206 protein-coding genes, 4 tRNA genes and 13 pseudogenes (2 of these 223 only partly in view) are annotated in these 228161 nt (G+C 68.3%); 115 read left to right on the top strand and 108 right to left on the bottom strand.

Annotated features, from left to right (window positions below):
* The 3 genes from ACQPZQ_RS32445 to ACQPZQ_RS32435 form a co-directional block, all read right to left on the bottom strand.
* Positions 1-1244, bottom strand: the 5' end (the start) of a protein-coding gene (locus ACQPZQ_RS32445; RefSeq protein WP_433287150.1) for a Pls/PosA family non-ribosomal peptide synthetase. Its footprint begins 1681 nt before the window's first position; the window shows 1244 of its 2925 coding nt (coding positions 1-1244); it begins with the start codon at positions 1242-1244; the stop codon falls past the left edge of the window.
* A gap of 447 nt (positions 1245-1691) precedes the next feature.
* Positions 1692-2687 (bottom strand): helix-turn-helix domain-containing protein, encoded by a 996-nt coding sequence (locus ACQPZQ_RS32440; protein WP_433287149.1) that lies wholly within the window; start codon positions 2685-2687, stop codon positions 1692-1694.
* Between the two features lie 129 nt (positions 2688-2816).
* A complete protein-coding gene (locus ACQPZQ_RS32435) occupies positions 2817-4649 on the bottom strand; it encodes an NHL domain-containing thioredoxin family protein (RefSeq protein WP_433287147.1) in 1833 nt (610 codons plus the stop codon).
* A gap of 57 nt (positions 4650-4706) precedes the next feature.
* Here ACQPZQ_RS32435 and ACQPZQ_RS32430 point away from each other — a divergent pair, with 57 nt between their 5' ends.
* Positions 4707-5513 (top strand): DNA-formamidopyrimidine glycosylase family protein, encoded by an 807-nt coding sequence (locus ACQPZQ_RS32430; protein ID WP_433287145.1) that lies wholly within the window; start codon positions 4707-4709, stop codon positions 5511-5513.
* Between the two features lie 48 nt (positions 5514-5561).
* Here the strand turns inward: ACQPZQ_RS32430 and ACQPZQ_RS32425 are convergent, their stop codons facing one another.
* The 3 genes from ACQPZQ_RS32425 to ACQPZQ_RS32415 all read right to left on the bottom strand — a co-directional run bounded on the left by ACQPZQ_RS32425 (position 5562) and on the right by ACQPZQ_RS32415 (position 8986).
* Entirely contained in the window at positions 5562-6455 is an 894-nt protein-coding gene (locus tag ACQPZQ_RS32425) for a phosphatase PAP2 family protein (RefSeq protein ID WP_433287143.1), read from the bottom strand.
* Positions 6456-6521: 66 nt separating this feature from the next.
* A complete protein-coding gene (pgi, locus tag ACQPZQ_RS32420) occupies positions 6522-8195 on the bottom strand; it encodes a glucose-6-phosphate isomerase (protein ID WP_433287141.1) in 1674 nt (557 codons plus the stop codon).
* Between the two features lie 11 nt (positions 8196-8206).
* On the bottom strand, positions 8207-8986 hold the full coding sequence (locus tag ACQPZQ_RS32415; protein WP_433287139.1) for an ROK family protein: 780 nt from the start codon (positions 8984-8986) through the stop codon (positions 8207-8209).
* A gap of 85 nt (positions 8987-9071) precedes the next feature.
* Between ACQPZQ_RS32415 and ACQPZQ_RS32410 the strand changes: the two genes are divergently transcribed.
* Together ACQPZQ_RS32410 and ACQPZQ_RS32405 are read left to right on the top strand one after the other, a co-directional pair.
* Positions 9072-9314 carry a hypothetical protein gene (locus tag ACQPZQ_RS32410; protein ID WP_433287137.1) on the top strand — a complete coding sequence of 81 codons (243 nt, stop codon included), beginning with the start codon at positions 9072-9074 and terminating at the stop codon, positions 9312-9314.
* 84 nt (positions 9315-9398) lie between these two features.
* Positions 9399-9920: a DoxX family protein gene (locus ACQPZQ_RS32405; protein WP_433287136.1), complete on the top strand. Its 522-nt coding sequence runs from the start codon at positions 9399-9401 to the stop codon at positions 9918-9920.
* 63 nt (positions 9921-9983) lie between these two features.
* Here ACQPZQ_RS32405 and ACQPZQ_RS32400 read toward each other — a convergent pair whose 3' ends face one another.
* Entirely contained in the window at positions 9984-11375 is a 1392-nt protein-coding gene (locus ACQPZQ_RS32400; RefSeq protein ID WP_433287134.1) for a nucleobase:cation symporter-2 family protein, read from the bottom strand.
* Between the two features lie 92 nt (positions 11376-11467).
* Between ACQPZQ_RS32400 and ACQPZQ_RS32395 the strand changes: the two genes are divergently transcribed.
* The 4 genes from ACQPZQ_RS32395 to ACQPZQ_RS32380 all read left to right on the top strand — a co-directional run bounded on the left by ACQPZQ_RS32395 (position 11468) and on the right by ACQPZQ_RS32380 (position 14356).
* Positions 11468-12391 (top strand): HipA family kinase, encoded by a 924-nt coding sequence (locus ACQPZQ_RS32395; RefSeq protein WP_433287132.1) that lies wholly within the window; start codon positions 11468-11470, stop codon positions 12389-12391.
* A complete protein-coding gene (locus ACQPZQ_RS32390; RefSeq protein WP_433287130.1) occupies positions 12388-12795 on the top strand; it encodes a DUF3037 domain-containing protein in 408 nt (135 codons plus the stop codon). Before ACQPZQ_RS32395 ends, ACQPZQ_RS32390 begins: the two co-directional genes overlap by 4 nt.
* A gap of 60 nt (positions 12796-12855) precedes the next feature.
* A complete protein-coding gene (locus ACQPZQ_RS32385) occupies positions 12856-13911 on the top strand; it encodes a phosphotransferase family protein (RefSeq protein WP_433287128.1) in 1056 nt (351 codons plus the stop codon).
* A gap of 100 nt (positions 13912-14011) precedes the next feature.
* Complete coding sequence (locus ACQPZQ_RS32380) at positions 14012-14356, top strand: MarR family winged helix-turn-helix transcriptional regulator (RefSeq protein WP_433287126.1); 345 nt, start codon at positions 14012-14014, stop codon at positions 14354-14356.
* Position 14357: 1 nt separating this feature from the next.
* Here ACQPZQ_RS32380 and ACQPZQ_RS32375 read toward each other — a convergent pair whose 3' ends face one another.
* On the bottom strand, positions 14358-15680 hold the full coding sequence (locus ACQPZQ_RS32375; protein WP_433287124.1) for a cytochrome P450: 1323 nt from the start codon (positions 15678-15680) through the stop codon (positions 14358-14360).
* A 116-nt stretch (positions 15681-15796) separates the two neighbouring features.
* Here ACQPZQ_RS32375 and ACQPZQ_RS32370 point away from each other — a divergent pair, with 116 nt between their 5' ends.
* Entirely contained in the window at positions 15797-16648 is an 852-nt protein-coding gene (locus tag ACQPZQ_RS32370) for a metallophosphoesterase family protein (protein ID WP_433287122.1), read from the top strand.
* Positions 16649-16688: 40 nt separating this feature from the next.
* Here the strand turns inward: ACQPZQ_RS32370 and ACQPZQ_RS32365 are convergent, their stop codons facing one another.
* Positions 16689-16943 carry a type B 50S ribosomal protein L31 gene (locus ACQPZQ_RS32365; protein ID WP_241042061.1) on the bottom strand — a complete coding sequence of 85 codons (255 nt, stop codon included), beginning with the start codon at positions 16941-16943 and terminating at the stop codon, positions 16689-16691.
* An 83-nt stretch (positions 16944-17026) separates the two neighbouring features.
* Between ACQPZQ_RS32365 and ACQPZQ_RS32360 the strand changes: the two genes are divergently transcribed.
* From ACQPZQ_RS32360 to ACQPZQ_RS32350, 3 genes are all read left to right on the top strand, one after another.
* A complete protein-coding gene (locus ACQPZQ_RS32360) occupies positions 17027-17416 on the top strand; it encodes a hypothetical protein (protein ID WP_433287120.1) in 390 nt (129 codons plus the stop codon).
* A 119-nt stretch (positions 17417-17535) separates the two neighbouring features.
* A complete protein-coding gene (locus ACQPZQ_RS32355; protein WP_433299465.1) occupies positions 17536-18360 on the top strand; it encodes an aldo/keto reductase in 825 nt (274 codons plus the stop codon).
* A gap of 11 nt (positions 18361-18371) precedes the next feature.
* Entirely contained in the window at positions 18372-18890 is a 519-nt protein-coding gene (locus tag ACQPZQ_RS32350; RefSeq protein ID WP_433287118.1) for a hypothetical protein, read from the top strand.
* 26 nt (positions 18891-18916) lie between these two features.
* Here the strand turns inward: ACQPZQ_RS32350 and ACQPZQ_RS32345 are convergent, their stop codons facing one another.
* Entirely contained in the window at positions 18917-19687 is a 771-nt protein-coding gene (locus tag ACQPZQ_RS32345; protein ID WP_433287116.1) for a TetR/AcrR family transcriptional regulator, read from the bottom strand.
* A 47-nt stretch (positions 19688-19734) separates the two neighbouring features.
* Between ACQPZQ_RS32345 and ACQPZQ_RS32340 the strand changes: the two genes are divergently transcribed.
* Complete coding sequence (locus ACQPZQ_RS32340; RefSeq protein ID WP_433287115.1) at positions 19735-20460, top strand: bleomycin resistance protein; 726 nt, start codon at positions 19735-19737, stop codon at positions 20458-20460.
* A 160-nt stretch (positions 20461-20620) separates the two neighbouring features.
* Positions 20621-21130, top strand: a complete 510-nt coding sequence (locus tag ACQPZQ_RS32335) for a hypothetical protein (protein ID WP_433287113.1) — start codon at positions 20621-20623, stop codon at positions 21128-21130.
* Here the strand turns inward: ACQPZQ_RS32335 and ACQPZQ_RS32330 are convergent.
* Entirely contained in the window at positions 21082-21867 is a 786-nt protein-coding gene (locus ACQPZQ_RS32330; protein ID WP_433287111.1) for an SDR family oxidoreductase, read from the bottom strand. The genes ACQPZQ_RS32335 and ACQPZQ_RS32330 overlap by 49 nt on opposite strands.
* Positions 21864-22397, bottom strand: a complete 534-nt coding sequence (locus ACQPZQ_RS32325; RefSeq protein WP_433287109.1) for a DUF6632 domain-containing protein — start codon at positions 22395-22397, stop codon at positions 21864-21866. The genes ACQPZQ_RS32330 and ACQPZQ_RS32325 overlap by 4 nt, the downstream gene beginning before the upstream one ends.
* A gap of 271 nt (positions 22398-22668) precedes the next feature.
* Between ACQPZQ_RS32325 and ACQPZQ_RS32320 the strand changes: the two genes are divergently transcribed.
* On the top strand, positions 22669-23640 hold the full coding sequence (locus ACQPZQ_RS32320) for a sigma-70 family RNA polymerase sigma factor (RefSeq protein WP_433287108.1): 972 nt from the start codon (positions 22669-22671) through the stop codon (positions 23638-23640).
* Positions 23637-24251, top strand: a complete 615-nt coding sequence (locus ACQPZQ_RS32315; RefSeq protein ID WP_433287107.1) for a TIGR03086 family metal-binding protein — start codon at positions 23637-23639, stop codon at positions 24249-24251. The genes ACQPZQ_RS32320 and ACQPZQ_RS32315 overlap by 4 nt, the downstream gene beginning before the upstream one ends.
* Positions 24252-24489: 238 nt before the next feature.
* Here the strand turns inward: ACQPZQ_RS32315 and ACQPZQ_RS32310 are convergent.
* The 4 genes from ACQPZQ_RS32310 to ACQPZQ_RS32295 all read right to left on the bottom strand — a co-directional run bounded on the left by ACQPZQ_RS32310 (position 24490) and on the right by ACQPZQ_RS32295 (position 25308).
* A tRNA-Val gene (locus ACQPZQ_RS32310) sits at positions 24490-24564 on the bottom strand.
* Between the two features lies 1 nt (position 24565).
* A tRNA-Cys gene (locus ACQPZQ_RS32305) sits at positions 24566-24637 on the bottom strand.
* A 64-nt stretch (positions 24638-24701) separates the two neighbouring features.
* A tRNA-Gly gene (locus ACQPZQ_RS32300) sits at positions 24702-24774 on the bottom strand.
* A gap of 105 nt (positions 24775-24879) precedes the next feature.
* A complete protein-coding gene (locus ACQPZQ_RS32295) occupies positions 24880-25308 on the bottom strand; it encodes an SsgA family sporulation/cell division regulator (protein WP_241042071.1) in 429 nt (142 codons plus the stop codon).
* A gap of 309 nt (positions 25309-25617) precedes the next feature.
* On the opposite strand from ACQPZQ_RS32295, the gene ACQPZQ_RS32290 reads away from it, so the two are divergent.
* Together ACQPZQ_RS32290 and ACQPZQ_RS32285 are read left to right on the top strand one after the other, a co-directional pair.
* Complete coding sequence (locus ACQPZQ_RS32290; protein WP_433287105.1) at positions 25618-26043, top strand: TIGR02611 family protein; 426 nt, start codon at positions 25618-25620, stop codon at positions 26041-26043.
* A gap of 20 nt (positions 26044-26063) precedes the next feature.
* Positions 26064-26138 (top strand) — tRNA-Val (locus tag ACQPZQ_RS32285).
* 142 nt (positions 26139-26280) lie between these two features.
* Here the strand turns inward: ACQPZQ_RS32285 and ACQPZQ_RS32280 are convergent.
* The 3 genes from ACQPZQ_RS32280 to ACQPZQ_RS32270 form a co-directional block, all read right to left on the bottom strand.
* Positions 26281-27207: an IS3 family transposase gene (locus ACQPZQ_RS32280; protein ID WP_433287103.1), complete on the bottom strand. Its 927-nt coding sequence runs from the start codon at positions 27205-27207 to the stop codon at positions 26281-26283.
* The gene (locus ACQPZQ_RS32275; protein ID WP_433287101.1) at positions 27204-27515 is read right to left on the bottom strand and encodes a transposase; all 312 of its coding nucleotides are present in this window, start codon (positions 27513-27515) and stop codon (positions 27204-27206) included. Before ACQPZQ_RS32275 ends, ACQPZQ_RS32280 begins: the two co-directional genes overlap by 4 nt.
* A 658-nt stretch (positions 27516-28173) precedes the next feature.
* Positions 28174-28602 carry an SDR family oxidoreductase gene (locus ACQPZQ_RS32270; protein ID WP_433287100.1) on the bottom strand — a complete coding sequence of 143 codons (429 nt, stop codon included), beginning with the start codon at positions 28600-28602 and terminating at the stop codon, positions 28174-28176.
* A 23-nt stretch (positions 28603-28625) separates the two neighbouring features.
* Here ACQPZQ_RS32270 and ACQPZQ_RS32265 point away from each other — a divergent pair.
* From ACQPZQ_RS32265 to ACQPZQ_RS32250, 4 genes and pseudogenes are all read left to right on the top strand, one after another.
* A pseudogene (locus ACQPZQ_RS32265) lies at positions 28626-28868 on the top strand (hypothetical protein); the annotation flags it as partial.
* 155 nt (positions 28869-29023) lie between these two features.
* A pseudogene (locus tag ACQPZQ_RS32260) lies at positions 29024-29530 on the top strand (IS110 family transposase); the annotation flags it as partial.
* Positions 29531-29645: 115 nt separating this feature from the next.
* The gene (locus ACQPZQ_RS32255; RefSeq protein WP_433287098.1) at positions 29646-30164 is read left to right on the top strand and encodes a transposase; all 519 of its coding nucleotides are present in this window, start codon (positions 29646-29648) and stop codon (positions 30162-30164) included.
* 140 nt (positions 30165-30304) lie between these two features.
* Positions 30305-30528: pseudogene (locus ACQPZQ_RS32250) on the top strand (transposase); the annotation flags it as partial.
* Between the two features lie 85 nt (positions 30529-30613).
* Here ACQPZQ_RS32250 and ACQPZQ_RS32245 read toward each other — a convergent pair.
* On the bottom strand, positions 30614-31498 hold the full coding sequence (locus ACQPZQ_RS32245) for a maleylpyruvate isomerase family mycothiol-dependent enzyme (protein ID WP_433287096.1): 885 nt from the start codon (positions 31496-31498) through the stop codon (positions 30614-30616).
* Between the two features lie 311 nt (positions 31499-31809).
* Positions 31810-32022, bottom strand: coding sequence for a hypothetical protein (locus ACQPZQ_RS32240; RefSeq protein WP_433287094.1), 213 nt, complete (start codon positions 32020-32022; stop codon positions 31810-31812).
* A 473-nt stretch (positions 32023-32495) separates the two neighbouring features.
* On the opposite strand from ACQPZQ_RS32240, the gene ACQPZQ_RS32235 reads away from it, so the two are divergent.
* Complete coding sequence (locus ACQPZQ_RS32235; protein WP_433299463.1) at positions 32496-33176, top strand: class I SAM-dependent methyltransferase; 681 nt, start codon at positions 32496-32498, stop codon at positions 33174-33176.
* Positions 33177-33546: 370 nt separating this feature from the next.
* Here ACQPZQ_RS32235 and ACQPZQ_RS32230 read toward each other — a convergent pair whose 3' ends face one another.
* A complete protein-coding gene (locus ACQPZQ_RS32230) occupies positions 33547-34101 on the bottom strand; it encodes a MarR family winged helix-turn-helix transcriptional regulator (protein WP_433287093.1) in 555 nt (184 codons plus the stop codon).
* Between the two features lie 342 nt (positions 34102-34443).
* Between ACQPZQ_RS32230 and ACQPZQ_RS32225 the strand changes: the two genes are divergently transcribed.
* The 19 genes and pseudogenes from ACQPZQ_RS32225 (at position 34444) to folP (ending at position 50937) form a co-directional block, all read left to right on the top strand.
* Positions 34444-35022 carry a VOC family protein gene (locus tag ACQPZQ_RS32225; RefSeq protein ID WP_433287091.1) on the top strand — a complete coding sequence of 193 codons (579 nt, stop codon included), beginning with the start codon at positions 34444-34446 and terminating at the stop codon, positions 35020-35022.
* Between the two features lie 83 nt (positions 35023-35105).
* Positions 35106-36128 (top strand): iron-containing alcohol dehydrogenase, encoded by a 1023-nt coding sequence (locus ACQPZQ_RS32220; RefSeq protein ID WP_433287089.1) that lies wholly within the window; start codon positions 35106-35108, stop codon positions 36126-36128.
* Entirely contained in the window at positions 36125-37210 is a 1086-nt protein-coding gene (locus tag ACQPZQ_RS32215; RefSeq protein WP_433287088.1) for a maleylacetate reductase, read from the top strand. The genes ACQPZQ_RS32220 and ACQPZQ_RS32215 overlap by 4 nt, the downstream gene beginning before the upstream one ends.
* Positions 37211-37264: 54 nt before the next feature.
* Positions 37265-37495 (top strand): hypothetical protein, encoded by a 231-nt coding sequence (locus ACQPZQ_RS32210; protein WP_433287086.1) that lies wholly within the window; start codon positions 37265-37267, stop codon positions 37493-37495.
* Between the two features lie 40 nt (positions 37496-37535).
* Entirely contained in the window at positions 37536-39158 is a 1623-nt protein-coding gene (locus ACQPZQ_RS32205) for an FAD-dependent oxidoreductase (protein WP_433287084.1), read from the top strand.
* A gap of 43 nt (positions 39159-39201) precedes the next feature.
* Positions 39202-39348, top strand: a pseudogene (locus tag ACQPZQ_RS32200) (hydroxyquinol 1,2-dioxygenase); the annotation flags it as partial.
* Positions 39349-39424: 76 nt separating this feature from the next.
* Positions 39425-39631, top strand: coding sequence for a hypothetical protein (locus tag ACQPZQ_RS32195; protein WP_433287082.1), 207 nt, complete (start codon positions 39425-39427; stop codon positions 39629-39631).
* Between the two features lie 831 nt (positions 39632-40462).
* Entirely contained in the window at positions 40463-40639 is a 177-nt protein-coding gene (locus ACQPZQ_RS32190) for a hypothetical protein (protein WP_433287080.1), read from the top strand.
* Between the two features lie 200 nt (positions 40640-40839).
* The gene (locus ACQPZQ_RS32185; protein ID WP_433287078.1) at positions 40840-41568 is read left to right on the top strand and encodes an isochorismatase family protein; all 729 of its coding nucleotides are present in this window, start codon (positions 40840-40842) and stop codon (positions 41566-41568) included.
* Positions 41569-41934: 366 nt separating this feature from the next.
* The gene (locus ACQPZQ_RS32180; RefSeq protein WP_433287076.1) at positions 41935-42336 is read left to right on the top strand and encodes a cupin domain-containing protein; all 402 of its coding nucleotides are present in this window, start codon (positions 41935-41937) and stop codon (positions 42334-42336) included.
* A 347-nt stretch (positions 42337-42683) separates the two neighbouring features.
* Positions 42684-43139, top strand: coding sequence for a carboxymuconolactone decarboxylase family protein (locus ACQPZQ_RS32175; protein ID WP_433299462.1), 456 nt, complete (start codon positions 42684-42686; stop codon positions 43137-43139).
* 768 nt (positions 43140-43907) lie between these two features.
* Positions 43908-44780, top strand: a complete 873-nt coding sequence (locus ACQPZQ_RS32170) for a methylenetetrahydrofolate reductase (protein WP_433287074.1) — start codon at positions 43908-43910, stop codon at positions 44778-44780.
* Positions 44781-44850: 70 nt separating this feature from the next.
* Positions 44851-46209 (top strand): aminomethyl transferase family protein, encoded by a 1359-nt coding sequence (locus ACQPZQ_RS32165; protein WP_433287072.1) that lies wholly within the window; start codon positions 44851-44853, stop codon positions 46207-46209.
* Positions 46210-46305: 96 nt separating this feature from the next.
* A complete protein-coding gene (locus ACQPZQ_RS32160) occupies positions 46306-46983 on the top strand; it encodes a cyclodeaminase/cyclohydrolase family protein (RefSeq protein ID WP_433287070.1) in 678 nt (225 codons plus the stop codon).
* A complete protein-coding gene (locus ACQPZQ_RS32155; RefSeq protein ID WP_433287068.1) occupies positions 46980-47918 on the top strand; it encodes a bifunctional 5,10-methylenetetrahydrofolate dehydrogenase/5,10-methenyltetrahydrofolate cyclohydrolase in 939 nt (312 codons plus the stop codon). Before ACQPZQ_RS32160 ends, ACQPZQ_RS32155 begins: the two co-directional genes overlap by 4 nt.
* Complete coding sequence (locus tag ACQPZQ_RS32150) at positions 47915-48298, top strand: YciI family protein (RefSeq protein ID WP_433287067.1); 384 nt, start codon at positions 47915-47917, stop codon at positions 48296-48298. The genes ACQPZQ_RS32155 and ACQPZQ_RS32150 overlap by 4 nt, the downstream gene beginning before the upstream one ends.
* 35 nt (positions 48299-48333) lie before the next feature.
* Positions 48334-49239, top strand: a complete 906-nt coding sequence (gene purU / locus ACQPZQ_RS32145; protein ID WP_433287065.1) for a formyltetrahydrofolate deformylase — start codon at positions 48334-48336, stop codon at positions 49237-49239.
* 373 nt (positions 49240-49612) lie between these two features.
* The gene (locus ACQPZQ_RS32140; protein WP_433287063.1) at positions 49613-50053 is read left to right on the top strand and encodes a glutamate ligase domain-containing protein; all 441 of its coding nucleotides are present in this window, start codon (positions 49613-49615) and stop codon (positions 50051-50053) included.
* 77 nt (positions 50054-50130) lie between these two features.
* Complete coding sequence (gene folP, locus ACQPZQ_RS32135) at positions 50131-50937, top strand: dihydropteroate synthase (RefSeq protein WP_433287061.1); 807 nt, start codon at positions 50131-50133, stop codon at positions 50935-50937.
* Positions 50938-52394: 1457 nt separating this feature from the next.
* Here folP and ACQPZQ_RS32130 read toward each other — a convergent pair.
* Positions 52395-53273 (bottom strand): helix-turn-helix transcriptional regulator, encoded by an 879-nt coding sequence (locus tag ACQPZQ_RS32130; RefSeq protein ID WP_433287059.1) that lies wholly within the window; start codon positions 53271-53273, stop codon positions 52395-52397.
* Between the two features lie 112 nt (positions 53274-53385).
* Entirely contained in the window at positions 53386-55251 is a 1866-nt protein-coding gene (locus ACQPZQ_RS32125) for an AAA family ATPase (RefSeq protein ID WP_433287057.1), read from the bottom strand.
* A 524-nt stretch (positions 55252-55775) separates the two neighbouring features.
* Here ACQPZQ_RS32125 and ACQPZQ_RS32120 point away from each other — a divergent pair.
* From ACQPZQ_RS32120 to ACQPZQ_RS32105, 4 genes are all read left to right on the top strand, one after another.
* Positions 55776-56726, top strand: a complete 951-nt coding sequence (locus ACQPZQ_RS32120) for an alpha/beta hydrolase (protein WP_433287055.1) — start codon at positions 55776-55778, stop codon at positions 56724-56726.
* Between the two features lie 33 nt (positions 56727-56759).
* On the top strand, positions 56760-57479 hold the full coding sequence (locus ACQPZQ_RS32115) for an alpha/beta fold hydrolase (RefSeq protein ID WP_433287053.1): 720 nt from the start codon (positions 56760-56762) through the stop codon (positions 57477-57479).
* 357 nt (positions 57480-57836) lie between these two features.
* The gene (locus tag ACQPZQ_RS32110; RefSeq protein ID WP_433287051.1) at positions 57837-58220 is read left to right on the top strand and encodes an STAS domain-containing protein; all 384 of its coding nucleotides are present in this window, start codon (positions 57837-57839) and stop codon (positions 58218-58220) included.
* 282 nt (positions 58221-58502) lie between these two features.
* The gene (locus ACQPZQ_RS32105; RefSeq protein ID WP_433287049.1) at positions 58503-59561 is read left to right on the top strand and encodes an SDR family oxidoreductase; all 1059 of its coding nucleotides are present in this window, start codon (positions 58503-58505) and stop codon (positions 59559-59561) included.
* 51 nt (positions 59562-59612) lie between these two features.
* On the opposite strand, the gene ACQPZQ_RS32100 is transcribed toward ACQPZQ_RS32105, so the two are convergent.
* Complete coding sequence (locus ACQPZQ_RS32100; protein ID WP_433299460.1) at positions 59613-62375, bottom strand: AAA family ATPase; 2763 nt, start codon at positions 62373-62375, stop codon at positions 59613-59615.
* Positions 62362-62547: a hypothetical protein gene (locus ACQPZQ_RS32095; protein ID WP_433287047.1), complete on the bottom strand. Its 186-nt coding sequence runs from the start codon at positions 62545-62547 to the stop codon at positions 62362-62364. Before ACQPZQ_RS32095 ends, ACQPZQ_RS32100 begins: the two co-directional genes overlap by 14 nt.
* 447 nt (positions 62548-62994) lie before the next feature.
* On the opposite strand from ACQPZQ_RS32095, the gene ACQPZQ_RS32090 reads away from it, so the two are divergent.
* On the top strand, positions 62995-63375 hold the full coding sequence (locus tag ACQPZQ_RS32090; protein WP_433287045.1) for a YrdB family protein: 381 nt from the start codon (positions 62995-62997) through the stop codon (positions 63373-63375).
* 75 nt (positions 63376-63450) lie between these two features.
* On the opposite strand, the gene ACQPZQ_RS32085 is transcribed toward ACQPZQ_RS32090, so the two are convergent.
* On the bottom strand, positions 63451-64185 hold the full coding sequence (locus tag ACQPZQ_RS32085) for a ComEA family DNA-binding protein (protein WP_433287043.1): 735 nt from the start codon (positions 64183-64185) through the stop codon (positions 63451-63453).
* A 613-nt stretch (positions 64186-64798) separates the two neighbouring features.
* On the opposite strand from ACQPZQ_RS32085, the gene ACQPZQ_RS32080 reads away from it, so the two are divergent.
* Complete coding sequence (locus ACQPZQ_RS32080) at positions 64799-65350, top strand: hypothetical protein (RefSeq protein WP_433287042.1); 552 nt, start codon at positions 64799-64801, stop codon at positions 65348-65350.
* A 783-nt stretch (positions 65351-66133) separates the two neighbouring features.
* Here ACQPZQ_RS32080 and ACQPZQ_RS32075 read toward each other — a convergent pair.
* On the bottom strand, positions 66134-67288 hold the full coding sequence (locus ACQPZQ_RS32075) for a tyrosine-type recombinase/integrase (protein ID WP_433299458.1): 1155 nt from the start codon (positions 67286-67288) through the stop codon (positions 66134-66136).
* Between the two features lie 11 nt (positions 67289-67299).
* Positions 67300-67359, bottom strand: a pseudogene (locus tag ACQPZQ_RS32070) (hypothetical protein); the annotation flags it as partial.
* Positions 67360-67508: 149 nt separating this feature from the next.
* Between ACQPZQ_RS32070 and ACQPZQ_RS32065 the strand changes: the two are divergent.
* Positions 67509-67997 carry an inositol monophosphatase family protein gene (locus tag ACQPZQ_RS32065; RefSeq protein WP_433287040.1) on the top strand — a complete coding sequence of 163 codons (489 nt, stop codon included), beginning with the start codon at positions 67509-67511 and terminating at the stop codon, positions 67995-67997.
* Positions 67998-68244: 247 nt separating this feature from the next.
* Here the strand turns inward: ACQPZQ_RS32065 and ACQPZQ_RS32060 are convergent, their stop codons facing one another.
* Positions 68245-68925 carry a TetR/AcrR family transcriptional regulator gene (locus tag ACQPZQ_RS32060; protein WP_433287038.1) on the bottom strand — a complete coding sequence of 227 codons (681 nt, stop codon included), beginning with the start codon at positions 68923-68925 and terminating at the stop codon, positions 68245-68247.
* Between the two features lie 691 nt (positions 68926-69616).
* Entirely contained in the window at positions 69617-69799 is a 183-nt protein-coding gene (locus ACQPZQ_RS32055; protein WP_433287037.1) for a hypothetical protein, read from the bottom strand.
* 545 nt (positions 69800-70344) lie between these two features.
* On the opposite strand from ACQPZQ_RS32055, the gene ACQPZQ_RS32050 reads away from it, so the two are divergent.
* The 7 genes from ACQPZQ_RS32050 (at position 70345) to ACQPZQ_RS32020 (ending at position 78651) form a co-directional block, all read left to right on the top strand.
* Positions 70345-71916: an APC family permease gene (locus ACQPZQ_RS32050; protein ID WP_433287035.1), complete on the top strand. Its 1572-nt coding sequence runs from the start codon at positions 70345-70347 to the stop codon at positions 71914-71916.
* Positions 71913-72212, top strand: coding sequence for a hypothetical protein (locus ACQPZQ_RS32045; protein ID WP_433287033.1), 300 nt, complete (start codon positions 71913-71915; stop codon positions 72210-72212). The genes ACQPZQ_RS32050 and ACQPZQ_RS32045 overlap by 4 nt, the downstream gene beginning before the upstream one ends.
* Before the next feature lie 41 nt (positions 72213-72253).
* The gene (locus tag ACQPZQ_RS32040) at positions 72254-73399 is read left to right on the top strand and encodes an LLM class flavin-dependent oxidoreductase (protein ID WP_433287031.1); all 1146 of its coding nucleotides are present in this window, start codon (positions 72254-72256) and stop codon (positions 73397-73399) included.
* Positions 73400-73485: 86 nt separating this feature from the next.
* Entirely contained in the window at positions 73486-73935 is a 450-nt protein-coding gene (locus ACQPZQ_RS32035) for an ester cyclase (protein WP_433287030.1), read from the top strand.
* Between the two features lie 833 nt (positions 73936-74768).
* Entirely contained in the window at positions 74769-75860 is a 1092-nt protein-coding gene (locus ACQPZQ_RS32030; protein WP_433287028.1) for an Acg family FMN-binding oxidoreductase, read from the top strand.
* Positions 75861-76091: 231 nt separating this feature from the next.
* On the top strand, positions 76092-76655 hold the full coding sequence (locus ACQPZQ_RS32025) for a PadR family transcriptional regulator (RefSeq protein WP_433287026.1): 564 nt from the start codon (positions 76092-76094) through the stop codon (positions 76653-76655).
* 796 nt (positions 76656-77451) lie between these two features.
* The gene (locus ACQPZQ_RS32020) at positions 77452-78651 is read left to right on the top strand and encodes an LLM class flavin-dependent oxidoreductase (RefSeq protein WP_433287024.1); all 1200 of its coding nucleotides are present in this window, start codon (positions 77452-77454) and stop codon (positions 78649-78651) included.
* Positions 78652-80600: 1949 nt separating this feature from the next.
* On the opposite strand, the gene ACQPZQ_RS32015 is transcribed toward ACQPZQ_RS32020, so the two are convergent.
* The 5 genes from ACQPZQ_RS32015 to ACQPZQ_RS31995 form a co-directional block, all read right to left on the bottom strand.
* Entirely contained in the window at positions 80601-80729 is a 129-nt protein-coding gene (locus tag ACQPZQ_RS32015) for a hypothetical protein (protein ID WP_433287022.1), read from the bottom strand.
* Between the two features lie 81 nt (positions 80730-80810).
* Positions 80811-82346, bottom strand: a complete 1536-nt coding sequence (locus ACQPZQ_RS32010; RefSeq protein WP_433287020.1) for an alpha-N-arabinofuranosidase — start codon at positions 82344-82346, stop codon at positions 80811-80813.
* Between the two features lie 25 nt (positions 82347-82371).
* Entirely contained in the window at positions 82372-83295 is a 924-nt protein-coding gene (locus ACQPZQ_RS32005; RefSeq protein WP_433287018.1) for a carbohydrate ABC transporter permease, read from the bottom strand.
* The gene (locus ACQPZQ_RS32000; protein ID WP_433287016.1) at positions 83292-84227 is read right to left on the bottom strand and encodes a carbohydrate ABC transporter permease; all 936 of its coding nucleotides are present in this window, start codon (positions 84225-84227) and stop codon (positions 83292-83294) included. Before ACQPZQ_RS32000 ends, ACQPZQ_RS32005 begins: the two co-directional genes overlap by 4 nt.
* A 73-nt stretch (positions 84228-84300) precedes the next feature.
* Positions 84301-85602, bottom strand: coding sequence for an extracellular solute-binding protein (locus tag ACQPZQ_RS31995; protein ID WP_433287014.1), 1302 nt, complete (start codon positions 85600-85602; stop codon positions 84301-84303).
* Positions 85603-85642: 40 nt separating this feature from the next.
* Here ACQPZQ_RS31995 and ACQPZQ_RS31990 point away from each other — a divergent pair, with 40 nt between their 5' ends.
* Together ACQPZQ_RS31990 and ACQPZQ_RS31985 are read left to right on the top strand one after the other, a co-directional pair.
* Complete coding sequence (locus ACQPZQ_RS31990) at positions 85643-86701, top strand: LacI family DNA-binding transcriptional regulator (protein WP_433287012.1); 1059 nt, start codon at positions 85643-85645, stop codon at positions 86699-86701.
* A gap of 261 nt (positions 86702-86962) precedes the next feature.
* Positions 86963-87964, top strand: coding sequence for a LacI family DNA-binding transcriptional regulator (locus tag ACQPZQ_RS31985; RefSeq protein WP_433287010.1), 1002 nt, complete (start codon positions 86963-86965; stop codon positions 87962-87964).
* Between the two features lie 43 nt (positions 87965-88007).
* Here the strand turns inward: ACQPZQ_RS31985 and ACQPZQ_RS31980 are convergent, their stop codons facing one another.
* Complete coding sequence (locus ACQPZQ_RS31980; RefSeq protein ID WP_433287008.1) at positions 88008-89540, bottom strand: alpha-N-arabinofuranosidase; 1533 nt, start codon at positions 89538-89540, stop codon at positions 88008-88010.
* A gap of 211 nt (positions 89541-89751) precedes the next feature.
* Between ACQPZQ_RS31980 and ACQPZQ_RS31975 the strand changes: the two genes are divergently transcribed.
* The 5 genes from ACQPZQ_RS31975 (at position 89752) to ACQPZQ_RS31955 (ending at position 94909) form a co-directional block, all read left to right on the top strand.
* Positions 89752-91023 carry an ABC transporter substrate-binding protein gene (locus tag ACQPZQ_RS31975; RefSeq protein WP_433287006.1) on the top strand — a complete coding sequence of 424 codons (1272 nt, stop codon included), beginning with the start codon at positions 89752-89754 and terminating at the stop codon, positions 91021-91023.
* Positions 91024-91054: 31 nt separating this feature from the next.
* Positions 91055-92008, top strand: coding sequence for a carbohydrate ABC transporter permease (locus ACQPZQ_RS31970; protein WP_433287004.1), 954 nt, complete (start codon positions 91055-91057; stop codon positions 92006-92008).
* 2 nt (positions 92009-92010) lie between these two features.
* Positions 92011-92916 (top strand): carbohydrate ABC transporter permease, encoded by a 906-nt coding sequence (locus ACQPZQ_RS31965; RefSeq protein ID WP_433287002.1) that lies wholly within the window; start codon positions 92011-92013, stop codon positions 92914-92916.
* A gap of 436 nt (positions 92917-93352) precedes the next feature.
* Positions 93353-94318, top strand: a complete 966-nt coding sequence (locus ACQPZQ_RS31960) for a helix-turn-helix domain-containing protein (protein WP_433287000.1) — start codon at positions 93353-93355, stop codon at positions 94316-94318.
* A 195-nt stretch (positions 94319-94513) separates the two neighbouring features.
* Positions 94514-94909 (top strand): hypothetical protein, encoded by a 396-nt coding sequence (locus ACQPZQ_RS31955; protein WP_433286998.1) that lies wholly within the window; start codon positions 94514-94516, stop codon positions 94907-94909.
* A 377-nt stretch (positions 94910-95286) separates the two neighbouring features.
* Here ACQPZQ_RS31955 and ACQPZQ_RS31950 read toward each other — a convergent pair whose 3' ends face one another.
* Positions 95287-95976, bottom strand: coding sequence for a hypothetical protein (locus ACQPZQ_RS31950; RefSeq protein WP_433286996.1), 690 nt, complete (start codon positions 95974-95976; stop codon positions 95287-95289).
* A gap of 289 nt (positions 95977-96265) precedes the next feature.
* Between ACQPZQ_RS31950 and ACQPZQ_RS31945 the strand changes: the two genes are divergently transcribed.
* Positions 96266-96637: a GMC family oxidoreductase N-terminal domain-containing protein gene (locus ACQPZQ_RS31945; RefSeq protein ID WP_433286994.1), complete on the top strand. Its 372-nt coding sequence runs from the start codon at positions 96266-96268 to the stop codon at positions 96635-96637.
* A gap of 117 nt (positions 96638-96754) precedes the next feature.
* Positions 96755-97212: pseudogene (locus tag ACQPZQ_RS31940) on the top strand (GMC oxidoreductase).
* Here ACQPZQ_RS31940 and ACQPZQ_RS31935 read toward each other — a convergent pair.
* The 3 genes and pseudogenes from ACQPZQ_RS31935 to ACQPZQ_RS31925 all read right to left on the bottom strand — a co-directional run bounded on the left by ACQPZQ_RS31935 (position 97209) and on the right by ACQPZQ_RS31925 (position 99279).
* Positions 97209-97949, bottom strand: a complete 741-nt coding sequence (locus ACQPZQ_RS31935; RefSeq protein WP_433299720.1) for a hypothetical protein — start codon at positions 97947-97949, stop codon at positions 97209-97211. The pseudogene ACQPZQ_RS31940 and the gene ACQPZQ_RS31935 sit on opposite strands and share 4 nt — an antisense overlap.
* Before the next feature lie 251 nt (positions 97950-98200).
* Positions 98201-98365, bottom strand: a pseudogene (locus ACQPZQ_RS31930) (IS5 family transposase); the annotation flags it as partial.
* 131 nt (positions 98366-98496) lie between these two features.
* Positions 98497-99279, bottom strand: coding sequence for a dioxygenase (locus tag ACQPZQ_RS31925; RefSeq protein WP_433286992.1), 783 nt, complete (start codon positions 99277-99279; stop codon positions 98497-98499).
* Positions 99280-99537: 258 nt separating this feature from the next.
* Here ACQPZQ_RS31925 and ACQPZQ_RS31920 point away from each other — a divergent pair, with 258 nt between their 5' ends.
* From ACQPZQ_RS31920 to ACQPZQ_RS31910, 3 genes are all read left to right on the top strand, one after another.
* Positions 99538-100323, top strand: coding sequence for an IclR family transcriptional regulator domain-containing protein (locus ACQPZQ_RS31920; RefSeq protein WP_433286990.1), 786 nt, complete (start codon positions 99538-99540; stop codon positions 100321-100323).
* 89 nt (positions 100324-100412) lie between these two features.
* Positions 100413-101339 (top strand): LysR family transcriptional regulator, encoded by a 927-nt coding sequence (locus ACQPZQ_RS31915; RefSeq protein ID WP_433286988.1) that lies wholly within the window; start codon positions 100413-100415, stop codon positions 101337-101339.
* Positions 101340-101456: 117 nt separating this feature from the next.
* The gene (locus ACQPZQ_RS31910) at positions 101457-102674 is read left to right on the top strand and encodes a cytochrome P450 (RefSeq protein WP_433286986.1); all 1218 of its coding nucleotides are present in this window, start codon (positions 101457-101459) and stop codon (positions 102672-102674) included.
* Here the strand turns inward: ACQPZQ_RS31910 and ACQPZQ_RS31905 are convergent.
* Positions 102641-103012 (bottom strand): hypothetical protein, encoded by a 372-nt coding sequence (locus tag ACQPZQ_RS31905; protein WP_433286984.1) that lies wholly within the window; start codon positions 103010-103012, stop codon positions 102641-102643. The two genes, ACQPZQ_RS31910 and ACQPZQ_RS31905, sit on opposite strands and share 34 nt — an antisense overlap.
* Before the next feature lie 486 nt (positions 103013-103498).
* On the opposite strand from ACQPZQ_RS31905, the gene ACQPZQ_RS31900 reads away from it, so the two are divergent.
* A complete protein-coding gene (locus ACQPZQ_RS31900) occupies positions 103499-105253 on the top strand; it encodes an FAD-dependent oxidoreductase (RefSeq protein WP_433286982.1) in 1755 nt (584 codons plus the stop codon).
* An 84-nt stretch (positions 105254-105337) separates the two neighbouring features.
* On the opposite strand, the pseudogene ACQPZQ_RS31895 reads toward ACQPZQ_RS31900, so the two are convergent.
* The 3 pseudogenes from ACQPZQ_RS31895 to ACQPZQ_RS31885 form a co-directional block, all read right to left on the bottom strand.
* A pseudogene (locus ACQPZQ_RS31895) lies at positions 105338-105508 on the bottom strand (RICIN domain-containing protein); the annotation flags it as partial.
* Positions 105509-105512: 4 nt separating this feature from the next.
* A pseudogene (locus tag ACQPZQ_RS31890) lies at positions 105513-105662 on the bottom strand (IS1380 family transposase); the annotation flags it as partial.
* A gap of 29 nt (positions 105663-105691) precedes the next feature.
* Positions 105692-105919, bottom strand: a pseudogene (locus ACQPZQ_RS31885) (transposase); the annotation flags it as partial.
* 533 nt (positions 105920-106452) lie between these two features.
* Here ACQPZQ_RS31885 and ACQPZQ_RS31880 point away from each other — a divergent pair.
* On the top strand, positions 106453-107328 hold the full coding sequence (locus tag ACQPZQ_RS31880) for an alpha/beta fold hydrolase (protein WP_433299456.1): 876 nt from the start codon (positions 106453-106455) through the stop codon (positions 107326-107328).
* 97 nt (positions 107329-107425) lie between these two features.
* Here the strand turns inward: ACQPZQ_RS31880 and ACQPZQ_RS31875 are convergent, their stop codons facing one another.
* Together ACQPZQ_RS31875 and ACQPZQ_RS31870 are read right to left on the bottom strand one after the other, a co-directional pair.
* Positions 107426-107770, bottom strand: coding sequence for a replication initiator (locus ACQPZQ_RS31875; RefSeq protein ID WP_433286980.1), 345 nt, complete (start codon positions 107768-107770; stop codon positions 107426-107428).
* Between the two features lie 136 nt (positions 107771-107906).
* Positions 107907-108029, bottom strand: a pseudogene (locus tag ACQPZQ_RS31870) (replication initiator); the annotation flags it as partial.
* Between the two features lie 230 nt (positions 108030-108259).
* On the opposite strand from ACQPZQ_RS31870, the gene ACQPZQ_RS31865 reads away from it, so the two are divergent.
* Positions 108260-108973, top strand: a complete 714-nt coding sequence (locus ACQPZQ_RS31865; protein WP_433286978.1) for an SDR family NAD(P)-dependent oxidoreductase — start codon at positions 108260-108262, stop codon at positions 108971-108973.
* 68 nt (positions 108974-109041) lie between these two features.
* Positions 109042-110568, top strand: a complete 1527-nt coding sequence (locus tag ACQPZQ_RS31860) for a GMC family oxidoreductase (protein ID WP_433286976.1) — start codon at positions 109042-109044, stop codon at positions 110566-110568.
* An 18-nt stretch (positions 110569-110586) separates the two neighbouring features.
* Here ACQPZQ_RS31860 and ACQPZQ_RS31855 read toward each other — a convergent pair.
* Positions 110587-111472 (bottom strand): IS5 family transposase gene (locus ACQPZQ_RS31855; RefSeq protein ID WP_433299454.1). Its coding sequence is split into 2 segments (ribosomal slippage): positions 110587-111084 and positions 111086-111472, totalling 885 coding nucleotides; the frame shifts between segments, so codons are not numbered across the junction.
* 171 nt (positions 111473-111643) lie between these two features.
* Here ACQPZQ_RS31855 and ACQPZQ_RS31850 point away from each other — a divergent pair.
* Positions 111644-112550, top strand: a protein-coding gene (locus tag ACQPZQ_RS31850) for an IS5 family transposase (RefSeq protein ID WP_433286883.1) whose coding sequence is annotated in 2 segments (ribosomal slippage) — positions 111644-112120 and positions 112122-112550 — 906 coding nt in all. Because the reading frame shifts where the segments join, the coding sequence is not laid out codon by codon here.
* Here ACQPZQ_RS31850 and ACQPZQ_RS31845 read toward each other — a convergent pair.
* From ACQPZQ_RS31845 to ACQPZQ_RS31835, 3 genes are all read right to left on the bottom strand, one after another.
* Positions 112547-113113: a hypothetical protein gene (locus ACQPZQ_RS31845; protein WP_433286974.1), complete on the bottom strand. Its 567-nt coding sequence runs from the start codon at positions 113111-113113 to the stop codon at positions 112547-112549. The genes ACQPZQ_RS31850 and ACQPZQ_RS31845 overlap by 4 nt on opposite strands.
* A 498-nt stretch (positions 113114-113611) precedes the next feature.
* Positions 113612-114061, bottom strand: coding sequence for an SRPBCC family protein (locus ACQPZQ_RS31840; protein WP_433286972.1), 450 nt, complete (start codon positions 114059-114061; stop codon positions 113612-113614).
* Positions 114062-114141: 80 nt separating this feature from the next.
* Positions 114142-114723 (bottom strand): DUF2306 domain-containing protein, encoded by a 582-nt coding sequence (locus ACQPZQ_RS31835; protein WP_433286970.1) that lies wholly within the window; start codon positions 114721-114723, stop codon positions 114142-114144.
* 43 nt (positions 114724-114766) lie between these two features.
* Here ACQPZQ_RS31835 and ACQPZQ_RS31830 point away from each other — a divergent pair, with 43 nt between their 5' ends.
* Positions 114767-115111, top strand: coding sequence for a hypothetical protein (locus ACQPZQ_RS31830; RefSeq protein ID WP_433286969.1), 345 nt, complete (start codon positions 114767-114769; stop codon positions 115109-115111).
* A 371-nt stretch (positions 115112-115482) separates the two neighbouring features.
* The gene (locus ACQPZQ_RS31825) at positions 115483-117774 is read left to right on the top strand and encodes an ATP-binding protein (protein ID WP_433286967.1); all 2292 of its coding nucleotides are present in this window, start codon (positions 115483-115485) and stop codon (positions 117772-117774) included.
* Between the two features lie 142 nt (positions 117775-117916).
* Here the strand turns inward: ACQPZQ_RS31825 and ACQPZQ_RS31820 are convergent, their stop codons facing one another.
* From ACQPZQ_RS31820 to ACQPZQ_RS31790, 7 genes are all read right to left on the bottom strand, one after another.
* On the bottom strand, positions 117917-119413 hold the full coding sequence (locus ACQPZQ_RS31820; RefSeq protein WP_433286965.1) for a carboxylesterase/lipase family protein: 1497 nt from the start codon (positions 119411-119413) through the stop codon (positions 117917-117919).
* Positions 119414-119794: 381 nt separating this feature from the next.
* Positions 119795-120274, bottom strand: a complete 480-nt coding sequence (locus ACQPZQ_RS31815) for an SgcJ/EcaC family oxidoreductase (protein WP_433286963.1) — start codon at positions 120272-120274, stop codon at positions 119795-119797.
* Positions 120275-121404: 1130 nt separating this feature from the next.
* On the bottom strand, positions 121405-122265 hold the full coding sequence (locus tag ACQPZQ_RS31810) for an SAM-dependent methyltransferase (RefSeq protein WP_433286961.1): 861 nt from the start codon (positions 122263-122265) through the stop codon (positions 121405-121407).
* Between the two features lie 481 nt (positions 122266-122746).
* A complete protein-coding gene (locus ACQPZQ_RS31805) occupies positions 122747-122893 on the bottom strand; it encodes a hypothetical protein (protein ID WP_433286960.1) in 147 nt (48 codons plus the stop codon).
* A 63-nt stretch (positions 122894-122956) separates the two neighbouring features.
* Positions 122957-124045: an alpha/beta hydrolase gene (locus tag ACQPZQ_RS31800; protein WP_433286958.1), complete on the bottom strand. Its 1089-nt coding sequence runs from the start codon at positions 124043-124045 to the stop codon at positions 122957-122959.
* Positions 124045-125511, bottom strand: coding sequence for an FAD-dependent oxidoreductase (locus ACQPZQ_RS31795; RefSeq protein ID WP_433286956.1), 1467 nt, complete (start codon positions 125509-125511; stop codon positions 124045-124047). Before ACQPZQ_RS31795 ends, ACQPZQ_RS31800 begins: the two co-directional genes overlap by 1 nt.
* Positions 125512-126332: 821 nt before the next feature.
* Positions 126333-127526 (bottom strand): TetR/AcrR family transcriptional regulator, encoded by a 1194-nt coding sequence (locus tag ACQPZQ_RS31790; RefSeq protein WP_433286954.1) that lies wholly within the window; start codon positions 127524-127526, stop codon positions 126333-126335.
* Positions 127527-127624: 98 nt separating this feature from the next.
* On the opposite strand from ACQPZQ_RS31790, the gene ACQPZQ_RS31785 reads away from it, so the two are divergent.
* From ACQPZQ_RS31785 to ACQPZQ_RS31770, 4 genes are all read left to right on the top strand, one after another.
* Positions 127625-128506 carry a tryptophan 2,3-dioxygenase gene (locus ACQPZQ_RS31785; protein WP_433286952.1) on the top strand — a complete coding sequence of 294 codons (882 nt, stop codon included), beginning with the start codon at positions 127625-127627 and terminating at the stop codon, positions 128504-128506.
* Positions 128507-128595: 89 nt separating this feature from the next.
* Entirely contained in the window at positions 128596-130017 is a 1422-nt protein-coding gene (locus ACQPZQ_RS31780; protein WP_433286951.1) for an amidase, read from the top strand.
* A gap of 42 nt (positions 130018-130059) precedes the next feature.
* Entirely contained in the window at positions 130060-131010 is a 951-nt protein-coding gene (locus ACQPZQ_RS31775) for a VOC family protein (protein ID WP_433286949.1), read from the top strand.
* Positions 131011-131323: 313 nt separating this feature from the next.
* Positions 131324-131995, top strand: coding sequence for a nitroreductase family protein (locus ACQPZQ_RS31770; protein WP_433286947.1), 672 nt, complete (start codon positions 131324-131326; stop codon positions 131993-131995).
* An 80-nt stretch (positions 131996-132075) separates the two neighbouring features.
* On the opposite strand, the gene ACQPZQ_RS31765 is transcribed toward ACQPZQ_RS31770, so the two are convergent.
* From ACQPZQ_RS31765 to ACQPZQ_RS31730, 8 genes and pseudogenes are all read right to left on the bottom strand, one after another.
* The gene (locus ACQPZQ_RS31765; RefSeq protein ID WP_433286945.1) at positions 132076-132255 is read right to left on the bottom strand and encodes a transposase; all 180 of its coding nucleotides are present in this window, start codon (positions 132253-132255) and stop codon (positions 132076-132078) included.
* Between the two features lie 126 nt (positions 132256-132381).
* Positions 132382-133380, bottom strand: coding sequence for an NAD(P)/FAD-dependent oxidoreductase (locus ACQPZQ_RS31760; RefSeq protein ID WP_433299718.1), 999 nt, complete (start codon positions 133378-133380; stop codon positions 132382-132384).
* A 253-nt stretch (positions 133381-133633) separates the two neighbouring features.
* A pseudogene (locus tag ACQPZQ_RS31755) lies at positions 133634-133942 on the bottom strand (FAD-dependent oxidoreductase); the annotation flags it as partial.
* Positions 133840-134490, bottom strand: coding sequence for a nitroreductase (locus ACQPZQ_RS31750; protein WP_433286943.1), 651 nt, complete (start codon positions 134488-134490; stop codon positions 133840-133842). The pseudogene ACQPZQ_RS31755 and the gene ACQPZQ_RS31750, both read right to left, overlap by 103 nt.
* A gap of 41 nt (positions 134491-134531) precedes the next feature.
* Positions 134532-134672, bottom strand: coding sequence for a hypothetical protein (locus ACQPZQ_RS31745; RefSeq protein WP_433286941.1), 141 nt, complete (start codon positions 134670-134672; stop codon positions 134532-134534).
* 409 nt (positions 134673-135081) lie between these two features.
* Positions 135082-135858: a methyltransferase domain-containing protein gene (locus ACQPZQ_RS31740; RefSeq protein ID WP_433299452.1), complete on the bottom strand. Its 777-nt coding sequence runs from the start codon at positions 135856-135858 to the stop codon at positions 135082-135084.
* 272 nt (positions 135859-136130) lie between these two features.
* A complete protein-coding gene (locus ACQPZQ_RS31735; RefSeq protein ID WP_433286939.1) occupies positions 136131-137096 on the bottom strand; it encodes a helix-turn-helix domain-containing protein in 966 nt (321 codons plus the stop codon).
* Positions 137097-137483: 387 nt separating this feature from the next.
* A complete protein-coding gene (locus tag ACQPZQ_RS31730) occupies positions 137484-138425 on the bottom strand; it encodes an alpha/beta hydrolase (protein ID WP_433286937.1) in 942 nt (313 codons plus the stop codon).
* A 1298-nt stretch (positions 138426-139723) separates the two neighbouring features.
* Between ACQPZQ_RS31730 and ACQPZQ_RS31725 the strand changes: the two genes are divergently transcribed.
* The 5 genes and pseudogenes from ACQPZQ_RS31725 to ACQPZQ_RS31705 all read left to right on the top strand — a co-directional run bounded on the left by ACQPZQ_RS31725 (position 139724) and on the right by ACQPZQ_RS31705 (position 144971).
* Positions 139724-140551, top strand: coding sequence for an LLM class F420-dependent oxidoreductase (locus tag ACQPZQ_RS31725; protein WP_433286935.1), 828 nt, complete (start codon positions 139724-139726; stop codon positions 140549-140551).
* A gap of 88 nt (positions 140552-140639) precedes the next feature.
* Positions 140640-141167, top strand: a complete 528-nt coding sequence (locus tag ACQPZQ_RS31720) for an ester cyclase (RefSeq protein ID WP_433286933.1) — start codon at positions 140640-140642, stop codon at positions 141165-141167.
* A gap of 153 nt (positions 141168-141320) precedes the next feature.
* Positions 141321-142526 (top strand): annotated as a pseudogene (gene trpB / locus ACQPZQ_RS31715) (tryptophan synthase subunit beta); the annotation flags it as partial.
* 206 nt (positions 142527-142732) lie between these two features.
* Positions 142733-143545: a tryptophan synthase subunit alpha gene (gene trpA, locus ACQPZQ_RS31710; RefSeq protein ID WP_433286931.1), complete on the top strand. Its 813-nt coding sequence runs from the start codon at positions 142733-142735 to the stop codon at positions 143543-143545.
* Between the two features lie 208 nt (positions 143546-143753).
* Positions 143754-144971: an acyl-CoA dehydrogenase family protein gene (locus ACQPZQ_RS31705; RefSeq protein ID WP_433286929.1), complete on the top strand. Its 1218-nt coding sequence runs from the start codon at positions 143754-143756 to the stop codon at positions 144969-144971.
* A gap of 262 nt (positions 144972-145233) precedes the next feature.
* Here ACQPZQ_RS31705 and ACQPZQ_RS31700 read toward each other — a convergent pair whose 3' ends face one another.
* Together ACQPZQ_RS31700 and ACQPZQ_RS31695 are read right to left on the bottom strand one after the other, a co-directional pair.
* Complete coding sequence (locus ACQPZQ_RS31700; RefSeq protein WP_433286927.1) at positions 145234-145722, bottom strand: helix-turn-helix transcriptional regulator; 489 nt, start codon at positions 145720-145722, stop codon at positions 145234-145236.
* On the bottom strand, positions 145661-147997 hold the full coding sequence (locus tag ACQPZQ_RS31695) for an AAA family ATPase (RefSeq protein ID WP_433286925.1): 2337 nt from the start codon (positions 147995-147997) through the stop codon (positions 145661-145663). The genes ACQPZQ_RS31700 and ACQPZQ_RS31695 overlap by 62 nt, the downstream gene beginning before the upstream one ends.
* Before the next feature lie 662 nt (positions 147998-148659).
* Between ACQPZQ_RS31695 and ACQPZQ_RS31690 the strand changes: the two genes are divergently transcribed.
* Positions 148660-149979: a LytTR family transcriptional regulator DNA-binding domain-containing protein gene (locus ACQPZQ_RS31690; protein WP_433286923.1), complete on the top strand. Its 1320-nt coding sequence runs from the start codon at positions 148660-148662 to the stop codon at positions 149977-149979.
* A gap of 44 nt (positions 149980-150023) precedes the next feature.
* Here ACQPZQ_RS31690 and ACQPZQ_RS31685 read toward each other — a convergent pair whose 3' ends face one another.
* The 10 genes from ACQPZQ_RS31685 to ACQPZQ_RS31640 form a co-directional block, all read right to left on the bottom strand.
* The gene (locus tag ACQPZQ_RS31685; RefSeq protein WP_433286921.1) at positions 150024-150785 is read right to left on the bottom strand and encodes a ribonucleotide-diphosphate reductase subunit beta; all 762 of its coding nucleotides are present in this window, start codon (positions 150783-150785) and stop codon (positions 150024-150026) included.
* A gap of 3 nt (positions 150786-150788) precedes the next feature.
* The gene (gene rd / locus ACQPZQ_RS31680) at positions 150789-151016 is read right to left on the bottom strand and encodes a rubredoxin (protein WP_433286919.1); all 228 of its coding nucleotides are present in this window, start codon (positions 151014-151016) and stop codon (positions 150789-150791) included.
* Positions 151017-151124: 108 nt separating this feature from the next.
* Positions 151125-152207 carry a pyrroloquinoline quinone biosynthesis protein PqqE gene (gene pqqE / locus ACQPZQ_RS31675; protein WP_433286917.1) on the bottom strand — a complete coding sequence of 361 codons (1083 nt, stop codon included), beginning with the start codon at positions 152205-152207 and terminating at the stop codon, positions 151125-151127.
* On the bottom strand, positions 152207-152521 hold the full coding sequence (gene pqqD, locus ACQPZQ_RS31670) for a pyrroloquinoline quinone biosynthesis peptide chaperone PqqD (protein ID WP_433286915.1): 315 nt from the start codon (positions 152519-152521) through the stop codon (positions 152207-152209). The genes pqqE and pqqD overlap by 1 nt, the downstream gene beginning before the upstream one ends.
* The gene (pqqC, locus tag ACQPZQ_RS31665) at positions 152511-153257 is read right to left on the bottom strand and encodes a pyrroloquinoline-quinone synthase PqqC (RefSeq protein ID WP_433286913.1); all 747 of its coding nucleotides are present in this window, start codon (positions 153255-153257) and stop codon (positions 152511-152513) included. The genes pqqD and pqqC overlap by 11 nt, the downstream gene beginning before the upstream one ends.
* A gap of 5 nt (positions 153258-153262) precedes the next feature.
* Positions 153263-154153 carry a pyrroloquinoline quinone biosynthesis protein PqqB gene (gene pqqB / locus ACQPZQ_RS31660; RefSeq protein ID WP_433286911.1) on the bottom strand — a complete coding sequence of 297 codons (891 nt, stop codon included), beginning with the start codon at positions 154151-154153 and terminating at the stop codon, positions 153263-153265.
* A gap of 110 nt (positions 154154-154263) precedes the next feature.
* Positions 154264-154371 carry a pyrroloquinoline quinone precursor peptide PqqA gene (gene pqqA, locus ACQPZQ_RS31655; RefSeq protein WP_433286909.1) on the bottom strand — a complete coding sequence of 36 codons (108 nt, stop codon included), beginning with the start codon at positions 154369-154371 and terminating at the stop codon, positions 154264-154266.
* A gap of 75 nt (positions 154372-154446) precedes the next feature.
* On the bottom strand, positions 154447-156138 hold the full coding sequence (locus ACQPZQ_RS31650) for a PQQ-dependent dehydrogenase, methanol/ethanol family (protein ID WP_433286907.1): 1692 nt from the start codon (positions 156136-156138) through the stop codon (positions 154447-154449).
* Positions 156139-156154: 16 nt separating this feature from the next.
* Positions 156155-156619, bottom strand: a complete 465-nt coding sequence (locus tag ACQPZQ_RS31645; RefSeq protein ID WP_433286905.1) for an MSMEG_3727 family PQQ-associated protein — start codon at positions 156617-156619, stop codon at positions 156155-156157.
* Between the two features lie 992 nt (positions 156620-157611).
* Positions 157612-158208 carry a helix-turn-helix domain-containing protein gene (locus tag ACQPZQ_RS31640; protein WP_433286903.1) on the bottom strand — a complete coding sequence of 199 codons (597 nt, stop codon included), beginning with the start codon at positions 158206-158208 and terminating at the stop codon, positions 157612-157614.
* A 153-nt stretch (positions 158209-158361) separates the two neighbouring features.
* Here ACQPZQ_RS31640 and ACQPZQ_RS31635 point away from each other — a divergent pair, with 153 nt between their 5' ends.
* The 3 genes from ACQPZQ_RS31635 to ACQPZQ_RS31625 are packed head-to-tail and all read left to right on the top strand — an operon-like array spanning position 158362 to position 161874.
* Entirely contained in the window at positions 158362-159801 is a 1440-nt protein-coding gene (locus ACQPZQ_RS31635) for a purine-cytosine permease family protein (protein WP_433286901.1), read from the top strand.
* A gap of 28 nt (positions 159802-159829) precedes the next feature.
* Positions 159830-160801, top strand: a complete 972-nt coding sequence (locus tag ACQPZQ_RS31630; protein ID WP_433286899.1) for an isopenicillin N synthase family dioxygenase — start codon at positions 159830-159832, stop codon at positions 160799-160801.
* Positions 160802-160812: 11 nt separating this feature from the next.
* The gene (locus tag ACQPZQ_RS31625; protein WP_433286897.1) at positions 160813-161874 is read left to right on the top strand and encodes an isopenicillin N synthase family dioxygenase; all 1062 of its coding nucleotides are present in this window, start codon (positions 160813-160815) and stop codon (positions 161872-161874) included.
* A 130-nt stretch (positions 161875-162004) separates the two neighbouring features.
* Here ACQPZQ_RS31625 and ACQPZQ_RS31620 read toward each other — a convergent pair whose 3' ends face one another.
* Complete coding sequence (locus tag ACQPZQ_RS31620) at positions 162005-163273, bottom strand: APC family permease (protein ID WP_433286895.1); 1269 nt, start codon at positions 163271-163273, stop codon at positions 162005-162007.
* A 116-nt stretch (positions 163274-163389) separates the two neighbouring features.
* On the opposite strand from ACQPZQ_RS31620, the gene ACQPZQ_RS31615 reads away from it, so the two are divergent.
* Complete coding sequence (locus ACQPZQ_RS31615; RefSeq protein WP_433286893.1) at positions 163390-164172, top strand: metalloregulator ArsR/SmtB family transcription factor; 783 nt, start codon at positions 163390-163392, stop codon at positions 164170-164172.
* An 11-nt stretch (positions 164173-164183) separates the two neighbouring features.
* Complete coding sequence (locus ACQPZQ_RS31610; RefSeq protein ID WP_433286891.1) at positions 164184-164573, top strand: VOC family protein; 390 nt, start codon at positions 164184-164186, stop codon at positions 164571-164573.
* Positions 164574-164820: 247 nt separating this feature from the next.
* Here ACQPZQ_RS31610 and ACQPZQ_RS31605 read toward each other — a convergent pair whose 3' ends face one another.
* Positions 164821-166983 carry a phosphocholine-specific phospholipase C gene (locus ACQPZQ_RS31605; protein WP_433286889.1) on the bottom strand — a complete coding sequence of 721 codons (2163 nt, stop codon included), beginning with the start codon at positions 166981-166983 and terminating at the stop codon, positions 164821-164823.
* Between the two features lie 323 nt (positions 166984-167306).
* Positions 167307-169694: an endonuclease/exonuclease/phosphatase family protein gene (locus tag ACQPZQ_RS31600; RefSeq protein WP_433286887.1), complete on the bottom strand. Its 2388-nt coding sequence runs from the start codon at positions 169692-169694 to the stop codon at positions 167307-167309.
* A 540-nt stretch (positions 169695-170234) separates the two neighbouring features.
* Here ACQPZQ_RS31600 and ACQPZQ_RS31595 point away from each other — a divergent pair.
* On the top strand, positions 170235-171254 hold the full coding sequence (locus ACQPZQ_RS31595; RefSeq protein ID WP_433286885.1) for a metallophosphoesterase: 1020 nt from the start codon (positions 170235-170237) through the stop codon (positions 171252-171254).
* On the opposite strand, the gene ACQPZQ_RS31590 is transcribed toward ACQPZQ_RS31595, so the two are convergent.
* The 7 genes from ACQPZQ_RS31590 to ACQPZQ_RS31560 form a co-directional block, all read right to left on the bottom strand.
* Positions 171251-172156, bottom strand: coding sequence for an IS5 family transposase (locus tag ACQPZQ_RS31590; protein WP_433286883.1), 906 nt, complete (start codon positions 172154-172156; stop codon positions 171251-171253). The genes ACQPZQ_RS31595 and ACQPZQ_RS31590 overlap by 4 nt on opposite strands.
* A 291-nt stretch (positions 172157-172447) precedes the next feature.
* Positions 172448-173308, bottom strand: a complete 861-nt coding sequence (locus ACQPZQ_RS31585) for an SAM-dependent methyltransferase (protein WP_433286881.1) — start codon at positions 173306-173308, stop codon at positions 172448-172450.
* Between the two features lie 86 nt (positions 173309-173394).
* A complete protein-coding gene (locus ACQPZQ_RS31580) occupies positions 173395-174057 on the bottom strand; it encodes a response regulator (protein ID WP_433286879.1) in 663 nt (220 codons plus the stop codon).
* Positions 174054-175208, bottom strand: coding sequence for a sensor histidine kinase (locus tag ACQPZQ_RS31575; protein ID WP_433286877.1), 1155 nt, complete (start codon positions 175206-175208; stop codon positions 174054-174056). The genes ACQPZQ_RS31580 and ACQPZQ_RS31575 overlap by 4 nt, the downstream gene beginning before the upstream one ends.
* Positions 175205-175924, bottom strand: a complete 720-nt coding sequence (locus ACQPZQ_RS31570; protein ID WP_433286875.1) for a lysostaphin resistance A-like protein — start codon at positions 175922-175924, stop codon at positions 175205-175207. The genes ACQPZQ_RS31575 and ACQPZQ_RS31570 overlap by 4 nt, the downstream gene beginning before the upstream one ends.
* 383 nt (positions 175925-176307) lie before the next feature.
* Positions 176308-177972 (bottom strand): solute symporter family protein, encoded by a 1665-nt coding sequence (locus tag ACQPZQ_RS31565; protein WP_433299450.1) that lies wholly within the window; start codon positions 177970-177972, stop codon positions 176308-176310.
* Complete coding sequence (locus ACQPZQ_RS31560; RefSeq protein WP_433286873.1) at positions 177972-178319, bottom strand: DUF485 domain-containing protein; 348 nt, start codon at positions 178317-178319, stop codon at positions 177972-177974. Before ACQPZQ_RS31560 ends, ACQPZQ_RS31565 begins: the two co-directional genes overlap by 1 nt.
* A 513-nt stretch (positions 178320-178832) precedes the next feature.
* Here ACQPZQ_RS31560 and ACQPZQ_RS31555 point away from each other — a divergent pair.
* Positions 178833-180146, top strand: coding sequence for a hypothetical protein (locus tag ACQPZQ_RS31555; protein WP_433286871.1), 1314 nt, complete (start codon positions 178833-178835; stop codon positions 180144-180146).
* Between the two features lie 169 nt (positions 180147-180315).
* Here the strand turns inward: ACQPZQ_RS31555 and ACQPZQ_RS31550 are convergent, their stop codons facing one another.
* Positions 180316-180660, bottom strand: coding sequence for a hypothetical protein (locus tag ACQPZQ_RS31550; RefSeq protein WP_433286869.1), 345 nt, complete (start codon positions 180658-180660; stop codon positions 180316-180318).
* A 650-nt stretch (positions 180661-181310) separates the two neighbouring features.
* Between ACQPZQ_RS31550 and ACQPZQ_RS31545 the strand changes: the two genes are divergently transcribed.
* Both ACQPZQ_RS31545 and ACQPZQ_RS31540 read left to right on the top strand, forming a co-directional pair.
* Positions 181311-181751, top strand: a complete 441-nt coding sequence (locus tag ACQPZQ_RS31545) for a nuclear transport factor 2 family protein (RefSeq protein WP_433286867.1) — start codon at positions 181311-181313, stop codon at positions 181749-181751.
* 78 nt (positions 181752-181829) lie between these two features.
* Positions 181830-182600 (top strand): SDR family NAD(P)-dependent oxidoreductase, encoded by a 771-nt coding sequence (locus tag ACQPZQ_RS31540; protein ID WP_433286866.1) that lies wholly within the window; start codon positions 181830-181832, stop codon positions 182598-182600.
* Between the two features lie 98 nt (positions 182601-182698).
* Here ACQPZQ_RS31540 and ACQPZQ_RS31535 read toward each other — a convergent pair whose 3' ends face one another.
* Positions 182699-182905 (bottom strand): helix-turn-helix domain-containing protein, encoded by a 207-nt coding sequence (locus ACQPZQ_RS31535; RefSeq protein ID WP_433299448.1) that lies wholly within the window; start codon positions 182903-182905, stop codon positions 182699-182701.
* A 366-nt stretch (positions 182906-183271) separates the two neighbouring features.
* Between ACQPZQ_RS31535 and ACQPZQ_RS31530 the strand changes: the two genes are divergently transcribed.
* The gene (locus ACQPZQ_RS31530; RefSeq protein WP_433286864.1) at positions 183272-184378 is read left to right on the top strand and encodes a PAS domain-containing sensor histidine kinase; all 1107 of its coding nucleotides are present in this window, start codon (positions 183272-183274) and stop codon (positions 184376-184378) included.
* Here the strand turns inward: ACQPZQ_RS31530 and ACQPZQ_RS31525 are convergent.
* A complete protein-coding gene (locus tag ACQPZQ_RS31525) occupies positions 184357-185043 on the bottom strand; it encodes a response regulator transcription factor (RefSeq protein ID WP_433286862.1) in 687 nt (228 codons plus the stop codon). The genes ACQPZQ_RS31530 and ACQPZQ_RS31525 overlap by 22 nt on opposite strands.
* A gap of 316 nt (positions 185044-185359) precedes the next feature.
* On the opposite strand from ACQPZQ_RS31525, the gene ACQPZQ_RS31520 reads away from it, so the two are divergent.
* The 3 genes from ACQPZQ_RS31520 (at position 185360) to ACQPZQ_RS31510 (ending at position 187357) form a co-directional block, all read left to right on the top strand.
* The gene (locus ACQPZQ_RS31520) at positions 185360-185800 is read left to right on the top strand and encodes a helix-turn-helix transcriptional regulator (RefSeq protein WP_433286860.1); all 441 of its coding nucleotides are present in this window, start codon (positions 185360-185362) and stop codon (positions 185798-185800) included.
* A 310-nt stretch (positions 185801-186110) separates the two neighbouring features.
* On the top strand, positions 186111-186737 hold the full coding sequence (locus ACQPZQ_RS31515) for an isochorismatase family protein (RefSeq protein WP_433286858.1): 627 nt from the start codon (positions 186111-186113) through the stop codon (positions 186735-186737).
* A 104-nt stretch (positions 186738-186841) separates the two neighbouring features.
* Positions 186842-187357 (top strand): Dps family protein, encoded by a 516-nt coding sequence (locus tag ACQPZQ_RS31510; protein ID WP_433286856.1) that lies wholly within the window; start codon positions 186842-186844, stop codon positions 187355-187357.
* 208 nt (positions 187358-187565) lie between these two features.
* On the opposite strand, the gene ACQPZQ_RS31505 is transcribed toward ACQPZQ_RS31510, so the two are convergent.
* Positions 187566-188621 carry a helix-turn-helix domain-containing protein gene (locus ACQPZQ_RS31505; RefSeq protein WP_433299446.1) on the bottom strand — a complete coding sequence of 352 codons (1056 nt, stop codon included), beginning with the start codon at positions 188619-188621 and terminating at the stop codon, positions 187566-187568.
* Between the two features lie 210 nt (positions 188622-188831).
* Positions 188832-190325 (bottom strand): serine hydrolase domain-containing protein, encoded by a 1494-nt coding sequence (locus ACQPZQ_RS31500; RefSeq protein WP_433286854.1) that lies wholly within the window; start codon positions 190323-190325, stop codon positions 188832-188834.
* Between the two features lie 842 nt (positions 190326-191167).
* On the opposite strand from ACQPZQ_RS31500, the gene alsS reads away from it, so the two are divergent.
* From alsS to ACQPZQ_RS31475, 5 genes are all read left to right on the top strand, one after another.
* Positions 191168-192841, top strand: a complete 1674-nt coding sequence (gene alsS, locus ACQPZQ_RS31495) for an acetolactate synthase AlsS (RefSeq protein WP_433286852.1) — start codon at positions 191168-191170, stop codon at positions 192839-192841.
* Positions 192838-193644, top strand: coding sequence for an acetolactate decarboxylase (gene budA / locus ACQPZQ_RS31490; protein WP_433286850.1), 807 nt, complete (start codon positions 192838-192840; stop codon positions 193642-193644). Before alsS ends, budA begins: the two co-directional genes overlap by 4 nt.
* A gap of 551 nt (positions 193645-194195) precedes the next feature.
* A complete protein-coding gene (locus ACQPZQ_RS31485; RefSeq protein WP_433286848.1) occupies positions 194196-194948 on the top strand; it encodes an HAD family acid phosphatase in 753 nt (250 codons plus the stop codon).
* 177 nt (positions 194949-195125) lie between these two features.
* Complete coding sequence (locus tag ACQPZQ_RS31480; protein WP_433286846.1) at positions 195126-195539, top strand: YidH family protein; 414 nt, start codon at positions 195126-195128, stop codon at positions 195537-195539.
* Positions 195536-195868 carry a DUF202 domain-containing protein gene (locus ACQPZQ_RS31475; RefSeq protein WP_433286844.1) on the top strand — a complete coding sequence of 111 codons (333 nt, stop codon included), beginning with the start codon at positions 195536-195538 and terminating at the stop codon, positions 195866-195868. Before ACQPZQ_RS31480 ends, ACQPZQ_RS31475 begins: the two co-directional genes overlap by 4 nt.
* Before the next feature lie 31 nt (positions 195869-195899).
* On the opposite strand, the gene ACQPZQ_RS31470 is transcribed toward ACQPZQ_RS31475, so the two are convergent.
* Positions 195900-196778 carry an NAD(P)H-binding protein gene (locus tag ACQPZQ_RS31470; RefSeq protein WP_433286843.1) on the bottom strand — a complete coding sequence of 293 codons (879 nt, stop codon included), beginning with the start codon at positions 196776-196778 and terminating at the stop codon, positions 195900-195902.
* A 90-nt stretch (positions 196779-196868) separates the two neighbouring features.
* On the opposite strand from ACQPZQ_RS31470, the gene ACQPZQ_RS31465 reads away from it, so the two are divergent.
* Entirely contained in the window at positions 196869-197648 is a 780-nt protein-coding gene (locus ACQPZQ_RS31465; protein WP_433286841.1) for a helix-turn-helix domain-containing protein, read from the top strand.
* A 136-nt stretch (positions 197649-197784) separates the two neighbouring features.
* Here the strand turns inward: ACQPZQ_RS31465 and ACQPZQ_RS31460 are convergent, their stop codons facing one another.
* The 5 genes from ACQPZQ_RS31460 to ACQPZQ_RS31440 all read right to left on the bottom strand — a co-directional run bounded on the left by ACQPZQ_RS31460 (position 197785) and on the right by ACQPZQ_RS31440 (position 201946).
* A complete protein-coding gene (locus ACQPZQ_RS31460) occupies positions 197785-198681 on the bottom strand; it encodes a DUF6130 family protein (RefSeq protein ID WP_433299444.1) in 897 nt (298 codons plus the stop codon).
* A 266-nt stretch (positions 198682-198947) separates the two neighbouring features.
* On the bottom strand, positions 198948-199418 hold the full coding sequence (locus tag ACQPZQ_RS31455) for a hypothetical protein (RefSeq protein WP_433286839.1): 471 nt from the start codon (positions 199416-199418) through the stop codon (positions 198948-198950).
* A gap of 56 nt (positions 199419-199474) precedes the next feature.
* Positions 199475-200503 (bottom strand): zinc-dependent alcohol dehydrogenase family protein, encoded by a 1029-nt coding sequence (locus ACQPZQ_RS31450; protein ID WP_433286837.1) that lies wholly within the window; start codon positions 200501-200503, stop codon positions 199475-199477.
* 2 nt (positions 200504-200505) lie between these two features.
* On the bottom strand, positions 200506-200937 hold the full coding sequence (locus ACQPZQ_RS31445) for a GlcG/HbpS family heme-binding protein (protein WP_433286835.1): 432 nt from the start codon (positions 200935-200937) through the stop codon (positions 200506-200508).
* 40 nt (positions 200938-200977) lie between these two features.
* Positions 200978-201946, bottom strand: coding sequence for an NADPH:quinone reductase (locus ACQPZQ_RS31440; RefSeq protein ID WP_433286833.1), 969 nt, complete (start codon positions 201944-201946; stop codon positions 200978-200980).
* A gap of 240 nt (positions 201947-202186) precedes the next feature.
* On the opposite strand from ACQPZQ_RS31440, the gene ACQPZQ_RS31435 reads away from it, so the two are divergent.
* Both ACQPZQ_RS31435 and ACQPZQ_RS31430 read left to right on the top strand, forming a co-directional pair.
* Positions 202187-203833 (top strand): helix-turn-helix domain-containing protein, encoded by a 1647-nt coding sequence (locus ACQPZQ_RS31435; RefSeq protein ID WP_433286831.1) that lies wholly within the window; start codon positions 202187-202189, stop codon positions 203831-203833.
* Positions 203834-204241: 408 nt separating this feature from the next.
* A complete protein-coding gene (locus tag ACQPZQ_RS31430) occupies positions 204242-204472 on the top strand; it encodes a hypothetical protein (protein ID WP_433286829.1) in 231 nt (76 codons plus the stop codon).
* Between the two features lie 4 nt (positions 204473-204476).
* On the opposite strand, the gene ACQPZQ_RS31425 is transcribed toward ACQPZQ_RS31430, so the two are convergent.
* Complete coding sequence (locus tag ACQPZQ_RS31425; RefSeq protein ID WP_433286827.1) at positions 204477-207161, bottom strand: LuxR C-terminal-related transcriptional regulator; 2685 nt, start codon at positions 207159-207161, stop codon at positions 204477-204479.
* A gap of 1 nt (position 207162) precedes the next feature.
* Positions 207163-209952, bottom strand: a complete 2790-nt coding sequence (locus ACQPZQ_RS31420) for an AAA family ATPase (protein WP_433286825.1) — start codon at positions 209950-209952, stop codon at positions 207163-207165.
* Positions 209953-210227: 275 nt separating this feature from the next.
* Between ACQPZQ_RS31420 and ACQPZQ_RS31415 the strand changes: the two genes are divergently transcribed.
* Positions 210228-211940, top strand: a complete 1713-nt coding sequence (locus tag ACQPZQ_RS31415) for an FUSC family protein (RefSeq protein WP_433286823.1) — start codon at positions 210228-210230, stop codon at positions 211938-211940.
* 252 nt (positions 211941-212192) lie between these two features.
* Positions 212193-213290 (top strand): L-dopachrome tautomerase-related protein, encoded by a 1098-nt coding sequence (locus tag ACQPZQ_RS31410; protein WP_433286821.1) that lies wholly within the window; start codon positions 212193-212195, stop codon positions 213288-213290.
* A gap of 41 nt (positions 213291-213331) precedes the next feature.
* Here the strand turns inward: ACQPZQ_RS31410 and ACQPZQ_RS31405 are convergent, their stop codons facing one another.
* Both ACQPZQ_RS31405 and ACQPZQ_RS31400 read right to left on the bottom strand, forming a co-directional pair.
* The gene (locus tag ACQPZQ_RS31405) at positions 213332-214516 is read right to left on the bottom strand and encodes an acyl-CoA dehydrogenase family protein (protein ID WP_433286819.1); all 1185 of its coding nucleotides are present in this window, start codon (positions 214514-214516) and stop codon (positions 213332-213334) included.
* 187 nt (positions 214517-214703) lie between these two features.
* On the bottom strand, positions 214704-215621 hold the full coding sequence (locus ACQPZQ_RS31400) for an NADP-dependent oxidoreductase (protein ID WP_433286817.1): 918 nt from the start codon (positions 215619-215621) through the stop codon (positions 214704-214706).
* 122 nt (positions 215622-215743) lie between these two features.
* Here ACQPZQ_RS31400 and ACQPZQ_RS31395 point away from each other — a divergent pair, with 122 nt between their 5' ends.
* Both ACQPZQ_RS31395 and ACQPZQ_RS31390 read left to right on the top strand, forming a co-directional pair.
* Positions 215744-216187, top strand: coding sequence for a winged helix-turn-helix transcriptional regulator (locus tag ACQPZQ_RS31395; RefSeq protein WP_433286815.1), 444 nt, complete (start codon positions 215744-215746; stop codon positions 216185-216187).
* Between the two features lie 102 nt (positions 216188-216289).
* Positions 216290-217105: an LLM class flavin-dependent oxidoreductase gene (locus ACQPZQ_RS31390; protein ID WP_433286813.1), complete on the top strand. Its 816-nt coding sequence runs from the start codon at positions 216290-216292 to the stop codon at positions 217103-217105.
* Between the two features lie 34 nt (positions 217106-217139).
* Here ACQPZQ_RS31390 and nth read toward each other — a convergent pair whose 3' ends face one another.
* Both nth and ACQPZQ_RS31380 read right to left on the bottom strand, forming a co-directional pair.
* Positions 217140-217955 carry an endonuclease III gene (nth, locus tag ACQPZQ_RS31385; RefSeq protein ID WP_433286812.1) on the bottom strand — a complete coding sequence of 272 codons (816 nt, stop codon included), beginning with the start codon at positions 217953-217955 and terminating at the stop codon, positions 217140-217142.
* Between the two features lie 127 nt (positions 217956-218082).
* A complete protein-coding gene (locus ACQPZQ_RS31380; RefSeq protein ID WP_433286810.1) occupies positions 218083-218340 on the bottom strand; it encodes a hypothetical protein in 258 nt (85 codons plus the stop codon).
* Positions 218341-219668: 1328 nt separating this feature from the next.
* On the opposite strand from ACQPZQ_RS31380, the gene ACQPZQ_RS31375 reads away from it, so the two are divergent.
* From ACQPZQ_RS31375 to ACQPZQ_RS31355, 5 genes are all read left to right on the top strand, one after another.
* Entirely contained in the window at positions 219669-220103 is a 435-nt protein-coding gene (locus tag ACQPZQ_RS31375) for a histone-like nucleoid-structuring protein Lsr2 (RefSeq protein WP_433286808.1), read from the top strand.
* 283 nt (positions 220104-220386) lie between these two features.
* Positions 220387-221406: an oxidoreductase gene (locus tag ACQPZQ_RS31370; RefSeq protein WP_433286806.1), complete on the top strand. Its 1020-nt coding sequence runs from the start codon at positions 220387-220389 to the stop codon at positions 221404-221406.
* The gene (locus tag ACQPZQ_RS31365) at positions 221406-222020 is read left to right on the top strand and encodes a TetR/AcrR family transcriptional regulator (RefSeq protein ID WP_433286804.1); all 615 of its coding nucleotides are present in this window, start codon (positions 221406-221408) and stop codon (positions 222018-222020) included. Before ACQPZQ_RS31370 ends, ACQPZQ_RS31365 begins: the two co-directional genes overlap by 1 nt.
* Before the next feature lie 139 nt (positions 222021-222159).
* Entirely contained in the window at positions 222160-223497 is a 1338-nt protein-coding gene (locus ACQPZQ_RS31360; RefSeq protein ID WP_433286802.1) for an FAD-dependent monooxygenase, read from the top strand.
* Between the two features lie 165 nt (positions 223498-223662).
* A complete protein-coding gene (locus ACQPZQ_RS31355; protein ID WP_433286800.1) occupies positions 223663-224496 on the top strand; it encodes an SAM-dependent methyltransferase in 834 nt (277 codons plus the stop codon).
* Positions 224497-224542: 46 nt separating this feature from the next.
* Here ACQPZQ_RS31355 and ACQPZQ_RS31350 read toward each other — a convergent pair whose 3' ends face one another.
* Positions 224543-225436, bottom strand: coding sequence for an SDR family NAD(P)-dependent oxidoreductase (locus ACQPZQ_RS31350; protein WP_433286798.1), 894 nt, complete (start codon positions 225434-225436; stop codon positions 224543-224545).
* 79 nt (positions 225437-225515) lie between these two features.
* On the opposite strand from ACQPZQ_RS31350, the gene ACQPZQ_RS31345 reads away from it, so the two are divergent.
* On the top strand, positions 225516-226103 hold the full coding sequence (locus ACQPZQ_RS31345) for a TetR/AcrR family transcriptional regulator (protein ID WP_433286796.1): 588 nt from the start codon (positions 225516-225518) through the stop codon (positions 226101-226103).
* Positions 226104-226127: 24 nt separating this feature from the next.
* Here ACQPZQ_RS31345 and ACQPZQ_RS31340 read toward each other — a convergent pair whose 3' ends face one another.
* Complete coding sequence (locus ACQPZQ_RS31340) at positions 226128-227363, bottom strand: Dyp-type peroxidase (protein WP_433286794.1); 1236 nt, start codon at positions 227361-227363, stop codon at positions 226128-226130.
* 87 nt (positions 227364-227450) lie between these two features.
* A protein-coding gene (gene efeU, locus ACQPZQ_RS31335) for an iron uptake transporter permease EfeU (protein WP_433299442.1) crosses the window boundary here: on the bottom strand, positions 227451-228161 show its 3' portion. 1368 nt of this gene lie beyond the right edge of the window; only the last 711 of its 2079 coding nucleotides appear in the window; the start codon falls outside the window, past its right edge; its stop codon occupies positions 227451-227453.

Genomic DNA, 228161 nt, shown 5'->3' with positions numbered 1-228161 from the left:
CCGACGAACACGTCCTTCCCGAGATGAACAGGACCCGTCTGGATCATCCCGTCGTGCGCCCGATAGCAGGAGATCAAGGCTTCGTTCCGGATGACCGTTCCCGCGCCGATCGTGAGTAGGTCGGTGCAGACGGGCAGGGTCCGGGTGTAGATCGCGACGCCGGGGCCGATCTTCGCGCCCAGTGCCCGGAGATAGAAGTTGATGATCGGGGACGTCGCGGTGGTACGCGACCGGCCGCCGACGAACAGCACGAGTGGATTCGACCGGGTCAACGTCTTGACGAGCCAGAAGCGGACGTAGGCCAGGCTCCAGACCGGGAACTCCTCGGCCTTCCACCGCCCGATCAGCACCCACTTCGCGATGATCGGGAGGATGCACATCGCGAGAACGGCGGCGTCGCCGTACACGGCCGCCCGCAGGAACAGCTCGACCACGTTCGGGGCGGCGGAGATCCAGTCGTCGCCCACCTGGGCGGCCGCCTCGGTGACGGCGAGGTACACGACGAACACGAGGAGCTGGATCACTCCGCAGAGCACGTACATCGGGGTGCCGGCCCGTCGGCGCGCCGCGGGTTCCGCGGGCGCCTCCTCGGGTGCCGGCGTCGCCGGGGCGGCGGACATCGTGCCTTCGACGGCCTTGGTCAGGCTCCTGATCGTCGGGTGCGTGTAGACGTCCTTGATCGTCACTGCCGGAAGGTCGGGCCGTTTTCGGACGCGAGCGCAGAACCGGGCCATGACCATCGAGTCGGCGCCGAGATCGTGGAAGAAGTTGCTGTCGACCGTCGCCTGCTTCACGCCTACGACGTCGGTCAGGAGGCTCAGGAGTGCATGTTCCGTGCCGATCGGCGGGCCGGTCGTCGGGCTGCCCCGGCCGGCGGCGACCCGGGGGCGTGGTGAGGGTTTCGGTGCGGGCGGCACCGTCGCCACCGGAGCGGTGGGCACCGTCTCCGCGAGCGCCGCCGCCAGACTTCTGATCGTCGGGTGCAGATAGACGTCCTTGATCGTCGCCGTCGGAAGGTCGGGTCGTTTTCGGATGCGGGCGCAGAATCGGGCCATGACCATCGAGTCGGCGCCGAGGTCGTGGAAGAAGTTGCTGTCGACCGTTGCGTGCTCCGTGCGTGCGACGTCCGTCAGGATCTCCAGTAACGCCTTTTCGGCGCCGGTTGCCGGGCTGCCTCCGTCCACAATCATTCCGGCCGAGTGTGCTAAATTACCCGGCCGCATTTCTCTTCCGATTTCAGACATGGTCCCTCATTGATGACGAAAGTGATCGATGCCGACAACGGTCACGGGGTGCGATTCCCGATCGCAGTACCTGGGTGTTCTCGAACTGGCCGCGCTTCTGGATCCGGGCGGCCCGCGCGACGGAACCGGGCCATCATCATAGGATGAGTGTCCAGGTCCATGTAGAGGTGATCGTCGGCTGTCCGTGATGCCGGTCATCGGGTCGGAGTGCTCGAGTGGGAGCGGATGGCATCGGAATCCTCCCGAGGGAGGCCGTGTTCAATTCTCCGATTCGGACACCACGTCTCTCTCGGCGCGTATGTCTCGACCGCACCGAAGTGGCCATGCGAGCCTATGGTGCGCCGGAGAGTCCTGATTTCCGCGCACTCTCGGTACTGGCATGCCACTAGAATTCGGGTCGAGTTATCCGAGGGCTAGACGCTTCCTCTGCTATTACTCATACTAATTTCAGCGAGGCTGATCGATGCCGTCGGGCTGTGTTCGTTTTCTGTAGCACGTTAACGGTAGCGATCCGGAAAAAAGGTACTCGCGCCGCCAGCCGGCCGGCGTCATCCCGTACTTCCGCCGGAACGCCCGTTCGAACGTACTGAGGTCGAGGAACCCGACGGCACCCGCGATGCTCGACATCGTAAGCCGGTGGTGCCTCGGGTCGATCAGCATCACCTGTGCCGCGAGCAGCCGCTGCTCGCGAAGGTAGGCGCCGGGCGTCGTCCCGATTCGTTCGAACAGGCTGTACGCATAGCGCACCGATATGTGGTGCCGGCGCGCCAGCTCCGCGACTCGCAGCTGCGGGTCGGCCAGGTGCGTACGAACGTGCGTCCGCATCATGTCGAGCAGCACCTGCTCGGGGCCGTCCCCGCCCGGTACGGAGGGTGTGGCGTCGCGAAGCGCCATGGCAAGCAGATCGATCGCGGCGCGCCCGGCGTCCAGCCGCTGCGGGCCGGTGAGGTCGTCGGCTGCGTCGAACAACCGGCCGAGGTAGGTGGACAGCATCTGCATGGCCGGGGCTGAGGCGTCCACGTTGCGCGCACAGGCCTCGGTGATCTCGGAGGTGCGGAGCGGGAGCAGCTCGCGTGGGAAACGCAGGTTCAGGCACCGCTCCGTCAACGAGGCCCGCTCGTAGCGGCTACGTGCCTCGTGCAAAATGCCCGAACCAGCCGCCATCCCGGCGAGGCGGTCATGTTGGCGGACGTGGCCCTGGTCAGCCATCTGCCATACGGAGAAGTGCAGCAGATTGTCGACCGACGCTCTCGCTGCCGTGCGGCCGGTCGGGACCACGGATATCTGCCCTCGGAAATGCGACCGGGAGAGGGTGAGGGTCTCACCCAGCTCCTGGACTTCCGCCCGGCCGCGAAAGCCGGGGCCCGTGCGGGCGATCACCGGTGTGTAGATCTGCCTGGCGACGTCTTCGAACTCCTCACCGGAGAACTCCCAAATCTGCACGGCCCCGAGGCTAGTTACGCGCCATGTACCCAGGCGGCAGCACGGCAAGTGCTCTTAGTGCTACCCGGACGTCCGGGTCGGCGCCTGCGCGGCGAGCAGCCTCGTGGTCTGCGCGGTGGCGGGCCCGCGCTACTCCCGCACCGCGCGCAGGTCCAGGACGAGCTCGTCGGGCGCGCCGTCCACGAGACGCACGGGGATGCCCCAGTCCTGCTGGTAGCGGTGGCACGCGGCGAACACCCCGTCGCCGTCGTCGCAGGCGGCGGCCGCCACGCTGATCTGGAGCACGCCCTCGACCGGCCCGTCGGGAGCGAACCGCACCTCTCGCACCAGCCCTGTGGCCGTGCCGGCGCCGGCAGTGAGCAACTCAGGCGGCGAGGCCGTGACGGTCAACGACGTCGGCTCACCGAAGCGCGTGTCGAGGTGCTGCCCGGTGGGCGGCATGAAGTCGATCCGCAGTGACAGTCCGCCGGGCGCGAGGTCGGTGCGGGCTCGCCGCACGCGGTGCGCGCCCCGGTCCACCCGCGAGCTCGCCGGCACGGGCACCCGTACGAGCCGGTGCGCCGCAGACTCCACCACCACCAGCGCGTCGCCGTCGACGAGGAGGTCGCTCGGCTCCTGCAGGTCCCGCGCCAGCGTGCCGACCGTGCGCGTGCCGGGGTCGTACCGGCGGATCGCGCCGTTGTAGGTGTCGGCGATCGCCACCGACCCGTCGGGGAGCACCGCGACGCCGAGCGGGTGCTGCAGCAGTGCGGGTTCGTCGCCGGTGTCGGCCGGTCCGTCCCGGAACCCGAAGTCGAACAGACCCAGCCCGACGGCCGTCGTCACCGCCGCTCCGACTGAGGGCCGGTCGACCACCGCACGCAGCGCGGACGTCTCGGCGTCGGCCACCCAGAGCGTCCCGTCCGGGGCGACCGCGAGCCCGGACGGCTGCGCGAAGAACGCCTCGTCCGGCGGCCCGTCGCGCAGGCCCTCGTTGGTCGTGCCGGCGAGCACAGTGACCGCGCAGGAGACGGGATCGAAGGACCACAGCTGGTGGTTGCCCGCCATCGCGACGACGATCCGGTCCTCCCACCAGGCGAGATCCCACGGCGTCGACAGCTCGGCCGCTGACGCGCCGACATCCACCCGCTCGCGCAGCTGGGCACCCGTTCCGGCCACGGTCGTCACGTGGCCGTCGTCGAGCCGCACCCCGCGCAGGGCGTGGTTGGCGCTGTCGGCGACCACGATGTCGTAGCCGGTGGCGGCGGCCACCGCGTCGGGCAGCAGCACGAGACCGAGCGGTTCGGCGAACCGCGGCTCGTCCCCGTCGGCCAGGCCGCGTTCGCCGGTGCCGATGCGCCGCCGCTCGGTGACGAGGTCGGTGTCCAGCTCGACGAGCTGGTGATGCGCGGTGTCGGACACGAGGAGCGTGCCGCCGGGCAACCGGATCGCCTTCCCGGGGAAACGCAGGGCCGTGGTCGGCTCCGGCGGCGCCACGTACGGCCCGTCGCCGCGATGCAGCGTGCCGGCGGCCTCGTGCTCGGCCACCAGCTCCTCGATCAGCACGGTCAGCCCGTTCGCGTGCCCTTCACCGGACATCTGCGCCACGACGTACCCGGTCGGGTCGATGACGGCCAGGGTCGGCCAGGCCCGCGCGGCGTAGGCGTCCCACGTGGTGAGCTCCGGGTCGTCGAGCACCGGGTGATGCACGCCGTAGCGCTCCACCGCGGCCTCGACGGCGTCCGGGTCGGCCTCGTGCACGAACTTCGGGGAGTGCACACCGATCGTCACCAGCACGTCGGCGAACCGCTCCTCCAGCTCCCGTAGCTCGTCGACCACGTGCAAGCAGTTGACGCAACAAAATGTCCAGAAGTCGAGCAAGACGATCTTGCCGCGCAGCGTCGCGAGGGAGAGCGGCTCACCACCCGTGTTCAACCAGCGGCGTCCGGTGAGCTCCGGTGCCCGCACCCGTGATCGGCCCATGAGCGGGCCAACACGACGAGGTGCGCGAGTGTTCCGCGCCGCCGTCAGACTGGGGGAGTGCCGGAACTGCCCGAGGTGGAGAGCGCGCGTCAGGCCCTCGAAGGCGCCCTGGACCGGGAGATCCAGGCCGTCGACGACAGCGACGAATGGGTCAGCCGCCCGCATCGTCCCGGTGACATCGCACGGGCGCTCGTCGGGGGCCGGCTCGTGGCGGCGCACCGCCGCGGCAAGACGATGTGGCTCGACACCGTCGGCCCGGACGGCGAGGCCGGTCCGCCGCTCGGCGTCCACCTCGGGATGGGTGGGCGCATCATCGTCACGGGCCCCGACGGCGAGCGCGGTGGCGGAGAGCCGGTGCGTCCCGACCGCACCCCGCGCAAGGCCGAGTGGGACCGCTTCACGATGACGTTCACCGATGGCGGGCAGCTGCGGCTGTTCGACAAGCGCCGCCTCGGGCGCGTCCGCCTGGACCCCGATATCTCGCTGCTCGGCCCCGACGCCGAGACGATCACGCGCGAGGAGTTCCGCACCCGCGTCGGGCGGGGGCGGGCGCCGGTGAAGGCGCGGCTGCTCGACCAGTCCGTGCTCGCCGGCGTGGGCAACCTGCTCGCCGACGAGATCCTGTGGCAGGCCGCCGTGTCGCCATCGGCGCCTGCCGGTGATCTGGACGGCGACACCCTTGACCGGCTGTACGCGGCGATGCAGCGGGCGATCGCCGCCGCGATCACGAACGGCGGCGCGCACACCGGCGAGGTGTTCCCGTTCCGCCACGGGGACGCGTCCTGCCCGCGCTGCGGCGCACCGATGGTGCACGGCACGGTCGGGGGACGTACGACGTGGTGGTGCTCGGCGGAACAGTCCTGACGCAGTGCGGGCGGCCCCGGCTCGCACGAGCGGCGCGTTCGCGCGGATTTATCGGACCGGAGTGCCGTCCGTATGCGCCGACCGGCTCTGCACGTAGTTCCACACCGCCACGCACAGCGCGAGCCAGGCCGCGCCGACGAGCCAGCCCGCCACCACGTCGCTGAACCAGTGCACGCCCAGATAGACCCGGGTGGCGCCCACCGCGCCCACCCACGCGACGGCGGCCACCACCAGCACCACACGGGTCAGGACGGAGGAGCCTGCCCACGCGAGAACGACGATGGTGCCGATCACCACGATCGACATCGTCGCGTGCCCCGAGGGCAGCGACTCGTTCCCCGCGTCGACCAGCCGGTCCGCAATCGGCGGCCGCGGGCGGCCGAACAGGTCCTTCAACACGTTGAACAGGGCTGCGGATCCGGCCATGGCGACGATGGCGAGCACCGCGTCCGCGCGGCGCCCCCGGTACCAGCACCAGCCCGCGACGACGACGGCCAGGACGGCCATCGACGTGGTGTTCCCGATGTTCGTGACGAACACAGCCAACTGGGTGAGACCACCGGAGCGGACCTCGATCGACTCGCTCAGCAGCGCCGAATCCGCCAGCGCTGGTCCGCCACCGGTGAACGCGGCGTACAGGCCCGCTGCGGCGGCGAACGCCAGCAATGCCGTGACGAGTGCGCCGGTTCCCGGCTGCGGTGCGGGGACGAGCACCCGCTCGCGAAGACCGGCGGGTGCTGCGTCGTCGAGTCCGGAGCCGGCGGACGCGTGCCCGGCTACGTCGTCGATCCGCAGCTGCCGGCCGGGCGGGACCACGCTCGCGCCGCCGGCCGGATCAGCGGGGGCCGGAGCGGTGGCCCGGTGCGCATCGGTGGCGTCCGCGACCGTGTCGGCCGCGGCACCGTCGACCGGGCCGCCGTCCTCCTCCTGCACGTCAGTCATCGCTCCATAGTGCCCGGGTCGTCTCCGCCCGGCCCGATGACCAGGCCGGACTGTGGGCCGAGGGGCTCACCCGGAGCGGTGGCGCCACTCCCGGTAGCGGCGGATCCCCGCCGCGGTGGAGCTGTCGAGCCCGCTGGTGTCGGCCTGCGGCTCGGTGAGCACCGGGCCGAGCTGCCGGGCCAGCACCTTGCCCAGCTCCACACCCCACTGGTCGAACGAGTCGATGCCCCAGATGGTGCCCTCGACGAACGTCATGTGCTCGTAGAACGCGATGAGCTGCCCGAGCACCGACGGGGTGAGCTTTCGCGCCATGATCGTGGAGGACGGCCGGTTTCCTGGCATCACCTTGTGGGGCACGATCTCCGCCGGGGTGCCCTCGGCCGCGATCTCCTGTGCGGTCTTGCCGAACGCCAGCGCCGAGGTCTGGGCGAACAGGTTCGACATGAAGAGGTCGTGCATGTCGCCGTTCGTGCCGCCGTCGGGCACCGGCACCACGTGGATCGGCTCGGCGAACCCGATGAAGTCGGCGGGCACGAGCCGCCTGCCCTGGTGCAGCAGCTGGTAGAAGGCGTGCTGCCCGTTGGTGCCCGGCTCGCCCCAGAAGATCTCGCCGGTGACGGTGGTGACGGCCGAGCCGTCGCCACGCACCGACTTGCCGTTGCTCTCCATCGTGAGCTGCTGGAGGTAGGCGGGCAGCCGGTGCAGGTACTGGCTGTAGGGCAGGACGGCGTGGGTCTGGGCGCCGAAGAAGTTCGTGTACCAGACGTTGAGCAGCCCGGCGATGGCCGGCAGGTTCTGCTCGAGCGGGGACGTGCGGAAATGCTCGTCGATCGCGTGCATGCCGGCGAGGAACTCGTCGAACTGCTCCTTGCCGATGGCGACCATGAGCGAAAGCCCGATCGCGGAGTCGAGGGAGTAGCGCCCGCCGACCCAGTCCCAGAAGCCGAACATGTTCTCTTCGTCGATGCCGAAGGCGCTCACCTCCTTCGCGTTCGTCGAGACCGCCACGAAGTGCTTGGCCACGGCCGACTCGTCGCCGCCCAGCCCGTCCAGCAGCCACTTCCGCGCGACGTGCGCGTTGGTCAGCGTCTCGAGCGTGGTGAAGGTCTTGGAAGAGATGACGAACAGCGTGGTGGCGGGGTCGAGGTCGCGCGTGGCCTCGGAGATGTCGTTCGGGTCGATGTTGGAGACGAAGCGCATCGTCAGGTCGCGGTCGGCGTAGGCCTTGAGTGCCTCGTAGGCCATCACCGGACCCAGGTCGGAGCCGCCGATGCCGATGTTGACGACGGCGCGGATCCGCTCGCCGGTGTGGCCCGTCCACTTCCCGGTGCGGATCGCGTCGGAGAAGGCGCCCATCCGGTCCAGCACCGTGTGCACGTCGGCCACGACGTCCTGGCCGTCCACCACCAGGGAGGCGTCCCGCGGCAGGCGCAGCGCCGTGTGCAGCACCGCCCGGTTCTCGCTGGTGTTGATGTGCTCACCCGAGAACATCGCCTCGGTGCGCTCGGGCAGCCCGGCCGCGCGGGCGAGGGCGGCCAGCAGCGGCAGGGTGTCGCGGGTGATGCGGTTCTTGGAGTAGTCGAGGACGAGGTCGGCACCGGTCGTCGTCATCGCGTTCGCGCGATCGGAGTCGGTGTCGAACAGCTCACGCAGGTGCAGGCCGGCCACGGCCTTGTGGTGCTCGGCCAGCGCGGACCACTCGGCGGTTGTCGTGATGTCGGTTGCAGGCACGTCTGTCATCCTGCCGCCAATCAGGTCTTGGCGGGTGTGGGGACACTCTCCTGGGCACCGAGGGTGTGCTCCCACAACGCGATGCCGCCGAGCAGGCCAGAGATGTTCGGCACCAGTGTGCGGTTCGGCCCGATCTTGTCCTCGTCGAGCCGCTTGGCGTTGCCGCCGCCGATATAGGTGTGGTCGGGCAGAACCATCGCCTCGAGCGCGTCGAGGGCGTTCATCACGCGCTTGCGCCAGTGCTCCTTGCCGACCTTGTGCCGCTGGTTGTCGCCGCAGGCCACCTCGATGGACAGGCCGTCACCGAAGCGCCCGTGCGACAACTCCATGTGCGGCAGCAGCATGCCGTCGAAGAAGACCGCGCAGCCGACGCCGGTGCCGAGGGTGATCACGAGCTCCATGCCCTGACCACTGATGGCGGCGCTGCCCTGCACGTCGGCATCGTTGGCGACCCGTGTCGGCTTGCCGAAGCGCTTCTCGAGGGCGGTCTCGAGCTCGAAGCCCGTCCACTGCTCCACCAGCTCCGGATCCGGGTCCTGGCCGGGCCCGCGCCGGGAGAACGCGGGCACCTCGCGAACCCTGCCCCGGCGGATCGCGCCGGGAAAGCCGACGGACACGCGGTCGTAGGTGGGCTGGGTGGCGGCCAGCTCGGCCAGCTCGTCGAGCAGGACCGGTGGCGTGCACGGATACGGCGTCTCACGGCGCTGACGATCGGAGAGCATCTCGCCCTTCGGGGACAGCAACGAGGCCTTGAGCCCCGAGCCTCCGACGTCGATCGCCAGGGTGAGCGGTCCCTCCATGGCTCAGTCCTCCTCGTGCCGTTCCTCGTTCGCACGGTAGTAGGGCCCATCGACAGCTGTCAGCGCGTGGACTTCACGGAGGCCGATGAGTACAGGCGCGGCGGCCAAACTCTCTGTAGCCGATCACGCGGCGGCAGGTACTCCTGCTGCGGCGAACGTGGCCGTCGAGACTCGCCGTCACTGCGGCGGCCGCCGATCGGCGGCAAGAACCCAGGCGAACGGCGGATCGGACGCGGCAACCGGTCGACTGTCGAACAAATGCGCGATCGAACCGGTGTGGCTACTGCTCATCGCCGATGGCGGTACGGCCGCCGAGCCCATTGCGTGACCTTGCGTGATCATCTGCACACGTGGGGTTGACTGTCGTTACGCACCGAGTCAGGTTGATCACCCAGTGCTTCGGAGGACCCCGATGAACCGAGCCCTCTCCCCGCCCGCGCGCGACTGGGCACTCCTGCTGGCGCGCGTCCTCATCGGCGTCGTCATGTTCGCCCACGGGTATCAGAAGTTGATCATCAACGGAATCGGCCGCACGACCGAGGGATTCGAAAGCCTGAGCATCCCGCTCGCGATCATCTCCGCGTCGTTCGTGACGGTGGTGGAGTTCGCAGGCAGCGTCATGCTCATCGCTGGAGCGCTCACGCCGGTGGTGTGCGCGTTGATGCTCGTGATCATGGTCGGGGCCGGTGTCTTCGTCCACATCCCCAACGGCATCTTCGTCGCCAACGGTGGGTGGGAACTCGTCGGTGTCATCGCAGCCGGGCTGATCGCCATCGCCGCCACGGGGCCTGGCCGCTACAGCGTCGACCACATGGTGCGCATGCGGCAGCAGCAGCACCGGCGTGACATGCAGCCACCCACCCGGCGCGCTGCGGCGCACACGGAGTCCTCGATCTGGCGCAGCACTCCGGTCAGGGGCAGGTCGGAAGCCTGACGCCGCGGTCCCCGGCCGCGCGCTCCTCGCCGAGAGGCGGGCGAAGCGCGCGGACTCCTGGTATCACGCGTCAGCGCGCGGTTCCGCCGCATGCCGGATGGCGGCCGCCGACCCGACGTCCACCGGGTCGGCGGCAGGCCGTCGCCACGGCAGGTGGTTGAACAGCAGGTTCAGAAGGAAGGCCACGATCACGCACGAGGTGATCGAGGAGCCGACGATGATCTCGAAGGCGCCCGGCACCTTCGCGTAGAACGACGGCGCCACCACGGGGAGCATCCCGACGCCGATCGAGACGGCCACGATCATGAGGTTGCTCGTGCCCTCGAACCGCACCTTGTGCAGCGTGCGGATGCCGACGGCGGTGACGGTCGCGAACATGATCAGCCCGGCGCCCCCGACCACGGGGCCGGGCAGCGACGCCACCACCTCGCCGAACTTGGGCACGAGGCCCAGCAGCAGCAGGATCGCGCCTGCCACGGCCGGGACGAACCGGCTCCGCACGCCGGTGAGCTGCACCAGGCCGACGTTCTGCGCGAAGATCGTGTCCGGGAACGAGTTGAGCACGCCCCCGAGCACGCCGGAGAACCCGTCGGCGGCCAGCCCGCGCGCGATCCGCCCGGGTGACAGCCGCTCACCCGTGGTCTCGCTGATCGCGAGCATGTCGGCGGTCGACTCGGCGAAGATCACCAGCATCACCACGCACATGGAGATCACGCCGGCGATCGGGAACTCCGGTGCCCCGAAGAGGAACGGCGGGGAGACCCCGAACCAGGGTGTTTCGGCGACGCCGGAGAAGTCCGTGAGGCCCATCGGGATCGCCACCAGCGCCCCGATGACGAGCCCGGTGAGCACGGCGATCTGGCTGATGAACCCCCGCACGAACCGCGTGATGAGGATGATGACCAGCACGATCCCTCCGGCGAGCGCCAGCCCGGAGAGGTTGCCGTAATCGGGGGCGGTCGGGTCGTTCCCGGCGATCAGCCCCGCCGCCGCCGAGATCAGCGAGAGTCCGATGATCGTGATGACGCTGCCGGTCACGACGGGCGGGAAGAACCGGATGATCCTCGAGAACGGCACGGCGATCAGCAGCCCGAAGATCCCCGAGACGATCATCGATCCGTAGACCCCGGGCAGACCGAAGTTCTGTCCGATCAGGATCATCGGGGTGACCGCGGTGAACGTGGCGCCGGTCACCACCGGCAGCCGCACACCGAGAATCTTCCCGATCCCGAGGGTCTGGATCAGCGTGATGATCCCCGCGACCACGAGATCGGCGTTCACCAGTAGCCCGATCGTTCGGGTGTCCAGCTGCAGCGCTGTGCCGACGATCAGCGGCACGGCGACGCACCCCGCGTACATCACGAGGACGTGCTGCACACCCAGCACCAGAAGGCGCCCTGTGGGCGGCACCTCGTCGACCGGGCTCGTCGCGGCGATGGGTTGCACGTCGGTCATGAGCCCGCCTCTCATCGTGGTGCGATGACCGTAAGCGAGGTTGTCGAGTCCGTGTGACGGGGCCGGAAATGCGTGCATGCCTCGGTGCGAGGATGGGCCTGTTGCGCGACCGGCCCGGAGCGGGCGCGACGCCCGGTCACTGTCCCGTCGAGCAGGGGGTGTGGATGCTGCGCCATGTCACGGCGATCCGCTATGTCACGCCGCTGCGTGAGGGCGGGTCGCTGCCGGGTCTCATGGAGGCCGACGACCTCGGCACGTACGTCGTCAAGTTCTACGGCGCCGGACAGGGCAGCAAGGTTCTCGTGGCGGAGATCGTGTCCGGGGAGCTGGCACGCGGGCTGGGCCTGCCCGTTCCGGAGCTCGTCACCGTGGAGCTCGACCCGGCACTGGGAGCCTCCGAGCCCGATCAGGAGGTGCAGGAGCTGCTGCGGGCGAGCCCGGGGCTCAACCTCGGCATCGACTTCCTGCCCGGCGCGCTCGACCTCGACCCCAGAGCGTTCCCCGTAGGTCCCGAGCTCGCGGGCCGGGTGCTGTGGTTCGACGCGCTCGTCGGCAACGTCGACCGCTCGTGGCGCAACGCCAACATGCTGTTCTGGCACGGTGCGCCGTACCTGATCGACCACGGCGCCACGCTCACGTTCCAGCACGCCTGGTCCAGTGCGCAGGGCTGGGTGCGCAGGCCGTTCGACGCCACCGACCACGTGCTGCTCGGCTGCACCCCCGACCTCGACGCGGCCGACGCCGCGCTCGCCCCTCTGATCACGCCCGAGTTGCTGCAAGGCGCGGTCGACGCCGTGCCCGACCGATGGCTCGCCGACGAGCCGGGTTTCGCCGGCCCCGACGACGTCCGCGCGGCGATCGTCGCGCAGGTGCTCGCCCGCCGTGACGCACGCGAGGCATGGCTTCCGGGGGTGAAGGCGGCGGCCGCCGCTCGTGCGGACGGGCGCACCGAACCGCCGCCGACACGGGGACCGAAACCCCCGTTCCGCGTCGCGCAGAAAGAGCCTCGGGCATGAGCCGGCACGCCTTCGAGTACGCCCTGCTGCGGGTGGTCCCGAGGATCGAGCGCGGCGAGGCGATCAATGCCGGCGTACTGCTGTACTGCCGCCCTCTGGACTACCTCGGAGCGCGGGTGCACCTCGACAGCAGGCGCCTCTGCGCACTCGACCCCGAGGCCGACAGCGCGGTGATCGCCCGTGCCCTCGACGCCGTCGTGGCGGTGTGCGACGACGGAGGCGCGGAAGCCGCCCGCTACGCCGGACCCGTGGGGGAGGAGGACCGCGGCCGCCGGTTCCGCCGCCTGACCGCTCCGCGCAGCACGATCGTGCAGGCGGGCCCCGTGCACACCGGAATCACCGCCGACCCGGAAGCCGAGCTGGACCGCCTCCTGCGAACCCTGGTCCTCCCTCTCCCCACCTGATCCCGCCGCCCGGCGGGGTGGGCTTGCGAGGGGTGGGGGGTGAGGGGATTGGATGGCGGCATGAGCCGATCACCGGAGATCGATGCGGTGCCCGCCGGTCCGCTGACCGAGTGGCTCCGCGCCGAGGTGCCCCAGATGAAGGTGGGGGACGAGCCCGTCGACATCGAGCGGATCTCCGGGGGGCACTCCAACCTCACCTACCGCATCACCGACGCCACCGGTCGCCGCTGGGCCCTGCGCCGCCCGCCCACCGGCATGGTGCTCGCGACCGCTCACGACATGAATCGCGAGTGGCGCTTCATCACGGCGGTGGCGCCGACCCCGGTGCCGGTGGCGCCACCGGTCGCCTTCTGCACCGACACCGACGTCATCGGCGCCGAGTTCTATCTGATGGAGTTCGTCGACGGCGACGTGCTCGGCGACGAGGCCTCCGGGCACCGGCTCGAACCCGGGGCGCCCCGACGCACGGCGGGCCTCGACGCCGTCGACGTCATGGCTGCGCTGCACGCCGTGGACCCGGACGACGTCGGCCTGGGTGATCTGCGCCGCTCCGGCAGCTATCTGGAGCGGCAGCTACGCCGGTGGCACCGGCAGGTGCACGAGTCGTCGGTACCGGATCTGTCCACCGTGGACGCCGTGCACGCCCGGCTCGTCGATCAGGCCGCGGCGCTCCCCGTGGCCGACGTGCGGATCGCCCACGGTGACTTCCGGCTGGGCAACCTCGCGGTGGGTCCGGACGGGCGGGTGCGTGCGGTGTTCGACTGGGAGCTCGCGACGCTCGGTGATCCGCTGGCCGACCTCGGCTGGCTGATCGCGTCCTGGGGTCGCTCCGGCGACGAGGTGCCGCCCACGATCGCCGGGCCGAGCCTCGTTGAGGGCTACGCCGACCGTGCGGAGCTGGTGGACCGCTACGCCGAGCGCTCCGGCCGCGACCTCTCCCATCTGGACTTCTACGTGGCCTTCGCGCGCTGGCGATGGGCCTGCATCGGGGCGGGCGTGTACAGCCGCTACGCCGGGGGCGTCATGGGCGCCACCGACGAGGCCGAGGTCGGGGTGGCCCGGCTCGCGGCCATCCAGTGCCAGGCCGAGGCGGCACTGGTTGCCCTCGGCGGCTGACGATCATCACCGCACACACCTCGTGGCCACCGTGCCCACCGCATGACGTGTGTGCCGAGGCCATCCGGTGTGCGCAATACCGGCGTCGCTCAGGCGATCCATGCCGGCAGCACCGGCTCCCCGCCGCCGGGTACCGACGCGCGGGCTCGGTCGTCGCCTGGGTGTGACGAAGCAGGCCGCCGCCAAGCACGTCGACGCGCTGGAACGGCTCGGCTACCTGCGGCGCGCCACCGACCCGGACGACGCGCGCCGGAAGTTGCTGCAGCTCACCGACCGCGGGGCCGACAGCCTCGCGCGCTCCGCCCGGATCTTCGACGAACTGCGCGCCGAGTGGGCGCAGGCGCTCGGCTCGGAGCGGCTGGCCGCACTCGAGGCCGACCTGCGCACGATGACCGGAACCACTCCGTTCCGGCTCGACACGCCGGGATGGTTCGGCGGCGGATAGCTCAGGCGTCGACGGTGGCGGCGGTGAGCCGCACGGGCATCGCGTCGAAACCGCGCAGCACGCGGGTGGGGCGCCGACGCGGCGGACCGTCGAGTGCGAGGTCGGGGAAGCGGTCGAACAGCGCGCGCAGTCCCACCTCGCCCTCCATCTTCGCGAGCGCGGCGCCGAGGCAATAGTGGATGCCGCTGGAGAAGGCGAGGTGGGCGTCCGCGTTCTCCCGCGTGACGTCGAAGCGGTGGGGATCGGTGAAGACTGCCGGGTCGCGGTTGGCGCCACCGACCATCATCACGATGATCCGACCGGCCTGCACCTGCTCGCCGGCGACCTCGACGTCCCGCCCGGAGATCCGGGCGGTGCGCTGCACGGGGGAGTCGTAGCGCAGGATCTCCTCGACGGCGTTGCTCCAGCGCTCGGGCTCGGCCCGGAGCAGGGCGAGCTGGTCGGGGTGGGCGGTGAGGGCCGCCGCGCCGTTGCCGATGAGGTTGACCGTGGTCTCGAACCCCGCGGCGAGCAGCAGCCCCGCGATGCTGGTGAGCTCCGTCTCGGTGAGCCTCCCCTCCTCGCTGTGGGCGTGCACGAGCGCGGAGAAGATGTTGTCGCCGGGGTTGCGGCGGATGTGCTCGAAGTGGCTCAGCATCCAGTTCTGCAGGGCGTCGAGGTGGCGCTCGGAGAGCCGGAAGTCGCGGTAGGAGAGCCCCGCGTCGAGCGACATCGCGCCACCCGCGCCCCACTCCAGGAACTGCCGGCGCATCTCGACGGGCGCGCCGAGCATCTCGGCGATCACGGTGGCCGGGAGCAGGCTCGCGTAGTCGTCGACGAGGTCGGCTGTGCGTCCCTTCGCCGCCATCTGGTCGAGCAGCTCGACGGCCACCTCCTCCGTGCGGCTGCGCAGGGCGGCCACCGCGCGGGCGCTGAACGCCCTGGTGACGAGCTTGCGGTAGCGCGTGTGGTCGGGTGGGTCGACCGCGAGCATCGACGGCGGTTCCACCGGTCCGACCGGTCCGGGACCCGCCAGGCGCTCGGCGATCCGCAACGCGACGGGGGCGCGGCCGCTCGGTCCGCCGACCACTCCGAAGTCGGGGCTGCGCAGCACGGCCGTGGCGAGGTCGTGGTGCGCGGTGTTGAGGACGATGCTGTTGTCGACCAGCCGGCCCTGCTCGCGCAGGACGTCGTAGAACGGGAACGGGTCGGCGACCACATCGGCGTCGAACATGAGCCGGGCGCTCACGTCGCCCTCGCGCATCCTCCGCTCGAGTGTGCGCCGGATCAGCGCGTGCCGAAGCCCCCAGCGAACCGTCTGACGTGCGCCCGTGATCACAGACATTTTCGACCCCCCGTCGCTTTCGTCCGACGTTACCGCTCCGGGCCGACGGGGCTGTCCCCCTGGGATCAGCGAGGGGCGGCGCGCGGACGTGCCTCGCGTCCGGTACGACTGAGTCTGTGACGATCCCCCGGCTGCTCGCCGTCAGCGACCTGCACATCCATTACCCGGAGAACCGCGGCATCGTCGAGGGCCTGCAGCCGACCTCCGACGGAGACTGGCTCATCGTCGCGGGTGACGTCGCCGAGCAGGTCGGAGACGTCGAGTGGGCATTGGGTCTGCTCCGGGAGCGGTTCGCCAGGGTGATCTGGGTGCCGGGCAACCACGAGCTGTGGACCAAGGGGAAGGACCCGGTGCGACTGCGCGGCGACGAGCGCTATCGGTTGCTCGTCGAGAGGTGCCGCGCCCTCGACGTGCTGACCCCCGAGGACCCGTTCCCGATCTGGGACGGGGCGGGCGGTCCGGCCACCATCGCTCCGCTGTTCACGCTCTACGACTACTCGTTCCTCCCCGAGGGCACCACGACCTCGGAGGAGGGGCTGGAGGCCGCGTACGCGGCGGGTGTGGTCTGCACCGACGAGCATCTGCTCCACGCCGACCCGTTCCCGAGCCGGGCCGCGTGGTCCGCCGCTCGGATCGACGAGTCGGAGCGCCGTCTCGCGGAGTGCGACCCGGACATCCCGACCGTGCTGGTCAACCACTGGCCGCTCACCCGGCTCCCGACCCGCGTGCTGCGCTACCCGGAGTTCGCGCTCTGGTGCGGCTCGGAACGCACGGCCGACTGGCACGTCCGATACCGCGCGACCACCGTCGTCTACGGGCACCTGCACATCCCGAGGGTCACCTGGGAGGACGGGGTGCGCTTCGTGGAGGCGTCGCTCGGCTATCCGCGGGAGTGGAAGGCCCGTGACGAGCGCAACGGCACAATGGTCGCCGACCTGCTCCCGCGTCAGGTCCTGCCGACGCCCTGACGGGTCCGCGCCCGGCTGTCGGGCGCGAACCCCGTAGACGTCATCGCCGTCCGCGCTCGCCGTAGCGGCGGCGGAACTTCTCGACCGCACCGGCCGAGTCGAGCACGCGCGCCGCGCCGGTCCAGAACGGGTGCGAGTAGGCCGTGATGTCCATGCGGACCAGCGGGTACGTGTTGCCGTCCGTCCACTCGATCGTCTCCCTGGACGTCTCGGTGGAGCGGGTGAGGAAGGCCTCACCCGTGGCCCTGTCCTGGTAGACGACGGGTCCGTAGGCGGGGTGGATGTGGGGGCGCATCGTGATCTCCCTCGGTCGTCTCCTGATTGGTACAGTCACCATAACGACAACGATTGTCATTTTGTTTCCGAGGGGGTGCGGGGATGCGGAGTGCGTCCGGGTCGGGGTTCACCGTGGTGCTGTGCACGACGCCGGCGTGTGGGGCAGGCGACGAGGGCACAGTCGCGGGCAAGCTGATCGACGCGCTGCGCGGCGCGGTGCGGACGAGCCGGTACGGCGTACTCGTCACCACCGGATGCCTGTTCGGTGGGGCCGCCTGTGGGGTGCGAGCGAGGGCGCCGATGGTGCTCGTGCAGGCCTGCGACCCGGGTCGACGGCCGACCGGCCCCGCCGTCCGCATCGGTCCGCTTCGGACGGGCGCCGACGTCGACGCGCTGGTCACCTGGTTGCGGACCGGCCACCTGGATCCCGCGGTGCTCCCGGCCCGGCTGCTCGACCTGCACCGGAGAGCGATCGCCGCGCCGCTCAACTGAGGCGTGCCGAGCCACGGCGATTCCGTGTCCTTTTTGTCGGGGATAACGGGCACGATGGCGCAGTGCGAACAACGGTGCTGGCGCCGGGACTGACGGTCCCGGTTCAGGGGCTCGGCTGCATGCGGATGGTGCCCTCCCGCGAGCGCGATGCCCCGGCCGTCCTCAACCGGGCGCTGGAGCTCGGCGTGACGTTCCTCGACACCGCCGACCTCTACAGCGACGGGCGCAACGAGGAGCTCGTCGGACGGGTCGTGCGGTCCAGGCGGGAGGAAGTCGTCCTGGGCACCAAGTTCGGCGCCCTCCGCCACCCTGACGGCGAGATGTACTTCCGTGGCGACCCGGCCCACGTGCGTGCGGCGTGCGAGGCAAGCCTGCGCCGGCTCGGCATCGACGTCATCGACCTCTACTACCTGCACCACCGTGACCCCGCCGTCCCGATCGAGGACACCGTCGGGGCGATGGCGGAGCTGGTCGCAGCGGGCAAGGTCCGCCACCTCGGGCTCTGCGAGGTCACGGGCGACGAACTGCGCGCCGCCCACGCGGTCCATCCGATCGCCGCGCTCCAGTCCGAGTGGTCGCTGTGGAGCCGGCGCGTCGAAGCGGTGGTGGCGGTGTGCGTCGAGCTAGGCGTCGGTGTCGTGCCCTACTGCCCGCAGGGGGCGGGCCTGCTCACCGGATCCGCCGACGCCGGGCCGCCGCCCGCCGACGCCGTACCCCTGCTCGATCTGCTCCGGCAGGTGGCGCACCGCCACGGGGCGAGGCCCGGTCAGATCGCTCTTGCCTGGGTGCAGCAACGAGCGGAGATCTGGGGGATTCCGGTGGTGCCCATTCCCGGCACCGTCCGGCTCGCGCATCTCGAGGAGAACGTCGCCGCCGCCGACCTCACCCTCAGCGCCGAGGAGCTCGCCGAGCTCGAGGCCCGCACACCGGCGCCGGTGCCGTGAACACCCGATCGGTGCGAGCCCCTGAGCGGCGCCGCACTTCACTACGGCGTGTCTTCGCGCCCACGGTGTTCGCGTTGCTCGCCGCCGCGGCGTGCTCGGCCGGTCCGCCCGTCGCGCGTCCCGAGCCTGCACCGCCGTCGTCGTCAGCTGCTCCCGTGGTCGCCGACGGCTGCCCAGCGGTGCCGAGGACGGGCACCGAGATGGCGATGGTCGACTACGTGGACTTCATCGTCATCGGCACCACGACGTACCTGGCCAATCGCGACGTGGTCGAGCGCGCCGACCTCGGTGAGGTGGTCATGAGGTCGCGCTGCTCCTTCCGCGAGCTGAACGACCGCACGGGCCGGATGACGCCGCCGGCGCAGGACGGCGACACCGGCTTCCTTGCCCCCGGCACTCCCGTGTACGCCGTGCGCGGCTGGCCCGTCGCCTGCCGTGTGGCGGCCGAGAGCGACGGACGGTTGCAGTTCTACCTCGCGCAGCAGAGCGGCGGCGACCGAGCCCGACCGGTGGACTGCGCAGTCGGCTGACCTGTGCGTCGCCGAAGCGGGCGCTCTCATCCCTGCGTCGCCGCGATCCGACCGGCGATGGAGTCGAGGACGAGGTCGAGACCGAAGGCGAAACGGTCCAGCGCCCGTTGCAGCGTGTAGGGCAGCGTCGAGTTCGACACGGCGAACGCTCCGGCCTCATCCAGCGCGCTGAGCCGAGGGAAGCGCCCGTTCATGCGCTCGTCCAGGAGTGGGGCGCGACGCTCCCACCACTCGTCGTCGCTGCTCCCGGTCCGGACGGGCGCCTGCTCGGCCTCGACGACCGCCGCCGCGGCGCCCCGCGCGTACGACTCGACCGCCGCGACGCACTGCACGACGTCGATGGCCGCCAGGCCGTGCCCCTCGAGGAGCGCCAGCGCGGCGTCGTAGCGGGTGATGACGTTCGGGCCGAACACCGTCCTCGACGTCGCCACCTGCAGTAACCAGGGATGTGCACGGAAGGCATTGAGGTCGGATGTGGCGAGGTCATGCAGCCCGGCCCGCCACCCGGCGTCCGCGGTGGGGAGCGGTTGACGGCCGGCCACGCGATCGACCATCAGCTCCAGCAGCTCGGCCTTGCCCGGCACGTAGGTGTAGAGCGACGCGGCGCCGATTCCGAGCACCTCCGCGAGCGCCCGCATCGACAGGGCGGCCGGGCCGGCGCGGTCGGCCTCCGTGATCGCGGCGTCGACGATCCGTGGCAGGTCGAGGCGCTGCCGTGGTCCGCGCCGGGGGACGGGCACCCCCTCCCACAGCAGCGCCATCGTGCGCGCCGCGTCGCCGCGTCCCGCGTACTCCATCCCGCGACCTCCTGCCACAGATACTCTAAACACTGTACGGTGTTTCGATGCGCACCGAGCTCGTCATCCCCGGCCTGCCCTGCCGCGACCTCGACGACGTCCTGCCCTTCTACGCCGCACTCGGATTCGACGTGACCTACCGACAGGAGCGTCCCAACCCGTATGCGGTGGTCCGCCGCGGTGGGATCGAGCTGCATTTCTTCTCCATCCCCGAGTTCGATCCCGTCAACTCGATGGGAAGTGTGTGCATTCTCGTCCCGGATACCGGGGCGCTGCACTCGGCGTTCGCCGCCGGCCTACGGGCCGCGTTCGGGAAGTTGCCGGTATCCGGGATCCCGCGGATGACCAGGCCGCGGCACAGGCAGGGCACCCCGGCCGGGTTAACTGTGGTCGATCCCGGGGGAAACTGGCTTCGGATCAGCAGGCACGCGGACGACGGCGACGAGCCCGCCGCGTCACAGGGCCGGCTGGCACGGGTGGTGGCTGCCGCCGCGCGACAGGCCGACTCCCGCGGCGACGAGTCGGCCGGAATCCGCGTACTGGAGAACGGCCTCGCCCGCCACGCCGACGCACCGCCTGTCCAGCGCCTTCCCGCGCTGGTCTATCTGGCTGAGCTCCGATTCCGGACCGGCGAACGCGAAGCGGCCGCCACCCTGCTCGCCGAGGTCGGCGCGCTGGAGCTGTCGGCGGCCGACCGCGAGGCCCTCGCCACCGACCTCGCCACCGCGGCCGAACTGGCCGCCGACCTGGACTCCCTGGACCCAGATTCTTGATCTTGACCCGAACAAGCACGAAGACGAGGGCGTGAGGGCCGGGTCCCAGGAGACGCCTTCGACGTTCAACCCGCCGTCCTCCGGAGTCCAACGGGCCACTTTGTCGATTCTTCGGCGTGTTGGCGACGAACCACTCGCGAAAGTCCGGGATGAGCTCGGCATGCAGCGAGTTGTCATCGTGGACGTCGATGCGGAGCAACCCCGCGCGTGCCGGAGCGGGCTTCGCGCGGTCCTGGCGCTCGACGAGTGCCAGACATTCCATGTCATCCATCGCGCCCTCGGGAAGCCCGTGGATCAGGTGGCGTCGAGCGGTTCGATGAGCGTTCCGTCCGAGCCGATGACCATCTCCACCAAGCCGTCGGCGAGGTTGTTCGAGGCCAAGACCGGGATGGCCGAAGCCCTCCCGAAGGTCGTCGACAAGGTCACACCGGAGGGCAAACTGCCGGACCCGGGCAGCCTGCAGGACATGCTCGCCAAGCTCCTGGCCGGCGCGAAGCAGCTCGCCCGAACCCCGACCCGGCGATCGACGCCGGGTCGGGGTTCGGGCAGGTGCACCCAGCCAAGCTCCTGGCCTGCTGACGTGCCGGTCCTCGGATCAGGTCGGCCGTCGAATGAGCACGCTCAGCCCAGCGGTGCGAGTCCCGCGGGGCTGAGCAGGTACGCGTCCTGATGTAGGTGCCGCCCGGCTGCCAGATCGACGATGGCGGTGCCCACCTGCTCCGGGGTGAGTGCCGGACCGAAGGACGTCAGGAAGGAGTCCAGGTCGATGCCCTGGCGCTCCGCGTACGCGGCCACCCCACTCGCGCCCAGCTGGGTGGCCGGCGTGAGTTTCGGGAGAACCGAGGCGAACGTGATCCCGAGCCCTTCCCGCTTCGACTCGGCGGCGGCATAGGACGTCATGAACCTGATGGTGGCCTTGGCTCCCGCATAGCCACCGCTCAGGGGCGAACCGTTGATCGCGGCTCCACTGGACACCGCGATGACGGTGCTGCCGGGAAGAAGCGGGTGGAGCAAGGCTTCGCGCACCCAGTGAAACACGTGCTGGACGTCGACCTCCCAGTTGCGGCTGAAGGTCTCCCAGGTCTGGTGGTGCAGTGGCCGCAGCAGGGGAGTCGCACCGGCGTTGAGCACCAGCGTTAGCGGGCGGTGTTCGCCGATGAGCCGGGCTGCGACATCGGGATCGGTGGCCTCTGCGACGACCGGGGCGAAGGTGTCGCCCAATTCGTCGCGCAGGTCGTGGAGCCGGGCCTGGTCACGGGCGACGCCGACGACGTGTGCGCCCACTCCGGAGAGCGCGGTCGCGATTGCGCGACCGAACCCTCTGCTTGCGCCGGTCACGAGTGCGGTGGTCCCGGCCAGGCCCTCCACGGTGCCAGGCTCGCCGGGGTCGGCTGCGTTGTCCGTCATCGGGCCACCTGCGAACGTCCGGGTCCGGTGTACGACGCCGCGTCCGTGCCGCTCACCCGGGACCGCAGGAAGTAGATCGCGGCGGACAGCAGCAGGACCCACGGGATGTCCGTCAGGAACTTACTGTGGTAATGCTGCTCGAACGCCCCCGGAATCATGATCAGCCCGTGGGCGATGTTGACCCACATGGTGAAGTCGAGGAACGACGAATACGCCGCCGGTCGACGTGCGGCCACCAACGTGTAGACGGCCCACACGAGATAGATCCCTGACAGCATCAAGCCGACGTGTCCTGGCAGGTCGTCCCATACGAGCCAGTGCAACTCGGCCCCGGGCCTGAAACCGGGTGTCTGGATCGCATATCCCGTGAAAATGGCGCCGAAAATCAGGATCGATCCCACACCCCACGCTCGCAGGACCACTTTGAGCAGCCCGGTCCTTTTCTCTTCGGTCACAGACGTGCACCTCCCGGTTCCGGGTAGTTCGACGGTTCCGGCGCGCAGCCGGCGCGGCTCGACGTCCGCAGCCATACAGATACGGCGACCCGACCGGATTCATCGGCGGCCCGATCCACGGCGTCAGCGCGAGGCACCGGCTCCGGCGTCGGGTCCGTGAGGAACGGCGGGTTCGAGCCGAACCGGACGCGTCGACGGAGTGCAGGTCGGCGAGGTCACCCCCCTGGGACGGGGGTCGGAGCGGGCCGACCGATGAATTCTGGCGGTCCGACGTATCTGTACGGGTGTGGTGATCGCCGCAGAGGTGGGCGCTTCGCCCACCTTCGTCCGAACCTGAGGGAGGACCGTGCCGGTCCAGGAGGACTTCATGGAGCAGGCGGCTCCGTTCCGCTCCGAACTCATGGCCCACTGCTATCGCATGCTTGGTTCGATGCACGACGCGGAGGACCTCGTCCAGGAGACCTACCTCCGAGGGTGGCGCTCCTTTGAGACGTTCGAGGGGCGGGCCTCGCTGCGCACCTGGCTCTATCGCATCGCGACGAGCGTCTGCCTGCGCGCGCTGGAGAATCGAGCTCGACGCGCGCTGCCGTCCGGGCTGGGTGCCGGCTCGGCCGATCCGGACGTGGCCCTCGACATCGGTGACAGTTCGCTCGATTGGATAGAGCCGTTCCCGGACGCCTGGTGGACGCCGCGCTCACCGGAGGCAGCGTTCGCGGGTAAGCAGAGCGTGCGCCTGGCCCTGGTCGCGGCGCTGCAGGAACTGCCGGCACGGCAGCGGGCCGTGCTGATCCTGCGCGACGTCGTGCAGTTCCCGGCCACCGAGGTCGCACAGTTGCTGGACACGACGCCCGCCGCGGTCAACAGCGCCCTGCAACGCGCTCGCGCCCGCCTGACCGAGGTGGGGCTCACCGAGGACGGCACAGTTGAACCCGCCGACCAGGAGCGCCGCGAACTACTGGACCGGTATGCAGCGGCCTTCGAACAGGCGGACGTCGACGCGCTCACACGGCTGCTCCGTGCGGACGTCCGTCTGGAGATGCCGCCGCTGCGTGTGTGGTTCTCCGGGCGTGAACCGGTGACCCGATTTCTCGCGTCGCGTGGCTTCGCCGGGGTGGGCGGCGTAGCCATGGTCCCGACCGGCGCGAACGGGCAGCCTGCACTCGCGGCCTACCACCGCGACGGTGACGGTGTCCTGCGAGCCCACGCACTGCACGTCCTGACGCCCGGCGTCGGCGGGGTCGCAGGAATCTTCGCGTTCCTCGACCCGGAGCTGTTCCCCGCGTTCGGGTTGCCGCCAACGCACCGCAAGGCGTCGTGAACACCCCTTTCCTGTTCCACCTCCAGGGTTCGCTCGCCTACGCCCTCGACGTGGTGGGCAGGGTCGTGCCCGACCGGCTGGACGACCCGACACCCTGCCCCGGCTGGGACGTCCGCGCCCTGGTGGCGCACCTGACCGACTCAGTCACCGTCCTCGCCGGAGCTCGCACGCCCAGCCGCGCCCCCGCAGACCCGGACGATCCGGTCCCCGCGTTCACCGAGGCCGTATGCCTCCTGCTCACCCGGTTACCCCGTCGTGCATCGCGTGCGTCTGGCGCGAGCGGGCACCCGAAGTCGACGGCCGAACTCGCCACGGCGGTGGGTGCGGTCGAGGTTGCGGTGCACGGCTGGGACGTCGCTCGGGCGTGTGGCTCCACTCGGCCGGTGCCCGCCGTGATTGCGATGGACCTCCTGGAGTTGGTGCCGGCCCTCGTCCCGTCCGGGGCGCGCTCAGGCCTGTTCGGCGCCCCGGTTCGTGTCCCGCCCGGGGCCCCGCCGGGCGACCGGCTTGTGGCGTTCATGGGCCGCAGCCCGGCATGGGCGCCCCCGCCCAGCTGCGGCAACGGACCCGCTCCGGCGTCGCGACCGAGACCAGAGGATGGCCCTCGCTAGGCAACGGTGAGGACGAGTGCGGGGAGCGGGGAGTGGACGTCCCGCAAGCGTCGCAGCTTCGTGTCTCTGCTGTCCGATACCCGGGTGCCGATCGAGCGGATCGCCCGGCTCGTCGGCCACAGCGGAAACGTCGGTCACCGAGCAGATCTACCGGCACCAGCGATGGACCGGAATCTTTCCGTTTAGTCGCTCGGGAACGAAAAAGGCCCCGTCCGCTCTTCGCGGACGGGGCCTGACCTGGTGGGCGATACTGGGATTGAACCAGTGACCTCTTCCGTGTCAAGGAAGCGCTCTCCCACTGAGCTAATCGCCCGAGGCGGAGGCGGGAATCGAACCCGCGTACAGGGCTTTGCAGGCCCTTGCCTAAGCCACTCGGCCACTCCGCCGAAATCCGCGGAGCTTCCGTGGAGTTCGATCCGTGGAGGTCTGACGGGACCCGAGGTTCCTCCGAGCGGACGACGGGATTCGAACCCGCGACCCTCACCTTGGCAAGGTGATGCGCTACCAGCTGCGCTACGTCCGCATGTGCAGCGTGTCCGCTGCGTTGATGGGAGAACCTTAGCGCAGCCGCTAGAGGGGCTTCAAACCACCCCCCATGTTCTGCGCTGAGGACCTCCGACCTGCGGGTTTAGTCCCGCGCAGGGTCGTTCAGCAGGTCCGACAGCGCCACGTCGAAGTCCAGCCAGGAGTACTCGGTGTCGGCCGGCACGGCGACGTAGGTGCGGTGCAGGAAGTCACCGAGCGTCTGCGCGCACGTGGTGAAGACCGCGTGCCCGGACGGCGATGACAGCTCCAGCTGCACCTTGTGGGGCTCGAGTGGCATGGGCTGCACCCTGACGTCACCAGTGCCCGCCGGGCCGATCAAGCCGTCGTGCAGCAGATCCCTGGCGAATACCCAGTCAACGGCCGTACCGTTGCCGGTCCGGAACGACGCCTGCACCGCGTAGGGGTCCCGGCTGCTGTACGTCAGATCGACGTTGACGGGCACCACAGGGGCGTCCGGGGCGATCAGTTCGAACACCGCCGGTGAGCAGATGACCGTGGGCTCGTCGCGCATCCTGCGTCCTCTTTCATGGTCCCGCGTGGTTCGTCATCAGGAAAAACGACGGCGCCGCGAAGATGTGACGGGTGGAGAACCCAAGTCACAGGTGTAGATCGGCAAACCTCACCCGTTTGGGCCAACCGACAATCGCCTGACCTGCGCTTTTGGGACGACCTCGCTGGAGTCGCCAGCCGCTGATCCACCCGGTTGCCGCGCTCCGCTCCGGCGATGAGGCCGTCCGGAACCCCCGGTGAGCTGCACACAGTAGGATCCTGGGCCTGGATCGGACGGCCTGACCGGTCGACGTCGGATTGCATAGGGCGGGTGGAGAACCTGAGCAGCGCTGAGGAGAACGAGCCGCGCCCCGGCTTCCGGGCCCGGCTCGAGGAGAAGCCGACCCTGCGGCGCACCTACCGCATCGGTGTAGCCCTCCTCGGCGGCCTCGTGCTCATCGCGGGCATCGTCGCCATCCCGTACCCCGGGCCCGGCTGGCTCATCGTGTTCGGCGGCCTCGCGATCCTCGCCACCGAGTTCATGTGGGCGAAGCGGGTGCTGCACTACGCCCGCGGCAAGTACGACGCCTGGACGGACTGGCTCGGACGGCAGTCGCTCGTCGTCCGGACCGCCGTCCTGCTGGCCACCGGCCTGGTCGTGCTGGCCACCCTCTACCTGCTCAACGCCTTCTATCTGGTGGCGGGTTGGGTGGGGCTCGAAAGGTGGACCTGGTTGCAGAGCCCGTTGTTCGGGTGATGTAGGGTCTGCGACGGCAGGGGCGATTAGCTCAGGGGGAGAGCGCTTCGTTCACACCGAAGAGGTCACTGGTTCGATCCCAGTATCGCCCACCATGCGAAGGCCCTCTGACCTGCGGGTTAGGGGGCCTTTCGCGATCATGCTCATCACGCGCTGGAGTGCGCGGTAGCCACGATTGCTGCCATACGGCGAGCCGTGGCTCAGAGTTGAGCTTCCCCCGGTAGCCCGGAGTGTCGGCTACCAAGCGGCAGCCGGGTCGGGGTCGGCAGCGTGGGCTGCCGGGTGATCGCCTTGGTGAGCATGCCAGGCGGCTTCGTACTCATCGGGTGAGCGCCAGCCCAGCCGGGCCTGGATGCGTTCGGTGTTGTACCAGCCGTCGATGTAGGCGAACAGTTCGTTCTCCGCCTGGTCACGGGTTCGCCAGGAGTGCCGGTAGACGAGTTCGGTCTTGAGTGTGGAGAAGAAGTTCTCCATCAGCGCATTGTCGTAGGAATCCCCGACCGAGCCCATCGAGGCGAGGATGCCGTGGTCGTCGAGCCGTTGGGAGAACCGGATCGAGGTGTAGTTCGAGCCGCGGTCCGAGTGGTGCACGACCTGGCGGTCGCGGACGTTGCGGGTCCAGACGGCATACTCGAGCGCACCCAGGATCAGGTCGGTGTCGCAGCGGTCTGAACACCGCCACCCGACGATGCGGTTGGAGAACGCGTCACGGACCGCGGCCAGCCAGAAAGCGCCTTGTCCGCAGGGGATCCGGGTGGCGTCGGCGACCCACAGCCGGTCCGGGGTGGGTGCGGTGAAGTCCCGGTTGACCCGGTCCGGCGCCGGGGTCGCGTCCGGGTTCTGCCTGGTCGAGGCCGTCCGCCAGCGCTTGCGCAGGAACGCCCCGGCCAGCCCAGCCTCGCGCATCAACCGCTCGACCCGCTTGCGCGAGACGCAGATCCCCCGGCGGCGCAGGGTGGCGTGCACCCGCGGCGAGCCGTACGTGCCGCCCGAGCGATCGTGGATCGCGACGATCTCGGCCAGCAGCTCGGCATCGGCGCGCCGACGCAGCGAGGGGTCACGTTCTTGGGCCAGCCAGCCGTAGAACGTCGAGGCCGGCACGTCGAGCACGCGCAGGATCGGGTCGACCCCGAACCGGTCGCGCAGCGCCGCGACGAGGGTCAATGCTTCCGCCTTGTTGGGTCCATTTCCTGGGCGAAAAAAGCGCTCGCCGCCTTGAGGATCTCGTTCGCCCGCCGTAACTCGGCGTTCTCCCGCCGCAACCGGCGCAGCTCCTCGACCTCACCGCTGGTCGGGCGGTCCTCCCGCTCCCCGCGGTCGGCCTCGTCCTGGCGGATCCAGTTCCGCAACGCCTCGTGGTGCACGCCCAGCTGCTCGGCCAGCCGCCGGATCACAGGCCTCGGCTCGGTCTCCCGGTACAGCCGCACCGCACGCTCGCGCAGCTCATCGGGGTACTTCTTCGGTGCTGCCACAGAGACTCCCTTCACGGCCTACGGCCATGATCGTCGGTCTCCGAGCAAGCGGGGGAAGCTCAGAGTCGTGTCGCATGCAATATCAGGTGATGGCCTCGGTCTCGCCCGAGGCTCGGTCGGGCCGCGACGTGGCGCGATTCGGTCTTACCAAAGACGTAATCAAACCGGCATGGCGCACGGCCGCCCCTCGCGCATGGTGTCGACGTGTGCCGCCATCGCGTCTTGAGTGAACGGCGCTGACGGGTCACTCGGGGCCGGGTCCCGCTGCGGCGGGATGGGTCTGATCGAGGGATGGGAGACGGAGGCGACGTACCGCCGCTCCCCAAGGGAATGACGCTCCCGATCGGATCAGGCCGAGACCTCTGCTTGAAATGAATGCGCGGCCGGTGGCCGGTGCGCGCCACCGTCGTCGACGACGTCTGACCGACGTGACGACTGCAGCGGTCCGGCAGGGTGGCCGCGGGAGGTACGTTCGACTACGGGGTTGGCGCCGCCGCCAGCGCTCGCCCGCGTGCCCGGACGTGCTGTCGAGCAGCTGCCGGGGTGCTTCACCATGGCTTCGGACGAGCCTGCGGAGAACGGACCCAGCATGCCGTAGTAGCGGTGGGCGTCGCAGATCTCGTATCCGCCGTGTGGGTACTTTCAGGGAGCCGTCGAGTCAGGTGGGCCACGCCGCGAGAAGCCCACCGTCCACGGTGATCGTCTGGCCGGTCACGTACCGCATTGTGTCGGACAGCAGTGCACACACCACGTCGGCCACGTCGTCCGGCTGCCCGACCCGGCCGAGCGGAATCTTTGCCGCAGACCGCCTGAGGCCTTCGGGTCCGCCGGAGTTGATTCCGTCGAGGGACTGCGGTGACTCGATGACGCCGGGCAGTACCGCGTTCACCCGTATCCCGCGCGGCGCGAGCTCGAGCGCCGCGCTGCGCACGAACCCGATTACCCCGGCCTTCGACGCGGTGTAGGGAGTGTGGCCGGCCCAACCGACCGCGCCGCCGGCGATGCTCGACACGCACACCGCCGCGCCGCCCTCCGGCAGGTGATGGGCCGCGGCCCGGACCGTCCGCATGACGCCGGTCAGGTCCACGTCGAGGATGCTTCCGGCACGGGACGTCCAAGGCCACCTTCGACTACCTGCGCCACTACGCGTGGCGTCGGGTGATCGTCTGGCTGCGCCGCAAACACCCCCGCGCGACCTGGAAGTGGCTGCGCCGCCACCACCTCCCAGGATGGTGGCCCACCGACGGCGCGACCAGGCTGTTCGACCCGATGACGGTGCCGGTCACCCGCTACCGCTACCGGGCCGTGAACATTCCCACGCCCTGGCAGCGCCCGAGCACGAACCTCGCCTGACTGTGAGGATCGTCGGACCGGTTCGGTCATGCTGAGCTGGTGATGACAGCAGCGGGTGTGACCCTTCGCCTGACTGGCGCGATGCCCTCGAGTGGACTTGTCCACTCGCTGCTGTCAGAGCCGGCCCGGCCGGAGTAGCTGGCCTGATCAGGAGCATGACCGCCAGGTTGCGCTGGCGTGTCCCCGTCACAGTCCTGCCGAACTCCGCACCGGACCGGACCCTCGCGTCCGTCCACGGTGAAGGCGAACGCATGTCCATGCTGGCAGACCTGGTCGAACTCGTCATCGGCGTCGACACCCACACCGACACCCACACCGCCGCGGTGATCGCCGCCGGCACCGGCACGGTACTGGCCACCCACACCGTGCCGGCCGGCCTCGCCGGCTACACCGAACTGGTCTCGCTGGCCGAGCAACATGGCGGGCTGCGGGCCTGGGCGATCGAGGGCACCGGCGGCTACGGAGCCGGGCTGGCCCGCTATCTGGCCCAGCTGCAGGAACTGGTCGTCGAACTCGACCGCTCCACTCGTCCGTCACGACGCGCGGGGGCGAAATCCGACCCGATCGACGCCGAACGCGCCGCCCGCGATGCACTCTCACGCACCCGGCTCGCGCAACCGAAGACAGGCCCCGACCGGGCGGCGCTGCAGATCCTGCTCACCGCCCGCCGAGCGGCAGTCGAGGCCGCCAGCAGCAGGCAACGACAGCTGCGGGCGCTGGTCATCACCGCACCCGAACCAGTCCGATCCCGCTTCCGCGGCCAAGCCACCCGGGGCGATGCTCACCACCGCCGACCGGCTGCGCCCTGCGGGCGAGATCCACACCCGCACCGCCCTGACCGTGCTTCGCGCCCTGGCCCGGCGTGTCCGCACCCTGGAAACCGAAGCTCTGGCCCACGAACGCACGATCCGGGCCATCGTGCGCAACTGGCGCCCAGACCTGCTCAACCAACGCGGGATCGGGCCGATCAACGCCGCCGTCGTCCTGACCGCCTGGTCACACCCCGGCCGCTGCCGCGACGACGCCGCGTTCGCCATGCTCGCCGGCGTCGCCCCGATCCCGGCCTCCTCGGGCAAGACGGTGCGCTACCGACTCAACCGCTCCGGCGACCGCCAGCTCAACCGAACCTTGCACAACATCACCCTGGCCCGACTGCGCTACGACCCCGACACCCGCGCCTACCTCGACCGCCGCCGCGCCCAAGGCAAAACCGACCGCGAGATCACCCGCTGCCTCAAGCGCTACATCGCCCGCCAGCTCTACCGACAGCTCGAATCACCACCCACAGCAGCTTGACGCCCCATAGGAGCGTCCTACTGGCACGGACACGTGGAGAGCCGGATGCGTGGGAACACGCACGTCCGGTTCGGAGGCGCGGGCCCCGGAAACCCACCGATCGAGAGATCGACAGGGCGCCGGGGCCCGACCCCTACCGAGAGCGGTTGAACAAGGAGATCCGCCAGCGCACCGATGTGGTCGGGATCTTCCCGGATCGAGCCGCGGTGATCCGGCTGGTGTCCGGGCGGTACTCGCCGAGCAGACCGACGAATGGGCCGAGCCACGCCGCTACATGGGCCTCGAGGCCCTCACCAAGGCCCGCCACACACCAGCGCCTGCACCGCCCAAGGAGGTGGTGACACCGACCGCGATCAGGGCATAGCGTTTTCAGCGAAGGTCACGAGGTGGTCGTCTCCCATCCACCACGTCCGTGGACGCAACCCGGTACTACGCACCGTCCAGAGGACCTACATTGTGGAAGGTTCCACCCGGGCCGCACCTTGACCGAGGGACTCCCCCTGCTGGGGCAGCATGAGACTCCGCTGCCGAGCCAGTTGCTCCACGATGTCGGCCGGACCCGTGAGGACGGCCGCCGGCTCTGGACCTCGGCCCGCGAGACTGTCGAGCACCGCGCCGAGATCGCCCTCGACCACGTCCGGTGGACGGCTCGTCCCGGCGGCGACGCTGATGTCGTCAGGATCGCCGTTGATGTGGTAGGCGACGTCGGGACCGCCGCGCAGCGACAGCGATGCACGCAAATGCTCACCGCCGAACGCGGTGGCGAGCTGCAGCGCGTACGCCGCCATCAGCCGCAGCTCGTCGTCGCTGGACCGGGTGTCGACACCGAAAGGAATCGCGATGTCCCGCTCATGCAGCCAGGCGTCCCAGTAGGTATGCAAGGAACGCACCGACCAGTGGTTCGGGCGGCCCGTAACTCCCGGGATGAGCGTCTGGTCGTTGCCCTCGATGCGGCGTGCGAAGCCCGTGTACTCCTCGTCGGACCGTCGGGCCAGGACTTCCAGCGTCTCCTGCGGTTCCTGTCCCGCCGTGTCCGCCAGCCACTTGGCGGGTGTCGTGCGGCTATCGAACGGCCCGTACCTCGTGAAGCGGTCGAGGCTGCCCCGTATGAGCCGGCCGATGTTGAACTCTGCCGCATCGGCGAGGTGCCGTACGACGTCGTGCACCGACCACAGTGAGCAACGTGAAGGGGCTGCCCACTCCGATGGGCCGAACGACCTCAGGGTCGCGATGAACCTGCTGCGCTGCGCGTAGAGGGCCTCTCGGATCACTGCTGGGCCGGTGTTCACCCCCAGCTTCTCGGTAAGCACGAAATCGGCATTCGTGATGCTCATGGCCTCCCTTAGTGTCGTGCGCCTGAAACAGTCTCGTGCGCCTGAAACTTTTCACCGGGCGAGCGCAAAGCCACCACGCCATGAAGACGGGTGATGCGCTGTGGATGTGCACCGCGCACCGGTTGTAGCACCTTCTGGAAGCTGCCACTCCCGGTCGGCCCGAACAGTTGTGTGCCTACGGTGCGCAGGGCCGGAGCGCTGCGAGCGGTCAAGATCCACAGGCCCGCGGTGGCGGGCTGCTCTGGGGGCTCGAGCTCCGGTGCAGGTTGTTCGAGGACTACGTGCGCGTTTGGTCCCCGTGACGCCGAAGCTCAGCACGCCGGCTCAGAGTGGAGGTTGCGGTCCGGCGACGCGATCGGCCCGGTCAGCAGCCGCATCGAGCCCGACGACCAGTCGACGTGCAGGTTCGGGGCGTGAACGTGCATCATGCGCGGCAGCAGTCCGCGCATCAGTATCAGCACCAGCCCCGGTCCACCGGTAGCGGTCTGCGGACGTCCCGGCCGTCGCCCCGCTCGAAGCTTCATTCATCCTCATTCATCCCCCTTTCGTGCACTTCATTTGCACATGCTAAGCGCACATCAATCGCTGTCGCACTCTAAATATGTTAGTCCCGTCACGCACGGTTTGGCTGCCGCCATTAGTCTGACTATTGGTGGTTTGACTACCTATCAATAATATTGATCTTCGAGCGGTGTCTGTTAACGTCGAAAAGTGTGGTCGCTAACTGCGGGCCCCGCCGCGCCCGGCACCGCCTCGGAGACCGGGGAAGGGCGACCAAGACCCGGCGAGGGCAAGAACGACCCGCGCGGACTATGCACGGACGAAAACCGGGGGATCGGCCTTTCGCCGCAGGTCAGACAGCACATCCCAGCGCTGTGTACTCCGGCGCCTCCGGCGACCGACTGTGCTCCTCGGCTTAACGCCCGAAGATCAGGCAAGGGCACCAACCCCGCGCTCCCTTGGAAGGCTGCCATGGTGACCTCGGACGAGCGCACGAATCAGATCCGTCTCACGAGGGACCGGCTCGCGCAGCTGGACGCGATCCTCGCGGCGCATTCGCGCTATCGGGAGGTGTCCGACGCTGTCGCTACGGCCCGAACGCTTCACGGCGGGGGCCCGGGTGGCCGATATCGGCTGTGGCAGCGGACATGCCCTTGCGGTGATGGGGGCGGCGTGCCCCGCGTCGACGTTCGTGGGCTACGACATCTCCGAGGACTCGATCGAACGGGGTCGGGCCGAGGTCTGTGAAGCCGGGCTCTCGAACGTCACGTTCGAGGTGGCCGACGTGGCCGAGCTCGAGCCCGAGCAACCGTTCGACGCCGTGTTCGCCTTCGACGCGATCCACGACCAGGCCAAGCCCGCGGCCGTGCTGCGCGCGGCTCACGATGCGCTGGTGCCCGGCGGGACGTTCTTCATGATGGATCTGGCACTGTCGAGCAAGCTCGAGGACAACATCGGCAACCCTCAAGCTCGGTGGACCTACTCCTCCAGCACGCTCTACTGCATGACCGTCTCGCTGGCCGAGGGCGGAGCCGGGCTCGGCGGTGCCTGGGGTTGGCAGACTGCGAAGCGGATGCTCGCCGAGGCCGGATTCGGTGAGGTCGTCACCCACCGCCCCGCGCCGGGCTCCGAGCGGAACATGATCTACGTGACTCACCGGCCGAGCTTCGCGGACTGAGACGGTCGCTCGCCGTAGTGTCGGAGAAGTATGCGAGCCCCGATGTCGAGGCGCAGAGGATGATCATGCGGTGGCCGTGCCATGTCCCCGACCGCCACGCCGAGCGAGATCACGAAGTCCGGCTGGAGTACTAGCCCGAAAAGGAGGTGGTAGGCCTGGCCGCTGCTGCACCCAGCCCGCCCGATCATGCAGCTCGACGGCGGGGCAGTCGCACGTCGACGAGGCTGCGGCACTGACCCCGGAGGCCGCATCGCTGGCCGAACTCACCCCCGCCGCGTCCCGCTCGTGCGAGCCGGCCCGCCCGCGTCCGACACGGACGGGACTGAACTGGGACAGTCCTGCGAGCCTGTTTACGCAGGCCCGACAGCGATCACGTCTCCGGCTGTGACGGGTCGACCGGGTGATGCGAGTCCGATGACGCCTCGCGGATCCGGGCCCACAGCCCTATCACTCGGTCGATGTCCGCCCTGTCCACATACTGGATGAACATGCGGCGGACTCCGTCGAAGTGCACGTCCATCGCGGCAGCGATCTCGCGCTCACCGCCCGGCGTCAGGCGGGTGAGGACGGCCTGGCGTCCGGCGGCGCTGTCCCGGCGGACGAGCCCGCGCTCCTCGAGCCGGGCCACGATGCGGGTGATCCCCCCGGGGGTGACGAGCACCGCTCGGGCGAGGTCGACCATGCGCCGCTGCTTCTCCGGCGTCCGCCAGAGCTGGTAAAGCACGTCGAATTCGCTCAGGGTGAGGCCGACGCTTTGGCGCAGCTCCGCTTCCAGGGCGGGCAGGATCGCCGTCTGCACCTCCAGGACACCGCGCCAGGCCAACAGCTCCCGCGAACTCAGGTGGGGGACGGCCTTCTCCACGATCTCGGGCGGTGGCGCCGGGCGGCGGGGACGACGCGTCTGCTCGCGTCCCCGGCCGGGCATTCGGCGTCGAGCACGGTACGCCCGCTGACGGCAGGCGGCGGAGCAGTACCGCGGCGGACGGCCCTGCTCGCCCGGGGCCAAGGGGCGTCCGCAGACGCGACACGTCGGCGTCGACACGGGCCTCCTCGTGACGAAAGTAGTCGCTGCCATGTTACGTCACGCTTCGACGGCTCCGACCGGCGGTTCTCCTAAGAAGGATCACGAGTGCGCGCGGGCTCTGACCCGAATCAGTGCGGAGAGATTCAGCAAGTTCATTGACGCAGAAAGGAGATCGCGTTAGCGTGAGCGGTGTCATACGGCGACCCTCTGGCTCGTCGAAGGGCGATGAACAGGAGAGATGACATGGGCGTCCGAACGACCGGCTGCCACCACATGGCTTTCGTCACGAACAACATGGAAGAGACCGTCAAGTTTTATAACGGCCTCCTCGGTTTCCCGGTGGTCGTGACCCTTCAGCTGCCCAACCCGGACCCGTTCCCGGGTGCCGTGCCCGGCAACCTTGGGGGCAGCCGGCACTATTTCTTCCGGATCAGCGAGCAGGACACGATCGCGTTCTTCGAGTTCCAGGACGTGGAGGTGCCGGCCGACAACTCGCTGCTGGGTGCCGGCAACCACCTCGCGATCACAGTCCCCTCCGAGGCAGAGCTGCAGAAGGCCAAGAAGCTCCTGGAGGAGAACGGCATCAAGATCAAAAGTGAGCTGGACCACGGGTTCTGCCACTCGATCTACTTCGAGGACCCGGTCAACCAGATCGCGCTCGAATTCGCCACCTGGCAGCACGCGTGCGACGAGGAGGAACCCTTCCTCCAGGACCCGAACCCGGTCCCGGCGGCGCTGGCCGCGATCGGCCCGGAGCGCTATGAGCGCTACCAGCTGCACTACGACCCGGACGGCCACGGCGGCGAGGGCTCGCGCGACTGATCCCGGTCCCGTCGAGGGACTAACGCGAACCCGGACCGACCACGGCGGCGGCGGCGCTGTGCGCCGCGGAAGCGAGGATTTGCATGATCGGGGCCACCACTGTCGATGAGAACGAGGATCCCGCCTCCCCGCTGCTCGCTACGGGCAGGGGGTCGCTGGAGGAGCTTCCGGGCCTTATCGACAGTCTCGGGGTGCGTAAATCGCTGCTGGTGGTCGGTCCGGGCGTGACACCGACCGCCGAGCGGGTGCGGAGCCTGCTCGGCGGCCGCTGCACCGGCACCTTCACCGATGCCGTGGCGCACGTGCCCTCCTGGGAGGCGAACCTCGCGGTCGCCTCCGCGCAGGAGGTGCACGCCGACTCCGTCATCGCGATCGGCGGCGGTTCCGCCGCCGGCTACGCCAAGATCGTGGCACTGGCGCTGCGCCTTCCCCGCGTCGCCGTGCCGACCACCCTCTCCGGGGCCGAGCTGACCTCGCGGTACTTCGTCACCACGGAGAAGGGCAAGGAGAGCGGGAACTCGGAGCGGGCGGCCGTGCGGGCCGTCGTCCGCGATCCCGACCTGCTCACGGACGTGCCGGTGCTCGTGCTGGCCTCGAGCGGCATGGGCGCCGTGGGCGCCTGCGTCGAGGTGCTCGCCCGACCGGGGGAGGCCGGCCGGGTGGATGCGACCGAGGGGCTGCGGCTGCTCTGGGAGGCGCTGCCGCGGCTGGTCCGCGAGCCGGCCGATCCCGGCCTGCGCGAACGGGCGCTCGCCGGCGCCGCGCTCGCGGGCGCCGCCCTCGAAGCCGCGGGCCCCGGCCCGGCGCAGCTGGTCGCCGAGGACCTCGGGGCCACCCATCACGCCGACCACGGCGCCCTCATGGCCTGCCTGGTACCGCACGTCGGCCTAGAGGTCGAGCTAGTCCGCGAGCTCGCCGGACCGGGCTCCGCGGCCGACGCGCTCCGCTGGTTCGCCGCGGCTATCCGTCTGCCGGTCGACCTCGGGGCCGTGTGTCCTCCCCTCGACCCGGACGCCGTGGTCGCCCGCCTCGCGGAGCGGCCAGACCTGGCAGACAGGGCCGACCCCGACTCGATGCTGATGCTCCTGAAGGAGGCGCTGCGATGACCATGGATTCCCCGGCACCCCCGGTGCGCATCGACCCCTTCGACTACGAGGCGCGGCCCGTCCGCGTGGTGTTCGGGCCGGGCCGGATCACGGAGGTGGCCGCCGCGGCGGACCGGCTGGGCCTGCACCGGGTCATGCTGATCGCGGACTCGCGCGCCCCGGGCGGGGACGCCATGGTCGGGGCGCTGGGCGAGCGGCTGGCCCTGCGCTGGGACGAGATCGCCCAGCACGTCCCGATCGAACTGGCCGAGCGCGCCCGCAAGGCCGCTGCGGCGGACGAGGTCGACGGTCTGGTCAGCCTGGGCGGCGGCTCGGCCACCGGCCTGGCGAAAGCGATCGCGCTGGAGATCGGACTGCCGATCGTCGCCGTGCCCACGACCTACGCCGGCTCCGAGTTGACCCCCGTCTACGGGATGACCGGCGAGCAGCGCAAACGCACCGGCACGGACGAGCGGGTCCGGCCCGCCGTCGTGGTCTACGACCCGGAACTCACCCTCGGCCTGCCGCCCGGGGTGACCGGTTCCAGCGCCTTCAACGCCATGGCGCACTGCTTCGCCGCGTTGTGGTCGCCGAAGCGCGACCCGCTCACCTCCGCGTTGGCGGTCGACGCCGTCCGCTCGGTCACCGCGAGTCTACCGGCCCTGGTGGACGATCCCGCGGACGTGCAGGCCCGCGCTGGCCTTCAGTACGCCGCATTCCTGGCGGGGACGGCGCTGGGCCGCGCCGGCACCGGGTTGCAGCACAAGATCTGCCACGAGCTGGGCGGGCGGCTGAACCTGTCACACGCCGACACCCACGCCGCGGTGCTGCCGCACGTCGTGGCGCTCAACGCGGCCCCCGGCCCGGACTGGGCGGCGCGGCTGGACCCCTTCCTCGGGGCCGATCCGGCGCGCGGGCTGTGGGAGCTCGCCCGGCGCTCCGGGCTCTCCACCGACCTCGCTCGGCTCGGTGCCCGCCGCGAGCACCTGCACGCGGTGGCGAAGGCCGCCGCGGGCACGGCGAACCCCGTGCCGGTCGACGCACCGACGATCGAGGCGCTGCTCGGCCGGGCGCTCGGCGACGAGCCGCCGCGAGCGAGTTGATCACGGTGCACACCCTGGTCCTCGGCGCGAGCGGGCCGATCGGTGGCGCCTGGCATGGCGGCCTCGTGGCAGGCCTGGTCGAGGGCGGTCTCCCGCTCGCCGTCGCCGACCAGGTGGTGGTCACTGCTCGGCGTCTGGCTCGGCAGCGAGGCCGATCTCGCCGGCTACTTCGACGCGATGGCGGCCGAGCGCGTCTGCGCCATCTTCCTCCGCCGCACGAGCCCAGGCCTGAACAGCGACGAGGTCTACGGCTACGACGCCCGGCAACTCTCGCTCCCCACCTGAGCCGGACCGAGCACCACCACAGCGACCGAAAGGACCTCCAATGTCCGACCACAACGACGTCGCTATCGTCGGGGCAGGCCCCGTGGGACTGATCGCCGCCCACGAACTGGCCCGACGTGGCGTCTCGCTCCGCCTCATCGACAAGCGGCCCGGCCCCTCGCACACCACGCGGGCCTTCACCCTGCACGCGCGCACGATGGAGATGTTCGAGCACATCGGTGTCGCGCATCGCATCGAGGAGGTCGCACTGCCGTGTCCCGGCAACGTGTACCACTTCGAAGGAATGAGCGAGGACGAGAAGCCGCGAACGGATTTCCGCGGTCTGCCGACCCGCTACCCCTTCTACTACAAGATCAATCAGAACGACTTCGAGCAAGTGCTGCGCGAACACCTGTGCGCCCACTACGGCATCCGACCGGAGTACGGCCAGGAGTTCACCGACCTGGCACAGGACGCGGACGGAGTGACGCTGTCCATTCTGGACAAGGCCTCCGGTGCGACGACGACCCATCGTAGTGCCTGGGTGGTCGGCAGCGACGGCGCGCACAGCCGGGTCCGGGAACGCACCGGCATCGACTTCGTCGGGGACCGGGTCGGCGTCATGGCCATGATGGATGTCGAGGTCGAGGACTTCGACTTCGACGACTCGTGGGTGAACTACTTCATCGGTGAGTCGCTGTTCATGCTGGTCACCAAGCTTCCCGGCAAGCTCTGGCGGGTTTACCTCAGTGACGCCGGCGCGATGACCCAGGCGAACGACCCACGCAGATCGTTCCAAATGGTGGCCGACAAGATCGGGATCGGCATGCGGATCGGGGAGCCGCGCTGGGCCACCCAGTGGGAGATCCTCAACAGCGCAGCCAGCAGCTACCGAGCCGGCCGGGTCCTTCTCTGTGGTGATGCCTCCCACGTGCACTCCCCGGCGGGCGGGCAGGGCATGAACGGTTGCATGCAGGATGCGTTCAATCTCGCATGGAAGCTGGCAGCTGTGGTCGACGACGCGGCCCCGGACTCACTTCTGGATACCTACGAGGCCGAGCGGCGGCCCATCGGCGCCCAGATCACCGCGGGCGCCAAGTCCACCCACGACATTGTGATGGCCTTCGGGCAGGGCATCGAGGACCGAATCGCGCTGACCCGAGAGCCGGGCTGGCAGCAGCGCACCGTCGAGCTGATCTCCGGCCTGTCTCACAACTATCGCGACACCGTGAGAGGTCCTGACGTCGATTCCGTGGCCGGTCCTCGGGCCGGAGATCGGGCACCTGACGCCCAGCTCGTGGTCGAGCCGCGCAAACGGCTGTTCGACCTGATCCGGCACGGTGGGTTCACCCTGCTGTTCGTGCCGCGGCCCGGCGAGGAGGAGGACCTGGCACAGGCCGCGCGGGTGGCCGAGCTGGTGCGGGCTGTGTTCGGTGACCGCGTGTCGTCGGTGTTGGTCTCCGGCGACCGCATCGCGGGCTTCGACGAGGACCACCGGATTCCAGACCAGCTGGGTGAGCTGGCCCAGCGGTACGCGATCGGCGAGGGTGAGGCCCGGGCCATCCTGGTGCGTCCGGACATGTACGTGGGCGGACATTGCCGGCTCGCGGACGCGGAGGCTCTCGTCGAGCAGGTCAGCTGCTGGCTGCGGCCGCGGACCGCCATGCCTGCGATCGCCAGCTGATCTGCACGTTGAGCTCACTGTCCGCTCGGCGGCAGGCCGGCCGGTGCCGGGGGCTCAGGTCGACGTCTGGCATAGCGACGGCGACGGCCGGTACGACGTCGATGTGCCGGGGCTTGACGGTGCTGCAGCGATGCGTGGGCGGTTAACCGCAGACGCACAGGGGCGGGTGTGGTTCTTCACCATCGGGCCGGCCGCATACCCGATCCCGTCCGACGAGCCGGTGGGCGAGCTGATGCGGTTGGCAGGCCGGCCCGTCGTCCCGCCCGGTGCACCTGCACGTCCACGTCGAGGCGCCCGACCACGCCACCGTCACGTCGATGCTCTTCCGAGAGGACGACCCGAACCTGGGCTCGGATCCCGTGTTCGGCGTCCGCGAGTCGCTCGTGGCCCATTACCAACGGATCGATACCACCGACGGTCCGGCCGAGCGGCTGAGCCACGAGTTCGTGCTGGACCCGCTGAACAATCACTGACCGAGCGTGACACGGCCGGATTCCGTGCCGGCCCCCTTCCTTCTGTGCGACGAATCCGACTGTGCGACGAGTCCGAGCCCGCCGATCCGAGGATGCGATGACACGCGCTGCGCCCGTGCTGAGCCGGGCTGACGGGAACAACAGTTGTTCGGGAACGGAATGATGACCCCCGCACCGACCGTCTCGTCGCGAGAAGGAGCCGCCGGCGTCGTCGCCGGCTTCCTCCGGGCCAAGAACGCGCACGATCCATACGCGACCCATGCGTACTTCCACGGCGATCGCTGCGCCTTCACCGACGCCACCCTCCGCATGCAGTTCGGAACGCCGCAGTGCGAACGCTGTGGGACCAGTTGCTGCCCCCGCTGCCGGTCGGGGCGCACTCTCGCGCGACCCGCATCATGGGCGGGCCCTCGAGTTCCATCGTGACCAACAGCCCGGAGATGTTCGGCTCCGAGATCCGGTCCGTCGCAGCCGTCGATATCGAGGACGACCTGGTCGTCCGATGGGTCGACTACTGGGACGGGCGGACGATGGACCAACGGCGGATCGATGAGCTACGGGCGCCCACCGACACCTTCCCGACCTCGTTCGGGGAGGACCTGGTCGGTTCACGGCGCCGGTCCGCCGTGGACAACGCCGCTCACCGTCTGGCGGAAAAGTTGTCGGGTGGTGACAGTGGTGCTGCGACGTCGATGATGTCGCCGGACGCATTCCTGGAAGACGTCACCTTGCGTGTGGCCCTTCGTGGACCGGTCGCCATCGAGCGGTTTCTCGACCGGGCACTGCCCGACCTGCCGTGGGGAACCAGGGCCCACCTGCGGCATGTGACGGGTGAAGGTCGTGCCCGGGGGGTTCGAGTGGATCGGCGAGCGCACAGCACCGAACGGGGTCGCCTTCATCCAGCTCGACGAATCGGGCCAGATCACCCGACTGGCGACCGTTTGGGACGGAACGCAACTCTGTGCCGACTGCCTCGCCGCCCTAGTCCTGGCAGCCACCACGCCCTGAGATGCGTCCGAACCCGTTTTCGTCACACTTACGTCACGTCATCAACTTCAGGTCTCAAGATAAGAGCCGTTGCAGCGCCCGCAACCCTCAGATATTCATTGACACGGAAACGAATGGAATAGTAGGTTCGAGGCTGACGCCGGGCGCTGCGATGAGGGCGCTAACCCACCGGTTGTGTCGCACACGGGCAGGAGATCGCCATGCACGAACTCGCCATCCCACCGGAGATCCCGGCGCGCGTCGTCGGGCGGTGCGGCACCGAGCACCCTTTCCAGGATCTCGACCCTGCCCGCACCGCGTTCCTGGTGATCGACATGCAGGTCACCTTCATCGACCCGGAAATCGGGCACGCAGCCTGCCCGATGGCGGAACGCATCGTGCCCGCGGTGAACCGCCTGGCGGCCGCGCTGCGAGATGCCGGTGGTGGCGTCTTCTGGGTGCAGAACGTGCATGACGTGAACATCGACACAGAGTGGAGTGTCCATCAGCGCATGGCGACTCCGGAGGCGCGGGCGCGCCGCGTGGCGGCGATGACCGAAGGCAGCGCCGGACATGCATTGTGGCCGGCGCTGGACGTGCGGCCCGAAGACAGGCGCGTGACCAAACGCCGCTTCAGTGCCTTCATCCAGGGCTCGTCCGACATCGTGGAGAGGCTGCGGGCGGACGGCTTCGACACGGTGCTCATCGGCGGCACGGCAACCAACGTCTGCTGCGAGAGCAGTGCGCGCGACGCGATGATGATGAATTTTCGGACGGTGATGGTGGCGGACGCCAACGCGGCGATGTCGGACGCAGAGCACAACGCCTCGCTCGCGAGCTTCTGGCAGATGTTCGGAGACGTGATGACGGTCGACCATGTCATCGCGCGGCTGGATGCCGGACGCCTCTCCAGTGCGGCGACGCCTATGCGAGCCGATATGTCCGACTAAAGGGGAGGACTGTCACACAATGCCGGGCACAAGGGTTGAGGACAGATCCTGTCGAGGGTGGCGGGCTCGCCCTCGTGTTCCGCGGCTGGTCACCGCGTACCGCAGGGTCGTCAACCCGGACGCGCTGACACACGTCTAGCTGTCACGCCCCGAGGGGGAATTTCGTCTCCTTGTTGAGAACGCAGAACGACGGCGAGGGCGTGCTCAAGCCATCGCGGCTCGAGACCGCGAGGTCTGAGAGGTCAGGACCATGGTCATTTCACCTCGTTCGCATTGCGTGTTCCATCGCTGAGACTGTGATCCGGAGTTCGGAACTCAGTGCGTCTCGGCAAGAGCAAGAGGTACATTCAGTCTAGAGAGGGTAAAGTGTCTGCTGTCTCCAACATGGGCCAGAAGGATCTGCTGGAAATCGTGCCGCCGTTCATCGCGCAGGGTTCCTCTGCGATGATCCGGATCCTCGAGTTGCCGCCGGGGGACCCTGGTATCGCTCCCCACCGTCACTCCGGCCCCGTATTCGGCTACATGCTCGAGGGGGAGATGCTGTTCGAGCTCGAGGGTGAGGCGCCTTATCCCGTCAAGGCGGGAGAGGCATTCTGGGAACCGGGTGGTGACGTCATCCACTACATGATCGCCAACCTGCTCCCCGACAAGACGAGCCGCCTCGTCGTAGTTGCGATGTGCGTCCCTGGGGTCCCGATGCTCACCATGGTCAGCGATGAGGAGCTCGCGGCCAAGGCGGGCGAACGGAGGTCTGCCCCGAGCCGGTAGTCATCCGACCTATCGGTCGGCATGATCGATCGGTGATCGTCGCCGCGCCATCCCGGCTCGGCTGGCGGGGGCCGAGCTGGGATGACTTCCCGAGGTTCTCGCTCCGGGGCCGGTGCTACGTGACGTAGCCATCGCTGCCACTGACCAGGCGGCTGATCCAGGCCGGATATCGGCGGTCGTCCTTCGGTCCGCGTAGGTGATGCACCACCTTGACCGAACGGGCCAGCCTCCTGAGCGAGGTCGAGGCCGACGACCTCCATCGGTAACACGAGACCGCTATAAGTGCAATGTCCCGAAGACCCCGACCGGCCGGCAAGGCCACCCCCAAACGAATCGGAAGAACCGTGATGGACACGCAGCGCGTCAGCATCGACAAGCAGCACCCGGCTGCCTACAAGGCCCTCTTTGCCCTTTCCGCGGAGGCGGAGAAGGCTGCCGCCGCGGCGGGTCTTGACCCGCTCCTGGTCGAGCTGGTGAGGATCCGTGCCTCCCAGATCAACGGTTGCGCGTTCTGCCTGCGGATGCACACCGGTGATGCCCTCAAGAAGGGCGAGAACATCGACCGGATCGCCGTACTGCCGGCATGGGAGGAGACCGGGTACTTCTCTGAGACCGATCGCGCCGCCCTGCGCCTGACCGAAGCGATCACCCGTGTGTCGGACGGTCACGTCAGCGACGCCGACTACAACGCCGCTGCGACCGCACTCACCGCAGACCAGATCTCGGCGGCCGCCTGGCTGGTCACAGTGATGAACGCCTTCAACCGTGTCGCCATCACCAGTCGATATCCTGTCGCCGGCTGACCTCGCCATCAGCGGTGGCTGCCGCCAGGCGCCGGCGCGCCGGTCACCTCAGCGATCGGCCTCGGCCGACGGGCTTTACGTGATTAGTTCCCCTCGATAGCTCAAAGTGCTGCCTGGCTGGCGCCGGACCAGTCTCGTCTGCGGTCCGCTGCCACATCCCTGCCTCACGCATCAGCCCGCTCGACCCGCTCGGCCGGCCGGCGGATCTCCGGTTTCGGGTCCGACTCTCGGTCGAGCCGGACCGCGCTAACGGAGCTCATCGGACTACTTCTTCGAGCAAGCGAGGGCACCTCAGTGGAACCGAGTCCTGCCTGCGTTATGCGACGGGGGACGGTTGTTCCGGCGGGTTCGAGTGGACCGGCGACCGAACACCACCGAATGCGTTGGTCCACATCCAGCGTGACGAAATCCAGCGTGACGAGTCGGGCCGGATCACCTGGCCGGCGACCGTGTGGGACGGAAATGCGATCTTTGTGCTGATTGCCTCTCCGCTCCGACTTCAGCAGCCAACGACGTCCCTGACGTGCGAGGCCCAAACCACTTTCGTAACACTTACGTCGCGCCCAGGTCGAGGCAATCTGGACCTCGTGTGTCCTGGTCCAGGCCGGAGTGCCTTAGATTGCTGTTGACACTGAAAAGAGTAGTACGGTAGATTGAAATTTAACGCTGGGCGCTGAGATGAAGCGTTGGTCCTCCCGGTCGTGTCGAAGTCGGCTGCGACGAGGCGTCCGGCCATGGCGGTTGCCGAGCACATCAGAACCTTCAATTATGAAGGGTTTCAGCGTGACGAGTCACGATTTCACAGTGTCAGGCCGGCCGATCGGGGCCGCCGCACTCATCATTTCAGCCAACATCGAAATCATCCCGGTGAAGGGTGCTGAGGCGAAGCTTCGCGCTCTGTCCGCAGGTTCTGGAGTGGCGATCACGTGCTCTCCGAAGTTCGGCCTCGAGCGAACACTGCAACACGTCGAGAGTGCTGCCCGGGCCGGCTTTCATGTAATCCCGCATCTCGCGGTCCGGCAGATCGTCGATCGGGCCGAACTCGAGCAATTCGTACGCCGCGTCGAGAAGGCGGGGGTGACCGACCTCTATGTGATCGGGGGTGACGCCGACCGCCCCGCCGGGCGTTACTCAGCGGCCCTCGAGGTGCTTCGGGACCTGTCCGACATGGACCACTCGCTCACGAGGATCGGCGTCGGTTGCTATCCGGAAGGGCACCCCAAGATCGACGACTCGGTGCTGCTCGAGGCGCTCCAGGCCAAACAGGCCTATGCCGATTACATGGTCAGTCAACTGTGCTTCGATCCCAGTGCTCTGGTGGGTTGGCTGGGCACGGTCCGCGATGCCGGCGTACATCTGCCGTTGCGGATCGGGCTGGCTGCCCCGATGAGTGTGCGCAAGCTCGCAGAACTGTCCTTCAAGATCGGCGTCGGACAGTCGCTGCGTTTCCTGACCAAGCAACACGGCCTCGTCGGAAATCTGATCCTCGGGACCAGCTCCTACCGGCCCGAGGATCTCCTCGGGGCAATCGATCCGGCGCTACTCGCCGACCCGCGCCAGATCGAGGGCCTCCATCTGTTCTCGTTCAATCAGATCGAAGCGACCGCTGCCTGGCAGCGACAGGTTTCCGGCGCAGCGTGAACACGGCTCGTCTGAACCACAAACCCTTGCCCGAGTTGGCGGAGTCGGCAACAAGGAAGGACACGATCAGATGAGCACGCTGAACCTCGAGCAGATGATCCAGCAGGCCGGCGGCGACGTGGTCGAGATGCTGCGCAATGCGCAGATCGGCAACTTCGCAATTCCGCTGCGGTCCGAGTACACCAACTGGCGGGACGAGCAGGAGGCCTGGGCCAATACAGCGGTGCTGTTCGACCAGTCGTTCCACATGACCGACGTGTACTTCACGGGACCTGACGTCAAGCGGCTGTTCTCCGAGTCTGCGGTCAACAAGTTCGACACATTCGGTCGCAACAGGGCCAAGCAGTTCGTGGGGGTGAACGAAGAGGGCTATCTGATCGGGGACTCGATCCTGTTCGGGCTGGAGGATGATCGGTATGCCCTGGTCGGAACCGGCATCGCCGGGAACTGGATGGCCTACCGTGCGCAGACCGGAGACTACGATGTCGACGTCGAGTTCGATCTCGCCTCGGTGGCCAACGACAAGCCCCGGCGGATCTTCCGCTTCCAACTGCAGGGGCCCAACGCCCTGAAGGTCGTGGAGAAGGCACACGGCGGGCCGCTGCCCACGATCAAGTTCTTCTCGATGGGGGAGTTCAGTATCGCGGGGGTACCGATCCGAGCGCTCAACCACACCATGGTCGGACATCCCGGGCTCGAGCACACCGGGCTGGAGATGACCGGCCCCTACGAGCAGGGCCCGGCGGTATGGGCGGCGCTGATCGAGGCAGGGGTCGAGTTCGGCCTGCGCCAAGGGGGTGGCCTGGCCTACCCCACCACCGCGGTGGAGACCGGATGGCTGCCCTTGCCAGTGCCGGCGATCTACACCGGTGAGGCGATGAAGGGTTACCGGGAGTTCCTCAGCGCAGCGACTCTGGAGGCCAACTATGCGATCGCGGGCAGCTACGTGCGCCCCAGGATCGAGGACTACTACGTCACGCCCTACGACCTCGGCTACGACCGGCTGATCCGGTTCGACCACGAGTTCATCGGGCGTGACGCCCTCCGTGAGCTCGCCGCCCGGCCGCACCGGCGGAAGGTGTGGTTGCGCTGGGACCCCGAGGACTGCGGGCGGGTGCTGGCGCAGAGCCTGTTCGGCGGGAAGGAGCGAGCGAAATACCTCGCTCAGCCTTTCAACGAGTACGGCGTCTCTCAGAACGACGCGGTGACCGCCGGCGGCCAACCCGCCGGTGTGTCGACCTCTTGCTCCTACACCGTCAACATCGGCACGTTCGCGTCCATCGGCCTGATCGACGAGGCCCACGCTCAGGACGGGACCGAGGTCGTTCTCACCTGGGGCGAGCCGAACGGCGGATATGGCCGGCCCAATGTGGAGCGGCACGTCCAGACGGAGATCCGAGCGACGGTCAGTACGACAGCTCTGACCTGATATGAGCCGGATCCTCGAGCACCGGGCGGCGGTCGCGGCATCGGCCGCGGTTGCCGTCCGGAACTACCGCCGTCCCAGCGCAGGGAGGTTGTGGGCATGTCCGATTCTTCACGCAGCAAAGCGACGACAACTGAGCTCACGTCACGCTCCAGCGTTCGGCTGACCGGTAAGCACACCGCTGGCGTGCGGGAGTTCGTCGCAGCGGTCGGCGCGCGTGCACCGGTTCCGGGCGGCGGGGCTGCGTCCGCGGTCGCTGCCGCGCTGGCGGCGGCGCTGGCGGAGATGGCGGGGCGGTATACCGTCGGCCACGGATCGGGGCCGTCGTCGTTCTCGGACGTGGTCTCACGCGCGGAGTTCCTGAGTGAGCGCGCGCTGCTCCTGGCCGACGAGGATTCCCACGCCTACGAGAGCTACGTCGCCATCCGCCGACAGACCGACAGCGACCCCGTTCGTGCGCGCAGGGACCGGGCCAGGGCCGCGGAGGTTGCCGCAGCGGTACCGGGTGAGCTGGCGTGCCTCGCGCTCGAGGTAGCCGGCCTGGGTGAGCGGCTCGTCGAGGCGGGGAATCCGCATCTTCGCTCGGATGCATGTGCGGCGGTGCTGCTCTCGGCAGCCGTCGCCGGCAGCGCGGCTGTCCTCGTCGCCGAGAACCTCAAGGCCGACGGTGGCGACGCACGAATCGCCGAGGCACGTCGGTGTGCCCGGGTGGCCGCCGAAGCTGCTTCCCGGGTCGCCGAGGCTCTCGGCCTCATGGAGGAGGGTGAGTTGCGGTGACTGCCGAGATCATCGACGGGGTCAAGATCGCGGCCGAGTTGGAGGAGCAACTGCGCCGCGACGTGGCCGCGCTCCCAGGTGGTCGTCTGGAAGGCGCCCTGGCCACCGTGTCGGCGGGCGAGACCTTCCAGTCCGCGGCATACCAGCGCAGGCTTCAGCAGCTCGCAGGCCGGCTCGACCTGCCCTACGAGCACCATGCTCTTCCTGCCGCCGCGACCGAGCAGTCCCTCCTGGACACGATCGCTGTGCTCGGTAACGACTCGAAGGTGGCCGGGATCCTCCTGTTGAGGCCGCTGCCCGCGCACATTCGCGAATCGTCGGTGTTCGCCGCGCTACCCCCGGAGAAGGACGTCGAAGCTGTGCACCCGGAGAACGCAGGCCTGCTCGCTCTCGGAACCCCCCGCTTCGTCCCCTCGACCGCAGCGTCCGCCTATCACGTCCTCGACATGTGGCTCGATCGCGTCGGCGAGGACCGGGCTCGCTTCTACGAGAACGCGACCATCGTCGTCGTCGGGCGCTCGAACAACGTCGGCAAACCCGCCGTGTCCCTGGCCTACCAGCGGCATGCCGCTGTGACCTCGATCGACGAATGGTCCGGCCGAGGCAGCCGGCTCGGCTTCCATACCCGGCGGGCCGACGTACTGATCGTCGCTGCGGGCGTGCCAGGCCTCATCCGGGCCGAACACGTCCGTGAAGGTGCCATCGTCCTCGACATCGGGATCAACCCCGCTCCCGGGAACCACGACAGCGGCGTGCACATCGTCGGCGACGTGGCCTTCGACGGGGTGTTGAGCCGGGTACGAGCCATCACCCCCGTTCCCGGCGGTATCGGCCCGGTCACCGACGTGCGGCTGTTCCAGAACGTCGTCCTCGCCCAGCACAACCGCGTCCCAGGCCCGACGCAGCAGGCCGACCCGGTCAAGACACTTCGATGAACGCTGCAGATCCCGGTCATCCCGCCACACCGCACGGCGAGGCACAGAGTGTCGTGTTCCTGTGCCTCACCGAGCCAAACGGAGCCAACGCGGCCGAGCTGAGCGCGCACCTCGCCGACCACAGGCAATGGCTGGCCGCGCTCGAACGGCAGGGACGGTTGCTCGCCGCCGGCCCGCTGCTCGACGACGACCACCGGTCGTCCGGGTCCGGGGTCGTCGTCGTTCGGGCTGCATCGCTGGACGAGGCGGCGCACCTGCTCGACCAGGATCCCTTCCACTCCCGCGGCCTGCGGACCTACCGGCTGCACCCGTGGCAGATCAAGAAGGGCCTCCTCCGGGCGAGCGGCACCCTCTCCGACGGCACGGCCGACCCGACCTGACCTACACGACCGCACTCGCGGAAGGAATGAGCGCCATGACGACGACGTCAACGCCGCCGCCCTCGGCGGCGCCGATCCCCACCCGGACCGACGACCTCATCCTGACCTTGTCGTGTGCGGACCGGCCAGGTCTGGTCCTGGACATCTCCCGGCTCCTCGTCGACCAACGCGGCGACATCGTCGAAAGCCAACAGTTCAGCGACCGGGAATCGTCCAGATTCTTCATGCGACTGCGTTTCGGACCGATCGACGAGACACCGCTCGACCGCGAGACGCTGTCCAAGGGCCTGCAGGCGCTGGCCCGCCACACCGACATGAGCTGGCGAGTCTCCGCCGCGGTAGACCGGCCGCGAGTGCTGATCATGGTGAGTAAGTACGGCCACTGCCTCAACGACCTGCTCTTCCGCACAGCCAACGGGGACCTACCCATCGATGTCGCCGCCGTCGTCTCGAACCACCCCGACCTCGGTGTCCTGGCCGACAACTACCTCGTGCCGTTCCACCACGTGCCCATCGCGTCCAGTGGCAAACCAGCTGCCGAGGCACGACTGCTCGAGATCGTCCACGACCTGGACATCGACCTGGTCGTCCTCGCCCGGTACATGCAGATCTTGTCGACGGAGCTGTGTAAGCGCCTCGAGGGCCGGGCGATCAACATCCATCACTCGATGCTGCCGAGCTTCAAAGGCGCCAGGCCCTATTTCCAGGCCAAGGACCGTGGGGTCAAGCTGGTCGGAGCGACCGCTCACTACGTCACCGCCGACCTGGACGAGGGCCCAATCATCGAACAGGAGGTGGCCCGGGTCGACCACACACTGACCGCAGAGGACGTCACCGCACTCGGGCGTGATAATGAGTGCCTAGCCCTGGCTCGTGCGGTGCGCTGGCACGCGGAGAACCGGGTCCTGCTCGACGGGCATCGCACGGTCGTGTTCCGATGAGGAGCCCTGTCGCCGCCTACCTGGACACCCTGCTCGACCACGAGCGTTCCGGGATGGCCGAGCCTCCCGGCCTGGATCGGATGCGATCGTTGCTGAAGGCTATCGGCGACCCACAGACCGGGTTCCGCTCCGTCCATGTCACCGGCACGAACGGCAAGGGGACCGTCGTCCTCGCCATAGGTGACGAGCTGGGCATCTCAAGGCGCCGGACTGTCGTGGGCGGCTCCGTCGTGGGACATGGTGGCCCCACGCGCCGAGCACCTTGGGTTCCGTGTCCGGGGTCCGGGCCGGCACAACTGCGACAACCTCCTGCTCGCCGTCGCCGCAGCCGAGGAGTACCTGAGCAGCCCACTGTCCACGAAGACATCGGCTGGTGGGCACGCGCATCCGTCTACCCGGCCGCACAGAGATCGTCCACGAGTCACCGCTGGTGGTGCTCGACGGCGCCCACAACCCCGCGGCCTTCCTCGCGCTGCGCGAGGCGATGACCGAGCTGCCGCACGCAGCCGGGCCCCGGGTCCTGGTCTGTGGCGCACTGCGCGGTCGTGACCTCGCGTCTGCGCTCGCCAGGCTGGCGAAGGAGGTCGACTCGGTGATCCTGTGCGAGCCGCCGTCTCCACAGGCGATGTCAACCGCCTACCTCGCCGCTGCGCTGGGCAGCACACCGGCTCCGACACTCATCGCCGATCCAGCAGACGCCCTCCGGGCCGCGTTGACCACTGCCGGAACTCACGGGATGATGGGCGTCACCGGATCACCGCACCTGCTCCACCGCGCCCGTAGGGGCCTCCCTCCGCAGCCGGGGTCGCGGTGAACCCTGACCAGTCGGGTCCGCTCGGGCGGCTCGGCGCCCTGACCGGAGCAACCGGGACGTCGAGACGATGCCTGGTGATGGGCATTCTCAATGTCACACCCGACTCCTTCTCCGACGGAGGTCGCTACTTGTCCGCCGCGGCTGCGGTCGAGTGCGGGGTCGCGATGGCCGACGACGGTGCCGACGTCATTGACGTGGGTGGTGAGTCCACCCGCCCCGGGGCCAGACGCATCCCCGTCGACACCGAGCTGGCCCGGGTCCTGCCCGTCGTGCGAGACCTCTCGCGCCGCGGCCTCACGGTCAGTATCGACACCACCCGCGCAGTCGTCGCGGACGCAGCGGTCCGAGCGGGAGCCGCGCTCGTCAACGACGTCAGCGGGGGGCTGGCCGACCCCGCGATGGCCGAATACATCGCCGCTGTCGGGCTGCCCTACATCGCGATGCACTGGCGCGCCCCCAGCCGCACCATGGCGCAGCACACCTTCTACCGCGATGTGGTGGCCGATGTGGTCCGAGAGCTCGGCGCCCGCGTCGAGGCCCTCGTCGACGCGGGAGTCAAGCCGAACCGGATCCTCCTTGATCCCGGCCTCGGATTCGCCAAGACCACCGCACACAACTGGCAGCTGCTCGGTCGCCTCGAGGAACTTGTCGCGTTGGGCCATCCCGTCCTCGTCGGCGCATCTCGCAAGTCCTTCCTCGGCGACCTACTCGGAGGTAGGACGCCGGTCCCGCCGGCTGCTCGGGACGCCGCGACAGCCGCGGCCTCAGCGCTCGCTGCTGCTGCAGGCGCCTTCTGCGTCCGGGTTCACGATGTCGCCTCCTCGCTCGACGCCGTCCGAGTCGCCGACGCCTGGACGTCAGCGTCCGTCCCCAACCACCGATGAACCGTGTGTCCCATTGCTGCAAGAATCGGAACGTACCGGGAGAAGATCGCGACCGAACGCGTAGATGAGGAGCTTCAGCGGGACGAGGAACTGACAGCGGACTTCATTCCCAAGGCCTACGTCGTCTTCGACCTGACAGACAGCATGCTGCGCACTCCGGTGTCCTCTGCTACGCGGCGGCTGAACGAGCGCCACCGCTCGTCCACCGCGAGATCATCGATCAGGATGGTCTCGTGCTCGCCGATGGTGTCGAGGCATGGGCCCTGCCCGACCTCGTACTGGAGTTTCGACTGTGTCCGGTACGTCGTCGGTGGCGGCCATCGTGCTGATCCCGCCGTGCCGACGAACGATGGAGATCGCGGCGTGGTCACATCCCTCGACCGTCTCGACGGCAGCGCGGGTGACGAGATCCGGGACCTCCCCTGGACCGCCCTTCTCTTGCAAGTGACGAGCAATGCCGGCAAAGACTGCCGCCAGATTGTCCTCGGACGCGGGGGTCACCGACGAGTTACTGTGCTTGCTGCGGTCGAGCCACAGGCCATAGGGCACACCCCGGGACACGGGCCCAGCCCGCGGTCGCGGTCGCGGTCACCGATGGTCCCGGGTCCGACGGCTGACGCCAACACCCCGCCGGACCGCCCATATCGATGCGGTCAGCAGCGCACCGGCCGCCGGGCCAGCGCCCGGGACCACCGGGCGAGCCATCATCGCCGTCGGGTGTCCGCAACTCACCTGCTCGTCACTTGCACGCACCGGCGTGGCCCGTAGACACTGGACGCGCGACATCCTCGACGCCGCCGCCCGACGCGTCCTACCGCGCCTACTTGGCCGGGAGACCCGGTCGACGTGATCGTCCCGGTCCGGCCCATCCATCGGAGCCCGAGCTCCTGCGGCTGGTCTCCGTACTGACCCCGAACGCGCACGAGAGCGGCCAGGTCGGGGCGGACGGCTCCGCCGAGGAGCGGAGTGTCGGCTGGTCGAACGCGCCGCGGACGCCGGCGAGCTCAACGACGATGTTGCTGGCGAACGCCGTGGCAGGGGTAAGGATCATGCTGCTCGGGCTGAAGATCGCGAGAGCTGTAGCCGAATCGGTAGCCAGTGACGCGTGTAATCCGTTAGGACCGATGGGCTTGGACGCGGCGATTGAGACCGCGTCCGGGCATAGGCGCAGCTCAGCTGCGGTCTACTGCGACTGTGCGGGATGCGAGCGATGCAGTCAGGCTTGTTCACACCGAAGAGGTCACTGGTTCGATCCCAGTATCGCCCACCTGCCAAAACGCCCCCCCCGGGATACCCCGGAGGGGCGTTTTGACGTCGCTTCTGACAACAGCGCGACCGCTTCGGCGTGGTCTCAAGCGGTCGAACCCATCTGTCGCTGTGCGCATTCGCAGGTCAGGCGGCGCCACGATAGGGCCGAGGGTGACAACAACGTGAACGCACGTCGGGGGCCGTCTGAGCTAGTCCGGTCGATACTCGACGTCCGTGTCTGACCCGACCGTCGTGGTGAACTGGCGCCCCGTGGAGCCGCCTCGCTGGCTGGACAGCGTCGGCAGCGCGCGGTGCGGTGTGAGATCGATGCGGGGGAGTTCACCGGCTTCGGGAAGCGCCGCCGGCAGCTCCTTGCGGGAGCTGATGCCGAGTTTGGTGAACACCTTGCGCAGGTGCCATTCGACGGTGCGGGGACTGATGAACAGTTGGGCACCGATCTGCGAGTTCGTCTGCCGGCGCGCGGCGAGTCGGGCGATCTGCGCCTCCTGGGCCGTGAGGTCGTCGCGGGTCTCGGCGGTGCGCTTGCGGGCCGTCTCGCCTGTGGCGAGCAGTTCGCGGCGGGCTCGCTCGCCGAATGCCGTGGCGCCCATGGTGGTGAATAGTTCGTGAGCGGCCCGCAGATGTTCGCGGGCGTCGAGACGTCGGCCTTCGCGGCGTAGCCATTCTCCGTAGAGCAGGCGAGCCCGGGCGAGCTCGGCCCTGACCCGGGTGCGGCCCAGTCGTTCGATTGCCTCTTGGTAGAGCCGCTCCGCGGCGTCGCCCTCGCTCAGCAACGCACGTGAGCGCGACTCGACGCCGAGTGCCCAGTCGGTGCCGCTGGCCTGCGTCATCGCGGAGAGCCGTTCAAGCGCATCGGCGGCGAGGTCGGTGGCGCCGCTGCGGGCGGCTGACTCGATCAGCTCGACCAGCCCCCAGTTCGCCGCGGCCAGTTCCTGGGGGCAGGCGCCGGCCGCTCGAGCCGGGATCAGTGCTTCCTCGTAGCGGCCCAGGCCGTTCAGGAGCAGCGCGCTCGCCCATTGCGCGACGGTTGCCCCGATACCCTCGCCACGGGCAACGACGTCGCTCATGCTGGACTCGATCACTGGGAGGACGTGTTCTTCGCGGCCCTGCCACGCGGCGAATACCATTACTTCGTAGAGGGGACGTTCGCTTCCGATCGCCTCTCTGACTGCTCTCGCTTCATCGACCACGGACGCCGCCGCTTCTTGTTCTCCGGCGAACAGGAGCATGATGATGCGTGAGTTGAGTGCGAGGAGAAGCTCGCTGAGAGCACCGGTATCGCGAGCGATCTTCACGAAGCGCGCGGGGAGCATGTGGAAGCTCTCGTCGTCCCCACACATCCGCCGCGACGATCCCGGCGATCCAGAGGGACCGCAGGCCTTCCGCAATCGAGATCTCCTCGGTGCGGTAGGCGAGCAGGGCTGGCCGTGTGATCGGCAGGGAAGCCGAGTACCCATCCCTGATCAGGGAAGCCAGGCCCTTCAGCAGGATGTCGCGCTTGCGGGTCTGGTCCGTCATTCCACTTGGTCGGGCCGCAGCCAACTCTGCGAGGTCTGCGGGGCGGGCGAAGCGGCCGGCGTACAGCGCGGCAGAGAAGGCGTTCAGGTAGGTCTGGCGGGCGAGCTCGATGTCGAGTGGCTCGAGTCGCTTGGCGGCCGCGAGAAGCAGCCGGGGCGCCTCGTTGCTGCGGCTCGAGGCGTAGGCGATCTGGGCTCGCATCAGATCGACCCTCGCCTGCCCGAGATCGTCGAGTGGTCCGGCCTCGGCCGTCGCCAGCAGGTTCAGGGCCGGGTCGAACTCACCGGCCTGGAGTTTGGCCTGCGCTGCCGCCAGGAATCGGGCCGCCCGGCGCGCCCGATCGGGCGTCAGCTCGGCCGCGCGTTCGTGGAAGGCGGCTGCCGCGGCGAATCCGCCGCGGGCCTGTGCGCGGTCGGCCGAGCGCTCGAGTTCGGTGGCGACGACTTCGTCCGGTCCCGAGCTGGCCTGTGCGCGGTGCCATGCTCGGCGGTCGGGATCGAGCTCAGCCGCCTCGGCCAGCGCGCCGTGCACCGCCTTCAGGTCGTGCATATCGGCCGCCCGCCATGCGGCCGAGCGCACCAGTGGATGACGGAACCGCACCCGGGCACCGAACTCGATCAGTCCTGCCTCGGTCGCCGGGGCCGCCGCGCCCGGCGAGATACCGAGTCGCTCGGCCGCATCCCATAACACGGTCATGTCGCCGACCGGTTCGACCGCGGCGGCGAGGAGGAGCCGCCTGGTGTCGGCCGGAAGCGGTTGGAGTCGTCGGAGGAACCCCTGTTCCATGCGACCGGCCAAGGGTGTCGTGTTCGGCATGCCGAGCCCGAACGCCAGCTGCGCGGACGTGTGCGCTCGGGGTAGTTCCAGCAACGCCAAGGGGTTGCCGCGCGCCCCGGCGATGATCTCGTCGCGCACGGCCGAGTCGAGCGGGCCGCGGAGTGCCGTGCGGAGCAATGCTCGGGCATCGGAATCTCCCAGGCCGCCGAGGAGCATCTCCGGAAGTTGCCGGAGCACTTGATCATCAGCGGTCGTTCGGGTGCCGAAGACCAGCGCGACGGACTCTGCGCACAGGCGGCGGGCGACGAATGCGAGCGTGTGCGCCGAGGCCTGGTCGAGCCACTGTGCGTCGTCGACGAGGCAGACCAGTGGGCGATCCTCGGCGACGTCGGACAGCAGGCTCAGTACGGCCAGGCCGATCAGGAAACGGTCGGGTGTAATGCCGTCCCGCATGCCGAACGCCGTTCCCAACGCATCCCGTTGGGGGGCAGGGAGCCGACCGAGTCGGTCCAGGAAGGGTGCGCAGAGCTGGTGCAGGCCGGCGAACGCGAGTTCCATCTCGGACTCGACGCCTGTGGCGCGCGCGATGCGGCACTTGGCTGCGCTGTCGGCCAGGTGGTCCAGCAACGCCGTCTTGCCGATCCCGGCTTCGCCGCGAATGACGAGTACTCGACTCTGCCCCGCACGGATGCTCGTCACGAGCTGTTCCAGTGACTCGCACTCGCTGCGGCGGCCCCGCAGACCGAGCACGCGATCACTCCTCGACATGGTTCCGCCGCCGCTGGACGGGTCATCAGTCTAACGAGCAGTTCGTCCTCGACGACCAGATTTCGGTCGAGTCGGGATCACGGCATCGAGACGACCGGGTTTCGGTCCACCGTGGGAGAGCTGCGCATGCACTCCGAGTTCTGCGTCGGCCGCACGCAGGACGCCGTGCTGGTGCGGGCAGTACTCCAACAAGCCGCTCCGCGACGGGATCCACCGGAGCCGTGGCTTCAGCGAGTAGCCGTCCGAGCCCGTCGAGCCGCCCCGTTCGCGGCCATGCTCCTTCGGACGATGAGTTCGGTTCCCCACACGAGAGGGCTGAGCAGGGTGTGGATCGTGACCCCGCGACGTGGCCGATCTTTCTCCAACGACACGTGTCACATGTCGACCGGCTGCCCGGTCCTTACTCGGTGGCGACGGCCAGTACCTGATTCGGCGACAGGGCGAGGCGCCGAGCTGGAGGCCGCTCGTCATCGAACCGGAACCCGGGAAGGACATGAAACTTGATCATGGGTAAGCCCATCCTCGAAGCTGCGGCGCAGGAGTTTGCGACCGCGACCTCCACGCCTCCATTCCTGTACGAGCTCGGCGCGGAGGGTGCCCGGAAGGTCCTCGACGACGTCCAGGCCGCCACGATCGACAAGCTCGACATCGACGAGAAGTGGATCACCGTGCCGGCCCAGGCCGGGGGCGTGCAGGTCCGCATCGTCAAGCCCGTCGCCGCGACAGGCGTCCTTCCGGTCGTCCTCTACATCCACGGCGGAGGCTGGATCCTCGGCAACGCCGGCACCCACGACCGGCTCGTGCGCGAGATCGCCGTCGGCGTGAACGCTGCGGTCGTGTTCGTTGAGTACGACCGTTCCCCCGAGGTTCGCTACCCGGTCGCGATCGAGCAGGCCTATGCCACTGCCCAATGGATCACCCGGCATGGCCTGGCCGAAGGCCTCGATGCATCCCGCCTCGCGATCGCCGGCGACTCCGTCGGCGGAAACATGACCACCGCGGTCGCGCTTCTCGCCAAGCAGCGCGGCGACGTCACATTCGTGCACCAATCGCTGTACTACCCGGTGACCGACGCCGCGCAGAAAACCGAAAGCTATCGGGAGTTCGCGGACGGCCCGTACCTGACCGCGAAGGCTATGGCATGGTTTTGGGACGCCTATGCCCCCGACCACTCCAGCCGCTCCGAGATCACCGTATCTCCCCTTCGCGCGAGCCTCGACGACCTGGCCGGACTGCCACCGGCATTCGTGATCGTCGACGAGAATGATGTCCTCCGCGACGAAGGTGAGGCCTACGCCCGTCGTCTCACCCAAGCCGGAGTGCCGACGACGACCGTACGCTACAACGGCGCAATCCACGATTTCATGATGCTCAACCCCGTCCGTGAAACCCGAGCGGCGACCGCCGCCATTGAACAATCCGTACATGTTCTCCGGAAATCCCTGGCGACCGACTAGAACGCCTCGAACTCAAATGCAACAAGGGGAACCATGTCTGATGGCAAGCCGGCCGTCGTGCTCGTGCACGGCGCCTTCGCAGAATCCGCGAGTTGGAATCCGGTCATCGAACGGCTGCGCGAGAAGTCGCTCGACGTCACCGCGGTCGCAAACCCCTTGCGGAGCGTGGCAGGCGACGCAGCGTACGTTCGCGATGTCATCGCCAGCATCGGCAAGCCCGTAGTGCTCGTCGGGCACTCGTACGGGGGCATCGTGATCACCGAGGCGGCCGCGGGCAACGAAGCGGTCATCGGGCTGTCCTACGTCGCCGCCTTCGCGCCTGAGCAGGGCGAGTCTGCGTTCGAGCTCTCCGGGAAGTTCCCCGGGAGCACGCTCGCCGACGCCCTCGTGGCCTACCCGCTCGCCACCGGCGGGAATGAGTTCGCTATCGCCAAGGACTCGTTCCATCAGCAGTTCGCGGCGGATGTCGCCGCATCCGAGGCGGCCGTCATGGCAGCTACTCAGCGACCTGTGACCGAGATCGCGCTCACTGCCGGCCTGGCGACCGACAGGCCTGCCTGGAAGACGATTCCGTCCTGGTTCGTCTTCGGAAGCGAGGACCGCAACATCCCCGCCGAGTTGCAGCGGTTCATGGCCGAGCGAGCAGGTTCGCGCGGAACCCGTGAAATCGCCGGCGCTTCGCACGCGCTGAGTGTCTCGTGCCCGGATGCTGTCGCGGCGGCGATCCTCGACACCGCGGGCGTGTCCGGATAGCAGGCCTCCTGTGGCGGCGCCTCTGGTTGCGGACCGGCCGGAGGTGCCGCCGTCCGATACGACAACGTGATCATTCCCGTTCCGTCGCCACGTGCCGACCTGCCAACGGAGACCATCCTGGCCGATGTCGAGGAATGGTCGGCCTGCGCACCGCCGGCACTTATCGAAACGTCTGGTCGGGACGAGCGGGCGTCCGCCACGCGATCATTTCTGACCGCGGGTTCTGAGCGTGGTCGCGAGCCCGCACCTCGTGGAACTGGGGAGCGCCGCGAGGTGCAGCGCGCCGTACCGGTCGCGGCGCAAGGGCTGGGACCCGTACGGAATGTCTCCCGCACGAAAACAGAAGGGTGAGCGTGCATGAGGGGCGCGACGAAACTGGACGTGCGGCTGCACGTGCCCATTCCCGATGTTGTGGTGGTCCGGGTGAGCGGTTCGGTGGACGAGGCGACCAGCCTCGAGCTCGCCCGGCGGGTCGGTCAGCAGCTCGGCCGGGCCCCGCACGTCGTGATCGACTTGCGGGACGTCGGCTCTCTGTGCGAGCGGTCCCTGCGTCTGCTGTCTGCCTTGCATCGGCGGGCCGTCGCGACGAGTACGCAGCTGCACGTCTCGGCTGATCGCGTTGACGTGCTGTGCTCGCTGCGGCGCAGCGGGCTGGACAAGCTCGTGCCGGTCCGCCCGGCTGCCGAGTTGGTCGTCGCCGGCCTCGCCGTGATGCCGGGAGCCGACCGGGTGCGCGCCTGACCGGCGGGGATCCCACCGGCCGGGCGGCCGGGCGACGGGCGTCGTCCTCGCCTCCCCGTGAGTGTTGTGATGACGTCGTCACAGACCGTCGGGCTGTCCTGTCCTAGTTGTTGTGACCGTCGACGCCGCCGAAGGCATGTTCGCCGTCGTCCACGGCGACGTTCCCACCCACAAGGAACGGGGCCCGGGTCATCCCAGCCCACTGCACCGACTGGCTGGAGCAGGCCCACTCGGGTCCACGGGCCGCAGCATGAAAAATGACCGATCAGCAGGAAGTGCGGAATGCGAACTGTCGTAGAGGATCTGTCCGTCCCGGACCTCGCCGGGAAGCTGGCCGTGGTCACCGGCGCCAGCGACGGCGTCGGGCTGGACCTCGCTGAGCGTCTGGCGCGAGCCGGCGCCGAACTCGTTCTGCCGGTGCGGAACCGCCGCAAGGGCGCCGCTGCCGTGGAGCGCATCCGTGGCGTCGTGTCCGATGCCGTGGTCACGCTGCGTGATGTCGACCTTGCGTCCCTTGACTCGGTTGCCGTGCTCGCCCAGACCCTCCATGACGACGGCCGCCCGATCCAGATCCTTGTCAACAACGCCGGGGTGATGGCTCCGTCGACGCGGCACACCACGGCGGACGGCTTGGAGCTGCAGTTCGGCACCAACCACATCGGACACGTGGCGCTGACCGCGCGGCTGCTGCCACTCCTCGAGGCCGGCCGAGCGCGCGTCACCACGGTGTCGAGCAGCGCCGCCCGCTTCGGACGACTGGAGTGGGACGACTTGCAGGCCGAGCGGCGTTACTCGCCGGTGCGGGCGTACAACGCCTCGAAGCTGGCGAACCTGTTGTTCGGGCTCGAGCTGGACCAATGCAGCAGGACCGGTGGCTGGGGGATCACGAGCAACGTCGCGCATCCCGGCACCACCCTGACGAACCTCTACGCCTCCGGGCCCAATCTGGGCCGCCGGCGCCCGTCGCCGCAGATGGCGATCATGGCCCGACTCGTGCGCTGGGGCGTGTTCGTCCAGGAGGTGCAGGCGGGCGTGCAGCCCATCCTGTACGCAGCGACCAGCCCGGACGCCGCCGGAGGCCGCCTCTACGGGCCCGATGGCCCCGGCCAGTTCACCGGCCGCCCGACCGAGCTGCCGATCTACCGGTCCGCGCGAAAAGCGCGACGACGCGGTGCGGCTCTGGGAGCTGTCCGAGCAGCTGGCGAACGTGACGTTCGCGGCCGTCGCTCCGGGGCAGACCGAGACGCTACAGAGGGGAGCGGAGTGATGGATCGCGCCCGGCTCGCGGAGTTCCTGCGCACCCAGCGGAGGCACTGCCGCCCGAGGTTGCGGCGCGCGTGAACGGCCGCGAGGACCTCGCCGGTAATGCGCTCGGAGTCGGCTGTGCCCGGGCTAGCAGGGAACCGATACCCGCACGTCCTCGGGCAACGCGTCGTACAGTTCCTTCCGCGAACTGACGCGGAGCTTCATGAACACTTTGCCCAGGTGCCATTCAACGGTGCGCGGGCTGATGAACAGTTGCGCGCCGATCTGCTGGTTCGTCCGACCGAGGGCGGCGAGCCGGGCGATCTCGGTCTCTTGAGCTGTGAGCTCCTCACGAGCGGCGGGAACACGTGTCCGCACTGTTTCGCCGGTGGCGGCCAGCTCCCGGCGAGCCCGTTCGCCGAATCCCTCGGCTCCCATCGAGGTGAACTGGTCGTGGGCGGCGCGCAGGTGTCTGCGTGCGTCGATTCGACGCCCCTCGCGGCGGAGCCATTCCCCGTACAGCAGGTGGGTGCGGGCGAGCTCCACCTTCACCCGGGTGCGGCCCAGGCGGTCGATCGCCTGGCGGTAGAGCTCGTCGGCGTCGCCGGCACCCAGCAGCGCGCGTGACCGTGATTCGACGCCGAGCGACCAGTCCGTGCCGGCGGCGCCGGTCGTCTCCGAGAGACGTTCGAAGGCGTCACCCGCGACCCGGTTGTCGCTGGTGCGAACGGCGGCCTCGATCAGCTCGACCAGACCCCAGTTCGCCGGGACGAACTCCAGCGGGTACTCACTGGCCCTACGCGCTGAGGCCAGCGCTTCCTCATGGCGGCCCAGCCCGTTGAGCAGGACTGCCGCAGCCCAGTGCGCGTTCATCGCCCCGTTGCCCTCACCGCGCTGGAGGACCTCCTTCAACGTGGTGTCGATCAGCTCGCGCGCCGGGGCTTCGCGTCCCCGCAACGCGGCGTGTACGAGAGCGCCGTACGGCGCGATGTTGCTTCCGGTCGCCTCCCGAACCGCGCGCATCTCCTCGATGAGAGCGGCGGCGGTCGCCAGCTTGCCGTCGAGGAGGAGGGCGACGATCTGCGAGCTGAGCGCGAGGGGGAGCTCGCTGAGTGCCCCGGTGTCCCGGGTGACGCGCACATGCCGGGCGGACAGCACGTTCCAGCCCTCGTCGTCCCACAGGTTGGCGGCGGCACTCGCGGCGATCCAGAGCAGGCGAGGCTCGTCGTCAGCGGAGATGTACTCGGAGAGGAAGGCCTGGACCGCGCGTTGTCGGAGCGGGACGGCCGCGGCGTACCCCTCGGTGAACAGTGCAGCGAGACCGTCCAGGATCAAGTCGCGTTTGTCGTGCCGGTGTGCGGGGGCCCGCCGCACCGCCCGGGCGATTTCCCGGAGCCCCGGATCGCCGGTGAGACGGCCCACGAAGATCGCGGCCGAGAAGGCGTCGAGGTAGGTCTCGTGAGCGAGTGCCACATCGAGGCCTTCGAGACGCGCGGCGGCCGACAGCAGCAGCTGAGGCGCCTCGTCAGTGCGTTCCGCTGCGAACGCGATCTGGGCACGCAGCAGCGCGATCCTCGCGCGAAGGAGATCGTCGAGCGGCCCGGACTCGGCCGTGAGGACGAGTTCCGACGCCGGACCGAACTCGCCCGCCTGGAGTTTGGCCTGCGCTGCGGCGAGTGCCCGCGTCACCCGACGGGCCGGGTCGGGTGTCAGCGTCGCCGCCCGCTCACGGAAGGCTGCCGCGGCCGCGAGCCCGCCTCGGGCGCGTGCACGATCGGCCGATCGGTCGAGCTCGGCCGCGATCTCCTCGTCGGGTCCGGGGCTCGCCTGCGCGCGGTGCCACGCCCGGCGATCGGGATCGAGGTCGGGGGCCGCGGCCAGCGCGGCGTGCACGTCCCGCAGCTCACTCACGTCCGCGGCGCGGAACACCGCCGACCGCAGCAAGGGATGGCGGAACCGGACCCGCGAACCGATGTCGATCAATCCGGCGGCCTCGGCCGAAGTCGCCGCGTCCGCGGCGATACCGAGTCGCTTGGCCGCCTCCCACAACGAGATCACGTCACCGACGGGCTCGACCGCGGCAAGGAGGAGGAGTCGTCGGGTTTCGGGCGGCAGCGGCTGAAGCTGCCGGACGAACCCCTGCTCCAATCGGCTGCCGAGAGGCAAGGTGCTCGAGAGCCCGAATCCGAACGAGATCTCCGCCGGCGTCCGCCCACGGGGAAGCTCCAGCAACGCCAGCGGATTACCACGCGCCTCGGCGACGATCCCGTCGAGCACAGCCGGGTCGAGTGGTCTGCGCAGCGCCGCCCGCAGCACAGCGCGGGCAACGACGTCGCTCAGGCCCTGGACGCGCAGTTCCGGCAACTGCCGCAGCGCCGGGTCGTCGCCGCTCTCGCGCGTCGCGAAGACGAGGGCCACCGACTCCGCCTGCAGGCGGCGAGCGACGAACGCGAGCGTGTGCGCGGAGGCCTGGTCGAGCCATTGGGCGTCGTCGACGAGGCAGACCAGGGGGCGCTCCTCCGCGGCGTCCGACAGAAGGCTGAGTACGGCGAGCCCGATGAAGAACCGGTCGGGTGTGTTCCCCTCCCGGAGACCGAACACCATGCTGAGGGCATCCCGCTGCGGTGGGGGAAGCCGACCGAGGCGATCCAAGAACGGAGCACACAACTGATGGAGCCCGGCGAACGCGAGCTCCATCTCCGATTCGACGCCCGTGACCCGCGCGACGCGACACCCCGACGCATGCCTCGACATGTGGTCCAGAAGTGCCGTCTTGCCGATACCGGCGTCGCCTCGAAGTACGAGAACCTGGCTCCGACCTGTGCGGATCTCTGCGAGCATCCGTTCGAGCCGATCGCACTCGCTGCGGCGACCGTACAGACCCGGACCGCCGAGCTCACCTCTGGACATGGACACCGCTCTGCTCGTGTGTGGTCACGACGTCGTCGGCCATCGCGTCGGAGCCTACGTCCCGCACGGTGGTCATCTCGGCGAGCAACTGGGCCTGATCGTTGGCTGCGGCCCGGCGAGTCGTGACCTGTTCGCCGACGTGCTCGATGATGCGGGCCGGGTCCACGCGCATGCCGATGAGGCCGGGCAACACCCCGACCCGATGAGGTCGACGACCACGTCGTCATCAGCCGGCAGGGGAGGGCAGCGCGGTCCTGATGGCCGTTTCACCGGACGTGACTCGCGTCGAGATCGCCGAGGTGCCGACATTGCCACACGAGCCGACACCCCAGAGCGCGTTTTCCGCCGCGACAGATGTCGGTCGCCGATGCCCTCTGCACGACCCTCGACGGGCTCGCCGTGTGCACGCGGCAGTAGGAGGCGATCCCGCAGGCAAGGGACCAGGTGGTGGTCACCGCGGACAGTCCGGCGGGCGTCGAGGTCTACCGGAACTGAGCAGGCTCCGGTATTACTGAGCGGTGATAACTTTGGAGAGCAGTGCTCTGGCATTTCGCGTTGTCATCGCTTGCGGTGGCGGCGAGCGAGAGCAGTGCTCTCAGATTGGTGAGGGGTGTAGGCGATGCAGGAACTCTGGCGCTGGAGCAATCTCGGGCTGGCCTTCGTGGTCGAGCTGGTTGCGCTCGGCATCTTCGCGTTCTGGGGGTGGCGCTTCGGCAGCAGCACCCCGGTCCGGCTGCTTCTCGCTGTCGGCCTGCCAGTCCTCCCCGCAGTCATCTGGGGACTCTTCGCCGCGCCCACCGCCAACCACGGCGGCCCGGTGGTGGCCGCGATCGTCAAGATCGCCGTCTTCGGCCTGGCAGGCCTGGCCCTGTGGAACCTGGACCACCGTGTCCTGGGCATGCTCTTCGTGCTGGTCGTCGCGGCCAACCTGCTGATCATCCGGGCCGGCGGTCTCGAGCCGGAAACCCCGGCGGCGAGCTCCTCGCGGTTGGAGGTCTGATTGGCCCGCTGCGAACCGAACCCCGCGAGCCCGCGGCTTCCTGGTCGGTGGCGGGCAGTCAGTCCGTCTGCTGGGTTAGCCGGTGATCAGAACCGCTCGGTCGCGGATGCGGTCCCAGAGTGGGAACGGGATCTCAGTCAAGGTGAAGACGTCGTCGACTGAGGTGAAGGTGATGCCGGCCGTGCGGGTGTTCACGATGAGCGTGGCGATGGCGAGCTCGATTCCGCAGGTGTTCGCGATCGTGGCTGCCGGAGCGCTGTTGAGGTCGACGAGGCCGCCGTCGTCGTAGGTGCGGGGGAGGTCGGGCCGGCCGATGCCTAGTTCGCGGGCCATCAGTGGGTCGGTGGCCGCAAGGCGGCGCGCCTCGTCGCGGCGGGCGCGGCCGGCGAGGACGGCGGCGACGGCTGGGTCGGCCGGCGGGCCGGCGTGGTGGAGTTCGGCGGGGGCGGGTTGGGTGTCGGCGCGGGGTGGCCAGACTTGCTGGCGTAGCACGACCGAGTGCACCACGGCGATGATCATGAGGCCGAGCGCGAGGCCGCCCACGTTCACCGTGCCGGTGAGATTGAAGAGCGTGATGACGGCGGCGGTGTAGAGCGCGGTCCACAGCCAGGCCAGGGGCTTGCGGGTTCGGATGGCGGCGTGCAGGAATGGGACGAAGCTGAGGGTGCCGGCGGAGAGCACAACGACGAACAGGTACCAGCCGCCGTGGGCGAACCACCTCAGTGGCCCTCGGTAGGGGCGCGACACCGCGGGGGCCGATGGGGCAACCTGGGCTGGACGGCCGTGGGGGCCGGGCATCGGTGTGGTCATAAATCCCCCGGGTTCGGTGACGCCGCAGCTCGCGGTGTTAGCAGGTGGTGTCTGCGGAAGCGCAGCTTCCAGGCGAGACTGTCGTTCCCACGGCAGGACTCGTTACCGGTCGCGGTCGGAGGCTGTTTTCTCGCTTGCTGTGGTGACGGGCGAATAGGCCTGCGCCGCCCGGATACGGAAACTTCGATGAAGACCGGCCCGTCGGCCGAGTAGCGGAATCACACCTGCGGCCTCGGGCTCTCGACTTGCTCGCAGCAAAGCAGCCGTGCCTGCGTGGGCGGGGTGGCTGTTCCGTGATCGGGTTGTGGTTGTGGTTGTGGTGCCGAGTTGACAACGACGGTGACAACAACGTGGACGGCCATGGACGGACGCGGGCCACGTCGACGTTCGACTACGACGAGGTCAGGGCCCTTGAGCTGGGTGGTGTTGGGAGTTCAGACTGACTCATGGGCTTGTAACGGACCGTGCACGCATTGCGACAGTGGGTTCGCAATCGCGAAGATCCTCGCCCACGGAGGTTGCTCCCATGCGCTGTGCTGCGCTTGTACTCACAGCTGCGGCTCTAGCGGTCGTCACCGGGTGCTCCGGAACGTCAGCTGGGACCACGGCGCCTGTGACGACGGCACCGCCGCCGACCACGGCGGTGCTGTTTAAGACGGAGGAGCAGAAGTTTTACGAGGACGTGCTGGACACGCCAGGGCTGACCGCCACTGTGTCGAGGGCTGACCTGGTGGAAATGGGCAGGTTCGTCTGCACCTTGATCGGGATGCCGACGGTCACGCGGCCGAACCTGGAGGAGTACATCGGACCTCGAAGCGGTGGGCCGGAGATGGCGAAGGTAATCATCGACGCTGCGCACAGCAACCTCTGCACGGGCAAGCCCTACGCGCAGGTCGTGCGGACAACGGAGCCTCCGGCGCCAGCCGGGCCGGCGACGTCGATGGCTGGCGATGGCACCTACGAGGTCGGCGTGGATGTGGTGCCGGGGAAGTACAAGACGGCGGGCTCGCCGCAGGGTTCGGATAGCCAGTGCTACTGGGCGCGGGTCAAGCCCAACGGCGAGGACATCATCGACAACGACCTGGGCAACGGGCCGAAGACCGTCACGATCAAGGCGGGCGAGCTGTTCGAGACCCAGCGGTGCGGGACGTGGACGAAGTCGTGACAAGTCTGTCGCGGGGCGGTTACAGCGCGCCACGTTTGAGTTCGGCCTGACCAGCTTTCCCGTCGCTGCTCTGCGGCGAACCAGCACGGATTGGTGCAGCCACGGGAGCCAGACGCCACAGTCAATCACATCAGACTCCAGCGCCGCAGCCGGCGAGACAGCCCTCCACTCTCCGAGCTGCCCCACATGGTGGAGGGGTTAGCTGCGCGGTGTCGCGACGGGCAATCGGCTGCGACGCTCTGTTCGAGGCCAGTTATCTGTCAGTCGGTGCCGGTGGGCTGATCATCACCAGCAGACGAGCCGCGGACGAGTCCCGGGGACCTTTGAAGAACCTCGCCGGGCAGGAGTGCCTGGGCTTCAGCAGAGGCAGCGAGGGCTACTTCCGGTGGGATCGCGACAACATCATTAGGAGCTGGGTCGGTTCCCGCTCGAGCAACGCAGGCTACCGCATGGCTTGTCTGTTCTTAGCACGAGGATCGCGCCGAGCCTGTCGGCGTCCGACGTGAGTGACTAAATGCGTGACAACCGGCGCGCCCGTTCATGGTCGGCGACGGATGTCTGCGGACGAGTTGGCCCGGTGAACTGCGGAAATGCCCTGCCGAACTGGCCCCTTGCATTGCTTCACGCCGAAGAGGTCACTGGTTCGATCCCAGTATCGCCCACCATGCCAGAAGGCCCTGACCTGCGAGGCCAGGGGCCCTTCGGTGTTGTAAGGCTCGCGTTGAGCGAGCTCAGGACCGGGACGTGTAAACGGATCGGTAAACGCACATCCCCACGTGTCCGTCAGGCCTCGGTCGGGGGCGGTAGGAAGAGTCCGGTGATCTGCTCTGCGGCGGCGCGGTCGAGTTCGGGGATGTCGGCCGTGTAGGTGTCGAGGGTGAACGCGACGGTGGCGTGCCCGAGCCGGGTGCTGACGATCTTCGGGTTGACGCCGGCGCGCAAGGCCATGGTGGCGTAGGTGTGTCGGACGTCGTGTAGTCGGATGATCGGAAGGCTGGCTTGGGTGACTAGGCGGCCGAACTGCTCGGTGATCGTGTCGGGGTAGATCGGCCGGCCGTCGGGCCAACAGAACAGCAACCCGCGGTCCTGATAGTTCGGCCCCCATGCGGCTCGTTCCTGGTCGAGTGTCGCGAGGTGGTCTCGGAGGGCGGCCAGGGTGGCGGCGTCGAGTGAGATGAGGCGTCTGCTTCGGCGGGTCTTTCCGCTGGAGATCTGGGTGCGGCCGGCGGCGATGACGTGGGTGGTGACGAGGCTTAGGGTGCCGGCGGCCATGTCGAGGGCGTCGCGGCGTGCGCCGACTGCTTCGGAGCGACGCATGCCGGTGGTGGCGAAGAGCAGCCACATGGCCAAGAGACGCTCGTGGCGCGCATGTTGCAGGAAGGTGGCGAGCTGTTGGGGGTTCCATGTCTTGTGGGGCTGCTTCTCGCCGCGCGGTGGTTGGGCTATCGCGGCGGGGTTGGTGGTGAGGTAGCGCCAGGCCACTGCGTCGCGGAGCGCTCGCCGGAACATGATGTGGATGCTGGCGACGGCGCTGGGGGAGAGTCCGGTTGTCAGTGCTGCCGGGATGCGGCCCACGCGGTAGCGGCGGATGGCATTGGCTGCCGCGGAGCGGCTTACCCCCGCATGCGATGCGAGCTCGGCTGCACTGATGGTGCGGCCGGTCGAGGTGGCCTGTCTCCACCGCTGATACATGACGGTGTTGGTGTCTGCCCGGGAGCGTCCGGAGTTCAGGAGATGGCGGTAGAGCGCGTTCACGGTCGCTGTGTCGATGTCTTGGAGCAGTCGAGGGCCGATGATCGGGATGACGTAGGCGTTGGCGTATGTCGAATAGTTGGCGAAGGTCGTTGGCTTGACCGCCGCCTCGATGGTCGTGAGCCATTCGGCCAGGAACTCTGCGACGGTGCGACGGGAGGGCTCGACGTAGCTGTCGGTCCGCAGCCGCTCTCGAATCCTGACTTTGCTCGCTGCCGCCGCTTGCCGGTGAGGGGGTCGGGGCCTAGGTCGATCATGTAGGTCGTTCGCCGCGGCACGAGGCAAAGGAGTACGGCTCGATGGAGTGCCCGTGGCCGCTTCTTCGGATGCCGCCTCCGTCACCGGCCAAGTCGTTTTCGCGGAGTGGGACGGTGGGTATCACGTTTGGTGAGGCATAGGCGAGTTCGTGCGGTGGGTCAGTGAAGAGCGGGGAACTGTAAGGATCATTGGCACATGGCCGCTGCCCTTGGCTCACGCCGGGCTCGGGCGAGCTGCAGCCACGGTCCTGCCGGGGCGGTACAACAGCTGGGATGTTGCTGCCGGTGTTGTCATCGCGACCGAGGGCGGCTGTCAGCTTTTCGACGCACAGGGGCCCACAACTGAGCTGCCCGCGGATGGATTGCCCGTCGCGGGCAGGAAGGTTGCAGATGCCGTCTGGCATGCGTGGCGTCGCAGCATTCAACAGTCCGCTATGTTGGGACGGATCGATCATGCTCGGGATAGAGAGAGCGTGTTTGGACTTCGCGGAAACGATATTTCCCGAGATCCCGACGTCGGCCAAACGGCAACTCAGTTCTACTTACCTCGTCTCGCCACCGCGCGTACTCGCCGGGGTGGCGCAGATCCATGTTGGCGAAGCAGTCCGCTCAGCACCCCACCATCCGGAGCAGGGTGATCGGCTGGTAGCCAGACCTCGCCGGCGCCGGGTTCGCCGTGCGTAGCGGGGGTCCCAGAATCTGATCGACGGGGTGTCGGTGCGGTCGAAAGGGGGGCGAGCTGACCGGCCCGAACCCCCACTGGCCGGGGCAAAGCTGATCGAAGTACCACATCCTGTGCGACGCTCGCAGTACACGGCTGTTGGGTCGGAGCGGCCATCCCCTTTCGTCACAGCCGGCTCAGCGCCGCTGCGCGTCGCCCGCAGATCATCGCCGAAGCTGGGGGTTGTCCGCAGCCATCCCTGCCTCGATCGCCTCGACCTGGATGGCCCCCCGCACGAGGTCGTACAAGGGCGCCATCTGTGCTGTCAGGCGCTCGAGGTCGTGTCCAGCCGTGAGCACGGCCCCCCACGTGTAGGTAATCGAGGTGTGGGCGAGACGCAACGCGGTGGCGGCCGGGTCTGACACCCCGCGCAGCGTTGCGACGGGCTCGATGACAGTACAAAGCATCGATGCGGCGAGTTCGACAGCGGCGTGGGCGTGAGCGGCGACACTCGAATCAGGCGACTGTTGAAGTGTCGCAAACAAGATCCGGATGATGTCGACATTTGCAATCAATATCTTCGGTGCCTGCTCGTAATAGCGCCACATACGTAATTCGGGCTCCGACTCGTCGTTGGCGGCATCGGCCAACGCGGCGAAGTGACGACGGGTCCCCCGGCTGACGACCTCCGCGAGTATCCCCGCCTTATTGTCGAAATGATGGTAGACAGACCCGACCGGAAGCCCGGATTCCTTACAAATCGCAGAGATCGGCGTGGCGGCGTAGCCGTTTTCTCCCATCAGCTTCTCGGCGGCATCCAGGATCAGGTCGCGCGAGGACGTCGCCGGCTCCGAATCATGCAGCTCTGCACCATTGGAACGGATACCCTCGACCCGTGCTCGCATGGGGCTAACGTTACCCGCATCCACTCACTCTGCAACGCGACGATGGGCGCCGTCGCGCGGGAGGGCGCACGCGAATCAATTCACTGGCTCCCAGGCGGCGCACGAGAGACTCGACCGGAGCCCCCATGGTCGGATAGCCGACCGAAACGACGACATCCGCCCGCTCGCCGAGCAGCACGGGCGCGGCAACGCAGTTCAACCCGCGGGCCGCACGATCCGCCGCGACGCCGGTCGGCCGGGCAGTTGGATGGTCGTGGCGAGGAGGGCCGGGCGCATGATCACATTCCTGCCCGCCCTCCCGCCATCTCCCCATAATTCGCTCTAGGACTCCAGCATCGGCGGGGTCCAGCAGGGCCTGCCTAACGCTCTGACGTGCGAAGGAAGCCGTACACCGATGTGGCCGGGCTGCGACCAGCGGCCAACCCCGGTTTCTCGATGTAGAGGACCCATCCATCACGAACTACGACCAGATGCACGATCTGCGGCGTTTTGCGACGAAGCGCACGAGGATGTGGAAGCGCACACTACGGAGCTGGAGTTCCTGTGAACTGACGTTGCCAAGGTGGAGCTTGCAAATGTAGCTTCTCTACTAGAGCGAGCGTTCTAGCGCGTAGATGAGGGGGCTTCGGTGGCGGGTGAGCAGGTGATCAGTGCCTCAGCCAGTACTCTCGCCTCGGTTCCGGAGGAAGGCTTAGCGATCGGCGAGCAGCCGTCCTTCCTTATCGAGTCGCTCGTGATCCGGAAAACTCGGCGGCTTGAGCAAGATTGCCGCGCGGGCGGCTTCCCAGGTCGACCACCCACCGTGCCCGTTGAGGTTGTCCCCGCACACCGCGAAGCTCTTCTCTGCACGAGCATCAACCTCGACAAAGGACACTCGCCGACGTCAGCCACACGGGATGGCGCCAGCCGCTTTCCTGCAGTACGTGTTCTGACTCGGTGCGGCTTAGAACGGGTCGCCTCCTGCATGGAAAGTCGATCCTCAACCGGCTCCGCGGTGCGCGCGGATTCATCCTCGGCGCGGACGGCACGCTGGTGACCGGCCACCGCAACAACATGAGACTGCGGCGTCTGCGCGGTGCGGAATCGCTGCTCACTGAGATGACCGAGCTCGGTTTGCCATTCTGGACCTTCATCAACGGCGTGGCTCACAGTGCAACAGTTCGCACACGCGGCGCAGGCTGGATTCACCTATCGGACGATGAAGGGGATTCTTCCTCGGATGCGGTGCGCCTGGCGGCTCCCGCGATCTGGGGTATGCGGGCAGGACTCGCTCATGAGGCTGCCTCCCCCGGGACCACACGTCGGCGGACCGGCGCCGCTGCAGGCCCCGTCCATGTGCGTGCGCACGCTGATCGTGCCGTTGCAGAACCAGGGGCCGCATCCGCGACCTCCCCAAGCCTCTACCTCTCGGAGAAGCCGTTGCCCATCATCGAGTCCCGAGGGGCCGGCCAGGTCTCGACCGCGCTGGCCAAGGACCGCCTCGGGGTCGCCTCCGTCCTGTTCTTCGTGATGTCGGCGTCCGCGCCACTCACCGTCGTCGCCGGTGTCGTACCGACCGGTCTCGCGGTCACCGGCCTGCTCGGTATCTCTATCGCGTTTCTCGCAGTCGCCGTCGTTCTCGCGGTCTTTTCGGTCGGCTACGTGGCCATGGCCCGACACATCGCCAACACCGGCGCGTTCTACGCGTTCATCTCCCGTGGCATCGGCCGGCCGGTCGGTGTCGGGGCGTCCTTGGTCGCGCTGCTCGCCTACAACATGTTCCAGTGCGCCTCATACGGCGGCTTCGGCGCTATCGCCGCCCCACTGTTCAACGAGTGGTTCGGGCTGCATGTCGAGTGGTGGGTTATCGCTCTGATCGGCTGGGTGGTCGTCGCCGTGCTCGGCGTGCGTGACATCGCGGTCAGCGGAAGGGTCCTGGCTGCCCTGCTCGTGGCCGAGATTCTGCTGGTCGTCGTGTTCGGCTTCGCCGACATCGCCGTCTCGGGATTCAATGCGTCGTCCGCGCCGCTCAACGTGGGAAGCCTGGTCGGCCCGGGGGCTGGCGCGCTGCTGGTCATGGCCGTCGCGGGTTTCGTCGGTTTCGAGCAGTCGGTGGTCTACGCCGAGGAGTCGCGCAACCCACGCCGCACGGTTCCCCGTGCCACGTACCTCGCGATCGCGCTGATCGCCGTGCTGTACGCGTTCGCGTCCTGGGCGATGATCTCCGCGGCCGGTGAGAGTGTGTTGGCCCGGGCCGCGAAGGAGGGTCCGGATCTGTTCTTCGACGTCGCCGCAGCACGGCTCGGCGACCTCGCTTTACAGCTGGGCCACGTACTGTTCCTGACCTCACTGCTGGCCGCGATGATCTCGTTCCACAACATCAGCGCCCGGTACACGTTCTCCCTCGGCCGAGAAGGTGTCCTGCCACGCCGATTCGGCCGAACCGTGCCCGGCACCGGCGCACCCAAAAACGGCTCACTCGCCCAGTCCGCGGTCGGCCTGATCGTCATCGCCTTGTACGCGGCGGCCGGGTGGGATCCCCTGATCCAGCTGTTCTTCTGGGGCGGAACCGGCGGCAGCATGGGCGTGCTGCTGCTCATCACGCTCACCTCGATCGCAATCATCAACTACTTCGCCCGCCACCCCAACGGCGAAGATGCCTGGCACCGCATCGCTGCTCCGGTCATCAGCGCCGTGCTGTTGTTGATCACGGCGTTCCTGGCAGTGACGAACGTCGCAACGCTGTTCGGTGTCGAACCTGGCTCCAAGCCGACCTGGGCCGTCCCGCTGACGTTCGGTGTGGTCGCCCTGGCCGGGATGGGGTGGGCTCTTGCCCTGCGCGGCCGCCGCCCGAAGCTCTACTTCGGTATCGGCCTGGGCGCGAGCGGCGCATTGCATCCTGGCGCTCGCTGTCCTGGCGGCTCCTGCACCGTCGTGGCCAAAATCCCGTCGTACCGAATCCTCCGGGCTGGCCGAAATATCCGGGTGTCCGACAACGAGGAGCAGATATGAATGTGCGCACGGCCCACCAGAACGCATTTGCGGCCGTCGGTCCCCTCATTTCATACTCGTTCGACAAGTTCGCCGACGATGCCTTTCTGGCGAGCGATCCCCGGCTACGGATCGACGTCAACGCCGAGTGCTTCATCCTTATCACCGAACACACCCGCCCCCACGAGCGGATCGACATGATTGATGATGCGGATGAATCGGAACTGATTGCTGACGCGTCGTCTGGTCGGCCGCAAACGGAGATGACGTCCCTGGATTTCGCACTGGCGGACGACACTCGCTGCTGTCGCATGTGACGTCGGACAGGGCGTCCTGACACTGAAAGGGTGATCTGTAGGTGGAGAAGATCCAGGTCGGGTTGGTAAGTGACCCGCTGAACACCACCCTTTCGCCCACCGCGGTGATGAAGGCCAACTACCTGACCGCGGTGGCCAGCGGGATCGATTCGGTGTGGGTCCCCGATCACCTCAATTCCCTGCTGGCGCGCGCCATCGCGACTCCCGAACACCTCGGAATGGCCCGGATCGTGCCCAAGGTCGACGCATATCTGGAGCCGTGGACGATCCTCGGCCACCTTGCGGCCCGAAACCGGCTCGGCCGGCTGCGTCTCGGTATCGGTGTGACCGATGCCGGCCGCCGAAATCCGGCCGTCACCGCGCAGGCTGCGGCCACGTTGCATTTGCTCACCCGGGGTCGGGCAATCCTGGGAATCGGCGCTGGGGAACGCGAAGGTAACGAACCTTACGGTGTCGATTGGCGCCGGCCTGTCGGCCGACTCGAGGAAGCGCTCGCCACGATCCGAGCGCTGTGGAATTCACAGGGACAGCTCGTCACCCGTGACTCGCCGCACTTCCCATTACGCAATGCGGTGTTCGACGTGCCACCGTATCGCGGGCGCTGGCCGCAGATCTGGGTGGCAGCGCACGGACCCCGGACGCTGGGAATCACCGGCCGCTACGGCGACGCGTGGTTTCCCGGCTTCCCGCAGACCCCGGACGACTACGCCAACCGCCTGCACGTGGTCCGCTCCGCGGCCTCCGATGCCGGCCGCGATCCGATGAGCATTCTTCCCGCGACCTGGCTGTTCGTCATCACCGGACGGTCCCGCGACGACGTGGACGCCGTGCTGGACTCCGACATCGCGAGATCATTCGCACTCAACATCTCCGCGGACTTCTGGGCGCGCCACGGCGTCCGACACCCGTTCGGCGACGACTTCGCAGGGTTCTCCGACGTGCTTCCACAGACCCTCGAGGCGGCCGACGTGCTCGCGGTGGCGGCCGCGGTGCCTCGCAAACTGATGGAAGCAGCCTTCTTGACCGGCACTCCTGACGACATCGTCGACCAGGCCGCGGTGTGGCGGGACTGCGGCGTGCGCTACATCGTGCTCGGCAACCTCAGCGTGTTGCAGCCCAATCTACGTCGCGCGCTAGGCGCCGGCGTCCCGCTGGGGCGCATCCTGCGCGGATTGCGGAAGTTGTGACCGAGCGTGGACACACGGCCAGCGGGTGCAGTCGACCCGGAAGAACGCAGTAAAAGGACAGCCACGGAACCCGCCGCTCAATCCACGTGGAGCGCGCGATCAACGAAAGGGACAGACCAATGACGTCAATGCGAGTCGCCGCCGAGCGATTCTTCGTTGCTTGCGATACCGGGAAGGGCTGGCAGGCGTGCGAGCAGTACTGCCACCCCGGCGCAACTTTCTCCGCCCAGGCCGACTACTTGGACGGTATGGAAACGTTGAAGGCTTACGTCGAGTTCATGAAAGGCCTGTTCGCACTATTGCCCGATGGCAAGCCTGAGGTGCGGTTACTCGCGGTAGACGAAACACGCAAAAACGTGGCGGTGTGCGGCATCTTCCACGCGACACATACCGGCGAGGGCGGACCTGTACCACCGACCGGAAAGAGCACCAACGCCGACTACGTCTATGTCATGGACTTCGACGACGACAAGATCCGCCACGTGACCAAGATTTGGAACGATGGGATCACCATGCGGCAACTCGGATGGACCTGACATCCTAACTCTTTGAGCGGCGGTGTCGGCGCCAGCCGATGAGAGTACAGACGAGGGTGATGAACGCTTCGTGGATCTGCCAGCGCTACTCATCATCAGCGCCGTCATGATGACCCAGATAGCGGCTCCGGCCGGTCGTGGCAGCACATCCGCTTGTATGACGATCATCCGCTCGCGAAGGCACCGGGGGTGCCGCGGGATCGCGGGGCAACCCGGATCACCCGGGCGCCGGATAGCCGACTCTAGCGTCGCACCCGAGTAGCGGGCGTGTCGTAGGCAACCGCGGTTGAGCTCGCCGAAACCTCACGCCGGATCGGCAGACCCGGCCACGTCTCATCGATGAGCGCCACCAACGAACGATCTATGAAGATTACCTCGTGCTTGCATGCGAGACGACGTAGACGAGCTGTGCTGCACTGGTCGGCGGTATTGCTGGATCAGCGCATCCGGGCGGCCGACCACTATCCCGCGCAGGTGGCGGCATCCGACTGCCGTCGGATCTGGTTAAGACGCTCGTGCAGCGCTGCGCAGGCGCAGCCGCCTGCTGCGGACCGCCGTCGTCGTCCCCGGTAGCGGGTGGTGTTGCCGCATCGTGACGGTGGTCCAGGCATACGTCTAGAGGCGCGTGACTCGTGGCGAAGCAATCCCGAGTATTGGAGCATCGATGACTTGGAGAATGTCGTTTACGTTCCGCCGATTCGAGCGGTGGTCAGAAAGGTTGTGATCGAGAAGGGCAACGAGCCAGCCGTAGTTTTCGCCTGTGCCTGGCGTTGTGACGCCCATCCGGCAGATTCTGGACAATATGAGGAGAGCCATAGTTGGATGCCCATGAGGTGAGACCCTGCAGTCCTGCTCAACGTCTCGCGGAACGACGCGCTGAGCAAGAAGTGGGGCGATCAGGGTTAGGAGCGATCGAAGACGCGCTGCGCGCACCATCGGTCTACAACACCCAGCCATGGCGGTGGCGGATTCGGCCCGGCGAAGTGGAGCTACACGCCGACTGGGATCGCCACCTCGTAGCCGCCGACCCCGACCGCAGGGATCTTCTGCTCAGTTGCGGGGCGGCACTCCATCATTTCCAGGTCGCGCTCGCCGCGCGCGGCATCAGCTTCGACGTCGTTCGCCTTCCCGACCCGGAGAACAGCGGACATGTAGCGACGGTCGATATCGGGCCGCCCGAGCCCGATGCGGCTGACAGGTCCCTCTACTCGGGCATCGCCCGGCGGCGCACAGATTGCCGGCAGATGAGCCGGCGGGCCGTGCCTACAGACCATCTGCGGATCCTCGCCAACCACACATCACGGTGCGGCGCGGTTCTTGTTCCGGTCACCGGTGAGACGATGCGACGCCGGATGCTCAACGCGCTCGTTGAGACCGCAAACGAGAAGCATCAGCAGTTCGGGTACGCCAGCGAATGGCGGCAATGGACACACCGCTACCCCGGGAGCCACGACGGCATCCCCGCCGCGAACATCGTCCGGTCGGCCCCGGCCCCGTCTGCGCCGTTCCTGATGCACCGATGCACCGATGGAAGCCTCCCGCGGCCCCCGATCGTGCCCGGCTCCGGATCCGGTGACGACGCGGCCGAGCTGGTCGAAGTTGCGACGCGCGGCGACGACGCCCTCGATCGGCTACAGGCCGGTGAGGCGACCAGCGCGGTACTCCTGGCAGCGACCCAGCTCGGCCTTGCCACCACTCCATTCAGTCAGGCCGTCGAGCTCCACTCCAGCCCCCAGCGGCTCCGGCGCGATGTGCTTCGCATCCCGGAGTACCCGCAGCTGCTGATCCGTGTCGGCTGGCCGGCCTCCGGCGCCACCGAGCTTCCGGCAACCCCGCGCCGGAGTCTGTGCTCGGTTTTCTGCGTCGACCCGATCGACATCGGCGCGGTCGACATCGGCGCGGTCGAACCAGGAGCCGGAAAATGAACGGGCGATGAGATCACCATGCACGATGTGCGTCGAGTGCTGTCCGGGCACGCTGCGGAGGTCTTCTCAGTACGAGCACCAACCCCGCCCAGAACGCTCGCCGAGGTCAGCCGCCCAGGATGGGACCAGCCGCATCCCTGCGGTACTGGTCTTGGCTCGGCGCGGCTTGCAAAGGAGGTGATCGCCCCTTGTCCCTGATCTCCGCGGGGCAGTCCAACAGGAAGGGCGGATATGATTCTCAGTCGCTCGGACCGGGATCTCCCCGCACTCAGCGTGCTCGGGCTGCTCCTCTCGGGGCCGCAGTACACCTTCGAGATATACCGCACGGTGGTCGACCGAGAGATGCGCTTCCTCACCGGGTTGCCGCGGACTCTATATCACGCTGTGGACCGTTTGGCACGTGGTGGACTCATCGAGGTGGTCGGCTATGAGCGAACCGGCATCCGCCCGGAACGTACGATATTTGCTATCACGAACGCGGGTCGCGACGATCTCATCGGGCGAGTTCGGAGGCTGTTGGCGTACCCGGAGCCGGATGCCGACCTCTTCGTCGCCGCGTTGTCGTTCTACGACTGCTTGCCGCCGTCCGTGGCACGGGCCGCCTTGCGGGCCCGCCATGACGAGCTCGAGCGCCTGCTGGCCGAGCGTCGTTGTTTGCACGGGGCGGCCCCGGAGGTACTTCGTGTGGGAATTGACTACGGAATCACGCGACTGGATGCGGAGCGGGTATGGGTGGCTCGGCTCATCGGCGCGCTGGGCGCGGGTCGCATGTCTGAGACCGGCTCCGCGTCATGATGGTCCCTACCGCATTTTGCGGATGTCTCGTGGACCGGCCGGACCGCGAACCGAGAAACAGGAGAAAAATGATGTCGAACGTCACGCTCGAACCATTTGTTGCCCGGCGGTGTGGGCCCCGAGCTCGGGCTGGTGGAGGCGACCGTCTCTGAACCCGCCGAATTCCCGAGCGGGGCCCGGGCCTCGTTGGCCGCGTGGATGCGGTGATCGTCGCGCTGAACGCGACGGTGTTGGCGGCGCATTCGCGCGGTCCGCGAGCGGCAGCTCGTGATGAACCGGGAACGGGTGATCGCCGACGTCGAGGTGGGCATGAAATGCGGGACCAGCGTCTCCGCGCTGCTCGGTTTGATCACCGCCTCAAAGGCCACGGGGGCAACCGGCTCCTGATCGCGGAACGAACACCGATAGAGAGGGCGTGATGACGGAGACACTCCAGAGAGTGCTCAGATTCTTTGCGGGAGATGTCGATTTCGCCGGCAACGTGGCCGCCTAGGAGGTCACAGCAGGCGCCGAGATGCTCGCCAAATGCCCCGCGGGACACGCCATCAGATGGACGATCAGCCGCAACCGCACCGACTCGTCCTACTCGGCGAGAGATTCCTCGGGCTTTCGCCGACCAGCGGATCGGATGCACCCCGCACCGCACTGCGATGGCCCGGTCGATGGTCCACGATCACCCGGACCGTCTTTCGGGCGGGCGACTCCTACCCGCTTCGCTATCGAATCGACGGGCCGGCGACGCTCGCGTGCTGAGCCCCGGACGACCGTGAATCGCCAATGATCAAGGAGAACTATCGTGCCCAGCCCGGTCAATAAATTGCGCTTCGGTGTCTTCATACCGCCGTTCAACTCGCCGCCGACCCAGAACGCGACCACCTCGTTGCAGCGCAACATCGAGACGATCCAGCTGATGGACCGGCTGGGCTACGACGAGGCCTGGATCGGGGAGCACCACAGCGCCGGCACGGAGATCATCGCCGACCCGCTCACCTTCATCGCCCACGTCGGCGCCGTGACGCGCTCCATCAAGCTCGGCACCGGTGTCGTCTCGCTGCCGTACCACAATCCGCTGTGGGTGGCCGACCGCGCGATCCTCGTCGACCACCTGCTGCGTGGGCGGCTGATGCTCGGCGTGGGCCCGGGCTCGCTGCCCACCGACCCTGCGATGATCGGGCTGGAGCCGTCGGCCCTGCGTCCCGCGCTCGGCGAGGATCTGGAGGTCCTGCTGCGGCTGTTGCTCGGCGACGGGAGGGTGTCGCACAAGACCGAGCGGTACGAGCTGGTCGAGGCCGCCACGCAGCTGGCCCCGTACTCCGACCCGGTCTTCGACATCGCGGTTGCGGCCACGGCGTCGCCGGCCGGACCGATCCTGGCCGGTAAGCACGGGCTGTCGTTGCTGTCGCTCGGGGCGACCACGCGGGAGGGTTTCGATGTGCTCGCCCACCACTGGGACGTGCTGGAGGCGGAGGCTGCGAAGGCCGGGCGGCCCACCGACCGGTCGCGCTGGCGGCTGGTCGGCCCGATGCACATCGCCGAGACGCAGGAGCAGGCGATCGAGGACGTCCGCTACGGGTTCGACGTGTTCTGCGAGTACACCCAGAAAACGATCGCGCTGCCCACGTTCCGGGCGGTGGGGGAGACCTTCGAGGAGCGGGTCGCCTGGATCAACGAGACCGGGCTCGGCGTCATCGGCACGCCGGACATGGCCATCACCCAGATCCAGCGGCTGATGGACCAGTCCGCGGGTGGGTTCGGCTGCTACATGATGATGCAGCACGACTGGGCCAACTGGGAGGCGACGCAGCGGCACTACGAGCTGTTCGCCCGCCACGTCATCCCCGCGTTCCAGCCCTCGCAGCGCCGGCTGCTCGCGGCCCAGGAGTGGGCCCGCAGCCGTCAGAGCGAGCTCGACGCCAAGAACGGCGCGGCCATCCAAGCCTGGACGGACAAGTACGCCGCCGAGCGCAAGCAGGAGCAGAGCACAGGCGTGGATTAAGCGGGCAGCCTCGCGCGTCCGGTCGGCTTGACGTGCGCAGCGATCCCGGATTTCAGCCAGTCGTTACATCACCGGACCTCGTGCCTGCTCGCACCCAACGGGGCGGGCCGAAGTCCGGTGCAGCCCGTACTGCGCCGGGCGCAGTACGGGCTGTGCGTGCTGGGTAGCGGGTCCGTAGATCCCGAGCAGGATCCGCGGCGCCCCGGCCCGAGGGCATGCAGAACCGGCCGTTGCGCTGGCCGTGCTCGATCTGGTGTCGCCGGGTGCACGTGCTGGGTAGGTCCCGCGGGCGTCACCTTCGACACCGGCTACCGCGATCTGGGCCATCTGTCGACCGGAGACGATGATTCTCCGTCGCATCTGATGTTCAGCAGGCGGGATGGCGCTGAGGCAACCAAGGTCGGCGTCGGTCTTCGAGATGTGTGGCACATCCGGTGTCACGCTTCTTGAGATCGTGGCCGACGGACCCCATTGGGTCGTCGCGATCGTGGACGCACACGGCCACGCGCCGGTTTCGGGCGAGCAGCGGGCATGCGGGTCTGAGCACTTCTGGCGAGGACCGGAAATCCGAGATCCGCCCATTTCTATTGGAACCCCGTAGCTCGATACCCGAACTTGAATTGGGGAGCACCCAATACCAGGTGGGCACAGGCGGATGTCGCCCACGACGACCTGACCCCGCACCTGCGAGGCGCCGACCCGCTGATCCATCTGGCGTGGCTGTTCCAGCCAACTCATGACCCGATCACCACCTGGCGATCGAACGTCGGAGGCAGCATCCGGGCCTTCGGCGCGGCGGGGCGACAGTGCGCACCCGTGCCAGCTTCAAGATCGAGAATGGCCGGCCCAGCGCAAGGCCCGTCTAGCCGCCTCGCAACCGCGAATTCGGCGGCTGACTGCAGACGTCGCCCGCCGCAGCCGGGACGCCCTCCGGAGGTAGGCCACCGAAAATCCCTGCGGAACGCCGCGCTCGTAGCGTACGTGGTCGGCCCGACTGCCAACCGGGGCCGCCCGCCGGGCTGACGCCGCGGCGGTTCGGTTGGGCCTGGCTATGCAGGCATCCGATCGTCCGCGCACAGCCGGTGCTCGAGGAGTGGGTCGCCGTCCTGCGCCGACTGAGTGGGATCGGTTGCGCCGGGGTGGTGCTGCGACCGCTCGTTCGCTGTGAGCGCGTCCGAAATAGCTGGCCGACCTCCCGGCATCGGTCACGACCCTCCGCAGCAACTGCGGACGTGATTGGTCCCCCGTAGCCTGCAAACAAGGCTGTGAACACGAGGTATGCCAATGCAGGTGTTCGCCTGAGACAGCTCAGGTGCCATCGGACACGTGCCGCAGGTACGCAAGCTTTACCGAGATAGGGCGAGGCGGTCCGGAACGGTCCCTCCCACTTCACACAGAAGCGGTCGAATCACATTGCGACCGAAATGAGCACTGCCTAGCTGCGGTGACGTAGTCGGCCGAGGCATCTGCGGCGTAGGTGCGACCACGGTTCGATAGGCCGGGATGGGTTGAGTGGGCCTTGTGGAGCTCACCCCTGAGGAACGGTCTGGGGGAGTGCGGCAGCGTCGTGCGCGGGCGTCGGAGCCGCGGCGTCGGCAGGTGGTCGTCCGGTTCTCCAGTGAGGAACTGGGGTCGGTCCGAGTGCGATCTCGAGGAGCTGACCGCTCTCGGCGTGAGCCGTGAGGAGTTGGATGGTGTTCTGGTCACCGTTCCGCCAGCTCGGCGGGCGGATGCGACTCCCGGACGGCGGGCCGGCCGAAGTCGGTATGTAGACATGCACCGGCCATGCGGATCTACCGCGACGTCGGCTGCGACGGACACTGTCGACGACCACGTAGCGCAGACGGCCGCCGCCACGTGTGGGGCCACCGCGGTCGCACCTTCGCTGCCAGATATTTGCAGCGTGATCGGAGGCGGTCACGAAGAAGACCGCGGGCCTCGGCGAGCAGTCAGAGCACTCCGGGCCGACGGCCGCAGGGTAATGCGAAGAGGATGAGCTCGTCGATCTCATCAGGGGAGTCACTGCTCGCGGACTTCACGGCCACCTCCACCACGACACGCGCGGTGGGTGCGCGCATGGTGGCGAACGGTTCGCGAAGCTCACTGCCGGCGAGTGCACCTGCGCCGCAGATCTCTGTGGTGAACCACTGGACGGGCCATCAGACGCGCGCGAGCTGGACGACCGCCCAGGACAGCGGCGGCAGCGTGAGCTGTGTTGCGCCGCCCTCGACCTGCACGCCGTCCAGCGGCCGCAGTGCCACGCGGTCGGGGTGCAGCTCATCGTTCGTGGTGTGCCGGTCCTGGCCCTCGTCGGCGGCGAGCACCGCGGCGTGCTGCACGCGCAGCTCGCCGAAGCCGCGCACCCCGACCTCCACGGTCGCGGGCTCCGCCTGGTCGCGGTTGGCGAGGAACAGCGAGACCACGCCGCTCTCGACGTCCCAGGTGCCGGCGGCGTCGACCACGTCGACATCGCCGAACCGAGGGCTCTCGTAGCGGTCGCTGCGGGTGCGCACGGCGAGGATCTCCCCCGTCGCCCGCCGCCGGACCTGCTCGAACGGGTGGGCGATCGGCTGCTTCCACGCCGCGCCGCCCGGCTCGCTGCGCAGCAGCCCGATCACGTTCACCAGCTGCGCCTGGCACGCCACCGTGACCCGGTCGCCGTGGCGGAGCAGGGAGTTGAGCAGCGTGCCGACGACCACCGCGTCGGTGATCGAGTACTCGTCCTCGATCACCCGCGGCGCCACCTCCCACTCGCTCTCGCCCTTGGCGATTGCGGACGCGCGGTGGCGCGACTGGTACCAGACATTCCACTCGTCGAAGGAGATGTCGATCCGCTTGCGGTGCTTGCCGCGGGCGCGCACGGCGTCGGCGGTGGCCACGACGGCCTCGATGAAGACGTCCATGTCCCGGGCGGAGGCGAGGAAGTCGCCCGCGCTGTGCGGGCCGTCGTCGTCTTCCTGGTAGTAGGCGTGCGCAGAGATGTAGTCCACCTGGTCGTAGGTCTCCTCGAGCACCACCCGTTCCCACTCACCGAACGTCGGCATGGCGTACTTCGAGCTGCCGCAGGCCACCAGCTCGATGCTCGGGTCGACCAGGCGCATGGCGCGCGCGGTCTCGGCGGCCAGCCGGCCGTACTCGGCGGCGGTCTTGTGGCCCACCTGCCACGGGCCGTCCATCTCGTTGCCCAGGCACCACAGCTTGATGTCGAACGGCTCGGCGTCGCCGTGGGCGCGGCGCAGGTCCGAGTATCTGGTGCCGCCCGGGTGGTTGGCGTATTCCAGGATGTCGCAGGCCTCCTGGACGCCGCGGGTCCCGAGGTTGACCGCCATCATCGGCTCGGTGCCTGCAGCGCGGGCCCAGCGGGAGAACTCGCCGAGCCCGAACTCGTTGGTCTCGATCGAGCGCCACGCCCGGTCCAGGCGCCGCGGCCGCTCCTCCTTCGGTCCGACGCCGTCCTCCCAGTAGTACCCGGAGACGAAGTTGCCGCCCGGGTAGCGCACGACGGTGGGGCCGACCTCGCGCACCAGGTCCAGCACGTCGGTGCGCAGGCCGTTCGCGTCGGCCTTCGGGTGACCGGGCTCGTAGATGCCTGTGTAGACACCGCGGCCCATGTGCTCGACGAACGAGCCGAACAGGCGCCGGGGCACGGGGGCGATCGTGAAGTCGGGGTCGATGGTCAGACGTGCGCGGGGCAAGTGGATTCCTTCCTCAGGGGGCCTCTCACGTTCCGCCGAGGCCGGTGGTGGCGACCCCGCGGATGATCTGGCGCTGGAACAGCATGAACACGACGATCAGCGGCAGGCCCGCGAGGAGCGCCGAGGCCATCACCTGCGCGTAGCGGATTCCGAACGCGCTCTGCACCTGCACGAGTCCCACCGGGAGTGTCATCAGCCCGGGGTCGGAGGTGATGATGAACGGCCACAGGAAGTTGTTCCAGGCGTGGATGAACACGAAGATCGCGACGGCGGCGAGGATCGACCGCGACAGCGGGAGCACGATCTGCAGGAAGATCCGCAATGAGCCGGCGCCGTCCACCCGGGCGGCCTCCTCCAGCTCGTGCGGGATGCCGTCGAAGAACTTCTTGAGGATGAACACCATCGCCGGCACGACCAGCTGCGGCAGGATGATGCCGGCGTAGGTGTCTGCCAGGCCCATTGCCAGCACCTGCCGGTACAGCGGCACGATGAGGATCTGCGGCGGCACCATGATGCCGGCGATCGTCAGCGCGAACAGCGCCTTGCGGCCCCGGAACCGGGTGCGGGAGAAGCCGTACGCAGCCGCCGCCGACAGCGCCACGGTGAGCACCGTGACCACCACCGCCACAACGGTGCTGTTGACGAACCAGGTGATCAGGTTGCCGTTGGCGAGCACCGAGGCGTAGGCCTGGAGCGTGAACCCGCGATCGGGCAGCACATCGAGGGGCACTGCGGTGGTGTCGGCCTCGTGCTTGAGCGAGGTGAGCAGCGCCCACAACAGCGGCGCCAACCAGAGCACCGCCACCACCAGCAGCGCGGTGATGATCCCGGCACGGGCCAGTGGGGTGTAGCGCCGCACGTCCGCGGGGCCGTCATCGGAGCGTGGACGACGGGCCCGCGGCAGGAGGGGGGTCGTGGCGGGGTTCGCGGTGTCGGGCGCGGTGGTCACAGTTCACTCCTGCGGCTGAGCCGGGCCTGGACGAGGGCGATCAGGATGATCAGCACGAAGAACATGTAGGAGATGGCCGAGGCGTAGCCCAGGCGGTAGTCCACGAACCCGGTGTCGTAGACGTACTGCAGGATCGGCGTCGCCGACCCGCCCGGCCCGCCGGTGGCCTGGAACAGGATGTAGGCCTGGTCGAACAGCTTCAGCGAGGCGAGCACCTGCAGCACCACCACGAGGCCCGTCGTGCGGTTCAGCAGCGGCAGCGTGATGGAGAAGAGCCGCCGCCAGCCGCCGGCACCGTCGATCTCCGCGGCCTCGTACAGCTGGGCCGGGATCGCCTGCAGGGCGGCGAGGTAGAGCAGGAAGTTGAAGCCGACCGTCCACCAGACGGTGAGGATGACGACCGACCACAGGCCGATGTCCGGCTCGGTGAGCCAGCCCACCGCCGGCAGGCCCAGCCCGGACAGGACCCCGTTGAGCAGGCCGTAGTCACCGGAGAACAGCCACTGCCAGATGAGGGCGACGGTGGCCACCGGCAGCAGGAACGGCGCGAAGTAGGCGAAGCGCCAGAACCACTGCCCGCGGACTCTGGTCTGCACCAGCAGGGCCATCATCAGTGCGACCGCCACGAGCGGGATCGTGCTGCCGATCGTGAACAGCACCGTGACGCCGAGCGTGCGCCAGACCTCGGGGTCGGAGAACAGCCGCACGTAGTTGGCCAGCCCGACGAACTGCGACTCGTCGCGCACCACGCTGGTGTCGAAGAAGCTCAGACCCAGGCCGTAGACCAGCGGCCACAGCACGAACGCGGCGTAGACCAGCAGGAACGGCAGGACGAACCAGATCCCGCCGCGGCCGCCGACGAGGCTGGGGCCCCCGCGGGCGGCGGTGCCCGGCGCGACGCGACTCGGAGCGGCGACCGTCCCGGCGGTCATCCGAAGACCTCGCTGCGCTCGGTCGAGGGCTGCGCCGAGTCGCTGTATCGATGGTTCACTCGCTGACGCTCGTTCACAGTGGGCTCCCGAAGGTGAGCTGCTCGTCGAGCCAGCCGATCAGGTCGTCGGCGCCCTGCTCCGGTGTCAGCGCCCGAGTCGCCACCCCCTGCAGGCTCTGCCCGGCCCGCGACATCAGCGTCGACCCGGATCCGGAGAAGTAGGCCTCGGGATCGAACTCCACCACCTGCGCTGCCTCTCGGTAGTTCGATATCGGCTGCTCCGCTTGGTACCCGGGACTCGCCGCCACCGCGGACAGCGCCGGGATGTGCCCGCCGCCCGTCGCCCAGACGAGGCTGTTGCGCAACATCGACACCGCCATGTCGTACGCGGCCGTGCGGGCAGCGGGGTCGACGCTGGCCTGCGCCGGCAGCACGAAGCTGTGGCTGTCCGCCCGCACGAACGGCGTGTCCCCGAACAGGGCGGGGAACTGCGTCATCGAGAAGGGGATCTCCGCTTCGCGGGCCCTCGTCACCTCCCACGGTCCGACGAACAGGAACCCGGCCTGCTCGCTCGCAAACGCCGCCGGCGCCGCCTGCCCGTCGAGGGTCGGCGAGGAGATCGTCCCGTCGCACATCTCCCGCAAGAACGTCATCGACTGGACCACCGCGTCCCGGTCGACCTCGGCCGGCCCGCCGTCGGGAAGCCGCATCTGCCCACCGAGCTGGCGGAACAGCGACCAGAACACCATCCACACGTGGGAGCTCTCGCCGATGCCGAGTGAGATCCCGATGGAGCCGGTGACCTCGGCTGCGCGCCGGCCCGCGTCGAGCATCTGCTCGGCGCTGGTGATCGGCGCCAGTGTGCCGTCCGGGGCGAGCAGCCCGGCCCGCTCGCAGATGTCGGTGTTGTAGTAGAGGACGAGCGGGTGGGTGTCGAGCGGCAACGCCCTCAGCCGGCCGTCGACCAGCACCCGGTCCAGGACGGGCTGCGGGAACTCCTCGATGCTGACGCCCCGGGCCGCGAGCTCGTCCAGGTCCCACTCATCGAGCAGGTCGCGCCCGAACGTCGCCAGCCGGGAGGCGTGCAGCGTGGCGAGGTCGGGCGCCCGGCCGCCCGCGCACGCCATCGCCAGCTTCGTGTAGTAAGGCGGGCCCCAGTCGAGCGTGGTGTCGGTGACGCGGACACCGGGCGCCTCGGTTCGGAAGTCGTTGACGAGCTCCACCATGAGCTCACCGTCGCTGCCTCCGAAGAAGTTCCAGTATGCGAGATCGACGGCGCCTCCTGGGCCTCGCGCGCACGAGGACAGAACGGCGGCACCGGCGCCGGCGGCGGTCGCGCGCAGCAGGGTGCGGCGCGAGAGGCGGTGTGTCGTCATTGACCACTCCCCTTTACATCGTGGTAATACCCTCTCCGGGGTGCCCTTGGCTGTCAAGGACGTCACCGCAGGGGAGACTGGAACCGTGGGGACCCAACGGCGACCGGTGACGATGCGCGACGTGGCGGTCGCCGCGGGCGTGTCACCGAAGACCGTCTCCAACGTCGTAAACGACTACGTCCACGTGCGCCCCGAGACCCGCACCCACGTCCAGCGCTACGTCGAGGAGCTCGGATACCGCCCGCAGGCCGTCGGCCGGCAGCTGCGCAGAGGTCGCACGGGCGCTATTGCACTCGCCGTCCCGCACGTCGACATGCCTTACTTCGCCGACCTCGCCGCCCTACTGGTCAGCGCTGCGCGCGAGCACGGGCTCACGGTCGTCGTCGAGCAGACCGACGGCAATATCGAGCGTGAGCGCCAGGTCGCCGCGGGCTCGCCCGTCCGGTTCGCCGACGCGCTGATCTTCAGTCCGCTCTCGATGCCCCCGTCCGAGCTGGCTGCGCCCCGGCACGACACCCCGATGGTGCTGCTGGGCGAGCACGGAGCGGCCGCGCAGGCCGACCGCGTCGATATCGACAGCACCGCCATCGGCCGCAGCGCCGCGACCCATCTGGCGGTGTCGGGGCGGCGGCGGATCGCCGCGATCGGCCACCAGCAGGATCGGGCGAAGTCGGCGATGGAGCAGCGGATACTCGGCTACACGCAAGCGCTCCGGGCGGCGGACCTGCCGGTGGAGCACTCGCTGATCCGGACCGTGCCGGAGTGGGACCGCCAGGACGGCTCCGACGCCGTCGACGCCCTGCTCGCCGAGCACCCGGACGTCGACGCAGTGTTCGCCGCCAACGACGTGCTCGCCATCGGCGCTTTGAGCGCCTTGCACCGCCACGGCCGCCGCGTGCCGGACGACGTCGCCCTCGTCGGCGTTGACGACGTGCCCGAGTCGCGGTTCACCACCCCTGCGCTCACCACCGTGGCGATCGACCGGGTGTTCGTGGTCGAGTCGGCGCTGGAGATGATCATTTCCCGGCTGGCCGAGCCCGACCTCCCGCCCCGCAGTGTCACCACGCCGCACCGGCTGGTGGTGCGCGCGAGCAGCTGAGCGTGGCAATCGGCCCGGCGTCCCGACCCGCATGGCGAGCACCGGGGGCCGGGTGGCTGTTGCAACTCGTACCCGCCGGCATCTACGCCGGCCGCCGAACGTTCATGTCGGCACGCCGATATCCGCACGTGCGCTCTCAGGTCGGAAGTGACGAGTTGACGACGCACGGGCGCCGGTGGGGATGCGTAGTCTCTGCCGGACGGTCGGGCGAGAAGGTGTGGAGTGAACGGAACCGCTGGACGTCGGTGGAGCGGGGTGACCATGACCGATGTCGCGCGCCGCGCGGGAGTGTCCACGATGACCGTCTCGAATGTGATCAACGGGCGGTCGCAGCGGGTGAGTGAGTCGACAAGGCGGCGGGTGCTGGCGGTGATCGCCGAGCTCGGTTACCAGGTCAACCTCACGGCGCGGAACCTGCGGATGGGGCGAACCGGGGCGATCGGGTTGGCCGTGCCGGGCTTCGCGCCCGGGTACTACGCCCAACTCGCAGAGCGGCTGGCGGATCGGTTCGCGGCTCACGGGATGCGGCTGGCGGTGGAGCGGACGGGCGGGAATCGGGTGGCTGAGCTGGATGCCCTCACCGCGCCGCGGTTGAGCGGGTACGACGGGTTCGTTCTCAGCGTCGTCGCGGGCGAGGTAGCCGACCTCGATCGGCTCAGCCTCGACACGCCGGTCGTGCTGATCGGCGAGAAGGCGGTTCCGGCACGCTTCGACCACGTGATCATGGACAACGTCGGAGGCGCACGGATGGCGACCGAGCTCCTGATTCGTTCCGGTGCGCGGCGGATCGCGTTGCTTGCCGGCGTCGGGGTGCCGGAGGAGACGATGCCGGGCTTGCGGACGCGCGGATACCGGGACGCACACGCGGCCACCGGCACAGCGGTGTGCGAGGAGCTGATCGTCTCGTGTGGGTTCGGCGTCGACCATGGCTATGAAGCGGTGCGGGATCTGGTCGGTCGGGGCGTCGTGTTCGATGCGGTCTTCGCCCTGACCGATTCGGCGGCGATCGGTGCGCTGCGCGCGCTGACCGACGCCCGCCGCAGGGTCCCGGAGGACGTCCAGGTGATCGGGTTCGACAACCTCGACGACAGCAGGTTCACCGTCCCCGGGCTCAGCACGGTCGAGCCCGGGAACGACGAGATGGCGGACGCGATCTGTGCATTGCTCATGGAGCGGATCGAAGCGCCGCCGGTCGGCGGGGAGGCCCGGGTGGTCATGCCGGAACCACGGATCGTGGAGCGGGAATCCACCCGACGTCCCTGACCGCGGCGCGGGCGTCGGCATCCTCGACTCAGGTCAGGTCAGGTCAGGTCAACTCGACCGTGGCGAACGAGTGTGGCGCCAGCACCGCGATCAGCTCCGCAGCCCCCAGCGCTCCGGGGCGCAGCGTGACGGCGAGGTCGGCCGGTGCCACGGTGTCGGGCGCGGTCGTCGTGTTGTGGCTTTGCGGCTTGTCGGCCGTGAGGATCCGGGCCCGGGCGGCCGTCACCGCCCGGCCGCGCAGGTCGAGCCGCACGGTCGTGTCGGTGTCGAGCGCGAGGTTGCTCAGCGAGACCAGCGCCTTGCCGTCCTTCGTGCTGGCGGAGACCGACAGGGGAGCGAGTTCGTCGTCGCCCATCGTCACCGCAGCGGGCTTCTCGACCAGGTGCACCGGCACCGATGCAGCGTCCTGGTGGCCCTTGTTCATCGCGAACACGTGGTAGGTCGGGGTGAGCACGAGGCCGCCGTCGTCGTCGGTGAGGATCATCGCCTGCAGCACGTTGACGGTCTGGGCGATGTTCGCCATCCGTAGCCGGGCGGCGTGCTTGTGGAAGATGTCGAAGTGCAGGCTCGCGACGAGGGCGTCGCGCAGGGTGTTCTGCTGGTACAGGAAGCGCGGGTTGGTACCGGGCTCGGCCTCCCACCAGGCGCCCCACTCGTCGCAGACCAGCCCGACCCGGCGGTGCGGGTCGTAGGCGTCCATCACCGCGCTGTGGCCGGCGATCACGCGGTCGATGGCGGATGCCTTGAGCATCGTTCGGTAATACTGCTCGTCGGTGAACTCGGTGGCCGATCCCTTGGAGATCCCTTCGCCGGCGAACGAGTAGTAGTGGAACGAGATGGCTTGGAAGATGTCGCGAGGCCGGCTCGTGCAGCCGAGGCAGCTCACGACCTTCATCAGGGCCTCGGTCCAGGCGAGGTCGTCGTCCGCTGCGCCGGCGGCAATCCGGTAGAGCTCATTGCCGTCGTGGTTGTGCAGGAACGTCGCGTAGCGACTCGCGAGGTCGGCGTAGGTGTCGGCGCGTATGTGACCGCCGCAGCCCCACGCCTCGTTTCCGATGCCCCAGAACGGGACCTTCCACGGCTTCTCGCGACCGTTGGCCTTGCGCAGCCGGACCATCGGCGAATCGCCGTCGCGGGTGAGGTACTCGACCCACTCGCTCATCTCCTGAACGGTCCCCGAGCCGACGTTGCCGTTGACGTAGGGCTCGGCGCCGAGGAGATCGCACAGCGCCAGGAACTCGTGGGTGCCGAAGTGGTTGTTCTCCTCGACGTCGCCCCACATGGAGTTGACCATGACCGGCCGATCCTGTTTCGGGCCGACGCCGTCGCGCCAGTGGTAGGTATCGGCGAAGCAACCGCCCGGCCAGCGCAGGTTGGGGATCTCCAGCACACGCAGGGCTTCGACCACGTCGAGCCGCAGGCCGCCCTCGTTGGGGATCCGTGAGTCCTCGCCCACCCAGAACCCGCCGTAGATGCACCGGCCGAGGTGCTCGGCGAAGTGGCCGTACAGGTGCTTGCTGATGGTCGGACCTGTGACGTCGAGGTCGATCACGGCGCGGGCGGTCGACATTGGCATGAACATCCTTAGTGGTCGGCGGTGCGAGCGGTGGGGGTAGTGGGAGGCTCGTGTCTGCCTGCCGAAACTTTCGCGAAAGAACGGACTTTTGGGAGGTCTCACCCGCGAGGTTTGACGTTATACTGTGTCGCTCATTACAGTCACGCCGCGCGTAGAGGGTACGAGCCCTTGCTCTTCTGCTTCGAAACTTTCGACCCGGAGGCACATCGTCGTGAGACTCCGCTCCAGCTCATTGGTACTGCTCGCTGCAGCCGCGCTCGCAGCGAGCGCGGCCTGTTCACCGGGCTCCGCATCCGGTGGCGGTGGGGATCCGAAGTCGTTCGAGTTCTGGTCGTTCAGCGGGATCGACCAGCAGCACGACGTCGACGTCTACCAACGCAGCCACCCCGACATCCAGGTCAAGCTGACCGAGGTCGGCAGCACGACGGAGACCGCGCAGGCGCTGACCACGGCCCTCGCCGGCGGGAAGGTTCCCGACCTGGTGCTCATCCAGGGCGACGACATGCCCAAGTTCGTGCAGCAGCCGCAGAACTTCCGCGACCTGCGCGAGTCCGGCGCCGACCAGATGAGCGGCGACTACCTCGACTGGGTGATGAAGCAGGCCACGGCGACCAGCGGGCCGATCATCGGGATCCCAACCGACGTCGGCGGCATGGCCGTCGCCTACCGCACGGACCTGTTCGCCGCGGCCGGCCTGCCCAGCGACCGCGAGTCGGTCTCCGAGCTCTGGCCAACGTGGGACGCGTTCATCGAGACCGGCGAGAAGTACGTGGCCGCGACCGGCAAGCCGTTCCTCGACAACTCCCCGACCAGCGTGTTCTTCCAGGCCGTCAATCAGGTCTCGCAGAAGTACTACGACGACGCGGGCAACCCGATCTACGACCGGAACCCCGAGGTCAAGGCGGCGTTCGACCTGACGCTGAAGGCGATCCAGGCGGGGATCTCGGCCAAGATCTCCTTCGGCTCCGACGGCTGGAACGCCGCGCTGCCCCGCGGCGACTTCGCCGCCGTCTCCGCGCCGTCGTGGATGCTGAACCAGATCCGCCGGGCAGCGCCCGACACGAGCGGCAAGTGGGACGTCGCGACCATCCCCGGTGGTGCGGGGAATTGGGGCGGTAGCTATCTGGCGATCCCGGCGCGCGCCCAGAACCCGGACGCAGCCTGGGCCTACATCAAGGAGATGCAGTCGCCGCAGCACCAGCTCGAGCACTTCCTCGACGTCGGGGCACTGCCGACCACGCCCGGCGTCTACGACGACCCGCAGCTCACGGGCAAGGCCGACCCGTTCTTCTCCGGCGCACCAACCGGGAAGATCTATACCCAGGCGGTGCTGGGGCTCAAGCCGTTCCGGATGGGGCCTGACACCGGCACGATCGGCACGGAGTTCCTCAACGCCCTCACCAATGTCGAACAGGGGTCGGGCAACCCGGCCACGGCCTGGGACGACGCCGTGCGCAACATTCGCACGGCGATCGGGAAGTAGCTCCGATGCGTCGCTACCGCGGGGGGACCGCGTGACCGCGACCCTGCCCGTGCAGCAGTCTCCGTCCCCCGGCGCGCCCCGGCGCGCCAGGGGGTGGGCCCTCCCGCTCCGCGAGCGGATCGCGCCGTACGCCTACATCGCGCCGTTCTTCGTGCTCTTCGGGGTGTTCGGGCTCATCCCGTTTCTTTTCACGTTCTACATCGCGCTGTTCGACTGGAACCCGATCGGCGACCAGACGTTCATCGGGATCGACAACTTCGCCCGGATGATCGCCGACCCGCGCTTCTGGAACGCGACGGGCAACACGATCAGCATCTGGCTTCTCTCGACCATTCCGCAGCTGCTGGTCGCGCTGGTGTTGGCCCATGTTCTCAACAGTGCCCGGCTGCGGCTCGCGATGTTCTTCCGCATGTCGATCCTGGTGCCTTACATCACCTCGGTGGCAGCCACGGCGATCGTCTTCGCGCAGATGTTCGACCGCGACTACGGCCTGCTGAACTGGCTGCTCGGGCTGCTCGGGATCGGGCCGATCGACTTCGTCCAGTCCGTGTGGGGCAGCCACCTCATGATCGCCGTGATGGTCGCGTGGCGCTGGTTCGGCTACACCGCCCTGCTGTACCTCGCGTCGTTGCAGGCGGTCCCTCGCGACATCTACGAAGCGGCGTCGATCGACGGCGCGGGCGGGTGGCAGCAATTCCGCTACATCACCGTCCCGTCGCTGCGACCGGTGATCATCTTCACCGTGGTCACGTCGACGATCGGCGGCCTGCAGATCTTCACCGAGCCCCTGCTGGTCGCCCGCACGACCAACCTCACCTGCGGTGCTGTGCGGCAGTGCCAGACGCTCACGCTGTTCCTCTACGAGCAGGGCTTCGGCCAGTACCAGTTCGGCTATGGCGCCGCGATCGGCGTCGCGCTGTTCGTGATGATCATCCTGGTCGCCGCCGTCAACTACCTGTTGTCCAGCCGGATCCGAGGAGCGTGAGGATGAGCGACACGACGACCGGGACGGCGATCGGCACCGCGATCACCGGTGCGCCGCCCGCGGGCCGGCGCGGCGGGCCGGGCGGGCGCATGGGCCGCGTGCGGTGGTGGACCTACCTGCTGCTGGGCGTCGCCGCGTTCGGCTCGTTGTTCCCGCTGTACTGGATGTTCATCGTCGCGTCGACCGACTCGGCGACCGCCACGAAGATGCCCCCGGAGATCGTGCCCGGCGACAACTTCTTCCACCTGGCCGGCCTGGTCTTCGACACGGTCCCGTTCCTGCAGTCGATCCTCAACAGCCTCTTCGTGGCCCTGACAATCGGCGTCGGGCAGGCGCTGCTCTGCGCGCTGGGCGGCTTCGCGTTCGGGAAGCTGCGCTTCCGGGGCCGGGACGTGCTGTTCCTCGTGGTCGTGCTCACCATGACCGTGCCGACGCAACTCGCGATCATCCCGCAGTACATGATCGTCTCCTGGCTCGGCTGGGTCGACACCCTCCAGGCGGTGACAGTCCCGGGTCTCGCGAGCGCGTTCGGCATCTTCTGGATGCGCCAGCACATCGCCGGGACCGTCAGCGACGAGCTGATGCAGGCCGCGCGGATCGACGGGGCCAGCACCTGGCAGATGTTCTGGCGGATCGTGTTCCCGATCGTGCGGCCAGCGGCGTTCGTGCTCGGCCTGTTCGGCTTCGTGACGGCCTGGAACGACTTCCTCTGGCCGTTCATCGTCTTGAAGTCACCGGACCGTTTCACGGCCCAGATCGCCATCAAGGCGCTGCAGAACAGCTTCTCGATCGACCTCGGCCTGGCCATGTCCGGCTCGTTCCTGGCCACGCTGCCGCTGCTGGTGCTGTTCATCGTGGTCGGGCGCCGGATGGTCGCCGGCATCCTGGACGGGGCCTTCAAGGGATGATCCTGCCCGAGGCGGGACCCCGCCACGGGATCCACGACACGGCCCCCGCGGCGCGCTGGGAGGACGGATTCTGAGTTGCGGGAGAGGAGTGCCAATGCTTCCGTTGGGCGCAATTTTGTCTTTCGCCGGAAGTCCCGCTCGAACGGTTCACGGTTGAGAACTCGCCGCAGTCGTTGATCGACGACCCCGGTCATCTTGATCGTCGAGATCCCCGAGACAACGCCGGCCAGATCGCCGACGCGAGCGCGACGGCGATGAGCCAGGCGCTCGCGCCCGTGATCAGAAGGATGGTCAGTGCGTCGAAGAGGCGGAATGCAGTGGGTCTGTCGCGAGTCTCAGACGCTGCAATGGCGGCTCTAAATGTCACTATCTACGCAAACGGGATATGGATAGCTTTCGATATGCAATGCTGCGCGCTAACCTCGGGTTCGTGCACATGAACGAGTTCTCCGCCGAGGAGTTCGAAGACATCGTTGGCGAATTCTTTATCCCGACGATCTCCCTCGGTGGGCGTGACTTCCCCGTGCGGGTAGCGGTGCAGGCGCTGGGCGAGGGTCTGACAGTCTCGCGATCGCGCTGGGGGCCGAGGTCGTCGAGACGGACGGACCGGATGGCGGCGAGAGCGTCGGAAGACAACCGGATGCTCTTCGCCGTACAGCTGACCGGCCAGGGCCACACGATCCAGCGCGACCGGCTCGCCAAGTCGGCGGTTGGTACGGGCGTCCTGATCGAGGCGCGCAGTCCCTTCGAGCGGGTCACGCCGACCGGGGGCCGGTACCTGACCTTGTCTTTCTCCCGCGAGCTGCTGCCGCTGCGTGGCCCCGCGATCACCGAGGCCTGTGCACGCAGCACGGATCTCACAGCCCCGGCCATGCAGACGCTGAGCGCCTACCTGGGCCGATTGTTCGCGGTCGCCGACCGCCTCACCGCGCCGCAGCGACTGGACGCCGGGCACGCCGCGATCGACCTGCTCGCCATGGCGCTGCGCGACGTCGTCCCCTCGGTACCCGGCGCGGATGGCTCCGCGGGGGTGCTGCTCGAGATGATGCTCATGCACATCCGCGAACACCTGGCCGACCCAAACCTGCACGTTGAGCAACTGGCGCGCCGGCACAACGTGTCCGTCAGTCACCTGTACACCCTGTTCGGACGGATCGGCACCACGCCCGGTACGTACCTGCGCGAGCAGCGGCTGCTCGCGGCACAGGCGATGCTGTCCGACCCAAGGCGCGCCCGCCTAACGACGTCGGACATCGCGGCTTCGGCAGGGTTCCCCGAGTGGAGGACTTTCCTGCGGGCGTTCCGACGGCAGTACGGGATGACGCCGGCCAGTTGGCGCCGTGCGCATTGCCACTCCGAATCTGCTCCCGCAGTCCTCGAGGAGAAATTTCCTTCGAATTGACGGGAAGAGCCACGTCTCGCATCTCCAGGATGGACGTTTCTCTTGAGTGGGCGACACTTCATCCTCGCGAGTTGCAGAAGCAGTCCGCGGTGGCAAATTTCGGGCTCGCGGATGACATGTCGGAGAGTTGGTCGAGCGCGGAGCCCCTACGACTTCGCAACCAACGAGCACGGCCTGCGTTGCCTGTCGGTCGAGGTGAGAGCCGACGCCGTACTGCTCGTTCTCGAGGACGACCGTGGCCGGCACACGATCGAGCACGGAATCGGGCAGTGGACTCAGCAATGCACCGGCGTGAGCGTCTGGCGGCTCCACCACTCCTACCAGGACGCTGTCGCCGCCATCCTGGCAGGTGCACAGTGGTCGGTTCCGGGTGAGGACGGTGCCCTGGCCGACACCCTGTGCCTGACGTGGCATTTCCTCGAATCGCCGTTCATCGACCAGCTCACGCTCCGCTTCGACGCGGATGGCGTCACCCGGCGCCGATTGCTCTGCTCGGCGGCCACAACCGCTGCGCTGGTCGTCGCCACCGCTTCAGCCGCCGCACAGGCAGACGCGGAAGCCGAGCCCGGCAACCGGACAGGGCCCGCTTGAATGCTACCCACCCCTGCCACAGTCAGCCCTGAATTGGCAGGACTGATCAGCCGACAGCCTGCTCCGGGCTGGCACAGGATCCCCCACCGACTCCACGAGTTGGCGCTCCCTGGTCGCGATGAGGGGAGAAGATTCCGGCATTTCCGAGCTCATCGCGAGGCTCGGGATCACGGTGACGCCCGACCGGATTGTCGACGTGCCGGTGTTCCGTATCAGCGCCGCCCACGTCTCTGCCCGGAACCGCGCCCGAATCCTGATGCACCTATCGAGGGGAACACCGGTTGCGCTGGGACGTCGCCTGGAACCTGACCTGGTGGCTGCGCCAGGCGACGCGATTCCGCGTGATCGCCGCGGTGGTACCGCCGGCGACCGGGCATTTACGTCCCAGCCGCTGAACCGGTCGCCGCGGCGGCTGGCCCTCCGACTCTGAGGGTGCGAGGTCGGCCGCGTCGGCGGCCGCGCCGATCGGGCTCGTGGTGTGGTGCCTCCTCGTCGAGGGCCTCCTCGTCGAGGGCCTCCTCGTCGTCCACGGCTTCATTCTCGGCGGCCTCGTTCTCGGCGGTCTGCTGCCCGCCACCGCGGCGCCGGGCCGCTGCTTCCCGCAGGTCGAGTGCCAGCTGCCTGAGTGCCTCGAGCACCCGCAGGGCGAGCTGACGCAGGAACTGTAGGAACAGCGTGATCTTGCGGACGACGAGGGTGAGAGCGAATGCCGCCCCGACGCCACTCAGCAGCGGCTTCGCGGCTGATGTGAGCGTCGTGACAGCACCCTTCACTGTGTTGGTTGCGGTGCCGGCGGTCGTTGTGACCGCGTCCTTCGCGGTGTTGGTTGCGGTGCTGGCGATCGTTGCCAGGCCACCCGCGGCGCTCGTGCCGGATTCGGTGCTGCTGGTCGCGACTCGGTCGAGCCTGTTCGCGACGCCGCGGTCGCCTGAGCGTGCCTTCTTGGTCGCGGCGCCCCGGACGGTACCTTCGGCGCGTCGCATGGCGGACCGCGCAGGATTGTCTGATGCGGCGGGGTCGGCGGATCCCATGGTCTCCCTCGAATCTCGGGTCGGTTCGGTGGTCATGTCCATTCCTCCATGTGATGAGGTACGGATGCGGGCACTGCGTCGCTGCTCGGACGGATACCACCTGTGAAGATCAAGTAATCCAGGTTTTCGATCTCCTCATGATCTCCGCGTCCGCGTGCACCTGCCGCTCGTGGAGAACCGCGTGGTCTTCGGGAGCGCCGGATGGACGCCATTTCGGCCAGCCCGGAAAAAGTCGTCAACGTCAGGCGAGAAGTCGTGCACCTGTCGTCGGCGGACGGAACGCCCACGGCCGGCGGCGGACCTCGATGGCGCGGAGTAGTACGGCGTGGGCTGGTATGGGGTGAACATCGTCGACGGCGAGCGCCTGAGCGTGGCCGACGCCTACCTACGCCCGCATTTCGACCGGGCCGGGCTGACCGCGACCGCCGACGCGATGGCGCTGCGGCTACTGCTCGACGGGGACCGGTGCGCTGGGGTCGAGTACCGGGTCGAGTCCGAGATTCGACGAGCGCACGCCGAGCGGGAGGTGGTCGTGTGCGCCGGAGTGATCGGCAGCCCCGCAGCTGCTCATGGTGTCGGGCATCGGCCCGGCCGAGCACCTGCCTCAGGTGGGCGTGCCGGTGATCGTCGAGCTGTCCGGAGTGGGCGAGAACCTGCACGACCACCTGCAGAGCGGCATCGTCTGTGCCGTCGATGAGCCGATCCTGCTCGGCGAGAACAACCACACCGAACTGACCGCGCTGCTGCGCACCGACGAGTCACTGCCCGCCCGGACATCCAGCTCTACCGCATTCACGCGCCGTTCTCGCCAGCCATGGACTCAGCGCCGGTGTACGGCTACACCCCGGCGGCAGCACAGTCGCTGCCGCGGAGCCGAGGCCGGCTGCGCCTGGCCGGTCCGGACATGCCGACGCCGCCATTGATCGACCCGGTCTACCTCGCCGACGAACGCGACGTCGACACCCTGGTCGCCGGCCTGCGTACGGCACAGCGCGTCGGCCGGGCCGAGCCGTTCACTCGCTGGCGGCCGAGCCAGCTGCTGCCCGTACCGGGCAGCGTCGCAGCGTCAGCACCCAGTTCCATCCGGTCGGAACCTGCGCCATCGGCATTGTCGTGGACCCACGGTTGCGTGCACGCGGGATACGCAATCTACGCGTGGCCGACGCCTCGGTGATTCCCTCGATACCGTCCATGAACCCCGACGTCACCGTGGTCGCCATCGCCGAACGCGCGGCCGCGCTGCTCACCGAAGACGCAGGCGGGGTGCCCTAGTCCTGCGACCCGAGCTGGCTACCGGCGACAGTTAACGCATACGATTGCGAACCACTGAATTCGCGATACCGCGCGGTGAATCTGGGCCCAGGCGGCCTGGTCTTCCGCCCGTCGCACTCGGGTCTGCTGGACCCGGATTCCGATCGGTACTGGTGCTCGGGTGGCCGTTGTGTGGCCAGTTCGTGGTCGGCGGATCTGACAACACCGCAGACAACAACGTGGGCGTTGCTCGGCCGGCAGAGGAACGGCTTGAACGAGGTATGGCCGGCGACCTCGATCGCGGTGCGAATCACGGAGAGGCGCCCACCGTCGAGATCGAGTGCATCAGCCCGCAGGCCGGCTACCTCGCCCCACCGCAGGCCTGCGCCCGCCGCGGTGGCGACGACGCCCCGATATCGTTCCGGGACGGCCGGGAGCAGGCGAGCGCGCAGTTCCGTCCGGCTGAGGACCCGCTCACCGGTGTCGTGTCGCCGGGCCCGCGGTATTCGCTCGTCGTCGGCGGGGTTGAACGGGATCAGACGGTTGCGCACCGCGGAGCGCAGGACGGCGCCGGTCAGCCGCAGAGCCTCCGCCGCGGTCGCCCGGGAGCGCTTCTGACCCAGCTCCGTCGCCCACTCCTGCAAGCTGATGTGGTCGATCTTCCCGAGCTGGACTGCGCCCCAGCGCGGCAGGACGTGCGCGTGCATGATCGAACGGTCCCGTGCTGCCGTGGTGGCTTCGGTGCTCCAGGTGGCCATCCAGCGCTCCGCGTGATTCCGGGACAGGAGTCGCCCGGCGTGGCGTGAGACGTAGGTGCCTCGGCTCTGACGTCTCCATCTCGGCAAGGAACTGCGCCGCGTCCTTCTTGGCGTGGTCGGCTCGGCGCGGGTGGACTGCCACCGCGACGATGACCGACGGGGAGATCACCGACGCACCTGTCCCCGTTCCGCCCGTCGAGGACCAAACTCGACTTATCGCGGAACTTCAGGAGGGCGTCGCTGAGCTCACACGCGAGGTGGATCTTCGTGGTCCAGCCTCCGCGTGAGCGCCCCAGCCCGTGATAGACAGGTTCGTTACCGGGTGGCTCGAGCTGCGCGTCGGGTTGACGACGGGCGCCGGCGGCGTGCTGGTGGGCGCGGTTGATCGTGGAGTCGACCGAGACGTCCCAGCGGATCAACCCGGCGGCGTCGACCGAGGCCATCCACGAGATCCTCTTACGACCAGCCGGCCAGGAGCTCTGGACGGGCATGGACCACCGACTGCTAGGGCGGACCGGAGCGTCCGTCAGTCCGGTCGTTCAGGCCCTCACCCGTTCGGCGACCGGCTGCAGGACGAAATCGAATCCGGCCGCGTGACCGGTGTGCCATCGTGCTCGCCGCTGGTCGGGCTGATCACCAACTCGTTCTTGACCGCCGAGCATGAGTCGTTGTCGAGGTATGGGTCGCCCTCGAAGTAGAGTTGGGTGGTCAGCGGTGTGAACCCGCTGGCGGTGATGGTCCAGTGCAGGTGTGCCGGCCGCCAGGAATGGCGGCCCAGAACGGTTTCCATCAGGTAGCCAGTGGGCCCGTTGCTCGGGATCTGGTAAGGGACCGGAAGGATCGAACGGAACTCGAAGGATCCGTCATTGTCGCTGTAGAACCGGGCGCGCAGCAGGTATTCGGCCGGCAGAGCGGGGTCGAAGAAGGTGTACACGCCGTCGTTGGTGGAGTGCCACACGTCGATCAGCGCCCGGCCGACCGGCGCGCCGTCGGGTCCGGTGACCGTGCCGCGGAAAAGCAGGGGCTCACCGGGCTCGTCCGGACGCATCGGCAACTCGTACGGTTTTTCGGTCAACAGTGGCGCATTCTCCTTGTAGTACGGGCCGGTGATGGCGCTGGGTGTCCACGTGCCGGCCCCGTAGCTGGCGGTGTTGACGGTGGATTCGAGGAAGGCATCCATGAACAGCGGCCACTCGCCGGCTTCACTGACCGAGATCAGGTACTTCATGACGGCCTCGTACTCGTGATATCCGAGATCGTGCTCGACGACGAAACCTCGGACGAGATCCATGAACTCGTCGAACAACTCCACCGTGCGTCGATCAGCCATTGCAGCTCCTATCGCGGATCTCCGTGTTCCCCTTCAGCATGGCCGGGGGCGGCCCCGTCGAACGCCACCCGCGGGAACTCGCCGGTCGGGGGCATCGGCCCGCCCTCGTCGGCGGCCGGCCCTTGCTGCGTCCGTCGTGCCGTTGTACGCTTAGCGTACGGCGAGGTTCGCTGTGCGGACGGCGCGGCGCAAGTGTTTCCGCCCGCTGGGTACGTGTCAAGGGGACCCATGCCTATCTCCCGCGATGACCGTAGCTTTGTGCAGTCGCTCGAACGCGGGCTCGCGGTGCTCCACGCCTTCGACGCCGAGCATGCCCGGCTGACGCTGCGCGAGGCGGCCGAGGCCACCGGTATCTCCCGCCCGGCCGCCCGGCGTCTCCTGCTGACGCTGGAAGCGCTCGGCTACATCTCCAGCGACGGTTCGGGCTACCAGCTGACTTCGCGGGTGCTCACCCTGGGGTACGGCTATCTCGCGTCCCGGTCGATCCACGAGGTCGCCGAGCGCCACCTGGAAAGGTTCTCCGCGAGCATCGGGGAGTCGTCGTCCCTGTCGATGCTCGACGAGACCGACGTCGTGTTCGTGGTCAGGGTTCCGACCCACCGGATCATGAACTACAGGCTCTCCGTCGGCGCTCGCCTGCCCGCCTACGTCAGCGCCCACGGCAGGGTCCTGCTCGCCAACATCAGCGATGAAGCCCTCGACCGCTACTTCCAGCAGGCGGAGCTGCTGCGGTTCAACAGTCGCACCTGCACCAGCGAGGTGCAGCTGCGCGCCGCGCTGGCGACGGTGCGGTCGCAGGGATGGGCGCTGATCGACCAGGAGTTCGAGGCGAACGTGCGGTCCATCGGCGCACCCGTCCGCGACGCCGCAGGGCTGGTGGTGGGGGCGATCGGCTGTTCGTGCCACGCCGGCCGGGTGTCGGTGGAACAGTTGTCGGAGGAATTCCTGCCGTGTCTCCGGGAGACCGCCGCGGCGATCACGGCTGACCTCGGGGGCAGTCCCGACGGCAACCCGGGCCGCCACCGGACCGCGCCGCAACCGTGAGCTCGCCGACGAACCCGGTGGGCGCGGGCCGCTGTCGTTGCTCGCGCCCCGGGAACCCGCCGGGGCAGTGCTGAGAGATCGGAGCGTTCGTGGCCACGAGCTTCCTCGACATCCGCCAGCTTGAATGCTTCATCGCCGTCGCTGAGGAACTGCACATGGGACGGGCTGCCTCGCGATTGCACATGACTCAGCCACCGCTGACCCGGCGCATCAACCGCCTGGAGCACGACCTGGGCGTGTGCCTGTTCGTCCGGCACAGCGGGGGCATGCAGCTCACCGAGCCCGGCGCGGTTCTCCTGGATCGCGCCTACCGGATCGTCCGGCTCTCCGATCACGCCGTCGAACGGACGCGGCTGGCGGATCGGGGCCACGTCGGCGAGCTCGCGATCGGATACTTCGGAACGACGATCTTCGACGCGGTCCCCCGGCTACTTCGCGGCTTCCTCGACACGCATCCCGAAGTAGCGTTGCGCCTGGAACTGGCGCCGAAGAACGTCCAGGCCGAGGCAATTGCCGATGGCCGGATGCACATCGGGTTCAGCAGGTTCTACCGGGATGAACCAGGACTCACCGTCCGCCGCGTCTGCACCGAGCCGGTCTTCGTGGCGCTGCCCGACTCGCATCCCCTCCTGCGGCGCAGCGAGGTCCGGGTGGGCGACCTGCGCGACGAGGAGATCGTGCTCTTCCCCTCGGCGCCGCGGCCCAGCTTCGCCGACGAGATCAGTCAGATCTGCAACGACGCCGGTTTCGTCGTCAGGGTCGCCTGTGAGGCCGAGGATGCTGTCACCGCCCTGTCCTACGTGGCCGCCAGCGGGTTGTGTGCGATCGTCCCGCGTTCGGCCACCTGCATCGCCCTGCCGGGCGTGAGCTTCGCGCCGCTCGGGGACGCCCGGTGGCAGGACCTCAGCTGCCTCCACCGCGCGGGCGAGGTCGCACCCGTGGCCCGGTCGTTTCTGAACTATCTCGACAACTGGACCGAAGCGAATGACAGGGCACGAACCGCCATGCCCAAGTGATTGCGCGGCGATACCAATCTGGTAAATGGCGATCATGGGCGGGCGACTGACTCGGCAATACACTCGGCTCAGCCACGATCTGATGGGCCGAGTAAAATGTCGAGAAAGTGAGCCGACATGGGGTCGCTGCAGGAGAAACGGACAATAACGATGGACCGGGATCCGGACCATCCCTTCGACCCGCCGCCGTTGCTGTACCGGCTGCGCGACGCCGGACCGGTCGTGCCGGTCATCTCCAATGGCGGGACCCCGGCCTGGATCGTCACGCGGTACGAGGACCAGCGGACGCTGCTCGGTGACCCCCGGCTCAGCTCGGATCAGACCCTTCCCAATTTTCCGGTGGCGGTCGAAGGGATCAAGAAGAGTCAGGCCGAGCTTTCGCGCACCATCATCACCTTGGACAACCCGCGGCACGACGTGCTCCGGCGGATGTACGGCCGAGATTTCACGATCAACCGCATCACGGCCCTGCGCCCGTCAATTCAGGGGCACGTCGACAACCTGATCGACGATATGCTCGGCGGCCCCAAGCCTGCCGATTTCGTCGCCTCGGTGGCGCTGGCGCTGCCGACCCTGGTCATCACCGACTTCCTCGGCGTGCCGTACGAGGACCACCAGATGTTCCAGGGCATCACCGAGAAGATCGTCTCGCCCGAACTCCCGGCCCAGGAGCTGGCCGAAGCCACGAGCGAGCTGGTCGAGTACGTCGGGGGACTGCTGGACACCAAGCGAGACGATCCTCAGGACGACATGCTCAGCCGCCTGGCCGGGTATTGGGCGGCCGGCGAGATATCCCGGGCCGAGGCGATCGGCGCCGGAATGGTGCTGATCCCGGCCGGGCACGAGACGACCGCCAACATGATCACCATGAGCACGATCGCGCTGCTCGACCACCCCGATCAGCTTGATCAGATCCGGTCCGGCGAGGACCGGGAGCTGATCGCGAACGCCGTCGAGGAACTGCTCCGCTACAACCACGTGACGCATTACGGCCGCCGGCGGGTGGCCCTCGCGGACATCGAGATCGGCAGTCAGCTCATTCTCGAGGGCGACGGGGTCATCCTCCCGGGCAACCTGGGCGATCGCGACCCCGACGCCTTTCCCGGCGACCCGGATGAGCTGGACATCCACCGCCGGTCCCGGCACCACCTCGCGTTCGGATACGGCATCCACCAGTGCCTCGGCCAGATGCTGGCCCGGGCCGAGCTGCAGATCGTCTTCTCGACGCTCTTCCGGCGCATCCCCACTCTCGACATCGCGATACCGCGTGATCAGATCGCGTTCAAGTCGGACTTGTTCGTCTATGGCGCATACCGGCTTCCGGTTACCTGGTAGAAAGAGGAAGAAGATTCATGAAAATACAACTCGACGAATCCAAGTGCGTGGCTTCCGGTCCATCGATACGAACAGCTCGTGCTTGCCACCTGCGTCCGGGACCGAACGCTCGACGTGCCGGGCTTGCCGTTGGCGGGGTCTGCACCCTGCGCACGTTGCGCGCCGCCCAGCAGCTGCGCCGGCGGCTCGATGACGCCGAAAACGGGCTGGTAGTCGGCGCTGGATTCATCGGTCGTGAGTTCGCGACCGGGCGGCGCGGCCGGCAAGTGCGCAAGCTGGAAGCCTGCCCCCGGATCCTGCAGCGGAGCCTCCGCTCCGAGCACGTTGTGGACGACCACCGGTATTCGATGGAGCAGCATTACGTGCACCGCGGGCCGAAGGGCCAGACGCTCGTCGTCCGCGCTGTTCCTCACGCACGGCGGGCGCGGTGGCACCCCCAGGACGCGGTACTGCACACGCTTCCCCAGGAGTGCGGCGGTAAGGAGATGAAGATCGCGGTCAACCTGAAGAACTCGCTGAGAACCTTTTCCTCAAGGGCAACGCAACGCACGCTGCAGCCCCCGACAATCGAACCGTGCGCTACCGCAAGCAGCGGTAGCCGGCACGGTGACCCGAGACCTGTTCGACAAGGCGCGCGGGCGGTCACCGCTCAGCTGACGCACAGCGCTGTTCCGCTGCTGTGCGCCGCCACGATCGTGTTCACCCGGCAGCAATTTCGGCTCAGGGGCATACCTCGTGGTTCCGGTTTCGCATCCGGATCAGGTATCGGACCGGCGTCTCCGTGCGCTGTTGACTGTTGAGTAACCGACGAACGGAAGTTCGAGATGACTGCACCCATCCCCGCTGTGAATGCGGATGTCGTCGTCGTCGGCACCGGGCCGGCCGGGGCGGCCGCATCAGCGCTGCTCGCCACGTACGGTGTCTCCACCGTCGCAGTGAACAAGTACGGCTGGACATCGCGCACTCCGCGGTCGCACATCACCAACCAGCGCACGATGGAAGTGCTGCGGGACCTCGGACTCGAAGACCAGGCAGTCGCGCTCGCCAGCCCTCGCGAACTGATGGGGCAGAACACCTACTGCACCGCGGTGGCGGGGACCGAACTGGGCCGGGTGCGGACCTGGGGCACCGAGCCCCATCGAGGCGCCGACCATGACCTGGCTTCGCCCACCCGCATGTGCGACCTGCCGCAGAACCTCCTCGAGCCGATCCTGGTCGACGCCGCCGCCCGGCGCGGCGCCCGGGTGCGCTTCGACACCGAGTACGTCGGCCACGTCCAGGACGACGACGGGGTCACAGTCACGGTCGCGGACCGGCTGACCGGCGCGCAGTACGACATTCGCGCGCGATACCTCATCGGCGCCGACGGCGCGAACTCGAAGGTGCTCGCCGACCTCGGCCTCCCGGTCGAAGGGCAGATGGGGGTTTCCGGGGCGCTCAATATCGTCTTCGCGGCCGACCTGTCGCCCTGGGTCGCGCACCGGCCCAGCGTCCTGTACTGGGTGATCGCCCCCGGTTCGGACCGCGGCGGCCTCGGCATCGGCCTCGTCCGGATGGTGCGGCCGTGGCACAAATGGCTGGCGATCTGGAACTACGACGTCGATGACGGCCCGCCGGCGCTTTCTGACGAGGAAGCCACTGGCATCGTGCGGATGCTCGTCGGCGTGCCCGATCTCGACGTCACGATCGAGGCCACCTCGGCCTGGACGGTCAACGACGCCTACGCGACCCAGCTGTCCGACCGGCGGGTGTTCTGCCTGGGCGACGCCGTCCACCGCCACCCGCCGACCAACGGGCTCGGATCGAACGTCTCCATCGGCGATGCCTACAACCTGGCTTGGAAGCTCGCCCACGTGTTGCGCGGTCAGGCCGACCCGTCGCTGCTCGACAGCTACGACGCCGAACGGGCGCCGGTCGCGAAGCAGACCGTGACCCGCGCCAACAAGAGCCTGGGCGACTTCCCGCCGATCCTCGCCGCGCTCGGGCTGCTCGGCACGTCCGACCCGGACCAGCTGAGAACCAACATGGCGGCGCTACGAGACACCGACGCGGCGTCCGAACAGCAACGCAGCGCGCTGCGCACGGCGATCGACTCGACGCACTACGTCTACAACACCCACGGCATCGAGATGAACCAGCGCTACACCTCGTCCGCCGTCGTACCGGACGGGACACCGGAACCGGAGTGGCAGCGCGATCCCGAGCTCTACTACCAGCCCAGCACCCGCCCCGGCGCTCCGCTGCCGCACGCGTGGCTCGCCCGTGGCCGCCAGACCATCTCGACCCACGACCTCGTCGGCCACGGCAGCTTCACGCTCCTCACCGGCACCAACGGTCTGTACTGGCGCCAGGCGGTCGAGGACGTCGCCGCGAAGACCGGCATCTCGATCGCGATCGAGATCATCGGGCCGGGACAAGCCACCGAAGATCCGTTCGGCGAGTTCGCCGCCGTCCGGGAGACCACGGAGTCGGGTGCACTGCTCGTCCGGCCCGACCACATCGTCGCTTGGCGAAGGCAAGCCTACGACGAAGGCGCACCCGATGCCCTGCTCGAAGCGATGACCCAACTCCGCGGCTGACCCAAGGTCGGATCCGCCGGGTCCCGGAGGGATGAACCCGGCGGACCTGGGCCGTGGGTCAGGGAGCTTCCGCTGTTGGGCGGCGCTGCTGTTGCAGTCCCAGACCTGGACCTGGGTGCCGGGTGTGGTGGAGGAGTTCGGGTCGTCCAGGCACTTGCCGGACTTGACCTGGACGACGAGCCGGACGCAGGCGACATCGCCCTGCTGCTGTCCGGGGGCACAACCGGCGCGCCGAATCTGATCCCCCGGACGCACGACTGCCGACGGAGTAGGCAATCCAGCGTCCGCGCTGGGCGAGCCGGGCGACGAAGTCGTGGGTGCCGCCCGCGGAGTCGGTGCGGATCAGGGTCTGCTCACCACCGGGATGGGCGCCGAGACGGTCGTCAAGAGATGCTGTGCGGGCTTGTGCCCACCGGGAACGACCGTCCACGCAAGACACCGTTGCCACGGCTTGTGCGGATCGCCGAAGTAGACCTGGATGCCCGTGGAGATCGTGAAGTGAGCGTGGCGGGCCATCTCCTTGCCTTGGTTCCAGGTGATGCTTCGGCGTAGTTGGGTCGGCAGGGTGCTGATCGCATGCCCCATCGCCCCTTCAACGCCGGAGGCGTTGCGCCCGTCGGGAAGGTGCAGCAACATCACGTAGCGGGTGCTCCGCTCGACCAAGGTCGAACCCGCCACGTCAAGCATCAGCCGGGACTCGACAGACAGGTGGCGGGTGGTGAGGACATATCCGCATGGTCCTGTACACCTCTGGCACGACGGGCGACCCAAGGGCGTTCTGGCCACCCACCGGTACGCGGGAAGCTTGCAGAGAGGCCTGGATGACGGCGGCACTTCGCCGACGTGATGTTCACTCCGCACGTGCTGACCCACGGGGCCGGCATGGTCTTTGCCAACTCGTTCCTCTTGCTGTTCGGCGGCTGGCGAGCCATGACGGACTCCTGGCAGGACGCGTCTCAGAATGCGGGTAGAGGCATGGAGGCTAGCGGGGGTGCGGACATTGCCGCTGGCGGGAAATGGCAAGGGGCGCTAGCGGCGACGCCGTCTTGCCGGTGCCAGGGCAGCATTTGGGTCTGGTCACTGGTGAAGACCAGGCCGACGTCGGTCCGGGGCCTGTATCGAGTCGAGCTGAGGACAGGGAATGCCGCCGTTGAGCCGGCAAGCCAACGCGGCTGGTCTCGAAGGAAGGGTTCGTGGCCATGTTCGATGGATTCGAAGAGTTTGACATTTCTACCGCGGGTGCGGCAATCCACGGACGTCGATGCGGCGATGGTCCGCCTCTGCTACTCCTGCACGGTATTCCGGAAACGCATCTTATGTGGCATCGCGTAGCTCCTCATCTCGCCGAGCGTTACACTGTCGTTGCGACCGATTTGCGCGGGTACGGCGACAGCGGCAAGCCGTCGAGTACCTCCGATCACGAGCCCTACAGCATGCGCGCCATCAGTCGCGACCAGATCGAGGTCATGCGACATCTGGGCTACGACAAGTTCAATATCGTCGGGCACGATCGCGGGGCACGCTGCGCCTACCGGCTCGCGTTGGACCACCCTGATATTGTTCTACGGCTCGCCGTGATGGACATTGTTCCCGTCGGTGACGCGTACGATCGCGCCGAGAAGGACTTCAGCCTCACCTACTGGCAATGGTCTTTCCTCGCCGCGCCAGAGCCAGTGCCAGAAGAGTTCATCAATGCGGTGCCGGCAAACCTGGTCGACTTCATGCTGAACACGTGGACCGAGGTGAAGGACGCTTTTCCGACGGAGATACGTGCCGCGTACATCGAGAAATTCGCCAACCCCGATACCGTGCATGCCATCTGTGAGGAGTTCCGTGCGTCCGCAACGTTGGACTACCAGCACGATGAGGCGGATCGTGGAAACCGGAAGATCGCGTGTCCCGTGCTCTTCCTTTGGAGCGAGCGCGGCTCGGTCGCGAAACTTTACGATGATCCACTGGCGATATGGCGCGGGTGGGCCGACGACGTCCGCGGCTGCCCCGTACCAGTCGGTCACTTCATCCCGGAAGAGGCGCCCGAGGAGACCACACGCCAATTGCTGAATTTTCTGGAGTAATGCGACCCGTTCCGCATGCACTCGTAAGCGACCTCGCGGGCGATGCCCAGAAGAGCCGCCACCTCGTCGACGCTGTAGGTCAGCGGTTCCGTTCCCTTCACGTTGCTCTTCCTTGAGTGGTCCTGCTCTTTCGCTGCTGCCGGTTCCGTTCTGCGATGGCCACAGCCAATTCGCGCTCGGCGTAGGTGCGGTGTCCGATGTGGAGGAGGCGCTGGTCGAGGGCGCCGAGCTCCCAGCAGGTGCGGCTCATCGCCTTGTGGTGCGGGGAGACGTCGAGGTGGTCGATGTCGCGGATCCGGCGGTCGGCGGTCCCCGACGCGCCGGTGCCTTTGGTGGCGTACTTGGCGATGTAGCCGGCGGAGGAGGCGTCGCTGATCTCCCCGTCGTCGAGGTGGGCGGCGTGGGCGGGGTGATGGTGCGCAGGTCGAGTTGGCGGCCCCACGCCAGCACCAGCGGTGTCCCGTCCGGGCGCGCGACGGTGAGCGCCGCGGCACGAGCGGCGAGCCGGACGGTGTCCGGAGCACCTCGGCAGTGAGGCCCGGTGGTGTGGGGTCGGTGGGTCCGTCGGGCCCGTCGAGGCGCAGGGCGGCGTGGAAGTGCACGAGCCCGCGGCGCTGGTACTCGGCCACCTTCGTGTACGACAGGCGCGCACCGAGCGCCCGTTGCAGTACTGGTCCGACTACTTGACAACCACCTGCCATGCGAGATATTGCGGACCGATCGGTCCAGCCGATTCCTTCCAGATTGCCCGGATAATGGCGACTTTGCCGGGATAGCATCACGAACCACGGCCTGAAAGTGGACCAGCTGGTATGGCCTGGTTAGCATGCGATCGATGCCTAGAGATGACGCCGGGGAGGACGCCCCGCTGCGGACTCACCGCGTCGATCAGGCAAAGGAACTCGTCCCGCACTGAAAGAAGAAGTTCACCATGAAGACACCGCTGCAGAAGGTCGCCATCATCACTGGAGCCTCGCAGGGCATCGGCTCCGCCCTGGTCGACGCCTACCGCAATCTCGGCTACGCAATCGTCGCCAACTCGCGCTCTATCACGCCCGTCGACGACCAGCACGTCCTGACCGTCCAGGGCGACATCGCCGACCCAGCCACCGCCGAACGCGTCGTCGCTGCTGCGATCGACCGCTACGGCCACGTCGACACCCTCGTCAACAATGCGGGCATCTTCTTCGCCAAGCCTTTCACCGAATACACCCTGGATGACTACGCCGCCTTCACGAGCACCAACCTCACCGGCTTTTTCCGCATCACCCAGCTCGCCGTCGAGCAGATGCTCGCCCAGGGCAGCGGCCACATCGTCAACATCACCGCCAGCATTGTCGACAACGCCGACGCCCGCGTGCCCTCCGTGCTGGCGGCGCTGACCAAGGGCGGGCTGCAGTACGCCACGAAGTCCTTGGCGATCGAGTACGCCGCCCGGGGCATCCGCACTAACGCCGTTTCTCCCGGCACGACCAATACCCCCATGCACCCGCGCGAGGCCCACGACACCCTCGCCGCTCTCCAGCCGGTCGGCCGGTTGGGCGAGCTGAGCGATGTCGTGGACGCGGTGATTTACCTGGAGAACGCCTCGTTCGTCACCGGCGAGATCCTCCACGTTGATGGCGGCATGAGCGCAGGCCACTGAGATGGGAAAACAAGTAAGGGGCAGCAAGAACCGACACGGAAGCGACCCTGCATGGCGTTCTCGACTGGATGGTCATGGAAGAATGTGACTTTGTCGTGGTTGGTGGCGGGACAGCCGGATGTGTCCTGGCCAACCGGCTCTCCGAGGACCCGACGGTGACAGTGATGCTGCTGGAGGCCGGCGCCGCGGACGCCCCTCCCGCCGTGTCGGACCCGGGTTCCTGGTTGCAGTTGGCCGGTACGGAGGTCGACTGGGCGTTCTCCACGACTCCGCAGAAGCAGACCGAAGGCGCTGTTCATCCCGTTCCGCGGGGAAAGGTCCTCGGGGGATCGAGCAGTATCAACGGAATGATGCACATCCGCGGCCACGCTCTCAGTTACAACGCCTGGGAGAAAGGCGGCGCGACGGGGTGGGGTTACCAGGAGCTGCTGCCGTTTCTGAAGCGCAGCGAGACCGCGCCGGGATGTGATTCTGCCTACCGGGGAACCAGCGGACCGATGATCGCGGCGCCTGCCCACGACACACATCCGCTGTTCGACGACCTTCTGGACGCCGCGATCGAAACTGGTCATGCCTACCACCACGACCTCAATGGGGCAGAAGGCGAGGGTTCGTCGTGGACCGAAGTGAATGTCGTCGGCAGGAAGCGCCAGTCCGCCGCCGACGCCTACCTACGCCCGATCCTGCACCGCCGCAATCTCACCGTGGTCGACCGCGCAGTCGCTCGCAGGCTCGTCCTCGACGGGCAGCGGTGTCGCGGTGTCGTCTACATCAGGGACGGCGAGGAGCATACGGTCCAGGCGCAGCGTGAGGTCGTCCTCACCGCCGGTGCGTTCGGCTCGGCACAGCTGCTGATGGTGTCGGGGGTGGGTCCGGCCGAGCAGCTGCGCGAGGTCGGGGTCAAGGTGAGGGCGGACCTGCCCGGTGTGGGCGAGAACCTGCACGACCACCCGCTCGTCGCCCTTGCGTACACGGCGCGTCAGCCGGTTGAGAGGGGCTTCTTCCGCAAGCCGAACGTCCTGTTCAGCAGCGGCCTTTCCGACCAGCCCGATCTGCAGATGATCTTTCTCGACAGCCCCCTCTATCCGCGCCTGCGGCCGGGAGAGGAGAGCGGGTACTCGGTACGCGTGGCGCTGATGACCCCGTTCAGCCGCGGCTCGCTCCGCCTGGCCGACGCGGACCCCGGCACGGCGCCGCTCATCGACCCGAACTACCTGGCCGACGAGCGCGACCTCGACCGCCTCGTCGTCGGCCTGCGACGGGCCAGGGAACTCGGCGGGGCGAGGTCCCTCGACGGCTGGCGGGAACGCGAGGCCGCCCCCGGCACTGCCGCACGCAGCGACTCCGACCTGCGCGACCACATTCGACGGAGTCTGTCCACCTACCACCACTTCGTGGGCACCTGCCGCATCGGTACGGACACACATGCGGTCGTGGCTCCGGATCTACGGGTGCACGGCATCGAGAACCTCCGCATAGCCGACGCGTCCGTCATGCCCTCGATCGTCTCGGGCAACACGAACGCCACCGTGCTCGCCATCGCCGAGCGGGCGGCCACCTTCCTGACGTCAGGAAGTCCCGTCAACGACCGGTGAAGCCACTAGGAGCTGTCCTCAAAGCCACATGCGGAGGGTCGCGAGGTCGATCATGGCCTGGTATGAGGTGGCGGTCTTGTCGTAGCGGGTGGCGATGGCCCGGTACTGCTTGAACTGGTTGAAGCAGCGTTCGACCACGTTGCGTCGCTTGTAGGCGAGCTTGTCGAACGCGGGTGGTCGCCCGCCGGCCGAGCCGCGGCGAGCCCGGTGGGCTTGCTGGTCACGCCGCTCGGGGATGGTCGCCCGGATCCCACGTCGTCGCAGGTATGCCCGGTTGGCACGGCTGGAGTAGCCCTTGTCCGCCAGCACCCGAACCGGACGCGTCGCCGGGCGACCTGGGCCGGGGCGGCGGAACTCGACACCGGCCAGGACCTGCTCGAACTGGGTGGTGTCGTTGACGTTGCCGCCGGTCAACACCACCGACAACGGGCGACCGTGACCGTCGCAGGCGAGATGGATCTTGGTGGAGGGTCCGCCCCGGGACCGCCCGATAGCATGATCATCTGGCTCGCCGTGTCCGCGGCAGGACCCGTCCACCCCCCGGGGACGACGGCGTGGTGATGGCCTTGCGGGCGCCAGCGGCATGCTGATGGGCGCGCACGATGCTGGAGTCCACCGAGACCTCACGGTCGAGCTCGTCGACCGCCTCGGCGATCAGCCGCACCCGCACCACCAGGGCGGTGAGGGTGCCGTTGCGTGACCAGCGCCAGAACCGGTTGTAGACGGTCTTCCACGGCCCGTACCGCGCGGGCACATCCCGCCACGCCACCCCAGTCTTGGCCTTGAACAACATCCCATTGATCACCCGCCGGTCATCCACCCGCGGCCGACCCCTCGCCCCCGAGACCGGCAACAACGGCTCGATCACCTGCCACTGCTCATCAGTGAGCTCGTGCCTGCGCACCACAAGCCCAAGATCAAATCAGAACGGCCACACCCGCTTTGAGGACAGGCCCTAGCGCCTGTTTAGAAAGTGGATCTTCGTCGCGTGTCTGTGCGTGTCGGTCCGTGGAGATGAGTGAGGTCTCCGGTAGATGGATCAACGACCAAGAAGACCATCACCACCGGAGACCTCGTGGGCACCGTACCCGCGGGTGCCCGTCATGACCTCACCGACGCGCAGTGGCAGCTACTTGAGCCGCTGCTACCTGCGGATACTGGACGTGGGCGGCCCCGAAAGTGGAGCAGGCGACAGCTGATCGACGGGATCCGGTGGCGGACCCGCGCCGGCACGCCATGGCGTGACGTACCCGAGCGGTACGGCTCGTGGCAGTCGGTCTATGGCTTGTTCCGATGTTGGCAGCGTGAGGGCGTATGGACCCGGATCTTGCAGTGCCTGCTGCAACTCGGTGATGAGGCAGGCCTGATCTGCTGGGACGTGTCGGTGGACTCCACGATCGTGCGGGCACACCAGCACGCCGCGGGTGCCCGCCGCGACCCGGCCGGCCAAGTCGAACCACCTGGTGCCGAACCGGCCGACCACGCGCTGGGCCGGTCTCGTGGTGGGTGGACCACCAAGCTGCACCTGGCCTCTGAACAGGGACGGACACCGTTTGTCGACGGTGATCACCGCCGGGCATCGGGGAGACAGCCCTCAGTTCGTGCCGGTCCTGGACGGCATCCGGGTCCTGCGGTCCGGGCGGGGCCGGCCCCGGACCCGCCCGGACCGGGTCCTGGCCGACAAGGCGTACTCATCACGGGCCAACCGCGCTTACCTGCGCCGTCGCGGTATCCGGGCGACGATCCCGATCAAGCGGGACCAGCAGGCCCACCGGCGCAAGCGAGGGTCACATGGCGGGCGGCCTCCACGGTTCGACCCCGACACCTACCGCCAGCGCCACGCTGTCGAGTGCAGCATCAACCTGCACAAACACCACCGGGGGTTCGCCACCCGCTACGACAAGCTCGCCCTGCGCTTCGAAGTCACCACCCAGATCGCTGGGATCAACATCTGGCTCCGCCGATTAGTAAACAGGCGCTAGTGGCCACATGCCTCCCGAGCTTTGGCCACCGCGTCTGCGAATTCTGGGCCCTCGGTGCTGAACGTGTCAGCAACGATGTCCGCCGGGCGGGAAATGGCATCGTGGAGAGCCCGGTACTGCGGGTTGGCTTCCGCGGCCGCCTGCGCCATGCCGACCGCTGACCCCCATCGTATGTACCCCGCCAGATCCTTGGTCAGATCAAGGCTCGCCGTTCTCGCCAAGGCAGCACAGGCCGCATCGGCATCGGCCTGGCCGGCCGTCGAGGCGAACAGGCCGGCCGTCGTTGCGAACCAGCCCAACCCAACGCCGCCACCACCGAGGACCAATCCTATAAATGCCCCGATCAGGAATGTGAGTCGAGTGCGGGGGCGGGCTGTAAACGCTCTCGACGTCTGCACCTGCGGGCCGCCTGGCCCCGTTACGGACGTGGGATGGCTGCCCTGGCCGGGTGGTGGGTAGGCGCTCCAGCCCGACACCGAGGCCTCGCCGGGAAGAGGCCGGTCGCGCTGCGGCTGCCCGCCCGCCCAACCTTGTTGACCGGTGGGATAGTTGTGCTCGCTCATCGGACTCGTCTCCTTGGTTCCTGCGCGTCTCCGATCGCGAGTAGATCATGTAATCCCGGAAGCCAACGTGGCCGGTCGTGAGTCCCACGCTCCACACGTGGCCTGCGAGCTGGCGGCGAGACAGCGGCGGACGAGCCCTGCGCCGCTCCCTCGTCTTGGCGAATATCGGCATCTTCGTTGGAGGCATCAACGAGCTTGTGCCTGAGGAGCGGCGGCAGGCGATTTTTGATCTGCTGGTTAGCCTCCTCACGTAGTTGAGACCCCGTCTGCTCTCCAACACAGATGTGCCCCGGGAGATCATTTGACGATGGTTCGAGGCCTCTGAGGGACGCCGTGCAGCGGTCGGTGAGCGGGCGTTGCCGGCACGCGGAGCGGGATTTCCGGTGGCGTCCGGTGGCAATCATGGTCGTCATTGGCGTGCCCACACGGCTCGGAAAACCTAGACCATCGGTGCACAGTCGTCGGAGACCGGCGAGGATGGCGCGTGAATGATCGTGATCACCTGGCCTCGACGGTTGCCGCGTAGCCAGCAAGATCGGTCGCCATGCGCTGCATAACCCGGGGAAGGAAGAGAGGTGTCATCCAACCGATCCCAGGCCGCATGCGCCAGGTGCCCCGCCAGTTGATCGTCGTGCCGCCCACTGCTGTCGGCTCCAGTTCAACTACTGCGCGATAATCCTTGATCGCGAAGTTGAAGGCGTCCTCGTAGGCGATGCGCCGGCCATCCACGAGCTCGGTCAGTCGCTCGCCCGTGACGATCCGGCCCGTGCGGAAGGCGCGGACGGTCCCGACGTCGTCACGGCTGCCCGGGTCGAGTCCGGTCGAGCTCTCTTCCACCAGTTCGTCCAGTCCGGAGGACCATTGCGGCCAGCTACGTCCGTCGATCAGTAGGCTCCAGACGGTGGTGACGGGGGCCGAAGTCGTCGCGCTGACGTGGTAGTGCGGCATCGCAGTGAACTCCTGAGCGGGATTCTCGGTGGGGCCTGGCGCGGCTTGGGGCGTCGGCCAGGGCGGGCAGTGTGCGTCGGTCAGGAGCGGATCTGCGCGGCGCCGACCGGCCCGCCGCTCTGGGCCGGGGTGGTGCCGCTGTCGTGTCGCTGCTGGCGGCGGGCCAACGGCTGCAGGGTCCGGTTGACGATGAAGTACTCGGCCACCAGGACGTTGCCCAGGATGGATGCCCACACGGCGGTGACGTAGATGTCGGCGAACGTGAGAGACGGGAAGGTCGTCTGCTGCAGCGCGATGCCGCTGAAGAGGTAGATGCGCAGCGTCACGGCAGCGAAGGTGAGCGAGTAGTTGCGGATCATCCACACGCGGTGCAGCTGCACCTCGCCACGGCGGATTGTCTGGAACGCCCGGAAGAGGGTGTAGAGCCAGGCGACCGACAGGATGTAGAAGGCGACCTGGGCGGTGAACCCACTGACCGAGTAGGTGGCAGCGATGAACGCGGCAACCGCTGCTACGACGACGCTCACCATGTAAACGCGCCCGGAGACCCGGTGCAGCGTGGGGTAGCGGACACGCAGCCGGGTGGCGAATTGGAACGGCCCGATGAACAACGCCAGGGCTCCGGGAGCCGCGTGGATGAGCAGTGACAGGAAATGTGGCATGGGGTCAGGGCCGAGTGGGAGCGCACCGGACAGCAAGGACGGGATGGCGATGAACGCGATGGCGATTGCTGAGGTGGTCAGCACGCCCCACAGCACCCGCGACCTGTTCAGTGATGGTGATTCCGATGTCAAGGCATCCTCTTGGGGTCTGATGAATGTCTCGGATCGCGCCGATCACGGCGTGGATCGTGCGCGCAGCCCGTCAAATTCGGAGGGGCGAAACGTCTGGCGGCTGCCCGCGGCGTTGCCGGCGACAACCAAGAACCGCGGGTCGGTCCGGGCCGGATCCGGACAGCGGCATGCTCGTCAGCACCGGGAGCCGAAGTACGCCGGCGTCGCTGCGACCGACGAACCGTCCAGTGATCGCCGCCATCGCCGGGCCTCCTGACTGTCAACGACCGGTCGCACTCTTGCGACCGGTGACAGTCTTCGGCCGAGACTCGCCGTGCGTACACCCACAGTGTGTCCACAGTGCACCCCGTCGCCACATCATCTGCGGGCAAGACGCGCAAGCAGCCGATTCGACGACCTCGGAGGCAGTTGCGTCTCGCCCGGTCCGCGAGCACAGGTGTGGATCAATCACCGGGAACGACGTCCGTGGCGACATCGCGGCTGTTGGCACCAGCCCGACGTCTCCGTCGATTCGGGCGGCCGAGGTCAAGGGCGACCGCCCAGCAGGCATGCTTGAACTGTGGAGCCGAAGTTCCCGTTCGGCGCCCGTTGTCCGACCACTGTGACCGGTGCCGGGAGGCTGCACGCGTGAGCGACTTCGCCGAGCTGCTGCGCCGGTACCGGACGGCCCGGTCGCTGACGCAGGAGGAGCTCGCGACCCGCGCGCGAATCACGCAGAAGGCTGTCGGGGCGCTGGAGCGGGGCGAGCGGCGTCGACCCTATCCGCACACCGTGCGAGCGCTCGCCGACGCGCTCGGCCTGGACGACGACGAGCGTGCCCGTCTGGTCGCGGCCGTCCCGCGGTCCGAGACGTCGACCGCGGCCCGAGCGAGGTCGTCCAGACTCGTCCAGATTCCCACTGACGATCGGTTGCCCGCACCCGCCTCCCCGGTGATCGGTCGCGACGACCAAGTGGAAGCGATCGTGGGTGCTCTGAGAGTGCCATCGCGTCCCGTCATGACGTTGACGGGGCCAGGCGGGGTCGGCAAGACCACCCTTGCGCTGCTGGTCGCGGCTGCGGCGCGCGAACAGTTCCCCGCCGGCACCGTGCTGGTCGAACTCGCCGACATCCGCAGCGCGGACGACGTCGTCCCGGCCATCGCCGGCGCGCTCGGTGTTCCCGACACCGGCACGGCCGACCTCATCGGCGCCGTCGCATCGTTCGTGGGAAATCGACGCCTGCTGCTCGTGCTCGACAACATCGAGCATGTCCTCTCGTGCGCGTCGGCGGTGGCCACGCTGGTCTCCACCTGCCCGGCGCTCACCATCCTGTCCACCGGTCGGACCCCGATGCGGATTCGGGCCGAACGCGAGGTGCGCGTGGCGCCGCTGGACCACGACACGTCGGTTCGGCTGTTCCGGGAGCGGATGAACGCCCGTGGCGGCACTGTCGCCGAGGACCAGCGCGACGCGGACGCGATAGCCCAGCTGTGTCGCCACGCCGACGGCCTGCCGCTGGCCCTGGAACTCGCGGCGACCGCAGCGTCCCGGATCGGCCCCCGCACACTCCTCCAGACGATGGACGCACCCCCGGACATCGCCCCCCACGACCTGCCCACCCGACAGCGGAGCATCACCGCAACCCTCGACTGGAGCACGCGGCTACTCACCGACCCCGCACGAAGACTCCTGGCTCGCCTGTCGGTGTGCGTCGGCGGATTCACCTGGCCCGACGCCCTCGCCGTCAGCGGTCTCATCGCCGCTCACGCAACCCGGGCACTCACCGAACTCGTCGAGCACTCCCTGGTGATCCACGTCGGTGACATCGGGGACGAAGAACGGTTCCGACTGCTGGAACCGATCCGACAGCACGCCGCCGAGCACCTCGATCACGACCAGGCCGACGACGCCCGAACCGGCCTGACCAACTCCGTCCTGGCCACCGCCCGCGTCCTGGCCAGTGACCTACACGGCGCCGGCCAAGTGACCGCGCTGCACCGACTCGAAGCGGGGCTGGGCAACCTGCGGGTCGTGCTCGACCAGCTCATCGAGCACGACCGCGACGACGACGCCGCCGAGCTGCTCTGGCTGGTTTGGCTGCACCTGGCCATCCGCGGACACGCTCGCGAGGGCAGCACCTGGGCCGCTCGTCTGCACCCCCGGCCGCTGACACTGCAGAGCCGGATCCGGCTGCTGGTGGCATGGGCGGGCCTGGAACACCTCACCGCCCCCACGGACGCTTGCCGACGCAGCCGGCAGGCCCTCGACCTCGCGACCGGCGACGATGAGGACGAGCTACTCGCCACCCAGGCCGCGACGCTCGCCGCTTCGACGGCAGTGTTCTCCCGGGACCTTCCCCTGGCCCGCGAACTGGTCGACGAGGCCAACCGCCGAGCCGACACTCTCGGCGACCCCTACTGGATCACCCACGCCCGCATGGCAACAACGCAGATCGCGCTGCTCGCCGGTCACGCACCCGACATCGAGCAGGCAGCACGGGATGCCGAAACGGCAGCGCGGCACCTCGGGTCGGCGTTCGAGACAGGGGCAGCGCTGAATCTTCGCGCCGTCGCCGCGCAGTTGGGCGGTCGCAATGACGAGGCCGCCGGGCTGCTGGGGGAGGCGATCGACCTCGCGGTCGCCGCAGTGAACAGCTGGACGCTGACCTACATGCTCTCGACCCTCGCCGTCGTGGCGGTCCGGCTCGGAGACCCCGACGCCGGTGCCCGCCTGTTCGGTGCATGGTCCGCCTACGCAAACGCGCACGGGGTGGTCGAGGACTTCCCCACCACCCATGAGCTGGTCACCCGCGACATCGACCAGGCCCGCCGTGACCTGGGCTCCGCCGCGTTCGACGTTGCCTGGCGATCCGGGCGGGAGGCGGGCATGGCGGAGCTCGTGGAAATCGCCCGGAAGGTTCGCGACCAGGCAAGCCACTGACCTTCCCGAGGCAGCACCGACTGGGTCATACGGCAGAACTGCAGCTCAGCGAGTGTTCTCCCGCGCTCGCGGTTGGACAATATGGCCGCGTCGACCGTGTGCGGTGGGCTCCCCGGTGGCCGCGGGTCGGGCGGGGCGCTGATCAGCGCACGCCTTCCCAGAGCCTGCGCTCGTCGCCAGCCGGGTCGTCGACCGCCGCCACCCCATCGTTGATCAGACCGGTCGTGCGGGCATCGACGGTATAGGGCTCCCACCCGGGGTCACCGCGGCGGATGAAGCTGACCCACGTGGCGTGCGCGGTGTCGGCCACGACCTGTGGCGCGGAGTCGCCGACCCGCGGGCGCGTGCTCGGTACGTGCAGGGTGTCGAACACGAATGGGATCTCCACGCCGTGGCAGGCACCGAGCCGGCCGTCATAGGCTGGCGACCAGTAGTCGAAGCGGTACACCCAGGTCGAGGCGGTGCTGCCGCTGCGGGCCTCGGCCACGCGGACGGCCGGGACGCGGTAGAACCAGTCGCTGACGATCGCGGCCAGCAGGTCGCCGGGGCGGGCATCGGGCCGGTTACGGCGGTAGACCTCGACGCCCTCTGCGGCCAGCCCGTACGCGCCGGCTGCGGCGGCGAGCGTGGCCTCGTCGACGGCGCCGATGCTGCCGTCGGCGACGAAGAACAGCCGCGCCTCGTCCTGATTGGAACCGATCAGCAGCGCCACGTCGGCGCCCCGGCCGGCGGCGATCGCCTCGAGCGGCGGGCGGGGCACGACTTCGCCGTCCACGGTCGGCATGAACGGGAGCAGGCTGAGCGCCAGCGTGCCCCACTTCGCAGGGTTCGGAGCGGTCTGCACCTCCTCGGTGAGCGCAGACACGGCGGCGGTCACCTGCTGCACCGGGATCGCCGCGATCGCCTCCCGAGTGGGCTCGACGCCAAGCGCCTCGGCAAGAAAGCCGGCGACCATGCGCCCGTCCTGCGGGTCCAGAGTGTGCGCGGCGGCGCCGCTCTGCGCGATCACCTGGTGGAACAGCCCGGCCGCGGCGGGCATCGACAGCAGCGTGGTCACGCTCATCGCGCCGGCCGACTCGCCGGCGACGGTGACCCGGGCGGGGTCCCCGCCGAACGCGGCGATGTTGCCGCGCACCCAGGTCAGCGCGGCGACCTGGTCGAGCAGACCGGGATTCGCGACGTTGTCGCCGGTGTAGAGGAAGCCCTCGGCGCCGAGCCGGTAGTTGATGGTCACGGTGACCACGCCGTCGCGGGCGAAGGCGGCGCCGTTGTACTCAGCGACCGAGCCGGAACCGTTCGTGAACGAGCCGCCGTGGATCCACACCAGCACGGGTAGCGAGCCGGTGGTGTCGGGGGTCCAGACGTTGAGGTTCAGGCAGTCCTCGCCGGGGATGTCGACCTCGGGGAACAACGGCCGGTACTGCGGCGGGTACGGCGCCTTCGGGCTGGTGGGGCCGTACTCGGTGGCGTCGCGGACGCCGTTCCAGGGTGACGCCGGGCGGGGGGCGCGCATCCGGCCGGGCCCGAACGGCGGGGCCGCGAACGGCACTCCGAAGAAGGCCAGTGCTCCGCGGTCGGTGGTCCCGCGCAGCTCACCCTGCTGGACGCGGACGACCGGTGCGGACGACGTCGTGCTCATCTGTCACCTCAGTGCGACAAAGATTCGGCTGGTGGTCAGGGTCGCGGCGGCGCACAGCGGAACGGCACCGCGTGGTCGGGTAGGCGAGCGGAGTCAGGCGGCGCGCCACGGACGGGGCTCCGCGGTCGGTGGTCCCGAGACCCTCCTGCTGGTGTCGCCGCCCTATCACCCGCTCGAGAGGTGGATGGGGTCTCGGACCGTCGAAGACTGGTCGTACCCGGCTCCGGATGAGACCTCACGGCCGGCACCGCTGGGGGGCCTCTGCCGTCCGCAGCGGTGCGTCGTCGCTGCGGAGGATCCGTCCGGCCGTGGACATCCGCCAAGTCAGGTACGCCAATCACAGTCACCGCCACTGCCCAACTACCTATCGACTTCACCTACTCATCGACGACCTTCGTGCACGTTCGTCTCAGCGTCATGCTCTCGCTGGGCGCTCGTCATGGATTCAAGGGCAGCGACAGCTTCCAGTGAGAGCAGTCGGGAATTCTGCAGGGCTACGACTTCCCAGCGGTTGTGCTGCCACGCCATGACGAACAGCTGCATCGACCGGCGGCTCGGCGGCGGCTCTTCCTCGGACGGCAGCATGATGCCGACGCGGTGGTGCACCACGCCCCAACCCGGCCGGAGGATCTTGGCAAACAGCACGTCGCCCTGAACCAGTCGTGACCCCTTCATCACCGTGTCAAAGATCCCCTGATGGATCGCGATCATTTCCTGGCGTCCCCGGTAGATAGTGCCCTCGAAATCTGCGAAGACGGCGTCGTCCGCGAAGTCTGCGAAGAAGCTGGTGGCGTCGCCGCGGTTCCATGCCTCGTTCATTCGGGTCGGGATGGCGCTCATCGCCGCAACCAACTCATTCATCCGATCACCTTCCTGTGCTGTCAATAGACATCAATTCCGGGCACGGGCCCGGGTGTGCCAACCATCGACGTACAGTCGTCGGAGGCCGGCGGCGACGCGAGGAGACGGCGTCACGATCGTGGCCCCCGCAGGTTTCGCGTAGTCGGATCGGAGGCCCGGTGTCGTCGTAGGAGGATGCCGTTGTGGGTGGTCCGCAGACGCAAACGGAACGGTCCCCTCCTACCACGGGAAAATAGAATGCTTATTGCGATCGGAACTGCCGAGGTGCGCCGGTGTCAAGGCGCCCTGCGAGTCGTCTCGTGATCGTCGCGATCGCTGGCTCCTCCTGACTGTCGACGGCCGGCTGCACTCTCGTGACCGGTGACAGTCTTCGATCGGAACTCGCCGTGCGTACACCCACAGCACGTCCACAGCACCACTACAGTCGACCCGGTCGATTCCGAGGAATCCTGCGGTCCCGCCCTCGCGGCATCACACGCCGGGCGCAACACCCCGGCTAGCTCCAGTTGGTGGCGAACTCGGCGCATGCTGACCCGCCGCTTCACCGCTGTGCTTTCCGGCTACATCGAGCGTTGTACCTGCGCCCACCACGGCTGCACTGCCAGCAACGGACCTCACCACCACGCGGATAGAACGACCCGGCCACGATGGCCGAAGTCAAGGAATCCTGGATCCACCGAAGTCAGGACGGTTCACGCCACCGGCGGCCGGCGTTCCGGAATCCCTCCATGCCGGGTGCCGCGGATGGGTCAGCCGTTGGCCGGCCGCGCAACGACGACAGTGCCCGCACACGGAGCTCACGCTCTTGGCCCGCGCGAGGCTGTACCGGACGCTCGCCGACGAGCTCGCAGGGGGCGACCCGATGTCCCTCCCTGTGTGTCGCGCGAGCCGGCTTGCCGATCGCGTGAGGCAATGCGTTCGTAGCGAACGTCACTCGACCTCGCCGTCGGTTGCCCGCGCCGGCAGTTCGCCCCATCCGACCTTGGCGCGCACGGTGGATCGGGCGGTCAGGCAGGCGTTATCGGTGAAGATGGCTATCCGGATGCGTGGATCAGCTCGTTCTCACGGCGAGCCGGCCGTTCCGGCTCCGCGGCGGACCTGGTCGACCGGAACGCATGCGCGCATACGCGTTAGCGTTTGTGGCCCATCCCGGCCACCATCACGGTCGACCACGGTCCCCCCACCCGGTAGGTGTCGGTCGGGCGCCAGTCGTTCGCGTACACGAGCCCTGGGTCCACCCACTCCAGGCCGTCGTAGTAGCGGCGGATCTGATCCCACGTGCGCATGTACCCGCTCCCGACCTGCGACACGACTTCGGCCTCTAACTCCGCGCCGGCCTGGGGGTGGTCCTCGCGCAGCAGGTTGACCGTGAACAGGTAGGAGCCCGACGGCATCCGCTCGATGAGCCGCCGCGTCACGCCTGCCGGGTCCTCCTCGTCGGTCAGGTGGTGCAGCACGCTCGCCATGAGCACGGCCCACGGCTGGTCCAGGTCAACCAGCGCCCGGGTGTCGGCTGCGTCGAGGATCGAGTCCGGGTTGCTGGCGTCTGCCTGGGCCACGGACGTGGTTCGGTTGTCCGCCAGCAGGGCCCGGCCGTGCGCGAGCACGATCGGGTCCTTGTCGACGTAGACCACCCGCGCGGTCGGGTCGATCTCGTGCGCGATCTCGTGAACGTTCTGCTGGGTCGGAAGCCCCGACCCGATGTCGATGAACTGCCGGATGCCGGCCTCGCCGACGAGGTAGCGCACGGCGCGCTGCAGGGCCCGGCGGTTGGTCACACAGACTTCCGTGGCGCCGCCGTTGTACTTCTCGTTGAGCATGTCGGCCGCGAGCCGGTCGACCTCGAAGTTGTTCTGACCACCGAGCAGGTAGTCGTATACCCGCGCTACGGACGGCCTGCTGAGGTCGATGGCCGGCGGCCGGCTGCCGCCATCGGGCTTCGCGTAGTGCTCGGCGATCTTGTCCTGGAGCCACTGGGCGGGCTCGGCCATGTGTTCAACCTCCGGCAAGCTGTGTGCTACTCACCGTAGCGCATACATGATCGACCAGCGCCGGAGTCACGACTGGCTGACAAACAGCATGTGCGAAGCGCGCAGCGTGCAACCAGAAACGATCGGGCTCGAGCCGAGGTGTTTGAGATCTGGCGCATAGTTCCCCTTGGGGCTCGTCCCGGGAAAGGGAGTCGAGAGCGCCCACCGAATCTATCGTCGTCAGTCGACACGACGAGCTGATCAGGAGCATCGAGCCGTTCCTGGCGCGGCAGGGCCACTGCTTTGTGAGGCGGGAGCGCTGCGCCGTCACCACGCGATGCGCCTGGGACCGGTCGGGTCTCGGCGGTCATGGGCGCGTTCCGGCCGTGGTGCAGGTAGGCGGCGACGAGCGGGTCGGCCCGTTCGTCGGGCGTGGTAAGGCGCCAGTCGGCGAGTCCGTCGGCCGAGAGCCGCAGGTGCTCGTGCGCCCGGTTCTCGGTGATCAGTCGCCGTCGAGCAGGAAGTTCATCTCGGCGGGCAGGCCGATGGGCGCGACCCGACCGGCGACTGGAGCGGGCTCGAGGCCGGCGTGAGCGCCGACGCGACGGGAATGCGATGGATCTCCTTCGTCACCGGGAATCTTCTTCATGGAGACACCGCTGGAGGGCAGGCTGTGCTACAGCGCGACGATGGAGCTTTGATCGAACACGGATCAGCCCGTCAGCTGTTCAGGGAAATGAGTGCGGGTCCATTCGATGGCTTTCTCGAAGAAGAGATGGGCGTTGGGGTGAAGGTTGATGTTGTGGCCGGTGCTGGGCACTATCTGGCTGTCGTAGCTCGGGACCTGCGGGAAGAGCAGGCGCTCGGCGTTCCATGGGCTGAGTGGCGATGAGCAGGGGATGAGCTGGCAGAAGACGAGGTCGTCATCGCCCATCACGTTGAGCACCGGCTTGCGGAAGTTGAGAGTGGAGAGCAGTGGCAGTGCGATCGTGCCCAGATCCGTCGCGCTCTGCACGTCCTTGGTCGCCTCGTCGACCACGACGACCTGAGGATCGATTGCTGGCCGGTGGTAGAAGTCGCCGCGCTGCCCTGGGACGGTGGTGAGATAGCCGGGGTCCATTCCGGCGAATCGGCCCCCTTCCAGCCGCGCAGGGTGGGTGAAGGTCACAAGGATCTCGAGCAAGCCGGGCAGGTCGGGGCCTCTGGAGACGCCGGTGGCGATGACGCCGTCGACCAGGTTCGGCTCGGACCCGACGGCGGCGTAGGTGACCAGGGTGCCGAAGCTGTGCCCGACGATCACTACCTTCTCGAAGGACTGCCCCCCGATCAAGCCGGTGCGCAGCGCGGGGACCAGCTGGCGCACGACCTCGGCATGGGAGAGGAGCGACATCTCCACGGAGGCAGGGCGGTTGCTCTCGCCCGTTCCCAACCGGTCGAGCCGGAAGGTGGCGATTCCGGCGGCACGCATGGCACGGACATAGGAGTAGCGCTCCGGTTGGTAGGGAAAGTCCCAGTAGGAGCTGTTGTAGGTGGCGCCGGGAACGAGCAGGTGCACGACCCTGTCGCGCGGGGCGGCGCACAGTTCGCCGGAGACCCGAGCCGGCGTGCTGACGACGAGCGGAACGTGGGTGGCGGTGAACTCGGCGCGACGGCAGTCCGGTTCGGCCGCCACGGCCGGAGTCAGGGCAAGAACGACACCGGGGAAGGCGACACCGGCCAACCCGATCGCACAGAATACGAGGGCCAGTCTGATCGCAACTGCACTCAGCTTGTGCGTGCGCTCTCCCGGGCGGCGGTTCATCACGGCAGCTCCTGACGGTCGGCCGACGCGACGCCCGGGCCACGGCGTTTCAGGCGGGCCAGCGCGGCATGAATCAGCACGTTCGGCCGGGCCAGCGTGTTGGGATGGGCGAGCATCGTCGTGACCATGCTCAGCCGCCGGTTGAGCTCCCGGTCGTCGGCCGATGTCATGAAGATCAAGTTGGCCAAGCCGGCGACGAGTCGGTACCCGGGCGGGTAGGGCCCGTCGACGTGGGGGAGGGCGAGGTCGGCTGTCGTGGAGGTCTGCCATGCCGCGTCGACGACGACCCGCACCATCGCGAAGTAGTCTGCGGCGGGCTCGCCGAGGCGCGGATCGCGGCACAGGTAGGCCGACAGCGCCGAGGCGTGCAGCGACGCCGCGGCCATGCCCTGGCCGTAGACCGGGTTGAACGACGCCACCGCATCGCCCACTGCGATCAGTCCGGCGGGCAGTCTGTCCAGCGCGTGGAAGTCGCGGCGTCTGCTGTCGGCCTGGTGATAGGTGACGACGTCGCCCAGCATCTCGCCGCGCTCCGCGATGTCCCCGAAGACCGCCGGGAAGTCCCGCCGGCACCGGCTGACGAAGTCCGCCCGTTCGCGGCTCGGCCGATCCTTGTCGTACCCGGCCACGAGCATGATCCAGCGGTCGTCCTCGACCGCGGTGATCCCGCCGATCCGAGCGACGCACCCCGGCGCGGGCAGGGCCTGCGCAAAGGCGACATCGATGTCGCTGATCTGCGGGTCACGCCGGAACAACGCCGTCGCGTAGGTGAGCTTGATAGGCATCCGCCGCACGGGCGGGCTCGGCAGGCCGTGCTCGGCCAGCCAACCGCCGAGCCTGCTGGAGCGACCCATCGCGTCCACCACGAAATCTGCCTGCTCGGTCTGCGGGACGCCGGTTGCGCCGGCGTCCGGGCTGGTGCCTGGGTGGTGGCGCACTCCCGTCACCTTTCCCCCGGTTATCGCGAGCCCGGCCGCCTGCCCGTGCACGATGTGGACGTTCGCGAGCTGCGCCACCCGGGCGCGCACCAGGCCCTCGAGGAACGGTCTCGTCGCCGAGAGCGCCCGGCCTCTGATCGTCAGGTCGTTCGCGTAGCGGCGCTGTGTCCCGTTGACGTAGTGGCGGACAGCGGCGTGATCAGGCACCACGGCACCGGTGGCGACGGCCTCGTCGGCGAAGCCGGGAAACCACCGCTCGAGCTGCAACTGTCCCGACGGGAGCAGTGCGTGCACGTGGCTGCCCTGTGGCACGCCCGGACGCGGCTCGAACCCCGTCGTGTCGGCTGCTGGGCCGATGTCGTCGCGTTCGATGATGACGACCTGGTCGGCGTGGTCGCTCAGGACCCTGGCGGCCAGCAGCCCCGCCATGCTCCCGCCGAGAACCACCGCGCGGCCCATCACCCGCCGGGGAGCGTCGGGCCGACCTGTTTCGCTGAGCTCAGCGAAGACACGGGACGGGCTCAGCACGGCCGATGCCTCTGTCCGCACTGCTGCCTGCCGCTGCCCCGGGTCTCCCTGTCGCCGGCCGCGCTCGCGCCGACAGCAGCCATCCACACGGCGGCGGGCTTGAGGTGGATGTGGGCGCTCGCTCCGTTGCTTTCTACGCTCATCGTTCCTCTTTGATGACGGATTGCCGTGCGTCGCAGTGGGTCGGTGCCCCGAGCGGCGGAGGTGGGGCGTGCTCGGCGGGGTAGTGGTCCAGGTACCGACTGTGATGGTGATTTGATCACACCGGAGCACCGGACGGGTGGTCGAGGCCTCCGCCCAACGCCGTAGACGGCTGGGCTGATCGGGCGATAGCCGGCTGCGTGGCCGACAGACGTCTGCACTGCGGTGGCGAACGGGAAGCCCGGGCGCAGCCATGAGCGCCCCGGGCTATCGATGCGCCCTGCTGCAACGGCCGTGCCGTCGGGTTGCAGTGTGGCCCAGTTCCTCAGGCGAGGCCGTGCGGCTTGGCGACTCTGGCGAGCATCGCGTGGCTTCGTCGTAGGCCGAACACACGACGTTGTGGCCGAGTGGTCTCTCGGCGCGGACCTGGACCAGTTGTCCGGCCAGGTCTGCGTGACACGCCACTGCTGATCACGGTGGGTGAGGGATCCCTTCTGATCCTCGATGAGGCGCTCCAACACGCTGGAGTGATCGCCACCCGCCGTCGCTCGAGGGTGTTGATCAAGATTTCCGGCAATGTGGCGCTCAGCCGCACGAGCCGCCAGCAGCGGCAGGAACGAAGCCGGCAGTCCCGCGTCTCCGGCCTGCTCGGAGCTGGACCGTGGTCTGGTACGAAGGGGTTAACGATCCTCGTAGTACTTCAGGAACATCGCCAGCCCGGATTCGACCACGTCCTCGTTCCGCTCCGGGGTGGGCCGTCCGGTGCCGGGCTGGACGCAGAGCGCGTACAACTGGCTCACCGCGATGTCCGGGTCGGGGATCCGGATCCCCGCGGTACCCGGCAATGCCCGCAACGTGTCGTCGAGGACCAGCCGGAGCTCGGCCGGGACCAAGTCGAGCCACGGGCCGATGTCTTCGGGAAAGCGCTTGGCCTCCGCTTCCAGCACCGATTGCAGCCTGATCATCACCGGCGAGGACAGGACGCCGATGCACGCGCTGCACAGCGCGCGGAGCTCGGTTTCGAGGGAGTGGTTGCCGGGCAGGGGCTTCCGCAGCCTCCGCGCTGCCCCGACGGCCTCGTCCAACTGTTCGGTGATCACCGTCCGGAAGAGCTCTTCCTTGTCGCTGAAGTGACTGTAGATGGTCACTTTCGACACGCGGGCGCGCTCGGCGATCTCGTCGAGGCTCGCGCGGAATCCGTGCTCGGCGAACGCCTCGAAGGCGGCGCGGACGATGGCGTGCCGCTTGCTCTGTTGCAGGCCGCCGCCCGTCGGCTCGTCGCGGCCGCCGTGACGTCCGGCATCCCCGAACACGAGCGAGGCCATGAGCTCCACCGTGAGGTCGTCGGCCAGCCCGCCGCGGTGCACCAGGGATCGCCACGTGGCGAAGTCGAGCGCGTGCCGCGCCGTCGCGCGTGCCGTCTGGTCGTCGCCCGCTTCGCGCGCGATCCCGTCGAGCAGGGCCGTGTACTCCTGGAGTGAGCGTTCGACGACCGGCATGACCTCGGCGTCGCGGGTCAGGTTCGCCAACATGTCCGTGGTCTCGCCGTAGTAGGCGTACATCGCGGTGAGGGCCGCCGTGAACCTGGCCCGCGGCTCCTCGACGTGCTGCCATTCGGACGGGCCGGGCAGGGGGTGGAGCGACCAGAAGTGACCGGAGCACGCCGCGTAGAGATCCTCCTCCGTCGGGAAGTGGCGGTAGAGAGTGTTGCGCCGGACGCCGGCGAGCTCGGCGACTGCTGAGACGGTGGTGCGGGCGGGTCCCACGCTGCCGTGCAGGTCCATCGCGGCCTCTGCGATCCGGCGGCGGGTTGCCTGCATGCCCTCGGCGCGCTTGCCGAGGTCGTAGCTCCGGAGCCGGGTCGTGTGTGACATCACTGTTAGTCCATATCCTTGACTATCTCTGCTTGGGCTGGTTAGTTTCAGTATTCATTGTATGCAGTTGTTCCTTGAAATACGTCGAGGAGGCGGCCATGGGTTCCGTGCAGCTCCCGCAGGACACACTCGATGGGAAGGGGACGCTGCTGAACGATCCCGGCCCGCGTGATCCCGATGAGGAGACGCCATACAGCTCGTACCTTCGCAGCGAAGTGCTGCACACGCTGCAGGCGCCGGTCAGTGACAGTCCGGCCGAGCCGGCCTTCTTGGTCAATGCGCAGGTCATGGAGCTCTACTTCGGACTGATCGTGCACGAGTTGCGTACGGCCCAGGGCGAGCTCCGCAGCGGCCTGCTCGGCCGGGCAACCGCCACCCTGCGTCGGACCGCAGCTCATTTCCGCTCGCTGAACGGGACGTGGAGCTCGATCTCGTGGCTGACCCCGGTGGAGCTCACCCCGATCCTCCGCGGGATCGGGGAGGTGCACGGCAGGGACAGCGCCCTGCAGTCGTGGATGTTCCGCTGGATGGTGTTCCTGCTGGGGATCAAGTCGCCCGATGGTCTCGTCCCCCTGGAAAGCACCCCGACCCGTCGGAGCCGGCTGCGCGAGGCCCTCGGCGAGCCCAGCATCTACGACGACGTGCTGGGCCTGTTCGCCCGCAGCGGTCACCCGGTCCCGGCAGATTGCCTGCAGCGGGACTTCGCTGCGCCGTACGTGCCCCATCCGGAGGTGGGCGAGGTGTGGCGAGCCGTCTACCAGGCTCCCGCGGAGCATGCGGAGCTCTTCGCGCTGGGTGAGGCGATGGCCGACATCGCCGAGGAGTTCACCACGTGGAAGTACCGGCACCTGATGTCGGTGCGCCGGACGTTCGGGAACCGCAACGGCTACTACGGCGAACCCGGCGTGGCCTGGTTGTCGCCGACTCTCGACGAGATCCCGTTCCCGGAAATGTGGACCGCCCGGGCCGAGGTGGAGTGACCGGACCGGTGGCCGTGGGGTGCGGGCCGGCGGCTCCCGAGGCGGAGCATCGATGACAGGTCAACTATACGGTACAGTTCATTCGCCGGATGAGTTGCCAAACAGCGGGAGGGACGTTGCCGGATAAGCATCCTGCGTCGTCGTCCGCGACTTCCCTGGTGGCCGCGTTTCGCAGCCACGTTCTGTCCCCCGTCGACGTGGTCGATGCGCTCATCAGCCGGGTTGAGGGGCGAGAACCGATCGTCAACGCCGTGACGACGCCGGCCTTCGAAGCGGCGTTGCGGCAGGCCGTGGAGGCGGAACGGCGGTGGTCCGGCGGAGTCCCGCGTCCCCTCGAAGGCGTGCCGGTCCTCGTGAAGGATCTGATCGACACCGCGGGCCTGCGTACCACGCGTGGGTCAGTGATGTTCGCCGATCACGTACCGGCTACTGATGCTGACGTGGTGGCGGCGATCCGTCGGGCCGGTGGGATCGTGCTCGGAAAGGCAGCCACTCACGAGTTCGGGTGGGGCATCACGACCGACAGTCCCCACTTCGGCGTCACCCGCAATCCGTGGTCTCCGGCGCGGATATCCGGAGGATCGAGCGGGGGCTCGGCGGCGGCTCTCGCTGCGGAGTACGCCCCGCTCGCGGTCGGCACCGACACCGCAGGATCGGTCCGCCTGCCGGCGGCGTTCTGTGGGGTGAGTGGTCTGCGGCCCACATTCGGTGCAGTGCCTGTCGCTGGTGTCCAGCCTCTCGCGCCGTCGCTGGACTCGGTGGGGCCGATGGCGCGGACGGTCCAGGATCTGCGTCTGCTGTGGTCGGTGATCGCCCCTTCGCGGCGATCACCGGTGGCCGGTTCCGAGCCGTTTGCTGATGCCGCGCCGGTGAGCGTCGGGCTGCTTCTGGAAGCCGACGATGTCCGCCCCGCCGCCGGCGTGGCCCAGGTGTGCTCCGGCATCGCAGCCCTGCTGGCGGACGCGGGGGTGCGGGTCGTCGAGCTCGACGCGGGGGAGATGCCGCACGCACATCCTCTGCTGCGCACGGTGATCCTTGCCGAGGGTCTGCGCAGCCATGTGGGGCAGGGTCTCTGGCCGGACAGAGCGGGCGAGTACGGCGCCGATGTCCGCGCTCGGCTCGAACTCGCGGAGGAGGCCGACCCTGGCGACTATCTGGACGCCCAGCGCGGCCGGGCCTATCTGCGCTCGGCCTGGGCCGGGCTGTTCACCCGGGTCGATCTCGTCCTCTCGCCTGCAGCGCCGCTCGCACCCCCGCCGATCGCCGCGGTGCCCGGCGATTTCCGTGACCTCGTCATGCCCGGGATAGCCGGGCAGAGCCTGGCCGGATTGCCTGCTCTGGTCATGCGCGCCGGTTTCGACGCCACGGGCTTGCCCGTCGGCATCCAGCTGACCGCTCGGGCCTGGCATGAGGAGCTCCTATTCGACGTCGGCGAGCTCGTGGAGCGGCTGACCGACCCGATTCAGTGGCGCCGGCCGGGCGGGCAGCCCGTGCGGAACCGCCTCCCGTGAAGAAACGCCGATGGAAATGAGCCGGGAAAGAGGAGAGCCTGAATGTCGTACATCAGCGGTAGCCACCACATCACCATGTCGGTGGACGGTGCTCGGGAGGACGTCGATTTTCACGTCAACGTCCTCGGCCTGCGCCTGATCAAGCGGACGGTGCTGTTCGACGGGAAGATCCCGATCTATCACCTCTACTACAGCAACGCCGACGGTGACCCGAGCGCGGTGCTCACCACCTTTCCCTTCGCCCAGGCCGGGATCCGCGGCCGACGTGGCACCAACCAGGCCCGCGAGGTGCTGCTCGCCGTTCCCGCGGGTTCGCTGAGCTACTGGTCCACCCGGCTTCAGGAGCGGGCGGCCGACGTCCGGGACGCCACCGTGTTCGACCGCCGCCGCGTGCTCTTCCGACACCCGTGCGGTATCGAGTACCAACTGGTCGAGGTCGACGACGACCCCCGCCGCGGCTTCACCGGCAACGGCGTACCCCAGGAGCACGCGATCCACGGCATCTACGGCGTCGGTGTGCACGTCACCGGGCCGGACACCGCGGTCGAGTTCGCCGCCAACCACCTCGGCGCGCGCGAGGGCATGGCCGAAGCCGGCCGGTTCGCGCTGGAGGCGGGCAAGCCCGGCCTCGGCGGGGCCGTCGAGCTCGTGGTCAACCGCACCGACGAACCGGGCACGTGGATCTACGGCGCCGGCACCATCCACCACTTTGCCTGGAACGCCGACACCCTCGAGAACCAGGACGAGCTGAAGTTCGAGATCGAGGGCGCGGGCTACACGGATATGTCTGAGCTGCGGGACCGCAAGTACTTCAAGTCGATCTACGTGCGCTCGCCCGGAGGCGCACTCTTCGAGCTGGCCGTGACGCACAACGAGGGCGGCTGGGACTGTGACGAGTCACCGCAGGAACTGGGTAGCCGGTTCCAGTTGCCGGAGCAGTTCGAGGCACGGCGGGACGAGATCCTCGGCGGCCTCGAGGAGATCGACGTCTGAGATCCGGTGTCGTACGCGGGGGAGAGCCGGCATCCCCTGCCCCATCGCCACCGGCGAATCTGCCGCCACCGCCGGGGCAGGGCCGGCAGCGGCGGCGCCGACGGTCACATTCGCCGTCGCGGGCGTTGGCAGGGTGGCACTCGGCCCCGACTCGATGCAGCTGGCGTGTAGCTGGGCGCCGATTTACGGACCGACGACCCGCACGTTCCGGGGTGCGGCCGGTTCGTCGGCCCGCCCCTCCGGTGCGCCATCAGGACCTGCCCTGGTTCATAACCGCGAAACCCCGTACTTGTCGATGAAGGAGCCTTTGAGAGTGGACTTGCACCGGGCGCTCTACACCACCCGAATGATGCGACGCATGCGGCCCGATCCGGTGCCTCTGGAAGCGCAGTGCAGAATTCTCGACGCGGCAATTCGGGCACCAAACGGGGGAAACGCCCAACGCTGGCATTTCCTTGCTGTCGACGACTTGGCATTGAAGCAGCAGCTTGCCGAGCTGTATCGGGAGTGCACAGAACGGGAGTACGCCGAGTTCGCGGCCGGTACTCTCGCTCACACCCTGCACGACCCCGATGAGCACGCTGAGAGCTTGCGCAGGATCATGGCGTCCGCGCAGTACTTCATCGATCACTTCACCGAGATCCCGCTCCTCATCTTCGTCTTCTCGATCGACGACCACGGTGGCGCCAACATCTACCCGGCGATCTGGAGTCTCCTCCTCGCGGCTCGTGCCGAGGGGATCGGGGGCGTCCTCACCACCGTCCTCCGCTACGAGGAAGAGCAAGTGACGCAGATGCTCGGTGTTCCTACGGAAGCCGGTTGGCGAATGAATGCAATGCTCGCCCTCGGTTATCCGCGCGGGCGATGGGGAGTCGCTTCCGACCGGCACCCGGTTCACCGGGTGGCAAGCCGCAACAGGTGGGGTGAGTATTTCGGAGCCACCGTTGATCGTCCTCTGTGGAATGACGACAACGCTGACGCCTAGCATGAAACCGGCCCACGGCTTGGCGTGTCGGAAGTCAGCGGCGAAGTCACAACCTCATCGCGCAGCTGCTTGTCCGCTGATCATCGGAACGAGGTGGTCCGCACCTTCCTGGACTGTCGGGTCGAGGGGGTGCCGCCGACGAGAGACGCGAGGGCTTCGGGGATGAGGCAACGAGTTCGGCAGTCGCCGATCTCGGCGATCACCCGGGATGCGTGGAGGTCACCGAGCGGGGCAGGTGCGGAATATGTGCGGCTCGGCAAGCTGGGCGGCGATCCACGGGTCTTTGATCACGGGCGATGCCCATCGAGCTGAGCATCTGGGCACCCACCGGTCTCGTGTTGCATGTGCGCGAACGTATTCGGCACGCGTGCCCGGGCAGTGCGAGGTCACGCGGGGTGCTGGGGATGAACTCCCGCGGCGTCCAGCAGGTCCTGTCGTGCGGGGCCGGGCGGCGTGTCCTGCGGTGTATCCGCAGCGCTCGTCCGGATCCGGTCGGCGACGCCTGGGCGGGCGAGGACCTCGGAGGGCAGCGCCTGCATCGAGCCGATGTCGAGCAGGCCACGCAGAATCTCGGGATCACGGCGTGCGCCGGCCTGTAGCGCCCTGGCGGTTGCTGTCGCGTCGTCGTCGAGCTGATACGGGGTGCCCGCGCGGTGGTTCTCGATCCCGGCGAGCCGTTGGCGGTCGACGGCGACGGTGTGGCGGTGCCACGGCTCGAACACCTCGCCGGTCGCCTCGGCCCACATCAGAGACCGCTGCCCGGGACTGTCCCCGCTGCTTGCGTGCAGCACCTCTCGCAGCAGGACCGCGTGCCCAAGCCCCATCGACACGCCCCGTCCCAGCGACGGGTTGGTGCACGCCCAGGCGTCGCCCACGGGCAGCACTCCGGTGACGACCGGCCGCCCGTCGACGAGGTAGTGCCGGATGCGGTCCTCGATGCCCGAGATCACCCTGATGTCGGTGACCGGGTCGGCGTCGAGCCAGTGCGCCTGCGCCGGGAACAACCGTGCCACCGCCGTCCATCGGTCCACATCGCGCAGCACCCGCAGTTCCCGGTCCCGCGACGAGGTCACGAGCGTCACGCTCCACGTCCCGTTGTCCTGCGGCAACGTCACCACGGAGACCGAGTTGTAGGGCATGTGGACGGCCCCGTGCAACGAGGGGAACCCGCCCTCACCCTGGAAGAACCGGGCGAAGTACACGAACCCGCAGTCCTCGCGCTCCTCGACCGTGGCAGGACCGCCGAGCCCGGCGAGGAGCGCGGGCAGGGTGGAGCGGCGACCACCCGCGTCGATCACCAGATCGGCACGTACTTCCTGTCCGTCGCCGGTGACCGCTCCGACGACGTGCGGCACACCGGCGAGATCGGACGGCCCCGTCTGCAAGCCCTGCACGCTGACCCCCGCGGTGCACCTGAACGCCTGGCTGTGCGTCGGCAGCCCGGGCCAGTACTGCCTCGAGCACCGGGCGCCGCGCGGCCAGCGCTGTGTAACGGTCGTCCTCGGGGCGGCGGCCTCCCGTGAGTGCCTCGGGCAGCTCCCCGAGCAGGTTGTATCGCACGGCACCGGCCGCGAGGAGCGCTGCGGCTACGTCGGGCAGCTCAGCCTGCAGTTGCTGGTGGAAGTGTGGAAGGAAGAAGTGTGGCTGCCGGAACTGCACGCAACCACGCCGGTCCCACGACTCCCACGCCGCACTCGGCTCCGTGGGTGGCGCCGCGTCGCGTTCCAGGACCGTGACCCGATACCCGTCCCGGGCCAGCAGCAGCGCCGTGCACAACCCGATGACCCCGCCACCGGCGACGAGGGCGGAAGGTGTGCCGGACAAGGTGATCTCCTCCGAAGTGATCAGTGCTCGATGAACGTCACATGTCCGTCGACGCTGTCGCGCGGCGTCCGCAGGCTGTTGATCGGGGCACTCGGGTCCGGGTATCCCACCGCCAGACCACACACGATGGCCAGCTCTGCCGGGATGTCGAGTTCCTCGCGCACGATCTCGGGGTAGCCGGCGATGGACACCTGAACGCAGGTGCCCAGCCCCCGGGCGGTCAGCGCCAGCAGCAGTGTCTGCAAGAACATGCCCACACCGACGCCGTCAACCAGGCCCAGGTCGCGGTGCATGCACACCACTCCGGCCAGCGGCGCACCGAAGAACTCCCAGTTGCGCAGGATCGCGGTCCGCCTGCCCTCCGCGTCATCACGGACTATGCCCATCGCGCCGAACATCTGGGCGCCGAGCTCGAATCGCTTGTGTGCGAACGCATCAGCTAGCGGCGGGATCTTCGGCGACCCGGTGCCTGCCTCGGCCAGCAACGCGGTCACCAACCGGTCGCGGACAGCTCCGGTGGCGAACACCGCCTGCCAGGGCTGGACATTCGAGTTCGACGGAGCGCGCGTGGCCAGCGCCAGGGACTCCTCCACGAGCGACCTCGGCACCGGCTCGGACAGGAACATCCGCGTCGAATACCGCTGGCGGATCGCCTCATCGAGGTCGTACATCTGGCATCCCCTGGCCTGCCGGCCGACGGCAATCCTTCCGATCACACGTGGAAGAAGACCGTCTCGGTGTTGCCCTGCACAGTGAAGTTGGATCGGTAGCGGTTGATCGGGCTGCTGGGTTCCGGTCGGGCGGGCAGCGTGTGCCGTCGGCGGTGCCGGAGGGCCGGCGCGATGGAGAACATGTGTCTCTCGGTCGTCGGTCAGGCGTGTCCACGGTTCGGTGTTCCAGGTTCGGTGTTCATACGCCGCTCTTCTCCCCAGATATCCGGTGCGGCCGGCCGGCCCGCACGCGCGTGGTGGGGCCGTGCCGGGTAAGGCTGCCGTGCCGACCACCCCCCGGGGTCGGTGTGCCAGCAGCTCACTGATCATATATAGTGACTGTCATTAATACTTACTATCATGGTTGACGTGGGACCCGGTCGGTGGCGTGCTCAGCGCCACACCCGGCACGCGGCGCCGGCTTGACCTGTGTCGAGATCGAGCACACCGAAGTTGTCGGATTTGAATCCGACGTGGCCGACTGCGATCGAATCGACACGGGGCGTGGCCGGCGTTGTCGCCGAACTCCACCCCGCGAGAGGAACGGCAAGGTCAGGCCGCCGTAGCCAGGAAAATGTAGCGGTTGATGCTATAGAGGTAGTCGCCCTCGTCGTTACGGGCGCGAAGGTCGGTGAGCCATGCCTCGACGTCGACCGCGGTAAGCCCGCGGCGGCCCGCCACGAACTGAGCAATCGAGTTCATGTAGCTGGTGCTGAAGGCGTCTGGGGCCATCTGCGCGTTGAACATCACGTGCACCAACTGCTCGGTGACGTGGAACCCGGCGCGACGCAGCAGCCCGGCCAGCACTCGCGGCAGACGCGGATGCACCAAATGGTCCTCCCATGCCGCCAGAACACGTCGGTGCAACAACCGATCCGTCGTGTGCCACACGAGTGAGTCTGCGTCAGTGTCGAGGACCAACGCTCGCCCACCGGGACGCAGCACCCGCCGCAGCTCCCTGAGTGCCCCCGAGACGTCGGCGACGTACTCGTAGACCTGCGTCGACACGGCGACGTCGAACACGCCGTCGGCGAACGGCAGCGTGTTGGCGCCACACTCGTCGAAGTGGACCCATGGCATGTCCGCGGTGCGCGCGGCGGCGAGCGAATTCATTGCGGAGCTCGGGTCCACACCGTGCACCACGCCCGTCGGGCCCACCGCCTCGGCAATCGGCGCCACCAGATAACCCGGCCCGGACCCGACGTCGAGCACGCGCTCTCCCGCTTTCGGTGTCAGCAACGAAAGCACGTGTTTCCGTTGTGCCTCGACATCGGGGCTCGCATACAGTTTCTCGATGCGTCGCGCACCTTCCTCATCGAATTTCAGCATGGCCACCCATCGGTGCTGCCTGAGAACCGTATCCGCCCCGCACCTCGCCGATCGCCATTTTTCTGGCGCGGTTCGAAGGGCTCGAACCGGGCCGGTAACCGCCGCGCCTGCTCCCTGACGAAGGACAAATCAGTCAAGTACCGGATTGGTAGCTGGACGGTCACAGGCTCAGGATCCACGCTGGGATACATCGCGTCCCTTCTGGAGAGTAGCTCGCCGATCCAGTCGACCTCACCGCGTCACCAGCAGTGCAGGGCAATTCTTCCTCAGTCCTACGGCATTCCCTCCGTGGTTGCGGGGGCGGATCTTGCGTGGCGGTGCTCGCGCCGCCAGGCCCCCGGCGTCATCCCGAACTGCCGCCGGAACGCACGCTCGAACCCTCGGAGATCGACGAACCCGACAGCCGCCGCAATGTTCGACATGTCGATCCGGACATACCTAGGGTCGGACAGCAGCGTCTGCGCCGCGAGCAGGCGCTGCTCGCGCAGGTAGGCGCCTGGCGTGGTCCCTATCCGTTCGAATAAGGCGTACAGACGGTTGACCGACACATGATGTCGCCGGGCCAGTTCCTCGACCCGCAGGGTCGGATCGGCCAGATGCTCGCGAACATGCATCTGCATCATGTCCAGCAACACCCCAGTGGAACCCTCTCCGCCCGGTACCGAGGGCGCGACGCCCCGTAGCGTCATTGCGAGCAGTTCGAGCGCGGCTCGCCCGGCGTCCAGCCGTTGCGGAGCGGTGAGGTCTCCAGCGACATCCCACAGCCGGCCGAGATAGCCGGACAGCAACTGCATAGCCGGCGTCGCCGGATCCATGCGGCGCGCACACGCTTCGGTGACCGCGGCGCCGTGAAGCGGGAGCAGCTCGCGGAAGATATGAAGGGTGAGGACTCGGGTCGTCGTCGGCGTGACCAACTCCCATGGGCTTCGCGTCTCACTGATCACTGCCGAACCAGCCGTGAGGTCGGCGACGCGGTCGTGCTGGTGAACGTGGGCCTTGCCGTCCAGGAATATGCAGAAATGGATGAGGTGGTCCGTCGACGTCCGTGCGGTCATCCGGTCGGTCCGGGCGATTCGCATCGGTCCGTCCCAATGCGCGCGGGAGAGCTTGATCGCCTCGCCCAGCTCCTGCGACGCGATCCGGCTGTGAAATCCGGGACGTGTCCGCACGATTACCGGCATGAAAACCTCGCGCCCGGCGTCCTCTACGTCCTCGCCGGAGAATTCGTGGGTCTGCACGGCTCAAAGCTAGTTCTGGCCATCCGCCCGCGGTAGCCACAGTTTCCTTGCATAGCGCAACGGTGTTGGCGCGGTGAGTTGACCAAGCGCGAGCGTGGGGGTGTAAGGAGCCCGGGAGGGCCCCCGCCACGGTTGCCCGCGCACTTCTGGCACAGCTCCGTCACCCACTCCTGCAAGCTGATGTGGTCGATCTTCTCGAGTGGGATTGCCCCCACCGCGGCCGGACGTGCGTGTGCATGATCGAACGGCCCCGTGCTGCGGTGGTGGCTTCGGTGTTCCACGCGGCCACCGAAACCCTCGATCTCGATCCTCCCGCTCGATGACGACGCGGTGAAGACCGTCGCCAGTCGGGTGGCCGTGATGTGTCTCGACTGTAGTCCGAAACGGTCATACGGCGAGGCCTCGGCGCAACACCGCGATCTTTTCGGTCTGTTCACGCTGACTGATCGCTGGGTGTGTCAAGAACATCGCCGAGCCGTGGAAGGTGCCGGGAAACAGGTGCAGCTCTACCCGGTTCCCGGCTGCTTGCAGCGCCAGAGCGTAGGAGAGGCCCTCATCGCGCAGTGGGTCGAACTCCATCGCGGAAACGTAGGCCGGCGGCAGCCCGGACAGGTCGGTAGCGCGCGCGGGTGCGGCGTAGGCCGGCACGTCGGCGCTTCCGGCGACGCCGTGACCGAGGTAGGAATCCCAGCTGAACACCGCGGCGGGACGGTTGAATACCGGAGTATCGGTGAATGCCTGCATGCTGGCGGTCTGCAGGCGATCGTCGACCTCGGGCACGCCGAGGTACTGAAAAGCGATCGCCGGGCCGCTCCGGTCGCGGGCGAGCAGAGCCAGCGCGGCACAGATTCCGCCGCCCGCGCTGATGCCGTGGACAGCGATCCGCGCCGGGTCGACATCCAGCTCTTCAGCGTGCTCGGCGAACCAGCTCAAGGCCGCGTACGAGTCCTCCAGCGCCGCCGGGTAGGGATGCTCGGGTGCCAGCCGGTAGTCCACCGACACAACCACCGCTCCCGTGTCCCGCGCCATAGTTACGTTGGCCGCATGGTTCATGTCCAGGTCGCCCAGGACGAACCCGCCGGCGTGCAAGTCGAGTACGCCGACCGGACCACTGCGCGCAGCCGGGCGATAGATCCGGACGATCACTTCTGGTGCACCGTCCGGTCCGGGCGCGGCCTGCTCGCTGATCGACACGCCAGTTGTGTCCGGCGGAGGCAGCTGCGCGGTCAGTTGCCGCATCGTCGCCCGTGCTTCGCTGAGGTCATCGGGGCTGAGTCGAGGGAGCAAATCCACCAGGGCGACAAGCTCAGGGTCGATCGCGTAGTCCAACGGTTCCACGTCTCCTCGTGTTGTGAGTGATCATTCGACCCTGAAGGGTGTTGGGCTTGTCGTAGGAACGCGTGAGTTCAACCAGCCGCGCCGAACCAGGCCAATTACCTGCACGCAGTTTCGGGCCGACAACGAATCGAGGTGCCTCCGACGCGGCTAGGCGAGGATGTCATTCGTGATCTCGGGCCGAGGGTCAACACTATGGCCGGAAGCTCCTCGATTAATCGGGCGACCGGTCTGCCCGATTGATTGCGTCACGAGACGTCTCAGTAAATCCGGACTCGATATTCCAATGATAGTCGACCTGCGAATCCCGACGCCCAGGGTGTCTTCGACGTGAAGATGGCTTTGGTGTAGGCGAACGGGGCTTCGTCGCTAGCGGGGTGGTCGGCAAAGACCGCCCGGCCTATCATGCGTACCGTATATTATCCTGTCTCCCTCTGCGGCTTATGCCTTGAAGGCCCGCCCTCTGGATCGGGTGGCAATGTGGACATGTTGCTCCGATCGCGCCTCGATCGCTCCAGTGTGAACCCCTGGTTGCATTTCCCTGTCTCGAGGGAGGCACGTGCATGAGCGTCCCGTGATCCGGGGCAAAGGCGATTAATCACCCTTCCTCTGTGGCTCATGATCTTGGGCCGGCTCTCAGGTGTGCAGCACGCTGGTGACGACCAACGCGGCGATCAGTATTGCGGGCAGGCGCGTGAACCCGTTCTGTCCGAATTATGAGATCCTGGGCACCGGGATGCTGTGGCGTTGGGGCAACCAGGGATTTGTACTGGCGCGATCGTGGCTTCAGCGGAACATCGTCGTCCGTGTCGCCATCCTCACTCGGACGGCGACTCCCAGCTGTCGAATCACTGAGCCATAACGTCTGGAGAGGCGCAAGTGTGACTGAGTTCGGTTGGCCGCCTCGAAACATGCGCTTTGGCCAGACGGGTGATCACTGGAGGCGACGAAATGTTGGCCAATGGATGTCGAGCCGGCGGTCATCTCGCTGACCGGTCGGTCGAACTCGGCGTTCTCTGCGTCTTCGTGGGCTCGGCAAGTGCCGGCTTGATATTTTCCGCTAGGCCAGAGGTCATCCGCGGGGAGCCGGTCGACCCGCTGCCTGGACCGAATGGCTGGCTACGCAACCGGAAATGCAGCCCGAGCTCGTCGTGGCGACGCGGCGATCGTCATGCGAAGTCCGCGACAACGCCGATGACCCATAGGTCGTTACTGGTCACGGGCCGGCAGACGTCCCAGCCGGTGACACCAGGCCAGGCCGGCCGCCCGCGCCACGAAGCGCGGAGTTCCCTGTGAAGTTCGGCGTTGCCTGCATGATCACCGACGAGTCGATCAGCCCGACAGCGCTGGCGACAGCGGTGGAGGAACGCTCGTTCGACTCGATGTTCGTCGGCGAGCACTCCCACATCCCGACCAGCCGCGAGTCACCGTTCCCGTTCGGTGGCGACTTGCCCCGGGAGTTCCACCGGGAGTTCGACGCATTTGCCGCGTTGTCCGCTGCCGCGGTGGTCACGTCGTCGCTGACCCTCGGCACTGGGGTCGTGCTGCCCGCCCAGCGTGACGTCTTCTCCACCGCCAAGCAGGTCGCGACGGTGGACCACCTGTGTGGCGGGCGGTTCGTGTTCGGCGTCGGGACGGGCTGGATCACCGAGCAGATGCGCAACCACGGCATCGACCCGAGCACCCGTGGCGCCCGGCTCGACGAGCACCTGCGCGCGCTCGAAGCGATCTGGACCCGGGACGAGGCCGAGTTCCACGGCACCTATCTCGACTTCGACCCCGTCTTCTCCTGGCCCAAGCCGGTGCAGGCGCACGTGCCCGTCTGCGTGGGCGGCGAGAGCACCGCCGCGGTTCGCCGGGCGGCTGCGCTCGGTGACGCGTGGATGCCGAACTCCGTGCTGGACCCGGCCCACGTCAAGGCGCAGTTCGCGCTACGCGACCGGTACGCGGCGGGCATCCCTCTCGTGGCGTACGCGGTCTCCCCGGACAACCTGCCGGTGATCGAGGAGTACGCGAGGCAGGAAGCGGACCAGATCGTGCTGCATCTACCGACCCTGCCCGAGGACCACGCACTCACCGTGCTGGATGCCATGGTCACGATCACGCAGCAGTACCGGTAGGTGATCGCCTCCGCGTCGCCCCGGTCGTCGCGCGAAGCCACGCACTGCGCAGCCGCGTCGCCACCACGTTCACCGTAGCGATCTCCGAATGTGGACGGACCTCGCTGCCACAGGCAGCGTGCTTGATCCTCTAGAGACAGTCACAGGCCGCTGCTCAATGCACGTTGAGCGCGGGATCAGCGGAAGGGACAGACCCATGACATCAATACGAGTCACAGCCGAACGGTTCTTCGATACCTGCGACACGGGGAAGGGCTGGCAGGCGTGTGAGCAGTACTGCCATCCCGGCGCAACTTTCTCCGCCCAGGCCGATTCCTTGGAGGGTATGGAAACGCTGGAATCGTACGTCGAGTTCATGAAGGGCATGTTGACAGTATTGCCCGATGGCATCGCTGAGGTGCGGTCGTTCGCAGTCGACGAGGCACGCAAAAACGTGGCGGCGTTCGGCGTTTTCCACGGGACACACACCGGCGAGGGCGGCCCGGTACCACCGACTGGAAAGACCGCAAAGGCCGAATACGTCTACGTCATGGAGTTCGACGGCGACAAGATCCGCCACGTGACCAAGATTTGGAACGATCGGATCACCATGCGGCAGCTCGGATGGGCATATTAGGGGAAATCGATGACTCGCCGTGACCAGAGATGGCCAGCTCGATGACGATCTGGCGCCGACGCGGCAGTAAGGAAGGCGAGTTGACGACCAGTAGTAAGGGATGTCGTGTTGACGAGCAGTGGTTCGGGCACCACCAGCAAGGCCAGTGATGGGATCGCGACCCCGTCGGGTCACGAGCCGGATGAGCGCGGTCATTTCGGTCGTTATGGTGGCCGTTTCGTGCCGGAGGCGTTGATCGCGGCGCTTGACGAGCTGGCCGCCGCATACGACAAGGCGCGGGGTGACCGGGACTTCCTTGACGAGTTGGATCGGCTGCATCGGGATTATTCGGGGCGTCCGTCCCCGCTCACGGACGTGCCCAAGCTGAGCGAGCACGCGGGCGGGGCGCGGATCCTGCTCAAGCGTGAGGATCTCAACCACACCGGATCTCACAAGATCAACAATGTGTTGGGTCAGGCGTTGCTGACGCAGCGGATGGGTAAGTCGCGGGTGATCGCGGAGACCGGTGCGGGGCAGCACGGGGTGGCCACGGCCACGGCGTGTGCATTGCTGGGCCTGGAGTGCGTGGTCTACATGGGTGAGGTCGACACCGAGCGGCAGGCCCTGAACGTCGCGCGGATGCGGCTGCTCGGGGCGCAGGTGGTGCCGGTCAAGACCGGGTCCCGCACGTTGAAGGACGCCATCAACGAGGCCTTGCGGGACTGGGTCACCAATGTCGAGCGCACGCACTACCTGCTGGGCACGGTCGCTGGTCCGCATCCGTTCCCGACGATGGTGCGTGACTTCCATCGGATCATCGGTCTGGAGGCACGCGAGCAGGTGCTTGCCCGCACCGGCCGTCTCCCCGACGCGGTGGCTGCGTGTGTGGGTGGGGGGTCGAACGCGATCGGGATCTTCCACGCCTTCCTGGACGATCCGTCGGTGCGGCTGGTCGGTTTCGAGCCCGGTGGTGACGGGGTGGAGACCGGACGCCACGGCGCCACCCTCACCGAGGGCTCTCCGGGTGCACTGCACGGCGCGATGTCGTACCTGTTGCAGGACGAGGACGGGCAGACGAAGGAGTCGCACTCGATCTCCGCGGGGCTGGACTACCCGGGTGTGGGTCCGGAGCACGCGCTGTTAAAGGACCTGGGCCGGGCGGAGTACCGGCCGATCACTGATGCGGAGGCGATGGAGGCGTTCGCGCTGCTCTCGCGTACCGAGGGGATCATTCCGGCGATCGAGTCGGCCCACGCCGTCGCCGGCGCTCTGCGGTTGGGTCGCGAGCTCGGCCCGGACGCGGTCATCCTCGTCAACCTGTCCGGGCGTGGTGACAAGGATGTCGATACCGCCGCGAAGTGGTTCGGCATGATCTCGGACCGGGAGAGCGCGGAGGACGCGAGCGGCACGGCGATCGCCGAGGCCTCGCTTACTGGCCCGGGCGGCCAAGCACCTGTAGGGGAGACCCTGGTGGGCACCGAGGCGGAGGGCGTGCACATGAGCGAGCTTGGGAGCGAATCAGTGTCGCAGCGCCCGCGCGCGGTGACGTTGCCCGATGGGCCGGCCGAGCGCAGCGAGGGCGAGCGATGAGCGCGGTGGAGGAGATCTTCCGTGAGTGTCGGGAGCAGGGTCGCGGCGCGCTGGTCGGCTATCTGCCGGCCGGTTACCCGACCGTGGACGGCTCGGTGGAGTTGCTGGGTGCGTTGGTCGAGGGCGGGTGTGACCTGCTCGAGATCGGTATCCCGTACTCCGACCCGGTGATGGACGGCCCGACGATCCAGGCGGCCGCCGACACCGCGTTGCGGGCGGGTACGAGGCTGCGTGATGTGTTGTCGGTGGTGGAGCGGGTGACCGCGGCGGGTGGGCGTGCGGTGGTGATGACGTATTTCAACCCGGTGCTGCGTTACGGGGTTGAGGCGTTCGCCCGTGACCTCGCCTCGGCCGGTGGCCTAGGGATGATCACTCCTGACCTGATTCCGGATGAGGCCGCCGACTGGTTGGCCGCGTCCGAGGCCCACGGGCTGGACCGGATCTTCCTCGTCGCGCCGTCGTCCACCGAGGAGCGCATCGCGCTGACCGCCGCGGCGGGCAGTGGGTTTCTTTACGCCACGTCCACGATGGGTGTCACGGGCGCGCGGGACAGTGTCGCTTCGGTGGCTCCGGAGTTGGTTGCGCGGTGTCGTGCGCACACCGCGTTGCCGATCGGTGTGGGTCTGGGTGTCCGCTCGGCCGAGCAGGCTGCGCAGGTCGCCGCGTTCGCCGATGGGGTGATCGTCGGGTCGGCGTTCGTCACGGCCGCCGAGCAGGGCGGGGCCGAACAGGTCCGCGCACTGGCCGCGGAACTGGCCGATGGCGTCCGCCGCACCAACCACCCGGCCGAGCCTGCCGCCACCGCTTGATCGACCCGTTCAGAACGGACATCGGCCGCTCGGTCGCGAGGCGCGGGCACGTTCTGCCGACGCGACCGGGGGCTCGCCGGCGGGGACTCGGGTGACGAGGCGCGTCAAATGAAGAGCCGAAACGAAGGTGAATTCAGCAAGCGGCCCACGTTGGGAGTCCGAATCCGGGCGTGGGTGGCGACGAATATCAACAGAAGGAGGAGCTGCCGTGAATGATGCGGCATTCTCATCCGGTGAACTCAACGAGCCTGCCGAACGCGCAGAGGTGATGGCCACTGCCCGCGAGCTGGTTCCTCTGCTGAGAGCCCACGCATCGGAGACCGAGCGGCTCGGGACCCCGGCCCCGGATGTGCACGCCGCCCTGCGCGCGGCCGGTTTCTACACACTGACAGCACCTCGGAAGTACGGCGGTCGCGAGGCCGGCGTTCGCACCGTCATCGAGGCGTTCTCCGAGCTCGCCCGCGGCTGCGGATCGAGCGCCTGGGTCGCCAAAATCTGTTGCGGCGCGGCGTTCATGACGGCGCTCTTCGACGACCAGGCTAGGCACGACGTCTGGGGGGAGGACGGATTGACAGCCGTCAGCGGCTCCACGAGGGGTGCTTCGTCGAACACGGCCCGCTGGGGACCTGGCGGCATCATCGTCGACGGCGAATGGTTCTACGCCTCAGGGATCCACCAGGCGCAGTGGGTGCTGTGCCAGGTGTCGGTCGACGCCGACACGGCCGAGCATCCCGATGTCCGGCTCGCCTTACTCCCCGCGTCGGACGTCGCCATCAACGCCACCTGGGACATGGCCGGTATGCAGGGCAGCGGCAGTGACGGCTTTTCCGTTCGTGAGGTCTTCGTGCCGGAGTACCGCACCCTTCCAGCCTCAAGGCTGAGCGGCTCGAACCGCAGATGGCAGGAGGGCGAGCGGGTCTATCACGCGTCCGTCGTCTCGATGCTCGCGATCTCGATGGCAGGCCCGGTCATCGGCATGGCGCAGGGCGCGCTCGACGACATCCTGGAGACGCTGGCGAAGGGCAAGGCGATCACCGGGTCGGTGTACACGGATGCCGTCCGCTCACCCAGTGTCCAAATGGCCATTGCGGACGTCGTGTCCCTCATCGACACTGCACGGCTGCACGCTTACCGGGCGGCCGGTGACATCGAGGCGGCCTCGGTCGAGGGTCGTCGGCTGGACGTCGGGGCTCGGGCGCGAATCAGGATGGACGCCAGTGTGGTCATGCTCCGGTGCCGGGAGGCGATCGACCGCCTCCTCGACATCGGCGGGGCTTCGGGCTTCCGTCGCAGCAACCCGGTCCAGCGGTTCTGGCGCGATCTCGCCACCGCGTCCCGGCACGCAGCGGTGTCGCCCTCGCTGAGCAGGGAGATCTACGGTCGCGCGCTCCTGGGCATCGAGGAGCAGGTCACGGGAGCCGTCTGAGGGTGCGCCGCAGCAGTTGGGCTCCGTCGGCGCCCGAACGTCGGACAGTCCCCGCAGCCGATGTGACGGCTCTACCGCGGGTCGCCAGGTTAGCGCTGTCGGCGGTAGCGCACGGTGCGGTTGTTCAGTGGTTGCAGCTTGCGGGCGTTGCCTTTGGGGGAACAGGTCCTCGAAGCCGTGGACGGTGGCGTCGGTGATGTCGCGGTCGGTGCCGCACTCCTGGCGAAGGGTATGGCGCCGCGTCGGATGGCGAGCTGGCTCATCATTCCCCCGGCCGCTGGTCCGCGCTGCCATGAAAGCGGTGCGGGGCCAAGCGGAGTTGTCTGCGTGAGGTGATGTTGAGCTTCGTGAAGACTTTCCTCAGGTGCCATTCGATCGTCCTGTGGCTGACGAAGAGCCGGGTGGCGATCTCGGCGTTGGTCAGCCCCGCGGAGGCGAGCCCTGCGATCTGCTCCTCTTGTGGGGTGAGCAAGTTGCCGGTCTCGGGGGAGAGCCTGGGAGGTCTGGCAGCTGATTCTCCGGTCAGCTCCAGCTCGCGTGCGGCGCGGCGAGCAAACGCTCTGGCTCCGATCATGGAGAACACCTCGTGGGAGATGCGTAGCGACTCACGGGCATCGACCACGCGGTGCTCGCGGCGCAGCCATTCGCCGTAGAGCAGATGGGCGCGTGCAAGCTCGCCGCGAACGCGACTACGGCCGAGTCGGGCGATCGCCTCGCGGTAGAGCGGTTCGGCCGCCTCGGATCCGCTCACCAGCGCTCGCGAGCGGGCTTCGATCCCCAGTGCCCAGTCGGTCCCGGATGCGCGGGTCGCCTCCGTGAGGCGCCCGAGAGCGCAAGCGGCACGTTCGGGCTGACCGCTGAGGGCGGCAGCCTCGATGAGCTCCACCATCACCCCGCACGCCGACAGGCCCCAACTCGGTTGGTGACGCGTGGGAGGTCTCATCCACAGCGGAGAGCGCATAGTCGTGTTGGGTCAGGCTGTTGCACAGCAACGCCTTGGCCCATGTGGCAGTGGTCAGCTCGAAGCCCTGGCCGCGCGTCGCCGCCTCCGCGGTCGTCGTGTCGATCAGACGGAAGGCAGCGGCTACCCGTCCCTGCCACGAAGCGACCAACATGGCTGCCAGGGGCATGTGCGGGCTTCCGGTGGCCTCGATCACCTCGTCGGCCTCCTCGAGCAGCGACGCGGCCGCGGGTAGCTCGCCGAGAACCGTGTGAACGACGATCCGTGACGTCAGCGCGAGCGGAAGCACCGCGACAGCACCGAGCTCCCTGGCGAGCTGGACGTGCCGATCCGCGAGTGCCTCCCAGGTCTCGTCCTCCCACGCTTGCGCAGCCGTCATGCCCGCCAGCCACAGCCAGCGCAGCCCCTCGTCCGGCGGAAGGTCCGGGCTGCGGAACGCGCAGAGTGCTCGCCTCATCATCGGCATCCCCGCGGCAGAGCCATCCATGATCCGGCTCGCCACGGCGTCCAGGAGAAGATCTGCTGCACCCTGGGGCGAGGCGACCGGCGCGGCTCGCGCGGCCTCGGCGATCTCTGCCAGGCCGCCGCTGTCGGCCGGCGGTCCGGCGAACATTGCCGCCGAGACGGCTTCCAGATACGTCTCACGGGCCAGCTTGGCGTCGAGCGGCTCCAGCCGCTTCGCTGCCCCGAGCAACAGCTGGGGTGCGTCGCTGCTGCGGTGCGCGGTGAACGCGATCTGAGCGCGCAGCAAGTCCGCCGTGGCACGTTGGAGCTCGTCCAGCCGGCCGGCCTGCGCCCGGCAGAGCAGCCTGATGGCGGCGTCTGTCATGCCGGCCCGGTGTTTCTCCTGCGCCGCGGCCACTATGCGTTCCGCCTTGCGCGACGGTTCGACTGTCAGCTCGGCCGCCTGCTCGAAGAACGCCGCGGCCGCAGCCGAGCAGCCGCGAGCGCGCGCTCGCAAAGCCGATCGCTCGAGCTCATCAGCCACCTCGTCGTCGGGACCGGGTGCCGCCTGGGCGCGGTGCCACGCACGCCGATCGGGATCCGTGTCCGGATTGGTGACCTCGGCCAGCACCTGGTGTGAATACTGGCGCTCCTTCAGCGATGCCGCCCGGTAGAGCACCGAGCGAGCGAGCGGGTGTGGAAACCGGACCACCGGACCGATGTCGATCAATCCGTTCCGGGTGGCAGGCGCGGCATCTCGATCGCCGATGCCGAGCAGGCCGGCTGCCCGCCAGAGCAGCACCGGATCGCCGACCGGCTCCGCCGCGGCCAGTAGCAACAGCCGCCGCGTGTCCCGCGGAAGCGCCACGACGCGCTGCAAGTAGCTCTCCTCGATCCGCTCAGGCAGCGCGCCCACACTCAGCAACCCGCTATCGAGCTCGGCCACCGTCGAGGAACGCGCCGACTCCACGAGGGCGAGCGGGTTGCCCCGACTCTCGGAAACGATCCGGTCCAGCACCCGCTCGTCCACCCGGCCCCGCAGCACGGATCCGAGCAGCAGCCGCGCCTCCGTCTCCGGGAGCCCACCCACGACGAGTTCCCGCAATCCTGAGAAGTCCAGTTCATGGGGCTCGCGCACGGCGATGATCACAGCGACCGACTCGACCCGCAGCCGCCGGGCCACGAACGTCAGCAATTGAACCGACGATGTGTCCAGCCACTGCGCGTCATCGATCACGCACACCAACGGCCGCTCACGGGCCACCTCCGCCAGCAGCCCCAACACAGCAAGGCCGACCAGGAAGCGGTCCGGCGCCGGTCCGACGCGCAGGCCGAACGCCGCATACAGTGCGTCACGCTGCGGCCCGGGCAACGGCTCCGCCCGGTCCAACATCGACAGGCACAATTGATGGAGCCCCGCGAAGGCCAGGTCCAACTCGGACTGAACTCCCACCACACGCTCCACCCGGCAGTCCGACGCTCGGCCGACGAGGTATTCCAACAGCGCCGACTTGCCCACTCCCAGCTCGCCACGCACCACCAGCGCCTGACTCTCACCTGCCCGAATGGCGGCAAGCAGCCGGTCGAGCACCTCCCGCTCGTCGCATCGATCCAGCAACACCAGATCACACCACCATCGCAACACGAAAATGCACGAACAAACGGCTGGTGACAGCTGCCTCCGAAACACGCCGTTCCATGAAGGTGGGCACCATGAGCGTCATTCACGTCCGTCCGGCGCGGCCCTTCACGGAACGCGAGATATTCTACTTCTGTCCAAGATCGCTGAATTTCAAGCGACCTCTTTTGGGTTACGTCACCGGCCTCACGATACACCGCAGAGTGGCTATGCATGTCCGTTTTCGATGGGAATGAACGAAATTCCGAATAGCTCGACCACTGCTGGTCTGATGTGGAACGCGCCTCCGTGGCTCGGTCCGCTCGGTCCCGCTCGCGGGGCGCGGCCCGGACAGTCCCTCGCCATGCTGGTCTCAGCCGGCATCGGGAGCGCGGAGGAAGATGGTCATCGGCCCCTTTGCAGACCGTGGCGGGGCAAGGTACACATGGTGACGGCGCTGGCTGATCAAGCAGGAAGGGCGCCGCGCGGTGCCTGGCTGCGGTCGGCTTGGCGGCGACGGGCGGTTGGCGGCCCGAGCCACGTGGGTGCTGTGCGGCGTGGGGATGGACCAAAGGCGGTTCTTCAGCATGAGCGATGCGCACCGACTCGACACCACGTCGGCGAGTTCAGGCAGGGGCACGGTGTTCGCTGCTTGGGAGCGGTTCGTGCAGGGCGAGGATCATGTCCGTGGTGTCCGGCCCGAGGTGGTGGTCTCCTGGCATCGCTGCCGCGAGCAGTATCGGGTCGATCCACATCTGACCGAAGCTCCGCTGGCGGCGGAACATCGTGACCATACGCTCGAACAACTCGTGATACTGACCGAGTTGGGCGGGCTTGCGGGGGCCATGGCGCGGGAGGTGGAAGGCCGGAACGGCATCGTGACCGTCACCGACGCCACCGGCCGAATCCTGGCCACCTGGGGTGACGCGGCCACGGTGGCCAGAGCCGCCGACGCCAATCTCGCCACCTGGTCCTGCTGGTCGGAGGCCGGGGCCGGCACGAACGGGATGGGTACCGCGCTGGAGACGCACGGCCCGGTTCTGATCAGGGGTGCGGAGCACTGGTGCCAGGCGTTCCACAGCTGGGCCTGCGCGGGCATTGCCGTGCGTGACGTGGTGACCCGCGAGCCGATCGCGGTGCTCAACGTCTCCTGCTGGCGCACCCCGCTGCCCGATGCCACCGACAGGTGGCTCTCCCATGCGGTCACCCAGACGCAGACCACGCTGAAAGGGCGCGCTCGAGACAGCGCCGCCGAACTGATCGCCGCATTCGCCCAGGCCAAAGGTCGCGCCACCGACGCCGTGGCCGCGGTGGACGCCGCGGGGAATGTGGTGATCGCCGATGAGCGAGCCAGTCCACTCATGGGCGTGCCCGCCGAGGTGCCCGCGGTCGAGCCCGCCATCAGATGGCACACCTCTCTGCCGGACCTGATCCGGGTTGCCAAATATGCGAGTGCGCGTGCCGCCCGAAACTCCGAGTGGGTCGGTTCGACACAGATCTTCACTCATCTCGCCGACGAGCCGGTTTCGGTCACCATTCGGCCCGTGTTCTTCTCGGGGCAACTGGCCGGGCACCTGATGTTTCTCGGCGCGTCCGGCGATGCGCAGCCGCTCCCCACACTGGCGCCCACCCTTCCGCCCAATACGCCGATGCGCCGGGTCGTAGCGCTGCGGGAGGACCGGATGGTGCTGCTGCGGCCGCGCGAAGTCAGCTTCGCCGAGTCGGACGGCAATGACGTGTGGCTGTTCACTGAGCAGGGGCGACTGCGCTCCGCCACCCCGGGCCTGGACAAGCTCACCAACGAGCTGGCCGACGCCGGATTCCTGCGGGTGCACCGCCGCTACGTGGTCAACCTCAGTCGCGTCCGGGAAATCGAGCGCGGGTTCAAAGGCGAGCTGTCGCTGGTCATGGACAGCCAGGAGAACGACGTGGTACCGGTCTCCCGGAGGAACACGCCGGCCGTCCGCGACGCGCTGGGGCTCTAGAACTGTTTCCTCGAACTCGGATCATCCCGAGCGCGAGTCATGGGTCACCAGAACTTGATGCCGGCCGCCTTGAGCCGGCGCCGATGCTGCCGCACGGCAGTCTCGATCGCGGCGGGCGTGATGAGGTCCCCCCACACCTTTGCGGCCGTCTCCCCCTGCGCGAGCAGCATGTCCGCCTCGTCCCGGCCGATATCGGCGCGCTGGACGATGCGCGATCCGAACCCGATGTGCCAGCGCTCGTCACGGAGGACCAACTCCATCCCCTTGTGCACACCCGGCAGCCGGACGGACAGCCCCTCGAGCACATCGAGCATCGCGTGCTGTCCTGCTAGGAGGACCACGCCCTCGATCACCATGTGGTAGAGCCCGACCGCGGCGGTCAGACACTCGTGGTCCTCCGCGAGCCGTTGGGCAGTGGCAGGCAGGCGCTCCTCGAACAGATCGACGAGGTCGATACTGACGAGGCTGCGCAGAGCGTCCCGCCGTGCCGCGGGGTCGGCCCCGGGGACGCCGGCGACCTCGGCCGCGACCAGGTCGAAAAAGCGGGCGTGGCGCGCCTCGTCGCGGGCTTGGGCGCGGAAGGCCGCCTCCATCGAGTTGCCGGACGCGGCCGCCTGGTAGGAACCGAGCTCCTGGGACACCGCTGTCTCAGCGATGACGAAGCCTGCGATCAGTCCGAGAACCGTGGTCTTCTCGGTGTCGGCGAGCCGTGGCCAGGCCTCGCGGTCGGCCGAGTAGTCGATGCCCGTCTCGTCCCACTGCAGCGATTCGGCGAGCGTCACGAAGTGGTCGTATCCGGCGATCACGACTCAGAGTCCTCCGTCCTCCGGGAACTCTCCCGGCTCCAGCTCGCGGAAATCCGCTTTCGTGGCACCACAGATGGGGCACATCCAGTCGTCAGGGATGTCCTCGAAGGGCGTCCCGGGGTCGATGCCGCTGTCCGGGTCACCTTCCTCGGGATCGTAGATGAATCCACAGGGGATGCAGACCCATCGCGTGGTCACCGGCTTGGCCTGTGTCTGTCCGCCTACGCTCATATCGGGCGCTCCCGCCGATGAACGGTCAGCTCATCGGCGCTGTGCATCGGCAATGCCGCGCCGGCCGCGAAGATCAGCATCGACGTCATCGGCGCAACCTCCTCTTGTTCAGCCGCGGTGCGGGCGGGCCACCAGCAGCTCGTCCACTCGGCGTGATCCCGCGTTGGCCTTCTCCACCGCCTCGGTCACGAGCCCGTGGTCGGGGGAGAGGTGGCAGACCGGGTCGGTCCGGGTGGCGTCGCCGGTCAGCTGAAACGCCTGGCATCGACACCCGCCGAAGTCGAGCTCGCGGCGCTCGCATGTGCGGCACGGATCCTGCATCCAGTCGGCGCCGCGGAACGCGGTGAACATCGGCGACTCGTTCCAGATCGTCGCCAGCGAGTCCTCGCGGACGCTCGCCCGGGGCAGCGGGAGCGTCTGCGCGGCCGGGCAGGGGAGCGCGTCGCCGTTCGGCGCCACGGTGAGCTGGCGCGACGCCCAGCCACCCATGCACGGCTTCGGATAGTCGCTGTAGTAGTCCGGAAGTACGTGCACGATCTCCATCCGGCTGCCCAGGCGGGCCCGGGCGTCGCGCACGACCTCCTCGGCGCGGGCGAGTTGGTGGCGGCTGGGTAGCAGCGCGGCCCGGTTCCGCAACGCCCATCCGTAGTACTGGGTGTTGGCCAGCTCGACGCGGTCGGCATCCAGTTCCTCGACCAGCGCCACGATCTCGGCGATCCGGTCGATGTTCTGCCGATGCAGCACGACGTTGACGGTCAGCGGCCAGCCGAGGTCCTTCACCACGGCGGCGGCCTTGAGCTTGCGCTCGAACGACGGGATGCCCGCGATCCGGTCCGACGTCGCCGGCTCGTCGGCCTGCACGCTGACCTGCACGTGGTCGAGCCCCGCCTCCTTGAGCGCCTCGGCCCGCGGCCGGGAGAACCCGATCGCGCTGGTCACCAGGTTCGTGTACATGCCCAGCTCGGCGGCAGTGCGCACCAGGTCCACCAGGTCGCGGCGCAGCAGCGGCTCGCCGCCGGAGAGGTGGCATTGCAGCACGCCCATCTCTGCCGCCTCGGTGAACACGCGCTGCCAGTCCGCTGTGGACAGTTCGTCGTCGTAGGCGGCCAGCTCCAGCGGGTTGGAGCAGTAGGCACACGCCAGCGGGCAGCGGTAGGTGAGCTCGGCCAGGAGCCCGAAGGGCCTATCCATCACATCGCCTCCTCGACGGTGACGTGGCGGCGAGCGGCCATGCGGTCCAGGAAGTCCCGCACCTCGTCGTCCACCGGGCGCTGGTAGCGGGTGCGCAGGTCGTCCACGATCTCGGCGACGGTCCGGGACCCGTCGCACAGGCCGACGATGTCCGCGCCGGTTCCGTTGAGGACGATCACCGACTCCGGGCCGAGCAGGACGTGCTTGCCGCGTGATCGGTCGAAGCGCAGCCGCAGGTGCGGCCCGAGCCGGGGACGGGCCGTCGCCGGCAGCGCGGGCGGGGAGGACGGGGATAGCGCGGAGTCACTCGGCATAGGCCTGGTCGATCGCGTCCATCAGGGACCAGAGCACGTCGCACTTGAACGACAGCGCCTCCACGGCGCGGTCCTGCTCGTCGGGGGTCAGGCAGTGCGCGGTGACGACCTCCAGGGCGTGCTCGGAGTCGCGCGGCGCCTGCTCGAGCCGGGCCCGGAAGTAGGCCAGCCCGTCCGGGTCGATCCAGGTGTAGCAGCGCTCGAACGCGGCCAGGCGCTCGGCCATCAGGTCCGGCGCGAACAGTTCTGTCAGCGACGACGCGACCGCGTCCACCCACGGCTTCGTGCGGGCGAACGTCACATAGGCGTCGACGGCGAACCGCGCGCCGGGCACGAGGTGGCGGTGGTCGAGCATCTCCTCGCGCGTCAATCCGCATGCCTCGCCAAGGCGCAGCCAGGCCTCGATGCCGCCTTCCCCGGTGACGACCCCGTCGTGGTCGACGATCCGCCGGATCCAGCGCCGGCGAACCTCCACGTCCGGGCAGTTGGACAGGATCGCACCGTCCTTGCGGGGGATGTTCTCCTGGTAGTAGAAGCGGTTCGCCACCCAGCCGCGGATCTGGGCGGGGGAGAGCGTTCCCTCGTTCATCCGCAGATGGAAGGGGTGTGCGCTGTGGTAGCTCTTCGAGTGCGCGCGCAGGCGCTCCAGGAACGCCGCGGTCTCCGGGTCCGTCGGTCCCCTCCGTCCAGTCGCAGCCGCCACGCCGTTGCGGGTCGGTGTCGCCATGGTCGTCATCGCACCTAGACCTCCACCTCGAGCCCGTCGTGGGCCACGTCCATGCCGCCGTCGGTGACCAGGCGGCGCTCCGGCGTGTCCTCCAACAGGATCGGGTTCGTGTTGTTGATGTGGATGTAGATCTTGCGTTCGATCGGCAGCGGGGACAGCAGCTCGAGGCTCCCCCCGGGCCCGCCGATCGCGAGGTGTCCCATGTCGCGGGCGGTCTTCTCGGCCAGTCCGAGCCGGATCAGCTCGTCGTCGTGCCAGGTGGTGCCGTCCACGAACAGGCAGTCGATCCCGTCGAGCTCGTCGCGCACGGCCGGCGTCAGCTCCTGCACACCCGGCAGGTACACCGCCGCCCGTCCGGTGCTCTCGTCGGTCAGGCGGTAGCCCACCACCCGTCCGCCGTCGGCCCCGATGCCGAACCGGTCGTGCTTGGCGGTCGGGACGTCGAACGCCCGGTAGGAGATCCCGCCCAGCGACACCTCCCGCCCCGGGACGACCGGGCGCCAGTCGACAGGGCAGTAGCGCTCCAGCGTGTTCAGGAACCCGGTGCCCTCGCGCAGCGTCGCGTGCGTCGCAGCCGTCGCGTGCAGCTGGATGCCGCGCCCCTCGCGCAGCAGCAGCAGGCCCAGGGTGTGGTCGATCTCGGCGTCGGTGAGCAGCACCGCCTCCAGCGGCGTGAACCGCCCGTCGCCGGGGTGCATGCCGGGGAACGCCTCGAACTGGGTCCGGATGTCGGGGGAGGCGTTGAACAGAAACCAGCGCCGCCCGTCAGGGCTCGCCGCGATCGACGACTGGGTGCGCGCCCTGGCGGGCCGGGACCCGTCACGCACCGCGCCGCACGTCGGGCAGCGGCAGTTCCACTGTGGGTACCCGCCCCCGGCCGCCGATCCCAGCACCCGTAGCCGCATCCCCGCGTCCTCCTCCTCCCGCGCCGTGGCGCGTGTCGTGGGTCCGAACGAAAGAGGGGCGCCGGACCCTCGTCCGGTGCCCCTCCTCGTCCTCGTGCCCGGGCGTCGGCTCAGGCCTCCGAGCGGGCGATGTACATGGTCACCTCCGGGGCACACCCGATTTCCTCGAACTCGGGGGCCTCCCACTCGGTACCAGACTGGGTGATGGTGGACTCCACGCCGTCACCTCCTTTCTCCGTTGCTTCGCGGCGCGTGCGGTGTTGCCAGGGCGTGTGACGCGCCCTAGTCGGTGTTCAGTCCTCGGGCAGGGCGAAGACGAACAGCGCGTCGCCCGCGTTGGCGCCGAGGAACCCGGGGAAGAAGCCCTCGACCCAGCCACCCCATCCGGTGGGCACCGCGATGTACTGGCGGCCGTCGATGCTGTATGGGGTGGGGCTGCTGTGGTGCCCGCTTCCGCACTGGAACGACCACAGCTTCTCGCCGGTCTCGGCGTCCAGGGCGACGAACTCACCCGTCGGGATGCCCTGGAACACCAGCCCGCCCGCCGTGGTCAGCGTCGAGGCGCACATCGGGTACTCGTTGCGCCAGCGCCACTTCTCCTCGCCGGTCAACGGGTCGATGGCGGCCACGAACCCGTAGTAGTCCTCGAGGTCGACGGCCACACCCGCGCCCCAGTACGGGATGCTCTCCTTGAACTCGCGGCGCCGCCGGGTGGCCGTGGCCCCGACTTCCTGCACCGGCACGTAGATCAACCCGGTCTGGGGGTTGTAGGACATGTGCGTCCATTCCTTGCCCCCGGCCGGCCCCGGCCAGAAGTGCACCGGCTCGCCTTCCTTGTCCGGATACACCTTGGGGGTGACCTTTCCCTCGGGGGTGATCTCCCCCCAGGTGATCCGGTCCACGAAGGGGAACACCCGGACCAGCTCGCCGTTGGTCCGGTCGAGGACGAAGAAGTACCCGTTCTTGTCCGCGTGCGCGAGCAGCTTGCGCCCGTCGGGGGCATCGAACAGGAGGTTCTCCATCGTGGAGTCGTAGTCCCACAGGTCGTGCGGGGTGAACTGGTAGTGCCAGCGGATCTCGCCGGTGTTCACGTCCACCGCGATGGTGCAGTCGGTGTAGAGGTTGTCACCCTCGCGTACCCCGCCGTCGAAGTCGGGCGCCGGGTTGCCCGTCCCCTGGAAGAGGAGCTCCAGTTCCGGGTCGTAGGTGGGGGTGACCCAGCAGTTCGCACCGCCGCGCTGCCACGCCTCGCCGTCGGCCGGCCAGGTTTCGGATCCGGGCTCGCCGGGCTTGGGAACCGTGTAGCAGCGCCAGCGGCGCTCCCCGGTGTGGGCGTCGAACGCGTCCAGGTGCCCGCGGACCCCGAACTCCCCGCCGGCGCTGCCGACGATGACCATGTCCTTCACCAGCAGCGGCGCGACGGAACCGCTCTCGCCGGCGCGCACGTCGCCGTTGACGACGTCGAAGACGATCTCGCCGTTCGTCGCGTCGAGCGCGATGATGTGGGCGTTGAGGGTGTAGAGGTAGACCTTCCCGTGCCCCACGGCCACGCCGCGGTTCACGTTCCCGCAGCACAGCGAGACGTCGTACGGGGAGGGGTACTTGAACCGCCAGAGTTCCTCGCCGGTCTTGGCGTCCAGGGCCCAGACCTTGCCGTCCGGACCGGAGACGAACATGGTCCCGTCCACGACGAGCGGGGAGGCCTCGAACGAGTAGGTCGACGCGCCGGAGTGCATGCCGGTGGCGCCTGCCTGGAAAACCCAGGCAGGAGTCAGGCGCCGGACGTTCTCCTTGTTGATCTGGTCCAGCGTGCTGTAGCGCTGGCCGTCATAGGTGCCGTAGTAGGTGAGCCAGTTCTGCGGCTCCGAGCGGGCGTCGAGAATGCGCTCGAAGTTGACGTTCTCGGCTACCTGCGGCGCACTTCCCTTGACGGCGCTGAGTGAGGTGAGGCGGACGGCCTGACCTGCGTCGACATAGTCGGTCATCACCTGCTCCTTTCTGCTACGGGCGCGGCTGGGCGGGACGGTCGAGCTTGGCCTCGGGCGGAACTTCCCCGCCGATGACGATCGCTCCGGTCAGGCCGCGGCCTTCGTCGTTACCGGTCGTGGAGCCGAACCAGTAGGTGCCCGGGCCCGGCAGGTTCAGGGTGGCCGTCCCCTTGGAATGGTTGACCAACCAGATGATCAGGTTGTCCCCGATGGTGGGCAGCACCGCGCAGTGGGTGTTCTTGTCGTCGTTGATGAGAGTGAGCTCGAGCTCGCCGCCGTGGGGCAGAATGATGATCGCGGGATCCCAGACCAGCTCGTCCTCCGGGATCCGGACCGTGGCGCGCATTCGGCCGTCGGATCCCTCCTCGGCGTGCCCGATATTCCCCGTCCCTAATTGTCGGCCCAGGGCGAGCCTGTTCTGTGCGGCCAGGCCGGCCTCGGCCAACTGGACTGATCGGTCATTCGAAGTAGTCGTCATTGAGCACCCTTCTCCGTCGGCTCGTGAACACCGATACGAATGATCTCGCAGAACGTGTTGGCGGCCTATCTGGTACTGCTTCGTAAGTTCGTCGAACAGCTCACTGTTCGCTCAGGCCAGTCCGATCCAGTCCTCCGGATGCGGGACCTCGTCATCGATCTCTGTGGAGAGGATCGAGGGGCTCGGGCCGGCTCTTCGGGAGCGGTGCGATCGAGCTACGGCGGTTATCGTCACCGTCGGCGTTGGCCGCGTCGTCCATAACTGAATTGGTGACGGCGTCCGAGATATTCTCCCACTGCAACTCCGTTGGCTCAGTGTGATACCGCGTAGGTGGCTCTATTCCCGATCCGGTGCGCCCGCTGGTCGGCCGTCAGCCTGTGCGGGGCCGGCTCACAATTGAAATGTGCCGGGGGCGCACTCTTTGCCTAAATGCCAGTCAGATGTACCGTACAGTCTCGATGATTAGCTCGGCAAGGGTCGCCGGCGAATTGTGTGGACCTTCTCCGTTCGTTGGCGAAGAGGTACCGCTCGTTGGCGAAGAGGTACCGTTCGTAAGGAGCTTCTACTCCGTTGCCGTCGATCGTCGCAGCCCTTGCTCCGTCACCTGACTGCGGCGCGTAAGGCGCGGTGACGCCGATCCAGTAGGGGCCACAGTGGCGCCAACCCGAGCGCTGCATGCCGGCCGGTGCGAGACAAATGCCCCGTAAAGGGAGATATGGCCCGTGAGGCGCGGCCGGTAGCCGCACGAGGAGGCGATCGCGTCACGACGACCTCGCTGTCGGTCCCCGCACCGGCAGCTCGCGCTTCCCGACCAGCGTGGTCAACCAGCGCCGCCGCTGTGGCTGGACAGCGTGAATCGCAGCCGCATCCTGGACGACAAGGAGGCCCCGACCTGAGCACCTGGAGCCCGCTTCGATCGGGCATCGAGTCCGGGTCTTAAGTCCGCGGTCTCGCCGGGCGGTGAGTCGAGCGATCATCGGCCGTCGGCCGGTTCAGCTGTGGCCGGACGGGTGGCGCGCCCCTTCCGGCGCGTGCGCGATCGCGAGCAGGGCGCGCGCGGGTTCGTCGTCGACCAGGTGCCAGCGATGGGGGATGGATGCGGGGTGGGCGACGAAGTCGCCGGCCGCGAGCCGGACGACGCCGTAGCCGTCGACCTCGACGTCGAGCCGGCCCTCGATGAGGTAGACGCCGAGGTCACCCGGCATCTCGAACCACTCGGCGATGTGCCCGCCGGGCTCGATCCGGTACTCGATGATCTCCAGTGGGCTGCCGGGCTGCATCAGCAGCGCCCGCCCCACCGCGGCGTCGGGGCGGTTCGAGACCGGGATGTCGCGACCTTCCCCCGCACGTACGACGGTGACCTGCGCGGCGGCCGGCGCGGGAAGCAGCGCCCCCGGCAGCACGCCGAGGGCTTCGGCGAGCCGGTAGGTGGTCACCATCGACGGCGCGCTGACCCCGCGCTCGATCTGGCTCAGGAACGGCTGGCTGACGCCGGACCGGCGCGCCAGCTCGCGCATCGAGAAGCCTGACTTCTCGCGGAGCGCGCGCACGGTGGCGCCGACCCGCGCGTTCAGCGCGGCTTCATCCACCGGCGTCACCGTTCACGCACCCGTAACAACGCTTGAATGCCAACGACATTCATAGGCGAGACTTTGACTGCTGACAGCAATCGCTACCTCGTCGCGTCGTAGGCAGGGCACCTGCCCTGATCCTCACCGACAGCCATGGCAGGAGTATGCCCGATGGCCCTACCGACCAGCACGGACCACCATGCGGCCACCCCGGAGGACGCCTCCGGGGATGATCATGTGATCTCTCCTGGCAATCGGGCCGGGGTGGAGATGCGCGGCATCGAGCACATCCCGGATGCCGAGCGGCACGGCAGCGCCCGCCAGGTCGGCCTGATGTGGAGCGGTGCGCTGCTCAACGTGCAGGTCGTCGTCTACGGCGCGTTGCTCGTCGAGTTCGGCCTTGCCTGGTGGCAGGCCGTGGCGGCGATCCTGATCGGCAACCTGACCTGGCTGGTCGCCGGGCTGTGCAGCCTGGCAGGGCCGGCCGCGGGCAGCACGACGTTCGCGATCAACAGGGCCGCGCTCGGCCGCAACGGCAACCGGCCGCTGGCGTTCTTCAACTGGCTCATGATGATCGGGTACGAGGTGCTCGACATGGTGTTGATGACCTTCGCCGTGATCGCGCTGTTCGGCCTAGCCGGGGTCGAGCTGGGCGCCGGCGGGACGGTCGCGGTCGTCCTGGTCCTCGCCGTGGTGCAGAGCGTGCTGCCGGTGATCGGGCATGCCGCGATCACGCGGGTCCTGCGGTTGCTGGTGCTGCCGTTCGCCGCGCTGTTCGTGGTGCTCGCGTGTCTCACCGCCGGTCGGCTGAGCCTGCCCGCGGTCGAGCCCGCCGGCTGGCCGGTGTTCCTCGGCGGGGTCGCGCTCGCGGCGTCCGGGTCCGGGCTGGGCTGGTCGTCGAGCGCCGCCGACTACTCGCGCTACCTGCCTCGTTCGACCAGCCGCGGCGCACTCGTCGCGTCGGTCGCCCTGGGCGGCGCGGTCCCGCAGACGCTGCTCATGCTGCTCGGGGTCGGCGTCGCGCTGGTCGTCCCGGCCGCCTCGGACCCGATCGGCGGGCTGCCCAGTGCCTACCCGCTCTGGTTCGTCGTGCCCTATCTCCTGCTCCTGATCGTGCAGATGATGGCCGTGAACGCGATCGATCTGTACTCCTCCGGAGTCACCCTGCAGGCCATCGGTGTGCGGATCGGGCGTTGGCAGGCTGTCGTGGTCGACGGCGTGCTCTCGACGGCGATCGCGTTCGCGGTGGTGTTCTCCGGTGACTTCAGCACCATCCTCAGCAACTTCCTGCTGTTCATGATCGTGTGGTTCGCGCCGTGGGCCGCGGTGTTCGTCGTCGACTACTTCCTCCGCCGTGGGCGCTACGACCTCGGTCTGCTCGCGGACGCGCCCGCCCGGCCGGGCGATCGGGGGTTCTGCACCGCCGGGGTGGTCGCGCAGGCCGCCGGGATGGTCGCCGCCGCATGTTGGCTCAACACGACGGTCTTCACCGGCCCGCTCTCCGCGGCGACCGGCGGACTGGACCTCAGCGCCCCGGCGGGCCTCGTGGTCGGCGGCGTGGTCTACCTGCTGCTCGCCCATCGCACCGTCGCCCCCGCTCAGTCTGCTTGACCCGACTCCTCGGAAAGGACCGGCACCGATGACCCGACTGCCCATCCCCCTGATCGACCTCGCCCGCTGGCGCGGCGGCGACCCGGACGAGCGCGCCGCGCTCGCCGCCGAACTCGACCACGCGCTGCAGGAGTCCGGGTTCCTGCTCCTGGCCGGGCACGGCATCGGTGCCGACGTCCGCGAACGCATCCGCACTGCCGCCCGCCGGTTCTTCGTCCTGCCGTCCGCGCGGAAGGCCGCCTACGCCACCGCCGTGGGCGGGCGCGGTTGGGTCGGGCCGGGTCGGGAGGTGAACTCCTTCCCCGACGAGACGGCCGACGCCGAGCGCCCGGACTTGAAGGAGAGCTACACCCTCGGCCGCGACCTGCGTACCGGAGTCGCCGAGCTCGACCGGGTTTGGTTCGCCGAGAACGTCTGGCCGGCCGAGGTCCCCGAACTGGCCGCGCTGTGCACCGGCTACGCGCACGCGGTCCGGCGCGTCTACGGGGAGCTTCTGCAGCTGAGTGCGACCGCGCTTGATCTGGATGCCGACTTCTTCGTGCGCCGCACGCTGCGCTCGCCGCACACCTTCAACATCAACCGTTACCCGGCGCTGAGCGAGACCGGCGCTCCGGCGGAGGGGCAGTACCGGATCGGGCCGCACACCGACTGGGGCATGATCACGATCCTGGACCGGCAGGTCGGCTACGGCGGCCTCGAGGTACAGGCCCCCGACGGCACCTGGGTGGGTGCCCCGCACGTCCCCGACGCCTTCACCGTCAACATCGGTGACCTGATGGCCCGCTGGACGGGCAACCGCTGGCGCTCCACCCGGCATCGCGTCCTGCCCCCGTCACCGGACGCACCCCACGAGGAGCTGATCTCGCTGATCATGTTCCTGGAGGCCGACGTCGACACCGTCGTCACGCCATTGCCCGCACCCATCGGCCGCCGCGGGTACCCACCCGTCACCGCGGGCGACTACCTGCTCGAACGCGCGGCCGCAGCGACCGTCAGCTGAAGGAGGAACCCATGTCTGGCGCACAGACCCGAGACGGCGTCCTGGACGTCCCCGTCATCGACATCACCCCATTCCGCACTGACGCCGGCGGCGGTGCCCGGGACGCCGTGGCTGCCGCCGTGGACCAGGCGGCACGCACCGTCGGGTTCATGCAGATCGTCGGGCACGGCATCGCGCAGCAGACGCTCGATGCATTCACCTGCGCCACCGAGGCGTTCTTCGGGCAGGAACCATCCGCCAAGCTGGCATATCGCTGCCCGCCCGGGGTCAACCGCGGCTACTCGCCCCCGAAGTCCGAGGCGCTGGCCAACAGCCTCGGTCTGGTGAGCGCGGCCGACCTGTTCGAGGCCTTCAACGTCGGTGCGCAGGCCTCGGACTTCCCGGGGCTCGACCTCTCGCCCACGGACTATGAGGAGAACGTGTGGCCGGACACGCCCGGGTTCCGGCCCGCCGTCGAGGACTGGTTCGCGGCGGCCGGCGGCGTCTCCCGCACCATGATGAGGATCGTCGGTCGGGCTCTCGACCTCGGCGAGGAGTACTTCGCGTCCTCGACCGACCACTCCGTCGACGTCCTGCGGATGATCAACTACCGCCTGCCGTCCGCCGATGTCGAGCTGGAGCCCGATCAGGTCGGGATGGGCGCGCACACCGACTACGGCATTGTGACGGTGCTGTGGGCCGACGCCGTTCCCGGCCTGGAGATCCTCGACGCCGAGGGCCGGTGGCACCCGGCGCAGCCAGCCACCGGCGCACTCCTGGTCAACCTCGGTGATGCGCTCGCCCGCTGGACCAACGACCAGTGGATCTCCACGATGCACCGGGTCGCGGCACCTGTGGTGGACGGCGTGCTGGTCCCGCGTCGGTCGGCGGCGTTCTTCCACGACGGGAACGTCGACGCCGTCATCGCACCCCTGCCGACGTGCGTCGACACCGAGCACCCGGCCCGGTATGAGCCGGTGACCGTCGGCGAGCACCTGCGGGCCAAGCTCGCGGGCTCGCGCGGCGGGGCTCTCGCCGCGGTCGCCCAGCGGGAGGTCGCCCGCCTCGGCCCCACCAGGGCCGACCCACGGTGAGGGGGCGAGGCGGCGGTGGCCGGCGGCGCCGACTCCGACAGCGTCACTGCGAACCGACCAGCGTCGGCCGCCACCGTCGACGAAGGCATTGCTCGCGCGCAGATCCGCGGAACGGACGCGCGCCCGAGCTTCACTCAGTCGTGGCTCGACGTCGCGCAGTGATCAACCGCAGCCCGCGGTAGGCAACGCCGAGCACGAACACGCCGGTGCCGACGGCCACCGCCTGCCAGGGCAGCGTGGCCACCAGCAGCAGGCAACCCAGCGCGCCCAACACCTGCAACCAGCGCGGGAACCGTCGATGGCTGGGCGCTTGGGTGAAGGCGGCGGTGTTGGCGACAAGGTAGTAGAGCAGCACCCCGAACGAGGAGAACCCGATCGCGCCGCGCAGGTCGATCGTGAGCACCAGCACGGACACCACCACCGCGACCACGACCTCGGCGCGGTGCGGCACGCGGAACTTGGGGTGCACCGCGGCCAGCCAGCGCGGCAGGTCGCCTTCGCGGGCCATGGCCAGCGTTGTGCGCCCGATGCCCGCGATGAGCGCCAGCAGCGCCCCGAGCGCAGCCGCAGCCCCGCCCACCGCCACGATCGGCCCCGCCCAACCAGCACCTGCCCCAGCCACGACGTCGACCAGTGGGGCGCTCGACCCAGCCAGCCGATCAGGCCCGAGTATCAGCAGAGCGGTCACAGCGACCACAGCGTAGATCGCCACCGCGACACCAAGGGCGAGCACGATCGCCCGCGGGATCGTCTGCCCTGGATCGCGCACCTCCTCACCCATCGTCGCGATCCGCGCATAGCCGGCGAACGCGAAGAACAACAGCCCGGCCGACTGCAACACCCCGTACGTCCCCGCCGGACCCGATCCGCCGACAAGCAAACCGGGATCGGGATGACCACCGACCAACCCGGTGGCAACCACCACCGTCAGCGCGAGCAAGACCACCGCGACCACCACCCGGGTCAACCGGGCAGTCCGGGTCACACCGCGATAGTTCACCGCAGCCAGCGCGAGTACCGCCACGACCGCCACGGGCCGTTGCCAGGAAGGCGGGACCGCGTAGGCGGCGAAGGTCAACGCCATCGCCGCGCAGCTTGCGGTCTTGCCGATCACGAAACCCCAGCCGGCCAGGAAGCCCGGCCAGGCGCCCAGGCGCTCACGCCCGTATACATACGTCCCGCCAGACGTCGGGTACTGCGGGGCCAGCTGCGCTGACGCTGTCGCGTTGCAATACGCCACCACCGCGGCGATCACCAGCCCGATCAGCAGTCCGCCGCCGGCGGCCGCAGCGGCGGGCGCGAACACAGAGAACACCCCGGCGCCGATCATCGAACCGAGCCCGATCACCACCGCATCAGACGTCCCGAGACGCCGCACCAAGGCGGGCTCACCCGTCATCGCCACTCCCGACACCGCTTGCCACGCCGACAACGACGCTCTGGACACTAGGCGAAGCGAGCCAAATCCATCAAACTGAATTGATGTATCAAGCCAGGCTGATGTAGCTTCCTGACATGGCAAAGGAGCGGCCCGTGGCGAGGACGCCACCAGAGTTTCTCCAGCTGGCCGCCCATCCGCTGCGGTGGCAGCTCCTCGCCGCACTCGCCGACGGCGATCATCGGGTTCGCGAACTGGCCGCCCAGATCGCCCAGCCGCAGAACCTGACCTCCTACCACCTGCGGCTGCTACGAAATGCGGGGCTGGTCAGCGCGACCCGCAGCAGCTACGACGGCCGCGACAGCTACTACCACCTGGACCTGGACCGCTGCGCGCAGGCACTGGCCGACAGCGGCGCCGCGCTGCACCCGGCACTGCGTCGAGACGCCGGACAATCCGATGTGCCACCGGCAGGTCGGCCGGCTGGATCGGTCGCGGTGTTGTTCGTGTGCACCGGTAACGGCTCTCGCTCGCCCATGGCCGAGGCACTCTTGCGCTGGCGGACCGGCGGCGCCGTGACGGTAGCCAGTGCCGGGACCCGGCCCAGGCCGGCGCTGCATGCCAACACCGTCCGAGTGTTGCGCGAGGTGTTCGGCATCGACGCAACCGGATTCCAGCCCCGCCACATCGACACGCTCGTCGATCGGCGGTTCGACCACGTCATCACCTTGTGCGACCGCGCTCGCGAGGCATGCCCGGAGTGGTCCGCCAACCCTCGACGAAGGCATTGGAGCATCCCCGACCCCGCAACGGCCGAGGGCACCGACGACGCTACCTACTCCGCCTTCCGACGCACCGCGGCCGAGGTCGATACCCGCGTGAGGCATCTGCTGCCCGTTCTCGCCGCCACCCACCGCTAGGAGAATCCGCCATGACCGACGAGTTCGTGAGCGTCCGCTATATCGTCCAGGACGTACAGGAGGCGATCGACTTCTACACCACTCACCTCGGCTTCGAGGTGAACATCAGTGCCGCGCCGGCGTTCGCCGATGTGATCCGCGGTCGGCTGCGGCTGCTGTTGTCCGGCCCCGCCAGCTCCGGCGCCCGCGCCACGCCCGCGGACTCCGCGGCCGCCGGCCGCAACCGCATCCACCTCGTCGTCGACGACCTCGACGACGCCGTCGCCCCGCTCCGCGACGCCGGCGTGTGCTTCCGCAGCGATCTCGTCAGCGGCCCTGGTGGGCGCCAGATACTGCTCGCCGACCCTGCCGGAAACCTGATCGAGCTGTTCCAACCGGCCAACCAGCCCAGTGCGACCTGAGCCGAGTTCGCCGGCATGACTCGGCCGCAGCACGGCCATCGGATCAACAAGAATCGATATCGTCTACCACCAGGTTGAACGCACCTCCGAGAGCGTGCGGACGTGCCAACCGGCAGCCGCTCGACAGAGGAGATTCACGGAGGGCCTCCCGGGTTCGAGTGGGTGCGTCACACACACCCACTCCTCCCGGAGGCCCTCCGCCTCGTTCAAGCCGCCACGCCGCAACCGGCTGACGATGCCGGGCGGCTCAGCCCGTGACGCTGGCCTCGCCGGTCTCCAGGTGGCCGACGAACCGCTGTGACCAGGCGTGGTCGCTGTCGACCGTGACGGTCACGTCGTACCACCCGCCGCTGACCCCCAGCGGGCTGACCGCCCACGCCTCCTTGCCGTGCGCGGCAACCTTCACCTTCTGCGGTGCGCCGGAGATATAGCGGTTGCACGTGATGTTGAACTCCACGGGCGAGGCGCCGTTGTTGAACAACCACAGCTTCAACTTGGGGCGTGCGGTCGACTTGCCGTCGTAGTAGCTCGCCTCGATGACGAGGTCCTTGCCGGCGGTGGCGATGTCGCCGATGAAGCGGCGCAGGAACCGGTTCGGCCCAGTGATGGTCAGGTCGTACGCGGTGTCGCCGCCGGCGGAGCCGATGGGGCCGGTGCCGGTGGCCGTCTCCTTGGCGGCGACGGTGTACTGGCCCGGGAACTTGGCCGGGTACTGCGCCAGCGTCGGGAAGCCGCCCCGATTGTTGTAGACGGCGAAATGACTCGACTTGGTGACGAAGGGGGCATCGTTGCTGAACTGCAGTTTCACCACGCCGTCGGCGAACCCGGTCAGGTTGGCGTTGGGCTGGTAGGGCAGCGGGCGGGCAGACTTGGTGCCCTCCTCCTGGGTGGGCATCTTGTTGTCGCCCGGCAGCGGGGTGTACTTCGTCTCGGGGATGAGCCCCCCGGTGTCCGGCAGGTTGGGGAGACCGTAGACCGGCGAAGCGAAGTCGAAGGCGCCGGTGAGGTCACCGCAAACCTTGCGGCGCCAGTCGCTGATGTTGGGACACATGGCCGGCGTACCGAGCCCGGTGGTCCACTTCTCGATGAACTGGATGATCGACGTGTGGTCGGACACCTCGGAGGTCACCCGACCGCCGCGGGTCCAGGGCGAGATGAGCAGCAATGGCACACGGAATCCGAGGCCGACCGGGAGGGGTTCGGTGACCCCGGACGAGGCGAGCGTGCCGGAGACGAACTCGTCCGCCTCGCCCGGCGCCGGCATGGGCGGCGGAACATGGTCGAACTGGCCGTCGTTCTCGTCGTAGTTGACGATCACCAGGGTCGAGTTGAAGACGTCCGGGTCGGCGTTGAGGGCCGCCAGGACGCCGCGCAGGAAGTACGCGCCGTTGCTCGGGGCCGTGACCGGGTGCTCGGAGAAGAACTGGTTGTTGACGACCCAGCTGACCTGCGGCAGCGTGCCGTTGATCACGTCGGCGCGGATCGCGGCGTTGATGTTGTCGGCGTTGCCCGCGAGTCCGGTGACCGGCTCGGGGACGTTCTTGACGCCGTTCTCGTAGAAGACGTCGCCCGGAGCGGCCTTGCCGCCCTGGGTGGGGTCGAGCTTGGCGAAGGTGCCGAAGTACTCCAGGCCGTTGTCGCCGTAGTCGTCGGCGCACTGGTAGACCCGCCAGCTGACGCCGGCCTTCTGGAGCGTCTCGCCGTAGGACTCCCAGGGCAGGAACTTGCCGCGCTCGTCGCCGCCGTCGTTGGCAGTGAAGCTGCCGTGCTTCTTGTCGGCGTTGATCGTCCCGCTCCACAGGAAGGTGCGGTTCGGGCCGGTCGCGCTGAGCACGGAGCAGTGGTACGCGTCACCGACGGTGTAGGCGTCCGCGAGGGCGTAGTGGAAGGGAAGGTCCTTGCGGTCCAGGTAGCCGAGGGTGGTCGGGCCGCCCTTGGCGGGATACCAGCCGTTCATGAGGCCGCCGTACCAGGCGCCGTGCTGGTCGGCCCAACCGTGGCTGGTGCCACCGTAGTTGGCGGCGCCGAGCTCGGCGCTCGGTGGGGTCGCGCCGCTCCAGGACTTCGCCCCGCTCAGCCGCCACGGGTACTGAGTCTCGGCCCCTGCCGTAGGCGTCTTCGGCTGTTCCCAGACGGACTTGCCGCCCGGCAGCTGGATCGTCGACAGGTCACCGAACCCTCGCACGCCCTTGAGGGCGCCGAAGTAGTGGTCGAAGCTGCGGTTCTCCTGCATGATCACGACGACGTGCTTGATGTCGCGTATGTCGCCGTGCCTCTGGCCGGCCGGCGCGGGCTTGTTCTGCGTGGGAGTCGCAGCGGCACTCACGCCGGGGAGCGCGGCACTGATGGCGGCCGCACCAGCGACGGTCGCGGCGGAGCCGAGGAAGTTTCTGCGGGACAATGTGGACATAATTCGGGGGACTCTCCAGGTTCGGGGGATGCGCCTCGAGACACTGGTGTTGCGATCTTGCTCCCGAGTGTCCGGAATCCGACCCGTAAATTGCCGAGTGTGCAAAACCTAGATGTCTTAACATCCGTTACCTGCAGTGAGAATTGTTACATTGCGACATCGTCCGGGGAGTCATGAGGTAGTCGGGCCGCAGGCGAAAACCGTCCGAATCGGACGGTGCGAAACTGGGTAAACACGGCGGCAAGCGGCTGCAGTGGTGCTGTGGCCACCTTGGTCGCGTTCATCGCAACCAAGGTGGCCTTTGGGAATCAACCCATCTTTTGCTACGGCTGTAACTGCACGATCTGCGGGTCGTGGTCGCTCGACTGTTGAGCGAACTCGGAGTTGATGTGCACCACGTCGTAGTCGACCTTCTTCAGTGCCTTCGAGACCAGGATGTGGTCCAGCACCTGCGAGTTGCCGTCGAATACGTAGCTGTAGCGCTCGTTTTCCGGCAGGGTGTTCATCAGCGCCGTCAGCGCGCCGCCTTGGGTGAGGATCTGCAGTGTCGGGGAGAACTGGTAGTCGTTGAGGTCGCCGGCCACCACGAGGCCGGCGTTCGGATCGGCCGCGAGCAATTTGTCGATGAAGCCACGTAGGACGGTGGCCTGTTGCGTACGCTGCACCTCGGAGCTGCGGTCCGGTGGCTGGTTGATGCCGTGCGTCGGCTGGTCGCCGCCTTTCGAGGCGAAGTGGTTCGCGATGATGAACACCGTCTTCCCGTGGAAGACGAACTCGCCGGCCAGCGGCTTGCGGCTGGTCTGCCATGCCGGGTTGGTCGGGTCGACCCTGCCGGGTGAGATCGACAGGTGCGGGTTCTTGCCCTTCTCGTCCATCACCACGTCGACCGCGGTCGTGGCGTCGCCACCGGGACGGTCCACGAACGACACTCGCTTCGGGTCGAACAGGAAGCCGACCCGGATGTTGCCACCCGGCTCACCACCGTCGGTCATGTCCTGCGGGTTGATCTGCCGCCATTCGTAACGCGGCCCGCCGGCGGCGACGATCGCGTCGACGAAGCGCTTCAGCGTCTGGTCGGCCGCGACCACGCCGTCGTTCGTGCCGGTCGGGCCGTTGTCGTCCTGGATCTCCTCCAGCGTCACGATGTCCGGAGACCCGAGGTGGTCGGTGATTCCGCGGGCCAGCCCGTCGAACTTCGCCTGGTCGTCGGCGGCTGACAGGTTCTCCACGTTGTAGGTGGCCACTGCGAGCTCGCCACCGTTCCGCTTGCGGGTGACCTCACGCGCGAGGCCGTTGTTCTTGAGCTCGCCGAGGATCGAGGCCTGGATGGTGTAGCCGCCGAACTGGCTGTACTCGACCGGGCCCGAGGTGATGCCGGTGAGGACGTCACCCGTGTTGGCCTGCGGGAACGGACGCTGCGCGAACGGGATCAGCGACTGGACCTTGACGATGCCGGTGTTGGTCTGGTCATAGCCGAGATACACCGAACCACCGCGTGCGCTGGGGTGCTCGTCCGGTTTGGTGGTCACGAACACCTCGTCGAAGGCCGTCGTGCCGCTGACGGCACGCACGTCGGCAACGCTGACCAGCTCGCCTTCGTGGGCCTCCCAGAAGTCCAATGCGTACTTCGAGGGCTCCAGCGGCAGGGATTCGATGTTGCCGCCCGGCTGCGGGACGTACTCGCCGGGCACCGTGTTCTGGGTGATCATCACCGGTCCGGGCAGCTCGTGGCCGCCTGACTCGGTGGTCCACGTGGGGCCGGTGAGTTCGGTGGTCGTCTGGTAGCCCGACTCGGGGCGGTACTCGGCGACGGTGCCGGTGACGGTGACGGCATCGCCGACCGCGACCGTCGGCGTCACGGAACCGGTGAACACCAAAAGGCCCTCGCTTGTGCGGGGGTCGTCGTCGGGTTGAGGGTCCTGGATCCAGAACCCGCGTGAGGAGCCGAACCCTCTTGTGGCGGTGACGACGCCGGGAACCCGCACGGATTTGCCGACCAGCGGCGACGTCCGGGTCGTGCCCTGCACATCGCGGATGCGCGCGTCGGTCGCTTCGCTAGGGCCGCCGGCCTCCCCGCCGGCGGCGTTCTGGGGAGTGGGCGGACCTGCGACGAAGTCGGCCGCGTTGTCGTCAGTGTCGACCGATGTGGTGCGGAAGACCGACGTGGTGGCGCTCGGCGCCGGCGCCGGGTTGGTTTCCCGCACTACCGCGCTGCCGTAGCCGACGAGGTCGACGACCCGCGAGTCCGCTGCGCAGTCAGCGGCGGTCAGGCAGGTCAGCGGGGTTGTTCCGTTGACGAGCGCCACCGTGCCGGTCGTGGCGGACATGTTGATCGACCCGGTCACATCGGGGGTGGGCAGCTCGACCGTGCCTCCGCCCCCCGCCGCCTCGGCGACGAGGAGGCGCGCGCCGGGGTTCACCGAACCGGACAGTGGGGTGGCCTGCCAGCGGCTGCTCCCGCTGGGCGAGCCCGGCAGGTACTGCACGCTCATGTCGGCGACGCTGGTGGGGGTGGTGCCCGCCGTCGCCAGTTCGATGAAGTCCCGGGTCAGGGTCGTACCGGAGTTGCCACCACCGCCATAGACCTCGGCGATGACTGGCCCAGGACTTGGTGCCGCGGAAGCAGGCGCAACCAACACGGTCAGCCCGGCAACGCCCGCGACAGTAATTGCCGCAACAGCGCGGCAAGTATTGCGTCGGAGTGAAGTCACCGCGGCATCTAACCCACATGGGTGAAATGCGAAGCGTCTTCCGCGTGTCGCGAAGATCAAGGTTGAGGTTTCGGCCAGCCGCCGCTATCGGAGGAATCGCCTCCTTCCCGCCGACCGTGGCAGTCTTCTGCAGCTTCCCAGCGGTACGCCCCGCGGCGACCACTGTCGCTACCTGCGGCCTTCACGTGGATCATCTGCGCTACGCCGACCGACAGCTCATCGTGCGGCTTGACCAGCGCGGTGCCCGCGTCGGAGCTGATCAGCACACGGGTGCTCAACCGGTGCACGCCGGAGTGCGTCCGCGTGGCCTCCGAACATCGGCCCCCAAGTCCGCGGCCGAACGCCGGTTCCCTGCGCCCCCGAAGGCACGATCTGTTGATCAACGGTCACTTCGCGTTCAACTCTCGTGGATAGCGTCGCGCCGCATCGTTCGCGGCCTGGCCTCCGCGTCCGGTCGGCCGCGCTGCCCCGAGCGCGGCATCCGCATCTCCCCACACGGTCGGGATCACCCGCGTGCCCGACCAACGACAGGAGCTCCCCGTGCGACGTCCATTACTCGTCGGCGCCACCCTCGCCCTGGCAATGTCCGCTGTCTGCGTCGGCACCGCCGCCGCCCAGCAACCGGACAAGGCCGGTTTCGGGTTCGCCGTCATCGGCGACATCCCCTACGGCGCCGAGCAGATCGCCCACTTCCCGAGCGTGGTCGATCAGATCAACGCCGATCCCGCGGTCCAGATCGTCAATCACCTCGGTGACATCAAGGACGGCTCCTCGGTCTGTGGCGACGATTACTTCGCCGCGGTCCGAGCTCAGTTCGATCGATTCGCCGATCCGTTCATCTACACCCCGGGCGACAACGAGTGGACCGACTGCCACCGGCCCAACAACGGGGGCTTCGACCCGCTCGAGCGGCTGGACGCCGTGCGCGAGACCTTCTTCCCCAAACCCGGCAAGACACTCGGCGGGCAGAGCGTCGCCGTGCACTCGCAAGCCGATCGAGGCTTTCCGGAGAACGTGTCCTACGACCGCGCCGGAGTCTCGTTCGCCGTGCTGCACGTCGTTGGCAGCAACAACGATCTCGCCCCCTGGACCGGGCAGACCGCGCCGACCCCGGAGCAGGCGGCCGAGGTGCAGCAGCGCACCGCGGCGACCCTCGACCTGATCAACGAGGCCTTCGACCATGCTCGTGGGCAGCGCGCCGTCGCTCTGCTGATGCAGGCCGACATGTTCGACCCGACCGTTGCCAACCCCAGCTTGGCCGCATACTCCGGCTTCCAGGAGATCATCCGGACCATCGCCGAGCGCTCAGCCGACTTCGATGGCCCGGTGTACCTCTTCAACGGCGACAGTCACGTCTACAACTCCGACAACCCCCTCGCGCCCGGGTCGCCGTGGCTGAGCTTGTACGGCGTCACGACCCCGGCGCCCAACCTGACCCGGATCACCGTCGACGGCTCGAACGGCGTGAACAACTACCTCCGCGTCACCGTCCAACCGGGCGACCCGCAGGTGCTGACCTGGACGAAGGTCCCCTTCGACACGACGCCGACCCCGCACTAGCGCCTGTTTACTAATCGGCGGAGCCAGATGTTGATCCCAGCGATCTGGGTGGTGACTTCGAAGCGCAGGGCGAGCTTGTCGTAGCGGGTGGCGAACCCCCGGTGGTGTTTGTGCAGGTTGATGCTGCACTCGACAGCGTGGCGCTGGCGGTAGGTGTCGGGGTCGAACCGTGGAGGCCGCCCGCCATGTGACCCTCGCTTGCGCCGGTGGGCCTGCTGGTCCCGCTTGATCGGGATCGTCGCCCGGATACCGCGACGGCGCAGGTAAGCGCGGTTGGCCCGTGATGAGTACGCCTTGTCGGCCAGGACCCGGTCCGGGCGGGTCCGGGGCCGGCCCCGCCCGGACCGCAGGACCCGGATGCCGTCCAGGACCGGCACGAACTGAGGGCTGTCTCCCCGATGCCCGGCGGTGATCACCGTCGACAACGGTGTCCGTCCCTGTTCAGAGGCCAGGTGCAGCTTGGTGGTCCACCCACCACGAGACCGGCCCAGCGCGTGGTCGGCCGGTTCGGCACCAGGTGGTTCGACTTGGCCGGCCGGGTCGCGGCGGGCACCCGCGGCGTGCTGGTGTGCCCGCACGATCGTGGAGTCCACCGACACGTCCCAGCAGATCAGGCCTGCCTCATCACCGAGTTGCAGCAGGCACTGCAAGATCCGGGTCCATACGCCCTCACGCTGCCAACATCGGAACAAGCCATAGACCGACTGCCACGAGCCGTACCGCTCGGGTACGTCACGCCATGGCGTGCCGGCGCGGGTCCGCCACCGGATCCCGTCGATCAGCTGTCGCCTGCTCCACTTTCGGGGCCGCCCACGTCCAGTATCCGCAGGTAGCAGCGGCTCAAGTAGCTGCCACTGCGCGTCGGTGAGGTCATGACGGGCACCCGCGGGTACGGTGCCCACGAGGTCTCCGGTGGTGATGGTCTTCTTGGTCGTTGATCCATCTACCGGAGACCTCACTCATCTCCACGGACCGACACGCACAGACACGCGACGAAGATCCACTTTCTAAACAGGCGCTAGGTGTGCTGATCGGAGACGTCGGTGTACGTCGCTTGACGACACGGTCCGAGTGATCTGGTGAGGAAGGACGCACGGGGATCACTGGTCTGATCCCACCGTCGCCCACCATGCTGAAGGCCCCTGACCTGCGAGGTCGGGGGCCTTCAGCGTTCTACAGGTCGAGTAGGTCTTTCAGGGCTTCTTTCCCAGCCCGGCCACGAGCACGGTGGACCACGGTCCCTCGGTCTTGGTGGGGTCGGTGGGGCGCCAGTCGTTCGCGTACACGAGACCCGGTTCCACCATCTCCAGGCCGTCGTAGTAGCGGCGGATCTGGTCCCAGGTCCGGATGAACCCGCTGCCGACCCGCGACACGACGTCGGCTTCCAGTTTCTCGTCGGCTTGCGGGTGGTCCTCGCGCAAGAGGTTGACCGTGAACAGGTAGGACCCGGACGGCATCCTCGCGATGAGTCGCTGCGTCACGCCGACCGGGTCCTCGTGATCGGTGAGGTGGTGCAGGACGCTCGCCATGAGCACCGCCCACGGCTTGTCGAGGTCGATCAGCTGCCTGGTCTCGGGTGCGTCGAGGATCGAGTCCGGGTCGGCGGCGTCGGCTTGTGTGACCGATGTGGTCTGGTTGTCCGCCAGCAAGGCGCGGCCGTGAGCGAGGACGATCGGGTCCTTGTCGACGTAGACGACCCGTGCGGTCGGGTCCAGCTGGTGTGCGATCTCGTGCACGTTCTCCTGCGTGGGCAGGCCCGACCCGATGTCGATGAACTGTCGGATGCCGGCTTCGGTGGCGAGGTAGTGCACTGCCCGCTGGAGAGCCCGCCGGTTGCTGACGCAGACTTCGGTGGCACCGCCGTTGTACTTCGCGTTCAGCGCATCGGCTGCGGCCCGGTCGACCGCGAAGTTGTCGTGGCCGCCGAGCAAGTAGTCGTAGACGCGCGCCACCGTCGGTTTGCTGAAGTCGATGCCGCTCAGCTGCCTGTTCTGGCCGACCCGTGGGTAGTGCTCGGCGATCTTGTCGTGGAGCCGTTCGGCGGACTCAGCCATGTCAACCTCCAGTGCGTCGTGCGTCACCGAGCGTAGTCCACGGCGTGATCAAGGGTGTTCCGTCATAGCAGCCGCTTCTGCGGCCGTCAGGTCACCAGGCCGTGGCGGTAGGCGTAGACGACGGCTTGGACGCGGTCACGCAGGCCGAGCTTGGTGAGGATGCGTGACACGAAGGTCTTGACGGTTTCCTGGCTGATCACGAGTACGGCGGCGACTTCGCTGTTGGAGAGGCCGTCTGCGATGAGGCGAAGGACCTCGAGTTCACGCGGGGTCAGCGGCGTGTCGCGTGGGCCGTCTCCCTCGGCAGGCCGGATGCGGGCCGCGAACCTTCCGACGAGCTGGCGCGTCACCTCAGGGTCCAGGAGGGCCGCGCCGGTGGCCGCGGTGCGGATCCCGTGCAGCAGTTGGGCAGGCGGTGCGTCCTTGAGCAGGAACCCGCTCGCTCCCGCACGCAGCGCCTCGTAGACGTACTCGTCCAGGTTGAAGGTCGTCAGCACGACGACCTTGACGGGGTGCGGCACCCCGGCACCGGCCAGCAGGCGAGTGGCCTCGATGCCGTCGAGCACAGGCATGCGGATGTCCATCACCACGACGTCCGGGGTCAGACGGCCGGCGAGGTCGACCGCGGCCTGCCCGTCCCCGCACTCGCCCACCACCTCGAGATCGGGTTGCGCGTCGATGATCGTCACCAGCCCGGTGCGGATCAGCATCTGGTCGTCGCAGACCAGTACCCGGATCGGTGCGGTCACGACCGGCTCCCCGTGGGTATCCGTGCTCGCACGGCGAAGCCTGCGCCGGCTTGCCGGTCCACGACGAAGTCGCCGCCCAGGACAGCGACCCGTTCGCGGAGACCGGCCAGACCCCGTCCACTCCCGCCGGGGGACCCTGCCTGCGACCCGGAGCCGTCCGTGCTCACCTCCACGGTGATCTCCCTTTCGCTGTGATGCACCTGAACCGAAGTGCGGCTGCCGTGTGCATGCTTGAGGGCGTTCGTCAGGGCCTCCTGCACGACCCGGTAGGCCACGAGATCGGCGCTTCCGGTTGACGCCGCCGGCGTGCCCTCCTCGGTGAACTCCACCGGCTGTCCGGCCTGACGCGTCTGCTCCACGAGCGTGCCGAAGCCGCCCGGGGACGATGTCCTGGCTTCGACGCCGTGGTCGGGGTTGAGCAGGTCGAGCAGGTGCCGCAGGTCGGTCATGGCCCGTCGGCCGGTGTCGGTCACTGCGGTCAGGGTCTGGTCGAGACGGTCGGGCGTGGCGGTCAGATAGCGTGCCGCCTCGGCCTGCACGACCATCGCTGTCACGTGGTGGGTGACGACGTCGTGGAGTTCGCGGGCGATGCTCGTGCGTTCGGCAGCGCGGGTGTCCTCGGCGACGCGGCGGCGACGTTCGGCTTCCGCGGCCCGGGTGGAGCGCAGCCAGGCCCCGATGCCCCACGCGAGCACCAGCGCCAGGTAGAACGTCACGAACTCCTCCGGAGGCTCGCCCGAACCGAGCTGGAAGAGCACGACGGCCAGCGGCACGTACGCCGCGGAGAACAGGATCGCGGTGGCGCGTCGGCGCCGTTCCAGATGGGCTCCCACGCTCAGCAGCGCGATCGCCAGCGCGGTGCCCGCGACCGAGTGGTAGCCGCGGAGCTGGTCGACGGCGAAGCCGAGCGAGACCAGGAGGAGACAGGCCGCCGGCCAGCGTCGACGCACGGCGAGCGGGAGGCATTCGAGGGCGACCACCGCGACGGCCAGCGCGTCGAAGGAGCGGGCCGGCATCCCACCGAGCTGCGTCCCGTGGTTGTGGAGCACCGGCAGGAACGACGCTCCCAGCAGCAGGAGCCCGAGCGCGAGATCCCGTACCGTGACGTCGAACCGGCGCCACAGCGTCAGGGCCGTCCGGTGATCGATCATCGAGCGAGCGTAATCGTGGCGTCGACCCGGTCGGCGCGCCGGCGGCGGGGTACCAGATTGCCGCGCCGGCGGGCCAGCCACAGGAACGCGATCGTCACCACGACGCAGAACAGCACCGAGTACAGACTTCCCTCCGGACCGAAATCGCCGCCGGTGAGGGCCACCGGGCCCGACATCGCGGAATCCAGCAGGCCCTGAGGGGTGCCGTTGCCGGAGACCTCCGTGCTGAAAATGCCGCTCGCGGCGAAGTTCCAGCCGAAATGCAGCCCGATCGGCAGCCACAGTTTGCGTGTGGCGACGTACGCGGCGGTGAGCATGCCGCCGGCCTCGATCGCGACGGCGATGGCGCCCCACAGGCTGGCATGCGGGTTGAGCAGGTGCACCAGGCCGAACAGCACGCCGGTCAGCACCAACGCGATCCACGTGCCGGCGCGCTCCTCGGTGATCCGGAACAGAACGCCACGAAACATCAGTTCCTCTGTCACCGCAGCTGCGGCCATGAAGCCGAACAACCCCACCGCACCCGTTACCGATCCCACGCCGTGGACCGCATAACCATCGAGGAAAGCGATGTTCACGATGACGAGCCCGAACAGCGCGGCGCCGAGCAGTGCGCCCCGGCCGATCGCGACCCCGGCACCGTTCCAGGCCACTTCCGTGGACGGGCGGCGCTCGGTCCGCCGCACCAGCCACCCGTAGACGACCACCGACAGCACGGCCGTCAGGAGACCGATTGCGAGCGTGAGCCACGGATTCCCCTGCACCGCGGCGAGGACCTGCCCGCCGATGAAGGCGACCGCCGCGGTGCCAGCGAGTTGCCAGACCAGCCTCATGAGATTCCCTTCGCCAGATCCGCGGCCAGAGCGCTGCGGCTGCGAAGAACGCTATGAATCCGACAGCCCGGAATCGTCACTACACAGTGGACACCTGCGCGTAGCTCGCACGGGGGACAAGAGCCCACCCGCCCGGGGCGTCGTTCCTTGGCGGCGCCTCGCACGCGTGGCTGAACGTCGCGCTCCTCGTGGCTCCCGGTTCGCCTCGGGCCGGCGACGGCCCAGGCCCGCACGCGCGCGCGGCGCTACCCGAGTCAGGGCGTCGCCTAGTGCGAGATCGTCGCCTTCTCCGACCCCGCGCCGGTGAGCGACCGGACCTCCATCTCGGCGAACTTGGCCTCGTCGACCGGTTGACGCCCGCCGACGTAGGTGCCGATGACGCCAAGCAGGAACGACAGCGGGATCGACACCAGGCCGGGGTTGGCCAGTGGGAAGACGTGGAAATCCACGTCCTTGAGCATGGCTGTCGGGCTCCCGGACACTGCCGGCGAGAAGATGATCAGCAGCACGCAGCTGGTCAGCCCGCCGTAGATGCTCCAGAGGGCGCCGGTGGTGTTGAACCGCTTCCAGAACAGGGTGTAGAGGATCGTCGGCAGGTTGGCCGACGCTGCGACGGCGAACGCCAGCGCGACCAGGAACGCGATGTTCTGGTTGCGGGCAAGGATGCCGGCGGCAATGGCGATCACGCCGATCACGACCGCGGTGATCCGGGCCACCCGCACCTCGGAGTCCGGCGGCGCCTCCCCGCGCTTGATCACGTTGGCGTAGACGTCATGGGCGAACGACGCCGACGCGGTGATCGTCAAACCGGCCACGACCGCCAGGATCGTGGCGAAGGCGACCGCGGAGATGAAGCCCAGCAGCACCTCGCCGCCGAGCACGTAGGCGAGGAGCGGCGCGGCGGAGTTCGTCCGGCCGGGCGCGTTGGCGATCGTCGTTGCGCCACCGGGCACCAGAGCGGCGGCGCCGTAGCCCAGCACGAGCGTGAACAGGTAGAAGATCCCGATCAGCCAGATCGCCCACACGACCGAGCGCCGCGCTTCCTTGGCCGAGGGCACCGTGTAGAACCGCATGAGGATGTGCGGCAGGCCGGCGGTGCCCAGCACCAGCGCGAGCGCGAGCGAGATGAAGTCGATCTTCGCTGTCGCCGTGGCACCGTACTGCAGACCCGGACCGAGCAGCTTCTCGCCCAGTGGCTTGGTCTGGCCGGCGGTCTCCAGCACGGGGTTCGCGCTCACCGCCTGGCCGAGCACGGCCGACAGGCTGAAACCGAACAAGGCGAGCACCCAGAGCGTGATCAGGGCGGTGCTGACCAGCAGCAGGGCGGCCTTGATGATCTGCACCCACGTGGTGCCCCTCATCCCGCCCACCAACACGTAGACGATCATCAGGACGCCGACGATCGCAATCACCGCGCCCTGGCCGACGATGTTCGTGTTGGGAATCTTCAGGAGCAGCGCGATCAGCGCGCCGGCACCGGCCATCTGAGCGAACAGGTAGAAGAAGGACACGACCAGCGTGGACGTAGCGGCAGCCGCGCGGACCGGGCGTTGACGCATCCGGAAGCTCAGCACGTCGCCCATCGTGTATTTGCCGGTGTTCCTCAGCAGTTCGGCGACCAGGAGCAGTGCGACCAGCCATGCGACCAGGAATCCGACCGAGTACAGGAAGCCGTCGTACCCGGTGACGGCGATCGCGCCCGCGATGCCCAGGAAGGACGCTGCGGACAGGTAGTCGCCAGAGATGGCGATGCCGTTCTGCGCGCCCGTGAACGAGCGTCCGGCTGCGTAGTAGTCGGCCGCCGTCTTGGTGGCGCGGCTGGCTTGGAAAACCACGACCAGCGTGACGACGACGAATGCGGCGAAGATGCTGATGTTGAGCAGGGGGTTGCCGACGCTCGCCGGCGCACTGCCCTGCGCGAGGTGATCCATCATGTGTCCCCTCCTTCGATCCTCTCGCGCAGCCGTTCGGCGCTGGGGTCGAGGCGCCGGTTCGCGTAGTGGACGTAAGCGGCGGTGATGGCGAAGGTCGAGACGAACTGCAGAAGCCCGATCACCAGCCCGACGGTGATGTTTCCTGCCAGCTCGGTGGCCATGAACGCCGGCGCGTAGCTGGCCAGCAGGACGTACAGCAGGTACCAGAGCAGGAACGCCGCGCTCATGGGAAAGACGAACCGGCGGAGCCGATGCCGGAGATCCTGGAACTCGCCGGTTTGTTGAACCTGCTCGTACACAGTGGTCGTTGCCGGCCTTCCGGCCGATGGATCGATGTGGGACACGATGCCTCCTCGCGCACCCCGGGGTACCCGTATCGACAGCGCGAAATCGCCCGATACTCGACCGTTTGACCGAATTCGAGGCGGAATCTGCCGTACGCGAGGACTCATTCGGCTCGGCGGGTGCACGCACCCCGTCCGATGGGCCATTGCGCGGGCTTCCGCCCACGTGGTCGTTGACCTCCGCCGTGGAGACCTCCACAGGGCGCGCGACGACGTCTTCGCCCTCGGCGATGCGCACGTTCTGGCTGGAGTTCGGCCTTGTTCGGAGCACATGGCACGCCGAGCCGAGGCAGCCGGACCGAAGGTCGTAGAGGCCGGACGACGCCGCTGTGGAGTCATCGGGAGCTCGCGTTCGCGGCCGTGCGGCTGAGGAGCGGGACGACGGTGCCGCGGGCCTGACAGTCAGATGCTGCCCGTCCGGTCAGCCATGCTGACCGGCAGTACCTGGCATCAGCAGTGCCCCACCGAGTACCTAGAGGGGGTTGACGATCTCGCGGGAGAAGAGAGACCCCCGTGCACGCTCACGAGAAGGCCGGACACACCGGGGCCGGTAGCGCCCGTACCCCAACCCGCAAGCCCGAATCCGTCTCACCTGCACAGTTGCGTGGCCTGCTCGACCTGCAGGCCGGCGCGGGCAACGCCGCAGTCGTCCAGATGCTCGGCCGGGCCGGCCACCCCTGGGCCCAGGAACACCAGCACCATAACGCCGGATGCGGCCACCAACAGACCGCACAACAGCGGGCGGCGCAGCGCTCCACCGTCCACGACGTGCGGGCTCGAGTTGCGGACGGTCGCCGGCCGGAGGCGCCGGCGCGAGCGTTGAACGCCACCCCGCCGGCTGTTGGTGCGCATGCGCCGCGCACACCGCAAGGCATGCTGGCGCTGCAACGGACGGTCGGCAACCAGGCGGCCACTGTCGTGGTTGCGCGTATGCCACAACCACAGCAGCAGGCGCCGCAGCAGGGTGGTGGCGGTGCCGGCGGCTATCTCCACGGCTGGCTTGTGTGGTTGTTCGCGTGGTTCGCGTGGCTCACGCGCAATGCGCAGCGACAGGCGCCGGTCGCGGTGGAGGCTGGGCCCGTCGCCGAGCCGACCCCGCCGCCGGTCGCCGCGCCGACGGCTGTCGCCGAGGAGGCTCCGCCACCAATCACGGCGCCGGTGGCTACCGCCAAGGAGCAGCAGCTGATCTCGGACTACGAGCGCGTCGCGCTGCGCACCAAGTCTCGCAAGCTGTCGGACCAGATCGACAAGATGAACGATGCCAAGCTGCAGGCACGCGTCAACAAGCTCTCCGAGGAGATCGATTCGCTACTGAAACAGGGGACGGTCGACAAGCTCGAAAAGATCGAACACGAAATCGGCAACATATACCGTGCGATCGAGAAGGCGTCGGCTTCTCAGCCCGAAGCGGGCGAGAGCTCGACCGAGCCCGCTGTAACCAATGCGGCGGGCCAGCGACCCGTCGTCATCCAGTACGGCACCATCGGCTCGAGCGCCGCGGGGTGGGGGGAGTACGGCCACGTGGTCGAGCGTGTGATCGAGGAGATGCGGGATGGCCGCGTGACACTCGGGCCGGACTTCAAGCCGCAGCTGGCCGGCCTGTCGGTCAGGGCACACTGGCAGCAGGGTGACCCGCAGAACTTCATCAAGGTCTATCTCGACGCCGAGGATCGTGGTGCAGGGACCCAGATGCGCGGCTACTTCCGCTACAAGGTTTTCGACGACCGCCTGGTGATCAAGTTCGTTGCGATCCGGAAGGAACACGGCGGCAAGGACACCACGGAGTTCGGCGATCACACGGAGGTCGTGAGCGAAACGGAAAGCTAGCTCGCGGCGCCGGCGCCCCGAACGGACCACGTTGGTTGTACGGAGTCCGGGAGGACCACAGGCGGGCGGTCGGCGTGGCCGCTGCATCGGTGGATCGTGCTCACCGGCCTCTACCGATCATCTGAGACGGTTGCTGCACCGGCGGCCCTCGCACGGGCATGGCAGGGTCTCAGTGCTCCCAGTCCGAGCCAGGGCACATGTTGAACCGGTCTACGGCGTCGATGGTGCGCTGTGCTTCTGGTCGCCCGAACCCGTCGCCGGCCATCGCCCGGGCTACAAGGTCAATGGCCTCTTCGCGGCTCATGTCGCGGCGCGCCTTGCGCTCGCAGGCAGCGGTGGCGGCGGCGTGGGGACCCCGGAAGTAGGGGATTCCCTCGACGGCCGCGAGGTAGCCGGAGTAGTCGGGTCCGTCCAGGGCGTGAGGGGCCCGGGGTCCAGCGGAAACACCACAACCTCCGCACCCGGCTAGCAGAGCGCCGAGGGCGAGGGCGGAGAGCAGGCGCCGGAGATTCACGCGGCGATCTTCCCATTTGTCCGTTACTGACGGGAGGGGATCACGCCCCGAGGTTGGTGCAGCAGGTGCACGCGGGACATCCGGACGGGCGTGACCGCAGAAGCCAGCGCCGACGGCCCAATGCCGACAATCGGCTCGGGTGTTCTTGGGGGCGCCCGTCCTGCACGAACAACTGACCTGTCCGCCGTGCTCGTGGAGACGAGGGTCGCGGTGCCCGTAGTCGGGACGCGGTCGCCGGACGGAGGGGTGGTGTCTCGAGCCGTGGTCGGTCTGGCGAAGGACGCCGGCAACGCGGTGCCGGTAGGGCGGAGTTGTCGTGGGTAACCGCGCGCTCGCAGGACCCCTCGCCCTGCGAGCGCCGCGGCGGCGGAGAGTGCGACATGCTGATCCCAGGCGCCGGCGTGCTGCCGAGATGGATCAGGCTCCGCCGTCGGCGAAATCGCTTATCTTTTTGATGACGCACTTAATTCGCTTCTCGAAGGATGCGCTGCATCCTCTGCCATTACCAGTGATCAGCAAACCACGTTTCCATCGCGGTCTGACAGACCGGACGTCTCCGTGATGGACGTTTTTTCGTCGGGAGGTCGTTTTTCTTCTTCGAAGGTTGCAGAACTGGCCCGGTCTGGCGATGCTCCAGTTCCATGAATGACATGCCGGAGAGTCGGCCGAGCGTGGAGCCCGTGGTGGATGCGAGCGCGGCCCCGTACCCAGCCCTGCGCTGGGAGGTGTACGGGCTGTTCAGCAGTATCGACGCGATGGACGTTGCGGCGGTGGTCGGAATGTTTACCGACGACGCCGTTGTGCGCTTCGCCAACCAGGAACGCGTGGTGGGCAAGGCAGGGGTTCAGCAGGCGGTCGAGACGCTCTTCTCCGGGATCCGTGGGCTGAGCCACGCGGTCACCGGCGTGTGGTTGGGCAGTTGGGAGGAGGGTGAGGTGGTGAGTGTGGAGAGCGAGGTCACCTATACCCGCCTCGATGGGGTGCGGCTGGCGCCCCTTCCCGTCACGACCACATTGCGTATGACGGAGGGTCTGGTCAAGGACTACCGGGTGTTCATGGATCCCTCGCCGCTGTTCGCGACGGAGACTTGACGTGACCGACGCCGTCGCTGTCCGGCTTGCCAGCGCATAGGACGGCGCGCTCGCCGTCAGGTGGGACATGAGAATCGCATGAACGGGGATTTCGACGGCAAGGTCGCGCTGGTGACCGGCGCGGCAGGTGGCATCGGGCGGTCCTGCGCCCTCGCCTTCGCCGCCCGCGGCGCAGCCGTCGTGGTGTGCGACCTGGTCGAACCGACCGACACCGCAGCAGAGGTCGAGTGCCATGGCGTCAAGGCCCTGTCGCTCCAGCTCGATGTCGCGGATGGCTCCGCGGTCCGCGACGCCGTCGACGCGGCCGCGCGCGCGTTCGGCCGGCTCGACTTCGCCAACAACAACGCAGGGGCCGTCGCCGTGGCCCAGCTCGCCGATCTCACCGAGGACGAGTGGAACCGTGCGGCCTCGGTCAACCTGGGTGGCGTCTTCCTGGGGATGAAGTATCAGATCCCCCACCTGCTCGAGACTGACGGCGCCATCGTCAACACCGCCTCGATCTGGTCGGAGCAGGGATGGGCCGTCGAAAGCGCCTATGTCGCGAGCAAACACGGCGTCGGCGGCCTGACCAGGACCGTTGCGGTCGATTACGGCAGGCAGGGCATCCGGATCAACGCCGTCTTGGCGGGCGGGATCCGGCCCGCCATGACCGCTGCGGCACTGACGGAGGCGACGGCACCGATCCTCAGCCCGACGACGCTCGGCCGCTACGGCGAGGCACCCGAGGCCGTCGTCTGGCTCTGCTCAGCCGGTGCCGCCCACATCAACGGTGCGGTCCTGCTCGTCGGCGGCGGTACCTCGCCGCCTGATTCCGAGGAGCCGCGCCCTGTTCGTCCGGGCTTGTCGTGATCATCGATGGTTCCTCCTGGCGAATGATGGGCATGCGCGCCCGTCTCTCGAAATCGATACTTGCGTCGTTCCTCTTCAACGTGGGCACACGTTTCTCGTCAGCTGGGAGGCTTATCACGGCGCCAACTGCTGGGCATCACCCCGTATTGCCGCTGGAACGCACGATCGAACGTCCTGCGATCGAGGAATCCCACCGCAGCCGCGATGTCCGACGGTCTGAGCCAGGCGTGCCTCGGGTCGGACAGTAGCGCCTCCGCCGCGAGCAGCCGTTGTTCGCGCAGGTAGGCACCGGGCGTGGTCCCGATCCGTTCGCTGCGACGGCTTCCAGGCGGCCGGCATGAACATCCTTCTGAGGCCCAACCGAGTCACCTGGTCGACCACATCTGGCCATCTCGGGGTGGACGTTTCGTCGTCAGCTGGTAGTCATCTCCCCCTTGATCCGGACCCTCCGTCGAGCCCTCAGCTTCCGAGGCCACCTGGTCTTCGGGCAGTGTCCTAGGAGCTGCTGCGCGGGTTCGCCTCTCGCATCAGGTGCGGCGTATGACACATACTGGCTGTGCCGAACGCCACGGCAGGCCCTGAAATCGGCCGTCAGCAGGCCCGCTGTTCGTAACCGGTCTGTCCGAACGGGCATGTCGGGGCCGCGTGGCACCGGACACGAGGACATCCAAGTGACGACAGCTGAGCAGGTGGTCTCCCGCATCCTGCGGGACGTTCCACAGCCGATCTGGGTGGTCGACGCCGGCGGGTGCATCACGTTCGCCAACCCCGCGGCCGTCGCGGCGCTGGGTTATCAGGACAACAGCGAGTTCCTCGGTAAGCCGAGCCACACGACCGTCCACTACTGCCCACCGGATCGTCCGGGGGGTGATGAGAACTGCGTCCTCCTCGCGCCGGCACGTACCGGCAAGGCCGCGCACGGTGAGGAGGAGCGCTTCATCCGGCGTGACGGCTCGCTGTTCCCGATCGCCTGGTGGTCCTCTCCGATCGAGCTGCCGACCGGTCGGGGTGTGGTCCTGGCGTTCACCGACATCACCCAACGCCGACGTGGCGAGCAGGCAGCTCGGGAGCGCGACGCGGCCACCATTCGTGCCGCGGAGGCCAAGGCGGCGCAGCGCCGCATCGTGGAGCAGACCACGGAGGTCCGCCGCCAGATCGCCCGCAACCTGCACGACGGGGCACAGCAGCGGCTCGTGACGTTGATGGTCAGTCTGGAGCTCGCCCGCAGCGAGCTCGCCCCCGGTGACTCCGACTTGCGGGTATTCCTGGACGGCGCCGTGACCGAGACCCAGAGTGCGATCGACGAGCTCCGCGAGTTCGTCGCCGGTCTGCATCCACCGACGCTCCATTGCTACGGGCTCATGGCTGCCATCCAGGGCCTCGCCGACCGGATGCCGATACCGAGCCGGATCACGAGCAACCTCGGGAAGCGGCGACTGTCGGAGTCCGTCGAGGCGAGCGCGTACTACGTGGTGGCCGAGGCGATGGCGAACGCGGTGAAGCACGCGCGGGCGAGCTGCGTGACCGTCTCCGTCGAGTTCGACGGAACGGCGCTCGACATCAGTGTCACCGACAACGGGATCGGCGGCGCACGGATCGGTGCGGGCTCCGGGCTCGTCGGGCTCGTCGACCGAGTCGGCGCTCACGACGGCACGATCGACGTGGGCTCTCCGCGTGAAGGTGGCACCACCGTCCGGATCATGATCCCGGTGGATCCGAGGCTCGCGCTGCGGCAAAAACCGGTGAAACCCGGTGATCACGCCTCGCGGGAGGTGTAGGGCGTCCGCTGGTTGCGGAGGTAGGCGAGCACGGCGAGCACGCGGCAGTGCTGGGTACGGTCGGCCCTTCGCAGGCCGAGCTTGGTGAAGATCCCCGTGACGTGCCGCTCGACGGCCGGGACGGTGACGACCAGGCGCTCGGCGATCCCGGCGTTGGCGTGGCCCTCGGCCATCAGGGTCAGGACCTCGTGCTCCCGTGGAGTCAGCTGGGCGACCGGACCGGGTCCGTTGTGCCGGTTGACGAGGTGGGCGATCACGTCGGGGTCCAGGGCGGATCCGCCGGCCGCGACACGGCGGACGGCGTCGAGCAGAGCCGACGTGTCGGCAACCTTCTCCTTGAGGAGGTAGCCGGTCCCTTCGGGACGCGTGCCGACGAGCTCGAGCGCGTAGTCGGCGTCGAGGAACTGTGAGAGCAGGATGATTCCGATCTCCGGGTGTGCGGTGCGCAGTTCGACGGCTGCCCGCAGGCCGTCGCCGTCGTGATTCGGGGGCATCTCGATGTCCGTCACCACGACGTCGGGCTTCAGATCCAGCGCCGACCGCCGCAGATCGTCCGCGTTGTCCACCGCGTCGGCCACCTCGACGCCGGCGCGTTCGAGGACCCGGACGATGCCCTCGCGGACGAGGGCGTTGTCCTCACCGACGACGACCCGCAGTGCGGCCACCGTCACAGCGTACGAAGGCCGGTGGAGGCTGTCTGTGGGGTTCGCCCTACACCTGCCCTCGGGTGTGCATCGCTTCAACCCTGGTGGTCACCCAATGGGCGCGAAAGGTCGCCGTCGGCACACTCGGCTATACGGACGACCTCCGGAAAGGAATCAGATGGACGGGACAATAGGGATACGTCGCCGGACCGCGACCGGATGGTCCAACGGCGACGACACGGCGTCCCCGACCTCTCCGCACAGGCACGGGAATTTCCTGTTCGTCCCGTATCTCCCGAAACCGAGGTCCCCGGCGTCGGTCGATCGCCTCCTCGACATGATGCTGATGCACGTCCGCGAGCACCTGGCCGACCCGAACTTGCAGGTCGGGGAGCTGGCGCGGCGACACCACGTGTCGGTCAGTCACGTGTACACCTTGTTCGAGCCGATCGGGATCACGCCCGGTGCCTACCTGCGCGAACAACGGTTGCTCGCCGCGCAGGCGATGCTTTCCGACCCGCGGTATGCCTGGCTCGCGACGCCGGACATCGCGGCTGCGGTGGGGTTCCTCGAACGCAGGACGTTCGATCGGGCGTTCCGGCGGCAGTACGGGATGACGCCCAACAGTTGGCGCCGTCAGCATTGCCCCACCGGATCTGCTCCCGGAACCCTCGATCAGGAATGCCGCCGCCGGTCCCCGGGCAGGATGCGGGAAGCCGCGCATGAGGCCGGATCAGGCGGGACGGCGTCCGGTCGTCGAATCGTCACCCGGCCGTGAAAGTCGGGATCCGTTCGGAGAACTACCGGTGCGTGTAACTGGCCGACGATGTCTGGAGAACTCACGTATCTGCACGGCTCCGAGATGTTCGTTGGCCAGGGTGCGCCAGTTGACCACCCCGGGTGGTCTACGGGACGTTTTTTCGTCAGCTGGTAGGCATTTCCTCCTGGAGAGTTGCAGGAGAAGGTCTGAAGCGTTGATGCTCGTGCCGTACTTTTGTCGGAGCGACCGCTCGAAGTCCAGTGGCCGAGGAACCGGCCGCAGCCGCGGTCGACGCCGGAGCCATGAATCGTTTGTTTCCGGAGGAACAGTGAGCGACACCACGTGCACTGAGCGGCTGACGCGGGACAATGCGGCGGTCCTGCTGATCGACCACCAAGTCGGCCTCTACAGCGGCATCGTCGACATCCCGCTCGCCGAGCTGAAGCACAATGTGGTCGCCCTGACCAAGGCCGCGCAGGTGCTGGGCCTGCCGATTATTGCCACCACCACTGCAACTGACAGCATGTGGGGCCCGATGATTCCCGAGCTCGCCGCGGCGCTGCCCGCCGATCTCGACGTGCCCGACCGCACCAGCGTCAACGCCTGGGACGACCCGCGGGTCGTCGCGGCGGTCCGCGCGACGGGTCGCAAGAAACTGCTCATCGCGGGAATCTCGACCGAGGTCTGCCTCGCCTTCGCTGCAGTGAGCACGACCGCCGAGGGCTTCGACGCCTACGCCGTGATCGACGCTGCAGGCACCTTCTCCCAGACCAAACGCGAGACGGGGCTGCTGCGGATGCAGCGGGCCGGCGTCACGCCGATCGACTATGCCACCGCGATCGTCGAAATCCTCGCGGACAACGCCGACCCGCTGGCCGGGGAGGTCTACGCGGCGCTCGACATGCCATTCGCTGTACTGGTCGGCCAGATCGCCCAGGCCCTGACCAAGAGCTGAGCGTGCCGCCCGAGTTCGCAGACTCGGCGCCCTCAGATCGGCGTGTGGACGGTCCGCAAGTCCCCGAAGCTTTCTCTATGACCGGCATCATCGAAAGGAGTGGGGTGAGCACCACAATGCCCATGAGTAAACAGCGCACTACCCGTCGGGACGAGGCCGCCGTCCGCAACTTCCAGGCATCGCCACAGCTGGCCGCGGATCTGCAGCGAGTCCTCGCTGACCTGATCGAACTGCATCTCCAGGGCAAGCAGGCCCACTGGAACGTCGTCGGACAGAACTTTCGCGACCTGCACCTGCAGTTGGATGAACTCGTCGACGCCGCGCGTGAGGCCGGCGACACGATCGCCGAGCGGATGCGCGCCCTCGATGCCGTTCCCGACGGGCGGTCCGACACGGTCGCGGCGACCACCAGCCTTGCGCAGTTCCCGGCCGGCGAGCAGAGCACGGCCGAGGTGGTTGACCTGATCACCGTCCGCATCTACACCGCGGTCGACACCATCCGGGCCGTCCACGATGCGGTCGACGCCGTGGACCCGAGCACGACGGATCTCCTGCACGCGATCATCGACACCCTCGAGAAGCTGGCCTGGATGGTCAAGGCGGAGAACCGCAAGATTTAGCGCCCCCGATCGGCCGACCCGCCTTCTCGGTCGTCCGCGATGTTGTCAGGCGTCGGAACTGCAGTCCCTTCTAAGCCGGTTCTCGGTTTACGAGAGCCGTGCAGATTCAAGCGACCACCAGGGCGGCGCCGGCCTCGGGGCTCGATAATCGACCATCGGGCACGGCGAAAGCGGGGCTGATTCTGCGTGGCGGTGGACCCTGCTCAGGCTACTGCGACTCCGGGTCTGCACCCGCTCGGGGAGGCATCTTGTCATCGAGGGCTGCGGAAGCAGATCTGGCCCGGCGCTGCTCACGGCGCCAGCTGCTCGGCGTCGTCCCGTACTGCCGCCGGAACGCCCGCAGGAATGTTTTGGGTTCGACGAACCCCACCGCTGCTGCGATGTCCGACGTACCGAGCCAGGTGTACCGCGGGTCGGACAGCATCGCCCGTGCCGCGACCAGCCGTTGCTCGCGCAGGTAGACGCCGGGCGTGGTTCCGATCCGTTCGAACAGGGTGTACAGGTGGTTGACGGACACTCTGTGCCGCCGCGCCAGTTCCCCGACGCTCAGGTGTGGGTCGGCCAGGTGTTCGCGGACGTGCACGAGCATCATCTCGAGCAGCACCTCCGCGGAACCGGCACTGCCCGGAACCGAGGGCACGACGTCCCGCAGCGCCATCGCGAGCAGATCGATCGCGGCGTGCCCGGCGTCGAGTCGCTGCGGCGCGGTGAGGCGGTCCGCGACCGTGAACAACCGGCCGAGGTAGGCGCCCAGCGTCTGCATGGCCGGGGCTGCGGGATCCACGCTGCGTGCACACACCTCGTTGATCTCAGCAGCACGAAGCGGCAGCAACTCACGGGTGAAGGACAGGGTCAAGTACTGGACCTCGGTCGGTGTAACCCGCTCGTAGGGACTGCGCGCCTCGATCAGAATCCCCGCACCGGCCGCCGTCTCAGCGAAACGGTCGCGCTGGCGCATGTAGCCGCGGCCGGCCATCTGTACGGTGAAGAGCATCCGGTTGTCTTCCGACGAGTCCGCCGCCATCTTTTCCGTCCGGATCGACGACCTCGGCCCCCAGTTCGACCGTGAGATCGCCAGGCCCTCGTCCAGCGTCTGCAACGCCGCTCGCGCAGGATGGTCGCCCCCACTACGCGAGATCGTTGGAATGAAGAACTGGCGGATGGCATCCTCAAACGCTTCAACGGAGGACTCGCAGATCTGCACTAACGCGAGGTTAGCGCATTGCGTTTCATGCCGGGTTACGTATATCCCGTTTACGTGCATAGTGACATACAGACGCGCACTATATGAACTCCGATAGGCCGCGTCTGGCGCACCGCGTTCCGCCACCCTGGACGCCCTGACCACTGCTCCTTGTCTCGGCCGTGCGGACCAGGCGCGAGGATGCCGTCGCCCCGTCGTTCGGGTTCGGCTGGATCTCGGTTCTGGGATGGACGTCTTCTCGTCGGGGGTCGCTCTTGTGGTCACGTGCCCCTACCGCCGAATACCCCGCACCGGCGAGAGCTCGGTCGGGCCCGAGTTGACGTTGACCGTGTGCTCGACCGTGACGCCATCGGTGTCGAAGCGAAGCGCGAGCCGGTCGATGAACGGCGATTCGAGAAAATGCCAGGTCAGGCACAGGACGTCGGCTGCGCGGTCGTGATCACGCGGGGGGAGCCACTGTGCGGCTGCCAGGATGGCGGTGGAGGCGTCCTGGTAAGAGTGATGGAGTCGCCACACGCTCACCCCGGTGCACTGCCGGACCCAATGCCCCACGCCGTGTTCGATCGCATGCCGGCCACGCTCGTCCTCCAGAACGAGCAGCACCGCGTCCGCCCTCACCTCCACCGACAGCGCAAGCAGGCCGTGCTCGTTGGGCTGGAGGTCGTACGTTCCGCGGAACCCGACGAGGCGCGCCGAGGGAGACAAAGGTTCCGGTTCGCGGGCGTGGCGAACCCAGCTGTCGACCGCGTCGCCCTCGGCGGTCTCGGACGTTCGATCCCGTACCTTCTCGTCGAAGGCGATCCGGAAGGTCTCCCGGAGCATCTGGGGGAGGTCGTGGTAGGTGCCGTCACCCATTGCACCGGTCACGACGACGACCCCTTGCTGGTCGGGGAAGATCATGCATTCCTGACCGAAGATGCCCGAGGCGTTGTAGACCCCGTCCTCCGTCGTCCAGAACTGGTAGCCGTAGCCGTAGCCGGTCCTGGCGTCGATAGCCGGTCGGACGAGTTCCCTGCCGTTCCACCTACCGCTGACAGCACGCCGGACGTGCAGGGCGGAGGCTTTCTGCGGCCATCCTCCCGGCAGGACCCGCTTTCCTTCCCACACACCGTCCTGGAGATGGAGAACGCCGAAGGACAGCAGATCGCGTGGGCGGAGCGAGAGGCCGTTGCCGCCGCTGGCCAGACCGTCCGGGTCTCGATCCCAGTCGAAGTCGACGATGCCCAGCGGTTCGAACAGGCGAGGACGAAGGTAGTCGTCGACGGGCCGGCCGGACACCTCGTGCACGATCGCCGACAGGACATGGCTCGTCGTGCTGCTGTACACGAAATTCCGGCCCGGCGGCTCGACCACCGGCTCCTCGAGGAACTCGCCGACCCAGCCGGTCCGGCGCAGCCGGGTCGTCGCACCGGAGAGCCCACGGCCGTGCCCTGTCTGCATGGTCAACAGATCGCGTACCCGCATCCGGCGCAGGTTCTCGGCGGGCACACGGGGCAGCCGGCCACCGAAGAAATCCACGACCAGATCGTCGAGTCGCAGCAGGCCCTCGGCTTCAGCGAAACCGACCGCGGTTCCGGTGAAGCTCTTGGTCACCGAATGAAGCTTGTGCTTGAGGTCCGGATCGTGCGGCCACTGCCACAGGTCCAGCACCGTTCGCCCGCGCCAGTGGACGAGCAGCGAATGCAGCCGCATACGCCGGTGCGCAAGATCCTTCAGAAGTGCGTGTATCGGGCGCATGCCCATGGTCGCCACGTCGTTGGCCATCGCCACCGTTGATCAGACCTCCCTGGTTGAGCCAGAATTCGGAAACCGGCGGGTTGTGTGCGCGTGCCAGACCCCAGCCGTCGCCGATCGACGATCGTGCGGATGCGTGTGACGCACTACCGGTGGATGAGCGGACCGGCGCAACGCCAGGTGGCGCTGCGACGGTCCCTCAGCAGCTGCCCGGAATCCTGGCCATCACCCGGACAACTCCCTTCTTCGCGAGTTTCGCGAAACCGGTAATCGCCTGCTGCGCAGGCCGTGCACAGCGAAGGGCACGACGAGTCGCATGAGAGCTCTGCTCTCATTCAATATCAACAGACGCTCCCGGGCGATCGACTCTCCGCATGTCATCAATAATCTCGAAGCATCGCAACTCCCCATCCCATTTCGCAACCATCGAGGGAGAAAGGACCCCGCCGAGGAGAAAAAGTCCCGTCCGAAGATGCGAGACGTGGAAATTGTCCACAACGTATTCGAGGCGGCATCCTCTGATGCCTCGCAGTGGGAGCTGGTCGCCGTCCGGGAAGCGCGACCAGTCCCCGCGGTAGCTGCCCAGCTCGCGGACGAGCAACGTTGAAGCGCTGCGGTGCCGCCACACCTGTGCACGGAGGCTGGGCGCCGACGCGTTGCAACGGCCGAGTGGGGATGTTTGTGGGGTTCGCCCTACCCCTGCCCTCGGGTGTGCATCGCTTAGATTCTGGTGACCGCGCAATGGAGGCGAAAGGCTGCCGGCGGCACACTCGCCCGTACGGATGGCTTCCGAAAAGCAAGCCACGCTTGCGGCGCACCAGGGGTATGTCGCACAGATCAATGGGAAACTCATCAACGGTACGGAGTGACGAATGCCAGAAAACGAATCTGTCCGAAGCGCCCGGCGCCTGATCGATGGCGTGACCTCGCAGGGCGCCCCCTATATCTTCGGCGTTCCGGGTGCAAAGATCGATCAGGTCTACGACGCTCTCGTGGACGGCGGTCCGCAGCTCATCGTGTGCCGTCACGAGCAGAACGCGACGTTCATGGCTGCGGCAACGGGGCGGTTGACCGGCACGCCCGGCGTGGTCCTGGTGACCTCCGGCCCGGGCACCACCAACCTGGCCACCGGTCTGGTCACCGCCAACACCGAAGGCGACCCCGTCGTGGCGCTGTGCGGCGCGGTGGCGCGGGCCGATCGGCTCAAGCGGACCCACCAGTCCATGAACGCGGCCGCGCTGCTCGGCTCGGTCACCAAGTTCACCGGCGAGATCGACGACCCGGACAATGTCCCCGAGGCCCTGGCCAACGCCTTCCGCGCCGCCCGGACCGCACCCCGCGGCGCGGCCGCCGTTGTACTGCCCGCCGATGTGATGGGCGCGCCGACGGCCGCAGCCATCACCACACCTCTCCCGGTGCCCGACCAGGGGCCGGCGCCGGCCGCGGCCATCCAACGGGCCGTCGACCTGATCAAGTCGGCCCGCCGCCCGGTGCTGCTGATCGGGGTCCGAGCCGCCGACCTGCCCGCCAGCGCCGCGGTGCGAGCGCTACTCGCCGAGACCGACCTGCCCGCGGTCGAGACCTTTCAGGGCGCCGGGGTGGTGTCGCGCAAGCTGGAGGAGCACTACCTGGGCCGAGTTGGCCTGTTCCGCAACCAGCCCGGTGACGTACTCATCGCTCACGCCGACGTCGTGATCACACTCGGCTACGACCCCGTCGAATACGACCCCGGCCTCTGGAACACCGACCCGCACCGCACGGTCGTCCACATCGACTCGGTACCTGCACAGATCGACAACCACTACCAACCCGCCCAGGAACTGCGCGGAGACATCGCAGCCACGGTGTCCGCCCTGACAGCACCGCTGGCCGGCCTGACTCTCACCGAGAAGGTGCGCACCGAGATCGCCACCCAACGCACAGCGCTCGGGGAGATCGACGAGCACGCGCGGCTGAGCCCGCACGGACCGGACGGGCTCAACCCCGCCGCCATGATCCTCCAGATGCGCGACCAGCTCGACGACGAGACCACCATCGCCTGCGACATCGGCTCGCACTACATCTACATGGCTCGCCATCTTCGCGTGTACGAACCGCGCCGACTGCTGTTCTCCAACGGCCAGCAGACGCTCGGTGTAGCGCTGCCCTGGGCCATCGCCGCCACCCTGGCCCGCCCCGGCACCCCGGTCGTATCGGTGTCCGGCGACGGCGGATTCCTCTTCTCCGCCATGGAATTGGAAACCGCCGTCCGGATCGGAGCGACCTTCACCCACATCATCATGCGTGACAACGGCTACAACATGGTCGCATTCCAGCAGGAATTGAAGTACGGCCGCACATCGGGCGTCACGCTGGGAAACTACGACGTCGTCTCCTTCGCAAAGTCCTTCGGCGCCCACGGCCATCAGGTCCGCACCCCCGAGGAGTTCGTACCTGTCCTCAAGAAAGCGCTGGCCGAGCCAGGGCCCTCGATCATCGACCTTCCGGTTGACTACAGCCGCAACACCGACCTCTTCGCCCAGCTGCCAGAGGACTCGTTCGAATGACCGGGCGACGCATGACCGAGCAGCTGCGTCAGCTGGCCGGATCCCTACTGGCCCACCACCTGGCCGGTCAGGAGGCCCGTCACCAGCCGGAGGAGGCACACACCCTCTACCAGACCTCCACCATTGCGGCACTGCTCGACGGCATCTATGACGGGGAGGTCACCATCGCCGAGCTCCTCACGCACGGCGACTTCGGGCTGGGCACCTTCAACCACCTCGACGGCGAAATGGTCGTGCTCGACGGCACCTGCTATCACCTTCACTCCGACGGCAGCGCCGGCCTCGCCGCCGACGACGAACGCACTCCCTTCGCCGCAATCACCACGTTCGATCCCGACATCACCATTCCCATCACACGACCAACCGCGCGTGCGGACGTCATCGCATTGATCGACGAGGCCATCCCCTCGGAGAACCTCGTGCACGCGGTGCGCATCAGCGGCACCTTCACGCACGTGCGCACGCGCACCGTCATGGCCCAGACACCGCCCTACCCGCCACTGACCGAGGCGACCGCAGACGAACCCATCACGGACTTCGACGACGTCACCGGGACGCTCGCAGGCTTCCGGACACCCGACTTCGAGCAGGGCATCTCGGTCGCCGGATACCACCAGCACTTCCTCGACCGCGAGCACGAGCACGGCGGCCACGCACTCGACTACACGGTGGCCCGAGGCAAGATCACGATCAGCACCGCCTCCGAGCTGCATCTCAGTCTTCCCCGCACGGGGCCTTTCCTCAGTGCAAACCTCACGGCGGTCGACACAGCGGCTCAGATCCTCAAGAGCGAAGGCAGCTGACACGCCGCAAAGCCCCCAGGCAGCACGCGTCCCTCGACTGCCAGGAATTGGTGGTGATCCTGGCCGCTGCCACTTTCCGAACACATGCGAAGGAGGAGGTCATGGCCCCTACGGTGGCCGACGCGATGGTGGCGATGCTGAAGGCGTCCGGGACGCGCCGGGTGTTCGGGATTCCCGGGGGGCTCGCTCAACGGATTCATGGACGCATCGGGATAGCGCACCCAAACCGGATGCGCCACCCATCGACAACAGCCACTTCGACGCGCCACGCCTACCCCGTTCTGTAGTCGAGGTGGTGCGGAGTTTCTATGCTGTCGTCGATGTTGGTGGCGGCGAATAGCCCGATCGAGTGCCCGATGAGTCGGATGGTCACTCGACCTCGGAGATCTGCGCGCAACACCCCATTTTACTCAAGCTAGAACGAACGAGGTTGCCTTGCGTGTGGTCGCGATATCGAGAAGACTTGCCGCCCTATGAAGTCAGGGGCAAAGCGGGCTGCCGGTGCGGGCGCCCGCCACGCGTGGGTGCCGTTGGGGGTAGCCGTCCTGGTGGTGGGCGTGCTGGCCGGCGCCTGCAGCGCAGCGGCGATGGCGACGACGACGGCGGCAGGAACGGCGCCGCCGGCCAGCGCGTCCGCCGATCGTTCTCAGCCGGTCAATCTCGACGACGCCAAGCACGACATCAGGACGTACTACGGCGACCATGTCGATGCCGCCGGACAGCATCAGGCCTCAGCTGACAGTGCATGGGCGCGACAGGTGGGGCTCGTCGACACTCGCGCCGTGCGGGAGCTCGAACGCCGCACGCGTGAACTCGGGCACCATCGTATGGCGATCGTGCTGGACATCGACGACACGGCGTTGTCGACGTATTCCTACGGTGCCAACAACGACTTCGCCTTCCACGACACCGCGAAGACGATTCAGTGGGCACTCGCGGAGAAGCTGCCCGCCATATCGGCGACGCTCGCCTTGGCAAGATCGGCGCGCGATCATGGCGTGGCGCTGTTCTTCGTCACCGGACGACCGCGCACTCTGGCGAACGCTACCTTGAAGAACTTGAACAAGGTGGGATATCCGGCGGCGGCCGGCATTTTCTTCGCGCCGGGCGCCGGTTCGATTCCGGCATATCTGCACTGCGGCGGCACGTGCACAACGGTTCAGTACAAGTCCGGTACGAGGGCCCACATCGAGTCGATGGGCTTCGATGTGATCGAAGACGTCGGCGACCAGCACAGCGACCTGAATGGTGGCCACGCCGACGCCACTTACAAGCTGCCCAATCCGATGTACACCGTTCCGTAACCGGCACTCTCGACCATGCGGCGGGATGATCTCCATCCCTGCGGTTGCGCTGGCACGTACGGAGGCCGGCAGGTGTTGTCGTGGGGTTGGCCCTATTCCCGGCCTCGGGTGTGCATCGCTCCATTATTGGTGGCCACGCAATGGGCGCGAAAGGCTGCCGTCGGCACACTCGCCTGCATGGACGGCGCCCCGAGGGACTCCATCCCCGGACACCAACGATTCCTCGGCCCAGCGGCGGCGGACACCGTCGTCGAGCATGACCCGGACTACCGGTTCACTCTCGCCAACGAGCGCACTTTCCTCGCGTGGATCCGCTCGGCGCTCTCGCTGCTCGCGGCGGGAATCGCGGTGGTGCAGCTCGTGCCCGCGTTCCCGCTGCCGGGGGTGCGCGCCGTGACCGGCGGGCTCCTGGTGGTTCTCGCGGTGCTGTGCGCCGGGAACGGCGTGCTGCGCTGGCGGCGGGTGGAGTACGCGATGCGGCGCAACGGGGCGCTGCCACCGCAGCGGGCCCCGTGGGTGCTCGCCGTCGGTCTCGTCATCCTTGCGCTGCTGGGTCTGGCCCTGGTGATCGTCAAGGGTTTCCTGGGATGAGGCCCATGCACGCTGGTCCGTCCCCGGATGCCCCCGGGCTACAACCGGAACGCACACGGCTCGCGTGGAGTCGCACAGCCCTCGGCATGCTCGCCAACGCGGCGCTGCTGTCGGTGCGCGAGATCGGTGCGGCGGGACTCACCGCGGCGGTGGTGCCCGCTGCGCTCGCGGTGCTCATCGCCCTGGTGACGGTCCTGGTCGGTCGGCGCCGGGCGGCCCTCCTGCGCCGTTCCCCGTTCCCGGCCCGCGTGGCCCCCGCCCTCGCCGTGCCGGTGGTCGGCTGGTCGGTGGTGGCCCTGGTCGTGGTCACCGGCATCGTCCTGATCTGAGCCTTCTGCGACTCGCTGGGGCCGGCAATCGTCAGCTCCGGTCCGCTGCGGAGCCGATGAAGGCGTCGCGGTGCTCCCGGGCCCAGGTCCGGAAGGTCCGGGCCGGGCGGCCGAGGATGTCGTGCACGTCGTGGGTCAGCACCGCGTTGCCGCCGTCGCGGACGAACCGGTAGCCGCGCACGGCCACGTCGACGACTGCCGGGGCGAACCCTGCGGCGAGCATCTGCTGACGCGCCACGTCGAGGGGTACGTCGACTGCCCTGAGCGGGCGCCCGATCTCCTCGCTCAGCTGCGCGACCATCTCCGGTGCGCTGAGCAACTCCGGTCCGGTCAGGACATGCGCCGCGCCGTCTGCCGTATCGGTGAGGAGGGCCTCGACCGCGACCGCAGCGATGTCTCGGGGATCGATCACCCCCTGCTTGCCCGGTCCGGTCGGTGTGGGGACGGGTTCATCGGCTCGGACCGCCTCGGCCCAGCGGAGTGCGTTCGACGCGAACGACGTGGGGCGCAGCGCGGACCAGGTCAACCCGCTGGTGGCGAGCAGGCGTTCGCCCGGGCCGTGCCAGTCCGCCGGTCGGGCGCCGTCACCCCCGGTGCTCTCACCGATCGCCGACAGCTTGACGATCTTGCGCACCCGGGCGGCCATGGCCGCGTCGATCATCGCCTTGTCATGCTCGGCGATCCGCGCTCCCGGCGCGGTCGCCAGGAATACGCAGTCGACCCCGTGCACGGCGCGGCGGAGCGACTCGGGGTCGTCGAAGTCGGCGCGCACCACGTCCGCGTGGAGAGCGTCCACGGCGTCCAGGCGCGCGGGGTCCCGGGTCATGGCGCGTACCTGCGCGTTGCGGTGGGTCAAGAGCCGCAGGAGTTCGCTGCCGACGGTGCCGCTGGCACCCGTCACAAGGATCATGGCCCCGGATCGTGGCAGCGGGGTTCGCCGCGCTTCTAGGAACTTTCGGCAGCCCACGAGGCCGCCCGGCGGGACCTAGTCTGGGCCGTTGTGAACGCGAAGGACGTGCGGTGGCCGGTCCCGGCCGACCTCCAGCCGTGGGTGGAGGGGATCGAGGTCACGACCCATGAGAAGGATCTGCGATGCCCGCTCGTCCACGTTCCCGACCCGGCCACCGTGCTCGTCTGGCGGATCGCCGCCGACGGCTGCGGTGCGGTGTTCGTGATGGGGCCGCGCACCCACGCCTCGTACTTCGACGCCAAGGACGTCCCACTCTGCCTCCGGTTACGGTTCCGGCCCGGAGCGGCTCCTGCGCTGGTGGGAGTATCGGCCGGCGAGATCGTCGACCGCGTTGTCCCGCTCGACGACCTCTGGGGGAGGTCGGCGCACCGGCTCGCCGAGGAGTTGGCCGAGCGTGCGGACCGTCCGGCGCTCGCTGTCGAACACCTCGCGGCAGCATTGCGCTTGCGCGCCGGGACAACGCGGGTGCCCCCGCGAGCCGACAACCTGGTCCGTACCGCTGCGGCGGCACTGTCCGTGGCGAGCGGACGCCCGCCCGCGCGGGTGGGTGAGGTGGCACGCCGGGCCGGCGTCGGTGAACGACAGCTTCGCACCCTGTTCACCACGGCGGTGGGCGTCTCGCCGAAGCAGTTCGCCCGCCTCAGCCGTATCCGGAGCGTCGTGGCGGGGGCGGCTCGCGAACCGTGGGCTCGGCTGGCGAACGACGCGGGCTATTACGACCAGTCTCACATGACCGCCGAGTTCCGCGAGGTCATGCATGTGACGCCCGGTGCCTTCGTTCGCGGATCCTTCCCGACCGTCCCGTGCTGAGCCGCGATTCGCGCCGACCGCTGAATCCGTGAAGTCTGTGCCATTTGCGGACTCAAGGACGATCCGGAAGATCTGTCCGCGGCGTTAAGGCCCGCATGCTCATGTCCATCGCCGCCCTCGACCCGGATAGCGAATGCTAATGCCCATCGTGCGGTGGAACCACGAAATCGATCGTCGTGCTCTCGATGATCCGGTGTGTGGGATCGGCGAGCCCGATCCATACCTCGTGTGGGCCAGGTGAAAGGTCCTGGATGATCAATGGTTCGCCACCGGCGTCGACCCAGCGCCAGGCCGAGTCGTCGACCTGGACGTGAATGTGGCCGATTCGGGGTGAGACGTCGAGGGCGTTCGGGCCGAAGACCGGAACGATCCTGAGGTTCACGGGGCGGTATCGGATGACCACCAAGCCCTTGGCCAGCTGGTCGGGAAGCGGTTTGTCGACCACGATGTGTGCGGGTGGCTGGGATTCGAGCGGAACCACCGGTGCGGGCAACCAGGGTTGCTGGTCCGTTGCAGAGCTGTTCGCGGCCGGCGCGGGATGCTGCGCTGGGTCGTGCGGAGAACCTGCGGGGGACGTGGCGTGAGGTGGGACCACGAAGCTCACGGTCTTGCTCTCGATGATCCGGTGCGTGGGATCGGCGAGCCCGATCCAGACCTTGTGCGGACCTGCCGGGAGGCCGTTGATGATGAGCGGCTCGCCGCTGGCGTCGGCCCAGTGCCACCCCGAGTCGTCGACCTGGACGTGAATGTGGCCGATTCGGGGTGAGACGTCCAGGGAGTTCGGACCGAAGACTGGAACGATCTTCAGGTTGTCGGCGCGGTAGCGGATGACCACCCGGCCCCCCGAGAGCTCGCTCGGGATGGGCTCGTCGACCACGAGGTGCGCGGGCGGTTGGGAGTCGAGAGGGACCACCGGTGCTGGTGGCCACGGCGGCTGGTCTGAAGTGGAACTGCTCGTTGCAGGCGCGGGGTGCGGGGCCGGAACCTGCGAAGGGGCGGCGCAGGAAATGGCGAAGAACCCGGAGGCGACCATTGTGCTCAGCACGAGACGACGGGTAAGCGGCCGGCGCATTCGTCTCCTTCCCGAGCTTCGTGAGCTCAGACCGGTGGCATCGCATCCGTGCCGCTCGTGCGCAACACGGTGGTCGGGACACGGATTGCCGAACGCCTCGCGAGCGCGGTCGAGGCCGGCACGGAGATCACGTTAAGCAGCCCGGCGCCGCCCGGGCGACTGTCACGTGGCGACGTTCCTGTAGGTCATCCCGGTCGGCTGCTGACGCCAGTCGCATGCGGGAACGTTCACCCCCGCGGATCGTCACGAAACGTCAGCGGTGGCTGTCCGGATCCCCCGCCACGGCGGCAAGAGCGCCGCCCGTCCCACCACATGGCGCCTGCGGTGGCCGCCGCACCGAGCAGTTCCCAGAGGGCGGCAGCGACGAACGACCGCGGAGCCCGGCCGGTCGCAACCCGGGCGCCGAGCACTCCACCCATGACCGCCCGGGCAGCCACCGTGTAGGCGGGGAACCACGACGAGCCTCTCGCGACTCCGACCAGGTAGAGGACGCCGTTGTTGACCGCAGCCGCCGAGGTGCTCGTGAGCACCGCAGTGAGGTGATCACGGTCTCCGTCGCTGCCGTCGAACCCGAGGGCGCGTAGCTGGCGTTCGGGGCGCGCCAGTCCTGCGACCCCCATGACCAGTGCCAGAACGCCGGACGCTGCGACCGTCCAGTCCGCGGCCGTGAGCGTGGTGAGCTTCGGCTTCAGCACCACGAGGCAGCAGCGTCCTCCCGCTGATACCGGGGATGGACCGGTATCGAGTGAGCGATTCACTCGAGGGCTCGGTCGCCGATGTCGACGACGACCTTGCCCGATCCTGTGCCTGTCGCAACCACCTCGTGGGCTTCGTCGACGGTTTCCAGGGTGAAGCGGCGGGGGTCGAGGCGTGGCGCGAGCACTCCGGCGTCTGCGAGGGCGGTTGCCTCACGCAGGATCTCGCCGTGGTGGTCCCGCCCCTGGCCGGTCAGCATCGGCGCCAACGTGAACACCCCTGAGTAGGTCGCGTTGCGGAACGACAGGGGCGCGAGGTTGTGCGTACCCCAGCCGAGAGCGCTCACCACGTGGCCGGTGTAGGCGCGGGCCGCGGCGAAGGACGCGTCGAGCACGGCTCCGCCGACGGTGTCGAAGACGACATCGAACCCCTCGCCGTCCGTGTGCTCGACGACGTAGCTCTCGACGGGTGTGGCGTAGTCGATCGGGGTGGCGCCGAGGCGTTTGATGGTGTCGAGGCTGCGGGGCGACCCCGTCGCGAAGACCTCGGCGCCGCGCGCCCGGGCGATCTGGACGGCCACATGCCCGACACCTCCGGCACCGCCGGGCACCAGCACTCTCTGCCGGGGCCGCACCTGGGTCCGGTCGACGAGGGCCTCGCATGCCGTGATCACGACCAGCGGTAACGCCGCGGCCTCGCGAAGGCTGAGACACTGCGGCGCGGGCGCGAGCAGCCGAACGTCCACGGCCGCGAACTCGGCGAGCGAGCCCTGTAGATCACCCACGCCACCCGTGAGGCCGTAGACGCGGTCGCCCCGGTCGAAGCCGGTGACTGCCGCGCCGACGGCCTCGACCACGCCGGCGAGGTCCAGCCCGAGCACCGCGGGAAGCTGGATTCGGGCGTGTGCAGCCTCTCCGGCCCGAATCTTGGTGTCCAGCGGGTTGACACCACTCGCTGCGATCCTGACAAGCACCTGGTCCGCGGCGGGGACGGGGATGGGGATCTCGGTGACTGCGGGCGCTTCGCCGAACCGTTCCAGCACTGCAGCGCGCATCCCGCGCTCGCCTCTCTCGAACTTGCGGTCCACGATCAGAGACCGCTCGCCGCGCTGATCGCGACCTCGTGGTCCTGCTGCGGAGAGCCACCTCCAGCGCCGACGGCGCCGATCACCACGCCCGCGCTGTCGGCCACCGGAACGGCACCTGCGACGAATGCCAGCGGGAGGACGGTGGAGGTCGGGATGGTGTACAGCGGAGCGCCGGGCTGCACGGCGCCCGCGAGGTCGGCGGTGGCCGCACCGAAGTACACCGACGTGCGCGCCTTCGCCAGCGAGGTGTCGATCGATGCCAACGCGGCGCCGTCCATTCGGCTCACATGCACCACGTTTCCGCCACCGTTCACGATCGTGACGGTGTAGGGGATGCCGATCTCTTCGGCTTCTTTCGTAGCGGCGACAGCCAGCCGGTGTGCGCTCTCCAGCGAGAGCGTCACTGGCGAGATCTGGGCCATGGACGTGGTCATTCGGGTTCTCCTTCGTTGTTGTTGCACCGGATCGGTTGATTCAGGGTGTGACGTCGATCAGAACCTTGCCCACCCAGTGGTTCTCGACTGCTTCGTGTGCCTCGCGAGTCCGTTCGAGCGGGTAACGCGCGATCGGCAAACCGTGCTCGTCGCCGACCCCGAACGCGCCCGTGGCGACGGCTGCGCTCACGGCCGCGACGGCATGGTCCTTCTGCTGTGTCGAGGTCGTGTAGGTCAGAATGAACTGGAACTGCACGTTCTTGACCATGCTCGGGAACGACGGGATCAGGAGCTTTCCCTCCCGGCCCGCTGTGTAGATCGCGATCGTGCCGCCCGGCGCGAGCATCTCCACGTCGGACGTGAGATTGACCGACGGTGCCACCTCGACGACGACGTCCAGGCCGTCCCTGGTCACATGCCGCACCTCTGCAGCAACATCCCCGGTGGCATCGATCACCTCGTCGGCTCCTGCGGCGGAGGCGAGCGCCGCCTTGGCATCGCTGGTGACCGTCGTGAGGACCCGGGCACCTGCCCATGTGGCGAGCTGGATGGCGGCGTTGCCGACGGCACCGGCGCCGCCCACCACGAGCACGGCCTTGCCGGTCAGCGCGCCGGGCTCCAGTCGGGCAGGCCCCTCGGCGGCGCAGGTCAGCGCCCGGTGTGCGGTGAGCGCCGGGATGCCCAGCGCGGCCCCGACGTCGAACGGGACACCGTCCGGAAGCGGTACGACCTGGCGCCGGGGCAGGACCACGTACTCCTGCGCGGTGCCGTTGGAACGCATCCAGGCGGCGTCCCACACCCATACCCGGTCGCCGACCACGAGGCCGTCGACCCCCGGACCCACGGCGTCGACGACGCCGGCCCCGTCCTGGTTGGGGATGTGCGGCCCCGCGGTGCCGTCGGTGGTACCGCGGCCGGAACGAGCGCCGACGTCGGTGGGATTGACGCCCGACACCACCATCCGCACCCGTACTTCTCCCGTCCCCACGTCCGGAATCTCGCGCTCCACCAGGTGAAGGACGCTTGCGGGTCCCGGTTCTTCGAACATCACCGCTAGCAACTGGATCTCCTCTCGAGCGGTAGTCGGTCTGACGTGTGCTCGAGTCTCGGCGCCGGAAGGCGCTCGACCATCCATCGGTCGACTGGCCATGCGAGGCGTTTCCCACCCGTCGCGCACGAGCGGGCGGACTACCGTCGAAGGCGACCTCACGGACAGCCCCGGGTTTCAGCCGAGCGGGAGGGAGAAGCCATGGCGGAGTCGGCGGAGCTCGGAGAGCTGGTGCGCGCCTTCCGCCATGCCGCCGGTCTGACGCTCGAGGATCTTGCGGAGCGATCAGGTGTGAGCGTGCGGGCGATCAGCGACATGGAGCGCGGTCGCAGCAGGAACCCGCAGGCGCGCACCGTGATGGCCCTCGCCGACGCGCTTCGCCTACCCGATGACGACCGCAAGCTTCTGCTGTACGCGGCCAGGACAGGCCGGTCCCGGCCCGCACCGGCGCCGTTGTGCGAACTGCCCCCGGACATCCCGGACTTCACCGGACGCTCCGCGGAACTCGCGACGCTCACCTCGGCGCTCGTCGACCGTGACGGACGACCGGCTCCCATTGTGATCTCCGGGGCGGGTGGCCTGGGCAAGACGGCGTTGGCGGTCCGCGCGGCATGCAGCACACGTGGCGAGTTCCCGGACGGTCGGCTGTTCGTCGACCTCCGCGGGAGCGACCCCGAGCCGCTCGACCCCTACGTCGTGCAGTTCCGCCTGCTGCGCGCGCTCGGCGTCGACGCCGAGAGGATCCCCTCGCTCCATACCGACCGCACTCAGGTGTTGCGGCGCGTCGTGGCCGACCGGCGTGTGCTGCTGCTGCTCGACAACGCGGCGGACGAGGCGCACATCCGGCGCCTGCTGCCCGGTCCGGGCGGTAGCGCAGCGCTCATCACCAGCCGGCGGACTCTCGCCGGGCTCGAACACGCACGTCGCGTCACACTCGGTCCGTTCAGTGACGCCGACGCCGACGGCATGCTGCGGGCCGTCGTCGAACACGATTCCGCCGCGAACCCGGCGCCCGCACTGATCCGGTCCGTCGCCCAGCTGTGCGGTAACTACCCCCTTGCGCTGCGGATCGCGGGCAATCGCATGCTGAGCAGGCCGGGCTGGACACTCGAGACCTTGGTCAACCGGCTCGCCGACGAGGAGAGCCGGCTCGACCACCTCTCGGCCGGGGACCTGCAGATCCGCGCTGCCTTCTCCGTGTCCTACGGCCAGCTGGAACCAACCACCCGGCTCGTGTTCCGGAGGCTGGCGTTGGTGCCCGGCCCCGACACGGGAGCCGCCCTGGCCTCGGTGCTGACCGAGTTGCCCGTACACGAGGTCGACCGGCGCCTCGACGACCTCATCGAGCTCGGTCTGCTCGTTTCTGCCGCGGACCAGCGCGCCGGGTTCCACGACCTGATCCGGCTGTTCGCTCGGGAGCAGTTGGTGGCCGAGGACACCCGCGAGGCCGTAGAGGCGGCCCGTCGGCAGATGGTGTCCTGGCTGCTCGCCACGGCCCGTGTCGCCGGGAGTTGGTTCCAGCGGAACCGGCAACGCAGCCCCGAGCCGTCCGACCTGACGATGGATTTCCCCGACCTGGTGTCGGCACAGCGCTGGCTGGAGGCCGAGAGCGAGAACTGGCTCGGCGCGCTGCGTCAGGCTCTCGGGACGGCTGACTACACCGCGGTCGTGAGCACTGTCGACGCACTCCAGGGGTTCTCCAGCAGATGGGTCAACTGGCGGCACTGGCCCGAGGTCTTCACCTTGTCCGCGACGGCTGCGGAAAAGCTCGGCGACCAGCACCAGTCGGCGAAGCACGGTGAGGGTCTCGCGCAAGCCGAAGCCGCCCGGCTGACCGACGGGGCGTGATGCCGTCAGTCATTCGACGGGTGGCTCGCCTCCTGTCGCCCGCGACAGTAGAACGGTGTCCACACCAGCCGTAGAGATCGCGAACGCGTTCATCCCACTCGGTCGAAGTGACCAGGGCGGGCGCCCGGACGCGATGCAGCTGCAATACCAGGAGGGCTACGTCTACGTCGGCCACCTGTTCTCCGGCGGATTCTCGGTCGTCGACGCTCGCAACCCACGGGACATGACCACCGTCGGTTTCCACGCCGCGCCTCCCGACACCTGGAACATCCACCTGCAGGCGCCGATTCAGGATCATCGACCTGAAGGACCCTGCGAAACCCCGGTGGGCGGGCGAATGGTGGCTGTGGCCACTTCGGGCCGCACAACCTGCACGAGAACCGCCCGGGCAGCTTCGTCTCCGACACGTTGATCTTCGCCACCTGCCAGAACGCCGGGGTGCGAGCCTTCGACATCTCCGACCCGTACCGGCCGAAGCTGGTCGGGGCGCTCGTTCCCGGTCCGCCGGCGAAGCTCATGGACCCGCGCCCTGGACGCCCCTGCGTGATCCAGACCGCGGATGTCCACGTCCGACCCGACGGTGTGCTGTTCTGCACCGACTACAGCGCCGGGCTGCTGAGCGCCCAGTACGACGGCTGACGGGTCAGACCAACGGTTGCTCCGGCGGTAGGACCTGCCGGAGCTGGTGGCGCTGGGTGATACCGAGCCGGAGATAGACGTTGTGGAGATGGGTGCTGACGGTCCGCGGCGACAGCTGGAGCCGGTCGGCCACATCGCGGTTCCGCAGACCCTGGGCGGCAAGCCGGGCGATCTGGAGTTGTTGTGCCGAGAGAAAGGCGACGTCTGCCGGCTTGCCGCGGTCGTCGGGATCGCCGCCGCCGGCCCTGAGCTCGACACACGCGGATCTGGCGAACACACGCGCGCCCAACGCGCCGAACGCTGAGAACGCCTCGGTCAGCCGGCGCCGCGCATCCAGCGGCCTGCGTTGCCTGCGCAGCCATGATCCGTAGTGCAGCCGCGCGAGCGCGAGCAGGAATGGCCACGATCCGGCCCGCGGATGGGAGATCGCATATCGGAACCGCCGCTCGGTTTCCGTGTCGTCAGCGAGAAGCGCGTAGGCCTGGGTCAACTGCAGCTGCGTCAGGATCGCCGGGCGGGTCCCGTGTGCCTGTCGCACGGAGTCGAGGACCGGGAGAGCGACAGCGCTCGTGCCCGCGCGGGCGGCCGCCATCGCGAGCCCGATCGCGTCGACACCATCGGGCGGCATCGTTCCGGCGTGCGCTTGTATCTCGATGGCGGCCAGGAAGTCGCGGGAGGCGGTGTCGAAATCGTCGGCGGCGAGGGCTGCATACCCGAGTGCGCGCAGCAGCCCGACGCGCCCCGTCCGGTTGCTCTCCAGGCAGAGGCCCGGCCAGCCCTCTTCGGCGAGTGAGCGCGCGGTCGGGGCGTCACCCCGAAAGGCGGCGAGGACGGCACGCAACGCCGCGAGGTGTACCCGCAGAACTGGTAGGTCCCGCGCAGCCGCGAGTTCGGCTGCGGAGTCGAGACCCCGCTCGGCGGCATCCCAGCGTCCTGTGTCGATCAGGCCGCGGATCAGCGCCGGCCATGCCTCGGGAAAGACTGCGGTGCCCTCCCCGGGGCGGGATTCGTCGAGAACCTCGGACCGCAGCGTGATCGCGAATTCACTGTCGTCGAGCGCGTCGGCGATCGTTGCCAGGGCCAGCCGGTCCATCGCCGGTATCCGTGCTACCTGGTCGTGCTCGGCGAGAAGCAGTTTCCGGTGGTCCGGCGCGCAGGCGGGGTCGACGCTCACCGCCGCGGACGCACGCTGGAGCGCGAGATCGGCCGCGCCGAGATACGGAGTCGAGGTCGGGAGGACCGGTCGGCCGGCCACTGCGCCGAGCAGGGATGTGGCAGCGTCGCGATGAACGCTCAGCCCGGATTGGGCCGACACCGCAGCACCGCAGACCGCCAAGCCCAGTGCTGTGGCCTGGTCGGTGAATGGATGACTGCCGGCGGTGCGAACGATGAGGGCCATGGCCTCGCGCTGGTGTCCGCCGCGGGAGAGCGCCGTCGCGGTGGCGCTCGCGGCGCTGCAGCGCAGGTCCGGCTGTTCGGTGAGCCGGTCGACGTGCGCGGCGAGTTCGCGGGTCCAGTCGGTGTGCCCCGCAGCCGACGCCGCGAGGGTGGCCAGCACGTAGCGACGAGCGGCGAGCTCACGGTCCGTCGACAGCTCGGCTGCGCGCTGCGCCGCGACCGCCGCGTGCGTCATACGTCCGTCGTCGCGGGCTTTCCGGCTCTCCGCCTCGAGAATCGCGGCGGTGCGTGCGTCACAGCCGAGCGGCAGCATCGCCTGGTGCATGGCGCGTTCGAACGAGGGTTGGCGGATGACGTCCGTGAAATCGGCATGCACCCGCCGGCGCTCCACAGCGGGTGCCGAGTGATAGACCGCGACCGCGACCAGGGGGTCCGGAAAGACGGCGTCGTCGTCGCGGAGCTCGACGAGACCGGCGGCCACGGCGGGCTCCCACACCTCGGGGTGCATCGATGACCGGCCTGCTGCGCTCAGCACCGCGGCGAGCGGTTCCCGGCCGGTACGTCCGGCCAGATACAGGAGGGTGTTCCGGGTGGCATCGGGGAGCGCACCGATCTGCCGCGCGTACGTCGTCCGGATGCGCAGGGTCTCCGGCATCTCCCTGTCTCCGAATGCGTGGCAGAGCTCGACGATCGCGCGCGGATTCCCCTTGGCCTGGCGGAACACTTCGTAGGCGGCGAGTCCGGTGAGGCGTGAGGGCTGGCGGCGCTGCAGTCGCGCCGCGGCAGGTGCATCGAGTGGCGGCAGTTCGTAAAGCCGAAGGTCCGGCCGGATGAGGCCCGCGGCCGCCGACGATCGGCTGGTCAACAAGAACACGATCGGCTGCGCCCGCAGCGTCTCGATCATCCTCAGTAGCGTGTCGACCGCACTGGGCTCGAGACGGTCCGCGTCGTCCACGGCGACCAGAACGGGTTGCTTCCGCGACGCCCGGCTCAGCCACTCCGACACGTCAGCCGCGGACTGATCGGGGCCGTCATCGTGCATGTGCCCGTTGGCACCTGTCCGATACCGCTCGGCCGGACACATCGCCGGGGTCACGACGAAGTACCCCTCCGACCGGGCTCGGTGCATCGCAGCTTGCAGGAGGACCGACCTGCCCATGCCGGGGTCGGCCGCGATCAGGGCTGCTGTTCCGGTCGACCGGTTCGGATCGATCAGGTCGAGGACCGGATCCCAGCCCGGGCCGAAGGTGCCGGGGGATTCGGTGTGATTGCCATGCGGCCAGTCGATCATGTCACTCCGGAATGACGTCCGGCAGCTGGCGGCGGTTGACGACGCCGAGCTTCGGAAAGATCTGGTACAGGTGGGATCCGATCGTGCGCGGCGAGAGCAGCAGCCGATCCGCGATCGCGCGGTTGCTGAGCCCCTGCGCCGCGAGTCTCGCGATGAACTGCTGCTGCGCTGTCAGCAGCGCGAACCCGTCGCGAGCCCCGGCGGCCACCGACACCCCCGCGGAGCGGAGACGGGCCCGAGTGGCGGCCGCGTCCCGGTCGGCACCGAGGCGGACGAAGCCATCGTGTGCGGCGGCGAGCAGAGGACGGGCGTCGAGGAACCGGCGACGGCCACGTAACCAGTGGGCGTAGTCGACCATCGCGAGCGCATGGTCATAGGGACGCTCGATCGCAGCGTGTTCGGCCGCCGTGCGCAGAATCGACTCGGTGCCGGGATCTCCGGTGCCGGTGAGCAGCGCGGTTGCATGGCCGGCCAGCAGCTTCCGGTGTGCCGAGCCACCGGCGCCGCGCCGGACGCCGACGACGGCCCGGGCGGCTGCCTCCTGCTGGTTCGCCTTCACCGCCGACCGGGCGAGCTCGACGACCGCCCGGTACGACCACGTGAAGTGCACCGGCTCCCCGTCCGGTCCGAACATCGCCAGGTAGTGCGTGCAGGCGAGTTCGTGGTCGCCGGCTGCGGCGAAGACACGTCCCGCCGCACGGTGGGCGAGGCAGCGGACCAAGCGACTGTCGTCCTGGGGACGGCTCGACCAGGGGTCGAGGGTGTGGAGAGCCGCCCGGGCAGCGGCATCGTCACCGCGCAAGGTCTGCAGGACGATCGCCTGAGCGGCGATAGCCCGGCCCAGTAACGGAAGGTCGCCGGCAGCGGCGATGTCCGCCGCTTCGGCCCGCACCGTGGCTGCCTCCCGCCACAGTCCGCACTCGGTGAGGGCATCGAGCAGCATGACGAAGCTGAACGGGTGGGCGCCCTGGGCCGTGTCCTCGCGCAGAAGGTGACGTGCACGCCGTAGGTGTCCGGCGGCGGCAGTCGGCGCGTCCGAGATCCAACTGGTGGTTCCCAACGCCAGGAGCCGCATGACCTCGCTCCGGCCGCTCGGAGGTTCGTTCAGGTCGAAGTCCTGCGCAGGGGGCCATTCGGTCGGATCGCAGATCGCCCTGCCCGAGGCGACCACAGCCGCGCGAGCCGTTTTGGGGCAGAACTCGTCACCCGGTTCGGAGCGGGCCGTGAGGCTCTCGGCGCGGCACGCGACGTCGGCAACCACGTGGCGCAGTGACGGTTCGCCGCTCACCAACGCCGCCATGCCGACAGTCGCGGTCAGGGCCGTGGCCACGCCCTGATCCCGTAGGCCGCTGTCGAACAGCCGGCGGACCTCGAGAACAGCGGCGGGCGCGGGCTCGTGAAGCGGAAGGTGCTGACCGGCGCTCGCCATCGCGGCTCCGAGCACGTCCGGGTCGTCGGTCAGGTACGTGACCCGCTCGCAGAGCTGACGGCACCACGCGTAGTGGCCGCTCAACGTGGCGAGGTGCGCGGCCCGGGCGTACCGGCGGGCGGCCTCGGGGGCTCGGCATGTGTAGTCCGCCGCACGTTGCAGGGCACCGGCCGCCTCGACGTGCCGGCCGTGCCGGTGCGCGATGTCAGCAGCCGACTGGAGCAGGAAGGCGACCTCTTCGGTGGGCTCTGCAGCGGCGTTGGCCGAGTGCCAGGCATGCCGTTCCACGTCGTGCGCCAGACAGCCGGCCAGCGCCCGGTGCGCCAGCCGCCGATCGTGCTCCGACGCTCCGAAGTAGCACGCCAGGCGAACAGCGGGGTCCCGGAAACCGACGCGGTTGCCCACCACCGTGAGCAAGCCCGCTGCTTCGGCAGGACCGCAGTCGGCGAGGTCAGCGTCAGCCGAGGACAGCACGGCCTGCAGGCCGTCGTGCTCGTCCGCGGCCGCAGCGCAGAGCAGAACCCGGCGGGTGGCGGCCGGTAGATGGTCGATCTGATCGGCGTATGCATGGCGGATCCGCTCCGGGACGCCCAGGCCGTACTCCCCGGGCGGAAAGCGGTCGGCGTTGATTGCGCTGTTGGCGAGCTCGATGACAGCCAGCGGGTTGCCGCCGGCATGGCGAAGGACCTCGCGCCGGTTCCATCCCGTCGGCGCGCTCGTCTGCCGACCGAGCAGGACTGCGGCCTCCGCGGCGGCCAGCGGGCCGACGTGGCATACGGGCAGGTCCGCGTCGAGGTGGTCGGGGGGCAGAACGCCGCGGGCCGCGAACAGCAGGAGTACACGCTCATTGCTCAGCCTGCGACTGAGGTGGGTCAGCACTGCGAGGGACTCACGGTCCGCGTCCTGCGCGTCATCGATGACAACGGCCACGGGCCTCTCCCGTGCCGCGACCCGGACCAGGGCCAGCAGCGCCCGGCGCAGTGCCATCGGCTCAGACACGGATTCGCCGGTGCCCGAGTCGGCCATGAGCTCCTGCAGCTGCCTGCGCAGGGACCACGGCAGCCGCGTTGCTACGTGCGCCAACGGCGCGACGACCCGGCGCAGCAGCCCGCAGCCCGCGGTTGATCTCCCTGGTTCGGGAAGGACGAGGAATCCCTGCTGCCGTGCTCGGGCGACGCCGACGAGCAGCAGGCTCGTCTTGCCGATACCCGCCTCGCCGAGGAGCAGCAGCCTCGCCGAACCGGTGGCCGCGTCGTCGACGGTCCGCGCAAGGAGATCGCGTTCGGCGAACCGGCCGACCAGGTCAGGTACCGGAGTGTGTGCTGCTCCCGCCCGCGTACGGCCTTCGTCTCCGACGAGCATCGTCCTCCGATCGTTGAATACGTCGGCCTCCGAGGTAACCCGGCCTGTTCTGCGCTCGCCATGCAGAACACAGGCAATAGTCGAAAGGAAGTCACATGACTTACGGGTCGAATCGGACTCCGGCGGCATAGTTCGTACACGCGGTCAGCCCGCTGTGATCCCGGTTCGGCCAGTCGTTCTGTGGATGGCTGCTCCTCACGCCCCGGGCACCCTCGCGGGCACAGCGCAACCGAATGTGCCGAAGTGATCCGGGAGGGTCCGTCGACGTGGTGACCATGAATGTCGCGACCCTGCGCGGATGGCTCCCGGATTGGTTCATCAGGACCATCGCCTTCGGTTCGGCGCCGGCGCCGTGGCGTGACTCGGTGCGGTCGGCGGTCACAGTTCCTACGGTGGCGGGTGTCGGCTATGCGATCGGTGGGCCGGCGATCGCGCTGATCTCGTCGCTGTCGGCCCTTCTCGTCGTGCTGAGCGAGCGCAGCGGAACGACCGGACAACGGACGCTGCGCACCGCAGGTGCCCTGGCCGCCGGCACGCTCGCCATGGTCTTCGGCCCCGCCACCGGTGGCAACGGGCTCGCCCCACTGCTCGTCGTGCTCACCTTCGGGCTCGTCTCCGGCCTGCTGAGCGCACTGGGCTCGGGGCTGTCGTTCGCAGGGATGCAACTCCTGGTCCAGATGGCGGTGGCGGGAGGCGTGCAGATCGACATCTCCCCAACCACGAGGGTGACCGCCTACGTCCTGGGCGGCCTCGCCGCGATCTCGGGGATGTGGCTGCAGAGTGCCCTCGAACGCACCGACCGTCTGTACGTGGCCGCGCTCTCGCAGGCCGTCAGGGCGCTGGGCGCCTGCGCGAATGCACCCGCGGGTGGGGACGCGAGCGAGTTGCGCCGTGCCGTGGAGACCACGCTCGCCGCCGCCGCCCAACTGATCCTGACCGCACGGCCCATCAGGAGAGCGCGCCGGGCGAAACTCGCGCTCTACCGCAGCGTGCTCGCCCGGGTGAGCGTGCTCGTGACGGTTGTCCGGTCCACATCTGTGGACGCGCGCACGGCCGAGGCGCTGCGTGCATACGCCGAAGAGATTGCCGCGATCACGCCGTCCACCCGGGTAGAGCCCCACCTGACGGCTCCGGTCGCAGCGCTCCTGCCGGCAACTTCACTGAAGCCGCCGCGCCCCGTCCCGGTGCGACGCATCGTCTCCGCACAGCTGGGGCACCGCCGAGCCTGGCAGTTCGTCGCCCGGCTGCTCCTGTGCCTGTTCGTCGCGGAGTTCCTCCGGCAGATCACCCCGTTCGGCCACTCCTACTGGATCGTCCTGACCGTTGCGCTCTGCCTCAAACCCGACTTCGCGTCGGTGTTCTCCCGCACGCTGCAACGCGGTATCGGCACCGGGCTGGGAGTGGTCATCGGCTGGGGCGCCACCTTCTTCGCCGCTGGATACTCCGTCCTGCCGATCCTGGCCGTGCTGTGCGCGGCGATCCCATGGGCAGTGCGGCGGAACTACTGGGCGTTCTCGGTGATCATCACACCGCTCGTCCTCCTGCTCCTCGACTACGGCGGCACCGTCGCTCCGGATGTGCTGCTACAACGCCTCGTGAACACCGCAACGGGCTGTGCGGTCGTCCTGGTCGTCGGGTACGCCCTCGTGCCGGGGACGTGGTGGCCTCCGGTCGACCGGGAGAGCGAACGGGTTGAGGCCGACCTCGCACGAGTCACAGCCGCCGAGCCGATCGCCTCCCTCGTCGATCGGTCGCTCCAACGCGCAGCGATCGCGTCCACACTGCAAGCCATGCGGGACCGTGCGGAACAGGCGAACAGCGAGCCGAGACCGATCAGGGTGCGCGCGCTGCGGTGGGCACGAGTCGCGACCTGCCTCGAGGACCGCCTCATGTCTGCTTCCGGGCCCCTCATGGGTGGTACCACCAAGCACTGCAGTGCCCCCGTCGCGGAATGCCGGCCGCGACCGGGCGATGGGCTGCAGGCGTAGCGTTTCCACGCGAGATCTGAGCACAGCCTGTATCCGTGTGCTTCCATCATTTCTTGATCGTGCCCGCGGATCATTCGGCTGCGGTACATGGGCTGTGTCCGTCGTGGGTTGCGGTGCTCGGCGCCAGTCATCCGTACGATGGCCGGTCGCGGTTTCAGGGGCAGCCTGGTCGAGGTAATACCCTGACCATCGATGTTGCCCGGCGAATCCTGCGGTAGCCGACTCGCACATCCATGCACCAAAAGGAGATCAATGTCCTCCGACTCTGCTTCAGCTACTTCCGGCGCGACCCCATTGGGTAGCTGGGTCGCTCCTGACTACGAGGTCGTCGCAGAAATCGACGATCTGATGCCGACCGGCGTGACCGTCACGGACGACGGGCGCGTTTTCGTCTCCTTTCCGCGGTGGGGCGACGACGTGCCCTGCACCGTCGCCGAGGTCGTGGACGGCAAAGTGGTGCCCTATCCCAGCCGTGAGCTCAACGAATGGAGCGAGGAGCGGAACGCGGACCAGCTGGTCTCGGTGCAGAGCGTGATCACCGACCCGGCCGGCCATGTGTGGTTGCTCGACACGGGAAGTCTCGCGTTCGCGCCATGGCTGGCGAACGGTCCGAAGCTGGTCGAGGTCGACCCCGCGACCGACCAGGTGGTCCGCGTCGTCCGACTGGACCCGGCCGCGGTCACTCCCACGACCTACCTCAACGACGTGCGTTTCGACTTCTCGCGCGGCACCGGCGGATACGCCTACCTCACCGATTCTCAGCCCGAAGGCGCGTTGATCGTGGTCGACCTCGGTTCGGGGGAGAGCTGGGGACGCCTGCGGGGGCACGTGACCACCACGGCGACCGAGGGGTTCAGAGCGGTCGTACAGGGTGTCGTCCGCGAGAACTACCAGGTTGGAGCCGATGGCATCGCGATCAGCGCGGATGGCAGTCTCCTCTACTACTGCCCGCTGTCCAGCAGGCGCCTCTACAGCGTGGAGACTGCCGCTCTCATCGACCGCTCGCTCACCGACGAGCAGGTGGCCGCGACCATCCAGGACCTGGGCGACAAGGGCGCGTCGGACGGGTTGGAGTCCGACATCGACGGGGCTGTGTACGCCACTGCCTACGAGCACAGTGCGGTACTCAGACGCGACGCCGACGGCACATGGTCGACGGTGCTCCACGGCCCGGACCTGTTGTGGCCGGACACCCTCGCCCTCGCCGGCGACGGCTTCCTCTACGTGAGCGTGAACCAGCTCCCGCGGACCCCGCTTTTCAACGACGGCGTGGACACGCGGGTGCCGCCCTACCAGATCGTTCGAGTGCACGTCGGCGCCGGCCCGGTCCGGCTGACCGGCGCTGCCTGAGAGGACCCCGGTGTCAAAACTCCGAGCGGCGAGGGCAGCGATCAGAAGATGGAGGTGTTGTAGGTGTCCACGCCCAGGAGCGAGCGGCCGTAGAGCTCGTCCGACGTGGTGGGGTCGATGAGCGCGTGCTGGATCAGCGTGTTCACGTCACGCCAGTAGCGCTGGATCGGTACCGCGTTCTGCACCGCTGATGCACCGCTGGTCCGGTACAGGGTGTTGACGCAGCTCTGAGCGTGCTTTGCGCACCACCCGAGATAGGCCTTGGTGAGGATCCGGTCCTCGGGAGAAGGGGTCCCGCCGGCGTTCTTCTCCATGCTTCGGATCGCCTCGACCGCGAACAGTTCGGCGCACCTCAGGTCGCGAGCGGCGTCTGCCAGCGCCAGTTGGGTACTCGGGGCCTCGGCCTGGCTCGTGTAGATCGTGCCGGTTATTCCGCGGCTCCCGATCCGTTCGCGCCATACGTCCATCGCGCCGCGAGCGATACCGACGAACGCCGGCGTGGACAGCGCGAGGAACAGCTGGACCGCGGGGTACCGGAAGTAGTTGTTGGCTGCGTAGCGACCCTGGTGCGGATACCGGCCGCTGGCGAGCGCCGCGATCGGGACGACGCGGCGGCCGGGGACGAACACGTCGTCGGCGGACGTGCTGTTGGTGGCGGTGCCTGCCATCCCGGCGGCGTCCCAGTCGTCGCTGATCTCCAGAACCTGCGTGGGCACCAGGCACACGACGGGCTCCGAGGTGTCGCCGTCCAGATGGTTCGCGGCGACTCCTGCCCATTGGGAGTGGCGCCCGCCCGTGTTCCATCCCCATCTTCCGGTCAGCCGCACGCCCCCCTCGACCGGAACGGCCGTTGCCGTGGTGGCGATGAGCGCCGATATGCGCAGGTCCGGGGTCGAGTAGATCTCGTCGGCTGCCTCGTCGCTCAGCATCGCAGGCCAGGACGCCGCAGCGCAGAAGATCGAAGCGATCCATCCGGTGGATGGGCATCCACGTGCGATCTCCGAGAGCACGTCGCTCACCAGAGCGAACGGCGCCTCGTAGCCCCCGTGATCTCTGGGCATGGTCAACCGGAACACACCGGCGTCGACGAGCGCCGTCAGGTTCTCGGGCAGCATGTGGCGCGCCTGTTCGGTGGCACGCGCCCGTTCCCGGAGGACAGGTACCAAGGCGATGACCCGGCTGAGCACGTCGTCAGCGTTGCCCGTCACGACAAGGGCGTCGCTCATCGAACTCCATTCAACCGATGCGGTGCGTCCGTTTCGTGCCGGCGGATACCGTGCCGTGAGCACGGTAATTCTTGTTTGCTCCAGGTCGGCACGTCAAATTCGCGTCGCGAATAATCGTCAACGAAATCTTGCACAGGTTGCCGGCGTGATGGGTGCCTGTGCCGGGCACCGCCCGGCGAGTGAACGGTCAGGGCTTGAGCACATAGCGACCGCGAATCCCGCCCTTGGAAACGGCTCGGTGGGCCTCGGCGACCTGGTCCAGCGGTACGACTGCGTGCACTCGGGTCGGCAGCTCGCCGGATGCGACCCTGGCGAGGAGGTTGGCCAGTCGAGGGCCGTCGGGGTGCGCCACCACGGCGTGGACGGTGATCCCGCGCTCCGTGGCCGGCTCGGCGCTCGGCTGGACGCCGACGAAGGCTCCGCCATCGCGGACCAGAGCGAGGCCGCGCTCCTGTAGCGCCGCACCGTCGGCGACCGCGTCCCAGCCCGGTTCGGCGTGCGTGGTGAAGTCGGCGCCGAGACTGCGGACGAACTCCTCGTCCTCAGCTCTGGCCAGACCGGTCACGTGCCAGCCGCGGTCCTGTGCAAGCGAGGCGAGGTATGCCCCGACTGCGCCGGCCGCGCCGGTCACCAGCAGCCTGTTGCCGTCGGTGGGCGCGTCGCCGAGCAGGTCGACGATCTGGGCCGCAGCCAGCCCGTTGAGCGGGACTGTCGACGCCGCGACCAGGTCCAGCCCGTCGGGCACGACGGCGAGGTCGGCTGCCGTCACCACGAGCTGCTCGGCGTAGGTACCGAAGTCGCGGTCGAAGCCGGCGACCATGCCGGCTGTGCGGGTGCCGACGGCCAGGTCCACCCCCCGGCCGGTGGCGACGACAGTGCCGGCGAAGTCCCAGCCCAGGCCGGTGTGCTCGGGCTGGTTGACCAGTCCCATCGCGTGGAAGAGGCCGCCCGCGACCCCCAGGTCGACGGGATTGACGGACGCGGCGGCGATCTCGACCCGGACCTCGCCCGGCCCGGGCTCGACGACGGGAACGTCGATGATCTCGATCGAGCCGGGTCCGCCCGGGGTGCGGACGACGGCGGTGCGGAAGGTGGACGTCCCCATGGGTTTCGCTCCGTAAGGCTTGTGTTCGGCGTTGTGCCACATCACTGTGGACGGGTAACTCTCCAATGGGGAGTGCGCACTTCGAAGTGCGTTGGTCACCCCTCGGTATGAAGGAACGGTCGATGCCAACGCTGACGGCAGCCCAGAAACGGGCACAGGCACGGTCGGACTACGACGCGTTCCTGGCGGTGTGCCCCAGCCGCCGGCTGCTCGATCGCATCTCCGACAAGTGGGTCGCGTTGATCCTGGCCGCGCTCGGCGGCGACGGCCCGCACCGACCTGGCGGCGACGGCGTCGGCGAGCCGCGGGCGATGCGCTACTCCGAGTTGTCCCGCCGGCTGGCCGGGGTCAGTCAGAAGATGCTCACCCAGACCCTGCGCTCCCTCGAGCGGGACGGCCTGGTCACCCGCACCGTGACGCCGACCGTGCCGGTCACGGTCACCTACGAGCTGACCGACCTCGGTCTCTCGCTCCACGACCTGATGCGCGGCATCAAGGAGTGGGCCGAGGCGCACATGGACGAGGTGCTCGACAATCGCGAGGAGTACGACGGCCGCGTCGGCTGAACGACCTGTGATCCGCCGTGACGCCGGCGCTGGGCGGGACTACCTGACCGACATCGCAGCTGCGGGGGAATGCCAGGGCGCTATGAGCTGTTCGGGTGATTTGTGCGTTATGGAATCTACGTACCATCGTTCGGCTCTTACGGCGATCCAGGAGTCCTTCGCGATCTGGCGATCGCTGCGGAGGCGTCCGGCTGGCACGGCTTCTTCATGTGGGACCTGATCACCCCCGACGAGTACGACCCACCGGTCGCTGATCCGTGGGTCGTGCTCGCTGCGATTGCGCAGGCCACCACCACGATCCAGCTCGGCCCGATGGTCGTCCCCCTGCCGCGGCGGCGGCCTGCGAAGCTTGCGCTCGAGGCGAGCACGCTGCAGTCGCTGTCCGGCGGCCGGCTGATCCTCGGTCTCGGCGCGGGCGTCGGGTGGGACTACGCGAGGTTCGGCGAGTCTCCCAGGAGAGCGGAGCTGGCCGCCCGGCTGGACGAGGGATCCGCACTTCTGCACGCGCTGCTGTCGGGGGAGCCCGTCGACCACGCCGGCACGTACTACCGAGCCACGGACGTCCGTTTCCCGCCCGCGGCGGTGCCCGTCTGGACGAGTGGCTTCTGGCCGCGGAAGGGTCCCGTTCGCGCTGCGCGGGGGGCCGATGGGCTGTTCCCGCAGATTCGCGACGAGGCCGACGACTTCCGGCTCCCGACGCCGGACGAGGTCCGCGCGATCCGTGGCGAGTTCGTGGCTGCCGGCGGCCGATCCGACGGCGACCTCGCTATCTGGTCACCGAGCGAGAAAGCCGCCCCCGACGCCCGGCGCGCGGCGGAGTACGAGGATGCCGGCGTCACCTGGTGGTTCCAGGACGGGTCGGAGCTCTCACCGGACGAGCTGCACGCGCGGGTCGCTGCGGGACCACCCAGCAGCTGACGGAGGCCTTGCTCGCTGCGGGAGGCAGGCCGGGTCAGTTATCAGGCGAATCAGCGACGATCCCGCTCAATGCCAATATGTGCGCCTTCTCGGAGCCTGTCACCAACATGGCTGCACGATCGGGGTCGGTCGGTCCTGCGCCGAAGGACGGGCAAGCGTCGCGCACGGGGCACACCCCGCATGCGGGGTTGCGGGAATGACATACACGTCGGCCGTGCACGATCACTCGATTGGAGAGCGTGGTCCATTCTTCCCGTGGAACCAGGTGGCCGATCGCCTGCTCGACCTTGGCCGGATCCTCCTCGGCAGTCCACCTCCAGCGGCGCACGACCCGGCCGAAGTGGGTATCCACCACGATCCCCGGGACGCCGAAGGCGTTTCCGAGGATGACATTCGCCGTCTTGCGTCCGATCCCAGGAAGAGTGACCAGCGCGTCCAGCGTGTTCGGCACCTCGCCGCCGAACTTTTCTTCGATCACGGCGCCCAGGCCCATCAAGGAGCTGGCCTTGTTGTGGAAGAAGCCCGTGGGGTGGATCAGATCTTCCAGTTCCGTGCGGTCGGCGTGAGCATAATCGGCAGCGGTGCGGTACCGCGAGAACAGCGCTGGCGTCACCTCGTTGACCCGGCTGTCCGTTGCCCGGGCGGACAGGACGGTGGCAACGGCCAACTCGAGTGGAGTGGTGAAATCGAGCTCCCAGCGCGCGTCCGGATAGGCTTGCGCCAAGACGTCGATCATGCGTCGTACCCGCTGGGACAGATCCGTATCCCCTTCTGAAGTCGCGGCGACCGGTTGCTGACGTTTCGTGCGACTCGATCTCGCGTTCGCCGACTGTTTCTCTCGCTTCGTCATGATCGTCCTCCGCGGTCGATCCTGCCCTTCGGAAGTGACGGCCGGTTGGCGTTGCCGTTCGGGTGTTCCCTCGCCGGATCAGCAACCGAGGATCGCAAGAGATCCTGCGCTGTCACACCCAGCCACGTTATGCCTTTGACCGGCGGCCCTCACCACCAGCTGAACGCGAGCCAGGCGAGGAGGGGGCGACCACGACGGAGACGATTCCGTAGGCGAGCAACTGGCGGAACAGGCGCGGCCGGGCCGATGGGTCAGCTGCGCCGAGGATCAATCCTCCGGTGATCCCGAGGGGGTTGATGTCGACAAGCACCGACGCCAGCGCGAGGGCGAGCACGCCGCCGACGGGGGAGAGCCCATCGGCGACGAGCGCGGGCAGCAGTGGCATACGGTCACGAACACCGCGATGGAACTGGCGGCGAACAACGTGATGCCGGCTATGTAGCACAGCACAAGGAGGCTGAGCGCGGGCGACCCGTGAACCTGCAGCATGTCGTTGAGCTGCTTGAAAGCGCCCAGATGCTGCATCAGGCCGACGTAGGTCAAGAGACCGCCGATCAGCAGCACGAACCCCACGGGATCCGAGACACGATCGCGTCCGGTCTCGACCGGAGGGCCAACTGCAGGATGACCGCCGCGGTGAGCCCGAGGTAGCCGACGTTCATGTCGAAGCCCACTGAGGGCACGACAACGGCGACCAGACACCCGACGGTCAGGCGGCGGGCACCACGTGTCGCTGTCGTCGTTGCGGGCGTTGTGGCCAGGACGGTCGCGGGCTGAGCGTTCGTTGTGCCGATCGCATGGTCATCCGGTTCCTCGGGCTTCGGCATGCTGCTGGCCGGCCCAGCGCTCGGTGGTTCGGTGTTGTCGCGTTCGGTGTTGTCGCGTTCGGTGTTGTCGTAGTCGGCGCTGCGCGCCGGGCTCGTGAGCCGACCGCGGGGTAGGGCACCGATGCGCGGCCCGACGAGCAGCCAGCCCGCGCAGACCGCCAGGCCGGTGCGGAGACCGCCCAGCAGGAACGTCGTCGGTGCGCCGTGGCGACGGCCTCCGCGAGATCGCAGGTCAGAAATGTGACCCCGTGATCTCGCTCGTCCGGCGGCTGGTGCGTCAGGACGAACACCGGTCCTCCGTCGTAGTCGGTGTCCTCGTCGGACATCCGCTTGGCGACCTCGTAGGTGCCCCGGCCGGCGAGCATGGCGCCGGTGGCCGACATGACCTCAGGGAATGCGTACTCCTTCCCGTACTCGAACTTCCGCACCCGCCGGCGGGCCTTCACCCGCGCCAGGGCGGGTGACCCGGTCCGCACCACAGAGGATCGATCACCCGGCGCGGGTGCTTCTCCCGAGGGCCACCTATCTGGCTACGGGGTTGGGCTTGAACGCTCGGCCATCTCGGGCGCGACGGTAATGGTGATCGCTCCTCGGGTGAAGCTGCGTATATGTCGCCCCATGGAAAGTCTCTGTACGGTCTTCTCGTTGCACCTGCTCAGCCGGAGTACTCGAGGATCTCCGCGGCCCCGACGTCAGCTACGGCCTCTTCCGAGGCCGAACGCACTCACCAGGGATGCTCTGGGCAAGGGTGGTGAGCCCCGAAGGTAATCCATCGCGTCGCAGCGAGGGCCGTACGGGCGCGCGTATCGAGGACGCGATTTGACTTTTCATGATCAGCGTGGAGAATTGAGTGGCCCTTGATGGATTTCATGGTAGGAAGTGCGAGATGGCAAGGGTCACGCAAGTACGGCTCGTCGACGACCTGGACGGTGGCGTCGCTGACAGCTCGGTCGCCTTCGGTCTCGACGGCAAGAACTTCGAGATCGATCTGAGCGCGAAGCGCGCCGCGGAGCTGCGGAGCATTCTTGCTCCTTATGTCGGGGCAGCCCGACGTGCCGGTGGCACCACGGTTCGCCGCCAGCGCGGCACCGTCGCCTCGTCGCCGCGCCGCGGGGATACCTCGGCAATTCGTGAGTGGGCTGCTGCTCATGGTCATCAAGTGTCGGCTCGTGGTCGTATCTCGGCCGCGGTGATCAAGGCGTATGAGAGCCGGGAAAGCGCGGCGGCAGCGCCTGTGACTGTTGACGCGGTCGAGGCTGACGCCAAGCCGAAGCCGAAGCGTCGGCCCCGCAAGAAGGTTGCGGACCCGTTCGGGGCCTAGGCAGCCGGCTGATCTCAGCCTCGGGTCTGGCGAGGGTCGTCGGCGCCGATTCCGTGCCGTGTCAGTAGCGGCCGGGACGTCGCCGCCCTGACCTCCCTCGTCAGCGCTCACGCCTGCCCCGGTGGTCCAGTCGCATGAGGCCATCGCCGCTGTAGTCGCCGTCGTCGACGTCGACTACAGCGGGCTCGTGCCGTGAATGGTCAGTCGGTCGGCCACGCCGGGCTCGTGTGGTCGTCGAAGCGCACCTGCCGGTTGACGGCTGGTACGAGACTGCGCTGCTGCGGTGGCCGCGGCGGCACCCAACACCCCCTCCACCGCGGTGCCGTCGTCGTCGCGTGACACGTCGACACCGATGTGGCGCCATAGTCTGCACGGCGACGACAAAAATCGACGTGGTGTAGATTCTGCGGTGGGGGAGCAGTCCGGCTCCTCTCGAGTTCTCTCTGGAGGAGCAGTGCAGAAGCAGACGTGGCTGGTCACCGGCGTCAGCGCGGGCCTTGGGCGCGCCTTCGCCGAAGCCGCCTTGGCCGCCGGGCACACCGTCGTGGGAACGGTCCGATCCGAGGGGGACCTGCAGACCTTCGAAGGGCTCGAACCCGGGTCCGCTCACGGCCGCATCCTGGATGTGACTGACGGCGACGTCGTCTCGAGCGTGGTCGCGGAGGTGGAGCAGAGCGTCGGCCCTCTGGATGTCGTGGTCGCCAACGCCGGCTACGGCCTGGAGGGCACCTTCGAGGAAACCCCGCTGGCCGAGGTGCGGCGGCAGTTCGAGGTCAACGTGTTCGGGACAGTGGCCACCCTGCAGGCGGCACTGCCCCACATGCGTCGGCGCCGCCGCGGGCATCTGATGGCCGTCACTTCCATGGGCGGGCTCATGGCAGTGCCCGGCATGTCCGCCTACTGCGGCAGCAAGTTCGCCCTGGAAGGCATCCTCGAAGCACTGGGCAAGGAGGTCGCTCAGTTCGGGATTCATGTGACGGCGATCGAGCCCGGCTCGTTCCGCACCGACTGGGCCGGACGGTCCATGACGCGCGCCGCGCAGTTCATCGACGACTATGACGAGTTGTTCACCCCCATTCGTGAAGCGCGGCAGAAGGCAAACGGGAACCAGTTGGGCAATCCGGCGAGGGCCGGGGACGCCGTCGTGCACATCGCGTCGGTCGACCAGCCGCCTGCCCACCTCGTCCTGGGTTCGGACGCATTGCGCCTGGTCACCGCCGCGCGCACGGCCGTGGACGAGGACATCCGCGCATGGGAGACGCTCTCCCGGACGACCGACTTCGCCGAGGGCGCTCAGCTCTGATGCCCGACAACCACCCCGCTCGGCGCCGGCGCACCACCGAACGCAAGGGCGATGTCCGGGAGCGGGCCATTCTGGACACCTGTGAAGCCCTGCTCGCGCAAAAGGGCTACGACGCGATGGCCGTCGGCGACATCGCCCAGGGCGCCGGCATCACACGTGGCGCCCTGTATTTCTACTTCGGCTCCAAGCAAGAAGTTGTCACGGCGCTCGTGGCCCGGACCGTTGAGCACCTGTGGGAGCGGTCCCGGGTCACTGCGGAGACCGACGATCCGCGCCGGGCCATCGCGGCAGCCATGCAGCGCACGGTCGAACTGTGGAACCAGCACGGCCTGGTCATGCGGACGGCGATCGACCTGTCATTGGCCGTGCCGGAGATCGGCGAGCTGTGGAGCCATACGGCTGACTTGTTCATCGCGGCCATCACCGCTGTCCTGGAACGGGCCGGCGTTGCGGCCGGCACCGAACCGGAACAAGCGTCGGCGATGGCACGCGCCCTGTGCTGGATGATCGAGCGGACCTTTTACCACGCCTCGCAAGAGGCCCGCGAGAAGTTGCAAGAGGCGTCGTCGACCTGCGAACACATCTGGCTGATCAGCGCAGGCCTGACCGCCTGATGCAACTGGCACGGCCAGTGACGCTCACGTCGACATGTCACTCTTGACATGTCATCCTCGGATGGTCAACATCGTCTCGCGACAGCCTGATGACCACGAGAACGGGGGCATCACCATTTCTGGCTCAACGATCACGGACGTGCTCATCGTCGGCGCAGGACCCACCGGCCTGACCCTCGCCGTCGACCTCGCCCGCCGCGATGTCCGCGTACGGATCATCGACAGGGCGCCCTCGCATTTCATCGGGTCCCGCGGTAAGGGGCTGCAGGACCGTAGCCTCGAAGTGTTGGACGATCTCGGCGTCGCCAACCAGCTGAAAGCCGTCGGCTGGGCGCTACCGGTACGGGTGTCCACCCGTGGTCGCCCAGTGCGTGAGTCGCCGTCGGGGGCGTCGCTGATCCTGCCGCAGTCGATCGTCGAGCGGACCTTGCGCGCCAGGATGGCCGAGTTCGGCGTGACCGTGGAACTCGACACCACCCTGACCGGCTTCGAGCAATCCCCGGATCGCGTCGTCGCCACCACCTCGCGTGGCACCATCGCCGCCCGTTGTCTCGTGGGCTGCGACGGCGGGCACAGCACCGTGCGCAAGGCGCTCGGTGTCGCCTTCACCGGCCACAGCAGTGCCAACCAGTCCATGGTGCTGGGCGATGTCGAGGTCACGGGGCTGTCCCGCGAGTACGGCCACGTCTGGGTCGACCCACGGCGCGGAATGTTGGCCCTCACCCCGTTCCGCACGGTGCCGCAGTGGCAGTTCCAAGCCGCCACCGGCGACGCCGGGGAGCCGTCACTGGACGAGTTCCGTCGCCAGTTCGATCTGTTCACCGGACTGCGCGAGGTCACGATCAGCAACCCCACGTGGCTCTCGACCTACCGTGTGAGCGCGCGGATGGCGCGGGAGTTCCGGGTCGGCCGGGTGTTCCTCGCCGGCGACGCCGCGCACGTGCACCCGCCGGCGGGCGGTCTGGGCATGAACACCGGCATCCAGGACGCCTACAACCTCGGCTGGAAGCTCGCCCACGCGCTGGCCGGCACGGCGTCGCCCGGGCTGCTCGACACCTACCAGCAGGAGCGCCTTCCGATCGCCGAGTGGACTCTCAGCACCAGCAGCACCGGCCTCGAGCAGCTGTGGACAGCCGTGAAGAGCGGCACCGGCACGATCGACACCGCCATCAAGCCCGAACACCGCCAGCTCGGGCTCGGCTATCGCGGCGAGCCGCTGTCGAAGAACCTCGCCGCATGGAACGGGCCGGAGGCCGGTGACCGAGCGCCGTGGCTTCAGGAGATCGGCGGAGGCGGATTCACGGTGCTGGGATTCGGCACCGCCGCGGACTCCCTGGGCAGGGTCCGTGGTGTGGCCACCCGGCCGATGCCGGGGGATCAGGACGTGCTGGTGCTCGTACGACCCGACGGATACATCGGAATGGTGGCAGGGCCCGCCGACGTGAAGCCGGTGCAGGACTACATCGACCGGCCCTAGTTGTAGTGCCCCTACGCGACGTCGAACCTCAGGCAGCCGGGATGCGAGTTCTAAGCCGTTAGGTATGCGTAAGATCACCCGTGCCGTGATCATGAGTATGTGGCTGCGGACGACGGGAACGGAGCTTGCTCAGATGACACATCCCGAGCACCACGAGGTGAACCGGTGAGCGTCCCGGAGGCGTGGCGCGGGGCGCACGGAAAGCCGGTCGCGCTGCCGGCGGAGATCGACATCACCGTCCCGTCGGTGGCACGGGGATACGACTACGCGCTCGGTGGCAAGAACAACTTCGAGGTCGACCGGATCGCGGCCGACGGGCTCACCAAGGTCTTCCCCGGAACGGTGCCGCTCGCCCTCGACAACCGCGCGTTCCTGCGCCGCGGCGTCCGGTACCTGGTGGCCGAGGCGGGCATCCGTCAGATCGTCGACATCGGCTCGGGCCTGCCCAGCGCGGGCAATGTGCACGAGATCGCCCACGAGATCGACCCGCAGGTGCGGGTGGTCTACGTCGACATCGACCCGATCGTGCTCGCGCACGGCCGCGCCCTGCTGGCCGACAACAACACCACCACGGTGATCCAGGCCGACGCGGCCGACCCGAGGTCGATCCTCGACCATCCCGAGACGAGGCAGTTCATCCACCCCGACGAGCCGTTCGCTGTGCTGATGGCGGGAATCCTGCACCACCTGCCCGACAGCAAGGACCCAGCCGGCGTCGCCCGGTATGTCAAGGAGCGGATGTCGCCCGGAAGCTACCTGCTGGTCAGCAACTTCCTCGACGACGACGACCCGCGCGCCCGCGAGATGGACGCGAAGATGGAGTCCGTCTTCGGCACCGGACGGTTCCGCACGTGGGTCGAGCACACGGCGTACTTCGAGGGCTTGGAGATGGTCGAGCCAGGGCTGGTCTACGCCAACGAGTGGCGTCCCGACGAGCTGGCGGACGGCGAGAACGAGTGGACCACGTTCCTGAGCGGTGGGATCGGCCGGAAGGCGTGAACGCGATCGTTGATCGGACGACGCGGGCTACGTCCGCGGGCAACGATCAGCGGCCATGAGCGCAGCCGAGGTTGATCGGGAGGCCGACCAGCGCGGCGCTTTCGCTCCACAGCCGATCCGTGCGGTCGGGGTCGGTCGTGTGGGGCGCCGTCTCGACGGCTCGACGGTCGACGAAGAAGCGGCCGGTGACGCCGTCGACATCCGGTGAGGTCGCGAGCCACGCCGGGGTGTCGGCTCCGGTTTCCGGACCGGGGAGGTCCGCGGGGTCGAACCGGAATCGCTCGGCGACCAACGTGGTGAGGCCCGGCACCTCGCGGCTGAGCCCGGTGCCACCGATGATGCCCGGATGCGCTCCGTTCACGGTGATGCCTGTGTCGGCGAGCCGGCGGGCAAGCGCGTAGACGAACATCGCGTTCATGTTCTTCGTTCGTCCGTAGGCGTAGAACGGCCGCAAGTCCACCGGTTCGCCGAGCCGCTCGGGCCGGGTGAACATGAGGTCGTCGAGGTCGACCGGTGAGCGAGCGAGCGAGACGGGCTCCGCGCCGACGACGATGAACCGGGCCCGCCGCCCGTCCAGCATCTCGGCCAGCCGGCGCATCAGGACGTAGGGCGCGAGATGGTTGACCATGAGCACCCGCGGCACGCCGTCGGGCGTGCGGCGATCCAGTGGCGCGACGAGCGCGGCGTTGCTGATCACGATATCCGCCGGGGGTGCCTCGGCGAGGCGGTCGGCGAGCTGCCGTACCTCGTCCAGCCGGGCGAGATCGGCCCGTTCGAGCTCGAGATCCGCGTCCGGGATCGCTCTGACGATCCGATCGCGGGCTGATCGCAGGCGCGCATCGTCCCGGCCGACGAGCACGACCGTCAGCCCCTCGCTGGTGAGTCGTCGCGCGATCGCCTCTCCGATGCCGTTCGTCGAGCCCGTCACGATGGCCCTCATGCAGCCTCCCTCATTGTTGGTTGACGCCGTCAACCTAACCGGGCAGGTTGACGCCGTCAACCTGCCGTAAGGTTGCCGGATGCCTCCGGGAACGCGCGATGCGCTGCTGGACGCGGCCGAGGAGCTCCTCGACAGCGGCGGGGTCGACGCCGTCACGCTGCGAGAGGTCGGCCGCCGGGCCGGGGTCTCCCACAACGCGCCCTACAAGCACTTCGCGAGCAAGGAAGCTTTGCTCGCCGCGGTGGCTGCTCGGGAACTTCTCCGTCGGCGCGACAAGCTCGCGGCCACGCTCGCACGGGAGGAGGCGCCGGAGGTCGCTCTGCGCGGCGCTCTCAAGCGTTACGCGCAATGGGCGGTGGAATACCCGCAACGCTTCAAGCTCATCTACGGGCGCTGGACCATCGAGTCGGACGATCTCACGCACGCCGCGCACGACGCATCCGAACAGCTGGTCGACACCGTCCGCGCAGCCCAGGAACGAGGAGCTCTACCGGCGGGGCCCCCCGAGCGCGTTACCGCATTGCTGCGGGCGGTCGCTCACGGCGCCGCCGACCTCGAAGCCGCGGGCCATCTCTCGCCCGGGGGCAAGGGCCGGTCGGATGCTGCCGGCCTGGTCGACGATCTGCTCGACCATCTCGATCCCCGACAGTCCCGCCTTCGGCAGTAAACGGCCCACGGCCGATCGCGCCCTTTACGAGAGCAGTTCGCGCGCGTACCAATCACCGGAATCTGCTACCCCGGGCAGCGCGTAGAAGTAGCCCCCGCCGAACGGCTGAACGTAGTCGATCAGAGGTTCGTCGATGAGCCGGGTCTGGATCGTCTCGAACTGGCGATGCACGTCCTGCTGGTAGGCGACGAAGATGTGTCCGGCCTGGATGTTGCCATTCGGATCGACGCCGAGGTCGTAGTTGTAGGAGCGCCGGATGATTCGCTGGTTCTCCGACGCGTCGGTGCGCGGGTTGGCCAGGCGGATATGTGCATCGAGGGGGATGACGTCGCCCTGGGGGTCGGCCGTGTAGTTCGGGGTGTCGAACTCGTTGTTGCCGTCGAGCGGGGCGCCACTGTCGCGACGACGACCGAACATGTTCTCCTGTTCGTTGATGGAGACCCGGTCCCAGAACTCGACCATCATCCGGATCAGCCGGACCACCTGGTAGGAGCCTCCGCAGGCCCAGCCCGGCTCGGCGGGGTCGTCCACCCAGACCAGCTCGCCGGCTTCGGGGGCGACGGGGTTGGCGGTCCCGTCCTTGAAACCCAGCAGGTTGCGTGACGTGCCGGACGGCCGTGGCGGCGAGTTGTAGCCCTCGATCTTCCACCGCAGTTGCATGCCACCGCGGGTGTGCTTGGCGATGTCACGGATCGCGTGGTGGACGACGTCGGGGTGATTGGCACAAAGCTGCAGTGACAGGTCGCCGTGCAACCAGGCCGGATCGGGCGAGTCGTTCGGGAAGACCTTCATCGGCGTCAGCCTGCGCGGTTGCTGACCGACCAGGCCGAATCGGCCGTCGAACAGGCTCGAGCCGAGGCCGACGGTGACGGTCAGGCCATCGGCGGGCATTGCCGGGCCGAGCACGTCGCTGTCCGAGGGCGGTTGCGAGACGCCCAGGTCCGGTGGGGTACCGCCGGCGGTGAGCAGCCGCGCCCGACCGGTGAGCGTCTTCATCAGGCCCACCAGGTCCGGTTTCGCGGTGCCCGGCACGACGTCGTAGGAGACGAACACCGAGTAGTCCTGCTTGTTCTGGGGGCCCGGCGTGAGAATGCCTGCTTGGTGCTGACCGTGGAACGGGTAGGAGGCTTCGACCTGCGGAGCGCCGGTGGCCGGGGCGGCGTCGGCCTGCGCTCCCTCGATCAGCACGCCGCCGACCAGTGCGGTGCCGGCAGCACCCGCGGCGGCGCCCTTGAGGAAGCTGCGCCGGCTCACATTCATGCCGGACCCCGATCGTCCATCGTGACTGGTTTCATGGGCCCTCCGATCGGGTTCTCGTCGGTGGCCGTGGTCCGGCCACGGGGTGCGTCAATGGCTGGGTGGGACCTCGAGCAGGTCGGGTTCGATCGACAACGACTCCAGCACCGCGCCGATCGCGGCGTCCACGCGCTGCCGAGCCGCCGGTGGCACCGCGCTGACGGGCTGCCACCGGCCGTCCGCCCGGGTGGCGAGCAACGCCGCCTGCAAGCTGTCGAGCTGCGTGGTGATCGTCGGGACCAACGTCGGCATGCGGGCGTCGATCAGTCCGGAGACCTCGCCCAGGACGGTGCGGGTCGCTTCCGTGTCGGCCTCGGTCTCCGCGTAGGCCATGCCCGATCCCTCGTCGTCGATCCCCGACAGGTGATCACGCAGGGCGTCCTCGAGGATCTCGTGCACTCGCAGCGTGAGGTTGGTCGGGTCGCCGGCCTCGTCGTCGGTGGTGAGCTTCTGCTGCACGGTGCGGGCGTCGGTTGCCAGCTGGTCCGCCACGGGCAGCAGCGACGCGGGGCTCCGGCCGTGGTAGAGGCCGTACTCGATCCTGTGCAGCCCGGTGAAGCCGGGGTCGTTCACCCCTGCGGGCAGGCCGTCCGGAAGCCCGTCGACGGCGGTCCCCTCGTCGCCGAAGCTGTCGTATGAGGCGCCGACGCGTTCCCAGTCCAGCTGCGCCGCGAGCCAGGCCGCGTCGGCGGCAGGCACGTTTCCGGCGGCGAGGTCGGTGCGAAGCTCGTCGATGTCGCCGGTCAGGGTGACCAGTTCCCG

Source organism: Pseudonocardia sp. CA-142604, from assembly GCF_050948475.1.
Taxonomy (GTDB): Bacteria; Actinomycetota; Actinomycetes; order Mycobacteriales; family Pseudonocardiaceae; genus Pseudonocardia; species Pseudonocardia alaniniphila.
Note: the sequence above shows the minus strand (reverse complement) of the source record. Positions and strands in the feature narration are given on the sequence as shown.

Bases quoted from the DNA above. Each gene is read 5' to 3' on its own strand.
- ACQPZQ_RS31960 (WP_433287000.1), top strand. From the start codon at position 93,353: ATGAACGAGTTCTCCGCCGAGGAGTTCGAAGACATCGTTGGCGAATTC.
- trpA (WP_433286931.1), top strand. From the start codon at position 142,733: ATGAGCGCGGTGGAGGAGATCTTCCGTGAGTGTCGGGAGCAGGGTCGC.
- ACQPZQ_RS31480 (WP_433286846.1), top strand. From the start codon at position 195,126: ATGGACGGCGCCCCGAGGGACTCCATCCCCGGACACCAACGATTCCTC.
- ACQPZQ_RS31865 (WP_433286978.1), top strand. From the start codon at position 108,260: ATGAAGACACCGCTGCAGAAGGTCGCCATCATCACTGGAGCCTCGCAG.
- ACQPZQ_RS31520 (WP_433286860.1), top strand. From the start codon at position 185,360: ATGATGCTGATGCACGTCCGCGAGCACCTGGCCGACCCGAACTTGCAG.
- pqqE (WP_433286917.1), bottom strand. From the start codon at position 152,207: ATGGATAGGCCCTTCGGGCTCCTGGCCGAGCTCACCTACCGCTGCCCG.
- ACQPZQ_RS31345 (WP_433286796.1), top strand. From the start codon at position 225,516: ATGCCTCCGGGAACGCGCGATGCGCTGCTGGACGCGGCCGAGGAGCTC.
- ACQPZQ_RS31635 (WP_433286901.1), top strand. From the start codon at position 158,362: ATGGCCCTACCGACCAGCACGGACCACCATGCGGCCACCCCGGAGGAC.
- ACQPZQ_RS31365 (WP_433286804.1), top strand. From the start codon at position 221,406: ATGCCCGACAACCACCCCGCTCGGCGCCGGCGCACCACCGAACGCAAG.
- ACQPZQ_RS32215 (WP_433287088.1), top strand. From the start codon at position 36,125: ATGACCATGGATTCCCCGGCACCCCCGGTGCGCATCGACCCCTTCGAC.
- ACQPZQ_RS31900 (WP_433286982.1), top strand. From the start codon at position 103,499: ATGACTGCACCCATCCCCGCTGTGAATGCGGATGTCGTCGTCGTCGGC.
- ACQPZQ_RS32325 (WP_433287109.1), bottom strand. From the start codon at position 22,397: ATGGCTGCGGACGTCGAGCCGCGCCGGCTGCGCGCCGGAACCGTCGAA.
- ACQPZQ_RS31820 (WP_433286965.1), bottom strand. From the start codon at position 119,413: ATGAGCACGACGTCGTCCGCACCGGTCGTCCGCGTCCAGCAGGGTGAG.
- ACQPZQ_RS32220 (WP_433287089.1), top strand. From the start codon at position 35,106: ATGATCGGGGCCACCACTGTCGATGAGAACGAGGATCCCGCCTCCCCG.
- ACQPZQ_RS32335 (WP_433287113.1), top strand. From the start codon at position 20,621: ATGCAGCGAGTTGTCATCGTGGACGTCGATGCGGAGCAACCCCGCGCG.
- ACQPZQ_RS31650 (WP_433286907.1), bottom strand. From the start codon at position 156,138: ATGACCGACTATGTCGACGCAGGTCAGGCCGTCCGCCTCACCTCACTC.
- ACQPZQ_RS31410 (WP_433286821.1), top strand. From the start codon at position 212,193: ATGTCCTCCGACTCTGCTTCAGCTACTTCCGGCGCGACCCCATTGGGT.
- ACQPZQ_RS31995 (WP_433287014.1), bottom strand. From the start codon at position 85,602: ATGACGACACACCGCCTCTCGCGCCGCACCCTGCTGCGCGCGACCGCC.
- ACQPZQ_RS31810 (WP_433286961.1), bottom strand. From the start codon at position 122,265: ATGGCCGAGCCCGCCCAGTGGCTCCAGGACAAGATCGCCGAGCACTAC.
- pgi (WP_433287141.1), bottom strand. From the start codon at position 8,195: ATGACAGACGTGCCTGCAACCGACATCACGACAACCGCCGAGTGGTCC.
- ACQPZQ_RS31420 (WP_433286825.1), bottom strand. From the start codon at position 209,952: ATGCTCGTCGGAGACGAAGGCCGTACGCGGGCGGGAGCAGCACACACT.
- ACQPZQ_RS31785 (WP_433286952.1), top strand. From the start codon at position 127,625: ATGGGTTCCGTGCAGCTCCCGCAGGACACACTCGATGGGAAGGGGACG.
- ACQPZQ_RS31750 (WP_433286943.1), bottom strand. From the start codon at position 134,490: ATGTACGACCTCGATGAGGCGATCCGCCAGCGGTATTCGACGCGGATG.
- ACQPZQ_RS32095 (WP_433287047.1), bottom strand. From the start codon at position 62,547: ATGCGCGTGGACCCGGCCCGCATCATCGAGCACGTCGGCGAACAGGTC.
- ACQPZQ_RS31415 (WP_433286823.1), top strand. From the start codon at position 210,228: ATGAATGTCGCGACCCTGCGCGGATGGCTCCCGGATTGGTTCATCAGG.
- ACQPZQ_RS31475 (WP_433286844.1), top strand. From the start codon at position 195,536: ATGAGGCCCATGCACGCTGGTCCGTCCCCGGATGCCCCCGGGCTACAA.
- ACQPZQ_RS31720 (WP_433286933.1), top strand. From the start codon at position 140,640: ATGTGGACGGACCTCGCTGCCACAGGCAGCGTGCTTGATCCTCTAGAG.
- ACQPZQ_RS31860 (WP_433286976.1), top strand. From the start codon at position 109,042: ATGGTCATGGAAGAATGTGACTTTGTCGTGGTTGGTGGCGGGACAGCC.
- ACQPZQ_RS31505 (WP_433299446.1), bottom strand. From the start codon at position 188,621: ATGCACGTAAACGGGATATACGTAACCCGGCATGAAACGCAATGCGCT.
- ACQPZQ_RS32085 (WP_433287043.1), bottom strand. From the start codon at position 64,185: ATGACCACACCGATGCCCGGCCCCCACGGCCGTCCAGCCCAGGTTGCC.
- ACQPZQ_RS31925 (WP_433286992.1), bottom strand. From the start codon at position 99,279: ATGGCTGATCGACGCACGGTGGAGTTGTTCGACGAGTTCATGGATCTC.
- ACQPZQ_RS31540 (WP_433286866.1), top strand. From the start codon at position 181,830: ATGAACGGGGATTTCGACGGCAAGGTCGCGCTGGTGACCGGCGCGGCA.
- ACQPZQ_RS31500 (WP_433286854.1), bottom strand. From the start codon at position 190,325: ATGGCCAACGACGTGGCGACCATGGGCATGCGCCCGATACACGCACTT.
- ACQPZQ_RS32395 (WP_433287132.1), top strand. From the start codon at position 11,468: ATGGGCCTGTTGCGCGACCGGCCCGGAGCGGGCGCGACGCCCGGTCAC.
- ACQPZQ_RS31830 (WP_433286969.1), top strand. From the start codon at position 114,767: ATGGCGATGAACGCGATGGCGATTGCTGAGGTGGTCAGCACGCCCCAC.
- ACQPZQ_RS32390 (WP_433287130.1), top strand. From the start codon at position 12,388: ATGAGCCGGCACGCCTTCGAGTACGCCCTGCTGCGGGTGGTCCCGAGG.
- ACQPZQ_RS32025 (WP_433287026.1), top strand. From the start codon at position 76,092: ATGATTCTCAGTCGCTCGGACCGGGATCTCCCCGCACTCAGCGTGCTC.
- ACQPZQ_RS32380 (WP_433287126.1), top strand. From the start codon at position 14,012: ATGCCGGCAGCACCGGCTCCCCGCCGCCGGGTACCGACGCGCGGGCTC.
- ACQPZQ_RS32360 (WP_433287120.1), top strand. From the start codon at position 17,027: ATGCGGAGTGCGTCCGGGTCGGGGTTCACCGTGGTGCTGTGCACGACG.
- ACQPZQ_RS32205 (WP_433287084.1), top strand. From the start codon at position 37,536: ATGTCCGACCACAACGACGTCGCTATCGTCGGGGCAGGCCCCGTGGGA.
- ACQPZQ_RS32060 (WP_433287038.1), bottom strand. From the start codon at position 68,925: ATGCGAGCACGGGTCGAGGGTATCCGTTCCAATGGTGCAGAGCTGCAT.
- ACQPZQ_RS32210 (WP_433287086.1), top strand. From the start codon at position 37,265: ATGGCGGCCTCGTGGCAGGCCTGGTCGAGGGCGGTCTCCCGCTCGCCG.
- ACQPZQ_RS31840 (WP_433286972.1), bottom strand. From the start codon at position 114,061: ATGCCGCACTACCACGTCAGCGCGACGACTTCGGCCCCCGTCACCACC.
- ACQPZQ_RS31400 (WP_433286817.1), bottom strand. From the start codon at position 215,621: ATGGGGACGTCCACCTTCCGCACCGCCGTCGTCCGCACCCCGGGCGGA.
- ACQPZQ_RS32365 (WP_241042061.1), bottom strand. From the start codon at position 16,943: ATGCGCCCCCACATCCACCCCGCCTACGGACCCGTCGTCTACCAGGAC.
- ACQPZQ_RS32295 (WP_241042071.1), bottom strand. From the start codon at position 25,308: ATGCGCGACGAGCCCACGGTCATCTGCTCACCGGCGGTGTTCGAACTG.
- folP (WP_433287061.1), top strand. From the start codon at position 50,131: ATGGGCATTCTCAATGTCACACCCGACTCCTTCTCCGACGGAGGTCGC.
- ACQPZQ_RS32105 (WP_433287049.1), top strand. From the start codon at position 58,503: ATGCGAACTGTCGTAGAGGATCTGTCCGTCCCGGACCTCGCCGGGAAG.
- ACQPZQ_RS31845 (WP_433286974.1), bottom strand. From the start codon at position 113,113: ATGAGCGAGCACAACTATCCCACCGGTCAACAAGGTTGGGCGGGCGGG.
- ACQPZQ_RS31460 (WP_433299444.1), bottom strand. From the start codon at position 198,681: ATGGTCGCCTCCGGGTTCTTCGCCATTTCCTGCGCCGCCCCTTCGCAG.
- ACQPZQ_RS32170 (WP_433287074.1), top strand. From the start codon at position 43,908: ATGAAGGGTTTCAGCGTGACGAGTCACGATTTCACAGTGTCAGGCCGG.
- ACQPZQ_RS31380 (WP_433286810.1), bottom strand. From the start codon at position 218,340: ATGCCACTGCTGCCCGCGCTCGTCGCCGATGGGCTCTCCCCCGTCGGC.
- ACQPZQ_RS32375 (WP_433287124.1), bottom strand. From the start codon at position 15,680: ATGTCTGTGATCACGGGCGCACGTCAGACGGTTCGCTGGGGGCTTCGG.
- ACQPZQ_RS32015 (WP_433287022.1), bottom strand. From the start codon at position 80,729: ATGCGCGCACCCACCGCGCGTGTCGTGGTGGAGGTGGCCGTGAAGTCC.
- ACQPZQ_RS32090 (WP_433287045.1), top strand. From the start codon at position 62,995: ATGCAGGAACTCTGGCGCTGGAGCAATCTCGGGCTGGCCTTCGTGGTC.
- ACQPZQ_RS32415 (WP_433287139.1), bottom strand. From the start codon at position 8,986: ATGGAGGGACCGCTCACCCTGGCGATCGACGTCGGAGGCTCGGGGCTC.
- ACQPZQ_RS32120 (WP_433287055.1), top strand. From the start codon at position 55,776: ATGGGTAAGCCCATCCTCGAAGCTGCGGCGCAGGAGTTTGCGACCGCG.
- ACQPZQ_RS31800 (WP_433286958.1), bottom strand. From the start codon at position 124,045: ATGAACCGCCGCCCGGGAGAGCGCACGCACAAGCTGAGTGCAGTTGCG.
- ACQPZQ_RS31780 (WP_433286951.1), top strand. From the start codon at position 128,596: ATGAGTTGCCAAACAGCGGGAGGGACGTTGCCGGATAAGCATCCTGCG.
- ACQPZQ_RS31610 (WP_433286891.1), top strand. From the start codon at position 164,184: ATGACCGACGAGTTCGTGAGCGTCCGCTATATCGTCCAGGACGTACAG.
- ACQPZQ_RS31935 (WP_433299720.1), bottom strand. From the start codon at position 97,949: ATGGCCACCTGGAGCACCGAAGCCACCACGGCAGCACGGGACCGTTCG.
- ACQPZQ_RS31980 (WP_433287008.1), bottom strand. From the start codon at position 89,540: ATGCCAATGTCGACCGCCCGCGCCGTGATCGACCTCGACGTCACAGGT.
- ACQPZQ_RS32160 (WP_433287070.1), top strand. From the start codon at position 46,306: ATGTCCGATTCTTCACGCAGCAAAGCGACGACAACTGAGCTCACGTCA.
- alsS (WP_433286852.1), top strand. From the start codon at position 191,168: ATGCCAGAAAACGAATCTGTCCGAAGCGCCCGGCGCCTGATCGATGGC.
- ACQPZQ_RS31835 (WP_433286970.1), bottom strand. From the start codon at position 114,723: ATGCCACATTTCCTGTCACTGCTCATCCACGCGGCTCCCGGAGCCCTG.
- ACQPZQ_RS31545 (WP_433286867.1), top strand. From the start codon at position 181,311: ATGCCGGAGAGTCGGCCGAGCGTGGAGCCCGTGGTGGATGCGAGCGCG.
- rd (WP_433286919.1), bottom strand. From the start codon at position 151,016: ATGAGCGTAGGCGGACAGACACAGGCCAAGCCGGTGACCACGCGATGG.
- ACQPZQ_RS31950 (WP_433286996.1), bottom strand. From the start codon at position 95,976: ATGACCACCGAACCGACCCGAGATTCGAGGGAGACCATGGGATCCGCC.
- ACQPZQ_RS32185 (WP_433287078.1), top strand. From the start codon at position 40,840: ATGCACGAACTCGCCATCCCACCGGAGATCCCGGCGCGCGTCGTCGGG.
- budA (WP_433286850.1), top strand. From the start codon at position 192,838: ATGACCGGGCGACGCATGACCGAGCAGCTGCGTCAGCTGGCCGGATCC.
- ACQPZQ_RS31445 (WP_433286835.1), bottom strand. From the start codon at position 200,937: ATGACCACGTCCATGGCCCAGATCTCGCCAGTGACGCTCTCGCTGGAG.
- ACQPZQ_RS32340 (WP_433287115.1), top strand. From the start codon at position 19,735: ATGCGCACCGAGCTCGTCATCCCCGGCCTGCCCTGCCGCGACCTCGAC.
- ACQPZQ_RS32230 (WP_433287093.1), bottom strand. From the start codon at position 34,101: ATGCCCGGCCGGGGACGCGAGCAGACGCGTCGTCCCCGCCGCCCGGCG.
- ACQPZQ_RS32045 (WP_433287033.1), top strand. From the start codon at position 71,913: ATGAATGTGCGCACGGCCCACCAGAACGCATTTGCGGCCGTCGGTCCC.
- ACQPZQ_RS31405 (WP_433286819.1), bottom strand. From the start codon at position 214,516: ATGAGCGACGCCCTTGTCGTGACGGGCAACGCTGACGACGTGCTCAGC.
- ACQPZQ_RS32240 (WP_433287094.1), bottom strand. From the start codon at position 32,022: ATGAAGCTTCGAGCGGGGCGACGGCCGGGACGTCCGCAGACCGCTACC.
- ACQPZQ_RS32115 (WP_433287053.1), top strand. From the start codon at position 56,760: ATGTCTGATGGCAAGCCGGCCGTCGTGCTCGTGCACGGCGCCTTCGCA.
- ACQPZQ_RS32425 (WP_433287143.1), bottom strand. From the start codon at position 6,455: ATGACTGACGTGCAGGAGGAGGACGGCGGCCCGGTCGACGGTGCCGCG.
- ACQPZQ_RS31395 (WP_433286815.1), top strand. From the start codon at position 215,744: ATGCCAACGCTGACGGCAGCCCAGAAACGGGCACAGGCACGGTCGGAC.
- ACQPZQ_RS32100 (WP_433299460.1), bottom strand. From the start codon at position 62,375: ATGTCCAGAGGTGAGCTCGGCGGTCCGGGTCTGTACGGTCGCCGCAGC.
- pqqC (WP_433286913.1), bottom strand. From the start codon at position 153,257: ATGACGACCATGGCGACACCGACCCGCAACGGCGTGGCGGCTGCGACT.
- ACQPZQ_RS31425 (WP_433286827.1), bottom strand. From the start codon at position 207,161: ATGATCGACTGGCCGCATGGCAATCACACCGAATCCCCCGGCACCTTC.
- ACQPZQ_RS31615 (WP_433286893.1), top strand. From the start codon at position 163,390: ATGGCAAAGGAGCGGCCCGTGGCGAGGACGCCACCAGAGTTTCTCCAG.
- ACQPZQ_RS32345 (WP_433287116.1), bottom strand. From the start codon at position 19,687: ATGGAGTACGCGGGACGCGGCGACGCGGCGCGCACGATGGCGCTGCTG.
- ACQPZQ_RS31965 (WP_433287002.1), top strand. From the start codon at position 92,011: ATGAGCGACACGACGACCGGGACGGCGATCGGCACCGCGATCACCGGT.
- ACQPZQ_RS31630 (WP_433286899.1), top strand. From the start codon at position 159,830: ATGACCCGACTGCCCATCCCCCTGATCGACCTCGCCCGCTGGCGCGGC.
- ACQPZQ_RS31645 (WP_433286905.1), bottom strand. From the start codon at position 156,619: ATGACGACTACTTCGAATGACCGATCAGTCCAGTTGGCCGAGGCCGGC.
- ACQPZQ_RS31375 (WP_433286808.1), top strand. From the start codon at position 219,669: ATGGCAAGGGTCACGCAAGTACGGCTCGTCGACGACCTGGACGGTGGC.
- ACQPZQ_RS32000 (WP_433287016.1), bottom strand. From the start codon at position 84,227: ATGACCGCCGGGACGGTCGCCGCTCCGAGTCGCGTCGCGCCGGGCACC.
- ACQPZQ_RS31620 (WP_433286895.1), bottom strand. From the start codon at position 163,273: ATGACGGGTGAGCCCGCCTTGGTGCGGCGTCTCGGGACGTCTGATGCG.
- ACQPZQ_RS32130 (WP_433287059.1), bottom strand. From the start codon at position 53,273: ATGAGCGACGTCGTTGCCCGTGGCGAGGGTATCGGGGCAACCGTCGCG.
- ACQPZQ_RS31350 (WP_433286798.1), bottom strand. From the start codon at position 225,436: ATGAGGGCCATCGTGACGGGCTCGACGAACGGCATCGGAGAGGCGATC.
- ACQPZQ_RS31745 (WP_433286941.1), bottom strand. From the start codon at position 134,672: ATGTTCTCCATCGCGCCGGCCCTCCGGCACCGCCGACGGCACACGCTG.
- ACQPZQ_RS31805 (WP_433286960.1), bottom strand. From the start codon at position 122,893: ATGAAGAAGATTCCCGGTGACGAAGGAGATCCATCGCATTCCCGTCGC.
- purU (WP_433287065.1), top strand. From the start codon at position 48,334: ATGACGACGACGTCAACGCCGCCGCCCTCGGCGGCGCCGATCCCCACC.
- ACQPZQ_RS32410 (WP_433287137.1), top strand. From the start codon at position 9,072: ATGAGTACAGGCGCGGCGGCCAAACTCTCTGTAGCCGATCACGCGGCG.
- ACQPZQ_RS31605 (WP_433286889.1), bottom strand. From the start codon at position 166,983: ATGTCCACATTGTCCCGCAGAAACTTCCTCGGCTCCGCCGCGACCGTC.
- ACQPZQ_RS31985 (WP_433287010.1), top strand. From the start codon at position 86,963: ATGACCGATGTCGCGCGCCGCGCGGGAGTGTCCACGATGACCGTCTCG.
- ACQPZQ_RS32435 (WP_433287147.1), bottom strand. From the start codon at position 4,649: ATGGGCCGATCACGGGTGCGGGCACCGGAGCTCACCGGACGCCGCTGG.
- ACQPZQ_RS31470 (WP_433286843.1), bottom strand. From the start codon at position 196,778: ATGATCCTTGTGACGGGTGCCAGCGGCACCGTCGGCAGCGAACTCCTG.
- ACQPZQ_RS31910 (WP_433286986.1), top strand. From the start codon at position 101,457: ATGGGGTCGCTGCAGGAGAAACGGACAATAACGATGGACCGGGATCCG.
- pqqD (WP_433286915.1), bottom strand. From the start codon at position 152,521: ATGCCGAGTGACTCCGCGCTATCCCCGTCCTCCCCGCCCGCGCTGCCG.
- ACQPZQ_RS31625 (WP_433286897.1), top strand. From the start codon at position 160,813: ATGTCTGGCGCACAGACCCGAGACGGCGTCCTGGACGTCCCCGTCATC.
- ACQPZQ_RS32150 (WP_433287067.1), top strand. From the start codon at position 47,915: ATGAACGCTGCAGATCCCGGTCATCCCGCCACACCGCACGGCGAGGCA.
- nth (WP_433286812.1), bottom strand. From the start codon at position 217,955: ATGACGAAGCGAGAGAAACAGTCGGCGAACGCGAGATCGAGTCGCACG.
- ACQPZQ_RS32255 (WP_433287098.1), top strand. From the start codon at position 29,646: ATGCTCACCACCGCCGACCGGCTGCGCCCTGCGGGCGAGATCCACACC.
- ACQPZQ_RS31565 (WP_433299450.1), bottom strand. From the start codon at position 177,972: ATGGATCACCTCGCGCAGGGCAGTGCGCCGGCGAGCGTCGGCAACCCC.
- ACQPZQ_RS32225 (WP_433287091.1), top strand. From the start codon at position 34,444: ATGGGCGTCCGAACGACCGGCTGCCACCACATGGCTTTCGTCACGAAC.
- ACQPZQ_RS32405 (WP_433287136.1), top strand. From the start codon at position 9,399: ATGAACCGAGCCCTCTCCCCGCCCGCGCGCGACTGGGCACTCCTGCTG.
- ACQPZQ_RS32400 (WP_433287134.1), bottom strand. From the start codon at position 11,375: ATGACCGACGTGCAACCCATCGCCGCGACGAGCCCGGTCGACGAGGTG.
- ACQPZQ_RS31790 (WP_433286954.1), bottom strand. From the start codon at position 127,526: ATGTCACACACGACCCGGCTCCGGAGCTACGACCTCGGCAAGCGCGCC.
- ACQPZQ_RS31880 (WP_433299456.1), top strand. From the start codon at position 106,453: ATGTTCGATGGATTCGAAGAGTTTGACATTTCTACCGCGGGTGCGGCA.
- ACQPZQ_RS32175 (WP_433299462.1), top strand. From the start codon at position 42,684: ATGGACACGCAGCGCGTCAGCATCGACAAGCAGCACCCGGCTGCCTAC.
- ACQPZQ_RS31740 (WP_433299452.1), bottom strand. From the start codon at position 135,858: ATGCTGAAATTCGATGAGGAAGGTGCGCGACGCATCGAGAAACTGTAT.
- ACQPZQ_RS32330 (WP_433287111.1), bottom strand. From the start codon at position 21,867: ATGACGGACAACGCAGCCGACCCCGGCGAGCCTGGCACCGTGGAGGGC.
- ACQPZQ_RS31775 (WP_433286949.1), top strand. From the start codon at position 130,060: ATGTCGTACATCAGCGGTAGCCACCACATCACCATGTCGGTGGACGGT.
- ACQPZQ_RS31575 (WP_433286877.1), bottom strand. From the start codon at position 175,208: ATGATCGATCACCGGACGGCCCTGACGCTGTGGCGCCGGTTCGACGTC.
- ACQPZQ_RS31815 (WP_433286963.1), bottom strand. From the start codon at position 120,274: ATGAATGAGTTGGTTGCGGCGATGAGCGCCATCCCGACCCGAATGAAC.
- ACQPZQ_RS32355 (WP_433299465.1), top strand. From the start codon at position 17,536: ATGCGGATGGTGCCCTCCCGCGAGCGCGATGCCCCGGCCGTCCTCAAC.
- ACQPZQ_RS32110 (WP_433287051.1), top strand. From the start codon at position 57,837: ATGAGGGGCGCGACGAAACTGGACGTGCGGCTGCACGTGCCCATTCCC.
- ACQPZQ_RS31585 (WP_433286881.1), bottom strand. From the start codon at position 173,308: ATGGCTGAGTCCGCCGAACGGCTCCACGACAAGATCGCCGAGCACTAC.
- ACQPZQ_RS32385 (WP_433287128.1), top strand. From the start codon at position 12,856: ATGAGCCGATCACCGGAGATCGATGCGGTGCCCGCCGGTCCGCTGACC.
- ACQPZQ_RS31340 (WP_433286794.1), bottom strand. From the start codon at position 227,363: ATGAATGTGAGCCGGCGCAGCTTCCTCAAGGGCGCCGCCGCGGGTGCT.
- pqqB (WP_433286911.1), bottom strand. From the start codon at position 154,153: ATGCGGCTACGGGTGCTGGGATCGGCGGCCGGGGGCGGGTACCCACAG.
- ACQPZQ_RS32245 (WP_433287096.1), bottom strand. From the start codon at position 31,498: ATGAGCATCACGAATGCCGATTTCGTGCTTACCGAGAAGCTGGGGGTG.
- ACQPZQ_RS31435 (WP_433286831.1), top strand. From the start codon at position 202,187: ATGGCGGAGTCGGCGGAGCTCGGAGAGCTGGTGCGCGCCTTCCGCCAT.
- ACQPZQ_RS32165 (WP_433287072.1), top strand. From the start codon at position 44,851: ATGAGCACGCTGAACCTCGAGCAGATGATCCAGCAGGCCGGCGGCGAC.